This window comes from Brenneria izbisi, from assembly GCF_025840185.1.
GTDB classification, from domain to species: Bacteria; Pseudomonadota; Gammaproteobacteria; order Enterobacterales; family Enterobacteriaceae; genus Brenneria; species Brenneria izbisi.
In genome coordinates, this window is sequence record NZ_JAMPJU010000008.1 from 1 (window position 1) to 175,638 (window position 175,638).

The following is a 175,638-nucleotide window of genomic DNA, read 5'->3' on the forward strand; positions in this document are numbered from 1 at the left end:
TTGGTGATTTGTTTTGATTTGGCGATTGATCAGATCGCACAACTCGGACTGAGTTCCCTTCGAGTGATCTACTATTTTGGCGAAGCTATTTAGGGCAGTACCTGTTTTCCTCGCTGGATGAATTGCAGGACTATGCCACACGCTGGCAATGGTTTTATAATCACGAGCGTCCGAATATGGCATTGAATGGCTACACGCCGATGCAGCATATTCAACGCATGACCTGATTCTACTTGTCACCTCCGTTAAAAATGGGAGGATTACCATCTCTGCTTGTTTTTTTGATATATATTAACCCGTAATCACCTCTAAATTCCTTATCAACTAGCCTAAAGTTATTCAGTTTTCTATCAAGCCAGTAAGACTCCTCGATATGTTCTAGCAATATTACTTGAAAACCACCATGAGATTTCATTTTATCAACAAATGAATTTATTTCATTGAGTGCAGCATCGAGGCTTGCAAAGTCATCAGTTTTTTTACCGCCAGTACTAAAATATGGAGTGCTAGGTTGGTCAATTACTAAGAATCGTGGAATCCACTGTACGTTTCTTTCTCTTACTAATTCATGAAATGCAAGGAAATAAGCCACGTGCACATACATATAGTTGGAGAAACTTCCAATATCAACCATCTTCTCCACTTGGTTTTTATTCACCAGATCGAGAGTTTTTTTACCTTTATTGAATATTGGAGTAGCATTCTCAAACCCTTTCAATGGCATTCTTGAAAGAATTTTTTTTATTTTTTCATTGATTAAACTTAGGGTATATTCTTTAAATATATTATTGTCCTTAATTTTTTCATCTAATTCATTTATTTTAGAATTTATTTTATCTATGTCTTCGCTGTAATCGTGTATTGGTAGAACATCTACTCGTTTTACTTCAGAGCTTAGTTCGCCTATAAAGCGATATAGAACACTTGGTGTTGTTTTTTCATTGCTGAATACTGAGAGCTTTTTATTTAAAATAGATATTTTAGATTCAATTTCCTTCTTCTTTTCTTGAGTTTTTGATATAAGAGAGTTTTTTCCTTTTTGTGCTATGGCTTTTTTGATCTCTAAGCTTTTATTTAATAGCGATTTAATTATTGAGTATATATTATCACTATACAAGATATTATTATAATTATCATCTAAATATTTAGCTATTAATAATGAATCTTGGTTTTCTTTTAGAAGTTTTTTGTATTCAGTGCTGGTTTCGATATAAATATTTATATCTGAAAGATCTTTTTTTAAAGTAAATATTTCTTTTTCTATATTAAGTCTTTCATTAATAATCGGAATATCATTTATATCTTTATAATTTGCAATGGTTTTTAAATAATCAAACTTATCACCTACAGGCATTTCCTGATTGTTGTTTTCCGTCGTTAAACCAAGTTGATATGACCTTTGATACAATGATTCTATTTCACTCTCAAAGTTAATATAAGACTCTTTACTCGCAGATTGTTTATACTCAACTCTCGCTAAGTTTCTCTGTAATTCCTCTAATCTGGTTCTTATTATCATTGTTTCGGCATTTTCGCTCCCCAATGCCATCTCAAAAGTTCTGTCAATGCGTTCTCTTGTCTTTAAATCCGAAATTTTCGAATAAAGATGTTCTGAAGATGTTAGCGTTGTCTGATCTATGGAGCAATGAGGAAGGAAATATCTATACGATACCTTCGAGCCTTGCTGAATAAATCTACCACCATAAGGAATTTTTAACGAACTATTAATACCAAATTCGTAATTTAAATGTTGTTTTAAAACATCTTTCTTTAAGTTATTTATTGGTGATATTGGTATCTCTCCATTTTTATCGAAATAGACAAAATCATCTTCTTCATAGTGAGTGGCTTTTCTACATATAGTATGGTATTTCCCATTTATATTAAATCTAATCCCATACCAATTGACATAATTATCGACATTTGTTTTAGAAATCCCGTCAGATGAAGAAGATAACAAACAGTAATCGATAATAGATAATATCGAAGATTTTCCTTTACCTGAATCACCTGTTATAACATTTACTTTGTTTTCTTCAAGCACAAAATTTCTTAAGGTTGAGTCAGTTTGCCATATTAATATGTTTGTAATCTGCATTATAATCTCACTCCACAAATGTCATATATATTATGTGGCTCATCTAATATTAAATCTGCAATATTTATAGATGCTGCCTGTATTTTTACAGATCTTTTTCCAATCAAAGATATTGCATCGTCTGTGATCAGCTTTTTTTTAAATACTAAATTGTCCTCAAATAATTCGGCTACACCATTTTCTATACATAGAGAAACACAGTTTATAGAAGATGGAAGGAAGTTATAGAATCTCTTATTTATAGATACTAATAGTTCTGGTTTGGTTAATAGTAGGTCTTGGAAAGATATAATATTAGTTCGCTTATGGGATAAATAGTCTAAACTTTTTTTATGGAATACTATCGGCAATACTAACATAATATTGCATAATGCCATTTTCTGTGTTCTTGATAATACTTCCTGCATAGAAAAAATGCCCAAAAGTTCATTATTATATGTTTTCATTTATAGATAGACTCCCAATTTTGAAGCCATCCGATTGTTGGTTTATCTGACAATAGCAAAAAAGCTCCAGTAGTCATAGATCTCGGTAATTTGTTATTTTCTAGTATAATATCACAATTCCCTGTTAGTTCTGAGTAAACATAAAATGCAATAGATAGATGAGCTTCATTTATTTCTGAATATCGACTTCTCATATATGCTATCAAGTGTCGAGATTGCCATTCATCAAACGCTTTCTTGTATATTAATTTTTCTTCCTGTGTTGTCAGATCACCACTACTTTTTAATTTTTGTATAAACGCATCAGTTTTTGCCATTTCATTGATGTATTTTATGATAGCATCAATATTTAAATCCAAATCTTGAAGTTGTTTATATGAAATTTTAGAGTCTATATCTGTAGGATATGCAGATTCAAAATCGTAGTATTGGTCAAAGTTATTGATGCAATTTCTTGATATTTGAATAATTCGATCTACGGCTAGTGTATTTCTAAAATATTCATAATTTATTATAACTTTACTATCTTTCTTGACTTGTTTATATTTATATTCAAAAAAAGCACCTGATATATTGTGAAATACATCATCTATTTTATCATCAGGAATGGAAAATGTTTTAAGCAACATTTTTATTTGTAAAATTATTTCATCTTCACTATGTTGAAAACTTATACTTCTAAATAAACGTTCGGAAACGTTATCAGGAAGATTCGAAATTGAATAAATATATTTATAGATGTCATCGCCATGATTTTTATGTGCTTGTAATATTTCTTTTATTTCATTATTTATTTTATTTATTTCTTTTGTATTACTGGATAATAGTTTTACAATACCACTCTCTAAAGTGAGTCCTTTATTAGTATAAAAAACAAGGCTAATATCTTTGTCGTTTATTATTTTTATTGCCTCTGACCAATTATATAAAGTTTTCCATAAATCAATATCCTTATTTGTAATGTTATTTGAATTTTTTATTGAGTGCTTAACTTGGATAAAAGTTTTTTGACCATTAATGTTTTCAAGATGAAGATCATCAAAAACTTCGATCCCTATACTTTCTTCAGGTTTAAGTTCTAATGCATGTTTTAGAGCCACATAATCCTGATAGGAAAATCCTATCGATTTCTTCTCTGCACTTGTTTTGTCAAAGATATCCATATGGCTGTCCATTGAGGTAACAAATAAGAGGTGCGTAATAAATTAGGTATAGTTTACAGTACCAAACACTAATAGTATTTGGAAGTAATAATATTGTTGCTTTATCACATAACCAAATGATTTTAACTGTTATTTAATACAGGTTATTTAAATTTACGCCCAAAATAATAAAGGTTATTAATTATTTACGTGCTAATTTTTACGTGCCGAGATGAGTTTTTATTAAAATATGGAAGTGTTTGAAGTGTAGTTACCAATTCCTCATTGGTCACTACACCTAAGGGATCTACGGATGAGTGTTTGAAAGTAAGAGATTGTAATTACTTCATATCATTGCTCTTGAACGACTTCTTCCGAATGAAAATCCTGATACAGACAGTCGAGTCTTTCCCAGAGGATGAACGTCAGGATCTCTTTAACCTGAGGCTGCTTGGTCTCGATCACGGCGTAGATCAACGCTCTGCACTGATCGATGATCTCTTCTTGTTCCAGAGGTGTGTTATCGAACATAAAACATCTCCACAGCCTCTTGATGGAACTGATTAAAATAACACTTACCTGACTGCTTAAAGTGCTGATCTTCCAGAAGGGAATTGCTAGACTTGCTGATAGCCATATCGTTAACCTCTTAACGTTGTGGTCAGCCCCTGTTTGGTAGGCCAATACCTTTCAGGGGCGAAACGGATGATGTGTATGAGATGCTTTTGTGATAGGGTACGTACCCATAAAACTCAGCATAGTTAAAAAGGTACGTGCATGTCAACGATTAAACGTGATACGAAAAAATCTTCATCAACAGGTAAATCTCCGACTTTCCAGATACGGATATCACCTGAATTGCGCGAACAGCTTGATGAGGTAGTTGCAAAAGAAGGTGTCAGTCTCGGAAACTGGTTCAAGGAACTTGCACGTAAAGAGCTTCGCAAGAAGGGAATTGAGCCGAAGGGGTGATGGTTTAGTTGATTTGTTATTAACTCAGTTGGAATAAAAATTTCATTTCGTTTTCTTAGTTATATAAGAGGTGTTTAAAAGCAATAGGGTTTTCACAGTAAGAAAGGAAATGAAATGGTTGATTGAGTGTTTAAGAGAGTCTTTCTTTTATCTGGTTCCAATTATAGCCATCGTTCTGGATGGCATTTTTTTTCGTTAGCATTTTCTCTGAGTATGGCTTATACCTTACCGTAATATAGGTTTTTATTGTTATGTACCTATATGTGAAATATACTAAATGGTATTGATGATTCTCAATATTCTCTAACGTCAAGGATGTGGCTGAAATATGGATATCTATCTCAATAGGAATAGTGCAAACAATCAGTATTTTTTTGCTATGGCTCAGGCAGCAGCGTTTGACCTAATGAAAACTGCCAGAATTGTCTCTTCTCGTCATATTAATGATCTATTTCTTAAGGCAAAATTCGAAGATGAAATCAGACGGTTTTCTAATGGAAATCTGGACGCTATTAGAAATGCCAGTAGTTCATCGGAATGCCAGATTGCTATTAATAACATTAGGGAGGAATGTGCCAATATTGAAAAACAAGGGACAATGCTTTCTCTTGAAAAAGCTAAGGTGTTCATCACCATCAACATGGAAAAAAGAGAGAAGGAGATTGGTTATACAATAAATGCTATCGGCGTTATTGTAGGCGGCGCTCAGATTTTTTCTGGTGTGGGAATTGCTTATAGTGCGACTGGTTATTTAGGTCGATTCGTTGGTGCGCATATTGCCCTCGCTGGTGCGAGTTCATCTATAGAGAGCTTTCTCCATCTTATTGGGCGTGATAATGAAGTTGGATTTATGAAGTCTGGTTATATGCATACTGCCGAATTCTTAGGTTTTGATAAAAAATCAGGCTTGCTGGCTTATCATTCAGTCGATCTTATTACTTCATTTTATGGCATAGTTAAACTAACACTGAAACCTGATGCCTGGCGGCTTTTTCGATATATTCCAAGTGATTATTATAGAAAAATAAATACAATGAGCAGAGCATCACTTATGTTAAAGATGGTTGGGGCTGGAAATAAAATACGGATAATGTCTGATATATATAAAGATGATTCTCTTTAATCTAATGGGCTGGCTCAGCCCATCTTACCCTTTCTCTTTAGATAGGAATACGATTTATACGTCAAATTCATCGGACCTATGTAATAAACAATGAAAAGCGAAATTATCATAAAAAATAAATACACTGAAGCTTCAATTAAATCAGAAGGGGTGTTAGAAATAAAATTAATGATAAATGCAATAATTATAATTATAAATAAAAAACACCCGTTATGAAAGCGTGATCTTAGCGTATGAGTCAGGCTCTCTAGTGTCTCTTCACTATCCCCACCACGGGAAATTATTTTTCTCATGAAGTTAATATCTTTCTGAGAAAAACCATTTTCTAAAAGTTCTTTTTCCATTTCCTGATCATTCATTTTTTTTCTCGGTTTTATTGCGTTTGATAGGGCGCAGAGACATTTTAGCACTATCGCCCATCGACTCTTAATTTAGTAAGCCGAATCAGTCCATAAGAGAAAAGAACTGGTTCTTGCTACTACATGCTCCCATTCGATTGATGCAAATTTGAACGAAATACTTTCCTGTGGCTGGGTTTCATTATGTGTCAATGAGTTAGGATAGAAAAACTGAATGTCTTTGATAATAGCGTCTCTCAGCACCATTTTAAAATAGAGTTCATTACCACCCGATTGAGAGGTTCTGTAAAATAGGAATTCACAGGTCAGTTTTTCATTATCGCCTAATGCCTGGGCAATAAGTGGGGTGGCTTTATCTATCGGTTTTCTGATTTCTACGGGGTTGAGTGCAACATTATCTTGTCGGGTGATTCTGTTCATTAACTCATAAACAAAAATCTCATCTTCATGGGAAGCCTGATATTTATTGCCGATGGAGTCTGCACTTGAACAGCCCGCAGAGATAAGACCTTGTTTGATGCCTGTGAGCTTTAGATAGATTAAATTTGCCATTATTTTTCCTTAATGTTATCCATAATCCTGCCCCATAAATCCTTTTTCCTTATGGGAGGGATAATTTCTGCATTTTTTAGCACATGAGTCAATAGCCGTTATCGTGCAATGTGTATGATTCTAAATGGTTATTTTGATAATAGTTATTTGGTTAATTATTTGTGTTAAAATTTATTCGATGAGAGAGAGAATCGGAAATGTAGCCATTGGCGTGTTAAAACACAGATTTTCGAAAAATCCTCAAATCAGTATCAATGGGCTAAAAAGGGCAAAGGTATTATTTTCTATTTGCAAACTCAAACGGACTAATCACGCCATCGCGGTTCGCGCCCAAGAAATCAGCCACAATTGTAGCATCAGTTTACGCTCATCGAGATGTTCATCCTGTTGCTCTCAGAAAGCAATACTAAGCAATAAGACTGAATTCAGAGATATTCCCCTTTCCCAGCTTATCAACATAATCCGCATACCATTGAAGCATTTCCCTCCGACCATCCAGATACAAAGCGTGATTATAAGTTGCACGGATAGAGTTTTTATCGACATGGGCTAACTGGAGTTCAATCCATGCACTATTAAAACCCTGCTCATGAAGGATGGTACTCATCGTATGGCGAAAACCGTGTCCGGTCAGCTTCTTATCGTATCCGACACGTTTGATGACCTGATTGATACTCGCTTCGCTCATTGATTTACTGGAATCGTTCCGACCCGGAAAAACCAACTGAAAACCACCAGTGATGTTTTGTAGTTCCGACAGCAGATCATAAACCTGAGTGGATAGGGGAACCAGATGGGGACGGCGCATTTTCATACGCTCTTTAGGGATCTGCCAGATCTTTTTCCCAAAATCAATTTCCTGCCATTCAGCAGAGCGTAGCTCGATGGTTCTCAGTCCGGTCAGCATCAGCAGGCGGGTGGCAATTTGAGTAATGCGACTACCACTATAGCCATTCAGGGCTTGAATAAAGGGACCAAGTTCATCAGCCAGCAGATGAGGGAAGTGTTTTTGCTTCGGCGCTTTCAATACCCCAGCCAAGTCCGTTACCGGATTATATTCTGCCCGACCGGATACGATGGCATAGGTGAAAATTTGTCGGCAAGCCTGCCGTGTCTTTTTCAGTTTGTCCAGCACGCCCCGTTGTTCCATTTTTCTCAGCACATCCAGCATATCTTTTGGCTTGATGTCAGTGATTGGCCGCTTACCAAGGTAGGGGAAGATGTCTTTTTTCAGATATTCAAGAATGTCTTCAGCATAACCCTTCGACCAGTTAGGGCGCTTATGTTCGTGCCACTCTAATGCGATAAGCTTAAAGCTGTTGTTGACCGATGCGATTTTTGCCTGTTTCTCAACCTGCTTTTCTTCGCTCGGATCGCCACCGTTCGCAAGAAGCTTTTTGGCTTCATCTCTTTTGCTTCTGGCTTCCGCTAATGTAATGGTAGGGTAGAGTCCAAAGACAACCCGCTTTTCTTTGCCCCCGACTCGGTATTTCATGCGCCAGCTTTTCGTGCCGTTAGGAAGGACTTCAAGATACATGCCTCCGCCATCAGCCAGTTTGTAGGATTTTTCTTTTGGCTTAGCGGCATTGATCTGACGGGCGGTTAGCTTCATATGGGGGCATCACCTTTATTGAACCTGAGAATGCCCCCTATCATGCCCCCAAGTGATGCTAGAACTCAAGAGACCACACTAGACCTTGGTAGCCCATGCTGTAGAGGATAATACTGATTTTAAAGGGGGTTGTAGACTTTAAGAGACGTCAAAAGACGAAATTATGGTACGCCCTACAGGATTCGAACCTGTGACCTACGGCTTAGAAGGCCGTTGCTCTATCCAGCTGAGCTAAGGGCGCGTTGTGAAGAGAGATGAAACTGCGCGTTAGTAAGATAACAGTGGGCTGGATTATACCCACACACCTCGGTGAGTCAACGGATTGGCGTGCGATTTACGCTATACGGTGAATCCCTGTACAGCATTGGCCTTTCTTACTATCGTTATGGCTTATGGGAGCATGATTGCGAGCTTGATTCACGATAAATGATGAAAAGAATATGCCTTTCAGCTTTCTCTGCTGGGCCGATTCGGAAATCCTTTGTAAGTTGTGTTCAGATGTATTCGCCACAACGTGACGTTGATACACTAGATTATAAGTGAAAGACAATATGGGTTGTCTGGTACGGTTACTGTTGTTGGTTACCCCTGCAATTTCTGTCGAACTGGGAATTTTTCGATTTATGCATACTTTGTTATCCGGGTTGTTGCGTATTTGTCTATTAGTGACGCTTATGTCGCCAGTTGTGTATCTGTCCGCGGCGGAATCGGATGCTAATCCGCAACCTGAGCAGTCTGAAGCGCCAGTGAAAATAAATATCGATGCGGAACTGGTGAAGTTGCAGAAGCAACTGGATAACATTAAGCAGCAGGTGTCTGGGGCTAACAACGATAGCATGTTCGGGGCGTTGAATGATACGACGCAGGAACTGGTACATAGTACGGATGAGCTTTCTGCCGCGGTAGCGCCATTGCGATCGCAGATTCAGGCGCAGTTGGATGTGTTGGGGCCGGCTCCGGCGGCTGGTTCTAATATCAATGAAACAGCGGAGGTGACGCGTAAGCGCAATAATCTGAATACGCAAAAGTCCAAAATGGATGCGCAGATTGAGCAAATTCAGGCGCTGCGCGCGAATGCGACTAACTTATCGGTACAGATTATCACTTTGCGGCGTAATGCGTTAAAAACGCAACTGGCATTAAACTCCGGCAGTATTCTTGGCGCGCGATTTTGGTCGCCGCTTGTGGCGCCTCAGGCAGAAGATCAACGGCGGTTGAGTGCTTTTCAAGAGCAACTGAACGATGCTTTTATGGCGTCATGGGCTCCTGACTGGCGTTATGGTTCAATGTTTTTATTTCTGTTGGCCGCCGCGTTGACGACGGCAGGGCGTCAGTTCCTTGAGAAATACCTGGCCTGGATCGGTATTCATTTATTGCCTGAAGGACGGTTGCGCCGGAGTTTTTTAGCAACGGCGGGTGTGATTTCGACCGTGCTGACGATCGGTATTGCCGCGAATCTGCTGGATTTTATGGTTACCCGACATGGAGGGGCGTCTGAGCGCGTGGCATCATTCCTCGATGTTCTGGTGCGACTGGCTATTTTTTGCGCCATGATCGCCGGGTTGGGACGTGCCTTTCTTTCAAATCAGCGACCTTCATGGCGCTTGCCGGCGATCTCGAATCCCGTCGCAAAGGCAATGACGCCTTTTCCGGTTGTCGCCGCCTTGTTTATTCTGTTTTTCGGTATAGTTGAGCAGATCACGGTGACGGTCGGGGCATCTGTCGCCGCCACCATCATGGTAAATGGATTATCAGCTTTATTCCTGGCCCTTACCACGGGAACGATTGCGCTTAAGAGCGATCAGATTCGTCGCCAGATGGTGCATTCGGGTGAGCAACCGGAAGCCCGTTCTACGCTGGCGGGGCTGATTCATCTGGCGGTGTTGGCAACGTCAATTGCGGTGTTGCTCTCGCTAGTCATCGGTTACATCTCGCTGGCTCGTTTTTTAATCTATGAACTGGTATGGATCGGCATGGTGTTTTCCTGCCTTTACCTGTTCTCAACGTTTATTACTGATATCTGCGAAAGCGTTTTCTCTCCCAATAATGCCAGCGGCAAGCGTATTAAGAATTCCCTTAATCTTGATGATCGGCATCTGGCGCAGGCTACGTCATTGCTTTCGGCCAGCAGTAAAGTCTTTTTGATATTGATGGCGGCGGTGGCGCTTCTCAATGGCACATTTGGCACTACCACGCCGCTCGAACTGGTAGAAAAAGCGGTTGAACTCTGGGGGGGTAAAGGACTTGAGACGCTGAGCATTGTACCTGCTCATTTAGTGAATGCGGTTTTGTTTCTGGTGGTTGGCATATATGTGCTACGTTCCTCGAAACGTTGGCTGGAGTATGAGTTTCTTCCTAAAACGACGCTTGAGCGTGGTATTCGAGCATCGCTGGTGACATTGTTCAGCAACATTGGCTACATTCTGATTATTTTACTGACGCTGGCAACGCTGGGTATTCAGTGGAATAAGCTGGCCTGGATTGTCAGTGCGCTTTCTGTCGGTATCGGTTTTGGTTTGCAAGAGATCGTGAAAAACTTTATTTCCGGCTTGATTTTGCTGACGGAGCGCCCGGTTAAGGTCGGCGATACGGTGAATATCAGTGGGGTAGAGGGCGATATTCGGCGAATTAATGTACGGGCGACGGAAATCCAACTGGGCGACCGTTCGACGGTGATTGTGCCGAACTCGCAGTTTATCTCGCAGAATGTACGTAATATCACAATGGGAAACCCTCTGGGCCTCGCGACGCTGGCGCTCACCTTTCCACTGGATATTGATCCTGAAGAAGCACGGTCTATTCTATTGGACGCTTATATCAATCATGAAGCCATTCTCGATGCGCCTGCGCCCACGGTTAAATTTAGCCAGCTAAATCCGACAGGTATGGTGCTGAGCGTTACGGGTTATGTCAGCAGTCCAAGAACGGTCGCCGATGCAAAAAGTGATTTGTTATTTGAAATCATCAAGCGGTTGCGGGCAGCCAATATTCCGTTGGCGGTGCCTCAGAAAATGGTGCTGGAAAATGGCGCAGCGTTGCCTGATGGGATTACCCTGGATGACAAGAGTCCAGCGTAAGTGATGTGATCCCATCATCTCTAAGGGATAAAGATGATGGGCGTTTCCAGCCGATGATAAGAATGGAACGGGATGCTTATCGGTTATTTAACTTGTTGATTCACCATATCGATATAAATTTCACGCAGGCGGCGAGTAACTGGTCCGGGTTTCCCGTCGCCAATGATTTGGTCATCCAGTGCTACGACAGGTAAGACGAAGGTGGTCGCGGAACTGATGAAGATCTCAGTCGCATGATAGGCCTCTTCCGGCGTAAACAAGCGCTCCTCCAGCTTGATGTCGTCGCTTGCCGCCAATTTCAACAGCGAATGACGTGTAATACCGTGCAGGATGTCATTACTTAGCGGACGAGTCACCACAGTGTTGTCATGTAGAACGATATAGCAGTTGCATGAACTGCCTTCAGTGATGAAGCCGTTTTCCACCATAAACGCATCGTCTGCGCTGTGACTATGGGCATATTCTTTCGCCATGCATGCCGCAAGCAGGCCAACGGTTTTAATATCCCGGCGATGCCAGCGTATATCCGGGCTGGTGACAACGCGCAGACCGGTTTCCGTTTTTGGATTGTCAATAATGGCGCGTGCCTGAGTGAACAGTACCAGCGTGGGTTTTACATCGGCGGGGGGGAAATAAAAATCACGATCGCCAGCGTTACCCCGGCTTAACTGCAAGTAGATCGCCCCTTCCTTTAGATTGTTTTTCTCAATCATGGCTTGGTGAATATTCTTCAATTCAGCCGGAGTGACGGGTAGTGTAAGAGACAGTTCGCGACAGGAGCGTTGCAGACGCTCGATATGACCATCAAATTCCGCCAGTTTGCCGTTAACGACGGCAGTCACTTCATAGACGGCATCGGCGAAGAGAAAACCGCGGTCAAAAATCGACACTTTCGCTTCATTCTCTTCAACATACTGTCCATCAACATAAACAAGACGTTGCATCAAAACACTCCTTAATCGTTGTTCAATGCAGATTAACTATTTAAGCCCCGTAGCGCCTTAGCCCCACAGCGCCGCTTCTGGCGGATATATTTCGCTGCCGTTATAACGCAATCCTTCAGTACGGTCGCGCTGTAATAACAGCGGGCCATCCAGATCGACAACGTTTGCTCCTTGTGCCACGATAAAAGCGGGAGCCATAGATAATGACGTACCCACCATACAACCGACCATAATCTGCAAACCTGCCTGCAATGCGCTGGCGCGCAGCCGTAATGCTTCGGTCAATCCACCGGTTTTATCCAGTTTGATGTTTATCATGTCATAACATCCGGCGATTGCCTCTAATGAATGGCTGTCATGGCAGGATTCATCGGCGCAGATCGGTATCGGACGCGGCAGTTCGGCCAGTACCCTGTCTTTTCCGGCAGGCAAGGGCTGTTCAATCATGGTGACGCCCAGCGCAGCCAGTTCCGGCACCAGTTTTAAATACAGATCCGTATCCCAGCCTTCGTTCGCATCCACGATTAAACGCGCGGCGGGCGCACCTTTGCGTACCGCTGCGACTCTGGCCAGATCGTCTTTGTCCGCCAGTTTCAGCTTGAGCAAGGGGCGGCTGGCGTTATTTTGCGCCGCCAGATGCATGCGTTCCGGGGTATCCAGTGAGAGCGTATAAGCGCTTTCCAGCATCGTTGGCGCGGGGTGATTCAGGCGTTGCCAAATACGCTGGCGCTGCTGTTTGCACTCCAGATCCCAGAATGCGCAGTCAATCGCGTTACGTGCCGCGCCCGCGGGTAAACAGTTCTGGAGCGCGGCGCGATCAAGTCCATTGCGGATATCACCGCTTAACGCCGCAATTTGCTCCATCACGCTTTCGATGGATTCTCCGTAGCGTGCGTAGGGTACGCATTCGCCATAACCGGTGGCTTCGTCGGATCGCAAGGTGACGACTACCACGTCGGCCTGGGTTTTGCTGCCGCGCGAGATGGTGAATGTACCCTGTAGCGGCCAGCTTTCATGGGATAATTGAATGTCGGTCATAGGTCTGCCAATTGGTCAATAATACGTCCGACTCCCTGGCGGAACGGGTCCACGACAGGCAGGCCAAATTTCTTCTCAAGATCGGCCATTAATTGTAATGATTCTTCTTCGCTGAGCGCGGCGCTATTGATTGAAATCCCGACAAAGCGCGCATTCGGGTTGGTCAATTTCGCCATTGACAAATTCAGGGCCATGCAATCGGCGATATCAGGAATAGGATAGTCGACGCCGCGCATGGTTTTACGTGTCGGTTCATGGCACAGCACCAGCGCATCCGGTTGCGCGCCGTGGATAATACCGGTTGTGACACCAGCAAAAGAGGGGTGGAACAGCGAGCCCTGGCCTTCGATGATATCCCAATGATTTTCATCATTGGCAGGGGAGAGGGTTTCAACCGCACCGGCGATGAAATCGGATACCACCGCATCAATACTCACGCCGGAACCGCTGATCAGAATCCCGGTTTGCCCGGTTGCCCGGAATGTTGCGTTGCCGCCGCGGGAGAGAATTTCTCTTTCGATCGCCAGCGCGGTATACATCTTGCCGCAGGAGCAGTCGGTTCCGACAGGCAGCAGACGTTTGCCTGAACGTTTGCGTCCGTTAGCAACCGGGAAGGTTTGGGAAGGGTGGCGCACATCGAACAATGAACGACCAAGTTTAGCGGCCAATTCTCGGAGCTCTGGCACATCAGATAAACGATTGTGCAGACCAGCCGCGAGATCCATGCCGCTTTCCAGCGCCTGGCTCAGTACGGCAATCCACTGTTGCGAAATAATGCCGCCGCGGTTGGCTACGCCAATCACCAACGTTTTCGCGCCTGCTGCGCGTGCGGCGCTGATATCCATATCGGGCAAATCGCAATCGGCCTGACAGCCATCCATTCTGTACTGTCCCACACAGTATTCCGGGTGCCATTGCTTAATTCCGATCGCAACTTTGGCCGCTAACTGATCGTGTGCATCCCCCAGAAATAACAAATAAGGTTTTTTGATATCCATTACTCATCCTCATGAAAATAGAAAAACATTGATTGAAAGAGTGCTTTTGGGAAAATAAATTAGATAAATAGTGTAGGTTTACAGCTGATAATAATGATGAATATATTATTGTCAATATCAATGTTTATTAAGTTATAGGGACTGTAATTTAAGTGTTTTATTGAAATTAAAATCTGTTAGGTTGGCTTAATCAAGCATTAAATTTTGCAACTGATGTTTGTTTTTAAATGTGACGGTTTTTTATAAAAACAAAATGTTTTGTTTTTATTAATCATATGATTTTATTGAATTATTGTTTTTTGTGTTGATAGCGCCAATGCGCTAATTTGGTGATCTGGCTTATTATGGGGCCCCAAAATAAAGCAAGGCGCATTTTTGTTTTGGATTTGTTAATCAGAAATAGATTTTCTCTCATCAATATCAATAATTCTAATATTTTTATAGTCAGTTAAAAGAATGATTAATATCCCGTTGAATGAAAGATATAAATTAAACTGATGGAAATTATTTTTTTATACATGGTATAGCCAGGTGTTGAAAGAGGGGGCCGGTACGATCTTTCATCGGACTGGTAGTGATACGCTTAACGTAGTGTGGTACGACTCACATGCGGATTAATTCGATTTCCGCGCCATAAAAATTTATCGGTTGCCATATCGACAGATTCCATAATCTGGGATAGCTTGAATGACTGGTCCGCAATGCGGAACCAGGCGTCGCTCGGACGGTCCGGGCGCTCACGTTACTTTGAGGATGCTATGGCTGATTCTAATTCTTCGCGCCGTTTTACGCGCATTGATCGTCTCCCCCCTTATGTATTTAACATCACGGCTGAATTAAAAATGGCGGCTCGTCGTCGTGGCGAAGATATCATTGATTTCAGCATGGGTAACCCAGACGGCCCGACACCGCCCCATATCGTGGAAAAACTCTGCACTGTCGCTCAACGTGATGACACGCATGGTTACTCAACCTCCAAAGGCATTCCGCGGTTACGTCGCGCCATTTCGCGCTGGTATGCCGATCGTTATCAGGTGGATATTGACCCGGAAAGTGAAGCGATCGTCACCATCGGTTCCAAAGAGGGGTTGGCGCATTTGATGCTGGCAACGTTGGATCATGGCGATACGGTGCTGGTGCCTAACCCAAGCTACCCGATTCATATTTACGGGGCGGTGATTGCCGGAGCTCAGGTGCGGTCTGTTCCGCTGGTTGAAGGCGTGGATTTCTTCAATGAACTGGAGCGGGCGATCCGTGAAAGTATTCCGAAACCAAAAATGATGATTCTTGGTTTTCCTTCAAATCCGACCGCGCAGTGTGTCGAACTGGATTTCTTCGAGCGTGTGGTGGCATTGGCAAAACAGTATGGCGTGCTGGTGATCCACGATCTGGCTTATGCCGACATCGTGTATGACGGTTGGAAAGCGCCATCGATTATGCAGGTGCCTGGCGCGAAAGATATCGCCGTCGAGTTTTTCACGTTGTCGAAAAGCTACAACATGGCGGGTTGGCGTATTGGTTTTATGGTGGGTAACCAGGAATTGGTCAACGCGCTGGCCCGTATCAAGAGTTATCACGACTACGGCACGTTTACGCCATTGCAGGTGGCGGCGATTGCGGCGCTGGAAGGTGATCAGCAATGTGTTCGGGATATTGCCGAACAGTATCGCCAGCGACGCAATGTGTTGGTGCGCGGTCTGCATGAAGCCGGCTGGATGGTGGATGAACCGAAAGCCTCGATGTATGTTTGGGCCAAAATTCCTGACGCGTATGCGCATTTGGGATCGCTGGAATTCGCCAAACGTCTGCTGGCTGATGCGAAAGTGTGTGTATCGCCGGGGATCGGCTTCGGGGACTATGGCGATACGCATGTTCGGTTCGCTTTGATCGAAAATCAGGATCGTATCCGTCAGGCGGTACGCGGTATCAAGGCCATGTTCCGTGCCGATGGTATTTTAGCCCCGTCGAAAACGGCGATAGGTAAAGTTTCTGCTTCCTGAGTCCTGTCAATGTTCCCGGCCACTGGCCGGGAACGTGTTCTGCTGGCGAGATCTTCTTTATTCCCGCGATATTCCCGCGATCGATAAGTGACAGTCGCCGAACATTTGTTAGAATGCCTGCCGTTAATCTCAATCAGGATGAGGCGTGTCATGTCATTATCTCTTATCAAATTTTCTGTTTTCACCCTTTTTTTTATCGGTCTGGCTGGTTGCCAGCAGACGGGGATGTCTGTCAATAAAGGAAATGGTGCCGATAAAACTGGGACGGTATCTGTTAACGATCAACTTAATCAACTGTCGTCTCTGGTGGCGGCCACTCGGTATCTGAAATCGCAATGCAACCGCAGCGACCTTCCCGATGAGTCGACGATCAATAATGTCGCGCTGGACGTGGCGAAGCAGAGAGGATGGGATATTTCAAACTATCAGGCTTTACCGCAACGCAGTGAAAGCCTGTATCAGGGATTGTTGAAGGACAGCACCCCGCAGGAAGCACAGTGCTCAGAGTTTAACCGAACACTGGCGCCTTTCATTGATGCGTTACGCCGTCAGCGTTAAGCATCAGCACATCATCCGGCGGAATTGGCGTTGTCATTAAATTTTCCGTCGGGCCAGTCTTGCAACGCATCCAGAACCAACATTTTCCCCTCTGCGCTGACACGTAGCGGCTGATATGTGACCGAAACTTCATTTTGATGAAAATTCATTAAATTCATAATAATTGCAAATGAAACTTTGACACGGCTCGCAAAAAAATAACAGGGATGTGATTTAATGAAATAATGTTTTATTATTAATGGGTTTGTATTTCTTTTTTGATTATTTATTTAACAAAAGAGACGGGTGAAAGGTGGGTGTTTGTTACCAGTCTAAAAGTAATATTGGTAATTATATGGTGAAATATTTATATTTCTTCTCTCTTTAAATATTTTTATTAAATTGGTTTTATTTTTTTAACTGGCGATCCTTTACAAAAAAGAGGTATAAAAAACATATAATTAACTATCAGGCGTTTTAATTTGTTTGCTAATGATAAAATATTATGAAGTGTTTGATGAAATATACTGTGCGTAAAAATAGCCCCTGTTATTGGATAGGAGATTCAATGGCAGGGGATAAATCATTTTTTAACCGTTACGTGTAAAACAATATAGGAAATGATGATATGGTTTATTTTTTATCCCGCGCCAGAATGACACTGAGCGTCACTCTGGTATTAAGTGGTTTATTGGCAGGCAGTGGAGATGTTTATGCCGCCATTGACGTCACGACAGGCCTGGCGCCCGCGCCGCGGAATGTGAAAGTTCCCGCGCTTGCCTATGATGATTCAAGCGTTGTCCTGGTCTGGGAGAAGCCGGTCCAGGCACCTTCCGCCATTAAGGATTACCATGTCTATATGAATGGAAAACTGTTGGGGGGAACCCTTGATAACCAGAATATCCATTCACCGGCCAAGCCTTATATTGATAATTTTTATCGTGTTATCGATACGACGGGTTGGCATACCCGTATCGGTTTCCAAAACTTCAAGGTAACGGGTCTGTCGCCGGATACGGAATATCGGTTCACCGTGCGTGCGGTTTATGCCGACGGTAACGAATCGGCGGACAGTGAAACAATCGTCCAGAAAACCACGCCGACGCCGCAGACGCTGAACGTGACCAATTACGGCGCCAAAGGCGACGGAGTCACCAACGATACTCAGGCGATTCAGAAAGCCATTGATGACTGCACGATAGCGACTTATCCGCAAGGATGTAAGGTGGTGGTCACGGGCGGCGAGTTTAAGACCGGCGCGTTGTTCCTACACAGCGATATGACGTTTGAAGTGGCTGAAGGCGCGATACTGCGCGGTTCGCAAAGCGGCGATGATTATCCGCTGGCGCGCGGTTATTACCTCTATCCTTATAGCAATCCACCGTTGCCGAAACGTCCGCCGTCACTGATTAATGTTTTAGAAAGCAATGATAAAGGCAGTACCCACGCCGGCACGTTTAAAAATATCCGTATCGTGGGTAAAGGCACTATTGATGGTAATGGCTGGAAGCGCGGCCTCAAGGCGGGCGGCGCGGCGACCATTACGGATGAATTGGGGAAAACGCTGCCGCAATACCGGGCAAGTAAAGCTGGCAAGGTGTCCGATGATGGGATTCTGGCGAAAGATCAAACTGAAAAAGCGGTAGCGCAAGGGATGTCGCGTAATGAGGCTTACAAGAATCGTCGCTCCAGTCTGATGACGCTGCGTGGCGTCCGCAATCTGTATCTGGAAGGGCTGACCATCCTCAATCCGGCTTATCATGGCGTGATGGTGCTGGAATCCGAAAATGTGGCGATGAATGCGTTGGTGCATACCACTTATGATGCGAATAACGCCGATGGTATCGAGTTCGGCAACAGTCAGAATGCGATGGTATTCAATAACTTTTTTGATACCGGCGACGACAGTATCAATTTCGCCGCGGGTTATGGCGCGGAAGTGGCGGCAAAACAGCAGAAAACGCAAAGCGGCGCGTGGATTTTCAATAACTACTTCCGTAAAGGTCATGGCGCTGTCGTTACCGGTAGTCATACCGGGGCCTGGATTGAGAAAATCGTTGCCGAAGATAATGTCATGAATTTGACGGATGTCGGGTTGCGTATGAAAAGTCGCCCGTATTATGGCGGAGGCGCACGTGACGTGGTCTTTCGCAACAACGCAATGCGTGGTATTGTCAAACAGCCGTTTGTATTTACCATCAAATATAAAGCGGATGTGAACGATACCCAGCCTGCGGCTGAACCGGCTCAGTTCCGTGATGTGACGGTTTCTGACGTCACAGTTGATGGTACAGCGAAAGAAAACAGCATTCTGGTTGATGGAATGACAGTAGCTGAAATGTCGGCGGCGTATGGATTTTCTTTCAGTCGTGATGCCTATCACCAAGGCTTGAATTTTGAAAGAGTAAAATTCAAAAATACCCAAGCCACTGACATTACTTTCCTGCGAGACAGCGTGTTCAAAAATGTGATTTTTGAAAATGTTTCAGCGGCCTGGAAATTTGGGTATAGCAAAAATATCAAACTGGAAGATCGGGTTAATCGAGAGGCTTCCCTGACGACGACGGGGGATGAGGTCATCATCCGCGAAGCCGCGACGGAATAAGGATTGACGCCCACGCGAAAGGCGTGGGCTATATTATGGACGATATGCAATGCCACAATCTCAATCATGGTCCTTTAAAGCGTTTTCATTAAATACGCTGCGGGTAAAATTCCAATCCTTACCATTACCTCTGATTCGACGTGTTCTTCTGGGGTGCGTTTGGCTGCTGATTTGCCAGCAACTGGCGGTCATCACCTGGCGAGTGCTACAGCCTGAAGATCCTCGTTCCGTCAATATCTCCGTCAAGCCGACTCAGGCTAAAGTAAAACCGGTTATATCGAGTGAGTTTACATTGTTCGGTCGCTCGCCTGACGTCATTACCCCGACGGCGCCAGGCGCGCTAAGCGGGGATATCCCGCTTTCCACATTAGGCATCAGTCTTACCGGTATTTTGGCGAGTGAGGATGATGGTCGATCCATTGCCATTATCGCCAAAGATAGTCAGCAATACAGCCGTGGCGAAGGGGACGCGGTGCCGGGCTACGAAGCCAAAATTGTGACTATCTTTGCCGATCGAGTGGTATTGCAATATCAAGGGCGTTATGAAGCGCTGCATTTATATCGAAATGATGCCGAAGGCGATAACACCGGCGCGTTGAGCCAGTCTCAAGCGCAGGAAAAGACACCGCAACAACCGCTAAGCACCCTGGATTACTTCACCTTTTCTCCCGTTATGGAAGAGGAGGTTTTGAAGGGATATCTGCTTAATCCCGGTAAACAGCCGGATTTATTTTATCGTGCGGGCTTACAGGATAACGATCTGGTGGTGGCGTTAAACGGCATCAATTTGCAGGATGTCGAGCAAGCGCAACAAGCAGTAACGCAGTTGCCTGGCATGAGCGAAATCAATTTGACTGTGGAGCGCGACGGTCAACAACAGGATATTTATTTGCTACTGGATGGAGACGACTAATTTGTTTAGTAAAGGACAACCGTTTTCTAAGCGAAAATGGTTTAGCAGCACACGACGGAAAGGATTGTGCCTGTTGGGAAGCAGCATGCTTCTGGTGATTTCTTCACTGGCATGGAGCGCTGAGTTTTCCGCCAGTTTTAAAGGCACGGATATTCAGGAATTCATCAATACCGTCAGTAAAAATCTGAATAAAACCGTAATCATCGATCCTTCCGTCAGAGGCAATATTACCGTGCGCAGTTATGACGTGATGAATGAAGAACAGTATTACCAGTTCTTTCTCAGCGTGTTGGATGTGTATGGCTTCACCGTGGTGCCGATGGATAATAACGTATTGAAAGTTATCTCATCAAAAGAGGCGAAATCCACCTCGATGCCACTGGCCAGTGATGACGAACCCGGCATTGGCGATGAAGTGGTGACGCGCGTGGTGCCGGTCAATAACGTTGCGGCGCGTGATTTGGCGCCGTTGCTGCGCCAGTTGAATGACAATGCCGGCGCCGGGAGCGTGGTGCATTACGAGCCGTCCAACGTGCTGCTGATGACCGGGCGCGCCGCCGTCATCAAACGACTGATGGCGATTGTTGAGCGGGTGGATAAAACCGGCGATCGCAATGTCACCACGGTTCCGCTTTCCTACGCTTCCTCGCTGGAAGTGGTGAAGTTGGTGAACGAGTTGAATAAAACCGACGAGAAAACGGCGTTGCCGGGCATGATGACCGCCAATGTCGTCGCCGATGAGCGAACCAACTCCGTGCTGGTTCGCGGCGAGCCGAATTCCCGTCAGCGGGTGATCGATATGATCAAACAACTCGATCGGCAGCAGGCAGTCCAGGGCAACACTAAAGTTATCTATCTTAAATACGCCAAAGCCACCGATTTGGTCGAAGTGCTGACGGGCGTGGGCGATAGCATCAAAACCGAACAACAGAACGCGTTACCGGCGCTACGCAAAGAAATATCCATTAAAGCGCATGAACAGACGAACTCATTGATTGTAAATGCCGCGCCGGATGTGATGCGCGATCTGGAACAAGTGATCGCGCAATTGGATATTCGCCGGCCTCAGGTGTTGGTGGAAGCGGTTATTGCGGAGGTACAAGACGCCGACGGCATGAATCTGGGTATTCAATGGTCCAATAAAAATGCCGGGATGACACAATTCACCAACACCGGCCTGCCGATTTCCACGATGGTCGCGGGCGCGGATCAGTACAAAAGAGACGGCACGCTCACGACCTCCGCCACGAGTGCGCTCAACAGCTTTAACGGTATTGCCGCCGGCTTCTACCAGGGCAACTGGTCAATGCTGCTCACCGCGCTGTCGAGCAACAGCAAGAACGATATTCTGGCGACGCCGAGCATCGTGACGCTGGACAATATGGAAGCTACTTTCAATGTCGGGCAGGAAGTGCCGGTTTTGGCGGGTTCCCAGACGACCTCCGGCGACAATATCTTCAATACGGTGGAACGTAAAACCGTCGGCATCAAGCTGAAGGTGAAGCCACAAATTAATGAAGGCGATTCCGTATTGCTGGAGATTGAACAGGAAGTCTCCAGCGTGGCCGACTCCGCATCCAGTAGCAGTGCGGAGCTTGGCGCCACGTTTAACACGCGCACCGTCAACAATGCCGTTCTGGTGAGCAGCGGTGAAACGGTGGTCGTCGGCGGCTTGTTGGATAAAAGTACGCGGGAAAGCATGGATAAAGTCCCGGTATTGGGCGACATTCCGCTGTTGGGATACCTATTCCGCTCCAATAGCCGACAGGTTTCAAAACGTAATCTGATGTTGTTTATTCGTCCTTCTATTATTCGCGATCGCAATCAGTATCAGAGCGCTTCTTCGGAAAAATACCATTCGTTTAGCGAGGAGCAGGAGCGGCAGCGGGATGTCAAGCGCGGCGAAGGCTTATTGAGCAACGACCTCCTGAATCTACCGCCGACCGGCAACGCCTACACGTTCCGCCAGGTGCAATCCTCCATCGTGGCGTTTTATCCCGCGGAGGGGCGATGAGCGACATTTCTCCGCGCATGATTGAATTACGTCCGGTATTGCCTTTTGCCTATGCCAAAGGACAACAGATTCTGTTGTTGCAAGGCGAGGGAGACGGCAATCAACAGGCGATCTGTGTGGCGCGGACGCCAGCCTTCGCGCTGCTGGAAGCGCGCCGCGTGGCGGGTTATCCGCTCAAGATCCAACGTGTGACGGAAGCGGAATTCGAGCGGCAACTGGTTGTCAGCTATCAGCGTGATTCCGAGGAGGCGCGGCGTCTGATGGAAGACATCGGTAATGAAATGGATTTCTATACGCTGGCTGAAGAGTTGCCGGACAGCGACGATCTGCTGGATACCGACGATGACGCGCCGATTATCCGCTTGATCAATGCCATGCTCACCGAAGCCATTAAAAACAAGGCGTCGGATATTCACATTGAAACCTATGAGCGTTATCTGCAAATTCGTTTCCGCGTGGACGGCGTGCTGCGCGAAATTCTGCGACCGCAACGTAAGCTGGCGTCGCTTCTGGTATCGCGTATCAAGGTGATGGCGAAGCTGGATATTGCTGAAAAGCGCATACCGCAAGATGGCCGCATGGCGCTGCGTATCGGCGGTCGGGCGATTGACGTGCGGGTATCGACGTTGCCTTCCAGTCATGGGGAGCGCGTAGTCTTGCGTTTGCTGGATAAAAACAGCGTTCAGTTGGATCTGGCCACGCTGGGGATGTCGTCCGCCCATCGTCAGCAACTGGATACGCTGATCCACCGTCCGCACGGCATTATTCTGGTAACCGGGCCAACCGGATCGGGGAAAAGCACCACCCTCTATGCCGCGCTCAGTCGGCTGAATGCGGCGGAGCGCAATATCATGACGGTGGAAGATCCCATCGAATATGAACTGGCGGGGATTGGGCAAACGCAGGTTAACGTCAAAGTGGACATGACCTTTGCCCGTGGCTTGCGGGCGATTTTGCGTCAGGACCCGGATGTCGTGCTGGTGGGCGAGATTCGTGACGGTGAAACCGCGCAGATTGCGGTACAGGCTTCACTCACCGGCCACCTGGTGCTCTCCACGCTGCATACCAACAGTGCGTTAGGGGCGCTGTCGCGCTTGCAGGACATGGGGGTGGAGCCTTTTCTGTTGTCGACATCGCTGCTGGGGGTGTTGGCGCAACGTCTGGTACGCACGTTGTGCCCTGAGTGCAGCCAACCGCAGCAGGTTGATGCCGTTCATGCGGAACAAATGGGCGTGCCGCCGGACACAATGCTGCGTCATCCCGTCGGCTGTGCGCAATGTAACTTTACCGGCTATCGGGGCCGCATCGGGATTCATGAACTGGTACTGATTGATGATCGGGTACGGACGGCCATTCACCGCTGTGAGGGGGAAATGGCGATCGCGCAAATACTGGGGGCTGATAGAAAGACGATCCGACAAGACGGTCTGGAGAAAGTGCTGGCCGGGATCACGACCTGGGAAGAAGTGATCCGCGTAACCAAAGAGGAGTGATATGGCGCAGTACCACTATCAGGCACTGGATGCTCAGGGGAAAAAATGTCGCGGCACGCAGGAGGCGGATTCAGCCAGACAAGCGCGTCAGTTGCTGCGTGAGCGTGGTCTGCTACCCGTGGCATTGAGCGAAAACCACAGTAGACAGCAAAAATCCGCTTCAACCGGTTTTTCTCTGCGGCGAAAACACCGTATCAGCGCGTCCGATTTGGCGCTACTCACCCGGCAACTGGCGACGCTGGTGGCGGCCTCCCTGCCGTTGGAAGAAGCGCTGGATGCGGTCGCCAGGCAGAGCGAAAAACCGCATTTAAGCCAGTTGATGGCGGCGGTTCGCGGCAAAGTCATGGAAGGCCATTCGTTGGCGGATGCCATGAAATGTTTTCCCGGCAGTTTTGAACGTCTGTATTGCGCGATGGTGGCAGCGGGGGAAACCTCCGGCCATCTCGATGCGGTGCTTAATCGGCTGGCGGACTATACCGAGCAGCGTCAGCAGATGCGCAGCCGGATACAACAAGCCATGATTTATCCCTGCATGTTGACCGTGGTGGCGATTGCCGTTGTCAGCATTCTGCTGTCAGCCGTGGTTCCCAAAGTGGTCGAACAGTTTATCCATATGAAACAGACGCTGCCGTTGTCAACGCGGATATTGATGGGAATAAGCGATGCGGTGCGTATGGCGGGGCCTTGGATTGCTCTGGCGTTGCTGGCGGGCTTCATCGTGCTGAGGGGGCTGTTGCGTCAGGAAAAACGGCGCATTGTTTTTCATCGACGATTGCTGTTTTTGCCGCTGCTAGGGCGTATCGCCAGAGGCTTGAATACTGCGCGTTACGCCCGCACGCTGAGCATTCTGAACGCCAGCGCCGTGCCCTTGTTGCAGGCCATGCGCATCAGCGGCGACGTCATGACCAATGACTACGCCCGTCATCGGCTGGCGTTGGCGGCGGATGCGGTGCGGGAAGGCGTCAGTTTGCACAAAGCATTAGAGCAGACGGCGCTGTTTCCCCCCATGATGCGCCACATGATCGCCAGCGGCGAACGCAGCGGCGAACTGGACAGTATGCTGGAGCGGGCGGCGGATAATCAGGATCGTGAATTCAACGCGCAGATGACGCTGGCGCTGGGACTGTTTGAACCTTTGCTGGTGGTGAGTATGGCGGCGATTGTGCTGTTTATCGTCCTCGCCATTCTACAGCCGATCCTGCAACTGAATACGTTAATGAGTTCGTAACATTTAAGTGAGGAAAAGTAAGGATGCAACAACGTCAACGTGGTTTTACCCTGTTGGAAATTATGGTGGTTATCGTCATTCTCGGCGTATTGGCGAGTCTGGTCGTGCCGAACCTGATGGGGAACAAGGAAAAGGCGGATCGGCAAAAAGCCATTAGCGATATTGTATCGCTGGAAAGTGCATTGGATATGTACAAACTCGACAACAATCGCTATCCGACAACAGAACAGGGATTGCCAGCGCTGGTGAAAAAACCAACGGTGCAACCGGAACCGCGCAATTACTCTCAGGATGGCTATATCCGGCGTCTGCCGCAGGATCCGTGGGGCGCGGAATATCAACTCATGAACCCCGGCCAGCATAGCAAGCTGGATATCTTCTCATTCGGGCCGGATGGCATGCCGGACACGGAAGATGATATCGGCAACTGGAATCTCAACAGCAAATAAGCGGGTTATTGCGCTCGTCATATCAACCGGAGCAGGGAAGTCAGGTGTCATGACAACAACACGGTCAACGAGACGCTATCAGCGAGGGTTCACCTTGCTGGAAATGATGTTGGTCGTTTTGCTGGCGGGGGTGGCCGCCACCCTGGTGGTCATGGCGTTCCCAGCCGAGCGGCAGAATGACAGCGCCTGGCAGTTGGCCCGTTTCCAGACCCAACTGGCGTTTGCCGCGGAAACCAGTCAAATCAATGAGTTGATGTTGGGAGTACGGATATACCCTGACCGTTGGCAGTTTTATCAATTACAACGGGAAACCTTATCTGGCGCCGGGGGCGATGCCAACGGGAAAGGCTATCAATGGCGCCCCTGGCGGCCTTACCGTGTTAATCCTTCCGCCGCCGTGCCGGATGCATTGCGTTTTGAACTGTTGCAATTAAATGGCAAAAAAGCGCAAAAAAGGCGTGAAAAAGATAACGATGAACCCGACATCCTGATCCTCCCCGGCGGAGAAATCACCCCTTTCAGACTGTTGCTGAACGCTGAGAACGACAAATCCCTGTCGAACTGGCTGGAGGTGGACGGCAACGGCATGATGCGAACGTCATTCAAACAGGGAGAGATGCCATGAACAGACAGCAAGGCATGACGTTAATGGAGGTGCTGGTGGCGCTAACGGTTTTTGCGCTGGCGGGGGTTGCGGTTTTGCAGACTACGGCAAAGCAGGCGGCAAGCCTGAGCCGACTGGAAGAGAAAACCTTTGCTGGCTGGATTGCGGAAAACCAACAGGTGCGGCTGCGCCTTGAACAGCAATGGCCTGAAACTCGCTGGATAAAAGGAGAAACGCAGTTCGCCGGTCAACGCTGGTATTGGCGTTGGCAAGGGGTGGAAATGGATGATCCCCAGTTCCGGGCGCTGGATGTTGAAGTGCGGCGGGATAAAGACGCATTGGCTGCCGACGGCACGCTACGCACTTATGTGGTGAAACCGTGATATCGGTGAAAACAGTACCGGGAAAACCCTCAGAACGTGCGCGCCAGCAGGGTTTTACGTTGCTGGAAATGCTGCTGGCGTTGGCTATCTTCGCCGCATTGAGTCTCAGCGCTTTTCAGGTGTTGAATGGCGTCATACGTAACGATGAAATTTCCCAACGCAAGGCGCAGCGGCTGGGTGAACTGCAACGCGCTTTCACGCAGATGGATAACGATTTCTCGCAGATGATTGCCCGTGGTAGTCGCGGCGGTTCGTCCCTGTTTTACGCCGGCAGGGATCAACGGAAAAGCGACGACTGGAGCGTCAGTTTTATGCGTAGCGGCTGGCAGAATCCGTTCGGTCTGTTGCCTCGATCTGAACTTCAGCCTGTGGCTTACCGGTTGCGTAATAACCTGCTGGAGCGTCTTACCTATCCGCATCCCGATCCCATCGACGGCGTGGAGCCGTGGGTAACGCCGTTGCTGACGCAGGTTGATGGATTCCGCCTGCGTTTCTTCACTAATAAAACCTGGCGGGATCGCTGGGAAAATAAGACTCAGCTTCCACAAGGAATCGAAGTCATCCTGACGTTAAGGGACTACGGTGAAATGTCGCGTATCTACTTTATTACCACCGGGCCGGTTAAATGATGTCGTCTCGTCAGCGTGGCGTCGCGCTACTGGTGGTCTTGCTGATACTGGCACTGATGGTGACGATAGCCGCGGTGATTACCGAGCGCAGCGGCAAGACGTTTTTGCGCATGGACAGTCAGCTTGGCCGCCAGCAGGCCAAATGGTATGCCCTGGGTACGGAAGCGCTGGCGGGCAAACTCTTGCAGCGTGATGCCCTGAGCGAACCGGGCATCACGCATCTGGCGCAAAACTGGGCGCAACCGGGCCGCAAGTTTCCGGTTGACGGGGGGGAGGTGTCCGTACAGCTACAGGATGCCGGCGCCTGTTTTAATCTCAATGCGATCAATCAAGGCAGCGGTAATACCAATACGCCGTCAACCATACCTTACCCTGCCCAGGTTTTGCGCATGCTATTGCAGCATCTGGGTGTGGAAACGACGCGAGCGGAACAGATTGTGGCCGCCGCGCGCGACTGGGTTGACAATGATAGTCATCCGCTGACGAACGGCGCCGAGGATGAAGTTTATGCCTCGCTACCCGTGCCCTATCAGACGGGAAACCGGGACATGAGCGAGATCAGCGAATTGCGTGCGGTATATGGCATGGACGCTGATCTCTATCAGCGCTTGTTGCCCTATGTCTGTGTATTGCCGGTCGAAACGCTGTTGGTCAATATCAATACGCTGACGGAGGCGCAGGCGCCGCTGCTGGCGGCGCTTTTTCTGAAGGAAATGACGGTGCCGCAAGCTGTGGCGTTGATACAGAAAAGACCGCGTACTGGCTGGGAGAGTTTGTCTGTGCTTCAGCAAACGGGATTATTGCCTGAAAATAGTAAAAATACCCTGCAAAGCATACTGACTGTGAAAAGTGAATGGTTCTTCGCGCAACTGCATGTGCGCGTTGGTGACAGTGACTTTTATCAACGTAGTTTAATTCAACTCAGTGGGCAAAAAGCATTGGTCGTGCAGCGGCAATACGGAGGATATAGGACGGTGAATCCATGAATCAATCCCAGCACAGCAGAAAAACCGGTCTGATTGTTCGGCTGCCCTCTGAAGAGGGGGACGCCATTGAATGGCAGATGAGAACAAACGACGGCGATCAGATTGTGGCGCAGGGGAGCGGCAGTGCGGAACAGGTGCGTGAATCATTAGCTGGCTATCCGGCTCCGGCGTTTACCCGCGTGTTGGTGCCAGCCACGGATGTGACTGTACATACGCTGACGCTTCCTGCTCAGGCTCGGCGGCAGTTGGCGCAAGTGGTGCCGTTTATGCTGGAAGATCAACTGGCTACCGATATTGAAAAACTGCACTTTGCTTTACTGGAACGACAAGGGGAGACGGGCGCGGTTGCCGTGGTGGAAAAAAGGCGTATGCGTCATTGGTTATCGCAGTGTGCGAAGTCAGGGATTGCGGTGGATTCGCTGCTACCCGATGCGCAGATATTGCCACGGCATAAAGACGGCTGGAGCGCGCTGAATCACAACGGGACATGGCTGTTTCGACAGGAAAATGGTCATGCCATGGCTGCGGAGTCTTCGTGGTTCGCCGAACTACTGATCGCATGCGCGCCGTTGCCCGTCATCTACTGCTATAGCGCGGCGCCGGCCACTGGCGAGGGACTCTCGCTGAGCGAATGGCAAACTCTGCCTGAAACGGATTTATTTGCGCTGGCGGCGAAGGGCACGCTGTCGCCTTCAGCCGATTTGCGGCAGGGCGAGTTTGCGTCGGTTAAAACGTGGTGTCATACCTTGCTTCCCTGGCGGGGAGTCGCCCTCGCGCTATTATGTTACTTGCTGCTATTGATTGGCGAAATGGGATGGACGCATTATCAGCTTTACCGGCAAGCGGCATACTGGCGTCAGGAAAGCATCCGCGTCTATCGGCAGCTATTCCCGTCAGAAACCGCGGTGATTAATCCCCGACTGCAAATGCAGCAGCGGTTGCAACGCGCGTCCGCGGCAAAGGGGACGCAGGGGTTACTCAGCCAACTCACGGCGTTGCAGCAGATCGTCACGCGCAATAGCGATGTACAGATTGAATCCCTGTCTTATGAGGCGTCAGGCACCGAACTGCGAGTAGCGTTGAAAGCAACGTCATATCAGGCGCTGGAACAACTGCAACAACAGGCGGCGGTGTACTACCAGGTTCAGGCGGGCGAGATGCGGCAGGAAGAAGGCTATGTTGAAGGACGATTAACATTAAGGAGTCGGCCATGAACGCATTGCGGCAACGCTGGCGCGCCATGAACCCACGTGAGCGGCAGTTGCTGTTGGTTTGTGCCGGTATGCTATTACTTTGTCTGGGGTATTACGCGATATGGCAGCCCTGGCAGACCCGCGAGCACCAATGGCAACGCATCATTTCCCGCGAACAACAGACGGTTGAGTGGATACAAAAGCAGGCGGTGAACTTGCCGGAAGACGAGCAGGCGCAACAAGACGTCCAGGGGCGCGATATCAGCCTGCCCATTCTGGTATCGCAAAGCTCCGGGCGTTACGGCCTGACGGTAGTGCGATTGCAACCACAAGGCAACCAGATTACGGTGGCGTTGGCGCGCAGTGATTTCAATGTGCTAATCCGTTGGTTGAACGAGTTGGAGCAGAAATATGGCGTCAGGGTGCTGGCGCTGGATGTCGCCGCCGTGGATCAAAGTCCCGGCAGTGTCGATATCAGCAGATTATTACTGGCGAGGCCGGATGAAGAGTAACGCCGTCTGGCCTTTTGCCTGAGTTTTCAGACGATTTTTCAGCAATAATTGCGCAGCGATTCGCAATAACCAAACCCTCCGGCCTGACGCCATTGGCGTATCGTACAGACTATGAAAATATGCCTGTGGCTTAAGCGGGGAGAGCGTTTATTCAAGGTCATTATTGAGTATCAGGATGGAATTGACATGGAAGGGATATTGGCATTTGCCGAGGGATTTCCCGCAGGGTGGCTGGCTGCGTTAGCATTGGCTGGCTTGATGGTGGGCAGTTTTCTGAATGTGGTGATTTACCGGTTGCCGCTCATGCTGGAGCGGCGCTGGCATTGGGATGCCTGCGCGCAACTTGGGTTGCCGCTGCCTGTTGATGAACCGCGTTATAATCTCTGGTGGCCGCCCTCTGGTTGTCCGCACTGCCGCCATGCCATCGCGATAAAAGACAATATTCCGATAGTTAGCTGGCTATGGTTGCGTGGTCGCTCGCGATGCTGCCAGCGACCGATTTCCGCGCAATATCCACTGATTGAAGCGCTGTCCATGTTGTTCTTCATGGCCGCCGGGTTACTGTGGCCGCCCGGTATGACGCTATGGGGCGCGTTGATCCTGCTATCGTTCCTGTTGGCGTTGACGGTCATTGATATGAATACATGGCTGCTGCCCGATGCGCTGACGCTGCCTTTACTCTGGCTGGGCCTGATGTTTAACCTGTCGGGTACGTTTGTTTCCCTGGATGATGCGGTGATTGGGGCGATTGCCGGTTATCTGTCTCTCTGGTTGCTGTACTGGGGATTTAAATTACTCACAGGCAAAGACGCGCTGGGATATGGCGATTTTAAACTATTGGCGGCACTGGGCGGGTGGCTGGGCTGGCGCGCATTACCCAATCTGGTGCTTATCGCCGCCTTGAGCGGATTGATTGCTACGTTAGCGTGGCGTTGGGTGCGGCGGAAAAAGGCGGATCAACCGTTGGCATTCGGCCCCTGGCTGGCTGTCGGCGGCGGCATTAGCATCCTGATTAACGGGATAGGCGCATAGCAAACGTATCTTGTAAAAACAGGCTGAGGGTATTTACACCATCAGCCTGCGCTTTGTTCATCTCTGTTCCGCGCCTTTCAGGAGATTTGTTCCGTCAGGCAAAATGACTGGTTATTCCACCATCAGTATAAAAGTACTCACCCAAACAACCAGACAGAATGAGATACCCATAAAAAAATACTTCACCGATATATTCTCCAGCAGAAACCACGCCAGCAACGATCCCGATTGTGCGTTTTATTATGGAAGGGAATGCGTTCCGTTTGCTTTTGCGTAGCGGGAAAACACTTCCCCGTTGTCATCACCAGAGGTCACACTAGTTATGACGGGATCGGCGCTCAATCTACGCTGAGTGAGGGACATAATTCAAGAGGGTTGGGACACTATATTTACCGAAATAGCATTAAAAAGCGTTCAGCGCCGATAGCCGCTAAAGAGTGAAACCGCTCAATCTCGGCTCCTGTCTTTATTCGTCAGTCTGGTTAATCTCGATATCAGGCCGGTTCTGGATCTGCCGCTGGCAATATTATCAGGTAAATCGGGCAACCGTGGCCATCTCTGTTATTATTGCCACTCATCATGCGCCGTCAGTGGACTGGCGTAAGCTCTCGTCGTGTCACTGTTGGTAATAAGAGTAATTATTGTGATTACAACCGCATTTTCTTCCCTTGCTCTGCCTGCCGAGCAGTTATCTAATCTTAATGAACTGGGCTACGCCGCAATGACCCCTGTTCAGGCCGCTGCGTTACCGGCCATCCTGCGTGGCGCCGATGTGCGCGCCAGGGCGAAAACCGGCAGCGGTAAAACGGCGGCTTTCGGTATTGGCCTGCTCAATCAGATTGTTGTCGAGGCGTTTGTTACTCAGGCGTTGGTGCTGTGTCCAACGCGTGAACTGGCGGATCAGGTGAGTAAGGAACTACGTCGTTTGGCGCGTTTTGCGCAGAATATCAAAATTCTGACACTGTGCGGCGGCCAGCCTATGGGCCATCAGTTGGATTCGTTGGTTCATGCACCGCATATTGTGGTAGGTACGCCGGGGCGCGTTCAGGATCATTTGCGTAAGCAATCGCTGTCGCTTGATGCATTGAAAGTGCTGGTGCTGGATGAAGCGGATCGCATGCTGGATATGGGGTTTACGGACGCGATTGATGATGTGATCAGTTATACGCCTTCAACTCGTCAGACATTGCTGTTTTCCGCCACCTATCCGAATGAAATCGAACAGATTAGCGCCCGCGTTCAGCGTCAGCCATTGAGCGTCGACGTGGTTGATGAAAATGCTGAACCGGCCATCGAACAGCGTTTTTATGAAACCACCAGAGAGCAGCGTTTACCGCTGTTGATCGCTATTCTGAACCATTATCAGCCAGCGTCATGCGTGGTGTTCTGTAACACAAAACGTGATTGCCAGAGCGTATTTGACGCATTGGATTCACGTGGTATCAGTGTGTCGGCGCTACATGGCGATCTGGAACAGCGCGATCGCGATCAAGTATTGGTACGCTTTTCCAATCGCAGTTGCCGCGTGTTGGTGGCGACTGATGTGGCTGCTCGCGGTCTGGACATAAAAGAACTGGAACTGGTCGTGAATTTCGAACTGGCTTTCGATCCAGAAGTGCATGTTCACCGTATTGGCCGCACCGGACGGGCGGGAATGCAAGGGCTGGCCGTCAGTTTATGTGTACCGCAGGAGATGAATCGCGCTCATTTGCTCGAAGATTATCTGGGTATACCAATCAATTGGTCATCAACTGCTGAAATCAGTCGCAGTGGCGTCGCTGAACTGGCGCCGGAAATGATGACGCTGTGCATCGATGGTGGTCGTAAAGCCAAAATTCGTCCGGGTGATATTCTGGGCGCATTGACCGGTGAAGCGGGTTTGACCGCAGCGGACGTCGGCAAAATCGATATGTTTCCCATGCATGCTTATGTGGCTATCCGCAAAGCCAGTGCGAAGCGGGCGCTGCAACAACTTCAACAAGGCAAGATAAAAGGGAAAAGCTGCAAAGTGAGATTGTTGAAATAATGACGTGCCTGATACGCCGGCCTTGTGTAATGGTAGCGGTCACACAAGGTCAGCGTTATCAATAAGGTGCGTTTGTCGTGCAGTCTGAGTCTGTAAACCAATATCTGTAAATCAATAAACGAAAATGATCATTGTTCAACGGCTAAAGAATAAAAATAAGATTCTATTTTTAATTAAAAGAAACAGCATAGTTATAACGATAAAAAGTTAACTTGATAACAGTTTCCTGTGAAAATTAAGATGATGCATTTTATTCTGGATTGTTGTGCAGCATTTCCTGAATCTGCTGATAAATTTCAGCGGCGGACATATTGCTGTACGATGTGGCGCTTTCAAAGGTTAATACCTGTTCTTTTCCCGGCCCTTGCAGGAAACTCACTAAGGCGAGATCTTCTTGCGTGATTCGTTTTCCGGTAAACGCATCAAACATTTCGGATTGTCCATTCGGATATTTAATAACAGAAATCAGCTTACCGTCATACAAGGGGATCCCTTGCATGGCGATCTTATGTTCGGAAGCGGCTTTCTGCTGATTATCCTGCTGATCTTTATCGGGTTTCCTTTCCGCATTCTCTTCCTCGGCCATACGTTTTTTATCGGATGACAGTGTGACTAGCGTACTCGTCCCATTTTGGAATGTCATTGAAGGGGATGAGTCAGAATTTGTGAATGTGTCGGTTTTATTGCCCGTGCCGATAGCAGTAACGGCATCCGCATTGGTCGGAACGCCAACCGTAGGCATATTGGGTTGGAGATTTACATTCAGGGGCTGAATATCTGGTATAACCACAATATAACTCCTTCTTATATCTATTTAATACTGACAATTTTCATGCCAGTGAGACACTTCAATGTATTAAGGCCAAATGATTGATATAAGATCATTATTAATAACCGGATTGATTATTATAACTAACGGTAGAATGCTCCCTTTACGGAAAACACTGCCCCTTCTCCAGTTTCATGATATCAACGACGCGGCCCAGCAATGATGTAAATAGTGACAAGCGGAGTAACACGGTAAAAGAATGTGTTATCGTAAAATAGATCGGCTAATTTATTTTTTTCATTAATACTTAAAAGTTATATATTTTGTTTTTTTATAACTAAAAGTGTATCCGGATTTCTACTGGAACGGAAAAGGCGCATGACAGAAGGAAACGCGATTTGTCAGTGGGGAATGGGATTCTGGCGGGATTCCGTCTATGCTGATGTCTGAAATACAGGTATATACCCTGTCGTTAACATCATGAACCCGAATAAGGAAAGATACTTTGGCTGGAGCAAGTTTACTGACGCTGTTGGATGATATCGCCATGTTGCTGGACGATATTTCTGTCATGGGGAAGATGGCTGTTAAAAAAACGGCTGGGGTACTGGGCGACGATCTGTCGCTGAACGCGCAGCAGGTAAGCGGGGTAAAGGCGAATCGTGAACTGCCCGTGGTCTGGCGGGTAGCAAAAGGTTCGTTTCTGAATAAAGTTTTTCTGGTGCCGATGGCATTACTTATCAGTGCATTTCTCCCCTGGGCGATCACGCCGTTGTTGATGATTGGGGGGGCCTACCTCTGCTATGAAGGGGTGGAAAAAGTGATGCACAGTCTGCACCCCGATAAAAACCAGAAAACCCCGGAAGCCCGACAGCAGCGATTATTGGCCGCTGCTCAGGCGGACTCTTCAGAGTATGAAACCGATAAAGTGAAAGGGGCGATCCGTACCGACTTTATTCTTTCGGCCGAGATTATCGCGATCACGCTGGGGATCGTGTCTGAGGCGCCGCTGCTTAATCAGGTGCTTGTGTTGTCGGGGATTGCAATTCTGGTGACGGTTGGGGTGTATGGCATTGTGGCCGGCATCGTCAAACTGGATGACCTGGGGATGTGGTTAGAACAGCGTGCCTCCATTGTGGCGCAAAAAGTGGGAGCCGGACTCCTGGTTGCCGCGCCCTGGTTGATGAAAGTGCTGTCCGTCGTCGGGACGCTGGCGATGTTTTTGGTCGGTGGGGGTATTGTGGTACACGGCGTGCCACGCCTTTATCATGCCATCACCGTTTTTGGCGAACGTTTTGGCACACTTGGCGCCATGCTGGTGGCAAATCTGGCTAATCTGGTGGTGGGTGTTATCCTTGGCGCTATTGTGCTGTTTGTCGTCAACCAGATTGGTCGACTGTGGGGGAAAAAAGCGTAACCACAATGTGCGGGACGGGCAATGTCGCCATCGGGAAGTTGGCATCGATGTTGCCCGTTCATGGCAAATTTGATTATTTCGTCATATTAAGCCGCGCCACCTATCGCCAACAATCCATCCATCGTTCTTCTTTCTGCTCTCCATGCTTTTTAGTCCGCTTTGGTTGGCGTATCAAGACCCTGATGCTAAGTTCATTGCTGTTTATTACGGTCTAACAGGGTTTTGATTATCTTGCTTGTTTTAAAGGGTTTTTTAGACGATTGGGGAGCGTGTAAGAGCGTGTTCTGGCGTCCCCAGCAGGAATCGAACCTACAACTAGCCCTTAGGAGGGGCTCGTTATATCCATTTAACTATGGGGACGTGCGGCGCGGTCATTATACTCATTTTCGTTCTGAAAATAAGTACTTAACCGCGCGTTTGCTTAAACTGTCAGCAATCGGACTCTTTTTCTTATTCTCTCTGCCTTGTTTTCTTTTTTCGTTTTTCTGCTTCAAGTCTGGCGTTGTCGCTCATGTCGTTGCGGATCTGGGCATGACTCATCAACGCGAAAATAAAGGTGCCGCCGATGATGTTACCCGCCAGCGTCGGCAGGGCGAAGGGCCAGATAAAGTTTTGCCAGGTGATTTCGCCGATAAAGATGAGGTAGAAAATCTCTGACGCGCCCGCAACAATATGCGTGAGATTACTGAAGGCAATCATCCAGGTCATGATGATGATAACGACTATCTTGGCCGCTCCTGCGTGTGGCAGCATCCAGACCATGGTGGCGATGATCCAGCCGGAAACCACCGCGTTGGCGAACATTTCCGTAGGTGAGTTTTTCATGACTTTCATGGATATTTCGAGCAGCGCTTTCCGCGTTTCACCATCAAACACCGGCATGTAGGTGAAGGCGAGGGCAGCCAGTGCGGTGCCAATTAAATTGCCCATCAGCACAATGCTCCACAATCGGAACAACAGATAAAAATTATGACCGACTGGCTTATGCATCACTGGCAGTACGGCTGTTACGGTATTCTCGGTAAACAATTGCTGGCGGGCCATAATGACGATGACAAAACCGATGGTATAGCCGAAGCTTTCCAGTAAAAATCCGCCAGGAACGCCAACCAGATTGATATGCAGCATACCGATAGCCATAAAGGATGTTCCCATCGACAGGCCCGCAGCGATAGCTGACCACAACAATGCCATCGCATCGCGTTGCAGTTCTTTTTGTCCTTCCTGACGCAGCGCCTCGTGAATGGCGGCGGCGGGAGAGGGCAATATTTTTTCATTTACCTCAATATCTTGACCGCGGGTATTTTCTTCGCTTTCTACCTCTCTGTTTTCATCGTAGGCATCCGTTTTTTCTTCATCAACATTGTTATTCTTCTCAGAAGATTGATTCATCAGGTTCTCGCTATGTTCTTTTTCCTTATGGTAAGCGTAGTTGCTTTCAAAACATATGGTACCGCCTGCTTCGACATCTGTTCTTGCAGCCCTATGCTATGATCTGTCATGCCGGTTAGCGTTATTGCCCTCGGCACAGAGAATTATCTGGCAAACCTCTGAAAAAGGTAGGGATGCATAAGCCAAAGTAGAAGCTAAACCATAAAATGGTAAACTGTTGGCAGTAAGCGCTCTGGCTTGCCATTTGGTTGGGCGCACACGCGCTGGGAATGCCTATTCTCAGCTGCGGCGCACAACGCAACATAATCAGGGAGAACAGATATGAATTACCGCCTGAGCGGGGTGGTGTTTGCCAGCGTGTTACTCGTCGGCTGCGCCAGTTCCGGGGATCAGTCTCAAGAAGGGCGTTCTGATCCGCTTGAAGGCTTTAACCGTACCATGTTCAGTTTTAACTACGATGTGCTGGATCCTTATCTGGTACGACCGGCAGCGGTTGCCTGGCGTGACTATGTACCCACACCAGCGCGCAATGGCCTGAGCAACTTTTTTAGTAACCTGGAAGAACCTGCTTCCATGGTGAACTATTTTGTTGAGGGCAAGCCGTATAAAGCGATGATTCATTTTAACCGCTTTTTCCTGAATACCCTGCTGGGTATGGGCGGTTTGATTGATGTGGCATCCATGGCCAACCCCAAACTGGCGAAAGAGGAATCGCGTCGGTTCGGCAATACATTGGGCAGCTATGGTATGGGCTATGGGCCTTATGTGGTGTTGCCGGGTTACGGCAGCGCGACGTTGCGTGAAGATGGCGGCGGCGTCGTGGATACGCTGTATCCGGTATTGAGCTATCTGACGTTCTGGATGTCCGCGGGCAAATGGGCGATTGAAGGGCTGGAGACGCGAGCCCAGTTGCTTGATTCCGATGGCCTGCTGCGCAACTCTTCCGATCCCTATATGATGATGCGCGAGGCGTATTTCCAGCGACATGATTTTCTGGCCAGCGACGGACAGATTACGCCGCAAGCTCACCCCAATGACTCGGCGATACAAGATTCGCTCGGCGAAATTGATGCTGACCAGTAAGCGTAGTGGACAAGGCACCTCTGAGTGCCTTTAGCTTTTATAAAATACTGCTAAGCTTACATTTATGTTGGCATTTGTTTTGTTTCTTAAAAGTTACTATATTGTTTTCATTTTTTTAATTACAAAAATTTATTTTCCTTCGTCAGATAAGAATAATATTACGGCATTAGCGTATAGCCTTAGCGCGCATCTGAGTCAGTAGGCTGATTTTTTTGTTAAAAAAACTGATTAACAAAAAGGTTATAACAACGATTTTTTGATATGCGTTAAGGGACAACATTGTCGCTAACGATGGGATGGGGCTATTCAACTGCAACAATAAAAAATTCCATAAATCGAGAGATAAGAATGAAGAAACTACTTACTACGATCCTCTGTTTGAGTGTATTAGGGATCACCCAACTTGCTCAAGCTGAAGATAATCAACCTGCCGATAAAACGACCGATGTGGTGTTGATCGGCGGCGGCGTCATGAGCTCTACACTGGGTGTCTATCTGCAAGAGCTACAGCCAGACTGGTCAATCGATATGGTTGAGCGTATGGATAATGTGGCGCAGGAGAGTTCGAATGGCTGGAATAACGCGGGGACGGGGCACTCTGCGTTTATGGAGCTTAACTATACGCCGGATAATCCCGACGGCCCGATAGAAATCAGCAAAGCGATCGAGATCACCGAAGCTTTTGAGGTGTCACGCCAGTTCTGGTCCTACCAGGTTAAAAACGGCGTTCTTCACGATCCGCAGTCCTTTATCAACAACGTACCGCATATCAGCTTTGTCTGGGGCGATGAAAATACACGTTTTATGAGCCGCCGCTTCGAAGCGATGCAACATAGCACGCTATATCGTGGCATGGAGTTCTCGGAAGATCCCAACGTTATTAAAGAATGGGCGCCATTGGTGATGGAGGGGCGTGATCCGACACAGAAAGTTGCCGCTACCCGTATGCCGATCGGGACGGACGTGAACTATGGCGAGCTCACCCGCCAGTTGGTGGACTCGCTAAAGAAAAAGCCGAATTTTGCATTGCACCTTAATTCTGAAGTTCGCGATATCAAGCGTAATGCGGACAACACCTGGAGCGTGACTTACGCCGATCTGAAGAACGGCGAGAAAAAAAGCGTGATCAAAGCCAAGTTTGTCTTTATCGGCGCGGGCGGTGCGGCATTGCAGTTGCTGCAAAAATCCGGCATTCCTGAGGCGGATGGTTATGGCGGTTTTCCGGTGGGAGGAGAGTTCCTGGTATCGGACAATCCTGAAGTCGTGAAACGTCATTTGGCGAAGGTCTATGGTAAAGCCTCGGTAGGCGCGCCGCCGATGTCTGTTCCGCATCTGGATACTCGAATTTTTGACGGTAAACCGGTGGTGCTGTTTGGGCCATTCGCCACATTCTCCAGTAAATTCCTGAAAAATGGTTCGCTGTGGGATCTGTTTGATTCCGTCACGCTGTCCAATGTCTGGCCGATGACGCGTGTGGGTCTGGATAATTTCGATCTGGTTAAGTATCTGATAAGCCAGGTGATGATGGACGATGATGACCGTTTCACCGCGTTACAGGAATATTTCCCCAACGCGAAGAAAGAAGACTGGAAACTGACTATCGCGGGTCAGCGTGTACAGGTTATCAAAAAAGATAAAGATAAAGGCGGCGTACTGAAACTCGGCACCGAAATCGTCAGTTCGGAAGATGGTTCTATTGCCGCGCTGTTGGGCGCTTCTCCTGGGGCGTCCACGGCTGCGCCAATTATGCTGAGCCTGATGAAAAAAGTGTTCAAAGATCAGATGGCCACACCAGAGTGGCAGAGCAAGCTGAAAGAGATCATTCCTTCTTATGATCAGAAGCTGGACGGTAATATTGAATTGACCAATAAAATCCGTCGCTACACCAGCAGCACGCTGAATTTGAATTATATCGAAGTGAAGCCTGAATAAGGGTTCAATTGCCGAAGGCCGCGCGAGCGGCCTTTTTTTCGGCTGCTGTTTATGCCGGGCGGGAGATGAGAGCGGCAATAAAAAGGCAGGTAAGATTGACTTACCTGCCGGTACTGAAAATCCAAACAAACGATATTAGAACGCGTAGTTGAAGTTTATGCCGTATAACCAGGCTTTCCCTTTTGAATTAAATTCATATCGCGGTGAACCAGCGTTATCGGAAATCGGTTCACTGATACTGACCTCTTTACCGTGCATGTAAGAAACGCCGACATCAACAGAAGCATCTTTGTTGAAAGTATAAGTTGTGCCTGCGCTCAACCAGAAACGATCCTGGTCTGGAATGGATATTGAGCGTTTATTGGCCGGAACCGGACTGTCATCGAAAGCGATACCGCCGCGGAAGGTCCAGTTCTCATCATGGTAGTAGGTGGTGCCGAACGCGATACGGTAGGCATCACGAAAGCCTTCCTCTTTCTGGAATAACGCCTGACCATTATTACCGGTGGCCTTCAGTTCCTGGAACTGGCTCCAACTGGTATAGGCAAGGCTATAGTGGACCGCCCATTTGGGGGCAACGCGATGGTAAGCGGACGCCTCCCACATTTCCGGCAGATTCAGCGTCAACTTGCCGGGGATGGTCGCGCCACCAGTGCCAACCGGTGCACCCTGCGCACCTGCCGGCAGGTCGCTGCGGTAGTCGCCGTCGAAGTCGATATCGACTTTGGAGCGATAGGTCAGACCGAAGCGATTGTTTTCGTCCACTTCATACAGGATGCCCGCATTCCAGCCGTAACCCCATTCTTTACCTTCCATATGGGCCAGTTCTGAGGAGGGGCCGGCGACAACGCCCTGTAACCCGCCTGCGGCAAGGGGAATGTTGGCTAACTCACCCGCGCGGCGAACAATTTTCGCATCGGCATAAACCGCATTCACCCCCAGCCCAAAGCTGAAGTGCTGATTCAGGCGATAGGCCGCGCTCAGGTTCAGGTTGGATGTCACCAGATCGGTCTGCCCGCCGATAGACCCCGCGGTATAGCTGTCATTGAACTCGGTAGCCAGACCATAGTTGGTGACGGCTGAAGCGCCAATAGCCCATTGTTCATTGAGCGGCATGATAAAATGCAAATTGGGTACCCAGGCATGGGGCGCAATATTTTTTGCGCTGCTATCCTGACCTGTCAGGGAGTTTTTCCCCTGAATATCAATATCCGGGTTGATATAAGTCACACCGCCGGAAAAGGACGGGCGATCAAACAGGGTCATGGTGGCAGGGTTACGGCTGCCTGAAGTTGCGTTGTCAGCTATCGCGCCTTCACCTGAAAACGCGCGTCCCAGGCCAGATGAGGAATATTCATTAAGCTGAAAGCCAGCAGCGGACGCATTTGCTGAAATCAGCGCCGCTGCAACAGCAATTGCGGATTGTTTTAACAGGTTTTTCTGGCTCATGGCCAAAGCCTCTTTAGGTGCTTGTTATTTAACTTTGTTACACGGAGTAACAAGGGACGCGCATTGTAGGGGGGCGCAGTCAGTCTGACAAATCAGACCAGTTGGCAAAGTATAAGTTGTGAATATGACAATGTTTCGTATATGTATAAAAAACGTATCCAAAATGATAAGGAATTTAGATCTACTTAACAGTTTGGTTGATTTTAATAAGGCCGGATTACCCTGGTTTTACTCTTTTCTAACAATAAGCTGTGATGAATATCACTAAATATCCCGGTAAACCGTAAGTTCTAGTGCGCAAGGGAGTCGGCAGGTAAAATAGAAGGGAATAGAAGATTTTGAACGGGATCAAATCTGTTATACCCAATAGGTTTCAACGTACCGATAGAAACCATTCCAAAGGCTGTTGCGGCTGACTAAATTATTTTGAGAGCTAACGGGTAGAAACAGGCTACTTGCACCATAGAGGAAAGAATGATGACAAACGCGATAAACAAATGTAGTGCTGAAGAAACGGCTGCCTGTTGCTGCGTCGATGTGGGTACGGTCATGGATAATACCGATTGTACCGCGTCTTACAGCAAAGTCTTCGCCGATCAAGCCGCGGCGGAAGCCACGTTAAATGTGCTGACGGAAAAAGCCCGTGCGGTAGAATCCGAACCTTGCCTGATTGAAAGTAAGATTGATGCGGTGGAAGGCGGGGTGAAGCTGGATATTGATTTTACCTTCAGTTGTCAGGCTGAAACGATGATTTTCCAACTCGGTCTGCGTTAATTTTTGCATCTTATCGGGGGCTGCACATCGGCCCCTGAAATAAGCGTCGTCACCACTATCGCCAGGATGCAGACGGTCAAATAGCGGTTTCCCTTCTTCGATGCGCTCTATCTCTTTCTTGTTAGTTCCGATTTACCGGATTGCCTCTATTAATAAGACGGCTTTTGTGCAGCACTCGTTTGCGTAATGTAACTATCTGGTTAACAATAAGATCAGGTCTGACCTGTTGTGCGCATGCTTAATTTCTCTGTTTAACAGGAGTTTTTATGAATGAGGTATTGCCACTGATAACGCATCGTGGTGATCGCGTAGCGATTGTTAACGGGTTACGTACTCCATTTGCTCGCCAGGCAACGGCATATCATGGCATCCCGGCGATGGATTTGGGGAAAATGGTGGTGAGTGAGCTCCTCATTCGTACCGGCGTGCCCTCTGAAATGGTGGAGCAACTGGTGTTCGGGCAGGTGGTCCAAATGCCGGAAGCGCCTAATATCGCGAGAGAAATTGTGCTGGGTACTGGTATGAGCGTTCATACCGATGCCTACAGCGTCTCACGCGCTTGCGCCACCAGCTTTCAGGCTGTCGCGAATATTGCGGAAAGCATTATGGTCGGAACGATTGATATCGGTATTGCCGGCGGGGCGGATTCTTCCTCGGTTCTGCCTATCGGCGTAAGCAAACAACTTGCCAGAACGCTGCTGGACTTGAGCAAAGCCCGTACATTCAGCCAGCGGCTTAAATTGTTGAGCCGATTGCGTCCCAGAGATTTGTTGCCTGTCGCTCCCCCTGTAGCGGAGTATTCCACTGGATTACGTATGGGCGATACCGCCGAGCAAATGGCGAAAACCTATGGCATTACGCGTGAGGAGCAGGATGCGCTGGCGCATCGTTCACATCGTTTAGCTGCCCGCGCCTGGGTGGAGGGCAAGTTACTTGACGAGGTGATGACCGCCTATATCCCGCCTTACCTGCAAGCTCTGCGCGAAGACAACAATGTCCGCCATGACTCGTCGCCGGAACATTACGCACGGTTGCGGCCTGCTTTTGACCGCAAGCACGGCAGCGTCACCGCCGCGAACAGTACGCCCTTGACTGATGGCGCCGCCGCCATTTTGCTGATGAGTGAATCCAAAGCGAAAAGTCTGGGCCTGACCCCGTTGGGTTTTCTGCGCAGCTACGCATTTAGCGCGATTGATGTGTGGCAGGATATGTTGCTGGGGCCGGCGTATGCGTCGCCACTGGCATTGGCGCGGGCGGGGATTACGCTTGCTGATCTGACGCTGATCGAGATGCATGAGGCGTTTGCCGCTCAGACGCTGGCAAACCTGAAGATGTTTGCCTGCGAAGATTTTGCGCGCAATAAACTGGGCCGCGCGTCGCCGTTGGGGGAAGTGGATATGGATAAATTTAATGTCCTTGGCGGCTCGATTGCTTATGGACATCCGTTTGCCGCGACTGGCGCACGGATGATCACTCAGACACTGCATGAATTACGTCGACGCGGCGGCGGATTGGGACTGACCACGGCCTGCGCCGCGGGCGGACTGGGGGCCGCGATGGTTCTGGAGGTGACGCCATGATCGATAAATCATCTTCGACAGAATTTTCAACAATGAATTTCGCGCAGGACGCGGCGTTTTCGCTGACCATGCGGCCAGACAATATCGGCATCATCACCATTGACGTACCCGGTGAAAAAGTGAATACGTTGAAGCGTGAGTTCGCCGCTCAAATCAAGCATATCTTTGAACAAGCCCAGCGGCACGCCGCGCTCAGAGGGCTGATTCTGGTATCTGCAAAATCCGATTCATTTATTGCCGGGGCGGATATCGCCATGCTGGATAAATGCACCAGCGCTGAGCAAGCCGAAAACCTGGCTACCGAGGGACAACAAATCTTTGCCAGTCTTGCCTCACTTCCTTTCCCAATTGTTTGCGCGATTCATGGCGCGTGTCTGGGCGGCGGGCTTGAATTGGCGCTGGCCTGTGATTATCGGGTGTGCTCGCTGGATGACAAAACCACGCTTGGCCTGCCGGAAGTTCAACTTGGCTTATTACCCGGTTCTGGCGGCACGCAGCGTCTGCCCCGCTTGATCGGCGTGGATAAAGCCCTGGATATGATCCTGACCGGACGCCGCGTCGGTGCGCGTCAGGCGCTAAAAATGGGACTGGTTGATGATGCCGTGCCGCCCAGTATTTTGCTGGAGACGGCAGTCGCCATGATTAAGAATGGCAAACGGAAAGTACAGCCACCGGGCTGGCGTGCGCGTGTGTTGGCAAGCCCAGGGATCCGGCATTGGTTGTTTAATCTTGTGAAAACGAAAACGCGCGCGAAAACTCACGGTAATTATCCGGCAGCCGATCGCATCATACATGTCATTCGCCGTGGCATGGAAAAAGGCATTGAGGAAGGCTATCGTCTGGAGGCCAGAGCGTTTGGCAAACTGGTGATGACGCCGGAGTCAGCCGCGCTGCGTCACCTGTTTTTTGCCTCGACTTCGCTAAAAAAAGAGTCCGGCGCATCGGCTGAGGTGCAACCGCTTCGTCGCGTCGGCATTCTGGGCGGTGGATTGATGGGCGGCGGCATTGCCAGCGTGACCGCGATGCGCGGCGGGTTACCGGTAAGGATCAAAGACATTAACGAGCAGGGAATTAACCATGCTCTGAAATATAGCTGGCAATTACTTGCCAAACGGGTGCAGCGTAAACGGATGAAACCGGCGGAGCGCCAGCGGCTGATGACCTTGATTTCCGGCAGCACCGACTATCGGGGATTTGAACACACCGATATTGTGATTGAAGCGGTATTCGAAACGTTGTCTCTGAAGCAGAAAATGGTTGCCGAGGTTGAACAGTACGCGGCGCCGCATACGATCTTTGCCTCAAACACCTCATCGCTGCCTATCCATCAGATCGCGGCGCATGCCCGCCGTGCGCAGCAGGTGATTGGACTGCATTATTTCAGTCCGGTGGAGAAAATGCCGCTGGTTGAGGTGATCCCGCATGCGCAAACCAGCGCGGAAACCATCGCGACGACGGTGTCGCTGGCAAAAAAACAGGGCAAAACCGCCATTGTGGTGGCGGACCGCGCCGGATTTTATGTTAACCGCATTCTGGCGCCGTACATTAATGAAGCGGCATATTGCCTGCTGGAAGGCGAACCGATTGAATCCATTGATGAAGCGCTGGTGCGTTTCGGTTTTCCTGTCGGCCCGCTGACCTTGCTGGATGAGGTAGGTATTGATGTCGCCACTAAGATCGTGCCGGTATTGAGCGAGGAGCTTGGTGAACGCTTTAAATCGCCGCCGACATTTGACGCTCTCCTGAACGATGGGCGTAAAGGCCGTAAAAATGCCAAAGGTTTTTATCTTTATGGGGAGAAACACCGTTTCTGGCAGCCGAAAAGAGTGGTGGACAGCACCATTTACCCTCTGCTGGCTGTTACGCCGAAAGCCCATATCGATCCGGCGTTGATTAGCCAACGCTGTGTGATGATGATGCTGAATGAAGCGGCGCGCTGTCTGGATGAAAAGGTGATCCGGTGTGTCCGTGACGGCGATATCGGGGCGGTGTTTGGCATCGGTTTCCCGCCTTTTCTGGGCGGCCCGTTTCACTATATGGATCGTCTTGGCATGGCGACGGTAGTGAAAACCATGCAGATATTGCAACAACAATACGGCGAACGCTTCGCGCCTTGCGAACGCTTGTTGAGAATGCTCGATAATCAGCAAACTTTTTACCCTGCGATACCGGATGATGAGGCCATTGATGCGCAACCAGAGCCGGACGCTGACGAGTCGTCTTCCGGGTAAACGCGACGCTATTTACTGATATGTCCGCCGTCAGGATACTTCCGCCAGTCTGTCCTGATGGCGCGAGTATTGATTGTTTGTCGCGTTCATCTGAAAACACGTTGTGGTTTTGTTTAAGTTTAAAGCAGCGATCTGTAATAATAGCGGCTTGCTTTGCCGGATGTGATGGCCAGCGAAGAGAGGCAATCAGCTAACCTATTGCTGATAAAACACTTTTATCACGATATTTCGTCAACATAGCGGTGTGATATGCAAGTTTTGATAATGCGTCATGGTGATGCCGTACCTGACGCCGCCAGTGATGCCCAGCGACCACTCAGCGGTCGTGGCTGTGATGAATCGCGTCAAATGGCGTTTTGGTTGAACGACCAACAAATCGATATTGACCGTGTTCTGGTCAGTCCCTATTTACGTGCGCAGCAAACGCTGAATGTGGTGCAGGCTGTTCTGCCCTTGCCGGAAGAAAATGATTGTCTGACGGAACTGACGCCGGGCGGCGATGCGCAGTTGGTTCGCTATTACCTGCAAACGCTGGCGAAAGAGGGAACCAATGCGGCGCTGGTGGTATCGCATCTTCCGCTGGTCGGCTATCTGGTGGCGTCGCTGTGTCCGGGCGAAAACGCACCGATGTTTGCCACCTCCGCCATTGCCTGTGTTACCGTCAATGCGCAATCAGGCAACGGCGTGCTGGATTGGCAGATCAGTCCGGCGCAGTTAACGCCGAAGCCTTAAGCTGCCATTGTTAAGCGCTCAGTTGGTCGCTATTGATGACCGGGCGCGTCCAACGCCACCAGCACCAGTAACGCCGCATCACCGCCGAATTCCTTCGGCGCCTGATGGAAAGCCAACACGTCTGGATGCTGCGCCAGCCATAATGGTGTTTGCTGCTTAAGAATATGTTTGCCATGACCGTGCATCACGCAGGCGCAGTAAACATGTTCGCGGCGGCAGGCCGCCAGCAGCGCGCCCAGTTCCTGTTTGGCCTGCAACTGGGTCAGTCCGTGCAAATCCAGAAACAGTTCCGGCGAGTAATCCCCGCGACGCAATTTCTTCAATTCGTAATGACTGACGCCGGGACGCACATAACGCGTCGGCCCTTCGCTCTCCAGTTGGGGCTGGAACTCATCTGAAAAATAAAAGCTGGCATCGACCTGTTCCTGTAGAACTCGTTTGGCTGGCAACTCGCCAATCTTTCTGCGCTGGGGTTTATGGGTATAAGTATCCTGGCGCAATTTTTTCGTACCAGAGATTGACGCGCGAAAAAGCTGTAAATCGTCGTCATCCAGTGAATATTTATTACTCATCGGTTATTCGTTCCCGCTTCAACATCCGGCCAGTTTACCTTGTCTCGGTTCGGTCGCTAAATAAAAGTCGCGCTAAGCATGGGTTCAACCGGTGATATCTGCTGATTTGTCGCGGGCTTCATGGCAAACTAAGCGCCAATTTTCTATTCCGATGTGTCTGCGGAGGCAGCTTTGGACAAAATTTTCGTCGATGAGGCCGTCAGCGATCTTCATACCATTCAGGATATGTTGCGTTGGGCGGTCAGCCGGTTTAACGCAGCCAATGTCTATTACGGCCACGGAACGGATAATCCCTGGGACGAAGCGGTGCAACTGGTGTTGCCCAGCCTGTTTCTGCCGCTCGATATTCCCGAAGATATGTATATTTCCCGCCTGACGTCCAGCGAACGGCATCGTATCGTCGAACGCGTCATCCGACGGGTTAATGAGCGTATTCCGGTGGCGTATCTGACCAATAAAGCCTGGTTCTGCGGCCTCGAATTCTATGTTGATGAGCGGGTTCTGGTGCCGCGCTCGCCGATCGGTGAATTAATCAGTGATTATTTCGCTGATCTGCTGCCCAAAGCGCCGACGCATATTCTGGATATGTGCACCGGCAGCGGTTGTATCGCCATCGCCTGCGCCCACGCCTTTCCCGAAGCCGAAGTCGATGCGGTGGATATTTCCGATGATGTGCTGGCGGTGACTGAACAAAATATTCAGCAACATACTGTGGAATATCGCGTTACCCCGATTCGTTCCGATCTGTTTCGCGAACTGCCCGCGATTCAGTACGACCTGATTGTGACCAATCCGCCATACGTCGATGCGGAGGATATGGCGGATTTGCCGCAGGAATTCCGCTATGAGCCGGAATTGGGGTTAGCGGCGGGCAACGATGGTTTGACGCTGGTAAAACGCATTCTGGCCTGTGCGCCGGATTACCTCAGTGATGATGGCGTGCTGATTTGCGAAGTCGGCAACAGCATGGTGCACCTGATGGATCAATACCCGGACATTCCCTTCGCCTGGCTGGCGTTTGAAAACGGCGGGGACGGGGTATTTATGCTGACCAAAGCGCAGTTGCTTAACTGTCACGCGCATTTCAGCATTTATCGTGATTAAGCGGCGTGGCGGGCGTATTCACCTTGATGCGACGCACACGCTAAAATTATAGGCTTACGCTAAAAATAGACGCATACGCTAAGGAGTCGTGATGGCAGGAAACAGTATTGGACAGTTTTTCCGCGTCACCACATTTGGTGAGTCACACGGTATTGCGCTGGGATGTATTGTTGACGGCGTACCGCCGGGGATCCCGTTGACGGAGGCCGATCTGCAACACGATCTGGATCGCCGTCGTCCGGGGACGTCCCGTTACACCACACAGCGTCGCGAACCCGATCAGGTGCGCATTCTGTCAGGGGTATTTGAAGGGGTGACCACCGGCACCAGTATTGGTTTACTGATTGAAAACACCGATCAGCGCTCGCAGGATTACAGCGCGATTAAAGCGGTGTTCCGTCCCGGTCACGCCGATTACACTTATGAACAAAAATACGGTCTGCGTGATTATCGTGGCGGCGGTCGCTCGTCCGCGCGTGAAACGGCGATGCGCGTCGCCGCCGGCGCCATTGCCAAAAAGTATCTGCAACAGCAATATGGCGTCAGGATCCGCGGTTATCTGTCGCAGATCGGCGATGTTGTCTGTGAGCTTAAGGATTGGGATTTGGTTGAGCAGAATCCGTTTTTCTGCCCGGATGCCGATAAGCTGGACGCGCTGGATGAACTGATGCGCGGGCTGAAAAAGGACGGAGATTCCATCGGGGCAAAAGTCAGTGTGGTGGCGGAGTCCGTCCCGGCGGGATTAGGCGAGCCGGTGTTCGATCGCCTGGATGCGGATTTGGCCCACGCGCTGATGAGCATCAACGCGGTGAAAGGCGTTGAGATTGGCGACGGTTTTGCCGTGGTGACCAAACGTGGTAGCGAGAACCGCGATGAAATCACGCCGGAAGGCTTCCAGAGCAATCACGCGGGGGGCATTTTGGGCGGCATCAGCAGCGGACAGCATATCGTCGCGCATCTGGCGCTTAAACCGACATCCAGCATTATGGTGCCCGGCAGGACGATCAATCGCCAGGGCGAAGCGACGGAAATGGTTACCCGTGGACGTCACGATCCCTGCGTGGGGATCCGTGCGGTGCCGATTGCCGAAGCGATGATGGCGATTGTGTTAATGGATCACCTGCTGCGCCAACGTGCGCAGTGTGGCGATGTGGTCAGTCAGGTTCCCCGCTGGTAAATAATGATGAAACACGGGTTAATTGGGGTTATCGCGTTGGCTTTGAGCGCGCCGCTGTGGGCGAAAACCCCGTGGCAGGAAATGACGCGCCCGGTAGCGGGTGCGCCGCAGGCCATCGGCAGTTTTTCCAATGGCTGTATTGTCGGCGCCCAGCCGCTGCCGTTGGATTCGGCAAATTATCAGGTGATGCGCGTCGATCAACGCCGCTATTACGGTCATCCTGATCTGTTGGCGTTTATTCATCGGCTGAGCGCGAATGTGAAGCGTCGCACCGCTGGCAATGTGTTGATTGGCGATATGGGGATGCCGGTCGGCGGACGCTTCAGCAGCGGTCATGCCAGCCATCAGTCCGGTCTGGATGTGGATATCTGGCTGCAATTGCCGAAACAGCGTTGGAGTCAGCAGCAATTGCTGAAACCGCAACCGATTGATCTGGTAACGGCAAATGGCCGTCAGGTCAATCCGCGCGTCTGGCTGCCAGAGGTCACCACGCTGGTGAAGCTGGCCGCACAGGATAGCGACGTTACCCGTATTTTTGTTAACCCGGCGATTAAAAAACAACTCTGTATTGATGCGGGTCACGATCGTGACTGGTTGAGCAAAGTCCGACCCTGGTTCGGGCATCGTGCGCATATGCACGTCCGCCTGCGCTGTCCGGCGGACAGTCTGGAGTGTCAGGATCAGGATCCGCCGCCCGCGGGTGATGGATGCGGGGCGGAGTTGACCAGTTGGTTCCAGCCGAAACAACCGGACGGCGAGTCGCCAGTGAAAACTTCGCCGCCGCCGTTGCCCCCGTCTTGTCAGGCTCTGGTTGACGAGCATTTTTCTGCGAGATAAATATGGATTGGTTTGTCCTCGAACCACAAATGCTGGTCGTGTTGTTTTTTGTCGGGACATTGGCCGGGTTTATTGATTCGATCGCTGGCGGCGGCGGATTATTGTCTATTCCGGCGTTACTCGCCGCGGGGCTTTCTCCCGCGCAGGCGTTGGCGACCAACAAGCTTCAGGCTGTGGGCGGTTCGTTTTCCGCCAGTTTGTACTTTATTCGTCGTCGGGCGGTCAACCTTGACGAGTTGAAGTTGCCCATATTGCTGACGTTTGCGGGCGCGACTTTTGGCGCCTGGCTGATTCAGCAGATCCATGCGGATTTCCTGCGGCAATTGCTGCCGGTGTTGATCATCGGTATCGGTCTGTACTTTCTGTTGTCGCCCAAAATTGGCGAAGAGGATCGCCAGCGTCGTCTTTCCGGTCTGCCTTTCGCGCTTATCGTGGGCGGCTGCGTGGGGTTCTATGACGGTTTCTTTGGGCCGGGAGCCGGTTCATTTTATGCGCTGGCGTTCGTCATGTTGAGTGGATTCAATCTGGCAAAAGCCACGGCAAGCGCCAAAATCCTGAATTTCACCTCCAATTTCGGCGGGCTGTTGTTTTTCATCCTGGGTGGGAAAGTGGTGTGGAGCGTTGGCGCGGTGATGTTGATCGGGCAGATCCTCGGTGCGCGCCTGGGCGCCAGAATGGTGTTGAATAAAGGGCAAAAGCTGATTCGCCCCATGTTGGTGATAGTTTCCGCCGTGATGAGCGGCAAGTTGATTTATGACAGTCATGGCGCGGCGATTGGCGTCTGGCTGGGACAGTTTTTCTGATGACGAATAACCTGATGGATACTCACCACTACCAGCACTTGATTGATATTTTCGACGCGTGTTTCAGCCGCGAATACAACACACGCCTGATTAAAGGCGATGATGAACCTGTCTACCTGCCCGCAGATGAGCAGACGCCGTATCACCGGATTGTTTTTGCCCACGGTTTTTACGCCAGCGCGTTGCATGAGATTTCCCACTGGTGTGTGGCGGGAGCTCAGCGGCGTTTGCTGGTTGATTTCGGCTACTGGTACTGTCCTGATGGCCGGGATGCGGCTACTCAACGCCAGTTTGAAGTGGTTGAGATCAAACCGCAGGCCCTTGAATGGCTGTTTTGCGTCGCGGCGGGTTTTCCGTTCAACGTCAGTTGCGACAATCTGAACGGCGACAGCGAACCGGATCGCATTGATTTCCAACGTCGAGTGCATGGACAGGTTATGACCTATCTGGAACAAGGGCTACCCGCGCGTCCCGCATGCTTTATTAACGCATTACAATCGTTTTACAATACGCCGCCGCTGACGGCGGAACGTTTTCCCTATCCCGCCGATCTCTGTTAAGTGCGACGGGAACCGATTAATCGAGGGTAATAAATGATCGCAGAATTTGAAGCGCGTATTCTGGCGCTGATTGACGATATGGTGGAGCACGCCAGCGATGATGAACTTTTTGCTGGCGGCTACTTGCGCGGTCATTTGACTGTGTCGGTGGCGGAAGCCGAGGAAGCGGGCGACCATTCACCGGAAGCATTGCATGAGCGAGTCAGCGTAAGTATTGCCAACGCGATAAAGAATGGCGAACTTTCACCGCCAGACCAGATTCTGGTGAACCGCATGTGGGACAATTTATTCCAGCAAGCGCAAAATCCGCAAACGCACTAAATATCACCGCAGGCTGACGCACCGGTTTATTGGTTCGTCAGCCGTTCTCTCATGCAGTGTTCTATACCCGCCTCTTGTTGTAGACCGGCTTATTACCTGCACATTGATACCCATCGGGTATAGAACACAATTGCTTTGGTTACGATTATTGCTTTGGTTACGATTAAAGTACGCCAGATAACTTTTCACTCATACCGGTCGGCCTTTTAATAATTTTCTGATCCAGAAACGGTTCGGACTCAGCGCGGCCAATGTTTCTCTGTCTAACGGCAATGGCTCGCCATAAATTTGCGAAGCCAGTATTTCCGCCGCCAGCGGCGCGGAGCAGAGTCCGCGTGATCCCAGCGCGCCAATGATGAACAGACCTGGATAGACGGGCGCTGGCGGCAGATGTTGCGCATCGTGCTGCTGATGGCGCAAATCCTGATAACTGTCGAGCGTCTGCTGATAATCCGGCACCGCGCCCAATAACGGCAGATGATCGCGCAATGCGCAACGCACGCCTTGACGCGCCATGTGACCACTGACATCAATCTGTGAGGCCCACGTCGCATCGGGCAGACAAGTTAACAGGCGCTGACGATTTTCCCATTGTTCCGTTTCCCGATATCCATTGCTGGTATCGCCACGCTGGTAGCTGGCGCCAATACAGTGTTGCTGATGTCGCGGGCTGACGGGGGTCAGATAGCCGTCATAGCACAACACCTGTTGCAGCCGCTGTAACGCCGGGGTGGTTGGAATATGACTTACCTGACCACGCACCGGATAGCAGGGCAACTGGCGGGTTTGCGGCCAGTCGGAAATCTGATGGCCATTCGCCAAAATCAGTGTGGAATGCATGGCCTGTTGTCCTTCGTTGAACGTTAATGTCCAGCCTTCAGCGGAGGGAGCGATGGCGGAAACCGGGGTGTTCATGTTGGCGACCAGCCCTTGCTTCTCTGCCAACGCCACTGCCGATGCGGTCAATTCCGCCGGACACAGCCAGCCGCCGTCAGGATAGGTCACGCCTCCCGCCCCCAGCGCCAGACCGTTGTGCGCTTCTAGTTGTTGGGCGGTGACCGCCGACACCAGTTCTGGCGGCCATTCTCCTTGTAATATTTGTGCGATCTTGCGCCTGCTCTTTTCATCATAAGCGAGTTGGCTCACGCCGCACCATTGATGTTCAAATGCCGCCCCCTGCGTCGCCAGCGCCGTATACTGACGACGGGCGAAGGTGAAAGCGGCGGCGAAAAAGCGGGAAAGCGCATCATGCCGGTTGTTCAGCAGCGGGTAGAGCGCGCCCTGACGGTTACCGGACGCGCCGGTGGCGGGCTGTGTTTCCGCGCAATAAAGTGTGACGCGGGCGCCGCGCCGTTGCAGAGCGAGCGCGGTTAACACGCTGGCGATACCGCCGCCAATGATGGCGACGTCATAAGGCGTGGTCGCCGCCGGACGTGCATACCACGGTGTGGGCGAAGGGGCGGGAAGGGCGGAGGCAAGGATGCCGCTCAACATCTCGCGCTTGCGCCCAAATCCTTTGATTTTACTGACGCAGAACCCCGCCTGCTGCAACCCGCGTCGCACGAATCCGGCAGCGGTAAACGTGGCAAAGGTGCCTTGTTCGCGGCACAGACGCGCCATGGACTGAAACAGATTATCCGTCCACATATCCGGGTTTTTGGCCGGGGCAAAGCCATCCAGAAACCAGGCGTCAACCTGATGAGTGAGCGAATCATCTAATGCGGGCAATAGCGCATTCACATCGCCAAACCATAGATCCAGCGTGATCCGCCCGTCAGCCAGAAGCAGACGATGGCAGCCAGACAGCGGCAGCGGCCATTGTTGGCGCAGCGCGTCCGCGTAGGGCGCCAGTTCGGGCCATGACGCATGGGCGACCTTCAGATCGTGGCATTGCAACGGGAATTTCTCAAAACTGATGAAATGCAGACGTTGTAACGTCGCGTCTGGCGACCGGGCGCGGAATTGGTCAAAAGCCTGCCATAGCGTCAGAAAATTAAGTCCGGTGCCGAACCCGGTTTCCGCAATGATGCAACTGGCGCGTGAGTGGGTAAGAAACCGATCGGGAAACTGATTGCCGCGTAAAAAGACATATTGGGTTTCCGCCAGCCCATCCTGATTGGAAAAATAGACGTCATCAAACTGTTGCGATACAGGTGTACCCTGTTCATTCCAGCTTAAGGACGCATGCTGGATAGGATGGTTGTTCACGACAAATGACTCATTATTCAAGCGATGCGGCGATTCTAACCAGCGGAATGTCGGGGTGCAAATTTAGTAAAAGTTCGGCTGATCGGACTTGTTCAGCTTACAACTGTACGCTAAAGTGCCATGCGAAATCCCAAAATTTATAAGTGGAAGAGGTATTAGAATGAAACGTGCAGTGATTACTGGTCTGGGGATCGTATCAAGCATAGGTAATAACCAGCAGGAAGTTCTGGCTTCTTTGCGTGAAGGACGTTCAGGTATTACTTTCTCTCAAGAGCTGAAAGATTCCGGCATGCGTAGTCACGTCTGGGGCAATGTCAAACTGGATACAACCGGACTGATTGAACGTAAAGTTGTACGTTTCATGAGTGATGCCTCTATCTATGCTTACCTGTCAATGGAACAGGCTGTTGAAGATGCGGGGCTGGCCCCGGAGACTTATCAGTGCAACCCGCGTGTGGGGTTGATTGCCGGTTCCGGCGGTTCGGCGCGTTATCAGGTATTTGGCGCCGACGCCATGCGCAGCCCGCGCGGTCTGAAAGCCGTTGGCCCTTATGTCGTGACCAAGGCGATGGGTTCCGGCGTGTCTGCTTGTCTGGCGACGCCGTTCAAAATCTACGGTGTTAACTACTCTATCAGTTCCGCCTGCGCCACTTCCGCCCACTGTATCGGCAATGCGGTCGAGCAAATTCAAATGGGCAAGCAGGACATTGTGTTCGCTGGCGGCGGTGAAGAATTGTGCTGGGAACTGGCCTGTGAATTTGACGCCATGGGCGCTCTGTCCACAAAATATAACGATACGCCGGAAAAAGCGTCCCGTACTTATGACGCAGGGCGCGATGGCTTTGTTATCGCGGGCGGCGGCGGCATGGTCGTCGTCGAGGAACTGGAGCACGCACTGGCGCGTGGCGCGCACATTTACGCTGAAATTATCGGCTACGGCGCGACGTCCGATGGCGCTGATATGGTCGCGCCTTCCGGCGAAGGCGCGGTGCGTTGTATGAGAATGGCGTTGCAGGATGTTAAAGCGCCGATCGATTACATCAATACGCACGGCACCTCTACCCCGGTGGGCGATGTGAAAGAACTGGGTGCGATTCGTGAAGTGTTCGGCGACAACGTCCCGGCCATTTCCGCCACCAAAGCGATGACCGGTCACTCTCTGGGCGCCGCGGGCGTGCAGGAAACGATTTATACCCTGCTGATGCTGGAGCATGGCTTTATTGCGCCAAGCATCAACATCGATACGCTGGATGAACATGCGGTGGGGATGAACATCATCACTGAACCAACCGAACGCAAGCTGACGACGGTCATGTCGAATGGTTTCGGCTTCGGCGGGACTAACGCCGCACTGGTGATGAGCAAATTCGAACAGTAGTCGTTATTGCCTGATGAATGAACGTAGCGGCGGTGATGTCAGTCGCTATGTTCAATATCCCGGCCCCTTTCTGATATTTCCCCGCCTGGTTTTACTTCGCTTAAACGCGGCATTTCGCCGTCGATCCACGCTCAGAGCAAAATCCATAACAGAAAACTGACGACACAGAGGCTGACAATCACCAGAAATAGCGGTCTGTGGAACAAGGCTTGCCAGTTGAGCGGCAACGACGCAATCAACGGGTTGAACAGCGGTGGCGGATACAACTGCGAGGTCGCGCCATCGCTTTCCTGTGCTCGCTGTAGGCGCTGAGTGAACAGGAACGTGAGAACATCATCAATCTGCATCGGCGTGAGCGGCGTCTGTAAGCCGGGGGCAAAACGCACCTGGGTGTAATCCAGCAGCATTTGCTGCTCTTGCGTCGAGAGGGGTTGCGGCAACGCGCCTTGCAGTACAGCAAGAGGGGAGGCGGCGAACGCGGTCGTCGTCGCTGCGCCGGATGATGCCGGGAGCGTCGCGTTGGTCATGGCGGGCGAATTGCTATTGGCCGGGGCGGGCTGTCCCGCGATGGCATTACCCGCTGCGTTAGGTTGCGCGGCTTGTTGCGACGTGGATGGCGATAATAATGACGACGCTTGCTGCGATTGACTCGCTTGTTGCAGCGTCACTTGCGTTTGCAGAAACTGAGTCAGCACTTGCAGATTTTTCAAGGGAATGGCGTCGCCCGTCGTTAAATTCTGCATGGTCATCAGCGTCGTCCAGATTCTGGCCGACGGTTCGCCGGTCTGGGCGGCCAGGCGGTTCACCAACTGATTCAAACTGTTCTGCTCGGCTGGGCGCAGTGGGCGATCAGGGGCATTAGCCGTCGCCTGAGCGCGACCTGTGGCGGTTGTCGAGAGCGGCATCTGCCCATGTTGTAACAACGTCACAACCTGTTTTAACTGCGCTTTGCTGAGTGAACCGAGTACCGTATGACCGAACTGCTGGCGAATAAAATCACTGACGGCCTGACGGTTATTACCCTGCGACAGCATGTCGGTCACGCGTTGCAGCAGTTGCTGGCGCTCGCCGTTATCCTGTGCTTGCGTTAATCGTGTTTGCAGCAATTGTTCGGCGGGCTGATAGTGACGAGATTGCAATTCCGCGTTTTCCGTCAATCCAAGCCCTTGCCTGACATTGCTCCAGACTTCCGCGGCTTTTGATGTCGTCAGCGCCGCCACTTTTAGCACCAGATTCTCAAGGGTGGTGCGTTGCGCCGGGGTGAGCGGCTGATCGCCGCTGCGGGCGGCGGCCAGGCTGGTAGTGACCGCAGGCGTCGTGGCGTTGGCTGAACGTTCGCCGGGCAGTGGGGCCCCAGGGCCGCTGACAGGTTGCATACTGGCTATCCTCACCGCGAGTTAATGAGCGAAATCATAGCAAGCTCTGCTCGTCTTCGATAGTTGCAAAACAGCCAAAACCCAGCGCCAATCGTGATGATTGCGCTGGACCGGCGGGATCATCAAAAGCCGATAGCGATGGGCTTCCCCCTCATTCAGTGGCAAAATAGCTTCCCTCTTTTTGACTGGGTAACAGATTGCCGGGAAAGGAAATGAAAATTCTGGTTGATGAAAATATGCCGTATGCCTGCGAACTGTTTAGCCGTTTGGGTGAGGTGCGGGCGGTTCCAGGGCGTCCGCTGCCGGTTGAAGCCCTGAAGGGCGCCGATGCGCTGATGGTGCGTTCAGTGACCAACGTTAATGCGGAACTGCTGAGCGGCGCAGCAGTGAAATTTGTCGGCAGCGCGACGGCGGGCACTGACCATGTTGACCAGAACTGGCTTGCGGCGAACGGTATCGGTTTTTCCGCCGCGCCAGGCTGTAATGCTATCGCGGTGGTCGAATATGTTTTTTCTTCCCTGCTGATGCTGGCTGAACGTGATGGCTTTCAACTGCGCGACAAAACGGTGGGGATTGTCGGCGTAGGCAATGTGGGCGGCAGGTTGAATGCCCGATTGCAGGCGTGGGGCGTAAAAACGCTGTTGTGTGATCCGCCCAGAGCGGCGCGTGGCGATGACGAAGCGTTTGTGCCATTGGAGACGTTGGTGCGGGATGCCGATATTTTAACCCTGCATACGCCGCTGTACGCGCAAGGCCCTTACCGGACGAAACATCTGATTGATGAAACCGTGCTGAATAACTTCGCCGATGGACGCATTCTGATTAATGCCTGCCGGGGGCCGGTGGTGGATAATGCGGCCTTGCTCGCCGTCCTGAAGCGCGGTAAGAAACTCAGCGTGATCCTTGATGTCTGGGAACCGGAGCCGGCGCTGTCCACCGAACTGCTGGCGCGGGTCGATATCGGTACGGCGCACATTGCCGGTTATACCCTCGAAGGCAAAGCCCGCGGCACCACACAGATTTTCGCAGCCTGGAGCGAGTTTATCGGTGAGCCGCAACAGGTTGCTCTGTCTTCATTATTGCCCGCGCCGGAATTCGCCACGCTAACGCTGACTTCGCCGCTGAACGAAGCGTTATTAAAGCGGCTGGTGCATCTGGTGTATGATGTGCGCCGGGATGATGCCCTGTTACGTCAGGTTGCCCATCAGGACGGCGGGTTTGATCGTCTGCGCAAACATTATCAGGAACGACGCGAATGGTCGTCGCTCCATGTCATCTGTACCGACAGCGCCAGCGCAGCGTGTCTGAATAAGCTGGGATTTTATGCAACGGTAGATCATCGTTAATTCATCCGCCCTTAAACACCATGCCCGCGCCTCTGTCATGCTGCGCAGGCTGGCGTCTTTTGTGTACGTGGATGTGTTATTTATCAATTTGGGAGAACAACCACATGTCTGACGGCTGGAATATTGCTCTGCTGGGCGCAACGGGCGCTGTGGGTTCAGCGTTACTGGAACTGTTGCAGGAACGTGAATTCCCGGTGGGTAAACTTTATCCGCTGGCCAGCGAACGCAGCGTGGGTGAAATCATACGTTTTAATGGAAAATCCTGTCCGGTCGAAGATGTTGCGGATTTTGACTGGGCGCAGGCGCAGCTGGCGTTTTTTGTTGCCGGTCAGGAAGCCAGCGAGCGCTATGCGGAGGAAGCCGGGAACGCCGGTTGTCTGGTGATAGACAGTAGCGGCCTGTTCGCGCTGGAGCCGGATGTGCCGTTGGTGGTGCCGGGCGTGAATACTCATGTGTTGGCGGATTACCGTAATCGCAACCTTGTCGCGGTGGCGGATAGTCTGACCAGCCAGCTGCTGGTGGCCATCAAGCCGCTGACGGAGGCCGCGGGCCTGTCCCGTTTGCACGTTACCGCCATGTTGTCGGTTTCCGCGCGCGGCAAGGCCGCAGTGAATGATTTAGCGGGACAAAGCGCGCGTCTGCTGAACGGCATTCCGCCAGAAACGGGTATATTCCCCAAACAGTTGGCGTTCAACTTGTTGCCACTGCTGCCGGATAACGAAGGCAGCGTGCGTGAGGAGCGTCGTTTAGTGGATGAAGTGCGCAAGGTGCTACAGGATGAGGGATTACCGCTTTCTGTTACCTGTATTCAGTCGCCGGTGTTCTACGGTCATGCTCAGGTCGTTCATCTGGAAGCCTTGCGCCCGCTGGCGGCGGAAGAAGCGCGTGACGAACTGTTGCAGGTGGATGAGGTTCAGATCAGCGATGAACAGGACTACCCGACGCAGGTGGACGACGCCTCTGGCAACATCCGCCTGAGCATCGGCTGTTTGCGCAATGATTACGGCATTCCGCAACAACTGCAATTCTGGTCGGTGGCGGATAACGTGCGTTTTGGCGGCGCGTTGATGGCATTGGAAACCGCGGAATGTCTGGTACGGGAGTATCTGGGGTAATGACGGAACCGATGTTGGCGCAGGCGGCCCCGGCAGGCGATCCTGCCGTGCTGAAAATTGCGCTGGGAATTGAATATGATGGCCACCGCTATTATGGCTGGCAGCGTCAGGCGGAAGTCGATAGCGTGCAAGGCTGTCTTGAACAGGCCCTGAGCAATGTGGCGGATGCGCCCATCACTGTCTTCTGTGCGGGCCGGACCGACGCGGGCGTGCATGCGACGGGGCAGGTGGTGCATTTTGTTACTCAGGCGGTGCGTAAAGACGCAGCCTGGACGATGGGAGTGAATGCGAATTTGCCGCCGGATATCGCCGTGCGTTGGGTGAAAACGGTGGATGACGATTTTCACGCCCGCTTCAGTGCGACGGCGCGCCGCTATCGTTATGTCATCTATAACCACCGCTATCGTCCGGCGGTACTGGCTCAGGGCGTCACGCATTGCTATCTGCCGCTCGATGAGCGGCGGATGGCGCGAGCGGGGCAATGCCTGCTGGGTGAAAACGATTTTACCTCGTTTCGCGCCGTGCAATGCCAGTCGCGCACGCCGTGGCGCAATGTAAATCATTTAAAGGTTACGCGTCATGGGGCTTATATCGTGGTAGATATTAAAGCCAATGCGTTTGTACACCATATGGTGCGCAACATTGTCGGCAGTCTGATGGAAGTCGGCTGCGGCAATCAGCCGGAAACATGGATAGCGGAGTTATTGGCGGCCAAAGATCGCACGCTGGCGGCAGCCACGGCCAAAGCGGAAGGATTGTATCTGGTTTCGGTGGATTATCCTGAGCGTTTTGCGTTGCCGCGGCCCCCGATGGGGCCGCTGTTTTTGCATGACGATTGATAAATGATGGGTTTTGCCGATATACCTTTGGGCGCGCTGTATATTGGCGCCACCTATCGAAAGAGACGTTTTTATGGAATTTATACAGTTTATTATTGATTTTATTCTACATATTGATGTGCATCTGGCGGAACTGGTCGCACAATATGGTGTCTGGATTTATGCCATTCTATTTCTTATCTTGTTTTGTGAAACCGGGCTGGTCGTCACTCCGTTTCTGCCGGGTGATTCTTTGCTGTTTGTGGCGGGCGCGTTGGCGGCGCTGCCATCGAATGACCTGAATGTGCATACGATGGTTTTCCTGATGATTACCGCGGCGATCCTGGGCGACGCGGTGAACTACACGATTGGCCGTTTGTTCGGTGATAAGCTGTTCAGTAACCCGAATTCAAAAATCTTCCGGCGCAGCTATCTGGATAAAACGCATCAGTTTTATGCGCGTCACGGCGGCAAAACAATAATTCTGGCGCGCTTTGTTCCTATTGTGAGAACATTTGCGCCGTTTGTCGCCGGGATGGGACATATGAGCTATCGTCATTTCGCAGCCTATAATGTTATTGGCGCGTTGCTGTGGGTTATTTTATTCACCTACGCGGGGTATCTGTTCGGTGACCTGCCGATTGTACAGGAAAACCTGAAGTTACTGATTGTCGCGATTATCTTTGTCTCAATCCTGCCGGGCGTGATCGAGATTATCCGGCACCGGCGAGCGGCGGCGCGCAGCAGTGCAAACAGCAGCGGTGTGAAATAAGTGAAACCCGTTTTTACATCCGGTTTGATCAGTTTTTTATCCACAGCGCTGGGTCGTTATGGTTTAATGGGCGGCATTTATGGTCTGTTCCTGGAACAATCCTTGATGCCAATGCCTCAGTATCGCGATTAACGCGGATCTCAGGCATTTTTTTAATTGGCAGTGTCGTCAGGGAATAAATGTTGTCAGGCAATAGTTGACGCATGAACAGCGGACTGGCATGTGCCAGGTTCAAGCAGAAAGGTTATCAATGAGCTGGATTGAACGAATTCTTAACAAAAGCAACATCACCCCGACTCGTAAAGCGAACATTCCTGAGGGTGTCTGGACGAAATGTGATAGTTGCGGTCAGGTTCTGTATCGTGCGGAACTGGAGCGTAATCTGGAGGTCTGCCCCAAGTGCGACCACCACATGCGTCTTTCCGCGCGTGCTCGCTTACAAGCTTTCCTGGATAAAGAAGGGACAGTGGAGCTAGGCAGCGAACTGGAACCGAAGGATATCCTGAAATTCCGGGATTCGAAAAAATATAAAGATCGTCTGGCTGCGGCACAAAAGCAGTCTGATGAAAAAGATGCCCTGATCGTGATGAAAGGGACATTATATGGTATGCCGGTGGTCGCGGCTTCTTTTGAGTTTGCGTTCATGGGCGGCTCTATGGCGTCTGTCGTCGGGGCGCGTTTTGTCCGTGCGGTTGAACAGGCGCTGGAAGACGGATGTCCGCTGGTCTGTTTCTCCGCCAGTGGCGGCGCCCGTATGCAGGAAGCGTTGATGTCGCTGATGCAGATGGCAAAAACCAGTGCGGCTCTGGCTAAAATGCGCGAACGTGGTTTGCCTTACCTCTCCGTTCTGACCGACCCGACCATGGGCGGCGTGTCTGCGAGTCTGGCGATGCTGGGGGATTTGAATATCGCTGAACCGAAAGCCCTGATCGGCTTTGCAGGGCCGCGTGTTATTGAGCAGACAGTACGAGAAAAACTGCCGCCGGGTTTCCAGCGTAGTGAGTTCTTGATTGAGAAAGGCGCTATCGACATGATCGTACGTCGTCCTGAAATGCGGTATAAACTGGCGACGATCCTGGCCAAATTGACCAATCAGCCGGAACCCGGTAGTGATGAGGTTGAAAACCACGTCGATGACGAGGCCAAATCACAGGATGCTGTGTAGCTGAACCGATGAACAGGAAGCGTGAGTCCGCCTCAGGCAATATTACGCTTCCTGTATAAAATGAACCGTAAGCCAGTGAACGGGACTCATGAATAATCTTCAAATACCCCAAGCCACGTCGCCTATGGTCACGTGGCTTCATTATCTGGAGCACCTGCACGCTCAGGCCATTGAGTTGGGACTGGATCGTATCAGGCAGGTTGCCGTACATCTTCAATTATTACAGCCTGCCAGGGTGGTCTTTACCGTCGCCGGCACCAACGGCAAGGGTACGACATGCTGTACGCTGGAATCGATATTGATCGCTGCCGGACTGCGTGTCGGCGTCTATAGCTCTCCGCACTTGCTGCGTTATACCGAGCGAGTGCGCATTCAGGGCGCGGAGTTACCCGAAACACGTCATTGTCAGGCGTTTGCAGATATCGAAGCGGGAAGAGGGGCGGTTTCTCTTACCTATTTCGAATTTGGCACGTTGGCGGCGTTGCAACTGTTCAGGCAGGCGAATCTGGATGTGGTCATTCTGGAAGTTGGCCTGGGGGGACGTCTCGATGCGACCAATATCGTGGATGCCGACGTCGCCGTTGTGACGAGTATCGCGCTCGATCATACTGACTGGCTGGGCAACGATCGTGACAGCATCGGCAGAGAAAAAGCCGGCATATTCCGCCGGAGTAAACCCGCGGTGGTGGGTGAGCCGAATATGCCGCCGTCAATCGCCGATGTCGCCTATGAAACCGGGGCGGTGCTGTTGCGCCGTGGTCGGGAGTGGGATTTCTCCATCCAGCGCGACAGTTGGAGCTGGCAGAACAAACAGCGCGAACTTTCAGGATTGCCAATGCCGAATGTGCCGCTGGCAAATGCGGCCACCGCGCTGACGGCGTTGAATTATTCGCCGCTCAATGTGAGCGAAGACGCCATTCGGCAGGGGATGAAACAGGCGACACTGCCTGGCCGGTTCCAGATTGTGCGCGAAAAACCAATGCTGATTCTGGATGTGGCGCACAACCCGCACGCTGCCGCATATCTCGCCAGCCGTCTGGCGGCCTTGCCGAAAGCGGGGAAAATCCGCGCCGTGACGGGCATGTTGGCGGACAAGGATATTCCCGGCACGTTGAGCCATTTACAACCGCTGGTGGATGAATGGTATTGCGCGCCGCTGGATGTCCCGCGTGGCGCTACCGTTGGGCAACTGACCGAGCATCTGCATCACAGCCAGTCGTTCTCTGATGTCGCCAGCGCCTGGCGCCAGGCGATGGCGGCATCGACGGAACAGGATATCGTCATTGTGTGCGGATCTTTTCATACGGTAGCGCAGGTGATGGAAGCGTTGGATGAGGAGAAAACCTATGGCGAGTAAATTTCAGAATCGCCTGGTAGGAACGATTATTATCGTCGCGTTGGGCGTGATTGTTTTGCCCGGCCTGCTGGATGGTGAAAAGAAACATTATGAGGATGATTTTGCCGCCATCCCGCTGATCCCCAAGCCGGGAGACAGCAATGAGATGGAGGCGTTGCCGCCGCTGAACCAGTCATTGTTGAGCCAACCCTCGGAAGGGGCTGAGGCGGCGATGGAGGATAAATCGTTGGCGCCTGACCTTGAGGATACGGCCTCGCCCACAGAAAACGCGCCCCCCGCCGCGAATCCGCCTGCGGGCGTGACGGCGCCGCCAGCCGTGGTTGAACGTCCGCCGGTTCAAGCCCCGGTCGCGCCCAAAGCGCCGCCGAAACCAGAGGCGAAGCCAAAGGCGGAAACCAGACCGGAACCGAAACCTGAAGCCAGAACGCAAACGCCCGCCGCAGAACAAGCGCCTGCCGGACAAGCTTATATCGTGCAACTGGGCGCGCTGAAAAATGCGGACAAGGTGAATGAAATTGTCGCCAAACTGCGTCTCTCCGGCTATCGCGCCTATACCGTGCCCGCCACGCCGGTTGCGGGGCAGATTACCCGTATTTATGTCGGCCCTGATGCGTCCAGACAGAAGTTGCAGGCATCATTGGGCGAGCTACAACGGCTGAGCGGATTGAGCGGTCAGGTGAGGTCGCATAGCGTGCGTTAAGGCGTTGCGCCAGTGTTTATCAGCTATTGATAAAATCGGCGGAAATACGCTACGCAAACGTTTTCTTTTTCTGTTAGAATTCGCCGCGAACAGGATGACGTCGCGGCTTACCGGTAATCTGGTTCATTATTAGGATCGTTCATGGTTTGGGTTGATTACGTCATTATTGGCATCATCGGATTTTCGGCTCTGGTTAGCTTGATTCGGGGATTTGTTCGTGAAGCGTTGTCGCTGGTGACCTGGGGTTGCGCATTTTTTGTCGCTAGCCAGTACTATGTTTATCTCGCGATTTATTTCACCCGTTTTGATGACGAACTGGTACGTAACGGTATCGCTATTGCCATTCTGTTTATTGCGACGTTGATTGTGGGTGCTATCGTCAACTATGTGATCGGTTCACTGGTTGAACGCACTGGATTATCGGGCACCGATCGTGTACTGGGCGTTTGCTTCGGTGCGTTACGTGGTGTATTGATTGTCTCCGCACTGCTATTTTTTCTGGATACCTTTACCGGTCTTTCACAGAGTGCCGACTGGAAGCAGTCCCAGTTAATCCCGCAGTTCAGTTATATTATCAGGTGGTTTTTTGACTACCTGCAAAGCACGTCAAGTTTCTTGCCGCAGCACATAACGCTGCGGTAGCGCTGATGAGGAAAAGACACCATGTGCGGTATTGTCGGTATCGCCGGTTTTACGCCGGTCAACCAGTCGATTTATGACGCGTTAACGGTGTTGCAACACCGTGGGCAGGATGCAGCAGGCATTGTCACCATTAATGACTTAAATTGTTTCCGCCTGCGTAAGGCCAATGGCCTGGTGAAGGATGTGTTTGAAGCCAGACATATGCAACGTTTACAAGGCAATATGGGTATTGGTCATGTGCGTTATCCCACCGCAGGCAGTTCCAGCGCATCGGAAGCGCAACCTTTTTACGTTAACTCGCCGTTCGGGATCACTCTGGCGCATAACGGCAACCTGACTAACGCGCACGAACTGCGTAAAAAGCTGTTCGAACAGGAGCGTCGTCATGTCAACACCACCTCTGATTCCGAAATTCTGTTAAACATTTTTGCCAGAGAGCTTGATCGTTTTCAGCACTATCCGCTGGAAGCGGATAATATTTTTGCGGCAGTTGCTGCGACGCACCAGCAAATTCGCGGTGCTTATGCTTGCGTCAGCATGATTATCGGTCACGGAATGGTTGCTTTCCGCGATCCGAATGGCATCCGTCCGCTGGTGATCGGTAAACGCGATCTGGAAGATGGACGCAGTGAATATATGGTCGCTTCGGAAAGCGTCGCACTGGATACGCTGGGTTTTGAATTTCTGCGTGATGTAGCGCCGGGAGAGGCGATTTATATCACGGAGAAAGGCCAGTTGTTTACCCGCCAGTGTGCTGAAAATCCGAAAAGCAATCCGTGTCTGTTCGAGTATGTTTACTTCGCGCGCCCGGATTCTTTCATCGACAAAATTTCCGTATATAGCGCTAGGGTACGGATGGGGCAGAAGCTCGGTGAAAAGATTGCACGTCAATGGGAAGATTTGGATATCGATGTGGTTATCCCCATCCCTGAAACGTCCTGTGATATCGCGCTGGAAATCGCGCGCATCATTAACAAGCCGTATCGCCAGGGCTTTGTGAAGAATCGTTATGTTGGTCGCACGTTTATCATGCCGGGCCAGCAGGCGCGTCGTAAATCGGTGCGCCGTAAGCTGAACGCTAACCGTGCGGAATTCCGCGATAAGAATGTGTTGCTGGTTGATGACTCCATCGTGCGTGGCACCACATCCGAACAGATCGTGGAAATGGCCCGCGAAGCGGGCGCCAGACGTGTGTATCTGGCTTCCGCGGCGCCGGAAATCCGTTTCCCTAACGTCTATGGTATCGATATGCCAAGCGTTAATGAGTTAATCGCCCACGGTCGCGAAGTGGAAGAGATTCGCCAACTTATCGGCGCCGATGCGTTGATTTTCCAGGATCTGGACGATTTGATCGCCGCGGCGCGTGAAGATAATCCCGACATCACCCAGTTTGAATGTTCTGTCTTCAATGGCATCTACGTGACCAAGGATGTCGATCAGGGTTACCTCGATTATCTGGAAATGTTGCGTAATGATGATGCCAAAGCATTACGTGGTCAGAGCGAAGTCGAGGATCTGGAATTACACAACGAAGGCTGAGCGCTATACTCCATCGATATCGGGATGTGCGGGAAGCCAACGCGTCCGCCGCTTGAAAGATGCTGGGGATAACGAGATGAGAAAGGGAGCACGCTGCGGCGTACTCCCTTTCTGCGTTTACCGGTTTCTTGTTCTTGCTTATCATTGATCATTACGGCAAAGTCAGCGCAAATCACTTATTCGTATCGGTGCATCACCAGCGATCAGCCAGAGGCAGTTTTGATGAAGCGACTCATTATAGGTATTTCCGGCGCCAGCGGTGTGCTTTATGGCATCCGCTTGTTGCAGGTTTTGCAGACCGTGGCGGAAATAGAGACTCACCTTATCATGAGCAATGCCGCCCGGCAGACGCTTTCCCTGGAGTCTGATGTCAGTCTGCGCGAAGTGCAGGCGCTGGCGGATGTGGTACATGACACCCGCGATATCGCCGCCAACATCTCTTCCGGTTCATTTAAAACCGATGGCATGGTCATATTGCCTTGTTCGATAAAAACGCTGTCAGGCATTGCACACAGCTACAGTGATAACTTGCTGACGCGCGCGGCGGATGTGGTGCTAAAAGAGCGTCGCCCGCTGGTGCTTTGCGTGCGTGAAACGCCATTGCATCTGGGGCATTTACGGATGATGACGACGGCTGTTGAGCTTGGGGCGATTATCATGCCGCCAGTGCCTGCTTTTTATCATCGCCCACAAAGTGTGCAGGATATTATCGATCAAACCGTCAACCGCGTGCTTGATCAGTTTGATATCGAACTGCCGCAAGATCTGTTTACCCGCTGGCAAGGCTCGTAATGACCAAAGGCTTTTCTGTCTGCAATAAATCAGATTCAATGCTCACTTGTGGGGCTTTTTTTTAACATTGCCCCATTATCGCACACGAAAGCGCTTTTATAGTGCGTGATGGTGATTGCCATTACGCCAACCGCCTTCGCGCATGCCCTGGCACTATAAATAGAAAGTAATAAAATCAATTAAATAGATTGCTTTTAATAAAAGTGGTTGCCTTTGGTTTTGTTCGTCTCGTTGCATTATAAACATGGCATGAAAACTGCTATGTTTCGTAACGACACATAAACAGCAATCCCGTCATTCATTTTTACATCGATAAAAACCGTTAATTAACGATGACTGACTTTTGACCTCAATCACTTATGGTAAGGGTAGCAATATGAAAAAACTGGTGAAAATTCTGCCGTTGGCATTCATTCTTGCCGCAGGCAGCGCGATGGCCGCCATTCCTAAAAATATTAAAATTGGTACTGATCCGACTTACGCACCTTTCGAATCTAAAAACGCCAGCGGCGAACTGGTTGGTTTTGATATCGATCTCGCCAAAGAATTATGTAAGCGTATTGAAGCCAACTGCACGTTTGTCGAGAGTGATTTTGATGCGTTGATCCCGTCCCTGAAAGCCAAAAAAATAGATGCCATTATTTCCTCACTTTCCATTACCGAAAAACGTCAGCAGGAAATTGCGTTCACTGAGAAATTGTATGCTGCTAATTCGCGTCTGATTGCTAAAAAAGGCGCGAACATTGAACCTAGCGTGGCGTCTTTAGGCGGCAAACGTGTTGGGGTATTGCAGGGAACGACGCAGGAATCCTTCGCGAATGCGCTCTGGCAGCCAAAAGGCGTTGAAGTCGTCGCTTATCAGAATCAGGAACTGGTCTATGCCGATTTAACGGCTGGCCGTATCGACGCGGCATTTCAGGATGAAGTGGCGGGCAGCGAAGGTTTCCTGAAACAAGACGCGGGTAAAGACTATGAATTTGCAGGCCCGGCGGTTAAAGACGACAAATTCTTTGGCGTAGGCACCGGCATGGGGTTGCGTAAAGCGGACACCGAACTGAAAGCCGCGCTGGACAAAGCGTTTGAAGAAATGCGCAAAGACGGCACCTACGATACCTTTGCGAAAAAATACTTCGACTTTGATGTTTACGGCGGCTAACCACCTCTGCATTGTCTGAATTCGGGGATGAGGCTTGTCGCTTCACCCCGATGTTTTTGTCTGGTCATCATATGTGATGTCATCAACCTCTCTTTTTACTCTGAACGGAAATGATTAATGCTTTATGGCTATTCCCAACTCATTCTGGATGGCGCCGTCATCACGCTGGAACTGGCGATTAGCTCACTGCTACTGGCATTGATCATCGGATTGATTGGCGCGGGGGCTAAGCTCTCCGCCAGCCGATTGTTATCAGGCTGTTTCTCCTGCTATACCACGCTGATCCGCGGCGTACCGGATCTGGTGCTGATGCTGTTGATTTTCTATGGATTACAGATCACCCTCAACAGCCTCACCGAGGCGGTGGGCATCAGCCAGATCGATATCGATCCGATGACGGCGGGGATTATTACCCTGGGATTCATCTACGGCGCGTATTTCACGGAAACGTTCCGTGGCGCTTTTCTGGCGGTGCCGCCTGGACAGATTGAAGCTGCCGTGGCTTTCGGTTTTTCACCGATGAAAGTGTTTCGCCGGATCATGTTTCCGGCCATGATGCGTTTTGCCTTGCCGGGGATCGGCAACAACTGGCAGGTTATTTTAAAGGCGACGGCGCTGGTGTCGTTACTGGGGCTGAATGACGTTATCAAGGCGACGCAACTGGCGGGTAAGGGCGCGCATGAACCCTTTTACTTTGCCATCGTCGCCGCCGCGCTGTACCTGATTTTTACCACTATATCCAACGGCGTCTTGTGGTGGTTGGAAAGACACTACTCGCAGGGAGTCAAAAAAGTAAACTATGAGTGAGATCCTACAACAATACTGGCAGCCGCTGCTGTGGAGCAACGGTTACCGCATGACCGGGTTGGCGATGACGTTATGGCTGCTGATTTCCTCGGTGACGATCGGCGGTATTCTGGCGTTGCCATTGGCGGTGGCGCGTGTGTCGCCGCGACGACGATTCCGCTTGCCTGTCTGGTTGTTTACCTATGTTTTTCGCGGTACACCGCTCTATGTTCAACTGTTGGTTTTTTATTCCGGTGTTTATAGCCTGGAAATTGTGCGTGGTACTGACCTGTTAAACGCGTTTTTCCGCAGCGGGCTGAATTGCGCGATCTTGGCGCTGGCGTTGAACACCTGTGCGTATACCACCGAGATTTTCGCCGGTGCGATTCGCTCGGTTCCTCATGGTGAAATCGAAGCGGCCAGGGCTTACGGCTTCTCACGCTTTAAACAATATCGTCATATCATTTTGCCGGGCGCGCTGCGTATTGCATTGCCCGCCTACAGTAACGAAGTGATATTGATGCTGCACTCCACCGCGTTGGCGTTTACCGTCACGGTGCCGGATATTCTGAAAGTCGCCCGTGATATTAATGCTGCCACGTATCAGCCGTTTCTGGCGTTTGGTATCGCGGCGGTGATCTATCTGGTGATCTCTTTTGTGTTAATCGGGTTGTTCAAAAAAGCGGAACAGCGCTGGTTACGTCATCTTAATACCCGTCCATCCCATTAAAAGCAGGAACCAAACATGTCGAATATTAAGCTAATGGTGACGGAACTGCGTAAACGTTATGGTCAGCATGAAGTGTTGAAAGGCATTTCATTGCAGGCTAAAGCCGGGGACGTGATTTCCATTATCGGATCATCCGGTTCCGGTAAAAGCACCTTGTTGCGCTGCATCAATTTTCTGGAAAAACCCTGCGAAGGGACGATTCACGTCAACGATCAGGAAATTCGGATGGTGCGTGACAATGATGGTCAGTTGAAAGTGTTTGATAAAAAACAACTTCAGTTGCTGCGTACTCGCCTGACCATGGTGTTTCAACACTTTAATCTGTGGAGCTTCATGACGGCGTTGGAAAACGTCATGGAAGCGCCGGTGCAGGTATTGGGGCTGAGCAAAGCGGAAGCTCGCGCACGCGCCGTTTTCTATCTGGATAAAGTGGGGATTACTGGCGCGGCGCAGGATAAATATCCGGCTGATCTGTCCGGCGGTCAGCAGCAGCGGGTATCCATTGCGCGCGCGTTGGCAATGGAGCCGGAAGTGTTGCTGTTTGATGAACCGACGTCGGCGCTCGATCCCGAACTGGTAGGTGAAGTGCTGCGGATCATGCAGCAATTAGCCGAAGAGGGAAAAACAATGGTGGTCGTGACGCACGAGATGGAGTTTGCCCGCCACGTCTCCAGCCATGTGATCTTTTTGCATCAAGGCTTGATTGAAGAGGAAGGGCCGCCTGACATGGTATTCGGCAACCCCAAAAGCCCGCGTTTGCAGCAGTTTCTGTCCGGCGCATTGAAGTAAATGTCTGGCTGGCTGTCCTGCGCGAGTCAGCCAGCTTGCGCGGCATCCTTTGTCGTCACCACCTCTCTCAACGCCTCTTCCAGATCAAAGAAACGAAAGCCGAACCCCGCGGCTTCAAGACGCTGTGGTAATGCGCGTTGTCCGCCCAGAACCAACGTTGAGGCTTCTCCCATCAGCAGTTTGATGGCGAAAGCGGGCGCACGCAGAAAACCGGGGCGATTGAGCACGCGTGCCAGCATAGCCGCAAACTGTTCATTACGCACCGGATAGGGCGAAACCATGTTAAAGGGGCCGCTAAGTATCGGGTTATCCAGCAAATAAAGGATCCCGTTCACCATGTCGTCAATATGAATCCACGGCATATACTGTTTCCCTGAACCCATTGGCCCGCCAAGCCCCAACCTGAAAATCGGCAGCATCCGGGACAAGGCGCCGCCCTGCGCGGAAAGCACAACGCCGGTACGCAACAGACAGACACGGGTTTTTTCACTCTCCGCGGATTGCGCCAGCGCTTCCCAGCGAGCGCACAGATGATGGGTAAACTCATTGGCGGGCGTTTCATCTTCGGTGACCAACGCCGCGCCCTGATCGCCGTAATAGCCCACCGCGGAACCGGAAATCAACACGGAAGGCGGTTCACTGCTGGCGTTGATCAGGTTGGCGATCTGTTCGGTAATGTTCCAGCGACTCTGGCTCAGGCGCTGTTTTTGCTGTGGCGTCCACCGCTTATCGGCAATCGGCTCGCCCGCCAGATTAATTACGCCGTCGAAAGCGTTAAGTGAGGTTTTATTGTTCAGCGTGGACCAGTATTCGACCTGATCGCCCAATATCCGCCGCGCCCGGTCGGGATCGCGGGTCAGCACGGTGACATGATGAGAAAGCAGTTGTAACCGCGGGATCAGATGACGTCCGATCAGACCGGTTCCACCGGTAATAAGTAATTGCATATCTGGCCTCGCTTTATTTTTTCATTGTTCCGCCAGCTTATAGGCGCGTTCCGTTGCCGGACGTTCGCTGATGCGCGCATACCAGCTTTTTACCGCCGGATAATCATCCAGATCGATACGTTGACGAGCGTAAGAGACAACCCACGGGTAAGTCGCGATATCGGCAATACTGTAGTGTTCCCCGGCCAGCCAGGTTTTTCCCTGTAACTGTTTGTTCAGTACACGATAAAGACGCTGTGTTTCTTGCTGGTAACGCTCAATCGCATAGGGAACCGGCTGAGGGGCATAGTGATTGAAATGGTGGTTCTGCCCCAGCATGGGACCAAATCCCGCCATTTGCCAGAACAGCCATTGCAGGGTTGCGGTGCGTTCACGTAGCGTTTTGCTGAGCAGAATGTCGTGTTTTTCGGCCAGATAAAGCAGGATGGCGCCGGATTCAAACAGACTGATGGCCTCGCCGCCGTCGGCTGGCTGGTGATCGACAATCGCTGGGATCTTGTTATTGGGCGAAATGGCGAGAAACTCCGGCCTGAATTGCTCACCCGTACCGATATTCACGTGGTGAAGTTGATAAGGCAGATTGGCTTCTTCCAGGAATAGGGTGATTTTATGGCCGTTAGGCGTCGGGGCGTAATAAAGATCGATCATGACAGGCTTCTCCGTTTCACTTCAGAAAAACGTTTCACTTCAGAAAAATACCGTGGCATGGCGTGACGATTGATCACGCCGATGTTCCGTCAAACTGTACTATTGGGTCAAGCGGGCGTTTCTGTATCGTCGGCAAATTACCCTACCATTTTCCCTCCTGAAACATAAGCGTAAGTGATGGCAACGGTTGTCACCTACATTGATCGTTTACTGTCGGGTCAATCATATAGTATAGGGCGATTAGGCTGATTATCGCCTTAATCTTGACCAAATGGCGTGGGGAATTGACGGGAAGTTGCGTTACATTTAGCTGGTACATTGGCGAAATGCCCTCAAAGTACGCATTAGTTGCCGCATAGCGGAGCAGGATGTCTCAAAACGGAGCAGCAGCGTATTCGGCGGCGTGGGAAAGAATCAATAGGTTGCCTGCGGTCAGCCCTTCTGGTCATCTGGTACAGTCTTTGCAATATCCCTGGATATTATATTGATATCAGGGGATGGCAGGATGGAAAACAATAAAGCAGAACCGGGATTAAAACGGACATTGGGCAGTTTCCATTTATGGGGCATTGCCGTAGGTCTGGTGATTTCCGGTGAGTATTTTGGCTGGAGTTATGGTTGGGCGCAGGCCGGGACATTAGGTTTCCTGATCACCGCGCTGGCCATTGCCGCGATGTATTGCGCGTTTATTTTCAGCTTCACCGAACTGAGTACGTCGATTCCCCACGCTGGCGGGCCGTTCGCTTACGCTTATCGCGCGTTTGGCCCGACCGGAGGCTTTATCGCCGGTTTTGCCACGCTGATTGAATTTGTGTTTGCGCCGCCAGCCATTTCAATGGCGATTGGCGCCTATCTGAATGTGCAGTTCCCGTCATTGGATCCGAAATGGGTGGCGGTCAGCGCTTATCTGATATTCATGGGACTCAATATTCTTGGCGTCGGCATTGCAGCAACGTTTGAGTTGTTGGTCACGTTGCTGGCGATCTTCGAGTTGCTGGTGTTTATGGGCGTGGTTGCGCCGGGTTTCGAATGGCGCAATTTCGCCAGCGGCGGATGGGCGGGTTCTGATGAATTCAGTTCGGCGGCGCTCTCCGGCATCTTTGCCGCGATCCCTTTTGCCATCTGGTTTTTTCTGGCGATCGAAGGCGCGGCGATGGCGGCTGAGGAAGCCAAGGATCCCCGCCGTACCATTCCCCGCGCTTTCATCTGCGGTATCCTGACCTTAACGATGTTGGCGATCGGCGTCATGCTTTTTGCTGGCGGCGTAGGCGATTGGCGTCAACTGTCGAATATCAACGATCCATTGCCTCAGGCGATGAAGCTGATTGTGGGCAGCAACAGCGGCTGGCTGCATATGCTGGTGTGGCTGGGGTTATTTGGTCTGGTGGCGTCATTCCACGGCATTATCATGGGCTACTCCCGTCAGATTTTTGCGCTGGCCCGCGCAGGCTATCTGCCTAAACCGTTGGCCCGCGTACATACGCGTTTCCGTACTCCGCATCGCGCTATTCTGGCGGGAGGCGTTGTCGGTATCGCCGCGATCTTCTCCGATTCGCTGGTGACCATCGGCGGTCAGCCGCTTACCGCCAATATTGTGACAATGTCGGTATTCGGTGCCATTGTTATGTATATCACGTCGATGGCGTCGCTGTTTAAACTGCGTCGTAGCGAACCGGATCTGGCGCGTCCGTTCCGTGCGCCGTTATATCCGTTCGCGCCGGCGTTCGCGCTGGTGATGGCGGTGATCTGCCTGGCTGCGATGGTGTATTACAACACGCTGCTGGCGATGATTTTTGCGGCCATGATGCTGTTGGGTTATGGCTGGTTCCGTCTGACTGGATCGTCGCGTGATACGGCGGCGTTTGATCCGCAGTTGACGGCGTCTAAGTAACCCACGGTTTTTCTTTCTGAAAATGACAGTCCGTTATCTGATTGCGGACTGTCGCCACTTACTGTTCGAGGCGAATGGATGTATCAGACAACGCTGAGTCACCGCAGCTATCGTTTTCACGATCTGCGTGAGCTAATGGCGAAAGCGTCTCCTGCCCGTTCCGGTGATTTTCTGGCGGGGGTGGCGGCGCAAAGCGCGGAAGAACGCATGGCTGCGCGCATGGCGCTGGCGAATTTGCCGTTGAAGACCTTTTTGCAGCAGACGCTTATTCCTTACGAACAGGATGAGGTCACACGGTTGATTGTGGACTCACATGATGAGGCGGCGTTTGCGCCGATTTCGCACCTGACCGTCGGGGATTTCCGCGACTGGTTGTTAAGCGAGCGAACGGACAGTGCTTTATTGGCGCGGGTGGCGAAGGGCATTACGCCGGAAATGGCGGCGGCCGTCAGTAAACTGATGCGCAATCAGGACTTGATTCTGGCGGCGAAGAAATGCCGGGTGATCACCAGGTTTCGCAATACACTTGGCTTGGCGGGGCATATCAGTGTACGGTTGCAGCCCAACCATCCGACTGACGATTTGAAAGGCATCGCCGCCAGCATGCTCGATGGGTTGCTGTATGGCAGCGGTGACGCCATGTTGGGGATCAATCCTGCCAGCGACAGTCTGCCGCTGCTGGAAAAGCTGAATTATATGCTGGACGATGTGATCAGTCGCTTTGACATTCCCACTCAATCCTGCGTGCTGACGCATATTACGAATACGCTGCAACTGATGGAGCGTGGCGCGCCGGTCGATCTGGTTTTTCAGTCCATCGCCGGTACGGAGGCGACCAATAGTAGCTTCGGCTTTAATCTGGCGACGCTGGAAGAAGCGCGTCAGGCGGCGTTAAGCCTGAAACGCGGTACGCTGGGCAACAACGTGATGTATTTTGAAACCGGGCAGGGGAGTTGTCTGTCGGCGAACGCCAATCATGGCGTCGATCAGCAAACCTGTGAAGCCCGCGCTTATGCGGTGGCGCGGCATTTTTCGCCTTTTCTGGTGAATACGGTGGTGGGTTTTATCGGTCCTGAATATCTGTACGACGGTAAACAAATCATCCGTGCCGGTCTGGAAGACCACTTCTGCGGCAAGCTGATGGGCGTTCCGCTGGGGTGCGACGTGTGTTATACCAACCATGCCGAGGCCGATCAGGATGACATGGATACGCTGCTGACATTGCTTGCCAATGCCGGGCTGACATTCCTGATGGGGGTGCCCGGCGCGGACGATATCATGCTGAATTATCAGAGCACGTCCTTCCATGATGCGCTTTATATCCGTGAGTTGCTGGGGTTGAAACATGCGCCTGAATTCGGGGAATGGCTGGAGAAAATGCGCATCATTGATGCTCAGGGACGCTTATGCGACACCAGCAGCCAACACCCGCTGTTGCAACATCAACCCTACCTGGAGGGGAGTTTATGAGTGAGGTGATTCATGACAACCCCTGGGAGACGCTGCGTGAATTTACCGCCGCGCGCATCGCGCTGGGGCGAACCGGCGCGAGTATGCCGACCCGCGAGCTATTAAAATTCGGCATGGCCCATGCGCAGGCGCGGGATTCGGTTCATCAGACTTTTGACAGCGAAACGCTGGCGAATGCGTTGGAGCAGGCCGGATTGAAAACACTGACGGTTCACAGCGCGGCGCCGACGCGGGAACAGTATCTGTGCCGACCGGATTTAGGTCGCAGGCTGTCGGAAACAAGTCGCACATTACTGATGAATTCATCCGCTCGGCAGGCGGATCTGCTGTTGGTAATCGGAGATGGTTTGTCTTCCAAAGCGGTGCATCGGCAGGCCGTGCCATTAATTCTGGCGCTACAGCCGTATCTGGAACTGTTGGGGCTTTCTTTGGCGCCCGTCGTGCTGGCCCATCAGTCCCGCGTCGCGTTGGGTGATGATATCGGTGAATGTATTCAGGCCAAAGCGGTAGCGATCCTGATTGGCGAACGGCCCGGTTTATCGTCGCCGGACAGCCTGAGTGTTTACATGACCTGGGGACCGCATACCCGTCGGCTTGAGTCGGAGCGTAATTGTATCTCGAACATTCGTCCTGAAGGATTGGATTATCCTCAGGCGGCATTCAAGCTGGCCTGGCTGCTGGAGCAATCTTTTCAGCGCCGCTTATCAGGCGTTCAACTTAAAGATGAAAGTGATAACCCAGCGCTGCAAGGACGGATTGCACCGCCACCGTCTTTACCGATATCGCGTCAATGATCCGATGTCGTTACGCACTTGAGGGCGGGGCGAATGTCGCGTGATTTATACTGAATTCATACTAAGCCCGCTTGCCCAACTTTGTTAAACTAGGCCCGATTGTTAATGACGACACGTTGGGGATAAACGATGAAGTTGATGTTTGCATCGGATCTGCACGGTTCTTTGAGTGCGACAGAACGGGTACTGAGCCACTTTGAACATAGCGGCGCAGACTGGCTAATCCTACTGGGCGATTTTCTGAATCATGGCCCGCGTAATCCGTTGCCGGACAACTACCAGCCTGCGGAAGTGGCGGCACGTCTGAATGGTTATGCCAGACATATTATCGCGGTGCGCGGCAATTGTGATAGTGAAGTGGATCAGATGCTGCTGACGTTTCCTGTTACCGCGCCTTGGCAACATGTGCTATTGCCGAAAAATCGCCTTTTCCTGACGCATGGTCACCTCTATCATCCTGACAACTTACCGCCGCTAAATGTTGGCGATGTGCTGGTTTATGGACATACTCATATCCCGGTCGCCGAACGACGCGGGGAGATATACCATTTTAATCCGGGTTCGGTTAGCCTGCCGAAAGGCGGCTACCCGGCGAGCTATGGGACACTGGAAGATGATATGTTGCGCGTTCTTTCGTTGTCAGATGGCGAGCCTATTGCACAGGTAGAAATTAGGCACTAATTTATCGGTCAGTAAAATCTATTATTTAAAACAGACGCGCGTAGCAACGCGCTAATAGAAAGGGTTTCAGAGGATGGCGGAACAAAGTCAGTCAGCAGGCACTGAATGGGTAGATATCGTCAATGAAAACAATGAGGTAATCGCTCAGTCGAGTCGTCAGCAGATGCGTGCTCAGAGTCTTCGTCATCGAGCTACCTACATTGTTGTACATGATGGCATGGGCAAGATCCTGGTACAGCGCCGTACCGAAAGCAAAGATTTTTATCCCGGCTGGTTAGACGCCACGGCGGGCGGCGTCGTGCAAAGCGGCGAGCAGATGCTCGAGTCAGCACGGCGTGAAGCCGAAGAAGAGCTTGGTATTGCTGGCGTGCCGTTTGCTGAACATGGTCTGTTTTATTACGAAGCCGAGAATTGCCGTGTATGGGGCGGACTTTTCAGTTGTGTTACGCATGGGCCGTTTGCGTTGCAGGAAGCTGAAATTGATGAAGTCAGTTGGTTATCGCCGGAAGAGATCACCGCACGCTGTGACGAGTTTACCCCTGATTCACTCAAAGCGTTGTCGCTGTGGTTAACGCGTTACAACGAGCAGGATTATGGTAAACCGGTGGTTCGCGAAACGCCGGCTAACGCAGAGCCTGAAAGTCGTCGGGCACCTGGTGACAGCGAAGCGGCTGAAACCGGGAAATAAGCGCTTTTTGTAACGCTTTTGCTGTTGTTCAAACATGACCGTTTGATTCAGTTCATCATCCCGGATCAAAAAACAAAGCGCCAACCGAAAGGTTGGCGCTTTGTTTGGCGACAGGTTGGTCAGTTAGAGCTGAGTTGCCTGGATCGCAGTCAGGGCAACCGTATAAACGATATCGTCTACCAGTGCGCCGCGAGACAGGTCGTTGACCGGTTTGCGCATACCTTGCAGCATCGGCCCGATGGAGATCAGGTCGGCTGAACGCTGTACCGCTTTGTAGGTGGTGTTGCCGGTGTTCAAATCAGGGAAGATGAACACGGTCGCTTTACCTGCAACCGGCGAATTCGGCGCTTTGGATTGGGCAACGTCCGCCATGATAGCCGCGTCATACTGCAATGGGCCGTCGATGATCAGATCAGGGCGTTTTTCCTGCGCCAGACGAGTTGCTTCCCGTACTTTTTCCACATCACTGCCAGCGCCGGAGTTGCCGGTAGAGTAGGAAATCATCGCCACGCGCGGGTCGATACCGAAAGCCAGGGCGGAATCCGCGGACTGAATGGCGATTTCAGCCAGTTGCTCTGCCGTTGGGTCCGGGTTGATAGCGCAGTCACCATAAACCAGAACCTGCTCCGGCAGCAACATGAAGAACACGGAAGAAACCAGAGAACTGCCCGGTGCGGTTTTGATCAACTGCAACGGCGGACGGATCGTGTTGGCCGTGGTGTGAACCGCGCCAGAAACCAGACCGTCAACTTCGCCCTGTTCCAGCATCAGCGTACCCAGAACCACGTTGTCTTCCAGTTGCTCGCGGGCAACCACTTCGGTCATGCCTTTGCTCTTACGCAGTTCAACCAGACGCGGAACATAACGTTCACGCACGGCAACCGGATCCACGATCTCGATGCCTTTACCCAGTTCTACGCCCTGAGCCGCCGCAACGCGCTGGATCTCTTCCGGGTTGCCTAACAGAACGCAGTGAGCGATTCCACGTTCAGCACAGATGGAGGCGGCTTTAACGGTACGCGGCTCATCACCTTCCGGCAGAACAATACGTTTACCGGCTTTACGCGCCAGTTCGGTCAACTGATAACGGAATGCTGGCGGCGACAAGCGACGTGAACGCTCGGATTGGGCGCTCAGTGAATCGATCCACTGTGTATCGATGTGACGAGCCACGTATTCCTGAACTTTTTCCACACGCTGGTGGTCGTCAGCCGGTACTTCGAGGTTGAAGCTTTGCAGGCTGAGCGAAGTCTGCCAGGTGTTGGTGTCAACCATAAACACCGGCAGGCCGGTCTGGAACGCACGTTCACACAGTTTGCTGATGCTGGGATCCATTTCATAACCGCCAGTCAGCAGCAGCGCGCCGATTTCCACGCCGTTCATGGCGGCCAGGCAAGCGGCAACCAACACGTCAGGACGGTCCGCGGACGTCACCAGCAGGGAGCCAGGACGAAAATGCTCCAGCATATGAGGGATGCTGCGTGCGCAGAACGTCACGGATTTAACGCGACGAGTCTGAATATCCCCTTCGTTGATGATACGGGCATTAAGGTGTTTTGCCATATCAATCGCACGCGTGGCAATCAGGTCAAAGCTCCACGGAATGCAACCCAGTATCGGTAACGGGCTGTTGGAAAACAGTTGTTTCGGATCGATATTGGCAATGTTGGCCTTGCTGGAATCATCAAAGATTTCAGACAGGTCAGGGCGGGTACGGCCTTGTTCATCCACTGGCGCATTCAGTTTGTTGATGATTACGCCAGTGATGTTTTTATTCTTGCTGCCGCCGAAGCTGGAACTGGCCAGTTCGATACTTTCTTTCAACTGTGCGGGGGAATCATTGCCCAGCGCCAGTACGAAGACAATTTCCGCATTCAGGGTTTTGGCGATTTCGTAGTTCAGCGCATTGGCGAACTGATGTTTACGTGTCGGAACCAGACCTTCAACCAGCACTACTTCGGCATCTTTGGTATTTTCATGGTAGCGGGCAATGATGTCTTCCATCAGTACATCCTGCTGGTTGGCGCTCAGCAGCGCTTCAACACGACTCATTTGCAGCGGTTCAGCCGCATTGATGGAGGAGTTGGCGCGAATGATGGTTGTGGTTTGATCGGGCGTGTTGTCGCCGGCGCGAGGCTGGGCGATAGGTTTGAACACGCTCAGGCGCACGCCTTTTTGTTCCATGGCGCGGATGACACCCAGGCTGACGCTAGTCAGACCAACGCTGGTGCCGGTTGGGATCAACATGATTATACGGGACACGGCTAAACCTCTTAACGGTTGCTCGTTAGTCAAAACAACACCGTCAGCCTGGGCTGACGGTGTTGACGTTCATTTTTATGCTGTCAGACGGAGGGCGTCTTGAGCGATAACCAATTCTTCATTGGTCGGAATGACCAGCGCCGGACGGGAACCGTCTTTCGCGATATTGCCGCCTTTACCGAAACGAGCGGCCAGGTTGCGTTCGTGGTCGACGTCAAAGCCCAGCAGACCCAGTTTTTTCAGCGTCAATTCACGCACCATTGCCGCATTTTCACCGATACCGCCGGTGAACACCACCGCATCCAGACGACCTTCCATCAGGGCGCTGTAAGAACCGATGTATTTAGCCAGACGATGGCAGTAAACGTCCATTGCACGTTTGGCGTCTTCTTTGGTCTGGTAGTTGTCTTCAACATAACGGCAATCGCTGGTGACTTCAGTCAGGCCCAGCAGACCGGATTCTTTGGTCAGCAGTTTATTGATGGCGTCAACGCTCATGCCTAGTGAATCATGCAGGTGGAAAACGATAGCCGGATCGATATCGCCGCTGCGCGTACCCATCACCAGACCTTCCAACGGCGTCAGACCCATTGAGGTGTCGACGCATTTGCCGTTACGCACCGCCGCCACAGAACCGCCGTTACCCAGATGGCAGGTAATGACATTCAGTTCATCAACCGGTTTGTTCAGAATTTCCGCCGCTTGCTGGGTCACAAAATAGTGGCTGGTGCCGTGTGCGCCGTAGCGACGGATGTGATGTTCTTTGTAGAGGTTGTACGGCAGCGCATAAAGATAGGACTCTTCCGGCATGGTCTGATGGAAAGCGGTGTCGAAGACAGCCACGTTCTTATCAGCCAGTTTCGGGAAAGATTTCAGCGCTTCGTCGATACCAATCAGGTGAGCCGGGTTATGCAAAGGTGCAAAAGGTATGGAATCTTTGATACCCTGAAGGACGTCAGCATTGATAATCGCGGACTGAGTGAATTTCTCGCCGCCATGAACGATACGGTGACCGATGGCAACCAGTTGCGCGGACAGTTCTGGTTTTTGCGCCAGAATGTTGCTAACGATGAAATTCAGCGCTTCGCTGTGAGCTGCGCCAGCACCTAATTCAGCTTCTTGTTTGTTGCCATCCATCTTCCATTTGATGCGGGCTTCGGGAAGGTGGAAACATTCGGCTAAACCGGACAGGTATTCTTCCCCGTTAACAGCATCGATGACGGCGAACTTCAGGGATGAACTACCACAGTTAAGAACCAGTACTAACTTACTCGACATGGAAGTACCTACTTGTTATACATGGTGAAAAGAATGCCATATCAAGGCAGCGTATCGCATACCGCTGTTGGCATTTATGATTAACATCATACCTTGGTGCGATACACCGGATATGACGATGAAAAAGTGTCGATATCGCTAATTCATGATACTGAATGAACAGTATACTGTTCATAATATCGACGCTATAAAGCCGCAGCTTATTAAAGCGATGAAATAACCGCGTTGTGGCTGTTGGCGACGCTTATTTGTATCGAGGGAGCGGACTCCCTGCGTGTAGTCATACTACTTTAGTATATATAGCGGCCAAAAGGCCGTTCTAGAATACCGATAGCGTCAGACAAACACAAAATATATTTTAACCTTGTCAAATTGAGTTGTTGATTTGTGCAAAAGTTTTATTTTTTATCTTTAAAGTTGAGGTGTGACTATGGCAACGAAACCCAGCGGTAGAATCAGTTGGCTACAGTTACTCCAACGTGGGCAGCATTATATGAAAACGTGGCCCGCTGATAAACGTCTGGCGCCCGTCTTTCCCGAAAACCGTGTCGCTCGCGCAACACAGTTTGCCGTTCGTTTTATGCCGCCGCTGGCGGTGTTTACCCTGACCTGGCAGATTGCCCTCGGCGGGCAGCTTGGTCCGGCCATCGCCACCACGTTATTTGCCTGTAGCTTGCCGATGCAAGGGTTGTGGTGGCTGGGACGCCGCTCCGTGACGCCGTTGCCGCCTACGCTATTGAACTGGTTCCATGATATCCGCCATAAGTTGCTTGAATCCGGCATGGCGCTGGCGCCGCTGGAGGAAGCTCCGACTTACCAGTCGTTGGCCGATGTGCTGAAGCGGGCGTTCAAACAGCTTGATAAAACCTTTTTGGACGATCTGTGATCTGAATCCAACACCGGGTGCGCGAGGAAGGCGATTTTTCTCCTCCCTGCTGTTTTAAATCAAAAAACAGTCCGCTAACGCTATCCCGAAACGATTCAGTATGCGATTGTGCTGTCAGTAACAGAGTAATCGGCGGTACGCCGGATGAAGTTCAGGAGAGCACGATGGAAATGACGAATGCCCAGAGATTGATCCTTTCAAATCAATACAAAATGATGACCATGCTTGATCCCGAAAACGCGGAGCGTTATCGCCGCCTGCAAACCATTATCGAACGAGGTTATGGGTTACAGATGCGAGAATTGGATCGTGAATTCGGTGAATTGAGCGAAGAGGTGTGCCGCACGATTATCAATATCATGGAAATGCACCATGCCTTGCAGGTGTCATGGGATAATCTGAAAGATAAACAGGATCTGGATCAACGCCGTTTGATGTTTCTGGGATTTGATGCGGCGACGGAAGCACGCTTTCTCGGTTTTGTTCGCTTTATGGTGCATGTGGAAGGACGTTATCCGCATTTTGATGCGGGTACGCATGGTTTTAATGCCCAGACCAAGATGTGGGACAAATATATCCGTATGCTGGCTATCTGGCAGTCCTGTCCGCGTCAATACCATTTGAGCGCGGTCGAAATCACCCAAATTATCAACGCCTGATTCTGAGCAAAGGGGCTTTCTGTGGAGTGTAAAGGTTTTCTGTTCGACCTGGATGGTACGCTGGTAGATTCGTTACCCACCGTGGAGCGCGCGTGGGCTAACTGGGCAAAGGCCCACTGTATCGCGCCACAGGAAGTGCTGGATTTTATTCACGGCAAGCAGGCGATGACTTCTCTGCGTCATTTCCTTCAGGGACAGAGCGAAGAGACGATTCAGCAAGAGTTCGATGCGCTGGAAAAAATTGAAGCGGCAGATACGCAGGGCGTTGTCGAAATGCCAGGGGCGAAAGCCTTGTTAGCGCGATTGGATGAACTGGACATTCCGTGGGCGATTGTCACATCGGGGACGGTGCCGATTGCCAGCGCGCGTCACCGGGCCGCCGGATTGCCCGCTCCGCGTGCGTTTATTACCGCGGAACAGGTTGCCAGGGGAAAGCCGCATCCTGACGCCTATTTGTTAGGCGCTCGGCAACTGGGCCTGCAACCTGCGGAGTGTGTGGTAGTCGAGGATGCGGCGGCGGGGATATTGTCCGGGCTGGCCGCGGGGTGTCAGGTTATTGCGGTAAAAGCTCCCTCGGATACGCCGAAACTGGATCAGGTTGCCCTGGTTTTAGATGCGCTGGAACAGATCCGCATTGAAAAATCTGAGCACGCGGCGATTATCATTCATGATCAATAAGTTTTTGTAATTGACTGACAAAAGTGTGACTAAAGATGATCAAACCTCGCATCTGCGAGGTTTTTTTATGGCAGACTATCCCTGTTTGCCATCCTAACGGTTAGCAGCAAAGCAGCATTAAAAAGCGGCGTTGAAATTGAAATAGTAAATATTGCATCAATGTTTTTCAGGCATTTTATCTCTATTCCTATCAATGAATACTTTGCGTCAGGGGAACCGTATTGAATAGCGAACTTCTCTGGGTTTTATCCCTGTTGCTGATCGCCATTGTGTTGTTTACCACCAATAAATTACGCATGGATGTCGTTGCGCTATTGGTCATTATCGCTTTTGTTTTGAGTGGAACGCTGACCTTGCCTCAGGCGCTGGTGGGCTTCAGCGATCCTAATGTGATCCTGATTGCCGCACTGTTTGTTATTGGCGAAGGGTTGGTGCGTACCGGCGTTGCCTACCAGGTGGGCGACTGGCTGGTACGGGTCGCGGGCAGTAGTGAAATCAAAATGTTGGTATTGCTGATGGTGACCGTTGCCATGTTGGGCGCATTTATGAGCTCAACCGGCGTGGTGGCAATCTTTATTCCTGTCGTGCTGAGCGTTTCCGCCCGGATGAAAACATCACCCGGCAGATTGATGATGCCGTTGAGCTTTGCCGGACTAATCAGCGGGATGATGACGCTGGTGGCTACACCACCCAATATGGTGGTCAGCAGCGAGTTGGTGCGTGAAGGCATCGAAGGATTTGGTTTTTTCAGCGTGACGCCAATCGGCATGGTGGTGTTATTGATTGGCGTGCTCTACATGATGGTGGCGCGCTATTGGCTCAGCGGTGCGGAAACGGCAGCGTCTAACGAATCCTGGAAAAGAAAAACATTCCGTGACCTGATTCGATATTACAAGCTAACGGGCAGGGCGCGCCGTCTGGCGATCCTTCCCGGTTCCCCACTGATTGGCCATCGTCTGGACGATCTGCGCCTGCGTCAGCGTTATGGCGCCAATGTCGTCGGGATTGAGCGCTGGCGGAAGTTCCGCCGTGTGATGGTCAGCGTGGCGGGCAATACCGAGCTTTATCTGAATGATGTCCTGTTGATCGATATGTCGACGTCGGATATTGATCTACGCGAATTCTGTACTTCACAGCATCTGGAACCGATGGTGCTGCGTGGGGAGTATTTCTCAGAGCAGGCGCGTGATGTCGGCATGGCGGAAGTATCCTTGATTCCCGATTCCGAACTGCTGGGAAAAACGCTCTATGAGGTGGGATTCCGCAGTCGTTATGGCTTGAGCGTGGTTGGCATTCGCCGTGCTGGGGAAGCGATAGAAGGGATTTTGGCGGATGAGCAACTGCAACTCGGCGACATCTTGCTGGTCATTGGCGACTGGCGAATGATCCGGCAATTACATACGCAGAAAAACGACTTTCTGTTGTTGAGTTTACCTGCGGAAGTGGATGATGTCGCCCCGGCGGTCAGTCAGGCGCCCCATGCGTTATTTTGTCTCGCGCTGATGGTCGCCATGATGCTGACGGATGAAATACCAAATGCAATTGCGGCGTTGATCGCCTGTTTATTGATGGGTAAGTTCCGCTGCATTGATATGGAAGCCGCCTATCGTGCAATCCACTGGCCCAGTATTATCCTGATTGTGGGTATGATGCCGTTTGCACTCGCTTTGCAGCAAACCGGTGGTGTGACATTGATCGTTAATGGATTGATGGATATTGCTGGTGCGGCAGGGCCTCATGTCATGCTGGTTTGTCTGTTTATACTTTGTGCGGTTATCGGATTGTTTATCTCAAATACCGCGACGGCGGTGTTAATGGCGCCGATTGCGATCGCCGCCGCGAAACAGATGGAGGTTTCGCCTTATCCGTTCGCCATGATTATTGCTATAGCCGCTTCCGCGGCGTTTATGACGCCGGTGTCATCGCCAGTCAATACGCTGGTGATGGTGCCGGGGGGATACAAATTTGGCGATTTTATCCGTATCGGGGTGCCGTTCACCATCCTGGTGATGATTGTCAGTGTGATGATGGTGCCGTGGCTATACCCTTTCTGATCTTACCGTATCAGAAAGGCGTAATCTGGCTCCTGGTAATGGGGGGCAATATAATAAGGTTACAGCGGAGAGTCCTGGCTGATTTCATCCAGAGACAGACTGAAGCTCGGAATGAATACGTTCATAAAATAGTCCATTTCCGGGCTGTGTCGTAGCTGCAAGGTTTTCTCTAACCGGGCTTTAGCCAGCGTAAATTCCGTGTTGCCCGCGGATAGTTCTTCCAGACACTTCAGATAGGCGCAAAGCGCATCGGCTTGTTTGACAATCGCCCGTTCGTGTTCGCTCATATAGTGTTCATCCAGCAGCGTTCGGTAATCCTGCTGTAATTCTTCCGGCAGCATGGCAATCAGTTTTTGCTGTGCGATCTTCTCAATTTTTTTGTATTCATGGGCAATCTGCGCATTGTAATACTTGATTGGCGTCGGCATATCCCCGGTCAACACTTCGCTGGCATCGTGGTACATCGCCAGCAGAGCAATCCGTTCCGCATTCAGGGCGCCATTGAACTTGCGGTTTTTAATCACTGCCAGAGCATGGGCGACAAAAGCCACCTGTAAACTATGTTCAGAGACATTTTCTGTGCGGACGTTTCGCATCAGCGGCCAGCGACTGATGAGTTTAAGGCGGGATAAATGAGCAAAAAAGTGACTCTGATTCATGACATCTCTCAGACAACAGCGCGATGGAAATTCATTGTGAGCACTTGGGCGCGATTATGCAATCAGCAAACTATCACCAGACAAACTATCGCCGGATAGCGCGCTATCCGGCGATAGGCACGGTTATTGATGATAACCTTCCAGAAAACGTCCGAGTTTATGGACGGCCATGTCCAGTTCGTCGATACGCGGCAATGTCACGATACGCACATGATCAGGATAAGGCCAGTTAAACGCGGTCCCCTGCACCAGCAGCACTTTCTCCTGCAACAGCAGATCCAGAACCAGCTTCTGGTCGTCGTGGATATTAAAGCGTTTGGCATCAATACGCGGGAACAGGTAGAGCGCGCCGCTGGGTTTGACGCAGGATACGCCGGGGATTTGATTGAGCAGTTCCCATGCGCGATGACGCTGTTCATACAACCGTCCGCCGGGTTGGATAAATTCGCTGATGCTCTGATAGCCGCCAAGCGCGGTTTGAATGGCGTGCTGCATCGGCACGTTGGCGCACAGCCGCATTGATGCGAGCATCTCCAACCCTTCAATGTAGCCTTTGGCATGCTTTTTCGGGCCATTCAATACCATCCAGCCTTGACGGAAACCGGCGACCCGGTAGGTTTTTGATAAGCCGTTAAAAGTAACGGTCAGCAGGTCGGGCGCCAATGCAGCGATAGAATGGTGTTGGGCATCATCATAAAGAATTTTGTCATAGATTTCGTCAGCGAAAATAATCAGGTTATGTTCGCGGGCGATGGCCACGATCTCAAGCAGCACTGCTTTGCTATACACCGCGCCGGTCGGGTTATTGGGATTGATGATAACAATACCACGGGTACGCGGCGTGATTTTTTGGCGAATGTCATCCAGATCGGGAAACCAGTCTGCTTGCTCATCGCAGAGATAATGCACGGCATGCCCGTTGGAAAGGGATACGGCAGCGGTCCACAGCGGATAGTCCGGCGCCGGGACCAGCATCTCGTCGCCGCTGTTGAGTAGCGCCTGCATGGATTGCACAATCAATTCGGAAACCCCGTTGCCGATATAAACGTCTTCTACCGTCAGATCGCGCATATCCCTGGCTTGATAGTGCTGGATGATGGCTTTACGCGCGGAATACAGACCTTTTGAGTCACAGTATCCTTGCGCTGTCGGTAAATTGCGGATAACGTCAACGAGGATTTCATCCGGGGCTTCAAAGCCGAAAGGCGCTGGATTGCCAATGTTCAGTTTGAGGACTTTGTTGCCTTCTTCTTCAAGTCGTTTGGCTTCCTTGAGAACTGGACCACGGATGTCATAGCAAACATTCTCCAGTTTCTTGGATTTTTCAATCGGGGACATAAATATCACAAACCTTTTGCGGGAAAAGCGTATTCCTGGGTGGAATAGCATAACCGGCTTAATGTACTCCTCCTGTAGTGCCTTTTGAAGAATGTTTATCGCTTTATCTGCAAATGTCAGCGCTATTGCACTATGGTATTGCGTGCTGGTTCGAGGGTGAGATAAGGTAAGTCTGAAGACGGATTTTAGACAGACTAAAAATCTTTTCTCTAAGACAACCGGTTTCAGGTTATTTAAATAACGGGAATTCTTTATTTTACAGGGTGAAAAAAGAAGATGTATTTTATTTTGTAAACATCAAAGTGGGTGAGTCATTTAAAATAAAGACGATCCATCAATTGAAAAAGACGATAGGAGTAACGAAATATAAGTATTTTTTTGCCCTTATGGTGCGTCTGCGATAGTGTCTTCAAGTGTATGGGCTGTTCCCAACATGTAATAAAACACCAGGAATGCTTTGTTAAAAATTAAAATAGATAAGTGAAAATCGTATGACCAATGCAAATCGACCAGTACTTAATCTCGATCTTGATCTATTGAGAACATTTGTCGCTGTTGCGGATTTAAACACCTTTGCCGCCGCCGCAGTTGCTGTAAGCCGGACACAATCGGCTGTCAGCCAGCAAATGCAACGTTTAGAACAACTCATCGGAAAGGAGTTGTTTGCCCGGCATGGACGTAATAAACAGCTAACCGAACATGGTATCCAGTTTTTGGGATACGCCAGAAAAATATTGCAATTCAATGATGAAGCTTGTACCTCATTAATGTATAGCGATATTCAGGGAACATTGACGATCGGCGCCTCTGATGACACTGCTGATACCATTCTCCCTTATATTCTGCATCGGGTGACTTCTGTTTTTCCCAAATTATCCATAGCGGTAAGTGTAAAGCGCAGTACGGAAATGTTGGAAATGCTACATGAGGGCGAAATTGATTTGGTGATTACCACGATGAATAGCGTTGGTTTTCCTCATATCTTATTACGCAGTTCGCCAACATTATGGTATTGCGCCGCGGATTATCAATTCAGACCGGAAGAACCGATTCCACTGGTGGTATTGGATGAACCGAGTCCTTTTCGGACATTAGCCCTGGAAAGCCTGAAAGCGGCAGGAATACCCTGGAAGATTTCTTATGTGGCATCCACGTTATCGGCGGTACGTGCTGCCGTTAAAGCAGGGCTTGGGGTGACGCTGCGTTCGGTGGAGATGATGAGCCCGGAATTGAAAGTGCTGGGGGAGGAGGAAGGATTACCTAAACTGCCTGAAACCCGTTATTTTCTGTGCAGAAACCCGCATCATGAAAATGATCTGGCATCCGCCATTTTCAGTGTGATTGAGTCAGGGAATAAATCGCATGTGATCCCGGCGATAACGACACAGGATAAGCTGTAAAGCATGACGTCTGTTCGTTTCCATCGCTGAAAAATGCTATCAAAATGTGACCATTATTCGGGCAACATGGATATCGCCCGGATGTATGGCGACGGATTGCTGATACGTGTAAACAGCAGTTATCCCGATTTTCTATCATTATTCTCGGTAGATGGATAAGCGCATAGATATGGGGTCGCAATATTTTATTTTTTATAAAACAATGGTTTTATTTTTTTAATTGGTTGTCTCCGAAATTCTCCTTCTGCCTCATGTTGACCCCGCTAATTTTTTTAATAACTAAACTGAAAAAAATGTGTGCTGGATCAAAAAATAACCCTATTAACCTTATGGGGGAACGGGCATTCCTTGCGGAAATGGTATAGTGACCCTTGCAAACTGGTATTGCGTTACAAGTCGCAAATTGTTAACGAACCGTCCGACTGACTCGATTTAGCGCAACATAAGGACATAAAGTGTTAACAAAAATGCGTGCATGTAAAGTAATGTACTGTTATTTTTAGTAAGGTTGTAAAAAAGGTTGCAAAATTAGGGGCTCAACCATATTGAATGCCGTAACCTGATACGTTTCCGTGCTTTCCATGTGGTTATTAATCCTTCCTTTTAATCGATGTGGTGTATTAACTGCCGGAAAAAGAGCAGATGTATTACTCGCCACTTTTGATGAGTAAGCAAAGAGTATGTCAACAACTACTGAAGTCCTCGCCCACCATTGGGCGTTTGCACTATTTCTTATCATTGCCGTGGGTCTGTGCGGTTTCATGCTGGCAGGGGGGTTCTTGCTGGGTGGGAGAGCAAGGGCCAGAGCTAAAAACACGCCTTATGAATCGGGTATTGATGCGGTGGGATCAGCGCGGTTGCGCCTGTCCGCGAAATTTTACCTGGTTGCCATGTTTTTTGTGATCTTCGATGTTGAAGCCTTGTATCTCTATGCCTGGGCCGTCTCTATTAAAGAGAGCGGCTGGATTGGCTTTATCGAAGCAACCATTTTCATTTTGGTGCTGTTGGCGGGTTTGATTTATCTGGTACGTATCGGGGCGCTGGACTGGACTCCTGTTCGTTCCAAACGACAAGTCGTTAAATCAGACATGATCAACACTACCGACACTCATCCGCAGTAACAGCGAGGCATTTTAAGATGGACTATACGCTCACCCGCATAGAGCCGGACGGCGAGAATGACCGTTATCCCCTGCAACGGCAGGAGATCGTTTCCGACCCTCTGGAGCAGCATGTTCACCGCAGTGTTTACATGGGCAAGCTGGAACATGCACTTCACGATACGGTGAACTGGGGTCGTAAAAACTCGCTTTGGCCCTATAACTTCGGTCTTTCCTGTTGTTACGTGGAAATGACAACCTCCTTTACTGCCGTACACGACGTTGCGCGTTTCGGTTCCGAAGTTATTCGCGCCTCGCCCCGCCAGGCGGACTTTATGGTTGTCGCCGGAACCGTCTTTACTAAAATGGCGCCGGTCATCCAGCGTCTGTATGAGCAAATGCTTGAGCCCAAATGGGTTATTTCCATGGGAGCCTGTGCGAATTCCGGCGGCATGTACGATATTTACTCCGTTGTACAGGGCGTTGATAAATTCCTTCCTGTCGACGTTTATATCCCCGGCTGTCCACCACGACCTGAAGCCTATATGCAAGCGCTGTTGCTATTACAGGAATCAATCGGCAAAGAACGTCGCCCTCTTTCATGGACGGTGGGAGAACAGGGGGTTTATCGTGCCAATATGCAGTCTGAACGGGAACGTAAACGCGGTGAGCGTATCGCAGTGACCAACCTGCGTTCTCCCGATGAGATTTGACCTGTTAATGACGAATTTTGCGGCCGCATAATATCTTGATAACAGAGTGCGACCTTAATTCAGATACAGAAATAGCACATTTAATGTGGTGACATATTTATGACAGATTTAACGACGCACGATCTCGCTCTGCCTGCCTGGCAAACTCGCGATCACCTCGATGATCCGGTTATCGGCGAACTGTGTAACCGTTTTGGGCCCGACTCTTTTACTGTGCAGGCCACGCGTACCGGGGTTCCCGTGGTGTGGATCAAGCGCGAGCAATTACTGGAAGTGGTGTCTTTTCTGAAAAAACAGCCTAAGCCTTATGTGATGCTGTTTGATTTACACGGCATGGACGAGCGTTTGCGAACCCATCGTGATGGTTTGCCTGCTGCTGATTTCTCTGTTTTTTACCATCTGATTTCCATCGATCGCAATCGCGATATCATGTTGAAAGTCGCTCTGGTCGAAAATGACATGCACTTGCCGACCATGACTAATCTGTTCCCCAATGCCAACTGGTATGAGCGGGAAACTTGGGAAATGTTCGGTATAACCTTTGATGGTCACCCGCATTTGACGCGCATCATGATGCCGCTTACCTGGGAAGGCCATCCGTTACGCAAAGACTATCCGGCGCGCGCCACTGAATTCGATCCTTTCGTGCTGACCAAGCAGAAAGAAGATCTGGAAATGGAGTCGCTGACGTTTAAGCCTGAAGACTGGGGTATGAAGCGCGGCACCGAAAACGAGGATTTCATGTTCCTCAACATGGGGCCGAACCACCCCTCGTCGCATGGCGCTTTCCGTCTGATTCTGCAATTGGACGGTGAAGAAATACTCGACTGCGTGCCGGATGTGGGATACCACCACCGCGGCGCGGAAAAAATGGGCGAGCGTCAATCCTGGCACAGCTATATTCCTTACACCGACCGCGTCGAATATCTGGGCGGCTGCGTCAATGAGATGCCTTATGTGTTGGCCGTGGAGAAACTGGCGGGTATTGAAGTGCCGGACCGTGTCAAGACGATCCGCGTCATGTTGTCCGAACTGTTCCGTATCAATAGCCACCTGTTGTATATCGGGACGTACATCCAGGACGTCGGCGCGATGACGCCGATCTTCTTCTTGTTCACCGATCGTCAGAAGATTTACGATCTGATTGAAGCGATTACCGGTTTTCGTATGCACCCGGCATGGTTCCGCATCGGTGGGGTAGCGCATGATCTGCCACGTGGCTGGGAGCGTTTGTTGCGTGAATTCCTCGACTGGATGCCCGCTCGTCTTAATACCTATGTCAAAGCTGCCTTGCAGAACACTATTCTGAAAGGTCGTACTCAGGGCGTTGGCGCCTACAATGCGAAAGAAGCATTGGAGTGGGGCGTCACCGGCGCGGGGCTACGCGCCACCGGTATTGATTTTGACATCCGTAAGCGCCGTCCGTATTCCGGCTACGAAAACTTTGACTTTGAAGTGCCGGTCGGCAATGGCATCAGTGACTGCTACAGCCGTGTGATGCTGAAAGTCGAAGAACTGCGTCAAAGTCTGCGCATTCTGGAACAGTGTCTGAATAACATGCCGGAAGGCCCGTTCAAGGCGGATCATCCGCTGACCACGCCGCCGCCGAAAGAACGCACGTTGCAGCATATTGATACCCTGATTAACCACTTCCTCCAAGTTTCGTGGGGGCCGGTAATGCCCGCCAATGAATCATTCCAGATGATTGAGGCAACTAAAGGCATCAATAGCTACTACCTGACCAGTGACGGCGGCACCATGAGCTACCGTACCCGTATTCGCACGCCGAGTTACGCGCATCTGCAACAGATTCCATCTGTCATCCGCGGATGTCTGGTATCCGACTTGATCGTTTACCTCGGCAGTATTGATTTTGTCATGTCAGATGTGGACCGCTAATTATGCATGATCACAACAACACTCACGATCATATCGACGCTCACGGGCAACCCGCCGCCGATTCACTGACGAAAGAAGACGTTTTTGTGTTGAGCGACGCTGAGCGTGACGCGATTGAACACGAAAAACACCATTATGAAGATGCTCGCGCGGCCTCCATTGAAGCGCTGAAAATCGTGCAGAAGCAGCGTGGTTGGGTACCTGATGGCGCCATCCATGCCATTGCCGATGTACTTGGCATTCCTGCCAGCGATGTTGAAGGTGTGGCGACATTCTATAGCCAGATTTTCCGTCAACCGGTTGGGCGTCACATTATCCGCTATTGCGACAGCGTGGTGTGCCATATCAATGGCTACCAGGGCGTTCAGGCCGCATTGGAGCGCAAGCTCAGCATCAAGCCGGGCCAGACGACCTTTGACGGACGTTTCACCTTATTGCCGACCTGCTGTCTGGGGAACTGTGACAAGGGGCCGTCAATGATGATTGACGAAGATACCCACAGCCAGGTGAAGCCTGAAGATATTGAATCGTTATTGGAGCAGTATCAATGAGTAAAAACATTGTCCTGACTGCTGAGCAGCATCCTCTGACCTGGCGTTTGCGTGAAGATAAACAGCCGGTATGGTTGGATGAATATCGCAGCAAAAACGGCTATGCCGGTGCGAAAAAAGTATTAGATGGTATGGCGCAGGATGAGGTGGTTTCTCTGGTTAAAGAGGCCGGGCTGAAAGGGCGCGGCGGTGCTGGCTTTTCGACAGGGCTGAAATGGAGCCTGATGCCGAAAGATGAAAGCATGAATATCCGTTATCTGCTGTGCAACGCGGATGAAATGGAGCCGGGAACATACAAAGACCGCCTTTTGATGGAGCAACTGCCGCACCTGCTGGTGGAAGGCATGCTAATTAGCGCGTTTGCGTTAAAAGCCTATCGTGGCTATATCTTCCTGCGCGGCGAGTATATTGAGGCGGCGGTGAATTTACGCCGTGCGATTGAAGAGGCGAAAGACGCGGGGTTGCTGGGAAAAAATATTCTGGGCAGCGGATTTGATTTCGAGTTGTTCGTCCACACCGGCGCGGGGCGTTATATCTGCGGCGAAGAAACAGCGCTGATCAATTCGCTGGAAGGCCGTCGCGCCAATCCGCGTTCCAAACCGCCTTTCCCGGCCTCCGCCGGCGCCTGGGGCAAGCCGACCTGCGTAAACAACGTTGAAACGCTATGTAATGTGCCGGCGATCATTGAGCATGGCGCAGCCTGGTATCAGGGGCTTTCGGCGGGCAAGAGTAAAGATGCTGGCACCAAGCTGATGGGATTTTCTGGCCGTGTCAAAAATCCCGGTTTATGGGAACTGCCATTCGGTACCACCGCCCGTGAAATCCTTGAAGATTATGCTGGCGGAATGCGGGATGGGTTAAAACTCAAAGCCTGGCAGCCAGGTGGCGCGGGAACGGATTTTCTGACGGAAAGCCACCTCGATCTGCCAATGGATTTCGAGAATATCGCGAAAGCGGGCAGTCGCCTGGGAACCGCGTTGGCGATGGCGGTTGATCATGAAATCAACATGGTGTCGCTCACTCGTAATCTGGAAGAGTTTTTCGCGCGCGAGTCCTGTGGCTGGTGTACGCCTTGCCGGGATGGTCTGCCGTGGAGCGTTAAGCTATTGCGTGCGTTGGAGCGTGGTGAAGGGCAACCGGGGGATATCGAAACGCTGGAGCAGTTATGCCGTTTTCTCGGTCCCGGCAATACCTTCTGCGCCCATGCGCCGGGCGCGGTTGAACCGCTACAAAGCGCCATTAAATATTTCCGGGAAGAATTTGAGGCGGGAATATCTCCACAATATCTGGGTAACCTTAAAACGATTGGCGGAATCCAACCCAACTTGTTGAAAGCGCGTTGGTGACAGGCCGCCTGATAAGCACTGGGCCTGATAAGTGTGAGATGCAATCAATGTATCCGCCGGGTGGCGCGAGCAAGCCACTCCGATAACAGAATTTTTGATTAGCGCCCGTGGCAACGCGGGCCATTATGGAAGCATGCTGACTATGGCTACTATTCATGTAGACGGCAAAGAGTATGAAGTAAACGGAGCGGACAATCTTCTTGAAGCATGTCTGTCTCTGGGACTTGATATTCCTTACTTTTGCTGGCACCCGGCGCTGGGAAGCGTTGGTTCCTGCCGCCTTTGTGCGGTGAAGCAATATCAGAACGCGGAGGATACCCGAGGTCGACTGGTGATGTCATGTATGACACCCGCCACAGAGGGAACGTTTATTGCGATTGAGGACGAAGAAGCGAAGCTATTCCGTAAAACGATAGTTGAATTTCTGATGACCAATCACCCACATGATTGCCCGGTGTGTGAGGAAGGCGGTAACTGTCATCTGCAAGATATGACGGTCATGACGGGACAGAACTTCCGTCGCTATCGTTTTACCAAACGTACTCACCGCAATCAGGATCTCGGCCCCTTCATTTCTCACGAAATGAACCGCTGCATCGCTTGTTATCGTTGCGTGCGTTATTACAAGGATTACGCGGACGGCAAAGATCTCGGCGTATACGGCGCGCATGACAACGTCTATTTCGGGCGTCCCGAAGATGGTACGTTGGAAAGCGAATTTTCCGGTAACCTGGTTGAAGTCTGTCCTACCGGCGTCTTTACTGACAAGACGCATTCCGAGCGCTATAACCGTAAATGGGATATGCAGTTTGCGCCGAGCATCTGCCAACAATGCAGCATCGGGTGCAACACCAGTCCCGGCGAGCGTTATGGCGAGTTGCGGCGCATCGAAAACCGTTTCAACGGCAGCGTAAACCACTACTTCTTATGTGACCGCGGTCGTTTTGGCTATGGTTACGTTAATCTGAAAGATCGTCCGCAACAGCCATTGCTGCGTCGTGGCGAAGACTGGGTTGCGTTGAATGCCGATCAAGCGCTGCAAAGCGCCGCCGATGTTCTGCGTCGAGCGAAGAAAACCATCGGTATCGGTTCGCCCCGCGCCAGCGTGGAAAGTAACTTTGCTTTACGCGAACTGGTGGGGGCGGAGAATTTCTATACCGGCATCGCGCAGGATGAACAAAATCGCCTACAACTGATGCTGAAGGTATTGCGCGAAAGCGGTGTGCGCACGCCTGCTCTGCGCGAGATAGAAAGTTACGATGCGGTTCTGGTTCTGGGCGAAGATTTAACCCAGACCGGCGCACGTATTGCGCTGGCCGTGCGTCAGGCGGTGAAAGGCAAGGCGCGTGAAATGGCGGCGGCCCAGAAAGTGGCTGACTGGCAAATCGCGGCCATCATGAATATCGGCCAGCATGCCAAGCATCCGTTGTTCATCACTAACGTGGATAGTACCCGTCTGGATGACATTGCCGCCTGGAATTATCGTGCGCCCGTCGCCGATCAAGCGCGGTTGGGGTTCGCCATCGCCCATGCGCTGGACGATAACGCGCCGGGCGTGAGTGATCTGGCATCTGATCTGGAGCAGAAGGTCGATATCATTGCGCAGGCGCTGGCCGGAGCGAAGAAACCGCTGATCATTTCAGGCACCAATTCCGGCAGTGAAGAGATTATCGCCGCCGCTGCCAATGTAGTGAAAGCGTTGAAAAATCGCGGTGCGGATGTCGGCATTACGTTTGTGGCTTCCGCCGCGAACAGTATCGGTCTGTCAATGATTGGCGGCGGTTCGCTGGATGAGGCGCTTGCCCAGTTGGAGAGCGGTGACGCCGACAGCGTGGTGGTGCTGGAGAACGATCTCTACCGTCATGCGCCAGCAGCGCGCGTTGACGCCGCGCTGGAAAAAGTGGCCAATCTGCTGGTTCTGGATCATCAACGTACTCCGATTATGGATAAAGCCAGCCTGATTTTCTCATCAGCCAGTTTCGCTGAAAGCGATGGGACGTTGGTTAATCAGGAAGGGCGCGCTCAACGTTTCTTCCAGGTTTATGACCCCGCTTACTACAACGATAACGTCGTGATGCTGGAAAGCTGGCGTTGGCTGCATTCCCTGTTTATTACCTATAGCCGCCGTCAGGCTGACTGGACTGCGCTTGATCATGTGATTGATGCCTGCGTTAGCGCGCTGCCGCAACTGGCGGCGATCAAACAGGCCGCACCGGATGCGTCTTTCCGTATTCGTGGACAAAAACTGGCCCGCTCGCCCAACCGCTCCAGCGGACGTACGGCGATGCGCGCCAATATCAGCGTGCATGAACCGCGTCAGCCGCAGGATAAGGACACCATGTTTGCTTTCTCAATGGAAGGAAACAACAGTCCGATCGCACAACGTCAGCAAATTCCGTTTGCCTGGGCGCCAGGCTGGAACTCACCGCAGGCCTGGAACAAATTCCAGGACGAAGTGGGCGGGCATCTGCGCCACGGCGATCCGGGGGTGCGTATTATTGAAGCCGGTGAAAGTGCGCTGGAGTACTTCGATACTATTCCATCCGCGTTTGCCGCCGCGTCAGGTCAGTGGCGGGTAGCGCCGTATTACCACCTGTTCGGCAGTGATGAAATGTCACAGCGTTCGGCGGTGATCCAGCAGCGTATGCCGGAACCTTATGTGATGGTTAATCCGTCCGATGCTGCGGCGCTTGGCGTCAATGCCGGCGCACTGGTGGAACTGACCTGTGAGGGTCAGACGCTGCGTTTACCGCTGCGTTTAAGTGCCGAACTGAGTCAGGGACAGGTTGGTTTACCGCTTGGATTGCCGGGTATCGCCCCGGTTCTGGTGGGCGCAACCGTTGAAAATCTGCGGGAGGCTGCGCAATGAGTTGGTTTACACCGGAAATTATCGAGATTCTGAGTTCAGTTGGGAAATCGATCGTCATCCTGTTGGTCGTCGTGACCTGCGGTGCATTCATGAGTATGGGCGAACGTAAGCTGCTGGGGCTGTTCCAGGGACGCTACGGGCCGAACCGGGTAGGTTGGGGCGGTTCGTTACAGCTTGTCGCCGATATGATCAAAATGTTCTTCAAAGAAGACTGGGTGCCGAAGTTTACTGACAAAGTCATCTTCACTCTGGCGCCGATGATCGCGTTTACCTCATTGCTGCTGGCTTTCGCCATTGTTCCGATCAGTCCCACCTGGGGCGTTTCCGATCTGAACATCGGTCTGCTGTTTTTCCTGATGATGGCGGGGTTGGCGGTTTATGCGGTGCTGTTTGCCGGCTGGTCAAGCAACAACAAATACTCATTGCTGGGTGCCGTCCGCGCATCCGCGCAAACCTTGAGTTATGAAGTGTTCCTTGGTTTATCCCTGATGGGGGTGGTGGCGCAGGCCGGCTCATTCAATATGCGCGATATTGTGGATTCACAGGCGCATTTGTGGAATGTGATCCCGCAATTCTTCGGCTTCATTACGTTTGCTATCGCGGGTGTCGCGGTATGTCACCGCCATCCATTTGACCAGCCGGAAGCGGAGCAGGAACTGGCCGATGGTTATCACATTGAATATTCCGGTATGAAGTTCGGTTTGTTCTTTGTCGGCGAATATATCGGTATCGTGACGGTTTCCGCACTGATTGTAACCCTGTTCTTTGGGGGCTGGCATGGTCCGTTGTTGCCGCCATTTATCTGGTTCGCACTGAAAACGGCATTCTTCATGATGATGTTCATTCTGATCCGTGCCGCGTTGCCCCGTCCGCGTTATGACCAGGTGATGGCTTTCGGCTGGAAAGTCTGTCTGCCGATAACGCTGCTGAACCTGCTGGCGACTGCCGCCGTCATTTTATACAACGCTTGAGAAGGGGTGAATAAACCATGACCTTAAAAGATTTAGTGGTTGGTTTCGGCACCCAGGTACGCAGTATCTGTATGGTGGGATCAAACGCTTTTAAAAAGCGTGAAACCAGAATGTATCCTGAGGAGCCGGTGAATCCGCCGCCACGTTATCGTGGGCGGATCGTGCTGACGCGCGATCCCGATGGCGAAGAGCGTTGCGTGGCTTGCAACCTGTGTGCGGTGGCTTGTCCGGTCGGCTGTATTTCGTTACAGAAAGCAGAAACCAAAGATGGCCGCTGGTATCCCGAGTTTTTCCGCATCAACTTCTCGCGTTGTATTTTCTGCGGTTTTTGTGAGGAGGCCTGTCCGACCACCGCCATTCAGCTAACGCCGGATTTTGAGATGGGCGATTACAAACGTCAGGATCTGGTTTATGAAAAAGAAGATCTGCTGATATCGGGACCGGGTAAATATCCAGAGTACAACTTTTACCGGATGGCGGGCATGGCCATCGATGGGAAAGATAAAGGCGAAGCCGAAAACGAAGCCAAACCCATTGATGTTAAAGGTCTATTGCCTTAAGGAGCTAGCATGGAATTCGCTTTTTATATTACGGGTCTGGTGGCGGTACTGGCGACATTGCGCGTCATTACCCACACCAATCCGGTGCATGCGCTGTTATATCTGATAGTTTCCCTGCTGGCCGTCGCGGGCGTTTTTTTCTCGCTGGGCGCCTACTTTGCCGGCGCGTTGGAAATCATCGTTTACGCGGGCGCCATTATGGTGCTGTTCGTCTTCGTAGTCATGATGCTCAACCTCGGCAACGCCGTGGAGGAGCAGGAGCGCGTGTGGCTGAAGCCGGGCGTCTGGATTGGTCCCGGACTGCTGTCGCTGGTTTTACTGATCGTGGTGGTGAAGGCGATCCTAAGCCTGAGCGATCAGGGCATCACCGGTGAAATGGTGGATGCGAAAACGGTAGGCATCAGTCTGTTCGGGCCTTATGTCTTAGCGGTTGAGCTTGCCTCAATGCTGTTGCTGTCAGGGTTGGTCGTTGCTTTCCATATTGGTCGTGAAGACAAGCGTGGCGAGGTCATCAGTAATGAGAACCAGGATGTTGATAAGAAAATAGCGGGGGAACGCGCATGATTCCGTTAGAGCATGGCTTGATTTTAGCCGCCACGCTGTTTGTGTTAGGGCTGACCGGGCTAATAATTCGCCGTAATTTGCTGTTTATGCTGATTAGTCTTGAAATCATGATCAATGCCGCGGCGTTGGCATTTGTGGTGGCGGGGAGTTATTGGCAGCAGCCGGACGGTCAGGTGATGTACATTCTGGCGATTACGCTGGCGGCTGCCGAGGCAAGTATTGGTCTGGCGTTATTGCTACAGCTGTATCGTCGCCGTCAAACCCTGAATATTGATACAGTCAGTGAGATGCGCGGATGAACTTACTCTATTTAACCATATTATTTCCGCTGCTCGGATTTCTGTTGCTGGCTTTTTCCCGCGGTCGCTGGTCTGAGAATACTTCTGCAACCGTCGGAGTTGGCTCGATTGGTCTGGCAGCGTTAGTGACCGCCTGGGTTGTGGTCGATTTTATGGGCCAGCAACAAAGTGGCGCGACCATTTTTAACCAGCATTTGTGGACATGGATGGCGGTCGGCAATTTCAATATCGGCGTTACGCTGACGCTTGATGGCCTGTCTGTCACCATGCTGTCCGTTGTCATCGGCGTTGGCTTCTTTATCCATCTGTTTGCCTCATGGTACATGCGCGGCGAAGAAGGATATTCGCGCTTTTTTGCCTACACCAACCTGTTTATTGCGAGCATGGTGGTGCTGGTACTGGCGGATAACCTGTTGCTGATGTATCTCGGCTGGGAAGGCGTGGGGCTGTGCAGCTATCTGCTGATCGGTTTTTACTATACCAATCCGAAAAACGGCGCGGCGGCGATGAAAGCCTTCGTGGTAACCCGCGTGGGCGACGTATTTCTGGCATTCGCCTTGTTCATCCTTTACAACGAACTGGGCACGCTGAACTTCCGGGAACTGATGGTGCTGGCGCCGCAACAACTGGCGGAAGGTTCTCCGGCGATAACCTGGGCGACCTTGATGTTGCTTGGCGGCGCGGTAGGTAAATCCGCGCAGTTGCCGTTGCAGACCTGGCTGGCCGATGCGATGGCCGGTCCGACGCCGGTTTCCGCATTGATCCACGCCGCAACCATGGTAACCGCGGGCGTTTATCTGATCGCCCGTACTCACGGCCTGTTCCTGATGGCGCCGGATGTGCTGCATCTGGTCGGCATCATCGGTGCGGTTACGCTGGTATTGGCCGGATTCGCCGCCCTGGTGCAGACGGATATCAAACGTGTGCTTGCCTATTCCACCATGAGTCAGATTGGTTATATGTTTCTGGCGTTGGGCGTGCAGGCATGGGACGCGGCGATTTTCCACCTGATGACGCACGCGTTTTTCAAAGCGCTGCTGTTTCTGTCTTCTGGCTCGGTCATCCTGGCCTGTCATCATGAACAGAACATTTTCAAAATGGGTGGCCTGCGTAAAACCATCCCGTTGGTTTATGTCTGCTTCCTGGTTGGCGGCGCGGCGCTGTCGGCATTGCCGTTGCTGACGGCAGGCTTCTTCAGTAAAGACGAAATTCTGGCCGGGGCATGGGCGAATGGTCATCTCAACCTGATGGTGGCGGGATTGGCCGGGGCCTTTATGACCTCGTTGTACACCTTCCGTATGATTTTTATCGTGTTCCACGGCGAAGCAAAAACCAAGGCGCATGCGGGAAAAGGAATTTCTCATCATTTGCCGCTGATTGTGTTGATGGTGCTGTCGACGTTTATCGGCGCGATGATTGTTCCTCCTTTGCAGGGCGTACTGCCGCAAACAACAGAACTTGAGCATGGCCAGCTAATGACGTTGGAAATTGCTTCCGGCGTGGTTGCCGTCGCGGGCATCGTACTGGCTGCCATGTTGTGGCTGGGTAAACGTCAATTGGTGAACAATATTGCACAAAGCGCGCCCGGACGTTTCTTCTCGACCTGGTGGTTCCATGCCTGGGGTTTCGACTGGTTGTACGACAAAGTCTTTGTCAGACCTTACCTGGTTATTGCGAAGTTGCTGCGGCGTGATCCGCTGGACGCACTGATGAATATTCCAGCTTGCATTACCCGCTGGGGTAACCGTGGGTTGACAGTGAGCGAAAATGGTCAGGTGCGCTGGTACGTTGCCTCCATGGGGTTGGGCGCGGTCGTCGTGCTGGCGTTGTTATTGCTGGTTTAAGACGGTAGCCGGAAACGTATGATGGGTGGGACATTCCCGATGTGAATGTCCGCCCCGGCAAGTTTTCAGATTTCTTTAATTTAGGGACACAAAGCGCCATGCTACTACCTTGGCTAATTCTTATCCCCTTTATCGGCGGTCTGCTGTGCTGGCAGTCAGCGCGTTTGGGCACGAAAGTGCCGCGCTGGATCTCGTTGATTGCGATGGGGCTGACTCTGGTGCTATCTCTGCAACTGTGGTTGCAAGGTGGTTATTCTTTGGTAACGCCCAGCGGACTACCGCAATGGCAGGCCGAGTACAATGTTCCGTGGATCCCGCGTTTCGGCATTAATTTCCATCTCGCACTGGATGGACTTTCGGTGCTGATGGTGGTGTTGACCGCGTTACTTGGGGTGTTGGCGGTACTCTGCTCATGGAATGAAGAGCACCACAATCAGGGGCTTTTCCACCTGGGAATATTATGGACGCTGGTCGGGGTGATAGGCGTGTTCGTCGCCGTCGATCTGTTCCTGTTCTTTTTCTTCTGGGAAATGATGCTGGTGCCGATGTATTTCCTCATCGCCATCTGGGGACACAAAGGTTCTGACGACAAAACCCGCACCGCCGCCGCCACCAAGTTCATCATTTACACCCAGACCAGCGGCTTAATCATGTTGATCGCGATTCTGGCGCTGGCGTTTGTTCATTACGATGCGACCGGCGTCTGGACCTTCAGTTATGAAGCGTTGCTGAATACTGAAATGTCGTATGGCATTGAATACCTGCTGATGTTGGGATTCTTTGTCGCGTTCGCGGTGAAAATGCCATTGGTGCCGGTTCATGGCTGGTCGCCGGATGCGCATAGCCAGTCTCCGACCGCAGGTTCCGTCGATCTGGCCGGATTATTGATGAAAACGGCGGCCTATGGTCTGCTGCGCTTCAGTTTGCCGTTGTTTCCCAACGCGTCGCACGAATTTGCGCCGATTGCCATGTGGCTTGGGGTGATCAGCGTATTCTATGGCGCTTGGATGGCGTTTAATCAGACGGATATCAAGCGTCTGGTCGCCTATACTTCCGTTTCCCATATGGGATTCGTGATGATTGCGATCTACTCCGGCAACCAACAGGCTTTTCAGGGCGCGGTAATTCTGATGATTGCGCACGGTTTGTCGGCTGCGGGTCTTTTTATCCTGTGTGGTCAGCTATATGAGCGCTTACATACCTGGGATATGCGCCAGATGGGAGGGCTATGGGCTCGCCTGCGCTATTTACCGGCGCTGTCGCTCTTCTTTGCCGTCGCGACGTTAGGTATGCCGGGAACCGGAAATTTTGTCGGCGAGTTTAATATTCTGATCGGCAGTTATCAGGTTGTGCCGGTGATTACGGTGATTTCCACATTCGGCCTGGTGTTTGCGTCGGTTTATTCGCTGATGTTGATGCAGCGCGCTTATTATGGCGCCCCAAAATCGGAACAACCGCTGCCGGGTATGACGATGCGTGAATTGTCCGTCGTTATGCCGCTGGTGATATTACTGGTGTTGTTAGGGGTGTTCCCGCAGCCGATTCTGGATACGTCCAGCGCGGCGATGTCAGGTATCCAGCAGTGGTTTATGTCGTCTGCTCCAGATTCAATAATCTCAACAACAAGGCCGTAATTCGCCATGACAATAACTCCTCAACAACTAATCGCGCTATCGCCGCTGTTGATCGTAGGATTGACGGTAGTGGTTGTGATGCTGTGCATTGCGTGGCGACGCAACCATTTTTTCAACGCAACCCTGGCGGTTATCGGCCTGAGCATAGCTTTGCTGTCACTTTACTTCGTCGGCCAGGCAGGGCCAACCGATGTCACTCCGCTGTTACGGGTTGATGGTTTTTCCAGGCTTTATACCGGACTGGTGCTGGTCGCTAGTCTGGCAACCTGTACTTTTGCTTATTCGTGGCTGGAAGGTTATGCGGATAACCGTGATGAGTTCTATCTGCTGGTGCTGATTGCCGCGTTAGGTGGAATTGTATTGGCAAGCGCCAATCATCTTGCGTCGCTGTTTATCGGTATTGAATTGATTTCACTGCCGTTATTTGGGCTGGTCAGCTATGCCTACCACCAGGCGCGTTCGCTGGAGGCAGGCATCAAATACATGTTGCTATCGGCCGCATCGTCGTCTTTCCTGCTGTTCGGTATGGCGCTGGTGTATGCGGAGTCGGGCGATCTGACTTTTGCCAGTCTGGGGCAGAGTCTGAGCGACCAGCGCATCCATGAGCCGCTGTTGCTGGCTGGTTTGGGTATGATAATCGTCGGTGTGGGCTTTAAACTATCGCTGGTTCCTTTTCAACTGTGGACGCCGGACGTTTATCAGGGCGCGCCAGCGCCGGTTTCGACCTTCCTGGCAACCGCCAGCAAAATCGCCATTTTCGGCGCGGTGATGCGTTTGTTCCTCTATGCGCCGATGGTGGACAGCGATTCAGTCAGAATAGCGCTTGGCGTGATTGCGCTCGCTTCGATTGTGTTTGGTAACGTGATGGCGGTTTCGCAGAGCAGCATCAAACGTTTATTAGGTTACTCCTCTGTGGCGCACATGGGATATCTGCTGGTCGCGTTGATCGCGGTGCAGAGTCATCAGTTGGCGCTGGAAACCGTCGGCGTCTATCTGGTGGGCTATCTGTTCGCCAGCCTGGGCGCTTTTGGCGTCGTCAGTTTAATGTCCAGTCCGAGCAATGATCAGGAGGCGGATTCGCTGCTTTCCTACCGTGGGCTGTTCTGGCGCAAACCGGTATTGTCCGCGGTGATGACGGTGATGATGCTGTCACTGGCCGGTATCCCAATGACGCTGGGCTTCTTTGGTAAGTTTTATGTATTGGCGGTGGGCGTCAATGCTGAACTTTGGTGGCTGGCTGGCGCCGTTGTGCTGGGTAGCGCGATTGGTCTTTATTATTACCTGCGGCTGATGGTCAGTCTCTATCTGGATGCACCGCCGGTGTTAAATCGTGATGATGTGTCGGGAAGCTGGGCATTAACGGCTGGCGGCGCGGTAGTCGTGATTTCAGCAATAATGGTACTGATCCTGGGCTTTTACCCGCAACCGCTGATTTCGCTGGTGCAGTTGGCCCAGCCCATCATGTAAAACAGTAAACAGAGAGTTCTGGTGGATAAAAACGCCGCTGATGAGGATCAGCGGCGTTTTTTTATTTAGGAATGATCTGGTCGTCATTTGACAACGGAAGTGCTCAGAATTGTCTATAGTTACTCAGACAATCACTTTTTATAACAAGAGGGAAAACTTTATGGCAGCAGCAAAGCAACAGCCTGAAGAAATCCGTGTTGATGACGATCTGAAACTTTTGTCTGATACGCTGGATGAGTTATTGCGTTACTCAGGGGATCAGGCCGACAAAGCCTATCTTGACCTGAAGAAAGGAGCGGAAAAAGCCTTACAGGAAGTGAAGTCGCGCATTGGTGCAAGCGACAGTTACTATGCTCGGGCAAAAAAGGTTGCGGATAAAGCGGACGTTTATGTGCACGACAAACCCTGGCATGGTATCGGTATCGGCGCGACTGTCGGGCTGGTTATGGGGTTGCTGTTGGCCAAACGCTAGCTTGTGTATGTGATGAATCATTTGCGCCATAAGATAGCTGGTACAGGAATGTATAATCACCTGTTTTTGACTTGTTAATTCGGCAACATCAAAAGCAGGTGATTCATGTATGAAAAATCGTGCTGCTGGGTATTGGCGGAGTCTGTTTAAAAATTGATTTATATGACAATGTGATTGTCATCATTCTGACAAACCTTATGTGGCATCAAAATATATGAGCATTATCATATTTTTTTACACTGGAGGAAATAAATCTGGTTGTTTTTCCAGGGCAATGTTAAGTTGAATATAGCTATTTTCTAGGATTGTTACTGCTGAGCAGGCAAAACCTAAACATTTATCGTATTGGCAACAAGCGATAAATGTTTAGGTTTTTTTTTACCTGTTATTTATGAATAGAGGAGTGAATTACATCTATTATCCAAAATAGCGAGTCGCCGTTATATTTGTTCGACATAAAACGAAGCAAGGCGATTTTATATTGCCGCTCTATTGTTATGGGTATTAAAAATTTGACGTTCTTTTATTCAAAATAGCGGCTTAGCCAGAGTCAGCGCTGGAATGCGAATTTCTGCAACCGATGGATGTTACAGCGACTGGCAACAGAGTTGGGATGATCCATATGATAACAACATTAAAGAGGTAACCATGAATCTAATCAGTCGGTTAAGTCCATTGGCTGCTATCCTTGTTACAGCGATCTTCGTCGCCGGCAACAGTGAGGCGGCCGCAGATCTGACTGTTAAACCTGCGTCATCGGCGACGATTGCTGAGCAGATACGCATTAAATCCGCTTTGCCAAGTGATAACGGGCAAGATCTTGAATTTGCCACGCGTGGATTTATCGCTACCCGAAAGGATCCCATCATTCGTAATCAGAAAGGGGACGTTGCCTGGGATCTGTCTGCATTCGATTATGTAAAAGGCGATGCGCCAGCCTCAGTACATCCTGCTCTTTGGCGTCAGATGGGGTTGCTTCGTCACCATGGCCTTTATACCGTCGGGGAGGGCATATGGCAGGTTCGCGGGTTCGATGTGTCAAACATGACGATAGTGCGCGGCAAAACGGGATGGATCATTATCGATCCCCTGACGACGCGCGAGACGGCCGCCGCCGCCCTGCAACTGATTAACGATACGCTGGGACACCGGCCCGTGACGGCGGTAATGTACACGCATTCTCACGGCGATCACTTTGGCGGCGTGCGCTCGATTGTCGACGAAAATGACATTAAGTCCGGCAAAGTCAGGATCTATGCGCCCAAAGGTTTTACTGAAGAGAGCGCAAGCGAAAATATTATGGCTGCGCCGGTAACCGTCCGGCGCGGTGTATTTCAGTTTGGCATCGGCATCAAACCTGGCCCGTTGGGTAATATGGGAACCGGGCTGAGCGCGAGTGCGCCCGCCGGTGAATTAACGCTGATAACGCCAACCGATATCGTTGAACAGACCGGGGAAAAACGGACTATCGATGGCGTTTCGTTTGAATTTCAGATGGTTTCCGGCAGCGAGGCGCCAGCGGAATTCAACGTTTATATAGAGGTTCCCAAAGTTTTCCTTTCTGCCGAAATTTCAGTCTGCGCGATGCATAATATTCTGACGCCGCGCGGCGCAAAGGTTCGGGATGCGAAGCTCTGGGCGGGTTACCTGGACGAAGCGTTGCAACGGTATGGCAAGCGTAGTGATGCCCTCATCGCTAGCCACTGTTGGCCGCGTTATGGGCAGGACGAAATAAGCAATTTACTCGCATCCCAGCGAGATAATTACCGTTATCTCCATGACCAGACCGTCCGGCTGATGAATCGGGGGCAGACGCCGGCTGAAATCGCCGAAACGTTGACCCAGCCGGAGCAGTTATCGCGTGAATGGTTCAATCATGGTTTCTATGGCGCTTATAAACATAATGCGAAAGCAGTTTATCAGTATTACCTAGGATGGTACGACGCGGTGCCGGCCAATCTGGATCCGCTGCCGCCGGAAGAGCGCGCCAAACGAATGGTGGAAGTTATTGGCGGCGCCGGTAAGATCCTTGCTACTGCACGTAAGGCAATGGACGCGGGAGACTATCGCTGGTCATCAGACTTATTAAACCAACTGGTGTTCGCTGAACCTGAGAATACGGATGCCCGTGCGATGCTGGCTGACAGTTACGAACAACAAGGCTATCAAGCGGAGAGCGCTTTATGGCGCAATCAATTTCTTGCCGCCGCCAATGAACTGCGCAACGGACGGATAAAACCCATGCTGACTCAGAATCAGGACATGTTGGTGGGCGTACCGACGCAACTGCTGCTGGATTCGGTCGCCACGCGTTTTGCACCGGAAAGACTGGGTGACAAGCTGTATTTCAATATTGTCATGCCTGAGCGTGAAGAAACTATCAGCGTAGAGTTGACGGGAACGGTGATGTTAGTTCGTCCGGGAGCAAGCCCATCAGCCGCCGCGACCATTACCGGGCCGCGTACTGAGATCCTGGATATGTTGTTTCCAAAGAAACCGTTGGCGGAACTGGAAAAACAAGGGCTTAATGTGAAAGGTGATCGTGCTGCGGTACAGAGGTGGCTAGAGGCCATCGATCCTGAGTTCAATGACTTCAATATTGCGCTGCCTTAGGTTTAGCGCGCCCTTATCATGGTGACGAGAAACAGGTTATCGGGGGAGCCATTTGCCCCGGATACCGCCGGTAACCTGTTTTACTGACAAATGGTTAAAGCGCATGTGGCGGATTGCGGCAAGCCAACGCTAACCACTTAAACCTTATCCTCTTTTTCCGCGATGCCTTGCACCCAGTAAATCGCTTCAAAAGCGCGTAGCGTCAGTGTAGCGGGGTGGACGGCGGCATCGGCATAATTACTCATTAGCAACCGCCAACGGCGGCAGTCGGTGATGATAACTGGCGAGGGCTGCCAGTGTTGCGGTTGTTTGGCGAGATTCGCCAGAACCAATAGCCGCTGTCCGTTCCAGCACCGCTGATAGCACCAGATAGAGGGATGATCGGGCAGGAGATCCTGATAATTGCCATGCGTCACGAGCGGGAGCGTTTTACGCATCATGATCAATTGCTGATAGGTATAGAAGACCGAGTTTTGATCGGCCAGCGCCTGTTCGGTATTAATATGCGGGTAATTTTCGCAAGGTTGCAGCCAGGGGACGCCAGCGGTAAAACCGGCATTTTTACTGTTATTCCACTGCATCGGCGTGCGGCTGTTATCACACGAGGGGGCGGCGAGGATCGCCTGCGGTTGTTCATCCGACGGTGCGCCGTCGTGCCGTTCGGCAACCCTATTCAGACTTTCCGCTTCCTGATACTGGCTCAATGTCGTGTCGCCGGGATTGGTCATGCCGATTTCTTCTCCCTGATAAATATAGGGCGTTCCCTGCATACCGTGCAGTATCATCGCCAGCATTTTGGCCGACTGAACCCGGAATTCGCCTTCGTCGCCGAAACGTGAAACGATACGGGGATGATTGTGATTGCACCAGAAAAGCGAATTCCAGGCATGCTGGTGCATGCCCTGCTGCCATCGGTTCATTATCTGTTTCAGCTTAATGAAGTCCGGTTTTGTTAAGGCCTGCTTTTCACCATTGGCGTAATCAATTTCCAGATGCTGGAAATTGCAGATCATGGACAGTTCGCTGCCATCCAGCGCCGCGTAACGGCGAGCATGCTCAAGCGAAGCGGATAACATGTCTCCTGCGGTCATCAACCCACGTGGCTGGAATACCTCCTGACTGAATTCTTGCAGATAGTCATGGATGCGAGGGCCATCGGTATAGTAGCGCTCTCCGCCGCCTTGTTCATCGTCAGGGAAATCGGGGTGTTTGGAGATCAGATTGATTGCATTGAGGCGCAATCCGTCGATGCCTTTGTCCGCCCAGAATTCACACACTTTTTTCAATGCGCCGCGTACCCGCGGATGTTCCCAATTGAGGTCGGCCTGTTCGGTGGTAAAAAGATGCAGATAATATTGCTGGCTTGCGGCATGCCATTGCCAGGCCGAATCGCCGCATTTGGCGCGCCAGTTATTCGGCGGGGCTTTGTCGTCGCCATCGCCATCGCGCCAGATATAAAAATGGCGGTAGGCGCTGCGACGTTCTTGTGCCGCCTGAAACCAGCAGTGTTGTGTAGATGTGTGGTTAAACACCATATCCATCAGGATGCGAATACGGCGTTGGTGCGCCTCGGCAATTAATTTTTCCATATCCGCCATGGTGCCGTAAGCGGGATCGATAACGCAGTAGCCAGCGACATCATAACCGTTATCAACTTGCGGCGAGAGGTAAACCGGGGTGATCCAGATCGCATCAACGCCCAGCCGCCGCAGATAATCGAGACGTGAGATGATTCCCCTGATATCACCCACGCCATTGCCGGTACTGTCCTGAAAGCTCTTCGGATAGATTTGATAAATCACGCCATTTTGCCACCAGGGGACGGATGTCGTCATGAAGATCTCCTTTTTGAAATCAAACATTTGCCGGCGGTTCGCAACCAATGCCTTTTAGGGAGCCGGTGAGCGCCGGCGCGAATGAACGTCGCGGTCACCATCGCCAGATATAAAGAAAGCATAGCGCATTGTTGTGTTTTGATTGGGCAGCATTCAGCGGCATCAATCTGGCTGATCTTTCCGTCAAGGGAGGGGAAAATGCGGGGCAGCGGCGTTAAAAAAGTCGCCTGCGTTGAGGCGACTTTACCGAACGGTGTCAGTCGGGATAGTGATAGATGTTCTGGTCGAAATCACGATCGCCGATTCTTTCCGCCTTCTTATCCAGCCGATAAAAACCAAAGCCGAGTCGCCGGGCCAACGCATTGCTGCGTGAGTTTTCAACCGCCGCCTTGATGATACAGCGATCAACGATGCCAGCGGCGCGGTACGCTTCGATCATGGTGGTCACCGCCTGCGAAACGATACCTTTGCCTTCAAAGGATTGTGCAATCCAATAGCCAATCTCGCCGGTTTTATTCTGGATGCTATTAAAGGAAACGATACCAGCGATCACATCATCCCAGCGAATCACATATACCGCCGCAACTCTGGCCGCGAACGCCTCCCGGTTGGTTTTGATCGTCTTGAGTGAATCATCAACGCAGGTCACGGAATCAGGCCAGGGCAACGTTCTTCGCAGGCGCGGCTTCTCTTGTTGGATCAAGGCAAAAATTGCCGCGGCGTCGCGCTCATCCTGAATACTTAAATGCAGATGCGGCGGGTGATGTAATTCGGCGAGTGTCTCCATTGTAGCTCCTTCAATCAATGTTGTTGTCCTTCCGTATCATGATATTTACGCTTGCAGTGTACCGTCGATAATGGTCACGCTGTGTCCGCCCACCCAGGGTTCATTGTCCAGATAAGTGATGAACAGCCGACCATCACTGTGGCGCTTGACGCCCTGGCGGACGCTGTAGCCCAGTTTATCGGCAATGTTGTCCGGGTAAAGCTGATGCCGCAGAAGCGCGGCTATGCAGGCATTAGCGCTGCCGGTGACCGGATCTTCCTTTAACACATCCAACTCAGTATAAAAGGCACGTACTTCGTAATCTGCTGGCGTGGCATGATCATGAGGACCGTAAATGGCGATGCCGTCCGTGTGACAACGTTGCACTAACATTGCCAGCGATGAAGCGTCAGGCGTGATAGCCAGACAGGTCGTGGCGCAGTCCAGACGAATAACCAGCCAACGAATTCCCATATTGACGTTGGCTGGCGGATAGCGTTTATCGATTTTGCTGCTGCCGAGCGTGCGCTCCAGCAACGGATACAGTCCGCTGTCGAAGGGCTCGATAGCGGCTGGCGGCACATGAAAAGCCAACATGCCGTCATCCCCGATATTAACCGGCACCAGACCGATGCCGCATTGCTGGACGATCTGGCCGGGCGTTTTGGTCTGTAACCCGGATTCTAATAAAGCGTGTGCTGAACCGAGCGTCGGGTGACCGGCAAATGGAAATTCGGTTTCCGGGGTAAAGATCCGCACGCGATAATCGGCCATTGGATCGGTGGGGGGGAATAAAAATGTCGTTTCCGATAAGTTGATCCAGCGGGCGATCTGTTGCATTTGCTCGTCACTCAGCCCATCCGCCTCCATGATGACCGCCAGCGGATTGCCCTTGAAAGGCTGCCTGGTGAAAACATCGATTTGTTTAAAACGGCGAGTTAATGGCATAGGTTATTCTTCCTCTGTTTTTTATAGACTGTTTCTCATCGACCATTTTTATCAACCATTTCTCACCAATCGTTCGTCTCAATCCTGCATTGCCGGTTAAAGATTGCGCAAAACTAGCCGCGATTATGAGGCGCTTTTGTGGCATAATGCGTGCTAAATCACATTTTTTACTTGAGTAAGCGCTGTGTTAAGTACCAACAATATCACCATGCAGTTCGGCAGCAAGCCGTTGTTTGAGAACATTTCCGTTAAATTCGGCGGCGGTAACCGTTACGGTTTGATTGGCGCGAATGGTTGCGGCAAATCCACATTGATGAAAATTCTTGGCGGCGATTTGGCGCCGAGTTCCGGTAATGTATTCCTTGACCCTAATGAGCGTCTGGGCAAATTGCGTCAGGATCAGTTCGCCTTTGAGCAATACAGCGTGCTGGATACCGTGATCATGGGCCATGCGGAACTATGGGCGGTAAAAGAAGAGCGCGATCGCATTTATTCATTGGCGGAAATGAGCGAAGCGGACGGCTATAAAGTTGCCGATCTCGAAGTGCAATACGGTGAAATGGATGGTTACAGCGCTGAAGCGCGTGCTGGTGAATTGCTGCTGGGCGTCGGTATTCCGGTGGAGCAACACTATGGCCCGATGAGCGAAGTGGCCCCCGGTTGGAAACTGCGCGTACTGTTGGCGCAGGCGTTGTTTGCCAATCCAGATATCCTGCTGCTGGATGAACCGACCAACAACCTGGATATCGCTACCATCCGTTGGCTGGAGCAGGTGTTGAACGAGCGTAACAGCACCATGATCATCATTTCCCACGATCGTCACTTTCTCAATATGGTCTGCACCCACATGGCGGATCTGGATTATGGCGAACTGCGTATTTATCCCGGCAACTATGATGAATACATGACGGCGGCAACACAGGCGCGTGAACGTCTGCTGGCGGATAACGCCAAGAAAAAAGCCCAGATTTCCGAGTTACAGTCTTTCGTTAGCCGCTTCAGCGCCAATGCCTCCAAATCCAAACAGGCGACTTCCCGCGCTCGTCAGATTGATAAAATCCAGTTGGAAGAAGTGAAGGCCTCCAGTCGTCAGAATCCGTTCATCCGCTTTGAACAGGATAAGAAACTGTTCCGTAATGCGCTGGAAGTGGAAGCGCTGGCGAAAGGCTTTGATAACGGCCCGCTGTTTCACAAATTGAATCTGATGGTGGAAGTGGGTGAGAAGGTCGCTATTCTGGGGACCAACGGTATCGGTAAATCGACGTTGCTGAAAACGCTGGTCGGCGATATGCAGCCTGACAGCGGTACGGTGAAGTGGTCGGAAAATGTGAAAATCGGTTATTACGCGCAGGATCATGAATATGAATTCGACGATTCTCTGACCGTATTTGACTGGATGAGCCAGTGGAAACAGGCAAAGGATGACGAACAGGCGGTGCGTAGCGTGCTGGGGCGGTTACTGTTCAGTCAGGACGATATCAAGAAGAAAGTGAAAGTCCTGTCTGGTGGTGAGAAAGGCCGGATGCTGTTTGGTAAGTTGATGATGCAGCGTCCGAATGTTCTGGTGATGGATGAACCGACCAACCACCTTGACATGGAATCGATTGAATCGCTCAACATGGCGTTGGAATTATACGAGGGGACGCTGTTGTTTGTCTCTCACGACCGTGAGTTCGTCAGTTCGCTGGCGACCCGTATTCTGGAAATCACAGCAAATAACGTCATCGACTTTACGGGCAATTACGAAGATTACCTGCGCAGTCAGGGGATTCAGTAACCAATAGCTGAGAACGGCGCAATTTCTTATCCAGGGCAGCACGGTTGATCCGTCGCTGCCTTTTTATTTGGCCTCCAGCAACATGAATAGCCGTTGAAAGCCGTGTTTATTCTGTATTCCGCTAACAAAGATAACCAATATTTATTATGTCAGAGATTATTCGGTTATCTGGCATTTTCTTCCACCGTAATTCAGGGCGTTTGATATTATGTTTTTTAAACTAAAATACCTAAAGTAAGTAATTTTATTTAGGATTTTCAGATAGAAAAAATACCGCTACGTCCTTATGAATAAAATAAATATCGATAAAGAACTTTTTTAAAAAATCTTTTTATATCATATTGCTATTGGTTTTTATTTAGATGATTGCATAAGGTGATTAATCGATTTAGCTCATTAAATATAAATGAAATGATAATGTTCTGACGTTATTGCGATTATTTCTCATTTAAAAAATATCGCTGTACTTCTAAATAGACGCTGTGCGTATTAAGTCACAGTTATAACAGAAACAATAAATCTATTGTCCCAGCGATTGATAGAGATCAAGTCTGTTAACTTAAATTACTCCTTACCATACCCACACACATATTGTGTGTTACTCCGTTCAGGTACAGGAGAATAATAAAAATGAGTGGGGAAAATTTACTGCTTTCCCATCATGGCGTGAATCGCCGTGATTTTATGAAGTTATGTGCGGCACTGGCGGCATCAATGGGATTGGCGGATTCCGCGGTGGCGGATATTGCCCAGTCAATCAGTTCTCCACAGCGCCCGCCGGTTATCTGGATCGGCGCGCAGGAGTGCACTGGCTGTACGGAAAGCCTGTTGCGAGCAACGCATCCAACCATTGAAACTCTGTTGTTAAATACCATTTCGCTGGAATATCACGAAGTGCTTTCCGCCGCTTTCGGCGAACAGGCGGAAGAAAACAAACATCGGGCCGTTGAACAATATAAAGGGAAATTTGTTCTGGTGGTTGATGGTTCGATACCGATGAAGGATGGCGGTATCTATTGCATGGTGGCGGGCAAGCCGATTGTGGATCATATCCGCGAAGCGGCGGAACATGCCGCCGCTATTATCGCCATCGGTTCCTGTTCGGCCTGGGGCGGTGTACCGGCGGCAGGCGTCAACCCGACAGGCGCCGTCAGTTTGCAGGATGTGCTGCCCGGAAAGACGGTCATCAATATTCCCGGTTGTCCGCCGAATCCCCATAATTTCCTCGCCACCGTCGCCCACATCATCACTTACCAACGTCCGCCCGCCCTGGATGCCGAGGGACGGCCAACCTTTGCCTACGCGCGTTTGATCCATGAAAACTGCGAACGGCGTCCGCATTTTGACGCCGGACGTTTCGCCAAAGAGTTTGGTGATGAAGGCCATCGGCAAGGGTGGTGCCTCTACCACCTGGGCTGTAAAGGGCCGGAAACTTACGGCAACTGTCCGACGCTGGAATTTTGCGATGTGGGCGGCGGCATCTGGCCGGTGGGGATCGGACATCCCTGCTACGGCTGTAACGAGAAAGGGATCGGGTTTACCAAAGGTATCTTCCAACTGGCCAACGTTGAGAATCCCACGCCGCATGTTGAAAAACCGGACATCCACAGTCCCGAAGGCGGTGAGATATCGGCGACGGCTGTCGGGTTGATTGGCGGCATACTGGGTGTGGTGGGGGGCGTCAGTCTGATGACCGTGCGTGAGTTGGGGCGTCAGCAAAAGCAGAGCCAAGGCCAGCAAGACGCCGGAAACGGACCCCGGGAGGGTTAAGCCGTGAACAGACGCAATTTTTTCAAACTGGCTTCCGCCAGTGCGTTACTGGCCGGTAAGCCATTGACCAGCCAGGCCGCGGCGCAAAACAAACCGCCGATCCCCGGCGCGTTGGGTATGTTATATGACTCAACATTGTGCGTCGGCTGTCAGGCATGCGTGACAGAATGTCAATTGGTCAACCAATCGGCCTATAACCCTGACAGCAAGATCTATGCGGGCGGTTCGGCAATCTGGTCCAACAATGACAAGCTGAGTCCTTACACCAATAACATCATCCAGGTGTGGCGCTCCGGCGAAGGAAAAAACAAGGATCAGGCCGACAACGGCTACGCCTACATCAAGAAACAGTGCATGCATTGCGTCGATCCCAACTGCGTATCGGTCTGTCCGGTCACTGCTCTGAAGAAAGACGTCAAAACCGGCGTGGTGCACTATGACGCCAGCGTTTGCACCGGTTGTCGTTACTGCATGGTGGCCTGTCCGTTCAATATTCCCAAATATGACTACGAAAATCCGTTCGGCAAACTGCACAAATGCGAACTGTGTAATCAGCCGGGGCTGGAACGTCTGGATAAAGGCGGCCTGCCGGGTTGCGTGGATGTCTGTCCGACGGGCGCGGTGATTTTCGGCACGCGTGAAGAATTATTGGCTGAAGCGCGGCATCGTTTGTCATTGCAGGCGGGAGAGGAGTACCGCTATCCGCGTCAGACGCTGGCGAAAAAGGATACCTATCTCCACACCGTACCGAAATACGATCGGCATGTTTATGGCGAAAAAGAGGCTGGCGGTACGCAGGTGCTGGTGCTGGCGGGCGTGCCTTACCAGAATCTGGATCTGCCGGAACTGGCCGAGCTTTCCACCGGCGCCCGCTCCGAATATGTCCAGCACACACTCTACAAGGGCATGGTGTTGCCGCTGGCGGTGCTGGCCGGGCTATCTGTTCTGGTGCATCGCAACACCCGGTCTGACCGGGCGGATCACCGCCCGGAAGCCGACAGGAAACAGGAGGACAATCATGACGGCGCATAAAGCGAGTCCATTAGGCGGACGTCTGGTCAGTTGGCCGATCATGTTGCTGGCGCCGTTTATCGTGCTGTGCGCGCTGCTGATCGTAAAACGTCTGGTGTTTGGTATTGGCGATGTCGCGGCGCTCAATGGCGGCTATCCGTGGGGGATCTGGATCGCGTTCGATCTGCTGGTGGGTACCGGTTTTGCCTGCGGCGGCTGGGCGCTGGCCTGGGCGGTCTATGTGTTTAACCGCGGAGAATATCATCCGCTGGTGCGTCCGGCGCTGTTGGCCAGCTTGTTCGGTTATTCGCTCGGCGGGCTGTCGATCACTATTGATGTCGGACGTTACTGGAATCTGCCGTACTTTTTTATTCCGGGCTTTTTCAATACTTCATCGGTGCTGTTTGAAACCGCGGTCTGTATGACGATCTACATCGGCGTCATGGCGCTGGAGTTCGCGCCGGTGATCTGCGAACGCATGGGATGGAAAGTCTCGCTCAGGCGTCTGAACAAAGTGATGTTCTTTATCATTGCGTTGGGCGCGCTGTTGCCGACCATGCACCAGTCATCCATGGGTTCATTGATGATTTCCGCCGGTTATAAAGTTCATCCGCTGTGGCAGAGCTATGAGCTATTGCCGCTGTTCTCGCTGCTGACCGCCTTCATCATGGGTTTTTCCATCGTGATGTTTGAAGGTTCGCTGGCGCAGGCCGGATTAAAAGGGCGCGGGCCGAATGAAAAACACCTGTTTGCTCGTTTGACGCAAATCATTCAGGTTCTGCTGTTGTTGTTTGTGGTATTGCGGTTCGGCGAATTAAGCTGGAATGACAAACTGGGCTATCTGTTTAAAGGCGATCGTTTTGCGATAACGTTCTGGTGTGAAGCGGCGCTGATGATCTTCCCGTTGGTGGTGTTCCGTTTCCAACGCTTCCGCCACGATTCACGTCTGCTATTTGTGGGCGCGTTGAGCCTGTTGTTCGGCGCGGCCTTATGGCGGCTGAGCTATTCCCTGCTGGCTTTCAACCCCGGTGGCGGCTATCACTATTTCCCGGCGACGGCGGAAGTGCTGATCTCCATCGGTTTTGTGGCGATTGAAGTCTGCGCCTACATCTTGTTAATCCGGCTGTTGCCGGTACTTCCCGCGCTGGAAGGCGTTCATAAGAATTATCAGGCCGAGGTAAAGCATGAGCCAACGCATCACCATTGATCCTATTACCCGTATCGAGGGACACCTGCGCATTGACTGCGAAATTGAACAGGGGAAAGTCACCAAAGCCTGGTCATCCGGCACCATGTGGCGCGGTATGGAGGAAATTGTTAAAGGTCAGGACCCGCGCGATGCGTGGATGATTGTGCAGCGTATCTGCGGCGTCTGCACCACGGTGCACGCCATTGCTTCGGTGCGTGCGGTAGAAAATGCTCTGCAACTGAATGTGCCGGTCAATGCCCAATACATCCGTAACCTGATCCTGGCGGCGCACAGTATCCACGACCATATCGTGCATTTCTATCAGCTATCCGCGCTGGACTGGGTGGATGTGACCTCTGCTCTTGATGCCTCCCCGCAAAAAGCGGAAGCGTTACTGAAAGGGTTGTCCGACTGGTCGTTGAACAATGCGGCGGAATTCTCCAAGGTGCAGCAAAAGCTGAAAGATTTGGTCGCCAGCGGTCAACTGGGGATTTTCGCCAACGGCTATTGGGGACACCCGGCGATGGCGTTGCCGCCGGAAGTAAATCTGATTGCCGTCGCCCACTATTTGCAGGCGCTGGAGTGTCAGCGTGACGCGAACCGTATTGTGGCGATCCTCGGCGGCAAGACGCCGCACATCCAGAACCTGGCGGTAGGTGGCGTGGCGAATCCGATCAATCTGGATGCCCCCAGCGTGCTGAATCTGGAACGCCTGATGTACGTGAAATCGTTTATCGATCGGTTGAGCGACTTTATCGAACAGGTCTACAAAGTGGATTGCGCGGTGATCGCGGCGCACTATCCTGACTGGCTGAGTCTGGGTAAAGGCGCCGATCATTATCTCAGCGTCCCGGAACTGCCGACCGATAACCAGGGCGGCAGCTTCCTGTTGGCCGGCGGTTATCTGGAAAATGGCGACTTTGCCAACTATCGGCCGATTACCAGCCACACCGATCCGTTTCTGATCGACGGCATCAAGGAAAGCGGCAAACACGCCTGGTATCAGGACGATGAACCGTTGGCGCCGTGGGAGGGATTAACGCGCCCGAACTACACTGGTTGGCAGGATGAGGGCAAATACACCTGGGTGAAAGCGCCGACCTTCTACGGCAAGACGGTTGAGGTGGGGCCGCTGGCATGGCTGTTGTGCAGTCTGGCGGCCAAACATCAGGATACCGAAGCCCACTATGCGCAAGTGGCGGCGGCCTACCAGAAACTGACGGGACAAACACTGAAAGAGGAACACCTGCATTCCACATTGGGCCGGGTGATCGGTCGCACCGTGCATTGTTGCGTATTGAAGGATACGCTGGCGCAGCAATGGCAGGCGCTGGTCGCCAACATTGGCAACGGCGATCACCAGACGTTTATCAAACCTGATTTATCGCCGGATACTGAGTTCCGCGGCGTCGGGTTCGGGGAAATGCCGCGCGGCATGCTGTCGCATTGGATCGTCTTCAAAAACGGTAAAATCACCAACTATCAGGCCGTGGTGCCTTCAACCTGGACATCCGGGCCGCGTAACTTCGAGGGGGTCGCCGGCCCTTACGAACAGTCGTTGGTGGGTACGCCGATCGCCGATCCACATAAACCGCTGGAAGTGGTGCGAACCATCCACTCGTTTGATCCGTGCATGTCCTGTGCGGTGCATATCGTGGATATGGTTGATGGCAGCGAAGTGACGCGGGTTAAGGTGCTGTGATGAACATACTGGTGTTGGGGGTGGGCAATCTGCTGTTAAGTGATGAAGCCGTTGGGGTGCGGATCGTGGAAGCGTTGGAACAGCGTTATACCTTTGCGCCGCCAATCGACATCGTTGATGGCGGCACCTGCGGACTGGAACTGATGGACGCGATGGCAAAGCGCGATCACCTGATCGTGACCGATGCGGTGCTGACCGGACAAGCGCCAGGCACGGTGACGATACTGCGCGACAGCGAAGTCCCTGCGCTGTTTACCCGCAAAATTTCCCCGCACCAGTTGGGTTTAGCCGATGTGCTGATGGCATTGCAACTGACGGAGGAATTTCCGCGTCAACTGACGCTGATTGGCGTCGAGCCGGCTTCTCTGGCGGTGCATATCGGTTTGAGCGCAACGGTAAAACAGGCGCTTGAGCTTGCGTTACAACAGGTTGTGGCCGCATTGCGGCAAAGCGGCGTAACAGTGAGTGAACGAGGCGAGGCCGGCAGTAATGAGATCGATAGCGACAAGGTCGATAGTGAACAGCACATCTGATGTGACCGATGTGCACCGGATAACGGGTGAGCGCAATGCAGCGTCGTCCGTTGTTCGTCATGATGAACATCCGGCAGCGTGGCTGGAGCGGATGTTCATGACGATTGCCGATGAAAAAATGCGTTCGTTGCCGTTTTTCCGTGCGGACATCCCGGTGCGCGCCTGCGGTTTTACCCGGTTTGAGCAGCAGTGGGTCGGTTGTCTGCTGACGCCCTGGATGATGAGTTTGCTGGTTCTTCCGGGGCCGGGGCAGGTCTGGTCGGACAGGCCGTTAGCCGATCGTCTGGCGTTAGCCCTCCCTTGCGGTAATGTGACGTTTATCGTTGGCGAGATGGCGGGAAAACAATATCTGTCCTGCTCGCTGATGTCGCCCATCGATAGCCGACTACGCGGGAAGCAAGCGGTTTCACTGGCTGAGCAGAGTGCGAAAATGGCGCTGTCGTTGCCGGTGGCGGATGCCGATGCGCCGCGTAACCTACGTCGCCGCGAACTGTTTCGCCGAAACCGGAGTGAACCCCATGCATGAAATTTCCATGTGCTACAACGCGTTGGAATTGATTGAGCAGCAGGCGCGTCAACATCAGGCCCGTCGGGTCACCGAAGTCTGGCTGGAAGTGGGGGCGCTCTCCTGTATTGAAGAGAGCGCGCTGCGTTTTTGTTTCGAGTCCGTCTGTCGACAAACGCTGGCGGAAGGTTGTCGGTTGCATATCGCTATCCGCCCGGCCAAGGCCTGGTGCTGGGAATGCAGTGCGGTCATCGACGTGGTTGAGCACGGCGTCGGATGTCCGGTTTGCGGCAGTTACCATCTGCGCGTAGATGATGGCGACAGTCTGCAAATCAAACAGTTGGCGATCGAGTAACGGCTTTTTAAGCTTTCTGAAGATTGATAGCGGGAGGAGATCCCTATGTGTACCACATGCGGTTGCGGTGAAGGGGAGCGCAAAATCGAAGGTGACGAGCATTCTCATGATCATCATCACGAGCATCATCACAAAAACCATCACGATCACGGGCATGACCACGCGCATAGCCATGACCATCATCACGGCGGCAAGATCAAGGGTCGCTGCGTGATTATCCATCACCACCATTATCATGGCGATGTCCATAACCACTACTATGCTTTGCCGCCTAAGATCGTAAAGGGGGCGAAGCCGGTGAAAAAAAACGCCGCCGAAGAGGGCGAAGCGGCGTTTCAGCCAGAGGTCAATGAACAGGATCTGCATTACGGACAAGGCGCGGCGGGAACCCATGCGCCGGGGATCGGGCAGCAACGCCTGTTACAGATTGAAATGGACGTGCTGAGCAAAAATAACCATCTGGCGGAACATAACCGGGAACATTTTAACGCGCAGAACATTCTGGCGTTGAATCTGGTTTCCAGCCCCGGTTCAGGTAAAACCACGTTGTTGACGACAACGCTGAACCATATTGGTCCGCAGATGCCTTGCGCGGTGATCGAGGGCGATCAGCAAACCGCCCATGACGCGGAGCGCATCCGGGCAACGGGCGTGGCTGCTATTCAGGTGAATACCGGCAAGGGATGCCATCTGGATGCGCAGATGGTGCATGATGCGGCCCATCGTCTGCAACTGGCGGATAACAGCCTACTGTTTATCGAGAATGTCGGCAATCTGGTGTGTCCGGCAGGGTTTGATCTGGGCGAACGCGCGAAAGTCGCGGTGCTGTCAGTGACCGAAGGTGAAGATAAACCGCTGAAATATCCGCATATGTTTGCGGCGTCATCGCTGATGATTGTGAATAAAATCGATCTGCTGCCTTATCTGGATTTCAATCTGGAAGCGTGTGTCGCCAACGCCCGACGGGTCAACCCGGAAATTCAGATCATCGCGTTATCTGCCCGTACCGGCGAAGGGATGGATGCATGGCTTGGTTGGCTGGAGGCGCAACGATGTGCCTAGGCATTCCGGGAAAAGTGATATCTGTCGGCGATGATATTCACCAGCCAGCGTATGTTGATGTCTGCGGGGTACAGCGGGCGATCAATATCGCGCTGGTTTGTGAGGATTCTCCCGCCGATCTGGTGGGGCAATGGGTGTTGGTGCATGTCGGTTTCGCCATGAGCCTGCTGGATGAACAGGAGGCGCGGGATACGCTGGAAGCACTGCAATCCATGCGCGCCATCGGGCTGGAACTGGATGAATGGCGACAAAGCGGAGAGATTCATGCAATACGTTGATGAGTTCCGCGATCCCGAACTGGCGAAAGCCGTGTTGCAACGTATTCGGGCGCTGGTCACGGAGATGCCGCAGTTGCGGCAGCGCCCGTTGCAACTGATGGAAGTGTGCGGCGGCCATACCCATGCGATCTTCAAGTTTGGACTGGATCGGTTGTTGCCGCCGGAAATCGAATTTGTTCACGGTCCGGGCTGCCCGGTATGCGTATTGCCGATGGGACGAATTGATGCCTGTCTGGAGATTGCCGCGCATCCTGAGGTGATCTTTTGTACTTTCGGCGATGCCATGCGCGTGCCGGGGCGCAACGGATCGCTACAGGACGCGCGTCGTCACGGCGCCGATGTGCGCATGGTTTATTCGCCGCTGGATGCGTTGCTGCTGGCGGAGAAAAACCCTGATCGTCAGGTGGTGTTTTTCGGCCTGGGGTTTGAAACCACCATGCCGAGCACCGCGCTGACATTGCAACAGGCCAAACGCCGCCATATCAGCAATTTTTCCCTTTTCTGTCAGCATATTACCATTGTCCCCACGTTGAACAGCCTGCTGATGCAACCTGACCTGCGCATTGACGGTTTTCTGGCGCCGGGGCATGTCAGCATGGTGATTGGCGCGTATCCTTATCAGGCATTGTGTGACCGGTTCCATAAGCCGTTCGTGGTCACCGGGTTCGAACCGCTGGATATTTTGCAGGCATTGTTGATGCTGGTCAGCCAGATCCACGCTGGGCGTTGCGAGGTGGAAAACCAGTATCGACGCATTGTGCCGGATGGCGGCAACCCACTGGCCCAGCAAGCCATGCAAGACGTTTTTACCACCAAATCCAGCAGTGAATGGCGTGGTCTGGGGGAAATTGCCCAGTCTGGTATGCAACTGCGGGAAGCGTATGCCGATTTTGACGCTGAGCGCCGGTTCAAGCCCCAACAGCAGCGGGTGGCAGATGAGCCGGGATCGCGCTGCGGCGATGTTCTGACCGGGCGCTGCAAACCCGCGGATTGTCCGCTGTTTGCCCAGCGCTGCACGCCGCAGAATGCTATCGGAGCGCTGATGGTCTCCTCCGAGGGCGCGTGTGCGGCTTATTATCAATATCGGCGGGAATGTGCCTGAGGGGAGTGAGTCTGAATATGTCTGGAACAACAGTAGTGAGTACCACACAACCCTTGCCGGAACACATGCCCACAGAGATTACGCTGGCGCACGGCAGCGGTGGCCGGGCGATGCAGCAGTTGATTGAACAACTGTTTATCCAGTCGTTTGATAATCCGCTGCTGGGTCAGCGGGAAGATCAGGCCAGATTGCCGCTTGCCGCCTTGACGCGGCACGGTGATCGGCTGGCGTTCACCACCGACAGCTATGTGATTGATCCGATCTTTTTCCCCGGCGGCGATATCGGCAAGCTGGCGGTGTGTGGTACGGCGAACGATATCGCGGTCAGCGGCGCGCAGCCGCGTTATCTTTCCTGCGGTTTTATCATTGAAGAAGGTTTCTCCGGCGCAGATTTGCTGCGTATTGTTGAATCCATGGCGCGAACCGCCCGTGATGCCGGTATCGAGATAGTAACCGGCGATACCAAAGTGGTGCCGCGCGGCGCGGCTGACAAGATTTTTATCAATACCTCCGGTATGGGCGTTATCCCGACGACGGTGCATTGGGGGACGCGCGAGATCTGTCCTGGCGATAAAATTATTGTCAGCGGGACGCTGGGCGATCACGGCGCGACGATCCTCAACCTGCGCGAACAACTGGGGCTGGAAGCCGAGTTATCGAGTGATTGCGCGGTACTGGCGCCCTTGATTGCGCCGTTGCGTGAGATTGCGGGGGTACGTGCGCTGCGGGATGCGACGCGCGGGGGCGTGACCGCCATTTTGCATGAGTACGCGCAGGCCAGCGGCTACGGTATGGAAGTGAATGAAAGCGCGTTGCCGTTGAAACAGGCGGTGCGCGGCATCTGCGAAATTCTGGGGCTGGAGGCGCTGAACTTTGCCAATGAAGGCAAACTGGTGCTGGTGGTTTCGGCGCAAGCTGAGGCCGCGGTACTGGACGCGTTGCGGGCGCATCCGCTGGGGCGGGACGCCGCGACGATTGGCGTGGTGACCGCAACGCCGCAGATTCGCCTGTGCGGGGTATTTGGCGCGTCGAGGTTGCTGGATTTGCCGCATAATGAACCGATGCCGCGGATTTGCTAGGGGCCATTTTTCAGCTATATGCAAGCATAGGTGATCATTTCGTGCGTGGTAAGTATCGGTATTTCTCTGTGAATATCGCGCCACGCCCGACATCGGGCAGATCAAACGCCGCTTGCCCTATGAACCCAGGTTGGCGGCTGAAATTGTGTCGCTGACGCGATACCTTCGGCGCCAGTGAATGCTTATCGAGCCGCCAGTGACGCGCTCCCGGCGCGACACTGGCTTGCGCGAAGTCCTGTCGCTCACTCGGCATTCACTGCCACCTCAGCACAATTTCTTACGCCGTTAAACCCCAAACCTATGAGGTTAACGATAGAGAAGTGAACTCATGCTTTTCCCGGCATGAAAATACCTTTCTCTTCGCGCACGAAATAGCACTGAACTGACATAGAAATCTTTCTAAACAGGCAAGGATATCCTCCACGTGAGCGTGAACCATAACGGTATTCAGATCCGCATCAAAGGCAAAGTGCAGGGGGTAGGGTTTCGGCCCTATGTCTGGCAATTGGCGCATCGGTTCAAGCTGTGCGGTGATGTCAGTAATGACGGCGCGGGGGTGGTGATTCACCTCTACCAGTCGGCAAATATTGAACGCTTTATGGCTGAACTGCCCGCAATGTGTCCGCCGTTGGCGCATATCGATAGCATGACCTGCCAGCCGTGGCAGTGGGCTGCCATACCCAAGACATTTGTGATCGAACACAGCGGCGCCGGTCAGATGGATACGCAAGTCGTGCCGGATGCGGCAACCTGTGAAGCATGCCTGCACGAACTGAACGATCCGGCTAATCGCCGCTATCACTACCCGTTCATCAACTGTACCCACTGTGGTCCGCGCTTTACCATTATTCGCCGGATGCCATATGACCGCCCGTTCACCGCGATGGCGGATTTCCCGCTTTGTCCTCACTGTCTGGCCGAATATCAGCACCCGGCTGATCGCCGTTTTCATGCCCAACCCAATGCTTGTGTGCGATGCGGCCCGCAAGTCTGGCTGGTTGATGATCTGGCGACGCCGCGGGCAGAGGGGGATGAGGCGATCCGTCTGGCGGCCAATGTATTGTTGGCCGGGGATATCGTGGCGATTAAAGGGCTGGGCGGCTTTCATCTGGCCTGCGACGCCGCTAATACGCAGGCGGTTGAACGCTTGCGGCAGCGCAAACATCGCCCCGGCAAGCCGCTGGCGGTGATGCTGCCGGATGCCGGATGGCTTGAGCAATGCGCCGCCGTAGCGGATATCCCTGCCGCGTTACGATTATTAACCAGTACGGCAGCGCCGATTGTGTTGTTGCCGCTGCGACAAGATGGCCCGCTATCAGAGCAGATTGCGCCCGGCTTGGACGAAGTCGGGCTGATGCTGCCCGCCAATCCGCTGCAACATCTGTTGCTGGCACAGGTGGCGCGCCCATTGGTGATGACCTCCGGTAATGCCGGCGGCAAACCGCCGGCATTGACCAATGCACAGGCGACGACGCAGCTTGTCGGCATTGCCGACCGGTGGTTAATGCACAATCGCGAGATTGTGCAACGCGCCGACGACTCGTTGGTCAGGCTGCATAAAAACAGGGCGGAGATGTTGCGTCGGGCGCGGGGTTACGTGCCGGATGCCTTGCCGCTGCCGCCGGGGTTTAGCGCACAGCCTGCGTTGCTGGCGATGGGGGCGGATTTAAAGAATACCTTTTGTCTACTGCGTGATGAAAACGCCATTGTCAGCCAGCATCTTGGCGATCTGGCGGACAGCGACGTTGAGCGGCAATATCGTCATGCTATCGCCTTGTTTGAGGATATTTACCGTTTCATTCCTGATGCGGTAGTGGTTGACGCGCATCCCGGTTATATCAGTCATCGTCTGGGAAAACAGCTGGCTGAACAGCGGCAGATCCCCTGTATTGAGGTGTTGCACCATCATGCGCATATTGTGGCTTGTCTGGCCGAACATCAGTGGCCGCGAGATGCCGGGCCGGTTATCGGGCTGGCGCTGGATGGTATTGGTTATGGATCTGATGGACAGTGGTGGGGCGGAGAATGTCTGCTGGCGGATTATGCTCAATGCCGACGCATTGGCGGCCTTCCTGCGGTGGCTTTGCCCGGCGGCGATCTGGCTGCGCGTCAGCCGTGGCGTAATCTGCTGGCGCAGTGGCTGCGGTTTGTGCCTGACTGGGCCGCATTACCGCAAGCAACCGCCATCCCGACGGAACCCGCCAGGCTACTTGGTAAAGCGATCGAGCGCGGCATCAATGCGCCGTTGGCATCATCAACCGGGCGCTTATTTGATGCGGTGGCGGCGGCCAACGGATTTGCCGCCCTCAGCCAAAGTTGGGAGGGGGAAGCCGCCTGCTGGCTGGAATCGCTGGCGTGGCAAAGTACGCTTCACCACGCGCCCGTGGCGAGTATTGCCGTAACCATGCCATTGCGCGAGGATAATCAGCTTGATTTACACACGTTCTGGCGGCAGTGGCTGACATGGCGGGCCAATCCCGCAGACAAAGCGTATGCCTTTCATGCTGCGCTGGCGCAAGGGCTGGCGGCATTAGCCAGACGTAGCGCGATGCGTTACGGCAGCAACACCGTGGCGCTGTCGGGCGGCGTTATGCATAACCGGCTGCTTTCCCACCTGTTGCGCCATCACTTGCAGGGGATGACTGTGTTGCAGCCGGAGCGATTACCGGCGGGAGATGGCGGGCTGGCGTTGGGACAGGCATTGATTGCGGCGGCATCCAATCGTTATTCGCATGAAGAATAATTAATAAAACCATGCTGGCTTTATTTATCCTGCTGTTTATTTTGGTGGTTATCTATGGGCGTTATTTACATCTTAAAAATATATTCAATATTAGCGGATTAACAAATTTTAATAATCCATTTTTTAGTATCAATTTTATAACAATAATGGCGTGCTTTGTTTTTAATGTATTGAATTGCAATGAAATATATTTCATCTGCTAGACCGGCTCAGCATTTTTTTCTTATTATCACGTTAACAAGAATAAGTTTTTTTGCTATCCCTTTATTACGCTTCCTGTTATTCATTGGGGCATATTGATAAATAAAACAGGCTGTCATTTAATTTGTCATATTGCTTTTGATAGGGGCCGTTAATGAATATCGATCTTACGCCATATTATGCTCAGTCCGGTGAACAGCCATTTGGCGTGCGGCGTATGGCAATGCCCTGGCGTAATCATGCGCCGCTTTCACCTGAACAAATCCCCGCCAGTTGGCAAACGTTGCAACAGCGGATTTTGCCTGCCCGCAAGCGTCTGCTGTACCTGCATATTCCTTTCTGTGCGACGCACTGTACATTCTGCGGCTTCTATCAGAATAAGTTGCGTGACGACAGCACCGAAACCTATACCCGTTATCTGTTGCAGGAGCTGGCAATGGAAGCAGGTAGCCCGTTGCATCAGTCGGCGCCGATTCATGCCGTCTATTTTGGCGGCGGTACGCCGACCGCGTTGGCAGCCAACGAGCTCGCGCGGATTATTACCGCGATCCGTACCTCGCTGCCTCTGGCGCCTGACTGTGAAATTACGGTCGAAGGCCGGGCGATGAATTTTGATGATGAACGAATTGACGCTTGTCTGGATGCGGGCGCCAACCGGTTTTCCATCGGCATTCAGACGTTCGATAGCCGTATTCGTCAGCGCATGGCGCGCACCTCGGATAAACTGCAATCCATCCGCTTTTTGGAACGTCTGTGCCAGCGGGATAAGGCGGCGGTGGTTTGCGATCTGATGTTTGGTCTGCCGGGACAAACGGCGGAAACCTGGCAGGAAGACCTGAATATTATCAGCGGATTGCCGCTGGACGGCGTCGATCTTTACGCCCTGAATTTATTACCCGCCACGCCGCTGGCGAAAGCGGCGGAAAACCAACGGATCACCCTGCCGGATGTGACCGCCCGACGTGATTTTTACCGTCGCGGCGCGGCATTTCTGGCCGAGGCAGGCTGGCAGCAACTGAGCAATAGTCACTGGGCCAGAACCACCAGAGAGCGCAATCTGTACAACCTGTTGATTAAACAGGGTGCGGATTGTCTGGCGATGGGAAGCGGCGCGGGCGGTAACCTGAATGGTCAGGCTTATATGCTGGAACGCGATCTTGAACGTTATTACCACACGCTGGATCAAGGACAGAAACCGATCATGATGATGACCCCGGCCAGCCCTGGCGGTCCCTGGCAGCATCAGCTTCAGGCGGGTATTGAAGTCGGGCGCATCGTCTTGCCGCAACTGACGCGCCGCGCCGATGCGCTCCAGCCATTGCTGAGTCAGTGGCACCACGCGGGATTAACCCACGACGATTCCACCTGCTTGCGTTTAACCGATGACGGCCGCTTTTGGGCAAATAATCTGATGCAGGCATTACAACAAATTATTCCGCAGTTGAATGCCGAAGATCATGCACAAGACCATGCGCATTAAGGAAAACTTACTTATGACATTGCAGGATTTACTCGCCACCAACCCTGATGGCACACTGGAAGATATCGCTAGTCAGTACCACACCTCACTGTTCGAGGTGGTCAAGGCGCTGCCGGAAGCGCAGTGCGCCATTGTCGCGGGCGAGCGATTTGATGCGGTGTGGCAGGCCATTACCGGTTGGGGCGAAGTCACGCTCATCAATCATACCGCTGATGCGATCCTGGAATTTAAAGGCGAATTGCCGGGCGGGACACACCGCCACGGCTATTTCAATCTGCGCGGCAAGGCGGGGTTCAGCGGACATATTCGAGCGGTTAACTGTCGGCATATTGCTTTCATTGAGCGTAGATTCATGGGAATGGACACCGCCTCTGTAGTGTTTTTTAATGCCTGCGGCGAGGCGATGTTTAAAATATTTCTGGGACGGGATAGCCAGCGCCAGTTGCTGACGACGCAGCTTGAGGCGTTCCATGCATTGGCAAGTGAGTAACATTAACGAACAGGAGCATCTATGGCATGGTTACTTTTTGGCGCAGGTCAGGGCGTGGGCGCCTGTTTATTACAACGGGCGATAGAATGTGAACAGCCGGTGGTATTGGTGCTGCGCAATGCTGAACAGGCGGCACATTGGCGAGCGCAAGGGCTTAATGTCGTGCTAGGCGATGCCTGTGATGCGGATGTGGTTGCTAAAGCCTGTCAGTTGGCGGGCAAATCCGCCGTTGTGGTTTCCACGATGGGCGGCGGCGGCGTCAATTATCAGGGACACCGAACGGTGATTGATGGCGCAGAGCAAGCGGGCATCAAACGTATGTTGCTGGTGACGTCGCTGGGCTGCGGCGACAGTTGGTCGCAATTACCGCCACGCGCCAGGGCCGCATTCGGTTTTGCCGTGCGTGAAAAGTCACTGGCGGAAAGCTGGTTGCAGAGCAGTTCGCTGGATTACTGCATTGTACGACCCGGCGGTCTGTTGGATGTGGTTGCCACGCATAACGCCAAATTGACGCAAGGGACGCCCCCCCTCGGTCTGGTGTCGCGTCAGGATGTGGCGCTGGCCATCGACCAGCTTTTGCAGCAACCGGTGTTCGGCAATCAGATTTATCATCTCATCGATCCTGAACTTGAACTTCCCGCTATGCCGTAGCCTGATGCGTATTTTATACGTATGCGGCGATTGACGGCTGCTGGATGTTGTTCGGCGTTATGTTGTTTAGTCAATGGACCGATTTGCTCTTTTTTGATTTATCGGTCATCTTTAATATCATGTAATTGGTCGCGTTATTCCCATTTCACCGGTAAATAATATTATTACATCCGCGCGGATGTATTCTATTTCATTCAATTAATGAATAATATAAAAAATAATAACTGTAATACCGTTATTATTTACTGACGGTATCATCGCCATTCTTTATTTCATTTCATCAACAATGCCTTCTGAATATCGCTAGGTTCGTTATTCGCTATGTAATTTATTATATATCGACGTATTGCAGTAACGGTCTTTAATTGAGAATGATTTTTATTTAAATATTTGTTTTGCTCAGAAAACTGGCGATTTCAGGGTTTTTGTGATGATAATGTTATTATTAAGATAAATAGTTGAGGTTTTTATATTTCATTGCATAATACATATAATTAGTATGGTTTTAGCTGTGCGGCGGTCAATTATCCTTGCGATATAAAAACAAAATAAATGCTTCAGCCCGATTTTTATTGTGAGCGGTGTGGTACGAGGAGCTTTCCATGCAGGTCAGCAGACGACAGTTTTTTAAAATATGTGCGGGTGGCATGGCCGGAACAACGGTCACAGCACTAGGTTTTTCCCCTTCAGTGGCACTGGCCGAAACCCGGCAATATAAACTTCTGCGCGCCAAAGAAACGCGCAATAACTGCACCTATTGTTCCGTTGGATGCGGCATTTTAATGTATAGCCTTGGCGACGGGGCGAAAAACGCCAGACCATCCATTTTTCATATTGAAGGCGACCCGGATCATCCGGTCAGCCGTGGTTCGTTATGCCCCAAAGGGGCGGGGTTGATCGATTATATCCATAGCGATCAGCGGCTTAAATATCCTGAGTATCGGGCGCCCGGCTCAGACAAATGGCAGCGCATCAGTTGGAATGAGGCGTTCGATCGTATTGCCCGCCTGATGAAAGCCGATCGGGATGCCAACTTTATCGAGAAAAACAGCGCTGGCGTCACCGTTAACCGCTGGCTGACAACCGGCATGTTGTGTTCGTCGGCTGCCAGTAATGAAACCGGGATGCTGGATTTCCGTTTTACCCGCGCGCTGGGGATGCTGGGGATTGATACTCAGGCACGCCTGTGTCATGCCCCCAGCGTGTCGGCGCTGGGGCCGACCTTCGGGCGCGGCGCCATGACCAATAACTGGGTTGATATCAAGAATGCCAACGTGGTGCTGGTGATGGGCGGCAACCCGGCGGAGGCGCATCCGGTTGGGTTCAAATGGGCGGTGGAAGCCAAAATCAAAAACGCCGCAAAACTGATCGTGGTCGATCCGCGTTTTAATCGTACCGCATCGGTGGCTGATCTTTATGCGCCGATCCGCGCCGGTTCGGATATCGCATTCCTGCTGGGCGTGGTGCATTACCTGTTGAGCAACAATAAAGTACAGATGGAGTATGTGCAGTCATACACCAATGCCAGCCTGTTGGTGCGCGCCGATTATGATTTTAATGATGGTTTGTTCAGCGGTTATGACCCGCAGGCGCGTAAGTATGATCGCTCGTCATGGCAGTATGAACTGGATGAAAACGGCTTTGCCCGGCGGGATCTCTCCCTGACCGATCCGCGCTGTGTCTGGAATCTGCTTAAACAGCACGTCAGCCGCTACACACCGGAAGTGGTTTCGCGTATCTGCGGCACTCCGCAAGATCAATTTCTGACGATTTGCGACATTCTGGCATCGACTTGCGTACCGGACAAAACGGCGACCATTCTGTATGCGCTGGGCTGGACGCAGCATACCACCGGTTCTCAGATGATCCGCGCCGCAGGCATCATTCAATTGCTGTTGGGCAATATCGGTATGATTGGCGGCGGGATTAACGCGTTGCGCGGACACTCCAATATTCAGGGGTATACCGATTTGGGATTGTTGTCCCTTCGTCTGCCCGGTTACATGGATTTGCCGTCCGAAAAGCAGACCACCTTGCAGGATTATCTCTCGCAAATCACGCCGCAGGCGCTGTTGCCCGACCAGGTGAATTACTGGAAGAACACGCCGAAATTCTTTATCAGCCTGATGAAAAGTCTGTATGGCGATAAGGCGCAACCAGAAAATGACTGGGGTTTTGACTGGCTGCCCAAGTGGGATCAAAGCTATGACGCGCTGAACTACACCCAAAGAATGATTGAAGGCAAGGTCAACGGCTATATCGCGCAGGGCTTTAATCCGATCGCCGCGTTTGCTGACTCCAATAAAGCGCGCGACGCGCTGAGAAAACTGAAGTTTCTGGTCATCATCGATCCGCTGGCGACGGAAACGTCCAATTTCTGGCAGAACCACGGTGAGTTGAATGACGTCGATCCCGCGCAGATCCAAACGGAGGTCTTTCGTTTGCCCTCCAGTTGTTTTGCGGAAGAGAACGGTTCGATCGTGAATTCCGGTCGTTGGCTGCAATGGCACTTTAAAGGCGCGGAACCGCCAGCGGAAGCGTTGCACGACGGGGTTATCCTGGCCGGGATTTTTCTGCGTTTGCGAGAAATGTATGCCAGAGAAGGCGGCGCGAATCCTGAGCCGGTCCTCAATATGGCGTGGAATTATCTCAACCCGGAAGATCCGTCGCCGGAAGAGGTGGCGAAAGAGGGCAATGGTTATGCGTTGGCGGATATTTATGACGATCAGGGGAATCTGGTGCTGAAAAAAGGGCAGTTGCTGTCTGACTTTTCGCAACTGCGTGACGATGGCACCACCGCCAGCTACTGCTGGGTTTATACCGGGTGCTGGACGGAGCAGGGGAACCAGATGGCCCGGCGGGATAACGCCGATCCGTCAGGTCTGGGCAGTACGTTGGGTTGGGCCTGGGCGTGGCCGCAAAACCGCCGCATTCTGTACAACCGCGCGTCGGCGGATGAACAGGGCAATCCGTGGGATGCGAAGCGTGAACTGATCCGCTGGGATGGTCAGCGCTGGAGCGGTATCGACACGCCGGATTACGGCAATGCCGCGCCAGGCAGCGGCGTGGGGCCGTTCATTCTACAGGCGGAAGGCCTGGGACGTCTGTTTGGTATCGACAAGCTCACCGATGGGCCGTTCCCTGAGCACTATGAACCCGTCGAATCACCGCTGGAAAAAAGTCCGCTGCATGAAAGCATCCGTTTTAATCCGGCGGCCCGGTTGTATGCGTTTGATAAACAGCGCATGGGCAGCGCCGCGGAATTTCCGTATGTCGCCACCACCTATTCCATTACTGAACTGTTTCGCCATTGGACGAAACATGCGCGGCTGAACGCCATCGTACAGCCGGAGCAGTTTGTCGAAATTGGCGAGGCATTGGCCGAACAGAAAGGAATTCGGGCCGGCGACATGGTGAGACTCAGCAGCAAGCGCGGTTATATCAAGGCGAAAGCGGTAGTCACCAAACGTATCCGCACGCTGATGATTGAAGGCAAGCCGGTGGAAACCATCGGCGTGCCTTGTCATTGGGGGTTTGAAGGCACCACGCAGAAAGGGTTTCTGGCAAACATCCTGACGCCGCATGTCGGCGATGCCAATACCCAAACGCCGGAATATAAGGCGTTCCTGGTTAATGTGGAAAAGGCGTAGCGGAGACAGATTATGGCCATGCAATCACAAGATATTATCCGTCGCTCCGCGACTAATTCTCTGACGCCGCCGCCGCAGGCGCGCGATCACCAGGAACCTGTCGCCAAACTGATTGACGTCACCACATGTATTGGTTGCAAAGCCTGTCAGGTGGCGTGTTCGGAATGGAACGACATTCGTGATGAGGTCGGACATAACGTCGGGGTTTACGATAACCCGACCGATTTGACGGCCAAATCCTGGACGGTGATGCGTTTTTCGGAAGTGGAAGAGCAAGGTCGGCTTGAATGGCTGATCCGCAAGGACGGCTGTATGCATTGCGCCGATCCGGGTTGTTTGAAAGCCTGTCCGTCGGAAGGCGCGATTATTCAGTATGCCAACGGTATTGTCGATTTTCAGTCAGAACACTGTATCGGCTGCGGTTACTGCATCGCGGGGTGTCCGTTCGACGTACCGCGGATGAATAAACAGGATAACCGGGTTTACAAATGTACGCTGTGTGTGGATCGGGTGGCGGTAGGGCAGGAACCCGCCTGCGTCAAAACCTGTCCGACCGGGGCGATCCATTTCGGCACCAAAGCCGCGATGAAAGATCTGGCGGCGGAACGGGTGCTTGATCTCAATAGCCGCGGTTATGACAACGCCGGGTTATACGATCCGGCGGGCGTCGGCGGAACGCACGTCATGTATGTGTTGCACCATGCGGACAAGCCGCAGCTTTATCACGGCCTGCCGGACAATCCGACGATCAGTCCGACAGTGACGTTCTGGAAGGGGATTTGGAAACCACTGGCGGCCATCGGTTTTGCCGCCACCTTCGCCGCCAGCGTATTCCATTATGTGGGCGTCGGGCCGAATCGCGTGGAAGAAGACGATGAAGAAGATGGCGCGGATGCGGCGCATCATGAGGACAAGCAACATGAAAAAGAATAATCGAATTCAGCGCTACAGCGCGCCGGAACGTATTAATCACTGGATTGTGGCGTTCTGTTTTGTGTTTGCCGCCATCAGCGGTCTGGGCTTTTTCTTCCCCTCGCTCAACTGGATGATGAACATTCTGGGTACGCCGCAGTTGGCCAGAATTCTGCACCCTTTTGTGGGGGTGGTGATGTTTGTCGCTTTTCTGTTAATGTTTTTCCGCTACTGGAAACACAATCTGATACGCCGTGATGATATTGAATGGGCCAAAAACATTCATAAGATTGCCAGAAATCAGGAAGTCGGCGACACAGGCCGGTATAATTTCGGTCAGAAGTGTGTGTTCTGGCTGGCCATTATCAGCCTGGTGCTGCTGTTGGCCAGCGGCATTGTCATGTGGCGACCGTACTTTGCTGACGCGTTTCCTATCCCGATCATTCGTCTGGCTTTGCTGGTTCATTCGCTGGCGGCGGTAGGGCTGATTATCGTTATTATGGTGCATATTTATGCGGCGCTATGGGTGAAGGGAACTATTACTGCGATGGTGGAAGGCTGGGTATCGACGTCATGGGCGAAGAAACATCATCCACGCTGGTATCGTGAGCTACAACGTAAACAACAGGAAAAGTAACCCTGATGAGTATTCGTATTGTTCCTCAGGAACAGTTAGAAAGTAATGAAAAATCGGCAGCGGTGGGGACAATCCCACCGTTGCTTTTTGCTAATTTGAAAAGTTTGTACAGCAGCCGCGCTGAGCGCTTGCGTCAACTGGCGACCGACCATCCCCTGAGTGATTATCTGTTGTTCGCCGCCAGTGTGGTGGAGGCGCAACAGAAGGTGATGCACGATCACCCGCTACAGATTGATCTTAGCGAGATCCTGGCGCAAGCGGGTACTCGTCCGCCGCTGGATGCATCGGTGTTTCCGCGCGATGCGCATTGGCAGACGCTATTGCGCGCCTTGATTGAAGAACTTAAGCCGGAGGCCAGCGGACAAGTGTTATCGACGCTGGAAAATCTGGAAAAATGCGCGGCGCAGGAGTTGGAAAGGCTGGCGACCTCGTTGTTCAACCACCAATTCAGTGCGGAAAACAACGATAAAGCGCCGTTTATCTGGGCGGCGCTGTCGTTATTCTGGGCGCAGATGGCGAGTCAGATCCCCGGCAAGGCGCGGGCGGAGCCCGGCGAACACCGTCAGTTTTGCCCGGTATGCGGCAGCATGCCGGTATCCGGCGTCGTTCAATTGGGTGCCAGCAGCGGACTGCGCTATCTGCATTGCAACCTGTGTGAGAGCGAATGGCACATGGTGCGGGTGAAATGCAGCAACTGCGAAGAGTCCGGTGATCTGAATTACTGGTCGCTGGACAGCGAAAATGCGGCGATTAAAGCGGAGAGTTGCGGTCACTGCGGCACGTATCTGAAAATTCTGTATCAGGAAAAAGATCATCGCGTTGAAGCGGTGGCCGACGATCTGGCGTCGCTGGTGCTGGACGTGAAGATGGAAGAAGAGGGCTTTTCCCGCAGCAGCATCAACCCGTTCCTGTTCCCGGAAAGCGCCATCTGACGGCCTGATGGGAATACCGTCCCGGCCAGTAGGCTAGGCCGGGAACGGTGACTTTCAATTCAACGCGGGACGATCTGGTGTTGGCGCGGCACGGGTTACCTTGAGAGGATGTTATCGAAGGTTCTTGTTTCGTCGCCATCGGTGTAATAGGTGCTTGGGTCGGTGGACACCCTGGCGTCAAACAGATTGTCCGACTCAGTAGCGAAGATGTGATCGACCAACTCGTCGCCAATCGGCGGGAGATGCTGCTTGTGCAGTTTTCTATCGATGGCGTCCGTGTCTAAGGGTTTGATCGACTTTAATCTGTCTCTGTCCTTGTTGCTAAATGTATAGGCGCTATATTCTTCGTTACGATATTCACTCAGAACATCACGCAAGGACAGTTTTTCTCCGCTTCTGGCATCCTGAATAAACGTCTGATCGAAGGTTGATGCGCTGGGTTTCACCGGCCAGGCATCGACAACCACGGTATTTCTGTCGCCCCAGCGTGACGCACGCCGATCGCCCAATAATAAAAATTCATGGGAATTCCCTTCCGGCAGGCGGGTACGCACCCGCATCATCGGCGCGTCAGTTTTGCCTTGCAACACCGCTGACGCGGTACTGGCAAAGACCGGGCAATTTCCGCCTTGCATTTTCTGCGCGCGTTTTAGCTGCGCGAGGGAATTTCCCCCTGAATATGCATCATCAGCTAGTTTGGCCCGCGCCCAACTTTCGCCGGAAGACGATGAAATATCCTTTATCTGGTTGCCGGCCCCCGCATGCAAAATATTTTTGACTACCTGATTGGCCCAGGCCGCTTGCGCTAGATTTTCCATGGTGCTGGATTTCACTTGCACGGTCCGGTACTGGTAACTGCTCAGCCCCAGACTTTGTGCCGAGAACTGTTCGTGGGTTTTAACAACGCTGTGATCTTGATTGAGCGCGTTCCAGGTAGAAGCGCCTGATGACGAACTGCCGCTGGAAAATATATGACTTAATCGGTTCATTTTATTGCCTGAGTATTGAGTGGTTGTCTGAACATAGGATGTAATGGCGACGGCGGAGACTGTTTGACGACGTGCGGTTTCTGATCGTTATGTTGCGGCACGCTGCGCGATTGAGCGTTGAGCAGCCATTCGCGCAGCGCATGGACTTCATCAATAAAGGCTTCCACCAGTCTGAATATTTCCACGCTATTCAACTCCGCCAAAAGTTGACGGGTGGATAGCATCACGCTGTTGCTTTGCGGCTCCAGACCCACCACTAACACCGGGTGGATGGGGCTGAATGCATTGGACGCCAGTAAATCATAAAGTATCTGGTGGTGAGTCTCTTTTTCTAATTCGCTGACCACACAAACCATATTGAGATAATTTTCCTGCGTGCCAATGAAATGAATATCCAAACCTTGTTCAACAGTCATGATATACACGTCATGTCCATCCGCCGGTGCGGAAGAGACGTCGATACCATAGTGTTTAAACAACATAAACATGATTTTATGAAACATGTTTTCGCTTTCGTCCTTTATTCCCTGGATAACGGTTGAGTGGCGGCAGAGGACAATAAGTTCCGGTTAACTCTGGATTATTGAATAATGCGCCGGATAGGAATGGCGTGGGAGCAGATTGTCGGAATATTCAAACCGGCTGAAGCGCCAGCCTGATGGCTCGCTCGTCGCACTGAAGCAGACATTCGCCGCATCCATTGCACCGCGACGTATCGACGACGGGGATGCCATGTTCGTCGGCGGCGAGCGCCTGTATTGTACAAGACGAGACACACGTGCCGCAGTGTCGATGCGTATGAATACAACGATTGATATCGATAACCGGCCTTAATCCGGTATCGAATCGCGTCTGTGGCGACAAAGCGCCGCTGGCGCAGTGTTCAATGCACTGATTGCAGCCGTCGCAACTGGCATATTCAATGGCAAGTAGCGGATAGCCGTCATCGTCCTGGATGATAACGCCCATCGGACAATGGGTGGCGCATTGCTGGCAACGGGTGCATTGATGCAGGAATAACTCAGGCGTCATGGCGCCGGGCGGACGAGGCGTTTGTGCCAGGCGAACCGCTTGCGACGCTGTTTCTGGCGGTACGTTTTTATGCGCCGCGCCGAGTAACGCGCGCAGTAGCCCGCGGCGGCTGATATAGCGGTGTGAGAGATATTCGCGATAAAAGTTGTCTGTTTTAGTCATCAGCGATATATCCGGTCGTTACGTGGCGATAGCGCATGGCTGTGCTGAATCTCTTGTAAAAACTGTTCGGTAATTTGTGCTAACTGCGCATAGAACGCGCTTTGCGTGTTGGCGCGCAACAGGTGCAGATAGCGGTGACTCCACGGCAGCAGGTGTTCTTCCAATAGCATCACTACCGCGTCTTCCTGTTTTCGTTCCAGCAAACAGGCCAGGGCCAGCAACATCAAGCCAAACTGATCTTCCGGCTCATGCTGGCGGCGGATGAATGTTAACTGGTTATGCTGTAAAAATTTACGGTAGCGTGTGGTGGAATCGCCCATCAGCAGATTATCTTTGTCCAGATAAACCGAACCCCAGGGCGGGGCCTGCATTTCTCCCTGTCCTTCAAACAGCACGGAAAACTGCCAGTTGAATGCTTCTGCTTCAGGTATATGCAGTTGCTGGCAAATCTGCTGCACGCGCGCTTTATCCTGCCAGCGATACAGTTCGGGGATCTGATCAAGATTGTCTAATAACTGGCCTATTTCCGGCGAACTGGGGGGATAGTAAAACAATGCGCCTAATAAACGCGGCAAGGCGGCAACACATAACATGGCGTATCTCCACGGTGAACAGCAACAGACCGGCATGCGCCTGCCTGTCTGCCGGGGCGTTACATCGGTAGCATCCACAGATTATAGAAAGCGATCCGTCCGGCCAGTTCGCCGACAATCACCACGGTGGCGCTGGCGGCCAGCAGCGTTTGTCCGGCGCGATGACGCAGATGAAGAATAACGCCGAACAGTCCGACAGCCAGCAGGACAAGCTGGACGCTAAACCAGGAAAGTTGCGCGCTGGTCAACACGTTGTCCGCCGTCATCAAGGTGGATAAATAACCGGGACGCAAACAGAAACTCACCAGTATGGCGGGCAGGCTGACGAATAATCCCAGACGACGAGCGCCCAGCGCCGCCGCCAATGCGCCGCCGCCGATCATGGACGTCAGTAGCATCGTCGCTGTGGTGTAGTGATTATTCCAGGTCGCCACCGTCGGAAGTTGGTATACGCGGGGAATGGCTGCCAGAAAGAACAGACCGACCACCGCGGCTAGCCAGGCCAGCGCTGAAAACAGCGTTCGGCCACCCCGATCGAGTAGTAGCCCCAACGCCGCCACGCCGCCGGTGACGGAGAACAAGGCGGAAAGCACGATTTCGTTGCTCATGGGTGAGAGACCGACCCGGAATAGCATATTGATGGCCCGCAGCGGTTGACCAACATGGACGGCGCCAATGAGCAGGGCGACGCCAAACAGACACATGGCGCTGAACAACCCGATAGCCAGACGACGGTGGTCAATCTGTTGCCATTGTCCGGCAATCAACAGCACAACAAATGCGCCGACGGCGCTTTGGGTGAGAACGGTAAAGAAGACCAGCGGTAATTCAGACATGACGAACCTCCTGCAAGTTCTGGATCGCGCCTTCTTTATCGCCAGTCAGACGGGCGTTGGGATGCGCTTTAACAATCAGGTTGGGTTTGGTCAGCGTGGCGCAAGGCAATGGCGCAATATCATGGTCATTGCCCGTGCCGTATTTGGCGCGAAGTTTGTCGATTGGACCGAAATCCAGCGCCCGCTGAGGACATGACTCTACGCAGATCGGCGGTAAATCATGTTGCAGGCGATCCAGGCAGCCATCGCATTTGCGCATGATTTTGGCCTGATGATCGAACTGCGGCGCGCCATAGGGACAGCGCATTTCGCAATAACGGCAGCCGACGCACAACTCATCGTTCACCAAAACCAGCCCATCCTCTTCCCGTTTGTGCATGGCCCCGGTGGGGCAGCCGGTCACACAGGTCGGCTGGTCGCAGTGGTTACAGGCGATGGAGAGGTAATAGATGAACGTATTATTGCGCCAGGCATTGCCGTCTTTGATCCAACTGCCGCCGCCATACTCGTAAACCCGGCGGAATTTCGGGCCGACATCCAGATCTTTATTGTCCTTACAACTGACCTGACAGGTTTTACAACCGGAGCAGCGTGAGGAGTCAACAAAAAAGCCATATTGTGTCATTGTTAATCACCTCATTAAACGCGTTGTATTTCAACCAGATTGGTATGCTGTGGATTGCCTTTTGCCAGCGGTGAGACATCGTGTGAGGTCAGCGTATTAATACAACCGCCGATATCGACGCCTTCACTATTCAGGCGCGTCCATGCGCCTTGCGGCATTGCGGCGACCCCTGGCAGGATGCGGCTGGTCACCTTGCAGACGATCTCCACAATGCCCCGGTCGTTGAATATTTTGACGCGATCGCCGGATTTCAGGTTACGCGGCATGGCATCAATCGGGTTAATCCACACTTCATCCGGCGCGGCTTCGTGTAACTGCGCCACATTGCTGTAAGTCGAATGGGTATGTCCTTTCGTGTGAAAGCCGCTCAACTGAAGCGGGTATGTCGCCGTCAAGGTTTTATTCAGATGCGACTCCCGTGCCGGACAGAACTCAGGGATCGGCGAAATTTTATCACCGGCGGGCAGTATCCACTCACGGGCGAGTTTCGCCAGTGCCTCAGAGTAAATCTCTGCTTTTCCCGAAGGCGTTTTCAGTGGGTTCGCATCGGGATCCTGACGGAATTCAGCAAAGGCGATACTTTGTTTATCCGTAGCGATTTGCTGGTCAATTACCCCTTTATCTTTGGCAATCTCCCAGTCAGGCAGGTAAGGCCGTTGCGTTTTCACCTGCTGATAATGTTTCTCAACCCACTGCGCCTGCGTTCTGCCTTCAGTGAATTTTTCCCGTAGTCCAAGGTGACCAGCGATGTCGGCGCAGATATCGTAGGTGCTGCGGACTTCCCACATAGGTTCAATGGTTTTCTGTAATGCGATCATGTAGTGGTGAGAGCCGGATGCGTAGGCGTTGTTCACCAGATCTTCCGCTTCCAGATAGCTGGTTTCCGGTAGCAGGATATCAGCGAATTTCGCGCTGGGCGTCATGTGGTTATCAATGACAATGATGGTTTCACACAACGTGTCATCCGCCAGTATCTGCCGGGTACGATTGATTTGACCGTGCTGGTTCAGCAGCGCATTGCCCGCCTGATTGACAATGAGTTTTATGCCGACATTAAGTTTGTCCGCTCCTTTTACGCCCATCGTGGCGGCGGTCATCTTTTCCGGGTTCAGAATGGCGTCGGTCCACAGATAGCAAGGAATCGAGACAGTTAGCGGATTCTTTCCGCCAGGCAGCGTCGGTACGCCGTAGTCGGTGGCATATGGCCAGTTGCCGTTATTGGTGCCGGGCAAACCGAAGTGGCCGGTAAGTAGCGGTAGCGTCTGAATGGCGCGTACGGATTGCTCGCCGTTGGCGTGACGCTGCGGCCCCCAGCCTTGTCCGATATAACAGGCTTTGGCGCCAGCGATTTCCCTCGCTAGTTGACGAATGCGTCCCGCCGGGATACCGGTTATGTCCGCCGCCCATTCTGGGGTTTTTTCCACACCGTCCTCGCCCTGACCCAGAATATACTCTTTATAGCCGGCGTTCGGTGGGGCGGAGGCGGGCAGGGTGGTGCTGTCGTAACCGACGCTATAGCGATTTACCCGCGCTTCATCAATCAGCTTTTCGGTAATTAACGTATGTGCCAGACCTGCCACTAACGCGGCATCGGTTGTTGGTCTGATGGCGAGCCATTCAGCGTGTTCGGTGACCACGGAATCGGTATAACGCGGATCGATAATGATGACTTTAGCCTGTGAGACTTCCAGCGCGCGACGTAACTCCTCCACCTGGCCACCGCCTGACATGCGGGTTTCCGACAGATTCATGCCAAAAAATACCACCAGATCGGAATTCTGAATCTGGGAAAAGTGACTGCCTACGTAAGTCCCATGCGTGTAAGGCGTGGCGGTCGCAATCTGCGCGGTAGAGTACGTGTTGTGGTAATTCAGATAACCGCCATTCAGGTTTAACAACCGCTTCCAGGCGTGCGTCCCCTGATTGTGGTAGTAAGCGCCGGACTGATAGTTGTAATAGATCGCGTCGTTGCCATACTTTTCGGCCACCCGTTTTAACTCGGCGGCGACCAGCGTGGTAGCTTCTTCCCAACTGATACGCTTGAATTTGCCTTCTCCCCGTTTCCCTACCCGCTTCATCGGATATTTCAGACGATCGGGGTTGTAAACACGCCAGCGGTTGGCGCGACCACGCAGGCAGGGGCGAATCTGATGCTTGCCAAAGACATCATCGTCTTTGCTGTCTTCGGCCTCAATACGCACAATGCGGCCATCTTTGACCACCACTTTTAGCGGACAACGGCTGCCGCAGTTAACCAGGCATGCGCTATGACGAATGATTTCTCCCTCATTGACAACGGCGGACTGGCTGGGGGTTTCTGATTGTGCATTTACGGCAAAAGGTAAGGTAATACTGCCGGATATGGCAATGGCCGCACTCAGTTTGGCGACATCTGTTACCGCTTCTCTTCGGGATATTTCCCGCAGAAGCAGTTCATCGATTATTTTTTTCATCGGATTCCCCTATTGGTTACTTTGCTAACAATAACGCGTGTTATCTGTGTGGGATTGATAGCGATCAAGCGCAGGGGGAAATCCGGGGTGTACAGAACCAGTAATGTGATCTTCATCAGCATTATCTGTTATTTGTTATGTATTTTTATGGTTTTTATACTAACTAATGGTGTTTGTTTAGTAAATGATAATGATTTTTATGATCATTTGCTGAAGCGGTTTGAACCTATTGTCCGCGTTGCGTGAACATGACGGTTACGAAACCGCGTTGTCGTATTTTTATTCAGGATGATGCCAACTGTTGCAAAGTGGTCAACTGTTCGACAGCCTCGTGCATGGCGTCCATCCCTTTGGCTGCTTCTTTCAGTTGGCCCAGATTGGCGGTGACGTTATGGCGCTCTCTACTGGTTTCAGCACTCATAGACGCGATCTGGTCGGCGGCAGAGATACTTTTATCCGCCATATCCTCCGTCGTTCCGACCGTTTGTGACGCCACATCGCGGATCCGGGCGATGGTGGCGACCGCGTCATTGATGCTTTTTCGGGTGGCGTCGGACTGATCTTTTGACGATCGGGCCAGACGCCGGACTTCCTCGGCGACAACGGCAAATCCCCGGCCCGCCTCGCCCGCTCGCGCCGCTTCGACGGCGGCATTGAGCGCGAGCAGGTTGGTTTGATCGGCGATGGTGCTGATCCCAACGGTTATCTGGCTGATGCCCTGGGAAATCTGTTCCAACTGGTTCAGTTCGTGTTCCAGATGGTTCTGGGCGATGCGAGTTTGCGTCGCCGCTTCACTGATGGCGCGAATGTTGGATTCCGCCATATCCAGCGTTTCCGTCTGCCGTGAAGTGGCATGTTCCAATTGGGGCAACGCGGTTAGCAACGGGCTCAACTCTTCCTGATAAGCGATAACCCGATTGATCACCCCGGTCTGAATATGGTGCATGGCCTCCCAGCGGCGCAGTGACCGTTGGGAATAGTGGCCGGCAAACGCGGCATATTCGATGGGAAAATGGGTCATGGCCTGGATATCATGATCGAAAAACGCCAGAGCGGACAACGTTTGATTAATGGGCACCCCGAAAATTTCGCCAAAACTGGAGAAACCGGCTGCCGGAACATTATCAAACAAGTTTGCCTGCGCCAGCGCGTTCGCATTATTCAACCTGCGTAGTACGCAATCATTCAGCAATAGCCCAATCGGTTTGCCTTTTTCAGACACGAACTGTTGCCAGTCATGGCGCGTAGCGGCAATAAAGTCGGTGGCCTGAAGCAGATAGAGCCGATCGCCGAACTCCAGATCGCAGAAAAAGGTCATGCTGTCCGTCTGCATGGTGGCGACAGAGCGAATAAAGTACTCATTATCCACTTTCACGCCGAAGGTTTTACCCTCCAGGTGCCGGGCGATTTGATCGGGTTGGCAGTGAAAATACGCCGCCAGAGCTTGAATAATCGATTGGGGCCTGCCATGAGTATCGAATACGGATTCCACCTTACGCGCCACCGGGTCGGCTTCCGCCACCAACCAGCTTTGTCTGGTGGGTTCGAAGTTCTGACTTTTAAAGGGCGCAAACGATTTGCCTTCGGCCATCTGGCAAAAAATCAGTACTGCTTTGCCCTGTAATATCTGGTCATCGTAGCCAATATAGGTGGCGCTGAAATCGAGATTCCCCCCTGCGGAACCGCCAATAGCCATGCAGGGGAAACGACCGCTGGCATACCAGGCCTGCATCAGGAACCCTTCCGATGCGGAAAGTCCGTCGCAGTAAACCATCGCGAATGTGCGATCGGCGGAAAGGCGCATGTTGACGTTAAGACGTTCAAGTTCGTTGCGAATAGCCGCGCTCCGCTGGCTGGCGGTGGCTTTTCCCTGAACGTGCAGATCAATCACGTGGACCTCATGATGGGCGATCAACGTTTGCGGCAGCCACAGCCAGCTACCTTGTCCGCCCGTCATCTCGCAATAAGTGGAGGCGTTGGCGCGATTGCATAGCGTGCCTGTCGAGGAGAGTGTAATAACCGTGGTTTTGCTGTCAGAAAAGCGTTGCCAGGCGTTACTGACCGTAAAGAAATCGGCATCAGGCGGAATAAAGACCAGTAAAATACCGCCTTTGTCGGCAATACCGAGTTGATTTATTGATGTGGGCAGGATGTCGCAATCAAAGACGCCGCTCGCAAGGGATTTGAAACCGAAAAAGCCAGCGCCAGAACGAAAAGACGATAAAATTCCCATAGTTCCCTCTCTTAATTTTATCATGACATAAGAGAGTCTATGCCATACATCCATCAGGAGTATGAGCACCCTGTCACGTTTATATCTGACCGAATAGAAGGAATAGGCCTCTCTACTCGCTGGTTATCCGCGCTGACGAACCCGTGCGGTGAGTCCTTTCAGAAAATAGCGCAGGATTTGATCGCCACAGACACGGTAATTTTTGTGATCCGGCGCGCGCATCATAGCGGTTAATTCAGGCTGAGAAACCCTGAAATTCTGTGCAACCAGTATTTCCTGAATATCCGTGGTTTTCAGCGAGAATGCGACGCGCAGCTTTTTCAGGATGATGTTATTGGTGATTTTACGCTCAAACTGTAACGGCGACTGGTTTTCATTTTTACCGCGTTTTTGCACTATCAAGCCATTGAGAAAATAGCTCAACACGATATCAGGGCATGGCTGGTAGCCGGCTTCATCCTCTTTTTTCACATAACTTGCCAGTTGCTGGGGCGGTACGGTCATGTCCACCAGCGCCAGGATCGCCAGCAGGTGGTCGTTATTTAAATTGAGCATATAGCGCACGCTACGCAACACGTCGTTATTCATCATTGCCGGGGTTTTCTCGCCGTCATCATCGTTATGGGCTGCCAGTATAAGGGAATGATGAAAAAATGCAGAGTGGATCTGTGTGCCAGCAGCCAGCGGGTTACGCCTTTTGTGACAGGATCGCCGTCAGTAAACCGGGAAAACGCGCGTCCATTTCACTATGGCGTAAACGGTTTATATGCGTGGTGCCGATATTGGTGGTATGGATTAGCCCAGCATCGCGTAATACCCGGAAATGATGAGAAACGCTGGATTTAGGGCGGCCTCCGTCCAGTTCGCCACAGGTGGCTTCGCCTTGCGCGGCGAGACGACGGACGATCTCCATGCGCAAGGGGTCGCTCAAGGCGTAAAGGACGCGCTCAAGAATGAATTGATCGGTGGTCGGGTGTTTAAAGGGTCTCATGCGCGGATTATAGCAACAGGGTTGTTTGAAATCTATTATTCGAATAATATCGAAATATAGAAGTATCCTGTAACCACTGAGGAAATATCATGTCAGCACTATTTCAACCCTTCAAACTGAAAGCGGTGACGCTGCGTAACCGCATCGCGGTTCCTCCAATGTGTACGTATTCCGCTAATGACGGCCTGATCAACGATTGGCATAAGGTTAATTACGCGTCAATGGCGCGTGGCGGCGCCGGCCTGGTGATTGTGGAGGCGACCGCCGTCGCGCCGGAAGGCCGAATCACGCCACGTTGTGCCGGTATCTGGAATGATAATTTGGCTCAGGCGTTTGTACCGGTGGTGAAAGCCATCAAAGCCGCAGGCGCGGTGCCGGGTATTCAGATTGCTCACGCAGGGCGTAAAGCCAGCGCCAATATTCCGTGGGAAGGCGATGACCATATCGCTGCCGATGATGCGCAAGGCTGGCAAACCATTGCGCCGTCCGCCGTACCTTTCGGCGCCAATCTGCCCAAAACGCCGCGGGAAATGACGCAAGAAGATATTGATCGGGTTCGTCAGAATTTTGTGGATGCGGCGCGCCGGGCGCGTGATGCCGGATTTGAATGGCTGGAACTGCATTTTGCGCATGGCTATCTGGCGCAAAGCTTCTTCTCTGTTCATTCCAATCAGCGTAATGATCAATATGGCGGCAGCGTTGAGAATCGCAGCCGTTTTCTGCTGGAAACACTGGCCGCGGTACGGGAAGTCTGGCCGGAGCATTTACCGCTGACCATGCGCTTTGGCGTGATTGAATTCGACGGCCGTGATGAAGAAACCTTGCAGGAGTCTATCGAACTGACGCGTCGTTTCAAACAAAACGGTCTTGATATGCTGAGCGTCAGTATCGGTTTTTCCACGCCGGACGCCAACATTCCCTGGGGCCCTGCCTTTATGGGACCAATTGCCCAGCAGGTTCGCCAACAGGCGGATATTCCGGTGTCATCCGCCTGGGGATTCGGTACGCCTGAACTCGCTGAACAAGCAGTAAAATCAGGGCAGTTGGATGTGGTGATGGTGGGTAAATCGCATCTTGCCAATCCGCACTGGAGCTATTATGCCGCACGCGAATTAGGTATCGAACGTCCGTCGTGGACATTGCCCGCGCCTTATGCCCATTGGCTGGAAAAATACTAACTTCGTTGTATCCCGCATGAAACATCAACTGCGACTGGGTTTATAAACAAGACAACGTTTATGAATAAATAGCCGGTTCCGGCGTCTGGAAATTTCACCCTGACAGACGTGGCGTTTTCTGCTGGAATAGTCTGGACTGGCGGCATTGTGTCGCCAGCCCTGTTAGGTGTTTGATTACGATGATGACGATTTTACTGATTGTTACGTTAATTCTGGCAATAACGCTATACGTCTATCTCAGACGGCCTCAGTTCGGCCAGCCGCCAACAGGGGATGAGCTTGCAAAACTTAAGCAATCCTCATTTTATCATGATGAAGGATTTAAAAACTTAACGGCGACCCCGCAGTTGACGGGGAGCGGCAATACGCTGGTGACGATTGCCAAGTTCCTGTTTGGCAAGGATGTCGATGCCATTCCGCCTGCGCCTCTGCCTTCCATCAAAACCGATCTGCACGCGCTGGATCTCCAGCAGGATCTGGTCATCTGGATGGGACATTCCTCTTATTTCCTGCACATGGGCGGCAAACGTATTCTGATCGATCCGGTATTCAGCCTCAGCGCGTCGCCGGTTCCCGGGGTAAATAAAGCTTTTGACGGCAGCAACATCTACACAGCGGATGATATACCCGATATTGATTACCTGCTGATTTCTCACGATCACTGGGATCACCTTGATTACCCCACGATTAAGCAATTGCGGACAAAAATTAAACGTATCGTTTTACCTTTGGGCGTAGGCTCGCATTTTGTCCAATGGGGATTTGATAAGCGGAAAATCCATGAAGGCGATTGGTTCAGTACGTTTGAGCTTGAACACGATCTGACGATCCACCTATTGCCGGCCCGTCATTTTTCAGGGCGTCTGTTGGGGCGAAATAAAACCCTATGGGCTTCTTTTGCGCTGATCACGCCGCAACACAAGCTTTTCATCAGCGGTGACAGTGGTTACGGCGCTCATTTTAAAGAGATTGGCGATCGCTTCGGAGGGTTTGATTTAGCCATCCTGGAGTGCGGTCAATATAACGAAAACTGGCGCTATATTCATATGATGCCGGAAGAAACCGCGCAGGCCGGTCAGGATCTCAACGCCGCCGCCATCATTCCTTCGCATAACAGTAAATTCAAGCTTGCCCATCATACCTGGGATGATCCGCTTAAGCGGGTCGTTGCGGCCAGCGAGAATAAAGCGTATCGACTCTTGACGCCCATGATCGGCCAAACTGTCAGTATGGATGAAAAGCAGCCCTCTTTTCCTCACTGGTGGGAAACGGTAGCCGGTCGTCCAGTACGTTCAGAATAACGCTGGTCGGCGCAGCCGATATGTTTTGGCCGGTCAGCGGCCAGTCACACTAACCAGAAGGACGACGATGAGAATACCGATGCGCACGGATAATCAATTGCTGCAACGCCTGCTGTTTCTGGCCGCCCTGGTGATCATCATGGTGGGGATTCACATGGCGGCGTCTATTCTGTCGATGCTGCTGCTGGCGCTGTTTCTGGCGATTGTGCTGGAGCCGGTAGTGAGCATGTTGTGCCGAACACGATTGCCGCGCGCGTTAATCGTGGTGCTATTAGGCCTCGTCCTGTTGCTTATGCTGACATACACCTTGCTGAAGCTGGTCGCGGCATTGCCGGAGTTTAATCAGATGAGCATGCAGATGCAGGGGTTGCTGACCCGACAACTGGTTGATAGTCGGTTGCCTTTGCAAAGCCTGGGATTGTCGTTGACGCCGGATGCGGCAGTATCGCTGATTGATCCTGGGCAATTTCTGACGTTGATTGGACGTATGCTTAGTAGAATGTCGAGCCTTTTTTCTGCTGGGTTGATTATCTTCCTGACGGTGATCTTCATGCTGATTGAGGTGCCGTCACTGGTGGCAAAATGCCAAAAACTGTTTCGGGCCACATCGCCTGAAATGAAGGCGGTTAGGCAGGGGATTACCAGCGTGACGCACTATCTGGCGCTGAAAACGCTGATCAGCGTAGTGAATGGACTGGCCGTGTGGGGGGCGCTGTCGTTATTGCAGGTGAAATTTGCTTTCATCTGGGGCGTCGTCGCCTTTTTATTTAACTTTATTCCGGTAGTGGGTTCGATGGTGGCTTCGATCCCTCCACTGATTCAGGCGTTTGTTTTCAATGGGTTCAGTACCGGCGCGGCGGCGCTGGCGATGATCCTGCTGATCAACTTGTTGTTGGGTTGGATTCTGGAACCCTATCTGTTCGGGCGCAAGTTAAATCTCTCCATCAGCGTCATCATTATTTCGCTGTTGGTCTGGGAAGGCTTACTGGGGATGACTGGCGTATTGCTGGCGGTTCCTCTCACCATGACGCTCAAGCTGGCGTTGGAACAAAGCAAAAGTGGGAAGACATTCGCCCGTCTGCTGGAAGGGTAGCGCTGCTTGAACGAGGCGCGCGGTACGGCGGGCCTCGCTATTGTGCAACACTTTTCCCGCGATATGAATTACGTCAGACTGACGACATATCAGAAAATGAGCGATTAACGGGTAAAGCCAGCAAACGGCTTGAGATAAACCGCGCCAAACGGATCCAGTCTTTCTTTAATCGCTGCGTCCGGGTCGCCATAGACTGTCAGGCTGGTGATCGTCACCAGGGACAGAAATTCTTCAGCGAACGGGGCGAACGTGTTATCGACATGGCTGACCAGCGCGTCAGCCTGGTAGCGCTCAACGATATGGGCCGATTTTTCATCTTCGCTAACGCTATAAACGTAAGAGAGCGTACCTGGCTCCTGGTGCGTCGCGGTCACAATTTTAGCGACCAGATCACGGAAGGCTGGAAATTTTCCCTCAGCCAGGGTGAGAGTAAAAACGCAGGTAATGTCATTGTTCATGATTTTTTCTCAATGGTGTGATGATTCAACGGGGCGATACCACATGATGATGGAACCTTCAGTGGAAGCATCTGATACGACGATCCGTCGTGTCATCATCTTCTCTGGTTAAAAATGTATCTGTTCTTGTGTGTAAACGAGAAATGATGAACTACGGTGTTAACTGGTCGTTTGGATAGTTACATTATCTTAGCGCTGATATTCAGGTGGATAAACATGCCTGAAGAGGACGCAGAGTAGAATAAAATTCAACAATCAGGCGAAGCGGTTTTTGCCTGTTTTAAAGCAAAAGTCATCTGTATTTTGGTCTTTCGGGCCGTGGGAACGGGTGATACAAGGCCTGGGTTGAGGCAAGTGTCAACAGACTGACAACCTGGCCATGCAACTCGCCTTACTCGTATCGCCCTGCATGGCAGGATGCGATCTGCCGCAGTCCCCGCCATGCCATCATGACAAATCGCATCACCTCCTCACAAAGCGACAAGAACTATAGGGAGAGAACGAATAGGCGCCAGAGAATAATCCGTTACCCACTTATGCGGTGTGAATGAAATATTGTGATGGTAAGATTATTATTAATGAAGGCTCTCCCTCTTTGCAGATAAAAGGAGAGCGCGTTCAGATATAAAAACGTTCTTCTATTGATTTAAATGCTGTTATCAGTTTCTCCTTTTTCGTCATTTAATGACAGTGTACGGGAGTGAGTTTCTCATCCTGAGAAACGCTTGATCCGAGTTTGGGAGCGGTTGCATTGACCAATATCGCAGCATTGCCGAATATTCCTCCGTTTAATAGTGCTTGGTGCGCATAAGGTATTTCATCAAAACGAAATACTTTGCTCATGGTGGGGACGATCTTTCTTTGATTAACAAGATGGAGAAACTCATTACATTCACGGATATTGGCGTAGTGAGAGCCTTGTATTCTTTTCTGATGCATCCATAAATGGCGCACGTCAAAGTCGCAATTATAGCCAGAAGTACCACCAACTGTAACTACCATGCCGGAGTGATCGCAGATTTGCAGCGATGTAGGGAAAGTATCTTGCCCGGAATGTTCAATGACCAGTTTGGGAAGTTCTTTTTTTCCTAAAGCCTTAAAGAAGTCGCGTCTGAAATTAGCGAATGTTCTGGACCATGACGTATGTTCATCGGATGTCACATTGGGAAGTCGACCAAAATGTGAGTATTTTTTCCTGACAATATATCCCACGGCGCCCAGTTTGCGAACATATTCCCCTTTCTCTTCACTTGATACGACCGCGACGGGGAGTCCACCGAGGGCTTTCACTATTTGTACCGATAATGAGCCTAAACCGCCAGCGGCTCCCCATATGAGAACGGCATCTCCCGGTTTGACATTATTTGGAGTCCAATGAGTGAGTTGCTTGTAGGCTGTGGGGCCATTGAGCATCAGGGTCGCGCTCTCTTCCCAGGTCAGAAAATCAGGTTTGGGAAAGCATTGATAGTCCTCAACGATTGTAAATTCTGCAAACGAGCCGTAATTCCTTTCATAGCCGTAAATTTCCTGACTGCGGGTAAACATCGGATCGTTCGAGAGGCGTGATTCAAGCGAAGTAGCGTCATATATTGAGCAGGAAACCACCACTGCATCACCTATGCTAACATTACTGACATTATGACCAATAGAATAAACAATGCCTGCCGCTTCTGAACCGCCAATATGAAACGGTTCGGCATTTTTATTTCTTTTACGGCGCGCTGAGACAACATCAACGGGTTTACCTAATGCTGCCCAGACATTATTATAATTCAGCCCTGCCGCCATCACTTTAATAAGAACCTGATTGGGTGATAATTTCGGAATGCTGACGGTTTCCTGTTGAATTGCAGTAATAGGATCGCCATAACGCTCTGGACGAATCAGATAAGCTTTCATCTCTTGCGGGATAGAGTAATTTTTCGTCATGCTGAACTCCTTGTCGAAACGAGTAAATCTATCAATCTGTTTTTTATATCAGATTGCGTTGGTGGCATAACTTATCCGTGAAACGTCATGGTTGTCGTTCCACTAATAGACTTAAATAAAAACCGCTCTGCTAGATCTTAATTAGCACTTTTTCATGATGTTACCTCAGTGGTTTTACTCTTTAATACAATGCCAGTTCCTGTTGCGCAAATACCGCCGCGTGCGCTGAGTAGCGTGGCTGAAATAAAAGCGACGTTGTTATTTTTATTATCGACGTGCGCCTCGACGCGACATGGTTTTTTACGAATCACTCGTAAAATTTTTACTGAAAGTTCAACCACGCCTGCGGGTTCACGCCCCAGAGCGTTAAAGCCACATAGACCTATCGCTGATTCCAGAGCGGCGCTGATCACCGCGCCGTTCATGCCGAGCGACGTGAGTACGCCAAAACCTCCCTGATGGCAGGGATTGTCGTCATTTATTTCCATAACAATGGCATCGTCCTTTATTTCAACAATGTAAAATCCCAAGGCTTTAAATAAAGCTGAGTCATTGAAAAGAGTGGTCAGGTCACTTTTAGTCATAACCATTATCCTGCATAAAAATTATCGCGATAGCTGATGGGTTTTCATCACGCCAATATATTGACTATTCATTTTTAATATATTCAGTTTTTCGGTTTTTTTTCTCAGAATTGCTCCTCTTTCTATCCGGTTTTTTTTCTGTTTCACAAAGTAAATCAGATAGGTTTTTTGCCGTATGAGCGACGTATTCTGTTAGCAATTCAAAATGACTCCCCGGCGTAATGATGCTTTTCACTAGGTTTGGCCATTCATTCGCCCAGCGTTCCGGCTGTGCGGATGCGGGGTAATCTCTGGCCTGAAGCATCACTGTTGGCGTTTTCAAGTGAGAGGGTGTCCAGTGTTGGCCGAATAATTCGAGATACCAGGCCATCGCCATGATTGATGTATCCTCATCCGACCAGAATTCGCCTTTGGCCGCAAACCATGTGCGCAGTACATCGCTCATTGCGGCTTCATGCATGGCTGACGGTGGAAAGCTGTCGATTAATACCACAGCTTTGGGCTGTCTGCCGCGGGCCTCCAACTGGTGAGCGGCGGCATGGGCGACGAGTCCCCCGGTTGAGAAACCGACCAGCGTAAAATCGCGCCCCGACACGTCTCTCTCTATTGCCGTTGCCAGTGCCGCTGCTGCGGCGTAGTCGGTGGCGGGCAAGGGCTCGCCATGATATCCGGGCAATGGCACGGTCAGCATACTGTACCGATCGCTCAAGGCTGAGCTTAAGCGCTGATAGGTTAAATTGGCAGTGGCGGGAATGAATGAGTTAAGGCAAACCAGCAGTGGTTTTTCCCGATCGTGACGCAGCCATACTGTCTCCGGCGCATGCTGCTCGTGCTGTTTGTGCGAGAAATGCTCGCGTAGGCGCCCCGCCCCGGCCAGCACGCTAAGTCCTTCCTGCGTCATGTTTTGTTGCACGGCTTGCCGTAGCAGGTGGTAAAACCTGTCGATGTTTTTCTTTGTACCGCTGTGCGCGTCTGCTGAGGTAGCGTGCTTTTCCCCGGCCAGAATATTCAGTAAGAATTGCGCCAGCGCTTGTGGCGTCGAATGGTCAAAAATTGCAGTGGCGGGAATGCGGACACCAAACGTCTGTGATAATCGGCTGCCCATTTCCACCGAGGTAAGAGAGTCGAATCCCAGCGTGATGAATTCCACGTCGCTTCTTATGGATTTCGGATCGGAATGGCTCAGTACCTCACCCGCGTATTGAATGATCACGTTAAGTAGATAAGGCAGTCGCTCTTTTTCCGGCATGTCTGCGATCTGTCGCGATGAACTGAGGCTGCCCCTGGATGCGGCGCGACGAGGGCGTACCTCCGCCAATAGCGGGATGTCGCCTTGCTCGCGCAGCGCTTCCAGATTTAAACGCGCAGGTATCAGCAGCGGCGGATGATTCACCATGTTTGTGCCGACAACGGCATCAAGGAAGGCAAGACCTTGCGGGCGAGAAAGCGGGATTTGGCCCGTTGCGATAATATTTTTTATCTCGCCGTCACCAAGCTGTTCCCCCATTTCCGAACGTTCGGCCCACATTCCCCAGGCCATAGCGGTAGCAGGGAGGCCCTGATGTCGCCGATGGTGCGCCAGCGCATTCAAAAAGGCGTTGGCGGCGGCATAGTTTCCCTGTCCTTTTTGCGGAAGAATGCTGACCGCGGAAGAATAGAGAACGAATGCCGCAAGATCGTGATGCTGAGTGATCTGATGCAGATGCCATGCGGAAATGGCTTTAGATTGTAAAACGTTATCTATCTGCTCTGCGCTCATTGTCTTCAGCGTCGCAGTATCCACGTTTCCTGCTGTGTGAATGACGGCGGTGAGCGGATGTGCTGTCGGTATGGCGTCAAGCAGCGACGCCACAGCCGACATATCGGCGATATCGCAGGCGACGATAGCCGCCTGCGCGCCAAGCTTGGCGATGTCCTTTAGTAACGCATTGGCGCCCGGCGCGTTTTTACCTCGTCGGCTGGCAAGAAGCAGGTGGCGAATGCCGTGATGCTCCGCCAGATGTTTCGCGATGACTTTGCCCAGAGCACCCGTACCGCCGGTAATCAGCACGGTGCCGTCAGGGTTAAGGTTACGGCACGGGTTTTCCGGCTGGTCGGTGTGACCGTAGGCGGTAAGGTCGCCATCGCCAGCGGCTTTCAGCAGCCGCGGGGCGAGTATTTTCCCCTCGCGCAGCGCCAGTTGAGGCTCATGGGACAGCGCGTTAATCGCCGTGTTTATCAAGGACAATGAGGTATTTTCTACCTCATTGATATCAAGCAGGAAGAATCGTCCTGGATGTTCAAGCTGCGCGGAGCGCACTAATCCCCACAATGGGGACTGGGCGAGATTCGGGACATTCTCTCCATCGTTTGTCGCTATCGCGCCTTGCGTCACCACAAGAAGAGGGACGGCGGCGGTACGGGGCTCGTTGAGCCACGCTTGCAGCGCATTGAGTACGCTGTTTGTCGGGCTATGATCGATAAACTCAGGGGTATTGTCGCCATCTGGTGCAATGAATACTGCGATCTCATCCGGTCGCGGTGAGAAAGTCGCCAACGTTTGATGAATATCGTCATACGCGCTGGCAGCGTCGTACTCCTTTATGACGCCAGAGAAGCGCTCCCGTAACCTGTTTTGCGGAACAATCCAGCGAACTTTCGGTTTCTTGGAGGACGAATCCGGCGCAATCTCACGCCATGCCAGATGGTAAAACGGAGGACGGGACGGAGAAAGGCGCGGCGAGTTTGACGATTTCAACACAATGGCGTCGATGATCGCGACTGCCCGACCTGTATCATCCGCGAGTCGTAACGCATATTCGCTGTAGCCTGATGTGGATGGATCGTCGGTTTTGCGCACCAGATGGCCTCGCAGACGCTGTGCGCCCCTGATGTATTGCCGTATCCCGCTAAGGGAGAAAAGTAAACGGGGCTGACGGTTTTCCTTGCCTGGAGTCAGTTGTTCCAGCAATGCTGCTTGCATCCCCGCGTCTAGCAGGGTCGGGTGCAGGGTGAAATTCTCTCCCGGTTCAGCATGACTCTCTGGCGATGCGGCTTCGATATACAGTCCGTCTGCGTGTTCCCAGACGTTGACCAGCCTTTGAAAAGCGTTGCCCAGGATCACACCCTGCGCGGCGAGGTGTTCATAAATCGGGGTAAAATCAACCGGCCTGGCGTTGGCGGGCGGCCAGTTATCATTATGTAAATCCGGCCACTCTGGTAATGAAGTCTCGCCTGGCACAAGACGGCAAGTTGCGTAGCGTTTCCAGGCGGCCATCTGATACTCGTGCGGTTCTGGAGCGTTAGGCTGATGGAAATAGGCTTCCACTGTTCTCCCTCCATCCGCCTCAGCCGGGCCGATATGCAGTTGGATAGCCGTGGGAATCGACTCGTCCAGAGGCAAAATCGTGTGCAGGAACAGATCGTCAATACGCTGGCAGCCAATCCGCTCTCCGATAGACAGCATCATCTCTGCGGTCATCGCTCCCGCTCCCGCGGCGACGTCGGCGACCCGGTGTTCCAGTATCCATGGTTGCCTGGCTGCGTCTAATCGTCCGGTAAAAATCCAGCTTTGTTGAGCGGCGCTGTCAATGCCCGCGTGTAAAAAAGGATGCTTAACCGCAAAAAATCCACTGTTTAAGGTTGGTTGCGCTGGTGGCGCTTGCAACCAATAGCGACGGTGCTGGAATGGATAGGTAGGTAACGGTACGGTCGGTGTCTGGACGAGCAATTTCCTCCAGTCCAGCGGCTGTCCTTGTGCGTACAGTCTGGCCAGCGCGGTGAAGAAGGGACGCCACTCATCCCGTCCTTTACGCAAGCAGGCAATCCACGCCGCGCCAGGAACGCCGCTGGTTTCGCTGACGGTACTGGCTCGCCCCAACGCCGTCAGCACGCCGTCAGGACCGACTTCCAGCGCGGCGACGACATGGTGTGCCTCAAGCCATTGGACGGCGGCGTCGAATCGCACCGCACAGCGTGCCTGATTTGCCCAATACTCAACGGAACAGGCCTGTTCGTTGGTCAGCCGCTGACCGGTCACCGTTGAAACAATGGGAATGGCGGGGGCCTGAAGCGACAACGTTGACAGGGTGCGGCGTAAGGTATCAACGATGCCATCAATGTGGGGAGAGTGAAAGGCGTGGCTGGTTCTTAAACGATGCGTGCGGTAGCCGCGCGACTGCCACTGTTCAGCAAGACTCAGCACCTTGTCGGTGTCGCCGGATATCACCACAGAAGACGACGCATTGATCGCGGCGATCGCGACGCATTCTTCATATTCTTGCAACGACGGCAAAATCTCCGTCTCACTGATTTCAATGGCAACCATCGCGCCATCGGCGGTGATGGACTCCATCAGCCGTCCACGCGTTGCAACGAATGTTGCGGCATCGGACAGACTGAATACGCCGGCGATATAGGCGGCGGCGATCTCGCCGATGGAGTGGCCGATCAGTACATCGGGCGACACGCCGAGATGCATGACTGTCCGGCATAGGGCGACTTCGAACGCGAACAGCGCGGCCTGGGTAAAATCAGTGCGATCCAGCAGCACGGCGTCGGCGCTGCCCTGTTCGGCGAACATTACGGTTTTGAGTGGTTGCGACAGCAAAGGGTCAAGATGCTGGCAGACGTCGTCGAACGTTTGAGCGAATACCGGAGACAGGCGGTATAGCCCTTGCCCCATCGTCGGCCACTGTGCGCCTTGCCCGGTAAAAAGAAACGCGACGTTACCTGACGGAGAACGGGCGCCTTGAATAATGCCGGGCGCATAGCGATTGGCGGCCAGTGCCGCCAACGCGTTGAGCATGCCATCGCGGTCTTCTGTGTTCACCACGGCGCGATAGTCAAAGTGGGTGCGGGTGGTGGCGAGCGAATAGGCGATGGCGGCGAGATCGGGCGTCGTGTCCGCGTTCTGGGTCATCCATGTGTGCAACTGTTTGGCTTGGGCGCACAGCCCGGCAGGTGAAGCCGCGGATAACGGCAGCACGATGCCGGGCACAGGGAACGTTATTGTCGGCGCGGCTTCTTCCGCCGGAGACGCAGGCGCCGGGGGTTCTTCAAGAATAAGGTGGGCGTTGGTGCCGGAAAAGCCAAATGATGACACCGCTGCGCGTTTGGGACGCATGGTATCGGGCCAGTCGCATGCTGTATTAAGTAATTTAATGTTGCCGCGCGACCAGTCTATTTTGCTGGACGGCGTCTCAGCATGCAGCGTTTTGGGTAAGCGCCCCTGCCGGAGAGCCATCACCATCTTAATGACGCTGGCGACGCCGGCGGCAAGCTGGACATGACCGATGTTGGATTTCAGCGAACCAAGCCACAGCGGTTGATCGTCAGGCCGATGTTTACCATAAGTGTTGAGCAACGCGTGCGCCTCAATGGGATCGCCAAGCGTGGTCCCGGTGCCGTGCGCTTCTACAACATCAATATCGGAAAAGGTCAGTTCCGCATTGTTCAGCGCCTGACGAATGACTTGTTCCTGCGCTGGGCCGCTTGGCGCGGTTAGCCCGTTGCTGGCGCCATCCTGGTTAAGCGCGCTCCCTCGGATCACGGCCAGTACGGTATGGCCGGCCCGTAACGCGTCGGAGAGTTTTTCCAGCAAAATAAGCCCGACGCCTTCAGAAAATCCCGTTCCGTCAGCATGGTCAGAAAAGGCTTTACATCTTCCGTCTGCGGCAAGACCGCCCTGGCGGGTGAACTCGGCAAAGACCTCTGGAGAGGCCATAATCGTCGCACCGCCTGCTATGGCAAGCGAACACTCGCCGCTCTTCAGTGAGCGAATGGCTTGATGGATCGCCGTGAGAGAGGCGGAGCAGGCGGTGTCTACCGTGATGGCCGGACCGCTAAGTCCCAATGCGTAAGCGATGCGCCCGGAACTGATGCTGCTCAGGCTGCCTTGTAAGCGATAACCGTCGGCGGCGGGGTTGCGCCGCTCGATATCGCCGAGATAGCCGTTGTGCGTGGCGCCGATAAAGACGCCGGTCTGACTGTTTTTTAGCGTGGCGGGAACGATACCGGCACGCTCCAGAACTTCCCAACTCACCTCAAGCAGTAAGCGTTGCTGAGGATCCATCGCTAATGCTTCACGATCGGATATCTTAAAGAATCCGGCGTCGAAGCCTGCGGCATCCTCCAGAAACCCGCCTTTCCAGGCGTTAGCGATGGCGTTGAGTTCCGGGTTTTGTTCAAAGAGCGTCCTCACGTTCCATCCCCGATCGGCGGGGAAGGGGCCGATGGCTTCCTCGCCATCGGACAACCGCTGCCAAAGCTGTTCGGGAGAGTGAATGCCGCCGGGTAAGCGACAGCCCATAGCAATAATGGCGATAGGTTCATGCGCCGCCTGAGCCAAATCATGATTACGCTGTTTCAACTGTTCGTTCAGCAACAGGCTATGGCGTAACGCTTCGACCAGCCGAGGATCGGCGGTTCCTTCGCCAGCGGTGGTGTTTTTCGCGGCGTGACTATCTTTTTTGTGCGTCATAGTATTTTCTCCTTGTCAGACAGAGCCATAGACACCAGCTCATCCAGACTTGCGGACGCGATATCGGTTACCTGAGGGTTTTTCGGCGCTTTCTCCACGGGGTTGATGCCGTTTGCTATCTGAAGTAATTTGTCCAGCAAGCCGGCATCGCGCAGACTGGCAAGCGGAATGCCGGCAATACGCTCGCGCAAGTGCGACTCATTCTCTTCCGTTATCGCTCCGTTCGTCGCCGTATCCTGCCCGGAGAACAATTCCGCATCGAGATATTCGGCTAACGCGACAGGGGTCGGGTAGTCATACGTCAGCGTAGCCGGTAGCCGCAGGCCGGAAACCGTCGCCAGACGGTTGCGTAACTCCAGCGCCATGAGCGAGTCGATGCCGCTCTCTTTAAATGACTGTTCGGGCGCGAGAAGTGAACCGTTATCCAGGCCAAGTATGCTCGCGATGTTATCGGCAATGGCGGCCTGTAGCTGTTTTAGCCGGGAACTGGGTTCCAGCGTGGACAGCGATTGGCGCAGATCGGGCATTTTTGCTCCGCCCGATGACGTCCGACGCGCACTGGCTGAGCCCAGCAACCGCGCAAATAACGGATGCAGACGTCCTGACTGTGCATTTTTACGCAACATCTGCGGATTCAACGGCGCGGCGGTATAAACCGCGTAAGGTAATGCCAGCGATGCATCGACCATCGCATTCCCATGTTCCGCTGTGATAGGCGCCAGACCGGTGCGAGCGATACGTGCATTGTCGGTATCGCTGAGCCGGCTCGACAGCCCGGTGACTGGCTGCCACCAGCCCCAGGCAAGGGAGGTGGCGCGCAAACCTTGCCGACGGCGATTATGCGCCAGCGCGTCCAGCGCTTTGTTTGCGGCAGCGTAGTTACCTTGCCCTGGGCTGCCCAGCGTTCCCGCGCTGGATGAGTAGAGCACGAAAGCCGCGAGGTCGTGAGTGCGGGTTTTGTTGTGTAAGTGCCAGACCGCGTCGATTTTGGGTGAAAATACCGTATCAAGACTTTCCGCCGTCAGGTTGGCGATGGTGGCGTCAGCCAATACGCCAGCGGTATGGAACAGGCCGGTTAACGGATGTGTGGCTGGAATTGCCGCGAGCAGCTTGTCCAGCGCCTGAGGGTCGGTGGTATCGCAGGCGACGATCTCGACCGTCGCCCCCGCGCGCGCTAGCTCCGCTCGCAATTGCGCCGCGCCATCGGCACGAGAACCGCGACGGCTGGCCAGTATCAGGTTTTTGATCTGATGCGACGCCACCAGATGGTGTGCGAGCAGCCCGGCCAGCGTCCCCGTTCCCCCGGTAATCAAAACTGTACCGTCGGGATTGAGTTCCTGGGGGAACGTCAAGACCACTTTGCCGGTATGTCGGCCTTGTTGCATCAGCCGGAAGGCGGATATCGCTTCTCTGATATCAAAGGCGGTGATCGGCAATGGCGCCAGTGATCCCGAACGCATCAACGATAACAGCGTGGTAAGCATTTCCGTCGTCAGTTCAGGATCGTTGTCTGGTCGGTCAAGATAGTGATAAATCAGGTCAGTAGGAAAATTCTCGCGAATATCGGTTTTACCCAGTTCAATAAAGCGACCGCCAGATGCCATTAACGACATAGACGCGTCGATAAATTCGCCAGTAAGGGAGTTGAGCACCACATCAATCCCTTTATCGTTAAGTAACGGACGGAATTGCCTGGTGAACTCAAAGCTGCGTGAACTGGCGATATGATCGTCGGCGATACCGAGCTGGCGCAAAACCGGCCATTTGTCAGGATGCGCGGTGGCAAACACTTCCGCTCCCAGATGGTGCGCCAATTGAATGGCGGCCTGGCCGACGCCGCCCGCCGCCGCGTGAATCAACACACGTTCGCCCTGGCGCAGCGAGGCGAGTTGCGTCAGGGCGTAGTAGGCGGTAAGAAAGACGATGGGGACGCCAGCAGCTTGCGCGAAAGTCCAGTCGTCAGGGAGGTGGAACGTTGACGTCTGATCGGCGATTACTGTTGGCCCGAAAGCGCCTTCGGTCAGCACCATCACCCGATCGCCAATGTTGAAGTCTTGAACGTCCGGCCCGATTTCCGTGATGACGCCAGCGGCTTCCGTGCCGAATTCATGCTGCGGCGCGATTAACCCCAGTGCGCACACGACATCATAGAAATTAACGCCGGCCGCACGCACGCTAAGCCGAATCTGTCCCTTGCCCAGCGGCGCGCCGGCTTCAGGGGCAGGTTTCAGCATCAGGTTGTCGAGATCCCCGGTATCTGCAATGTCCAGGCGCCACAGCGCGTTGTCGGAGGGCGGAGTCAGCAGCCCGGTCTTCACCGTTCTGGTCAGATGTGGAATGAGCAGTTGTCCCTGACGCAGCGCCAACTGCGAATAACCGCTGGCTAGCGTTGCGCTGAGTAGCGCAGTATCGGTGAGAGGATGATCGGTATCAAGTAGCACGATGCGGCCGGGGTTCTCGTTCTGTGCTGAGTGAAGTAACGCCCATGCGGCGCTCTGGGCGACATCCAGTCGTTCATGGGAACCGTGTTCCGTCGCATGGCGTGAGATCGCCAGCAGCGTTGTGTTGGCCATGTTTTCATCGGCCAGCCAGGGTTGAAGTTGGTTGATAACCTGTTCACATAGTGTGCGAGTCGCGAGCGGTACATCGTGCGTCTGCGCCGAATTGGTGCTTGGCAACGGCCAAACGAGTACCGTCGGCGGAGTGGAAGACGCCAGCGCCGCGCTTAATGTTGGCAGCGAGTCATAGCGGGCGGCGATGTCCAGCGGACTGATGTCGGTGGGATCGCTGTCCAGCAACGCCCAACTGACGGTAGAAGGAACGTCTTTCACCTTAGACGCGCTGGGCAACTGGCTCCACGTGGTGCGCAGCAGGTCATATTCCGGTTGGATGCGTAACTGATGGCGCAGCTTATCCCGCGTGGTTTCTCGTAAGTTGAGCGTCTCAATGGAAATCACGGTTTCGCCCGTCTCATCAGTGGCAACCAGGCTGATGTTATCGTTCGTTTTCAAATGCAAGCGCGCGCGTAACTGGCGAGGTTGCTTGTCGGTCATCGTCACACCGCTCAGCGCGAACGGTAGCCGCAGCGTTGTCGCATCGTCGTCTTCGCTATCGGGCAGCGCGATGGTGTGCAGTACGGTATCAAGTAGCGCAGGATGCAGAAGATGTCCGTTCGTCGACAGTTCTTCAGGCAAACTGGCTTCGGCATACAGGCTATCGCCATTGCGCCAGGCCGCGCTAAGCCCGTTGAAGGCTGAACCATATTCATACCCGGCGGCGGAGAGCCGTTGATGCAGGCGGACGAGATCCAGCGGTTCGCTGCCGCTGGGCGGCCAGTCCGCGTTGTCGAACGGGCGGTCCTGTTTTGAGGCGTCGCGCTGTAATAACGCGTTGGCGTACAGTGTCCACTCGGAGGCGTCGATCTCCTCGTCGCTATGGCGCCGGGCGTGGATCGTGACGGCGCGTTGCCCTCGATCGTCAGGCCGTCCGACTCTGAGTTGCAGATCCAGTTCCCCTTGTTCAAGCAGCACCAGCGGCGTTTGTATAACCAATTCCTCGATTTTGTGGTAGTCCGTCAGTAAAGCGGCATAGCGCACCATATCCAGATAAGCGGTTCCGGGAACCAGAGCAACGCCGGTCGCGGCGTGGTCGGCGAGCCAGGGCTGGCTGGCGAGCCCGATACGTCCTGTCAGCAGCACACCTTCATCGTCAGGAAGGTCGATGATCGCGCTGAGCAACGCATGTTCCGACGGGCGTTGTCCAACGGTGGCGACATTGCCGGCGGCGGGGGGCGTCAGCCAGTAATGACGATGTTCGAAAGGATAGGTGGGGATGTCCACGAGGCTGGCGGTAGGGTGAAGCGCACGCCAGTTGAGGTTATGCCCGTTGACGTACAAATGCGCCATTGCCTGCGTCAGGCACGCAACGGCGGGTTTGTTGCGTTGTATCGAACCGACGATCGTTGCCGCGCTGTCTGTCGTTTCTTCGAGCGCGGGCAGCAACACCGCGTGCGGGCTGCACTCCAGAAAGGCTGCTTTACCGCTTTTGCTCAATGCCGATATCGTGTCGAAAAAACGTACCGGGCAGCATAGGTTGTCGCACCAGTATTTGGCGTCGAGCGTTGTGCCATTGAGGGGAGTGTCGGGCGCATGGCCGTCCACGGTGCTGTAAAAAGGAATGCGCGTGGCGTTAGGTTTCAGACCAGAAAATAGCTCCATCAGAATAGGGCGCAACGTGTCGAGCTGCGGCGAGTGGCCTGCGACATCAACCGCAATCCGTTTGGCGCGGATTCGCTCTTTTTTGCAGCGACGGAGCAGTGTCTCGATTGATTTGGCATTACCTGAAACCACGGTTGATGACGGGCTGTTGAAGACAGCAAGGGTAATCTCCCCATCATCTGGAGCGAGGAAGGCGCGAGTCTGCTCTTCGGAAAGACCGAGCGTGGCCATGGCGCCGTGTCCTGACTGGCTGAGCATAAGCGTTGAGCGTAACGCCACGATCCTGATCGCATCTTGCAGCGACAGGGCGCCCGCGATATAGGCGGCGGCGATTTCGCCCTGAGAGTGCCCCACGACGGCGTGCGGCGTAAATCCGAAAGATTGCCAGAGGCGAGCCAGTGCGGTCATCACCGCGAAAAGCGCCGGCTGCACGACGTCAACGCGGTCTAAGGGCGGGGTATCGGGGCTGCCACGCAGAACGTCAATCAGCGACCAGTCGACATACGCGCGCAGCGCGTTATCAACCTCGTCGATAGCCTGTCGATAAACGGCAAAGGCGTTATACAGATCCATCCCCATTTCAAGCCACTGCGATCCCTGTCCGGGGAAGACAAAGAACAGTTTGCCTGATTCGCCGACCGGTGAGGCGCCGACGGTTAGCGTCGGGTGAGCCTGCCCATTTTCAAGCGCTTGCAGCCCTTTTAACAGGGCTTCTTGTGATTGACCCCTGACGGCGGCGCGGTAGGGGAATTGACTACGTGAGACGCCGAGCGAGTAACCCACGTTGATGGGATCAAGCGCTGGTTGGTTAGCCAGATACGCCCTTAGTTGCGCTGCTTTTTTGCGCAGCGCGGTATCGGTTTTTGCGGCAATCGGCCAGAGCATTTCCTGTGGCGCGGCGGCAGCCTCGGTATGCGTGCGACCATCCGGCGTCGATACTGGAGGTTGTTCCACGATAAGGTGACTATTGGTGCCAGAGACGCCGAATGACGAGATTGCCGCGCGATAGGGCCGATCGCCGACCTGCGGCCAAGGACGCGAAGCCGAGAGTAGCTGTATCGCGCCGCTTGACCAGTCGACTTCGTGAGAGGGTTCGGTGATGTGCAGACTGCGCGGCAATATATTGTGGCGGAAAGCCATCAGCATTTTGATCAACCCGGCAACCCCGGCGGCGGCTTGCGTATGTCCGATGTTGGATTTGATTGACCCCAGGAGCAATGGCTGTTCGGCCGAGCGATGACGGCCATAGGTCGCCATCAGCGCATTCGCTTCGATAGGATCGCCAAGACGGGTGCCCGTGCCGTGCGCTTCGACCACATCGACATCCTGAGGCGTCAGGCCTGCGTTGGCCAGCGCGTGGCGAATCACCTGTTGTTGCGCGGAACCATTGGGCGCGGTCAGTCCGTTAGAGGCGCCATCTTGATTGACTGCGCTGCCGCGGATGACGCCCAGTACCGTATGTCCGTTCGCCTGCGCCTGAGAAAGCGGCTCCAGCAGTAGCATGCCAATGCCTTCCGAGAGTCCCACGCCATCCGCTGACGCGGAGAAGGCTTTGCATCGTCCATCCGGCGCGAGCACGCGTTGTTGAGAGAAATCTATGAGTACGCCGGGCGTCGGCATAATCGTGATGCCGCCCGCTAACGCGAGTTTACAGTCATTGTTGCGAAGCGCTTCACAGGCGGTATGAATAGCAACTAACGAGGAGGAGCACGCCGTGTCAATAGTGACCGCCGGTCCATGCAGACCAAGGCTATAGGCTACCCTGCCGGACGCGACGCAGGTGGCGGTTCCCATATAGCCGTAGCCTGAAACGTCCTCCGAGGCATGCTGAATCTGGGATCCATACTCTGTCGCCATGATGCCCGCGTATATCCCGGTATTGGAACCATATAAGCTCGACGGCTCTATACCAGCCCGCTCAATGGCTTCCCACGAGACTTCAAGCAGAAGCCGTTGTTGGGGCTCCAGCGTCAGGGCTTCACGTGGCGAGATGCCGAAGAACCCGGCGTCAAACAGCGGCGCGTCATACAAAAAACCGCTGGCGCGGGTGGATATTTTACCCAGTCGGCCTGGCTCCGGGTCATACAGTTTATTGACATCCCATCCGCGATCCGACGGGTAATCACCGATTGCGTCGCGCTCATTAACGAGTAGATCCCACAGTGCTTCAGGGCTGTTCACGCTGCCGGGATAGCGGCACGCCATCCCGATGATCGCGATAGGTTCATCGTGGTGGCGCGTTTCCTGCTTCTCCTGTCCGCCATCGGGTAACGATAGTCCAAGCGCTTGTCTCAGGTATTCGCTTAATGCGCGCGGTGTCGGGTGGTCATAAACCAGCGTGGAAGGGAGTTCTATCCCCGTGGCGACGGAGAGCCCGCGTGAGAACTCGACAACGGTCAATGAGGTAAATCCAATATCACGAAACGCCTGCATATCCGAGGAAAAGGTTTCGCCCAGCAGCGCTTCGATTTCGCGTGATACCAGTCCCAGTAGAATGTCGTATTGTTCCGATGGGCTACGATTGTGCAGCGCTAACCGATCGATATCGTCGTTTAGCGCAGTATCAACTGAACTAGCGGAAAGCGAAGAGGGCTCGCCAGCGGTGGGCGCGGCTTTCGTCGCGCAGGACAGCGCTGCGCGATAGCGCTCCGCTTGCTGGGGAAGTAGCTGATTGAATACGCTTGTCCAATCAACCGATGCGCCGTTGATAAACGCGTGAGTCAGGGAATAAAGAAAACTTTCCCGATCGCTTTTCCGGCGATCGAGCGTGGAAATGGCCGCGCCCTTCACGCCGGCGGCGCGTAGATGTTCTTCAATGATGGAAGTCAGAACGGGGTGTGGGCTGACTTCAATAAAAAGACGATGCCCGTCATTGATCAAGGCGCGGATGCTGTTTTCGAACAAAACAGGTTCCCGCAGGATGCGATACCAGTAGTCCGGCTGAAAATCTTCGGCGCTGTAGCGTGCGCCGACGACGGAAGAATAGTAGGCAGCATGCGCCGAAGAGAGAATATTGCGCGGCGCGTGCGCGATGACCGTGGTTTTCAGGACGTCCACCTGAGGGGAATGCCCTGCAACCTCGCCTCCGGGGACTTTCCAGGCCCAAAACCCCGCTTTGGTTAATTTATCGAGCAGGGCGGTGGTGTCCGCTGTGCCGCCGCTTAATGTAACGCTTTTGTTGCTGTTGATAGCGGCAACGGCCAGCCGGTCATCCCACTCTTTGAGCAACGGCGCAATATCATCAACGGAAGCCGCTACCGATATCATCGCGCCTTGTCCTTCAATGTTTGATAGCTCTTTTCCCCATAATGTCACCAGTTTGGCGGCGTCCTCCCGGCTTAAATAACCAGCGGAATAGGCGGCCGACGCTTCGCCGACGGAATGTCCGACCACGGCGGCTTCATGGATGCCAAAAGCTCTCCATGCATCCGCGAGCGCGGAGGATATCGTGAACTGTATTGGTTGGATTTGTTTCAGGCGTGAGAAAGGCTCGCCCGCAGCCAGCGCATCTGCTGGATTCCAGTCCAGGTTGGCCTGAAATATCGCGCCGTTTTTATCCGCGCTTTGACGATAAGCGGGCAGTATGTTGAGTAATTCGGCGGTCATTCCTGGCCACAGCGGTCCCTGCCCGGAGAAAACCAGCACCGGATTTGCTCCCGCAGCGGCATTCCCTGTTAAAACGTTGCGCGCTGCTCGGCCCTGCGCGAGTGACGTCAGCCCTTTGAGCAACCCGGCTTTATCCGTCGCGAAGACGGCGCTACGAATTTGCGCATGCGGAACGGCGAATTGATGCAGACAAAACGTCGCTAATTCAGCGTCTGATAGGGGTTCGATCTTGGTTCGCCAATGCTCGGCTACGCTGGCGAGCGCCGATTCTGATTCGCCAGAGAGTACAAGTGGCAGGTTTAAGGCATCCATACGTAAACTCCTTTTATTGGGTGGCGACGTTTTGACGAGTGGTTTTTCTCCACCCCATGTCTGAAGAGGAATACAGCGTGATGATTTTCGGCTGCTCACTGCGAAGCAGAATTTTTCCGAGTTGGCGTCGAATTTCGCCTTCGCTCAATGAGCCGTCTTGACAATAGACATCCAGCGTGAATTCCACGCCGCCGGTCTCGGCGGCGTCGTTATGTACCCAGGCTTCCGCACGAGAAACTCCCGCAATGGTTTCGGCTATTTCACTGACCGATTTCAAACACACCTTTTCGCCGCGGCTCATGACATAGGTTGGGTTGCGCTGTTTAAAGAAAAGATAGCCGTCCTCATCAATGGTGAAACGATCGCCGGTATGGATGATGCGACGCTCTCCATTGCGTGGCGTATCATCACCTTCATCCAGACCTCGGATTCGTCGAATCATGCCGGTATAGGTTTCGACGATGAGTTCGCCATCCTTGTCGTCAGGGTTATCTTTGCGCAGATAAACGTTAACTTCAGGGAAAGGTTTGCCGACGGACGCATATTTATCGGGCGACGCGCGATGCGCTGCCAGGGTTGCAACACGCGGTCCCGCCTGAGTCAAACCATAGGTGAGATACAGTTCAATGCCGGGATTACGGGCTAGTACCGCTTCAACTGAACTGGCGGAGATTGCGTCTCCGCCGATAGTCAGACGGCGTAACGGAGCAGGAAGCTGTCTGGAGCCGGATTGCAGCCAGGCATTCACCATTGTCGGCGTAATGGATGACTGGGTGATTTGATAAGTTTCAATCGTTCGCTCGTAGTTGCCTGGCGTAAAGGGCGGGCCGGCAATAATAGCCGTATTCCCTAGCGCAAAAGAGGAGAGTAGTTGCGCGACGAAAGCATAGGAGTAGTACATCGGTAGATTGATCAATATCCGATCTTTCGCACATTGTTCAACGGCTTGCGCATGATTGCGTGCATTACGAAATAAATCGTCGATACGAAATAAGCAGCCGCTGAAGATACCGGACGTTCCGGATGTGAGAAGAATGATCTCGCCTGGCTGATAGCGGCGCTCTCTGGCTATCTCGACTCTAATCAACTGACCTGATTGTGGTAGAGTCTGCGCGGGTTGCGTTTGCGCTAATCCTGGAGGAAGGTGTAATGCGATCAGATTTCTGGCGCCAATTACCTGCGCAATACGATAAATACGAGCCGCTGGCGCTGAGGACGGTAATAGTACGGGAACTGCGCCAATTTCCAGCAGGGCAAAAATAATTACCGCAAATTGCACGCTATTTGGGATTGCCACCATTACAGGATTGCCGCGTTCAATCCCATTTGCCTGAAGACTTTCTACCAGATCGCTGAAAATCAGCGATGGCGCATCATGTGTATTGACATCGACCTGAATCAGGCTATCCAGAAAGCGCTGAGCGGAATTGGGCGTTACGGTGGGTTGGGGCATCATGTATGCTCCCCTGAACACTGAGTGACAACAACACTGTGAATGTGATGACCTAATGCGTCGACACGATGTTCGGTAATAATGACGTGAGTGGCTGAACCTTCATCCAGCCAGATCCGCGCTAATGCCGTCGTATAGGTTTGCATATTGTCTGATGGCATGCTCCAGACGATACTTGGACCGCTAAATCGTAGAAATTGCGATGGAAGTCCGATGACCATCCCAGGACAGGCGCCGGAGAAACGTAGTGGCGAAAGGTGTCCTGAAGAGAGTGTTGCTGAAATATCGTGTATGGTCTTGAGTGTACAATGGTCGCTAATAGCGATATGTCCTACAGACGAACAGGCCGATGTGATGACATCGCGGTGCTTGGCGATGGCTTGCTCAACCGCTTCAAGAACAAGCCATGATAAAGGGTCTGCGTAAAGCGAGACTTTTTGTGCGGGTTTATACGTGGATAAATCAGCCGCACTTGCCATCCCCTGACCCACTATATTGAGTGGTTGGTCGGTTAGTGTTTCAGCATTTTTCATCGTGCTGCGCTCCCTGCACTTTGCAAAACCAGACAAGTGTTAAATCCGCCGAAGCCAAGCGTTATGCTCAGCCCGGCTGTTGCAGAACAAGGCATGTTTTTCTCAATAGCGATAGGTAAATTGAGATCGCTAATGGGCTCGTGCAATCCATGAATCGGGGGAAGCCGCTGTGTTTTTAATGCCTGTAGCACGGCGATAGCTTCAATGGCTCCCGTCGCGCCAAGCGTGTGTCCAAATGCTCCTTTTGTCGCGAATAGCGTCGGAGGGTGTGGTAAGGATGAAAAAAACGCAGAGTAAGCTTTTGCCTCTACGCTGTCGTTAATCTGTGTTCCTGTACCATGAGCGTTAACAATGGAAATATCTTCCGGTTTTAAGCCCGCGCTATTGAGCGCTCTCTCCACGGTAAGCATCACATTTTGCCCTGATAAATCGGGCGAGACTGCGCTGGCAGCGTCGTTTGCGGAGCCGGCGCCAGCGAGGATGCCATAAGGTTTGGCGCCGCGACGCCTGGCGTGCGCTTCGGATTCCAGTACCAAAAATGCGGCGCCTTCACCAAGGACCGTGCCGTTATGGTTGATATCGAACGCATGTAAGCCATCGGTAGACATTGTGCCTAGACGTGAATGGCTAAGTCGTTTCCCCAGAGTCAGAATATCTGCCCCTCCGCATACGCATATTTCGGTAAGGCCGGCTTTAATAAAGTTCAGCCCTGTCAAAATGGCATCAGACCCGGCTGAACAGGCCGTACTTACTGTCAGCGGGGACTTAATACAGCCGACGGCTTTAATGGCTTGTGTTGACCATTCTGATAACGAAAGTGTGTCGGGGGAGTCTAAATGATGACCGTAGCTGGTCCCTAAGATGGGGAGAATCTCTGGGTCATCCGCAGGAATAGAAGCATCCTCAAGCACTTTGCGTAAGGTTTTTACCGTTAACACGTGTTGACGTCTTGCTCCGTCCCATTCCAAAGGGATATTTGGTATGGGGGCGGCAAGATTACTGCGTAGCGATAGCGTGGAATCCAGGTCGGTTATACCGGAGTGACCCTCTAGCAGATGTTGCCAGACCGTAGGTATTTCATCCCCTAATGCTGTAGACCAGGCCATACCGGTAACCCAAACAGGAGAGTCGTTATTTACCATAACTGTTCCCCTAACGTGGATATATTCTCGCGTACAAGTGAGCCTTTTAGCATTCCGACTATTTGTCCCGTGACTTCTGCTTTGCAGGAAAATGTTAAGAATTTATCGCGCAAACTTTCGCAATTGAGATGGAAAACGATTTGGTCGCCGGGCACAACTATTCGCGTAAACCGAGATTTAATTGAGCCGACTAACGTTATTTCGTCATCAGCCAGCGGTGATGTTGAAAGCTGAAATAAAATAATTGCTGATTGTGATATGGCCTGAACCATATGGCTTGCCGGAAAAATAGCGCGTTCGGGAAAATGGCCAGCGATGGCCTCTGTCTGACCCGAAACAGCCATCAGTGTTTTAATATAATTCCCTGGATCGTAATCAAGAACACGATCAAGGTATACCATAGGATGTCGGTGTCTTAGCCACCCTTTAAGCTCCGTGAATCCCATCATCTTTGGTTGACGTTTATCTTCGTCTTGGGATTGAATGCTCATTGGTTTTTTCCCTGGTTATTGGCGCTTTTGATTAAATCTGAAATCAAATTCGTCAGTGTTTGAATTGAATCGAAATATTGAGGAGTAAAATATTCATCTTCTATTTTTATGTTGAAAGCATACTCACATTGGGCGCGTAGCTCACTGAAACCTAGTGAGTCTAAGCCCAAACCATCACGCATATTAATATCTGTTTTAATTTCTGAACGAGGAATGCTAATAAAGAGATCATCGATTAGAATTCCGATAATAGTGCTTTCTATATTTTTCAAGGTGACATCCCATTTTGCTTGATGTGTGTTTTAATAAATAATCTGCCATTTGTATTGTTTATGATCTTTGATAAGGTGTCGTTTAACGAACTTATTAGTTATCGTTAACGTCAATACTTATTCCCTCCTGGTTCTTAATTGATTGATATTCATCTGATATTTTCCTTCGGCTGATTTTTCCTGTGGCAGCTGTAGGTATTTTTTTTATAAAAATATACTCCGATGGATGTTTGTAATGGGAAAGGTTATCGGATAAGTAGGATTTTATATTCTCTATGTTAGGTGAACAATTTTTTTTCAGTTTAATTAATGCAATAATACGTTCACCAGCAAAGGCATCAGGGATGCTAAAGACGACTGAGTCGGCGATATCGTCGTGTTGAATGAGTACATGTTCAATTTCTAGTGGATATACCGGGTAGCCTTCTATTTTTATTTGATCTTTTTCTCTCCCGAGAAAAAATAAACTTCCATCATTACCTTGTCGAACAATATCTCCGGTGGCGAGCCATCGATCAGTGGGAAACCGGTCAATATCATTTCCATTCCAAATCCCTATAGTTTTTGCTGGCGAGCGAATAAAAAGTTCCCCGTTATCTGATTGAATATTATTAATTTCAACTTCTACGCCAGGGAGGGGCCAACCGATAGAGGGTTCGTCGATAGCGCAAAGATCGTGATGGTATACGACAGGACCGCCTAATTCTGTCTGTCCGTAAGAGCTTTGGAGACGAGAACCAAAACGTTCAAAGAATTTATGGCTTAATTCTGTTGCGCAAGAATCTCCGCCCGCAACACAAATCGTTTCGCTAAGATCAAGTGAGATGTTTTTTTTCTCTACACTATTAATAATAGCCTGGAAATTTGACGGTGTTCCTGCAATCCATGCCGGTTTAGTTTCTTTTAATGTTTCTGTAATGTTATCTATGTCGGATTCGGAGAGTAATAATACTGAATAGCCTTTATGAAAAGCAGCCAAAGTAATAAGTATACTCCATGGACTGATAAGATCGACTAAACTAAGAATTACGGGGGACTTTCCACCTGATTTGGATGGTATGGGGTTTATTGTTGCTATAGTTAAATTGATAGCATCAATGAGTGTTTTTTGCGAATAGACAATTCCTTTAGGATGCCCTGTCGTTCCTGATGTGTAAAATATAGAAGCGAGTGCATCCGTAGAGATATTTTCTGTCGAATCTTTATAAGGTTGTAAAACCATTGCTTCCCAGGCGTGAGTAAGATTTGTTTCGTCTTCCTTCTTAAGATCAATAAGCCACTTTTTTTCAAGCGTTTTGCATGATTCAATCTCTTGTTGTGCCTTATGAAATCTGGTTATGTCACCAATATATGCACGGGATGCGCTATCTTGAATTAAATATTTCACCTCTTTAGCTGACAGTTTTATATTGAGAGGGACAAAGATGGCTCCAATTTTTAGGCAAGCATAATAGGTAGCTATAAGCTCAACACTGTTACCCATATGGATAGAAATTCGGTCTCCCTTTTTTATGTTTGCATTCTGCAATCCTGCCGCTATCCGCTGGATTAAGATAAGTAAGTCACCAAAGGATATATCGCAGTTCTTTGACTTTACTGCGATCTTCTTGGAATTTAAAAGTGCATGTTTTCTGAAAAGTGAAAAAGTATCCATAATAGCTCCATTGTTCCTTCAAAAACTTATATGAACGAATGATAAGTTAATTAACGGGGTTTAGAGGTTTGCAATTTAATAGTTGCTCTTGGTTATAGATGAAGTTTAATGGTTTAAAAATGGGAAAATAGTTATTATTACTATTACTTTTTTTCATGGTATCTGGGGTTATACCTATGGTTTTTGGGATTATTCTTATAGTTATTGTGTTTTGATTAAGAGAAAGGTAGTGTGCATTAATTGGATTGTTTTAATATGGAGATGGATAAATGGATTGGGCTAATATTCCCCCCCTTTACGCATTAAAGGCTTTTGAATCAGCAGCCAGGCATCAATCTTTCACTTTAGCTGCTAGTGAGTTGTTTATATCTCAGAGTGCAATTAGCAAGCATATTAATACCATGGAAACTTTTTTTGGGAGGAAGTTTTTCTATCGTAAAGGGCCAAAGGTTTTTTTAACTAAAGAAGGGGAGTCTTTTGCTAGTGATCTTGGTCATGTATTTGAAATCCTTAGGAAAGCATGCGAAAATGTTCATCGCGATGGAATCGTATTAAATATAAACAGTCCATACACTTTTTCTATACGTCAACTTATTCCGATTTTGAAAAAGTATAAAAATCAGGCTGGTTTCCCAATAGTCACTGTCGAAACTGTAAATGATGACTATTCTCATTCCCTTGCCAATTTAAACGCTTATGACGCAACAGTAAAATATGGAGATGGTAAGTTTTCTAATGAATGGAACTATACTTTGCTTTCACCCGAGTGTTTAATTGCAGTGGTGTCTCCAAAGTTGTTACATCTCTTTGAAAATGACAATAAAATTGTAATTGATCTTGTCTATGTAAAATCAAGGGAATTCGATTGGTTTTTTTGGTGTGAAGAGGCCCGCTTGAAAGGGCGGTTTCAAGTTCTCAATAAGTATGAGTTTGAATCAATAGATTCAGCCATTAATGCTGTGATCAAAGGATTAGGAATAGCGGTTGTTGATATTGGTATGGTTTTTAGTGAGTTAATGGAAGGCGTTTTGTTAACTCCATTTAAATCTTCTTTTTATTCGGGTAAAGGATATTACTTTTTGAAGGGGAATAATCATGCTCATGATAATTTGTCTTTTTTGCTAGAGTGCGTGAAGCTCGATCTGTCGGGTAGGGGGTTAGCAGAGTTGCGTTTTAATGATGATGTGAGCTAAATAATTCTAATTTTAGGCTGATAACAAAAAACACTGATAATTTAATGAAGTTATCAAAGTAATCTCCTCTCAATATTTTTGCCAGGATAAATCAGAGATCCGCGCCTTTTTTCAGACTTAGAGAAAATTCCACCGTAGCCTGGTTATTTAATGAGGAATTCGGTCTTTGCTGGTTATATTCCTGTCGCCAGTGTTCGACCTTTTCCTGCGCATCTTCCAGTGGCGGGAACCAGTGAATATTCAGACACCTGTCCTGAAAACTGCCGTTAAACGACTCTATCAGCGCATTATCTGCCGGTTTACCTGTCCGGGAGAAGTCCATCGTACTCCCGTTTTCGAATGTTCACTGATCCAGCGTTTTGGATAATATGAATACGCTGAACATCACAGCGAATGCGGGTTTCGGTAATTTGCAGAGATGCGGTGCGCAGATAAGGCTAAATATGCCCGTCGAGGTTCGTATCAAGGTAATCCGCCCAACACCGCATTATTTTGATCCGCTCTTCCAGATATGCAGCCTTGTTAATATAGGCTGTGCGGATGCTATTTCTCTCCTGATGGCTCATTTATTTTTCAATGGCTTCTTTCGTCACAAACCACATTCACTAAGCGCACTGCACGCCATCGCCCAGAAACCATGGCCGCAGACGTCTTTACTGGTGGTCTATCACGCGCAACGCCTTGTTAACGGTATTATCGCTCATGTAATTATCCTGACTGTATGCGCCGGGGAAAATAAACGCCAGATGACCGAAGAGCACTTAGATCGCGATGGCCTGTTTGGATAAAGGAACGATGTGCTGCGTTTTCATTTTTGTGCCACGATGAGAAAAACGCACGTTTTCGATCGGTTCCCGCGTTTCCGGGATTATCCATAATTTCTGCTGCGTGATCTTCTTATCAGCTTCAGGATTGGCCCCTTCACGCACTTTAGTGCGTGCGGCATCGCGTAGCTGACGCGTTTTAAACAGGGAAATATCCGGGCAGGGACTAAAGGCCAGCTTTTTCTCTTTGCCATGGGTACGGTACTTCATAGACCAGAGCTTTGAGCCGATGGGTTTGATCTTGCGGATAGCGGTATCGGTTAATGCGGTAGCGGGGGCTCCATTTTCTCAACGAACCGTGAGGCCCCCGATTAAGCCCCCAAAAACTACGAACATAAAAAACCGGCAATCCCTCGCAGGACAACCGGATAAGCATAACTTCTTGTTTTTTAAATGCTTCAGGACTCATAGGGAAGTCATGAAACTAAAATCTGGCTCCTCTGACTGGACTCGAACTTCATCTGCAACTCCTGTTATTAATGGGATTGTAAAAACAAGTTGATTATTTACCAACATATTTACCATCATTATTATTTTCTTATCGATAAAATGTCAATTAAAAACAATTGGTTGTTGTCATAATCATCTAAATAAACGAATCTAAATTTACTTTCATTATCAACATGGTGTTGTCGTTATTTTAATTAAAGTAATTGATATAAAACAATTATTTATTTTTTAGTAAAGAAAGAATGATTAGTCAAGATGAAAACTCTTACATCCAAGATTACTTATCTGCTCTCACACCATTCTGAAAAACCGCACCTCTTTTCCACTTTCTCTATCATGTTGAATGGGTTAACTTTTATGAAACACAAAAACAATCGGTAGAACAATGACTACACAAAAAGAAATAGAAGAAATCAGGACTGCGTTATCTTGGTTTGATGTACGCCGATATGATGGCCTGAAAGACCTCACCCTAGAACAGATCTATGCAGAGCTTGAAAGACGGATGTTGGCTTACAAAACAAGACAACAATGGGAAACAGCAGGCAAAGATAATCAAATGCAAGCTATATACCATGATGCCAAAATCCGATGTGGTGATGTGATACTTCAATCGGACTGGATTTCAGACAATCACAGACTGTCACATAGCTATGCTGTAAAACCAATGACCAGAGTTCAATTGTTCAACTATGGGCGGGCTATGTATCGGCTGGAGACTTCAGAGCAAACAGACCCTGTTGCAGTGAGTTCGGACTACATCTCTGAGTATCTCAAACAAGGAGGCATGAACCCTGCTAACAAGATGCTGATTGAAATTGACTTGGAAGAAGCCAGCAGTGACGATCTCGCAGAACACCTGAAAGTACTGATTGCTTTATGGCAAAAGCAACTAAAAACGGCTAAACCCCCGAAGCGAAAGTTTAGGTTTGGTCATAAGACCTTTGAAAGAATACTTGATTACAAAGTTATCCCTTTGATGGATTTGATCTCATGGGAACAGCTCTATAACGAAGGTAAGAATATACCTTTCACAATTTTAGCTGACATCCTGCATGGTAATAATGGGATCAGAAGTAGTGAGAACATCAAAGATACTGATTATCATTACGCAAAAAGTTATCTTGATAACGATGAGTACTTCAAAGTTTTAAATGATTTTTATATTAAAAACAATGTATTAAAGGATTGGGGTATCGTTGACGTGATAACACTTAACGATAAATCCTCGGATAAAAACAAAAAGTAAACACAAGGGATGTTCACAACCTGCGAACGTCCCTATAAAGGAGCCTGTCCGTAATTCTGTGTAACTGCCATCGTATTAAAGGTGAGCGCTCAGGCGGTCACCGAACTCAATAATA

General features: G+C 51.7%; 148 protein-coding genes, 2 tRNA genes and 2 pseudogenes. 99 read left to right on the forward strand and 53 right to left on the reverse strand.

Going from position 1 to position 175,638, the window contains the following annotated elements; genetic code table 11:
* Positions 1–86 precede the first annotated feature (86 nt).
* Positions 87–227, forward strand: a pseudogene (locus NC856_RS11440) (integrase core domain-containing protein); the annotation flags it as partial.
* Positions 228–229: 2 nt separating this feature from the next.
* On the opposite strand, the gene NC856_RS11445 reads toward NC856_RS11440, so the two are convergent.
* From NC856_RS11445 to NC856_RS11460, 4 genes are all read right to left on the reverse strand, one after another.
* Positions 230–2,098: a DUF3732 domain-containing protein gene (locus NC856_RS11445; protein ID WP_264090559.1), complete on the reverse strand. Its 1,869-nt coding sequence runs from the start codon at positions 2,096–2,098 to the stop codon at positions 230–232.
* Entirely contained in the window at positions 2,098–2,544 is a 447-nt protein-coding gene (locus NC856_RS11450) for a three component ABC system middle component (RefSeq protein ID WP_264090560.1), read from the reverse strand. Before NC856_RS11450 ends, NC856_RS11445 begins: the two co-directional genes overlap by 1 nt.
* A complete protein-coding gene (locus NC856_RS11455) occupies positions 2,541–3,707 on the reverse strand; it encodes a hypothetical protein (protein ID WP_264090561.1) in 1,167 nt (388 codons plus the stop codon). The genes NC856_RS11450 and NC856_RS11455 overlap by 4 nt, the downstream gene beginning before the upstream one ends.
* 330 nt (positions 3,708–4,037) lie before the next feature.
* The gene (locus NC856_RS11460) at positions 4,038–4,217 is read right to left on the reverse strand and encodes a hypothetical protein (RefSeq protein ID WP_264090562.1); all 180 of its coding nucleotides are present in this window, start codon (positions 4,215–4,217) and stop codon (positions 4,038–4,040) included.
* 246 nt (positions 4,218–4,463) lie between these two features.
* Here NC856_RS11460 and NC856_RS11465 point away from each other — a divergent pair, with 246 nt between their 5' ends.
* Both NC856_RS11465 and NC856_RS11470 read left to right on the forward strand, forming a co-directional pair.
* Positions 4,464–4,658: a type II toxin-antitoxin system HicB family antitoxin gene (locus NC856_RS11465; RefSeq protein ID WP_264090563.1), complete on the forward strand. Its 195-nt coding sequence runs from the start codon at positions 4,464–4,466 to the stop codon at positions 4,656–4,658.
* Positions 4,659–4,986: 328 nt separating this feature from the next.
* Complete coding sequence (locus NC856_RS11470) at positions 4,987–5,781, forward strand: DUF4225 domain-containing protein (protein ID WP_264090564.1); 795 nt, start codon at positions 4,987–4,989, stop codon at positions 5,779–5,781.
* A 14-nt stretch (positions 5,782–5,795) separates the two neighbouring features.
* Here the strand turns inward: NC856_RS11470 and NC856_RS11475 are convergent, their stop codons facing one another.
* The 4 genes from NC856_RS11475 to NC856_RS11490 form a co-directional block, all read right to left on the reverse strand.
* A complete protein-coding gene (locus tag NC856_RS11475) occupies positions 5,796–6,140 on the reverse strand; it encodes a hypothetical protein (RefSeq protein ID WP_264090565.1) in 345 nt (114 codons plus the stop codon).
* 72 nt (positions 6,141–6,212) lie between these two features.
* Positions 6,213–6,692, reverse strand: coding sequence for an Hcp family type VI secretion system effector (locus NC856_RS11480; protein WP_264090566.1), 480 nt, complete (start codon positions 6,690–6,692; stop codon positions 6,213–6,215).
* A 406-nt stretch (positions 6,693–7,098) separates the two neighbouring features.
* A complete protein-coding gene (locus NC856_RS11485) occupies positions 7,099–8,304 on the reverse strand; it encodes a tyrosine-type recombinase/integrase (protein WP_264090567.1) in 1,206 nt (401 codons plus the stop codon).
* A 164-nt stretch (positions 8,305–8,468) separates the two neighbouring features.
* A tRNA-Arg gene (locus NC856_RS11490) sits at positions 8,469–8,545 on the reverse strand.
* Between the two features lie 382 nt (positions 8,546–8,927).
* On the opposite strand from NC856_RS11490, the gene NC856_RS11495 reads away from it, so the two are divergent.
* Complete coding sequence (locus tag NC856_RS11495; RefSeq protein ID WP_264090568.1) at positions 8,928–11,381, forward strand: DUF3772 domain-containing protein; 2,454 nt, start codon at positions 8,928–8,930, stop codon at positions 11,379–11,381.
* Positions 11,382–11,464: 83 nt separating this feature from the next.
* On the opposite strand, the gene NC856_RS11500 is transcribed toward NC856_RS11495, so the two are convergent.
* Genes NC856_RS11500 through dgcN form a run of 3 tightly spaced genes read right to left on the reverse strand, consistent with a single transcriptional unit; the run spans position 11,465 to position 14,361 of the window.
* Complete coding sequence (locus NC856_RS11500; protein ID WP_264090569.1) at positions 11,465–12,325, reverse strand: D-amino-acid transaminase; 861 nt, start codon at positions 12,323–12,325, stop codon at positions 11,465–11,467.
* A gap of 57 nt (positions 12,326–12,382) precedes the next feature.
* On the reverse strand, positions 12,383–13,363 hold the full coding sequence (gene dgcA, locus NC856_RS11505; RefSeq protein ID WP_264090570.1) for an N-acetyl-D-Glu racemase DgcA: 981 nt from the start codon (positions 13,361–13,363) through the stop codon (positions 12,383–12,385).
* Positions 13,360–14,361 carry an N-acetyltransferase DgcN gene (dgcN, locus tag NC856_RS11510; RefSeq protein ID WP_264090571.1) on the reverse strand — a complete coding sequence of 334 codons (1,002 nt, stop codon included), beginning with the start codon at positions 14,359–14,361 and terminating at the stop codon, positions 13,360–13,362. The genes dgcA and dgcN overlap by 4 nt, the downstream gene beginning before the upstream one ends.
* A gap of 758 nt (positions 14,362–15,119) precedes the next feature.
* Between dgcN and alaC the strand changes: the two genes are divergently transcribed.
* Together alaC and gspS are read left to right on the forward strand one after the other, a co-directional pair.
* Positions 15,120–16,361 (forward strand): alanine transaminase, encoded by a 1,242-nt coding sequence (gene alaC / locus NC856_RS11515; protein WP_264090572.1) that lies wholly within the window; start codon positions 15,120–15,122, stop codon positions 16,359–16,361.
* A gap of 150 nt (positions 16,362–16,511) precedes the next feature.
* Positions 16,512–16,919 (forward strand): type II secretion system pilot lipoprotein GspS, encoded by a 408-nt coding sequence (gene gspS / locus NC856_RS11520; RefSeq protein ID WP_264090573.1) that lies wholly within the window; start codon positions 16,512–16,514, stop codon positions 16,917–16,919.
* 11 nt (positions 16,920–16,930) lie between these two features.
* Here gspS and NC856_RS11525 read toward each other — a convergent pair whose 3' ends face one another.
* A complete protein-coding gene (locus NC856_RS11525; RefSeq protein ID WP_264090574.1) occupies positions 16,931–17,068 on the reverse strand; it encodes a hypothetical protein in 138 nt (45 codons plus the stop codon).
* A gap of 458 nt (positions 17,069–17,526) precedes the next feature.
* Between NC856_RS11525 and NC856_RS11530 the strand changes: the two genes are divergently transcribed.
* The 13 genes from NC856_RS11530 (at position 17,527) to NC856_RS11590 (ending at position 30,939) form a co-directional block, all read left to right on the forward strand.
* The gene (locus tag NC856_RS11530) at positions 17,527–19,503 is read left to right on the forward strand and encodes a glycoside hydrolase family 28 protein (protein ID WP_264090575.1); all 1,977 of its coding nucleotides are present in this window, start codon (positions 17,527–17,529) and stop codon (positions 19,501–19,503) included.
* A gap of 49 nt (positions 19,504–19,552) precedes the next feature.
* On the forward strand, positions 19,553–20,416 hold the full coding sequence (gene gspC, locus NC856_RS11535; protein WP_264090576.1) for a type II secretion system protein GspC: 864 nt from the start codon (positions 19,553–19,555) through the stop codon (positions 20,414–20,416).
* Between the two features lie 85 nt (positions 20,417–20,501).
* Positions 20,502–22,430 carry a type II secretion system secretin GspD gene (gene gspD, locus NC856_RS11540; protein ID WP_264090577.1) on the forward strand — a complete coding sequence of 643 codons (1,929 nt, stop codon included), beginning with the start codon at positions 20,502–20,504 and terminating at the stop codon, positions 22,428–22,430.
* Positions 22,427–23,923, forward strand: a complete 1,497-nt coding sequence (gene gspE, locus NC856_RS11545) for a type II secretion system ATPase GspE (RefSeq protein WP_264090578.1) — start codon at positions 22,427–22,429, stop codon at positions 23,921–23,923. Before gspD ends, gspE begins: the two co-directional genes overlap by 4 nt.
* A gap of 1 nt (position 23,924) precedes the next feature.
* A complete protein-coding gene (gspF, locus tag NC856_RS11550; RefSeq protein ID WP_264090579.1) occupies positions 23,925–25,151 on the forward strand; it encodes a type II secretion system inner membrane protein GspF in 1,227 nt (408 codons plus the stop codon).
* 23 nt (positions 25,152–25,174) lie between these two features.
* On the forward strand, positions 25,175–25,600 hold the full coding sequence (gspG, locus tag NC856_RS11555) for a type II secretion system major pseudopilin GspG (RefSeq protein ID WP_264090580.1): 426 nt from the start codon (positions 25,175–25,177) through the stop codon (positions 25,598–25,600).
* A 49-nt stretch (positions 25,601–25,649) separates the two neighbouring features.
* On the forward strand, positions 25,650–26,225 hold the full coding sequence (gene gspH / locus NC856_RS11560) for a type II secretion system minor pseudopilin GspH (protein ID WP_264090582.1): 576 nt from the start codon (positions 25,650–25,652) through the stop codon (positions 26,223–26,225).
* The gene (gene gspI, locus NC856_RS11565) at positions 26,222–26,587 is read left to right on the forward strand and encodes a type II secretion system minor pseudopilin GspI (RefSeq protein ID WP_264090583.1); all 366 of its coding nucleotides are present in this window, start codon (positions 26,222–26,224) and stop codon (positions 26,585–26,587) included. The genes gspH and gspI overlap by 4 nt, the downstream gene beginning before the upstream one ends.
* Positions 26,584–27,216: a type II secretion system minor pseudopilin GspJ gene (gene gspJ / locus NC856_RS11570; protein WP_264090584.1), complete on the forward strand. Its 633-nt coding sequence runs from the start codon at positions 26,584–26,586 to the stop codon at positions 27,214–27,216. The genes gspI and gspJ overlap by 4 nt, the downstream gene beginning before the upstream one ends.
* Positions 27,216–28,202 carry a type II secretion system minor pseudopilin GspK gene (gene gspK / locus NC856_RS11575; protein WP_264090699.1) on the forward strand — a complete coding sequence of 329 codons (987 nt, stop codon included), beginning with the start codon at positions 27,216–27,218 and terminating at the stop codon, positions 28,200–28,202. The genes gspJ and gspK overlap by 1 nt, the downstream gene beginning before the upstream one ends.
* Positions 28,199–29,416: a type II secretion system protein GspL gene (gene gspL, locus NC856_RS11580; protein ID WP_264090585.1), complete on the forward strand. Its 1,218-nt coding sequence runs from the start codon at positions 28,199–28,201 to the stop codon at positions 29,414–29,416. Before gspK ends, gspL begins: the two co-directional genes overlap by 4 nt.
* Positions 29,413–29,907, forward strand: a complete 495-nt coding sequence (locus tag NC856_RS11585; protein ID WP_264090586.1) for a type II secretion system protein M — start codon at positions 29,413–29,415, stop codon at positions 29,905–29,907. Before gspL ends, NC856_RS11585 begins: the two co-directional genes overlap by 4 nt.
* Before the next feature lie 186 nt (positions 29,908–30,093).
* Entirely contained in the window at positions 30,094–30,939 is an 846-nt protein-coding gene (locus NC856_RS11590) for a prepilin peptidase (protein ID WP_264090587.1), read from the forward strand.
* A 111-nt stretch (positions 30,940–31,050) separates the two neighbouring features.
* Here the strand turns inward: NC856_RS11590 and ypdK are convergent, their stop codons facing one another.
* On the reverse strand, positions 31,051–31,110 hold the full coding sequence (gene ypdK / locus NC856_RS17845; RefSeq protein ID WP_199377238.1) for a membrane protein YpdK: 60 nt from the start codon (positions 31,108–31,110) through the stop codon (positions 31,051–31,053).
* Between the two features lie 472 nt (positions 31,111–31,582).
* Between ypdK and dbpA the strand changes: the two genes are divergently transcribed.
* Positions 31,583–32,965, forward strand: a complete 1,383-nt coding sequence (gene dbpA, locus NC856_RS11595) for an ATP-dependent RNA helicase DbpA (protein WP_264090588.1) — start codon at positions 31,583–31,585, stop codon at positions 32,963–32,965.
* A gap of 250 nt (positions 32,966–33,215) precedes the next feature.
* Here dbpA and NC856_RS11600 read toward each other — a convergent pair whose 3' ends face one another.
* The gene (locus NC856_RS11600) at positions 33,216–33,755 is read right to left on the reverse strand and encodes a hypothetical protein (RefSeq protein ID WP_264090589.1); all 540 of its coding nucleotides are present in this window, start codon (positions 33,753–33,755) and stop codon (positions 33,216–33,218) included.
* 484 nt (positions 33,756–34,239) lie between these two features.
* On the opposite strand from NC856_RS11600, the gene NC856_RS11605 reads away from it, so the two are divergent.
* Positions 34,240–35,151: a DUF808 family protein gene (locus NC856_RS11605; protein ID WP_264090590.1), complete on the forward strand. Its 912-nt coding sequence runs from the start codon at positions 34,240–34,242 to the stop codon at positions 35,149–35,151.
* A gap of 285 nt (positions 35,152–35,436) precedes the next feature.
* On the opposite strand, the gene NC856_RS11610 is transcribed toward NC856_RS11605, so the two are convergent.
* Positions 35,437–35,511 (reverse strand) — tRNA-Arg (locus NC856_RS11610).
* Between the two features lie 90 nt (positions 35,512–35,601).
* Positions 35,602–36,543, reverse strand: coding sequence for a formate/nitrite transporter family protein (locus NC856_RS11615; RefSeq protein ID WP_264090591.1), 942 nt, complete (start codon positions 36,541–36,543; stop codon positions 35,602–35,604).
* A gap of 321 nt (positions 36,544–36,864) precedes the next feature.
* On the opposite strand from NC856_RS11615, the gene mlaA reads away from it, so the two are divergent.
* A complete protein-coding gene (gene mlaA, locus NC856_RS11620; RefSeq protein WP_264090592.1) occupies positions 36,865–37,626 on the forward strand; it encodes a phospholipid-binding lipoprotein MlaA in 762 nt (253 codons plus the stop codon).
* A 348-nt stretch (positions 37,627–37,974) separates the two neighbouring features.
* A complete protein-coding gene (mqo, locus tag NC856_RS11625; RefSeq protein ID WP_264090593.1) occupies positions 37,975–39,558 on the forward strand; it encodes a malate dehydrogenase (quinone) in 1,584 nt (527 codons plus the stop codon).
* Between the two features lie 135 nt (positions 39,559–39,693).
* Here mqo and fadL read toward each other — a convergent pair whose 3' ends face one another.
* Entirely contained in the window at positions 39,694–41,007 is a 1,314-nt protein-coding gene (fadL, locus tag NC856_RS11630; protein WP_264090594.1) for a long-chain fatty acid transporter FadL, read from the reverse strand.
* A gap of 477 nt (positions 41,008–41,484) precedes the next feature.
* Between fadL and NC856_RS11635 the strand changes: the two genes are divergently transcribed.
* The 4 genes from NC856_RS11635 (at position 41,485) to sixA (ending at position 46,324) form a co-directional block, all read left to right on the forward strand.
* Positions 41,485–41,781 (forward strand): YfcZ/YiiS family protein, encoded by a 297-nt coding sequence (locus NC856_RS11635; protein ID WP_264090595.1) that lies wholly within the window; start codon positions 41,485–41,487, stop codon positions 41,779–41,781.
* 266 nt (positions 41,782–42,047) lie between these two features.
* Positions 42,048–43,361 (forward strand): acetyl-CoA C-acyltransferase FadI, encoded by a 1,314-nt coding sequence (gene fadI, locus NC856_RS11640; protein WP_264090596.1) that lies wholly within the window; start codon positions 42,048–42,050, stop codon positions 43,359–43,361.
* Positions 43,358–45,592 carry a fatty acid oxidation complex subunit alpha FadJ gene (fadJ, locus tag NC856_RS11645; protein ID WP_264090597.1) on the forward strand — a complete coding sequence of 745 codons (2,235 nt, stop codon included), beginning with the start codon at positions 43,358–43,360 and terminating at the stop codon, positions 45,590–45,592. The genes fadI and fadJ overlap by 4 nt, the downstream gene beginning before the upstream one ends.
* A 249-nt stretch (positions 45,593–45,841) precedes the next feature.
* Positions 45,842–46,324 carry a phosphohistidine phosphatase SixA gene (sixA, locus tag NC856_RS11650; protein WP_264090598.1) on the forward strand — a complete coding sequence of 161 codons (483 nt, stop codon included), beginning with the start codon at positions 45,842–45,844 and terminating at the stop codon, positions 46,322–46,324.
* Between the two features lie 29 nt (positions 46,325–46,353).
* Here the strand turns inward: sixA and smrB are convergent, their stop codons facing one another.
* Complete coding sequence (gene smrB / locus NC856_RS11655) at positions 46,354–46,896, reverse strand: endonuclease SmrB (protein ID WP_264090599.1); 543 nt, start codon at positions 46,894–46,896, stop codon at positions 46,354–46,356.
* A gap of 171 nt (positions 46,897–47,067) precedes the next feature.
* Here smrB and prmB point away from each other — a divergent pair, with 171 nt between their 5' ends.
* From prmB to NC856_RS11685, 6 genes are all read left to right on the forward strand, one after another.
* Positions 47,068–48,000 (forward strand): 50S ribosomal protein L3 N(5)-glutamine methyltransferase, encoded by a 933-nt coding sequence (gene prmB / locus NC856_RS11660; RefSeq protein WP_264090600.1) that lies wholly within the window; start codon positions 47,068–47,070, stop codon positions 47,998–48,000.
* Between the two features lie 91 nt (positions 48,001–48,091).
* Entirely contained in the window at positions 48,092–49,177 is a 1,086-nt protein-coding gene (gene aroC, locus NC856_RS11665) for a chorismate synthase (protein ID WP_264090601.1), read from the forward strand.
* 6 nt (positions 49,178–49,183) lie between these two features.
* Positions 49,184–50,014 (forward strand): penicillin-insensitive murein endopeptidase, encoded by an 831-nt coding sequence (gene mepA, locus NC856_RS11670; RefSeq protein WP_264090602.1) that lies wholly within the window; start codon positions 49,184–49,186, stop codon positions 50,012–50,014.
* A 2-nt stretch (positions 50,015–50,016) separates the two neighbouring features.
* Positions 50,017–50,817, forward strand: coding sequence for a sulfite exporter TauE/SafE family protein (locus NC856_RS11675; protein ID WP_264090603.1), 801 nt, complete (start codon positions 50,017–50,019; stop codon positions 50,815–50,817).
* Between the two features lie 11 nt (positions 50,818–50,828).
* A complete protein-coding gene (locus tag NC856_RS11680; protein WP_264090700.1) occupies positions 50,829–51,377 on the forward strand; it encodes an elongation factor P hydroxylase in 549 nt (182 codons plus the stop codon).
* 33 nt (positions 51,378–51,410) lie between these two features.
* Positions 51,411–51,698 carry a YfcL family protein gene (locus NC856_RS11685; RefSeq protein WP_264090604.1) on the forward strand — a complete coding sequence of 96 codons (288 nt, stop codon included), beginning with the start codon at positions 51,411–51,413 and terminating at the stop codon, positions 51,696–51,698.
* A 189-nt stretch (positions 51,699–51,887) separates the two neighbouring features.
* On the opposite strand, the gene mnmC is transcribed toward NC856_RS11685, so the two are convergent.
* Positions 51,888–53,906, reverse strand: coding sequence for a bifunctional tRNA (5-methylaminomethyl-2-thiouridine)(34)-methyltransferase MnmD/FAD-dependent 5-carboxymethylaminomethyl-2-thiouridine(34) oxidoreductase MnmC (gene mnmC / locus NC856_RS11690; protein WP_264090605.1), 2,019 nt, complete (start codon positions 53,904–53,906; stop codon positions 51,888–51,890).
* A 160-nt stretch (positions 53,907–54,066) separates the two neighbouring features.
* Here mnmC and fabB point away from each other — a divergent pair, with 160 nt between their 5' ends.
* Entirely contained in the window at positions 54,067–55,284 is a 1,218-nt protein-coding gene (gene fabB / locus NC856_RS11695) for a beta-ketoacyl-ACP synthase I (RefSeq protein WP_264090606.1), read from the forward strand.
* Positions 55,285–55,415: 131 nt separating this feature from the next.
* Here fabB and flk read toward each other — a convergent pair whose 3' ends face one another.
* Positions 55,416–56,660: a flagella biosynthesis regulator Flk gene (flk, locus tag NC856_RS11700; RefSeq protein ID WP_264090607.1), complete on the reverse strand. Its 1,245-nt coding sequence runs from the start codon at positions 56,658–56,660 to the stop codon at positions 55,416–55,418.
* 212 nt (positions 56,661–56,872) lie between these two features.
* Between flk and pdxB the strand changes: the two genes are divergently transcribed.
* From pdxB to hisP, 14 genes are all read left to right on the forward strand, one after another.
* Entirely contained in the window at positions 56,873–58,006 is a 1,134-nt protein-coding gene (gene pdxB, locus NC856_RS11705; protein ID WP_264090608.1) for a 4-phosphoerythronate dehydrogenase PdxB, read from the forward strand.
* Between the two features lie 104 nt (positions 58,007–58,110).
* Positions 58,111–59,121 (forward strand): aspartate-semialdehyde dehydrogenase, encoded by a 1,011-nt coding sequence (locus NC856_RS11710; RefSeq protein WP_264090609.1) that lies wholly within the window; start codon positions 58,111–58,113, stop codon positions 59,119–59,121.
* Positions 59,121–59,960, forward strand: coding sequence for a tRNA pseudouridine(38-40) synthase TruA (gene truA, locus NC856_RS11715; RefSeq protein WP_264090701.1), 840 nt, complete (start codon positions 59,121–59,123; stop codon positions 59,958–59,960). The genes NC856_RS11710 and truA overlap by 1 nt, the downstream gene beginning before the upstream one ends.
* A 73-nt stretch (positions 59,961–60,033) precedes the next feature.
* The gene (locus NC856_RS11720; RefSeq protein ID WP_264090611.1) at positions 60,034–60,711 is read left to right on the forward strand and encodes a DedA family protein; all 678 of its coding nucleotides are present in this window, start codon (positions 60,034–60,036) and stop codon (positions 60,709–60,711) included.
* Positions 60,712–60,961: 250 nt separating this feature from the next.
* On the forward strand, positions 60,962–61,876 hold the full coding sequence (accD, locus tag NC856_RS11725) for an acetyl-CoA carboxylase, carboxyltransferase subunit beta (RefSeq protein WP_264090612.1): 915 nt from the start codon (positions 60,962–60,964) through the stop codon (positions 61,874–61,876).
* 88 nt (positions 61,877–61,964) lie between these two features.
* Positions 61,965–63,233 carry a bifunctional tetrahydrofolate synthase/dihydrofolate synthase gene (folC, locus tag NC856_RS11730; protein WP_264090613.1) on the forward strand — a complete coding sequence of 423 codons (1,269 nt, stop codon included), beginning with the start codon at positions 61,965–61,967 and terminating at the stop codon, positions 63,231–63,233.
* Positions 63,223–63,933, forward strand: coding sequence for a cell division protein DedD (dedD, locus tag NC856_RS11735; protein WP_264090614.1), 711 nt, complete (start codon positions 63,223–63,225; stop codon positions 63,931–63,933). The genes folC and dedD overlap by 11 nt, the downstream gene beginning before the upstream one ends.
* 141 nt (positions 63,934–64,074) lie before the next feature.
* The gene (cvpA, locus tag NC856_RS11740) at positions 64,075–64,575 is read left to right on the forward strand and encodes a colicin V production protein (RefSeq protein WP_264090615.1); all 501 of its coding nucleotides are present in this window, start codon (positions 64,075–64,077) and stop codon (positions 64,573–64,575) included.
* A 21-nt stretch (positions 64,576–64,596) separates the two neighbouring features.
* Entirely contained in the window at positions 64,597–66,114 is a 1,518-nt protein-coding gene (gene purF, locus NC856_RS11745; protein ID WP_264090616.1) for an amidophosphoribosyltransferase, read from the forward strand.
* A gap of 222 nt (positions 66,115–66,336) precedes the next feature.
* Positions 66,337–66,906, forward strand: a complete 570-nt coding sequence (locus NC856_RS11750) for a UbiX family flavin prenyltransferase (RefSeq protein ID WP_264090617.1) — start codon at positions 66,337–66,339, stop codon at positions 66,904–66,906.
* A 376-nt stretch (positions 66,907–67,282) separates the two neighbouring features.
* Positions 67,283–68,062 (forward strand): lysine/arginine/ornithine ABC transporter substrate-binding protein, encoded by a 780-nt coding sequence (locus NC856_RS11755; RefSeq protein WP_264090618.1) that lies wholly within the window; start codon positions 67,283–67,285, stop codon positions 68,060–68,062.
* A gap of 117 nt (positions 68,063–68,179) precedes the next feature.
* Entirely contained in the window at positions 68,180–68,869 is a 690-nt protein-coding gene (gene hisQ, locus NC856_RS11760; RefSeq protein ID WP_264090619.1) for a histidine ABC transporter permease HisQ, read from the forward strand.
* Positions 68,862–69,578, forward strand: coding sequence for an ABC transporter permease (locus NC856_RS11765; RefSeq protein ID WP_264090620.1), 717 nt, complete (start codon positions 68,862–68,864; stop codon positions 69,576–69,578). The genes hisQ and NC856_RS11765 overlap by 8 nt, the downstream gene beginning before the upstream one ends.
* A 15-nt stretch (positions 69,579–69,593) precedes the next feature.
* A complete protein-coding gene (hisP, locus tag NC856_RS11770) occupies positions 69,594–70,367 on the forward strand; it encodes a histidine ABC transporter ATP-binding protein HisP (protein ID WP_264090621.1) in 774 nt (257 codons plus the stop codon).
* A 26-nt stretch (positions 70,368–70,393) separates the two neighbouring features.
* On the opposite strand, the gene NC856_RS11775 is transcribed toward hisP, so the two are convergent.
* Together NC856_RS11775 and yfcG are read right to left on the reverse strand one after the other, a co-directional pair.
* Positions 70,394–71,314, reverse strand: coding sequence for a TIGR01777 family oxidoreductase (locus NC856_RS11775; RefSeq protein WP_264090622.1), 921 nt, complete (start codon positions 71,312–71,314; stop codon positions 70,394–70,396).
* 21 nt (positions 71,315–71,335) lie between these two features.
* Complete coding sequence (yfcG, locus tag NC856_RS11780) at positions 71,336–71,962, reverse strand: GSH-dependent disulfide bond oxidoreductase (protein ID WP_264090623.1); 627 nt, start codon at positions 71,960–71,962, stop codon at positions 71,336–71,338.
* A 505-nt stretch (positions 71,963–72,467) separates the two neighbouring features.
* On the opposite strand from yfcG, the gene eat reads away from it, so the two are divergent.
* The 5 genes from eat to yfcD all read left to right on the forward strand — a co-directional run bounded on the left by eat (position 72,468) and on the right by yfcD (position 77,486).
* Positions 72,468–73,853 carry an ethanolamine permease gene (gene eat, locus NC856_RS11785; protein ID WP_264090624.1) on the forward strand — a complete coding sequence of 462 codons (1,386 nt, stop codon included), beginning with the start codon at positions 72,468–72,470 and terminating at the stop codon, positions 73,851–73,853.
* Between the two features lie 78 nt (positions 73,854–73,931).
* On the forward strand, positions 73,932–75,323 hold the full coding sequence (locus tag NC856_RS11790) for an ethanolamine ammonia-lyase subunit EutB (protein ID WP_264090625.1): 1,392 nt from the start codon (positions 73,932–73,934) through the stop codon (positions 75,321–75,323).
* Positions 75,320–76,117, forward strand: a complete 798-nt coding sequence (gene eutC, locus NC856_RS11795; protein WP_264090626.1) for an ethanolamine ammonia-lyase subunit EutC — start codon at positions 75,320–75,322, stop codon at positions 76,115–76,117. Before NC856_RS11790 ends, eutC begins: the two co-directional genes overlap by 4 nt.
* Positions 76,118–76,246: 129 nt before the next feature.
* Positions 76,247–76,798, forward strand: coding sequence for a phosphodiesterase (gene yfcE, locus NC856_RS11800; protein WP_264090627.1), 552 nt, complete (start codon positions 76,247–76,249; stop codon positions 76,796–76,798).
* A 73-nt stretch (positions 76,799–76,871) separates the two neighbouring features.
* The gene (gene yfcD / locus NC856_RS11805; RefSeq protein ID WP_264090628.1) at positions 76,872–77,486 is read left to right on the forward strand and encodes an NUDIX hydrolase YfcD; all 615 of its coding nucleotides are present in this window, start codon (positions 76,872–76,874) and stop codon (positions 77,484–77,486) included.
* 123 nt (positions 77,487–77,609) lie between these two features.
* Here yfcD and pta read toward each other — a convergent pair whose 3' ends face one another.
* Both pta and ackA read right to left on the reverse strand, forming a co-directional pair.
* The gene (gene pta, locus NC856_RS11810) at positions 77,610–79,733 is read right to left on the reverse strand and encodes a phosphate acetyltransferase (RefSeq protein ID WP_264090703.1); all 2,124 of its coding nucleotides are present in this window, start codon (positions 79,731–79,733) and stop codon (positions 77,610–77,612) included.
* Positions 79,734–79,823: 90 nt separating this feature from the next.
* The gene (gene ackA, locus NC856_RS11815) at positions 79,824–81,026 is read right to left on the reverse strand and encodes an acetate kinase (protein ID WP_264090629.1); all 1,203 of its coding nucleotides are present in this window, start codon (positions 81,024–81,026) and stop codon (positions 79,824–79,826) included.
* 430 nt (positions 81,027–81,456) lie between these two features.
* Between ackA and yfbV the strand changes: the two genes are divergently transcribed.
* From yfbV to NC856_RS11835, 4 genes are all read left to right on the forward strand, one after another.
* Positions 81,457–81,912 carry a terminus macrodomain insulation protein YfbV gene (yfbV, locus tag NC856_RS11820; protein WP_264090630.1) on the forward strand — a complete coding sequence of 152 codons (456 nt, stop codon included), beginning with the start codon at positions 81,457–81,459 and terminating at the stop codon, positions 81,910–81,912.
* A gap of 164 nt (positions 81,913–82,076) precedes the next feature.
* A complete protein-coding gene (locus NC856_RS11825) occupies positions 82,077–82,571 on the forward strand; it encodes a YfbU family protein (RefSeq protein WP_264090631.1) in 495 nt (164 codons plus the stop codon).
* A 21-nt stretch (positions 82,572–82,592) separates the two neighbouring features.
* Positions 82,593–83,249, forward strand: a complete 657-nt coding sequence (locus tag NC856_RS11830; protein WP_264090632.1) for a sugar phosphatase — start codon at positions 82,593–82,595, stop codon at positions 83,247–83,249.
* Between the two features lie 221 nt (positions 83,250–83,470).
* Complete coding sequence (locus tag NC856_RS11835) at positions 83,471–85,303, forward strand: SLC13 family permease (RefSeq protein WP_264090633.1); 1,833 nt, start codon at positions 83,471–83,473, stop codon at positions 85,301–85,303.
* A gap of 59 nt (positions 85,304–85,362) precedes the next feature.
* Here the strand turns inward: NC856_RS11835 and yfbR are convergent, their stop codons facing one another.
* Both yfbR and NC856_RS11845 read right to left on the reverse strand, forming a co-directional pair.
* Positions 85,363–85,962 (reverse strand): 5'-deoxynucleotidase, encoded by a 600-nt coding sequence (gene yfbR / locus NC856_RS11840; protein WP_264090634.1) that lies wholly within the window; start codon positions 85,960–85,962, stop codon positions 85,363–85,365.
* 123 nt (positions 85,963–86,085) lie between these two features.
* Entirely contained in the window at positions 86,086–87,300 is a 1,215-nt protein-coding gene (locus NC856_RS11845) for a pyridoxal phosphate-dependent aminotransferase (protein ID WP_264090635.1), read from the reverse strand.
* A gap of 491 nt (positions 87,301–87,791) precedes the next feature.
* On the opposite strand from NC856_RS11845, the gene lrhA reads away from it, so the two are divergent.
* From lrhA to NC856_RS11925, 16 genes are all read left to right on the forward strand, one after another.
* Positions 87,792–88,700, forward strand: a complete 909-nt coding sequence (gene lrhA / locus NC856_RS11850) for a transcriptional regulator LrhA (protein ID WP_264090636.1) — start codon at positions 87,792–87,794, stop codon at positions 88,698–88,700.
* A gap of 680 nt (positions 88,701–89,380) precedes the next feature.
* On the forward strand, positions 89,381–89,821 hold the full coding sequence (locus NC856_RS11855) for an NADH-quinone oxidoreductase subunit A (RefSeq protein ID WP_264090637.1): 441 nt from the start codon (positions 89,381–89,383) through the stop codon (positions 89,819–89,821).
* Between the two features lie 17 nt (positions 89,822–89,838).
* Positions 89,839–90,513 (forward strand): NuoB/complex I 20 kDa subunit family protein, encoded by a 675-nt coding sequence (locus NC856_RS11860; RefSeq protein WP_009112081.1) that lies wholly within the window; start codon positions 89,839–89,841, stop codon positions 90,511–90,513.
* A gap of 99 nt (positions 90,514–90,612) precedes the next feature.
* On the forward strand, positions 90,613–92,412 hold the full coding sequence (nuoC, locus tag NC856_RS11865; RefSeq protein WP_264090638.1) for an NADH-quinone oxidoreductase subunit C/D: 1,800 nt from the start codon (positions 90,613–90,615) through the stop codon (positions 92,410–92,412).
* A gap of 2 nt (positions 92,413–92,414) precedes the next feature.
* Positions 92,415–92,963 carry an NADH-quinone oxidoreductase subunit NuoE gene (gene nuoE / locus NC856_RS11870; RefSeq protein ID WP_264090639.1) on the forward strand — a complete coding sequence of 183 codons (549 nt, stop codon included), beginning with the start codon at positions 92,415–92,417 and terminating at the stop codon, positions 92,961–92,963.
* The gene (gene nuoF / locus NC856_RS11875) at positions 92,960–94,309 is read left to right on the forward strand and encodes an NADH-quinone oxidoreductase subunit NuoF (RefSeq protein WP_264090640.1); all 1,350 of its coding nucleotides are present in this window, start codon (positions 92,960–92,962) and stop codon (positions 94,307–94,309) included. Before nuoE ends, nuoF begins: the two co-directional genes overlap by 4 nt.
* 142 nt (positions 94,310–94,451) lie before the next feature.
* Positions 94,452–97,178, forward strand: coding sequence for an NADH-quinone oxidoreductase subunit NuoG (gene nuoG / locus NC856_RS11880; protein WP_264090641.1), 2,727 nt, complete (start codon positions 94,452–94,454; stop codon positions 97,176–97,178).
* Positions 97,175–98,149, forward strand: coding sequence for an NADH-quinone oxidoreductase subunit NuoH (gene nuoH, locus NC856_RS11885; RefSeq protein ID WP_264090642.1), 975 nt, complete (start codon positions 97,175–97,177; stop codon positions 98,147–98,149). The genes nuoG and nuoH overlap by 4 nt, the downstream gene beginning before the upstream one ends.
* Positions 98,150–98,166: 17 nt before the next feature.
* On the forward strand, positions 98,167–98,709 hold the full coding sequence (gene nuoI / locus NC856_RS11890) for an NADH-quinone oxidoreductase subunit NuoI (protein WP_264090643.1): 543 nt from the start codon (positions 98,167–98,169) through the stop codon (positions 98,707–98,709).
* Positions 98,710–98,718: 9 nt separating this feature from the next.
* Positions 98,719–99,273 (forward strand): NADH-quinone oxidoreductase subunit J, encoded by a 555-nt coding sequence (gene nuoJ, locus NC856_RS11895; RefSeq protein ID WP_264090644.1) that lies wholly within the window; start codon positions 98,719–98,721, stop codon positions 99,271–99,273.
* On the forward strand, positions 99,270–99,572 hold the full coding sequence (nuoK, locus tag NC856_RS11900) for an NADH-quinone oxidoreductase subunit NuoK (protein ID WP_113865101.1): 303 nt from the start codon (positions 99,270–99,272) through the stop codon (positions 99,570–99,572). Before nuoJ ends, nuoK begins: the two co-directional genes overlap by 4 nt.
* On the forward strand, positions 99,569–101,416 hold the full coding sequence (nuoL, locus tag NC856_RS11905; protein ID WP_264090645.1) for an NADH-quinone oxidoreductase subunit L: 1,848 nt from the start codon (positions 99,569–99,571) through the stop codon (positions 101,414–101,416). The genes nuoK and nuoL overlap by 4 nt, the downstream gene beginning before the upstream one ends.
* A gap of 98 nt (positions 101,417–101,514) precedes the next feature.
* Positions 101,515–103,050: an NADH-quinone oxidoreductase subunit M gene (gene nuoM / locus NC856_RS11910; protein ID WP_264090646.1), complete on the forward strand. Its 1,536-nt coding sequence runs from the start codon at positions 101,515–101,517 to the stop codon at positions 103,048–103,050.
* A 6-nt stretch (positions 103,051–103,056) separates the two neighbouring features.
* Positions 103,057–104,517, forward strand: a complete 1,461-nt coding sequence (gene nuoN, locus NC856_RS11915; RefSeq protein WP_264090647.1) for an NADH-quinone oxidoreductase subunit NuoN — start codon at positions 103,057–103,059, stop codon at positions 104,515–104,517.
* Between the two features lie 160 nt (positions 104,518–104,677).
* Positions 104,678–104,989: a stress response protein ElaB gene (elaB, locus tag NC856_RS11920; RefSeq protein ID WP_264090648.1), complete on the forward strand. Its 312-nt coding sequence runs from the start codon at positions 104,678–104,680 to the stop codon at positions 104,987–104,989.
* Between the two features lie 648 nt (positions 104,990–105,637).
* The gene (locus NC856_RS11925; protein ID WP_264090649.1) at positions 105,638–107,602 is read left to right on the forward strand and encodes an alkyl/aryl-sulfatase; all 1,965 of its coding nucleotides are present in this window, start codon (positions 105,638–105,640) and stop codon (positions 107,600–107,602) included.
* Between the two features lie 137 nt (positions 107,603–107,739).
* Here the strand turns inward: NC856_RS11925 and NC856_RS11930 are convergent, their stop codons facing one another.
* The 3 genes from NC856_RS11930 to NC856_RS11940 all read right to left on the reverse strand — a co-directional run bounded on the left by NC856_RS11930 (position 107,740) and on the right by NC856_RS11940 (position 111,151).
* Positions 107,740–109,437, reverse strand: a complete 1,698-nt coding sequence (locus NC856_RS11930) for an alpha,alpha-phosphotrehalase (RefSeq protein ID WP_264090650.1) — start codon at positions 109,435–109,437, stop codon at positions 107,740–107,742.
* 256 nt (positions 109,438–109,693) lie between these two features.
* Positions 109,694–110,224, reverse strand: coding sequence for a GNAT family N-acetyltransferase (locus NC856_RS11935; protein WP_264090651.1), 531 nt, complete (start codon positions 110,222–110,224; stop codon positions 109,694–109,696).
* Between the two features lie 45 nt (positions 110,225–110,269).
* Entirely contained in the window at positions 110,270–111,151 is an 882-nt protein-coding gene (locus tag NC856_RS11940; RefSeq protein ID WP_264090652.1) for a PhzF family phenazine biosynthesis protein, read from the reverse strand.
* Positions 111,152–111,335: 184 nt separating this feature from the next.
* On the opposite strand from NC856_RS11940, the gene NC856_RS11945 reads away from it, so the two are divergent.
* From NC856_RS11945 to hypE, 12 genes are all read left to right on the forward strand, one after another.
* Positions 111,336–112,928: an ABC-F family ATPase gene (locus tag NC856_RS11945; RefSeq protein ID WP_264090653.1), complete on the forward strand. Its 1,593-nt coding sequence runs from the start codon at positions 111,336–111,338 to the stop codon at positions 112,926–112,928.
* A gap of 630 nt (positions 112,929–113,558) precedes the next feature.
* The gene (hybO, locus tag NC856_RS11950; RefSeq protein ID WP_264090654.1) at positions 113,559–114,698 is read left to right on the forward strand and encodes a hydrogenase 2 small subunit; all 1,140 of its coding nucleotides are present in this window, start codon (positions 113,559–113,561) and stop codon (positions 114,696–114,698) included.
* Positions 114,699–114,701: 3 nt separating this feature from the next.
* Positions 114,702–115,730, forward strand: a complete 1,029-nt coding sequence (gene hybA / locus NC856_RS11955) for a hydrogenase 2 operon protein HybA (RefSeq protein ID WP_264090655.1) — start codon at positions 114,702–114,704, stop codon at positions 115,728–115,730.
* Positions 115,717–116,916, forward strand: coding sequence for a Ni/Fe-hydrogenase cytochrome b subunit (hybB, locus tag NC856_RS11960; RefSeq protein ID WP_264090656.1), 1,200 nt, complete (start codon positions 115,717–115,719; stop codon positions 116,914–116,916). Before hybA ends, hybB begins: the two co-directional genes overlap by 14 nt.
* A complete protein-coding gene (gene hybC / locus NC856_RS11965) occupies positions 116,894–118,600 on the forward strand; it encodes a hydrogenase 2 large subunit (protein ID WP_264090657.1) in 1,707 nt (568 codons plus the stop codon). Before hybB ends, hybC begins: the two co-directional genes overlap by 23 nt.
* A complete protein-coding gene (locus tag NC856_RS11970; protein ID WP_264090658.1) occupies positions 118,600–119,133 on the forward strand; it encodes a HyaD/HybD family hydrogenase maturation endopeptidase in 534 nt (177 codons plus the stop codon). The genes hybC and NC856_RS11970 overlap by 1 nt, the downstream gene beginning before the upstream one ends.
* The gene (gene hybE / locus NC856_RS11975) at positions 119,117–119,659 is read left to right on the forward strand and encodes a hydrogenase-2 assembly chaperone (RefSeq protein WP_264090659.1); all 543 of its coding nucleotides are present in this window, start codon (positions 119,117–119,119) and stop codon (positions 119,657–119,659) included. Before NC856_RS11970 ends, hybE begins: the two co-directional genes overlap by 17 nt.
* A complete protein-coding gene (gene hypA, locus NC856_RS11980) occupies positions 119,652–119,993 on the forward strand; it encodes a hydrogenase maturation nickel metallochaperone HypA (RefSeq protein WP_264090660.1) in 342 nt (113 codons plus the stop codon). Before hybE ends, hypA begins: the two co-directional genes overlap by 8 nt.
* Positions 119,994–120,038: 45 nt before the next feature.
* Positions 120,039–121,055 carry a hydrogenase nickel incorporation protein HypB gene (hypB, locus tag NC856_RS11985; protein WP_264090661.1) on the forward strand — a complete coding sequence of 339 codons (1,017 nt, stop codon included), beginning with the start codon at positions 120,039–120,041 and terminating at the stop codon, positions 121,053–121,055.
* Positions 121,046–121,333, forward strand: coding sequence for a hydrogenase maturation factor HybG (hybG, locus tag NC856_RS11990; RefSeq protein WP_264090662.1), 288 nt, complete (start codon positions 121,046–121,048; stop codon positions 121,331–121,333). The genes hypB and hybG overlap by 10 nt, the downstream gene beginning before the upstream one ends.
* Entirely contained in the window at positions 121,320–122,435 is a 1,116-nt protein-coding gene (hypD, locus tag NC856_RS11995) for a hydrogenase formation protein HypD (RefSeq protein WP_264090663.1), read from the forward strand. The genes hybG and hypD overlap by 14 nt, the downstream gene beginning before the upstream one ends.
* Positions 122,436–122,452: 17 nt before the next feature.
* Positions 122,453–123,514 carry a hydrogenase expression/formation protein HypE gene (hypE, locus tag NC856_RS12000; RefSeq protein WP_318841730.1) on the forward strand — a complete coding sequence of 354 codons (1,062 nt, stop codon included), beginning with the start codon at positions 122,453–122,455 and terminating at the stop codon, positions 123,512–123,514.
* A gap of 34 nt (positions 123,515–123,548) precedes the next feature.
* On the opposite strand, the gene NC856_RS12005 is transcribed toward hypE, so the two are convergent.
* The gene (locus NC856_RS12005; protein WP_264090664.1) at positions 123,549–123,767 is read right to left on the reverse strand and encodes a hypothetical protein; all 219 of its coding nucleotides are present in this window, start codon (positions 123,765–123,767) and stop codon (positions 123,549–123,551) included.
* 177 nt (positions 123,768–123,944) lie between these two features.
* Between NC856_RS12005 and hypF the strand changes: the two genes are divergently transcribed.
* The 8 genes from hypF to fdhE all read left to right on the forward strand — a co-directional run bounded on the left by hypF (position 123,945) and on the right by fdhE (position 135,210).
* On the forward strand, positions 123,945–126,257 hold the full coding sequence (hypF, locus tag NC856_RS12010; RefSeq protein ID WP_264090705.1) for a carbamoyltransferase HypF: 2,313 nt from the start codon (positions 123,945–123,947) through the stop codon (positions 126,255–126,257).
* A gap of 355 nt (positions 126,258–126,612) precedes the next feature.
* On the forward strand, positions 126,613–127,938 hold the full coding sequence (gene hutW, locus NC856_RS12015; protein ID WP_264090665.1) for a heme anaerobic degradation radical SAM methyltransferase ChuW/HutW: 1,326 nt from the start codon (positions 126,613–126,615) through the stop codon (positions 127,936–127,938).
* A gap of 13 nt (positions 127,939–127,951) precedes the next feature.
* A complete protein-coding gene (gene hutX, locus NC856_RS12020; RefSeq protein ID WP_264090666.1) occupies positions 127,952–128,428 on the forward strand; it encodes a heme utilization cystosolic carrier protein HutX in 477 nt (158 codons plus the stop codon).
* A 21-nt stretch (positions 128,429–128,449) separates the two neighbouring features.
* Entirely contained in the window at positions 128,450–129,079 is a 630-nt protein-coding gene (locus NC856_RS12025; RefSeq protein WP_264090667.1) for an SDR family oxidoreductase, read from the forward strand.
* Positions 129,080–129,681: 602 nt separating this feature from the next.
* The gene (fdnG, locus tag NC856_RS12030; protein WP_264090668.1) at positions 129,682–132,729 is read left to right on the forward strand and encodes a formate dehydrogenase-N subunit alpha; all 3,048 of its coding nucleotides are present in this window, start codon (positions 129,682–129,684) and stop codon (positions 132,727–132,729) included.
* Positions 132,730–132,741: 12 nt separating this feature from the next.
* Positions 132,742–133,662 (forward strand): formate dehydrogenase subunit beta, encoded by a 921-nt coding sequence (gene fdxH / locus NC856_RS12035; protein WP_264090669.1) that lies wholly within the window; start codon positions 132,742–132,744, stop codon positions 133,660–133,662.
* Positions 133,649–134,278, forward strand: a complete 630-nt coding sequence (gene fdoI, locus NC856_RS12040) for a formate dehydrogenase cytochrome b556 subunit (RefSeq protein ID WP_264090670.1) — start codon at positions 133,649–133,651, stop codon at positions 134,276–134,278. The genes fdxH and fdoI overlap by 14 nt, the downstream gene beginning before the upstream one ends.
* Before the next feature lie 5 nt (positions 134,279–134,283).
* Positions 134,284–135,210 (forward strand): formate dehydrogenase accessory protein FdhE, encoded by a 927-nt coding sequence (fdhE, locus tag NC856_RS12045; RefSeq protein WP_264090671.1) that lies wholly within the window; start codon positions 134,284–134,286, stop codon positions 135,208–135,210.
* 95 nt (positions 135,211–135,305) lie between these two features.
* Here fdhE and NC856_RS12050 read toward each other — a convergent pair whose 3' ends face one another.
* The 10 genes from NC856_RS12050 to NC856_RS12095 all read right to left on the reverse strand — a co-directional run bounded on the left by NC856_RS12050 (position 135,306) and on the right by NC856_RS12095 (position 145,124).
* Positions 135,306–136,199 carry a hypothetical protein gene (locus tag NC856_RS12050; protein ID WP_264090672.1) on the reverse strand — a complete coding sequence of 298 codons (894 nt, stop codon included), beginning with the start codon at positions 136,197–136,199 and terminating at the stop codon, positions 135,306–135,308.
* Positions 136,196–136,702 carry a CesT family type III secretion system chaperone gene (locus NC856_RS12055; protein WP_264090673.1) on the reverse strand — a complete coding sequence of 169 codons (507 nt, stop codon included), beginning with the start codon at positions 136,700–136,702 and terminating at the stop codon, positions 136,196–136,198. Before NC856_RS12055 ends, NC856_RS12050 begins: the two co-directional genes overlap by 4 nt.
* Positions 136,703–136,832: 130 nt before the next feature.
* The gene (locus tag NC856_RS12060) at positions 136,833–137,393 is read right to left on the reverse strand and encodes a 4Fe-4S dicluster domain-containing protein (protein ID WP_264090674.1); all 561 of its coding nucleotides are present in this window, start codon (positions 137,391–137,393) and stop codon (positions 136,833–136,835) included.
* Complete coding sequence (gene dmsD / locus NC856_RS12065) at positions 137,393–137,986, reverse strand: Tat proofreading chaperone DmsD (RefSeq protein ID WP_264090675.1); 594 nt, start codon at positions 137,984–137,986, stop codon at positions 137,393–137,395. The genes NC856_RS12060 and dmsD overlap by 1 nt, the downstream gene beginning before the upstream one ends.
* Before the next feature lie 59 nt (positions 137,987–138,045).
* On the reverse strand, positions 138,046–138,822 hold the full coding sequence (locus tag NC856_RS12070) for a dimethyl sulfoxide reductase anchor subunit family protein (RefSeq protein WP_264090676.1): 777 nt from the start codon (positions 138,820–138,822) through the stop codon (positions 138,046–138,048).
* A complete protein-coding gene (locus NC856_RS12075) occupies positions 138,815–139,447 on the reverse strand; it encodes a DMSO/selenate family reductase complex B subunit (RefSeq protein ID WP_264090677.1) in 633 nt (210 codons plus the stop codon). Before NC856_RS12075 ends, NC856_RS12070 begins: the two co-directional genes overlap by 8 nt.
* A 14-nt stretch (positions 139,448–139,461) precedes the next feature.
* Positions 139,462–141,900 carry a DMSO/selenate family reductase complex A subunit gene (locus NC856_RS12080; protein ID WP_264090678.1) on the reverse strand — a complete coding sequence of 813 codons (2,439 nt, stop codon included), beginning with the start codon at positions 141,898–141,900 and terminating at the stop codon, positions 139,462–139,464.
* Positions 141,901–142,183: 283 nt separating this feature from the next.
* The gene (locus tag NC856_RS12085; protein WP_318841731.1) at positions 142,184–144,133 is read right to left on the reverse strand and encodes a methyl-accepting chemotaxis protein; all 1,950 of its coding nucleotides are present in this window, start codon (positions 144,131–144,133) and stop codon (positions 142,184–142,186) included.
* Between the two features lie 123 nt (positions 144,134–144,256).
* Positions 144,257–144,724, reverse strand: a complete 468-nt coding sequence (locus tag NC856_RS12090) for a YehS family protein (protein ID WP_264090679.1) — start codon at positions 144,722–144,724, stop codon at positions 144,257–144,259.
* Positions 144,725–144,821: 97 nt separating this feature from the next.
* Positions 144,822–145,124: an ArsR/SmtB family transcription factor gene (locus NC856_RS12095; protein WP_264090680.1), complete on the reverse strand. Its 303-nt coding sequence runs from the start codon at positions 145,122–145,124 to the stop codon at positions 144,822–144,824.
* An 89-nt stretch (positions 145,125–145,213) separates the two neighbouring features.
* Between NC856_RS12095 and NC856_RS12100 the strand changes: the two genes are divergently transcribed.
* The 3 genes from NC856_RS12100 to NC856_RS12110 all read left to right on the forward strand — a co-directional run bounded on the left by NC856_RS12100 (position 145,214) and on the right by NC856_RS12110 (position 148,696).
* On the forward strand, positions 145,214–146,302 hold the full coding sequence (locus tag NC856_RS12100) for an NADH:flavin oxidoreductase/NADH oxidase (RefSeq protein ID WP_264090681.1): 1,089 nt from the start codon (positions 145,214–145,216) through the stop codon (positions 146,300–146,302).
* Between the two features lie 179 nt (positions 146,303–146,481).
* The gene (locus tag NC856_RS12105) at positions 146,482–147,603 is read left to right on the forward strand and encodes an MBL fold metallo-hydrolase (RefSeq protein WP_264090682.1); all 1,122 of its coding nucleotides are present in this window, start codon (positions 146,482–146,484) and stop codon (positions 147,601–147,603) included.
* 79 nt (positions 147,604–147,682) lie between these two features.
* Positions 147,683–148,696 carry an AI-2E family transporter gene (locus NC856_RS12110; protein ID WP_264090683.1) on the forward strand — a complete coding sequence of 338 codons (1,014 nt, stop codon included), beginning with the start codon at positions 147,683–147,685 and terminating at the stop codon, positions 148,694–148,696.
* A 104-nt stretch (positions 148,697–148,800) separates the two neighbouring features.
* Here NC856_RS12110 and NC856_RS12115 read toward each other — a convergent pair whose 3' ends face one another.
* The 11 genes from NC856_RS12115 to NC856_RS12165 form a co-directional block, all read right to left on the reverse strand.
* A complete protein-coding gene (locus NC856_RS12115) occupies positions 148,801–149,154 on the reverse strand; it encodes a putative quinol monooxygenase (protein WP_264090684.1) in 354 nt (117 codons plus the stop codon).
* Between the two features lie 681 nt (positions 149,155–149,835).
* Entirely contained in the window at positions 149,836–151,083 is a 1,248-nt protein-coding gene (gene ccrA, locus NC856_RS12120) for a crotonyl-CoA carboxylase/reductase (protein ID WP_264090685.1), read from the reverse strand.
* 152 nt (positions 151,084–151,235) lie between these two features.
* Positions 151,236–151,667, reverse strand: coding sequence for a PaaI family thioesterase (locus NC856_RS12125; RefSeq protein WP_264090686.1), 432 nt, complete (start codon positions 151,665–151,667; stop codon positions 151,236–151,238).
* 64 nt (positions 151,668–151,731) lie between these two features.
* The gene (locus NC856_RS12130) at positions 151,732–158,127 is read right to left on the reverse strand and encodes a type I polyketide synthase (RefSeq protein WP_264090687.1); all 6,396 of its coding nucleotides are present in this window, start codon (positions 158,125–158,127) and stop codon (positions 151,732–151,734) included.
* The gene (locus NC856_RS12135; protein WP_264090688.1) at positions 158,124–166,262 is read right to left on the reverse strand and encodes a type I polyketide synthase; all 8,139 of its coding nucleotides are present in this window, start codon (positions 166,260–166,262) and stop codon (positions 158,124–158,126) included. Before NC856_RS12135 ends, NC856_RS12130 begins: the two co-directional genes overlap by 4 nt.
* Positions 166,263–166,275: 13 nt before the next feature.
* Positions 166,276–167,718 carry a class I adenylate-forming enzyme family protein gene (locus NC856_RS12140; RefSeq protein ID WP_264090689.1) on the reverse strand — a complete coding sequence of 481 codons (1,443 nt, stop codon included), beginning with the start codon at positions 167,716–167,718 and terminating at the stop codon, positions 166,276–166,278.
* Complete coding sequence (locus NC856_RS12145) at positions 167,715–168,248, reverse strand: coronafacic acid synthetase (RefSeq protein WP_264090690.1); 534 nt, start codon at positions 168,246–168,248, stop codon at positions 167,715–167,717. The genes NC856_RS12140 and NC856_RS12145 overlap by 4 nt, the downstream gene beginning before the upstream one ends.
* A complete protein-coding gene (locus NC856_RS12150) occupies positions 168,245–169,390 on the reverse strand; it encodes a beta-ketoacyl-[acyl-carrier-protein] synthase family protein (RefSeq protein WP_264090691.1) in 1,146 nt (381 codons plus the stop codon). The genes NC856_RS12145 and NC856_RS12150 overlap by 4 nt, the downstream gene beginning before the upstream one ends.
* Positions 169,384–169,881 carry a 3-hydroxyacyl-ACP dehydratase FabZ family protein gene (locus tag NC856_RS12155; RefSeq protein WP_264090692.1) on the reverse strand — a complete coding sequence of 166 codons (498 nt, stop codon included), beginning with the start codon at positions 169,879–169,881 and terminating at the stop codon, positions 169,384–169,386. Before NC856_RS12155 ends, NC856_RS12150 begins: the two co-directional genes overlap by 7 nt.
* Entirely contained in the window at positions 169,878–170,153 is a 276-nt protein-coding gene (locus tag NC856_RS12160; protein WP_264090693.1) for an acyl carrier protein, read from the reverse strand. Before NC856_RS12160 ends, NC856_RS12155 begins: the two co-directional genes overlap by 4 nt.
* A gap of 94 nt (positions 170,154–170,247) precedes the next feature.
* On the reverse strand, positions 170,248–171,807 hold the full coding sequence (locus NC856_RS12165; protein ID WP_264090694.1) for a class I adenylate-forming enzyme family protein: 1,560 nt from the start codon (positions 171,805–171,807) through the stop codon (positions 170,248–170,250).
* Between the two features lie 269 nt (positions 171,808–172,076).
* Here NC856_RS12165 and NC856_RS12170 point away from each other — a divergent pair, with 269 nt between their 5' ends.
* The gene (locus NC856_RS12170; protein ID WP_264090695.1) at positions 172,077–173,000 is read left to right on the forward strand and encodes a LysR family transcriptional regulator; all 924 of its coding nucleotides are present in this window, start codon (positions 172,077–172,079) and stop codon (positions 172,998–173,000) included.
* Positions 173,001–173,091: 91 nt separating this feature from the next.
* Here NC856_RS12170 and NC856_RS12175 read toward each other — a convergent pair.
* A pseudogene (locus tag NC856_RS12175) lies at positions 173,092–173,340 on the reverse strand (integrase core domain-containing protein); the annotation flags it as partial.
* A 28-nt stretch (positions 173,341–173,368) separates the two neighbouring features.
* Here NC856_RS12175 and NC856_RS17875 point away from each other — a divergent pair.
* Entirely contained in the window at positions 173,369–173,788 is a 420-nt protein-coding gene (locus tag NC856_RS17875) for a hypothetical protein (RefSeq protein ID WP_264090696.1), read from the forward strand.
* On the opposite strand, the gene NC856_RS17880 is transcribed toward NC856_RS17875, so the two are convergent.
* Positions 173,762–174,073, reverse strand: a complete 312-nt coding sequence (locus NC856_RS17880; RefSeq protein WP_449727713.1) for an integrase arm-type DNA-binding domain-containing protein — start codon at positions 174,071–174,073, stop codon at positions 173,762–173,764. The genes NC856_RS17875 and NC856_RS17880 overlap by 27 nt on opposite strands.
* A gap of 586 nt (positions 174,074–174,659) precedes the next feature.
* Between NC856_RS17880 and NC856_RS12190 the strand changes: the two genes are divergently transcribed.
* Positions 174,660–175,523, forward strand: a complete 864-nt coding sequence (locus NC856_RS12190; protein ID WP_264090698.1) for a DUF6387 family protein — start codon at positions 174,660–174,662, stop codon at positions 175,521–175,523.
* Positions 175,524–175,638 lie beyond the last annotated feature (115 nt).

What these genes read in the sequence shown, in the direction of transcription:
- gspH (WP_264090582.1), top strand. Translation starts at nt 25,650, where the DNA reads ATGACAACAACACGGTCAACGAGACGCTATCAGCGAGGGTTCACCTTG.
- NC856_RS11455 (WP_264090561.1), bottom strand. Translation starts at nt 3,707, where the DNA reads ATGGATATCTTTGACAAAACAAGTGCAGAGAAGAAATCGATAGGATTT.
- NC856_RS11615 (WP_264090591.1), bottom strand. Translation starts at nt 36,543, where the DNA reads ATGAATCAATCTTCTGAGAAGAATAACAATGTTGATGAAGAAAAAACG.
- NC856_RS11485 (WP_264090567.1), bottom strand. Translation starts at nt 8,304, where the DNA reads ATGAAGCTAACCGCCCGTCAGATCAATGCCGCTAAGCCAAAAGAAAAA.
- NC856_RS12150 (WP_264090691.1), bottom strand. Translation starts at nt 169,390, where the DNA reads ATGGTAAATAACGACTCTCCTGTTTGGGTTACCGGTATGGCCTGGTCT.
- hypD (WP_264090663.1), top strand. Translation starts at nt 121,320, where the DNA reads ATGCAATACGTTGATGAGTTCCGCGATCCCGAACTGGCGAAAGCCGTG.
- gspL (WP_264090585.1), top strand. Translation starts at nt 28,199, where the DNA reads ATGAATCAATCCCAGCACAGCAGAAAAACCGGTCTGATTGTTCGGCTG.
- lrhA (WP_264090636.1), top strand. Translation starts at nt 87,792, where the DNA reads ATGACCAATGCAAATCGACCAGTACTTAATCTCGATCTTGATCTATTG.
- NC856_RS11825 (WP_264090631.1), top strand. Translation starts at nt 82,077, where the DNA reads ATGGAAATGACGAATGCCCAGAGATTGATCCTTTCAAATCAATACAAA.
- fabB (WP_264090606.1), top strand. Translation starts at nt 54,067, where the DNA reads ATGAAACGTGCAGTGATTACTGGTCTGGGGATCGTATCAAGCATAGGT.
- nuoK (WP_113865101.1), top strand. Translation starts at nt 99,270, where the DNA reads ATGATTCCGTTAGAGCATGGCTTGATTTTAGCCGCCACGCTGTTTGTG.
- hisP (WP_264090621.1), top strand. Translation starts at nt 69,594, where the DNA reads ATGTCGAATATTAAGCTAATGGTGACGGAACTGCGTAAACGTTATGGT.
- yfcG (WP_264090623.1), bottom strand. Translation starts at nt 71,962, where the DNA reads ATGATCGATCTTTATTACGCCCCGACGCCTAACGGCCATAAAATCACC.
- NC856_RS12080 (WP_264090678.1), bottom strand. Translation starts at nt 141,900, where the DNA reads ATGAAAAAAATAATCGATGAACTGCTTCTGCGGGAAATATCCCGAAGA.
- fadJ (WP_264090597.1), top strand. Translation starts at nt 43,358, where the DNA reads ATGATCGATAAATCATCTTCGACAGAATTTTCAACAATGAATTTCGCG.
- NC856_RS11465 (WP_264090563.1), top strand. Translation starts at nt 4,464, where the DNA reads ATGTCAACGATTAAACGTGATACGAAAAAATCTTCATCAACAGGTAAA.
- NC856_RS12110 (WP_264090683.1), top strand. Translation starts at nt 147,683, where the DNA reads ATGCGCACGGATAATCAATTGCTGCAACGCCTGCTGTTTCTGGCCGCC.
- hybC (WP_264090657.1), top strand. Translation starts at nt 116,894, where the DNA reads ATGAGCCAACGCATCACCATTGATCCTATTACCCGTATCGAGGGACAC.
- NC856_RS12060 (WP_264090674.1), bottom strand. Translation starts at nt 137,393, where the DNA reads ATGACTAAAACAGACAACTTTTATCGCGAATATCTCTCACACCGCTAT.
- smrB (WP_264090599.1), bottom strand. Translation starts at nt 46,896, where the DNA reads ATGAGTAATAAATATTCACTGGATGACGACGATTTACAGCTTTTTCGC.
- nuoI (WP_264090643.1), top strand. Translation starts at nt 98,167, where the DNA reads ATGACCTTAAAAGATTTAGTGGTTGGTTTCGGCACCCAGGTACGCAGT.
- NC856_RS12145 (WP_264090690.1), bottom strand. Translation starts at nt 168,248, where the DNA reads ATGAAAAATGCTGAAACACTAACCGACCAACCACTCAATATAGTGGGT.
- nuoJ (WP_264090644.1), top strand. Translation starts at nt 98,719, where the DNA reads ATGGAATTCGCTTTTTATATTACGGGTCTGGTGGCGGTACTGGCGACA.
- nuoL (WP_264090645.1), top strand. Translation starts at nt 99,569, where the DNA reads ATGAACTTACTCTATTTAACCATATTATTTCCGCTGCTCGGATTTCTG.
- NC856_RS12115 (WP_264090684.1), bottom strand. Translation starts at nt 149,154, where the DNA reads ATGAACAATGACATTACCTGCGTTTTTACTCTCACCCTGGCTGAGGGA.
- NC856_RS11930 (WP_264090650.1), bottom strand. Translation starts at nt 109,437, where the DNA reads ATGACGACATCCGTCCCCTGGTGGCAAAATGGCGTGATTTATCAAATC.
- NC856_RS12130 (WP_264090687.1), bottom strand. Translation starts at nt 158,127, where the DNA reads ATGACGCACAAAAAAGATAGTCACGCCGCGAAAAACACCACCGCTGGC.
- NC856_RS11475 (WP_264090565.1), bottom strand. Translation starts at nt 6,140, where the DNA reads ATGAATGATCAGGAAATGGAAAAAGAACTTTTAGAAAATGGTTTTTCT.
- NC856_RS17875 (WP_264090696.1), top strand. Translation starts at nt 173,369, where the DNA reads ATGAATACGCTGAACATCACAGCGAATGCGGGTTTCGGTAATTTGCAG.
- gspK (WP_264090699.1), top strand. Translation starts at nt 27,216, where the DNA reads ATGTCGTCTCGTCAGCGTGGCGTCGCGCTACTGGTGGTCTTGCTGATA.
- gspE (WP_264090578.1), top strand. Translation starts at nt 22,427, where the DNA reads ATGAGCGACATTTCTCCGCGCATGATTGAATTACGTCCGGTATTGCCT.
- NC856_RS11925 (WP_264090649.1), top strand. Translation starts at nt 105,638, where the DNA reads ATGAATCTAATCAGTCGGTTAAGTCCATTGGCTGCTATCCTTGTTACA.
- NC856_RS11585 (WP_264090586.1), top strand. Translation starts at nt 29,413, where the DNA reads ATGAACGCATTGCGGCAACGCTGGCGCGCCATGAACCCACGTGAGCGG.
- gspS (WP_264090573.1), top strand. Translation starts at nt 16,512, where the DNA reads ATGTCATTATCTCTTATCAAATTTTCTGTTTTCACCCTTTTTTTTATC.
- hybG (WP_264090662.1), top strand. Translation starts at nt 121,046, where the DNA reads ATGTGCCTAGGCATTCCGGGAAAAGTGATATCTGTCGGCGATGATATT.
- NC856_RS12135 (WP_264090688.1), bottom strand. Translation starts at nt 166,262, where the DNA reads ATGGATGCCTTAAACCTGCCACTTGTACTCTCTGGCGAATCAGAATCG.
- NC856_RS11710 (WP_264090609.1), top strand. Translation starts at nt 58,111, where the DNA reads ATGTCTGACGGCTGGAATATTGCTCTGCTGGGCGCAACGGGCGCTGTG.
- mepA (WP_264090602.1), top strand. Translation starts at nt 49,184, where the DNA reads ATGAAACACGGGTTAATTGGGGTTATCGCGTTGGCTTTGAGCGCGCCG.
- nuoN (WP_264090647.1), top strand. Translation starts at nt 103,057, where the DNA reads ATGACAATAACTCCTCAACAACTAATCGCGCTATCGCCGCTGTTGATC.
- flk (WP_264090607.1), bottom strand. Translation starts at nt 56,660, where the DNA reads ATGCAACCTGTCAGCGGCCCTGGGGCCCCACTGCCCGGCGAACGTTCA.
- NC856_RS11790 (WP_264090625.1), top strand. Translation starts at nt 73,932, where the DNA reads ATGTATCAGACAACGCTGAGTCACCGCAGCTATCGTTTTCACGATCTG.
- ackA (WP_264090629.1), bottom strand. Translation starts at nt 81,026, where the DNA reads ATGTCGAGTAAGTTAGTACTGGTTCTTAACTGTGGTAGTTCATCCCTG.
- nuoF (WP_264090640.1), top strand. Translation starts at nt 92,960, where the DNA reads ATGAGTAAAAACATTGTCCTGACTGCTGAGCAGCATCCTCTGACCTGG.
- fdnG (WP_264090668.1), top strand. Translation starts at nt 129,682, where the DNA reads ATGCAGGTCAGCAGACGACAGTTTTTTAAAATATGTGCGGGTGGCATG.
- nuoE (WP_264090639.1), top strand. Translation starts at nt 92,415, where the DNA reads ATGCATGATCACAACAACACTCACGATCATATCGACGCTCACGGGCAA.
- NC856_RS12105 (WP_264090682.1), top strand. Translation starts at nt 146,482, where the DNA reads ATGATGACGATTTTACTGATTGTTACGTTAATTCTGGCAATAACGCTA.
- NC856_RS11470 (WP_264090564.1), top strand. Translation starts at nt 4,987, where the DNA reads ATGGATATCTATCTCAATAGGAATAGTGCAAACAATCAGTATTTTTTT.
- purF (WP_264090616.1), top strand. Translation starts at nt 64,597, where the DNA reads ATGTGCGGTATTGTCGGTATCGCCGGTTTTACGCCGGTCAACCAGTCG.
- hisQ (WP_264090619.1), top strand. Translation starts at nt 68,180, where the DNA reads ATGCTTTATGGCTATTCCCAACTCATTCTGGATGGCGCCGTCATCACG.
- NC856_RS12090 (WP_264090679.1), bottom strand. Translation starts at nt 144,724, where the DNA reads ATGATGAATAACGACGTGTTGCGTAGCGTGCGCTATATGCTCAATTTA.
- nuoC (WP_264090638.1), top strand. Translation starts at nt 90,613, where the DNA reads ATGACAGATTTAACGACGCACGATCTCGCTCTGCCTGCCTGGCAAACT.
- NC856_RS12075 (WP_264090677.1), bottom strand. Translation starts at nt 139,447, where the DNA reads ATGACACAATATGGCTTTTTTGTTGACTCCTCACGCTGCTCCGGTTGT.
- hutX (WP_264090666.1), top strand. Translation starts at nt 127,952, where the DNA reads ATGACATTGCAGGATTTACTCGCCACCAACCCTGATGGCACACTGGAA.
- NC856_RS12165 (WP_264090694.1), bottom strand. Translation starts at nt 171,807, where the DNA reads ATGGATACTTTTTCACTTTTCAGAAAACATGCACTTTTAAATTCCAAG.
- NC856_RS12005 (WP_264090664.1), bottom strand. Translation starts at nt 123,767, where the DNA reads ATGCCGAGTGAGCGACAGGACTTCGCGCAAGCCAGTGTCGCGCCGGGA.
- nuoH (WP_264090642.1), top strand. Translation starts at nt 97,175, where the DNA reads ATGAGTTGGTTTACACCGGAAATTATCGAGATTCTGAGTTCAGTTGGG.
- NC856_RS11685 (WP_264090604.1), top strand. Translation starts at nt 51,411, where the DNA reads ATGATCGCAGAATTTGAAGCGCGTATTCTGGCGCTGATTGACGATATG.
- aroC (WP_264090601.1), top strand. Translation starts at nt 48,092, where the DNA reads ATGGCAGGAAACAGTATTGGACAGTTTTTCCGCGTCACCACATTTGGT.
- NC856_RS11500 (WP_264090569.1), bottom strand. Translation starts at nt 12,325, where the DNA reads ATGCAACGTCTTGTTTATGTTGATGGACAGTATGTTGAAGAGAATGAA.
- NC856_RS12140 (WP_264090689.1), bottom strand. Translation starts at nt 167,718, where the DNA reads ATGATGCCCCAACCCACCGTAACGCCCAATTCCGCTCAGCGCTTTCTG.
- dedD (WP_264090614.1), top strand. Translation starts at nt 63,223, where the DNA reads ATGGCGAGTAAATTTCAGAATCGCCTGGTAGGAACGATTATTATCGTC.
- fdhE (WP_264090671.1), top strand. Translation starts at nt 134,284, where the DNA reads ATGAGTATTCGTATTGTTCCTCAGGAACAGTTAGAAAGTAATGAAAAA.
- gspG (WP_264090580.1), top strand. Translation starts at nt 25,175, where the DNA reads ATGCAACAACGTCAACGTGGTTTTACCCTGTTGGAAATTATGGTGGTT.
- truA (WP_264090701.1), top strand. Translation starts at nt 59,121, where the DNA reads ATGACGGAACCGATGTTGGCGCAGGCGGCCCCGGCAGGCGATCCTGCC.
- alaC (WP_264090572.1), top strand. Translation starts at nt 15,120, where the DNA reads ATGGCTGATTCTAATTCTTCGCGCCGTTTTACGCGCATTGATCGTCTC.
- NC856_RS11765 (WP_264090620.1), top strand. Translation starts at nt 68,862, where the DNA reads ATGAGTGAGATCCTACAACAATACTGGCAGCCGCTGCTGTGGAGCAAC.
- hypB (WP_264090661.1), top strand. Translation starts at nt 120,039, where the DNA reads ATGTGTACCACATGCGGTTGCGGTGAAGGGGAGCGCAAAATCGAAGGT.
- NC856_RS11970 (WP_264090658.1), top strand. Translation starts at nt 118,600, where the DNA reads ATGAACATACTGGTGTTGGGGGTGGGCAATCTGCTGTTAAGTGATGAA.
- NC856_RS11525 (WP_264090574.1), bottom strand. Translation starts at nt 17,068, where the DNA reads ATGAATTTTCATCAAAATGAAGTTTCGGTCACATATCAGCCGCTACGT.
- hypA (WP_264090660.1), top strand. Translation starts at nt 119,652, where the DNA reads ATGCATGAAATTTCCATGTGCTACAACGCGTTGGAATTGATTGAGCAG.
- sixA (WP_264090598.1), top strand. Translation starts at nt 45,842, where the DNA reads ATGCAAGTTTTGATAATGCGTCATGGTGATGCCGTACCTGACGCCGCC.
- NC856_RS12100 (WP_264090681.1), top strand. Translation starts at nt 145,214, where the DNA reads ATGTCAGCACTATTTCAACCCTTCAAACTGAAAGCGGTGACGCTGCGT.
- NC856_RS11675 (WP_264090603.1), top strand. Translation starts at nt 50,017, where the DNA reads ATGGATTGGTTTGTCCTCGAACCACAAATGCTGGTCGTGTTGTTTTTT.
- NC856_RS12085 (WP_318841731.1), bottom strand. Translation starts at nt 144,133, where the DNA reads ATGGGAATTTTATCGTCTTTTCGTTCTGGCGCTGGCTTTTTCGGTTTC.
- NC856_RS11755 (WP_264090618.1), top strand. Translation starts at nt 67,283, where the DNA reads ATGAAAAAACTGGTGAAAATTCTGCCGTTGGCATTCATTCTTGCCGCA.
- NC856_RS11935 (WP_264090651.1), bottom strand. Translation starts at nt 110,224, where the DNA reads ATGGAGACACTCGCCGAATTACATCACCCGCCGCATCTGCATTTAAGT.
- gspI (WP_264090583.1), top strand. Translation starts at nt 26,222, where the DNA reads ATGAACAGACAGCAAGGCATGACGTTAATGGAGGTGCTGGTGGCGCTA.
- NC856_RS11460 (WP_264090562.1), bottom strand. Translation starts at nt 4,217, where the DNA reads ATGTTCGATAACACACCTCTGGAACAAGAAGAGATCATCGATCAGTGC.
- NC856_RS11590 (WP_264090587.1), top strand. Translation starts at nt 30,094, where the DNA reads ATGGAAGGGATATTGGCATTTGCCGAGGGATTTCCCGCAGGGTGGCTG.
- pdxB (WP_264090608.1), top strand. Translation starts at nt 56,873, where the DNA reads ATGAAAATTCTGGTTGATGAAAATATGCCGTATGCCTGCGAACTGTTT.
- fadL (WP_264090594.1), bottom strand. Translation starts at nt 41,007, where the DNA reads ATGAGCCAGAAAAACCTGTTAAAACAATCCGCAATTGCTGTTGCAGCG.
- NC856_RS11860 (WP_009112081.1), top strand. Translation starts at nt 89,839, where the DNA reads ATGGACTATACGCTCACCCGCATAGAGCCGGACGGCGAGAATGACCGT.
- fdxH (WP_264090669.1), top strand. Translation starts at nt 132,742, where the DNA reads ATGGCCATGCAATCACAAGATATTATCCGTCGCTCCGCGACTAATTCT.
- hybO (WP_264090654.1), top strand. Translation starts at nt 113,559, where the DNA reads ATGAGTGGGGAAAATTTACTGCTTTCCCATCATGGCGTGAATCGCCGT.
- NC856_RS12025 (WP_264090667.1), top strand. Translation starts at nt 128,450, where the DNA reads ATGGCATGGTTACTTTTTGGCGCAGGTCAGGGCGTGGGCGCCTGTTTA.
- hypE (WP_318841730.1), top strand. Translation starts at nt 122,453, where the DNA reads ATGTCTGGAACAACAGTAGTGAGTACCACACAACCCTTGCCGGAACAC.
- folC (WP_264090613.1), top strand. Translation starts at nt 61,965, where the DNA reads ATGAATAATCTTCAAATACCCCAAGCCACGTCGCCTATGGTCACGTGG.
- NC856_RS12050 (WP_264090672.1), bottom strand. Translation starts at nt 136,199, where the DNA reads ATGAACCGATTAAGTCATATATTTTCCAGCGGCAGTTCGTCATCAGGC.
- NC856_RS11530 (WP_264090575.1), top strand. Translation starts at nt 17,527, where the DNA reads ATGGTTTATTTTTTATCCCGCGCCAGAATGACACTGAGCGTCACTCTG.
- NC856_RS12095 (WP_264090680.1), bottom strand. Translation starts at nt 145,124, where the DNA reads ATGAGACCCTTTAAACACCCGACCACCGATCAATTCATTCTTGAGCGC.
- NC856_RS11445 (WP_264090559.1), bottom strand. Translation starts at nt 2,098, where the DNA reads ATGCAGATTACAAACATATTAATATGGCAAACTGACTCAACCTTAAGA.
- hybB (WP_264090656.1), top strand. Translation starts at nt 115,717, where the DNA reads ATGACGGCGCATAAAGCGAGTCCATTAGGCGGACGTCTGGTCAGTTGG.
- yfbR (WP_264090634.1), bottom strand. Translation starts at nt 85,962, where the DNA reads ATGAATCAGAGTCACTTTTTTGCTCATTTATCCCGCCTTAAACTCATC.
- NC856_RS11635 (WP_264090595.1), top strand. Translation starts at nt 41,485, where the DNA reads ATGACAAACGCGATAAACAAATGTAGTGCTGAAGAAACGGCTGCCTGT.
- NC856_RS12190 (WP_264090698.1), top strand. Translation starts at nt 174,660, where the DNA reads ATGACTACACAAAAAGAAATAGAAGAAATCAGGACTGCGTTATCTTGG.
- eutC (WP_264090626.1), top strand. Translation starts at nt 75,320, where the DNA reads ATGAGTGAGGTGATTCATGACAACCCCTGGGAGACGCTGCGTGAATTT.
- fdoI (WP_264090670.1), top strand. Translation starts at nt 133,649, where the DNA reads ATGAAAAAGAATAATCGAATTCAGCGCTACAGCGCGCCGGAACGTATT.
- pta (WP_264090703.1), bottom strand. Translation starts at nt 79,733, where the DNA reads ATGTTGATCCCAACCGGCACCAGCGTTGGTCTGACTAGCGTCAGCCTG.
- NC856_RS12070 (WP_264090676.1), bottom strand. Translation starts at nt 138,822, where the DNA reads ATGTCTGAATTACCGCTGGTCTTCTTTACCGTTCTCACCCAAAGCGCC.
- NC856_RS12055 (WP_264090673.1), bottom strand. Translation starts at nt 136,702, where the DNA reads ATGTTTCATAAAATCATGTTTATGTTGTTTAAACACTATGGTATCGAC.
- ccrA (WP_264090685.1), bottom strand. Translation starts at nt 151,083, where the DNA reads ATGACGAAAAATTACTCTATCCCGCAAGAGATGAAAGCTTATCTGATT.
- NC856_RS11480 (WP_264090566.1), bottom strand. Translation starts at nt 6,692, where the DNA reads ATGGCAAATTTAATCTATCTAAAGCTCACAGGCATCAAACAAGGTCTT.
- yfcE (WP_264090627.1), top strand. Translation starts at nt 76,247, where the DNA reads ATGAAGTTGATGTTTGCATCGGATCTGCACGGTTCTTTGAGTGCGACA.
- NC856_RS11940 (WP_264090652.1), bottom strand. Translation starts at nt 111,151, where the DNA reads ATGCCATTAACTCGCCGTTTTAAACAAATCGATGTTTTCACCAGGCAG.
- NC856_RS12170 (WP_264090695.1), top strand. Translation starts at nt 172,077, where the DNA reads ATGGATTGGGCTAATATTCCCCCCCTTTACGCATTAAAGGCTTTTGAA.
- NC856_RS11750 (WP_264090617.1), top strand. Translation starts at nt 66,337, where the DNA reads ATGAAGCGACTCATTATAGGTATTTCCGGCGCCAGCGGTGTGCTTTAT.
- gspC (WP_264090576.1), top strand. Translation starts at nt 19,553, where the DNA reads ATGCCACAATCTCAATCATGGTCCTTTAAAGCGTTTTCATTAAATACG.
- fadI (WP_264090596.1), top strand. Translation starts at nt 42,048, where the DNA reads ATGAATGAGGTATTGCCACTGATAACGCATCGTGGTGATCGCGTAGCG.
- eat (WP_264090624.1), top strand. Translation starts at nt 72,468, where the DNA reads ATGGAAAACAATAAAGCAGAACCGGGATTAAAACGGACATTGGGCAGT.
- hutW (WP_264090665.1), top strand. Translation starts at nt 126,613, where the DNA reads ATGAATATCGATCTTACGCCATATTATGCTCAGTCCGGTGAACAGCCA.
- mlaA (WP_264090592.1), top strand. Translation starts at nt 36,865, where the DNA reads ATGAATTACCGCCTGAGCGGGGTGGTGTTTGCCAGCGTGTTACTCGTC.
- nuoG (WP_264090641.1), top strand. Translation starts at nt 94,452, where the DNA reads ATGGCTACTATTCATGTAGACGGCAAAGAGTATGAAGTAAACGGAGCG.
- yfbV (WP_264090630.1), top strand. Translation starts at nt 81,457, where the DNA reads ATGGCAACGAAACCCAGCGGTAGAATCAGTTGGCTACAGTTACTCCAA.
- dmsD (WP_264090675.1), bottom strand. Translation starts at nt 137,986, where the DNA reads ATGTTATGTGTTGCCGCCTTGCCGCGTTTATTAGGCGCATTGTTTTAC.
- mqo (WP_264090593.1), top strand. Translation starts at nt 37,975, where the DNA reads ATGAAGAAACTACTTACTACGATCCTCTGTTTGAGTGTATTAGGGATC.
- NC856_RS12155 (WP_264090692.1), bottom strand. Translation starts at nt 169,881, where the DNA reads ATGAGCATTCAATCCCAAGACGAAGATAAACGTCAACCAAAGATGATG.
- NC856_RS11495 (WP_264090568.1), top strand. Translation starts at nt 8,928, where the DNA reads ATGCATACTTTGTTATCCGGGTTGTTGCGTATTTGTCTATTAGTGACG.
- NC856_RS11450 (WP_264090560.1), bottom strand. Translation starts at nt 2,544, where the DNA reads ATGAAAACATATAATAATGAACTTTTGGGCATTTTTTCTATGCAGGAA.
- NC856_RS11775 (WP_264090622.1), bottom strand. Translation starts at nt 71,314, where the DNA reads ATGCAATTACTTATTACCGGTGGAACCGGTCTGATCGGACGTCATCTG.
- NC856_RS11855 (WP_264090637.1), top strand. Translation starts at nt 89,381, where the DNA reads ATGTCAACAACTACTGAAGTCCTCGCCCACCATTGGGCGTTTGCACTA.
- gspD (WP_264090577.1), top strand. Translation starts at nt 20,502, where the DNA reads ATGCTTCTGGTGATTTCTTCACTGGCATGGAGCGCTGAGTTTTCCGCC.
- NC856_RS12125 (WP_264090686.1), bottom strand. Translation starts at nt 151,667, where the DNA reads ATGACTAAAAGTGACCTGACCACTCTTTTCAATGACTCAGCTTTATTT.
- dgcA (WP_264090570.1), bottom strand. Translation starts at nt 13,363, where the DNA reads ATGACCGACATTCAATTATCCCATGAAAGCTGGCCGCTACAGGGTACA.
- nuoM (WP_264090646.1), top strand. Translation starts at nt 101,515, where the DNA reads ATGCTACTACCTTGGCTAATTCTTATCCCCTTTATCGGCGGTCTGCTG.
- elaB (WP_264090648.1), top strand. Translation starts at nt 104,678, where the DNA reads ATGGCAGCAGCAAAGCAACAGCCTGAAGAAATCCGTGTTGATGACGAT.
- NC856_RS11845 (WP_264090635.1), bottom strand. Translation starts at nt 87,300, where the DNA reads ATGTCCCCGATTGAAAAATCCAAGAAACTGGAGAATGTTTGCTATGAC.
- cvpA (WP_264090615.1), top strand. Translation starts at nt 64,075, where the DNA reads ATGGTTTGGGTTGATTACGTCATTATTGGCATCATCGGATTTTCGGCT.
- NC856_RS11720 (WP_264090611.1), top strand. Translation starts at nt 60,034, where the DNA reads ATGGAATTTATACAGTTTATTATTGATTTTATTCTACATATTGATGTG.
- gspF (WP_264090579.1), top strand. Translation starts at nt 23,925, where the DNA reads ATGGCGCAGTACCACTATCAGGCACTGGATGCTCAGGGGAAAAAATGT.
- yfcD (WP_264090628.1), top strand. Translation starts at nt 76,872, where the DNA reads ATGGCGGAACAAAGTCAGTCAGCAGGCACTGAATGGGTAGATATCGTC.
- dgcN (WP_264090571.1), bottom strand. Translation starts at nt 14,361, where the DNA reads ATGGATATCAAAAAACCTTATTTGTTATTTCTGGGGGATGCACACGAT.
- accD (WP_264090612.1), top strand. Translation starts at nt 60,962, where the DNA reads ATGAGCTGGATTGAACGAATTCTTAACAAAAGCAACATCACCCCGACT.